The organism is Bdellovibrio sp. SBM16, assembly GCF_056175625.1.
The window spans coordinates 1-230,686 of the sequence record NZ_JBJKJG010000006.1; the positions used below are offsets into that span (position 1 = coordinate 1).

A 230,686-nucleotide genomic window follows, 5' to 3' on the forward strand; every position below is an offset into this window, starting at 1 on the left:
CGGCACTTCAGATCCAGTTATGGTTTTAAACGGCTCAGGTTATGTCGGTATCGGTACAAGTAGCCCGATTACAGCGCTAAACATTTCAGGTACCGGCAGCAGTGACGATGATATCGTGGTCGACTCAATCGGTACAGCGGGAGAAGCCACAGTCATGCTTCGCCGTGCGCGTGGCACTGCAGCTTCGCCAACAGCGTTGTTAGCGAACGACCGCATGGGTTTTTACACCTTCCGTGGTTACAATGGTTCGTCTTATGTCGATCTTGCGCGTATCGAAGGTCGAACAGAAACAGCCTTAGCAACCGAACAATCTGCTAATTTACAGTTCTATACAACTTATGATGGCTCAAATACTGAAAAAATGCGTATCACCGCATCGGGTGCGGTCGGTATCGGTACAACAACACCATCAGCAGGCTATCTACTTGATGTGAATGGTGACATGGTCGTCGGTAATGGCGGCACTTCACAGCAAATCCGTTTTAAAACGGCAAGCACTGATGGTGCATTTATTCGTTTTAATTCGACAGGTGATGCCGCAGGTCTTTCTGCGTTAGAGATCGGTACGACGGATAACAGCGACGAAGTGATTAAATTTATCCAGACAAATACAGAAAGAATGCGTATCCATACCAACGGTTATGTCGGTATCGGTACGGCAACACCGACGACCCATCTATCTGTCGCAGCCAGTGGTGGTTATACAATTATTTCAAACAGAAATACTGCGGCCGGCGGACTAGAGTGGAGATGGTATTCATCTTCGACCGGTGCACCGCTGGGGGCAAACTCGATGTGCTTCGGTTTAACCGGCTGTATTTTTAATCTTTACTCGACGGGAGATGCGACTTTATCGGGATCACTGACGCAAAGTTCTGATGCGAGATTAAAACGCGATATTAGTTCAATCCCAGATGCCTTGTTGGCCGTATCAAAACTTGAAGGCGTAACTTACTACTGGAATGACCCGGCAAAAGATTCGGCTAAACAGCTGGGTTTAATCGCGCAAAATGTTGAAAAGGTATTTCCTGAAGCTGTAAAAACCAATGCGCAGGGTTTTAAATCGGTTGCGTATCAAAACCTGATCGCGCCGGTTATCGAAGCGATTAAAGAGTTATTACAGCGAGTCTTAGGTGTTGAAGCTACAATTAAGCAGCAGTCGCAAGAAATCGAAATGCTTAAAGAAAAGTCATCTAAACTTGAAGAGCAGAACAAAGCACTTCAACAATATCTGTGCGCGAAAGACCCACAAGCGCCGATCTGTAAGTAGTTTGTAACAATTTTTCACCATGAGTGCCGTTCTTTGTTTTTCCTGAATGAGCACTCTAGTGTGAAAGTCCGTTAAAGCTTATTTCAGCACAAAAAAATTTGGCCCCGTATTTGTAAATGCAGATCTGCGACGATCAATCTCTTTAAAAAAGTTTGTGGGGGGCCACGTGAAACTTATTTTATTAACAGCCATTTTACTCGGATTTCATTCGCTATCACAGGCGAACGAGCTAACCGCTTCGGTGATTACCCAGCAAGGCAATCAGCTGGTGATGGTTTCTGAAGTGCAGGCGGCAGAAGAAAAAGCATGGAACTTAAATCAGGTTCCTTTTAATTCCTTAAAGAACTTACGTATTAAAGGTCGCATTTTACAGAGCGAAAAAGCGATACTTGTTTTTGATATCAGAGAAACCGTAACGCCTGCTGATGCCTCGGCAGTGATCGAAACGCACGTGATGACGGCGCAAGAAAAGTTAATCGCTGCCGACGTTGTGCCTGCGTTAAACGCGGTTAAAGTGGCTCTATCGGCAGACGGTGACTTGATTACCGTGACGGCCAACCCAGAAAAAGCCACATTATTAGGCAAATTAACCAAAATGAATGCCAAAGCTGTCGGATGGCCGCTGTTTTTAAATGCCCAAGGCCAGGTGGTGACCGAAAATGCTGACTTAGTCGGTTATGCCGTTACTGAAGACGGTGAGGCGATCAGCTTGGTTACAGATCTGGATGATAAAATTGCCATGTTGACCGGTTCGGGCTCTGAAATTGTGATCACCGGGGAGAAAAAGGAGTTTTTAAGCTCAATGCAGGAGCTTGAAGCTCTCAACGCACAACAAAATCAGAATCCTGAATGGGTGCCGGTGACCGATTTAAAAATTTCGAACCTGGGATCAGTGGTGCAGGTTGAATTCAGAAACCGCACCGAGGATGAGTCTTTCAGTTTATTTAAGTTTGTTTCTCCTCTGGTGGTAAACCAGGTCAAAGAGAATCAAGCTCAAAATTAAAGCCTTTTTAAGTATTTGAGCAGGACTAACATCCTGCTCTGAAAACACAATCATTCCCTGATGGTTTTCGGCCTCCATAGAGATGGTCTCTATGGGGGTTATTTTTTTCTTATTTAGCCTGACGTGCCTTGCCAACTTAACCTCAAGTTACCATACTTAATGGGTTACTCTTTCAAAGGTTAGTCATGGTACAAAAGATATTAGCAAAACTGTTCGGCACACATCACGATCGCGAGATGAAAAAGATCCAACCCATCGTTGATAAAATCAATTCTTTAGAAGAAGGCATAAAAAAACTTTCTGATGATCAGTTAAAACATAAAACGGTCGAATTCAGACAACGGTTAGAAAACGGCGAAACTGTTTTTGATATTTTACCTGAAGCTTTTGCAGTTTGCCGCGAAGCTTCGGTCAGAACCTTGGGTATGCGCCACTACGACGTACAAATGATCGGTGGGGTTGTGTTAAACCGCGGCGGTATTGCAGAAATGCGTACCGGTGAAGGTAAAACACTTGTGGCCACACTTCCTGTTTACTTAAATGGCCTTACTGGCAAAGGTTGTCACGTTGTTTCGGTGAATGACTACTTAGTTAAGCGTGACTGCGAAGAAATGAGCCGCCTGTATAACTGGTTGGGTCTGACCACTGACGTGATCGTGCATGGTATGACCGATGATCAGCGCCGCAAGGCTTATATGGCTGATATCACCTATTGCACCAACAACGAATTAGGCTTTGATTATCTGCGCGATAACATGAAGTTTGATCTGGCCGATTACGTGCAACGTAAACCGCACTTTGCCATTGTCGATGAGTGCGATTCGATCTTAATCGATGAAGCACGTACCCCGTTGATTATTTCGGGTCCTGCCGAAGCATCGACTGATAAGTACTATGTAATCGATAAAATTATCCCGTTCTTAAAGAAAGATGTGCATTTTACGATCGAAGAAAAATCTAAATCTGCTTCGTTAACAGAAGAGGGCAACCAAGAAGTCGAAAAATTATTAAAATTAGATAATTTATACGATCCACAAAATATCGAAATTCTTCACCATGTAAACCAGGCTTTACGTGCACATCACCTATACCGTTTAGATGTTGAGTACATGATTAAAGACGGCGAAATCGTGATCGTCGACGAATTTACCGGCCGTTTAATGCCGGGCCGCCGCTGGTCTGATGGTTTACATCAGGCAATCGAAGCGAAAGAAAAAGTTGAAGTTAAAAACGAAAATCAGACGCTTGCGACCATCACTTTCCAGAACTATTTCCGTATGTACGAAAAATTATCGGGTATGACCGGTACGGCTGATACCGAAGCGGTAGAGTTCAGAAAAATCTATAATCTCGGCGTAACCGTTATCCCTACCAACAAACCGATTCAGCGTATCGATAAAGAAGATATCGTTTTTAAAACCGAAAACGCTAAGTATAAAGCAATCGTAAACGACATTCGTGAGCGCCACGCCAAAGGCCAGCCGGTTTTAGTTGGTACGGCGTCGATTGAAAAATCAGAGGCAATTTCGAGATTCTTAAAAAATGAAGGCATCCGTCATGACGTTTTAAATGCGAAACACCATGAGCGCGAAGCTGAAATCATCGCGCTAGCAGGTCGTAAAGGTGCAATTACGATTGCAACGAACATGGCCGGCCGTGGTACTGATATCCGTTTAGGCGGTAACCCAGAGGTTCTGGCGAAAAAAGCAGTTGGTAACGACGATTCTCCCGAGTATCAAGACGCACTTAAGCGTTACCGGGCGCAAGTTGAAGCGGAAAAACAGGAAGTGTTACATGCCGGTGGTTTATACATCATAGGTACTGAGCGCCATGAATCACGCCGTATTGATAACCAGTTACGTGGTCGTTCTGGCCGTCAGGGTGACCCGGGCGAATCAATGTTCTATTTATCGTTAGAAGATAACCTAATGCGTATCTTTAACGGTGAACGTATCCAGAAAATCATGACGATGTTAAATATCCCTGAAGATGAACCAATCGTTCATAAAATGGTCACTAACGCCATCGAAGGCGCGCAAAGAAAAGTGGAAGGCCACAACTTTGATATCCGTAAGCACTTACTTGATTACGATGATGTGATGAACCAGCAACGTAACGCGATCTATAAGTTACGCCGTCAGATCCTCGAGGGAAAAGACCTTGAGCGCACCATTTTAGATTACATGGGTGATGTCGTGTCTAATATTTTAGATAGCTTTATCCCGGCAGATGCTAAGCCGCATGAAATGAACTTCGATGGTTTAAACAACGCTTTAATGCAGCAATTTGGTTTCCGCGTAAATACAGAGGGTAAAAATCCGGACGCGATCGAAGCTGAAATTGCCGATAATGTTAAAAAAATCTATGAGATGCAGAAAAAATCAATGGGTCCGTTTTTTGAACAGATCGCTAAAATGATTTTACTAAACTCGATCGATCAAAAATGGAAAGAGCACCTTTATACAATCGATAAGGTGAAAGAAGGTATTAACCTTCGTGCTTACGGCCAAAAAGATCCATTGATCGAATACAAAAAAGAAGCGTTTAAAGCGTTTGAAAACTTAAATCACATTATCAAAGGCGAATCGGTTGAAAAAATCATGCGCGTCCAGTTAATGGGTGAGGGTCTGCAAGAGGCGATAGAAAGAATGCGTCCCGAAGATCAGGATATGGAAGAGTTAAACTACTCAGCTCCTGACGAAAACGCCGCATTTCAGCCGGCAAACATGAATTCAGGCATGGAAGCTGTGTCTGAAACTCCGCAAAAACGCAAAATCGTGACTGGTCCGCCACGTAACGATGACCGTCCGATGAACCGTGCGGATCGTAGGAAGAAAAAATAAGAATGCAATGTCCGAGCTGTCACAAGGAAGTTGACGTTAAAGACAAAGATGTAGGGGCGCTGTTTACGTGCCCTCTTTGTCGAAGCGTGTACTTTATCAATTTTGACGGCACCCCTGAGTACGGTGAAGTCCAGCAGCCCTCTGAAGAAGAGCTTAAAAAACTGCAAAATCTGGCAGTGCCCGAAAAGAAAAAAAAGAAAAAAAATAAAGATAAAGCTGAAGCTGAAACTGCAGAGCTTGAACAGCCAGAGCAGTCTGAGCAGCCAGAGCAGCCCAGTGATTCTGCGCCAATTGCTTTTGAAGCCGAAGTGCCGCCGGTCGATTTTTCGCAACCTGCGGAGACGCCCGCTTTTGAAATGCAACCGATGGATACTTTCGCGCCGGTTGCTGTAGAACCAACTGCGGCTGAAACCATCGAAGTGGTCTCTGAACCGCCGCCGATCGAAGCTTTTCCGAGTGAAACCCCATCGATTGAGACCTTTTCTTATGAGTCAGCACCTCTGGCTGCGACTGAAAACCAGTATCAACCTCAAATCCAGTCGCCGCAGGATTTTAATGCGATTGCTTCAGAAATCGAAAATTTCGGTAACCAGCAAACCGTGGTGGCCGGGATCAGTTATGATTTAGAAATTACCGGTTTAGACACCAGAGAAGCCCAGGAATTATTGCGTGAAGCCATAGATGATTCGCGATTTGGCTGGCATCCGGAAGATATTGTGCGCGAAATCCGTAAAGGCAGTTGCACGTTTAAAAACCTAACACCGGTACAGGCTTTTGTGCTGGCGCGTAGAATTCAATTTATCGATGTTGAAATGAAGTGGAAGCAGAATGTTTTGGCTTAGTTTGATTTTTACTCAGGTGCTGGCTAGTGGCGAAAGTGATAAAAAGGCTGAGGCGGGGAAAAAAGACCCAAAGCAAGCCGTCGAATATTCCGGTGCCCAAAACGAAGAGTGGTCAAAAGCGCAAAAAGACGTGCAGGCCGCGAAAATCAAATTTGAGAACGATAAAAAAGCCCTGGTTGAGCTTATGCAGGCAGCCGAAACCCAGGAAAACCTGTCGAAAGAGATGTTAGCTAAAATCAACGAAAGCAAAAAGACCGTTAAGGCTTCGGAAGCCAATTACTTACGCTTTTTAAATCTGTACAATTCACGCTTTCCCGAAAAAGGCCTAGATGTTGGGCGCAAGTATGAGCGCCAAGATGCTGAACGTGACGGCATTGAGACTGTGGATGAAAAGCCACAAGGTGTTGAAGGTAAGCTCAGAAAACTGAGTCGCAATATCAAACGCCAGTATTTAAGTGGCCAAGATGCAAGCGCAACAAGCGGAACACTCAAGAAAAAGCCGTTAAGAAAACAAAGTTCTGGCGAATCAGAGGAGTTGTTGCTGCAAACTCAGCCTGATGGTGTGACTGACACAATCAAAATTGAAAAATAATTTTTGCTCGAAAAACTGACAATTCTACTTTCATTTTGCTTTCAATCTTTAAATTGATCGTACTCCCTATTTACTATATAAGTATTTAATATCCCTAAAAAAGATAAGACCTTCAGATCGTGAAAAGGAGTCGCCTTTCTATGTCACAAAAAGATTATCACAACAGTGGTGGATTGATTGCATTACTAGGATCAGTTGCATTTGTTTTCGTGTTTTTCTTCTATATCGTCTACATCAACAAAGGTGTTGATTTAGCTGAAAACGTAACTGAGCCGGCAAAACCAGGCGAAGTGCAATTCGATTTGGCTTCAGTAAAAGAACCATGGGTTGCTAACGAAGAAGTTTTGGCAGCTGGTGCAAAACTTTACAAAGCTAACTGTGCTGTTTGTCACGGCGCTAAGGGTGATCTGGTCGGCGGTATTCCAAACGCACGTAACTTGGTCGAAGGCGCATGGAAAGCTGAAGGCGGCTATATTGGTCACTACAAAGTTTTACAAAACGGTATTGCGGGTACACAAATGGTGTCGTTCAAAGCAACTCTTAAACCATTTGAGCGTTGGGCTGTTGTTCAGTTTATCGAATCGATCACAAATAACAAATCTAAAGACAAACCAGAAGACGTAGCAACATTCGCAGCAACTGCTGATTAATTTTATCAATGACAAAAGCGTTTCTACTTTCATTCTTATTCGCAGCGAACTTGGCGGCTCAGGTTATGGAGCCACCAGGCATGCCTGCGTATACGGGAAAGAAAGAAGCGGGTAACTCGGCAGAAGTTCCTGAAGAGTTAAAAGGTGTAAATATCACCGAAAAATTAGGTCAAAGTATTGATCTTAACTTACAGGTTCGTGATGATGCCGGCCAGTTAAGAACATTAGGTTCGTTGTTTAAATCAGGAAAGCCTGTGATGTTAAGCCCGATTTATTACAACTGCCCTGGTCTTTGCAGCTTTCACTTTAACGGTGTTATCGAAGGTCTAAAAAAAGTTGACTGGAATCCGGGTGAAAAATTTGAAGTTGTTGGTTTCAGTTTTGACTCAAAAGAAGGCCCTGAATTAGGCGCCGCTAAAAAAGCTAATTACCTGAAAATGTACGGCCGTCCCGGCACAGAAGGTGGTTTTCACTTTTTAACCGCCGACGAAGCAACGGTACAAAAATTAATGGCTCAGGTGGGTTTTGGTTTTCGCTGGAATGCCCAGGCCAATGAGTGGTCGCACGCATCGGCGGCGATTATTATCACTCCCGAGGGAAAAATTTCACGTTATTTACATGGCATTGATTTCGATCCGAAAGATATGAAGCTGGCGTTAAACGAAGCTTCTAGCGGTAAGATCGGCAATATCATCGATTCAGTAGTATTATTTTGTTTTAAGTATGATGAACATAAATCCAAGTACGGCCTACAAGTATTCCGCGTTGTGCAACTCGCGGGGGCATTTACGGTTCTGATCTTGGCACTTTGGTTAACTCCTATGTTAATCAGAGCGGGAAGGGAGAAAGTGTAGCCATGATGTGGTTATTAAGTCTAGTTAACAGGGCGAATGCTCAGACATTCATGCCCACCGAGGGTTCGGAAATTGCGACTCGTTTAGATAATCTTTACGGATTTCTAATCGTAACAAGCTTTATTTCGTGCGCGATCTTAATCGGTGGTATGGTTTACTTTGCGTTAAAATACAAACGTAAATCAGATAGCGATAAAACAGCGTACATCACTCACGACACGCGCTTAGAAGTTATCTGGTCAGTTATTCCATTGATCATCTTCTTAGTTGTGTTTGCCTGGGGATGGATCATCTACCATGACATGCGCAAAATGCCTGAAAACGCATTAGAAATTCATGTGACCGGCCGTCAATGGTCGTGGATGACTGAATACAAAAATGGTGTGAAATCGACTGATATCGTGGTGCCGGTTGGCCGCGATGTGAAAATCGTTTTAGCCTCTGAAGATGTAATCCACTCATTATATATCCCTTCATTCCGTGTAAAACAGGATGCTGTTCCGGGCCGTTACACAGCTTTATGGTTCAGAGCTGATAAAATGGGTGAATTCCATGTGTTTTGTACTGAGTTCTGCGGTACATCGCACTCGGGTATGATCACAAAAATGAAAGTTGTATCACAGGAAGATTTCGACAAATGGTTAATCGAAGAGTCAGAAGTGTCATCACTTCCGATCGCCCAACGTGGTGCTAAGATCTTCCAGACGCGTGCTTGTGCTTCTTGCCATAACGTAGATAATGCAGCTGTTAAAATCGGTCCAACTCTGTACCAGGCTTTTGGTGCGGAACGTGAGATGGAAAACGGCGAAAAAGTAGCGATGGATGAAAACTACCTTCGTGAATCAATCCTAAACTCGAACGCGAAAATCGTAAAAGGTTTCGGTCCACGTTCAGCGATGCCGGCTTTCCAAGGCCAGCTCTCTGAAGCGGAAATGACGGCGTTAATCGAGTACATCAAAACTTTAAAGTAATCGGGGAGAGCAAATGGGAAACGCAGCTCACGGTAGTAACTATATCAATGCAGAAAAAGGCCTGATGTCATGGTTTACATCATTAGACCATAAAAGAATCGGTATCCTTTATTTCTGTACAGTTTTATTCTTCTTTTTATGCGGCGGTATCGCGGCATTATTATTACGTCTGGAATTATTCGCACCAAATGCGGCAGCAAATGTTGGCCAGGTTTTAAATAACGGTGACGTTTACAACCAGGTTCTGACCTACCACGGTGCTATCATGGTTTTCATGGTTATCGTTCCGGGGATTCCTTCAATTTTCGGTAACTTCTTTTTACCACTGCAAATCGGTGCAAAAGACGTTGCCTACCCAAAATTAAACTTAGCCAGCTGGTACCTGTTTATGACAGGAGCTGTGATGGCTATTGCGACAATGTTCTTAAACAAAGTTGATACCGGCTGGACATTCTATACGCCGTATTCAATCAGAACGGGAACTTCAGTTTCTTTAATGGTCGCAGCGGTTTTCATCATGGGTATGGGTTCGGTTCTAACGGGCTTAAACTTTATTGCGACTATTCATAAGTTACGCGCTCCGGGCATGACATTCCACAGAATGCCATTATTCTGCTGGGCGATTTACTCAACGTCGATCCTGCAGGTCTTAGCAACACCGATCTTAGCGATCACGTTGTTATTATTAATCATGGAACGTGCATTCGGTGTGGGTATCTTTGATCCTAAACTTGGCGGCGATCCGGTATTGTTCCAGCACTTTTTCTGGTTCTACTCGCATCCTGCGGTTTACATCATGATCTTACCGGCCATGGGTATCGTTTCAGAGCTGTTAACAACATACTCTAAAAAAACGATCTTCGGTTACACAGCTATCGCTTACTCTTCATTAGGTATCGCGATCGTATCGTTCTTCGTTTGGGGTCACCATATGTATGTTTCTGGTCAGTCAGAACTTGCAGGTGTGATCTTCTCTTTCTTAACGATGTTAGTCGGTGTTCCTACCGCGATTAAGATGTTTAACTGGTTAGCGACTTTATACAAAGGTTCGATCGAGTTCACAGCTTCGATGTTATATGCAATGGGCTTTATGTTCCTATTCGTAATCGGCGGTGTGACGGGTATCATGTTAGCGGTTTTACCGATCGACGTTCACTTCCACGATACTTATTTCGTGGTGGCGCATTTCCACTACGTCATGGTCGGTGGAACACTAATGGCGTTAATGGGTGGTATCTATCACTGGTTCCCTAAAATGTTCGGTAAAATGTACAACGAAGGCTGGGCACGTTGGTCTTTCGTATTTGTATTTATCGGCTTTAACGTTACATTCTTCCCGCAATTTATCTTAGGCGCGATGGGTATGCCTCGTCGTTACTTTGATTACATCCCGGCTTACGAACAGTTAAATAAAATTTCAACTGTTGGCTCTTGGTTAATCGGTATCGGTTTCTTAATTGGTTTATATTCAATCATCCAAGCGTTACTTTCTGGCGCGAAAGCTCCGGCTAATCCTTGGGGTTCTAAAACTTTAGAATGGCATACTGATTCTCCGCCAATTACACACAACTTTTCTCACGAACCACACGTGACAGAGGGGCCATATGAGTACAAGTAAGATGATCAATGGTGTTCCGGTGCAGGAGCACTTTAAAGACGCCCATCACCAATTTGATACAGCGAAAATGGGGATCTGGTTATTCATGGTAACTGAGATCTTAATGTTCGGTGGTTTATTCGTTGGTTATGCGATTTTCCACATGATGTATCCTGAGATGTTTGCAGAAGGCGCAAGCTTTCTTGACTGGAAATTAGGTTTCATCAATACGTTGGTTCTTATCTTTTCGTCATTAACAATGGCTTTAGGTATTTACTTTATCCAGGTCAACCAGATCAAAAAAGCAGTCTGGTCATTGGCGATCACGATCCTTTGTGGTGCGGTGTTCATGGTTATCAAATACTTCGAGTACACGCACAAATTTCACATGGGTATCTACCCGGGCCAGTTATTGGATTTAGCGAAGTTAAATGAAGTTTTAACTGCGACAGGACTTCCGACGATCAAATCAACAAACCTTGGTATGTACTTTGGTTTTTACTTTTGTATGTCGGGTCTTCACGGTATCCACGTTTTAGTGGGTATGGGTTTAATCACGTGGGTTTTAATCCGCGCGGTTCGTGGTGATTTCAATCCTAACTATTACACGGCTGTAGAAGGTGTTGGTATCTTCTGGCATATCGTCGACTTAGTTTGGATCTTCTTATTCCCTTTACTTTACTTAGTAGGATAGGCTCGTGTTGTAGACACGGAAAGGACATATTCGATGGGACAAAAACACGTTTCTGCTCCAGATGAACATCACGTAACGCCGTTTTCAACGTACATGAAAGTGGCGTTGGCGTTATTTGCGTTAACTTTTTTAACTATTGCAGCTCACTCCGTGCGCCAGTATTTAGGCGCGGCAGCTCCGATAGTCGCTTTTGCGATTGCCGGTGTTAAAGCGTTCTTAGTTATGGCTTGGTTCATGCACTTGAAATACGAAAGCATTGAAAATCGCGTGATCTTCGGATTGGGCTTTTTCTTCTTATTAGTGTTATTCGGAATTTCAATCACTGATATTTTATCACGCCAATTAATTTCGGGAGTTCTTTAAAACCTCCCGTGTTTAAGATTTATTCCCAACTTACAAAATTTGGAATAGTCATATTTGCACTTTTAGCCGGTTTAGCAGGATATGCGACCGGCTATTTTGTTGAAACACCTTTTTCCTGGGCGCATCTGCTAACTTTTGTCGGCGGCCTTTATTTTCTAAGTTCGGGATCACTCGCTTTAAATCAATGGCAAGAAATTGAATTAGACCGCTCAATGCCGCGTACGAAAAACCGCCCGCTGGTGTCAGGCGCTCTGCAGCCGGCGGCAGGCTTGATTATCGCGGTGGTGTTGCTGATCTTAGGCCTTGCGATGTTGTTTAGCTTAACTGCGATGGCTGGCTGGCTTGGGGTGATCTGTGTTGTGCTTTACAACGGTTTTTACACGTACATCTGGAAGCCGAAATGGGTGTTCGGAGCGGTTCCGGGCGCGATTCCTGGGGCGTTGCCGATCACGATCGGTTATGCCGCCAACAATCCGGAAATTTTTAATTTAGATTCAGTGTATTTATTTTTAATCATGTTCTTATGGCAGATGCCGCACTTCTGGTTGCTGGCGATGAAGTACAAAGAAGACTACCGTGCAGGATCGATTCCGACTTTGCCGGTGGCATTGGGTGACCAGAAGACGTTATTTCATATCGGTCTGTACACGTTTTGTTATGTCGGTGTAGCGATTGCTTCGCCATTTTTCTTACAAACCAGCTGGATCTATGTGTTGGCTGTGTTTCCGTTTGCATTTTTTTTACTGAAAGAATTCTTCCGGCTTTACCGCTCAGAAGGCCGCGAACGTTGGTTTGCGTTTTTTATGTGGGTTAACTTTTCTATGCTGGTTTTTGTCTTTGTACCGGTCGTGGATAAGTGGAGCTTTGTTTTCTTACACCGCGTTTAATTTGAGTTAATAGAAATGCCATTTTTTTACTGAGTCAATGGTGACTTTTCCTTGAAAGTCCGAAGGACATGGTGTTTTGTCGAAAATATGAAAAATAATATCCTGGTTTTGTTATCTGTTTTAGGTTTGTTTTTACCCGCTTTTGCCTACAATGTTAACTCGCAAAAAATCACGCTTTCGGGTATTTCTTCCGGGGCGTATTTCGCTAACCAGTTTCATATTTCACATTCAGGAATGATCAGTGGTGTCGCCATGATTGCCGGTGGTCCGTTTAACTGTTCCGAAGGCAAAATAAATCGCGCCCTGAATTCATGTATGAAAACCTCAGCCGGCGCGATTTCAACTGCAAAAATCGTAACTGAGATTCGTGACCTGCAGGCCAAAGATTTAATTGATTCACTGGCGAGAATACCGTCAGCTAAAGTATTTCTGTTAGCCGGCAGTAACGATGATGTCGTGGCCAACAGCGTGGTCGAGTCTGTTAAAGACATGTACGTAAAGTTAGATGTGCCTGCGGCCAATATTAAACTGGTGACTGATATTGAAGTAGGGCATGCATTTCCGACAGTTGATTACGGCAACAGCTGTAAAACGCCAAGCTCGTCACCGTTTATCAGCCGCTGCCAGTACGACGGTGCCTATGAAATCTTAAACTTTCTGCACGGAAACCTAAAACCTAAAACTTCCGAGATCGAGGGTAACTTAAAATTTATTTCGCAGAAAAAATATTTTGCCAGTGTGATGAACTCTGCATCTATGGGTGAAGCTGCCGCTATCTATGTGCCGACGGCTTGTCAGAATGGCGCTGAATGTTCTTTACACGTCAGTTTTCACGGCTGTCTGCAAAGCCGCGATGAGATCGGCGAAGCCTACTTTCGCGAAACAGGATTTAACGCCTGGGCCGAGGCCAACAACATTATCGTTTTATACCCACAAGCGGTTAAAAGCTATTTTGCCGGTAACCCGAACTCATGCTGGGACTGGTGGGGTTATACGGGCAAACAATTCCACACCAAAAAAGCCGTGCAAATAGAAATTGTTCGTAAGTTGATCGAAGAAATTATTACGCAGTAACCTCACCGGAATAAGAATTGCTTTTATGGGCTAAAACGGTCTGCAACTCAGCTAAACGGTTGCGGGCCGGATAATTGGGGTAATAGACCCCATAAAGGAGCCCCATATGAGACTGGTGTGTTTGATTTTCTTTTCGTTCTTATTTTTTATGGCCTGCGATAAAAAAGAAACGACTAAAGTTGTAACTCCGCAGCCACCGCCTCAGCAGAGCAACGATAGCCAGGACTGCGAAAAAATTCAGTTAAGCAGCGAAATCAGTGATGACTCCAGTATCATCGGCGGATCACGGGTGTTAGCCACTGATCCTGATGCAAAAACCACGGTGATGATTATTTCGACCGAGAAAAATACCGGCGAATCTTTTGTCTGTACGGCCACCCCGATCACCTCACGAACATTAATTACCGCCGCTCACTGTTTAGACCGGGCTTCAAAAGTCACGGCGGTGTTTTATGTCGATTTGTTATGTTCAAGCGGCTTTAAATTCAGTCGTGATGCTATTCGGGCGGTCGATTTTAAATGGCACCGCGATTATAATCCCAATGTCATGGTCAGTGATAACCCTGATATCGGCTTAGTGCATTTAGCATCAGATATTAAGCCGGGCTATCCGATTTATGATATTAATTTAGCCCCGGAAAATTTAAATTCGGATTTATTTCTGTACGGCTATGGCATTACCGGCTCGAATAACTCAGACAGTACGGTGTTGCGCCGGGTACGCATCAACCGTGCTGATTATGGTTTTGAAATGAAATCTATCGTGATCAATAACAATGGTGTGCGCGGTATCTGCTTAGGTGATTCGGGCGGTCCGGGTTTGGTTAAAGCCGGTGACGAACTGCAAATTGCGACGGTGAATTCATTTGGCAACGGCCCACGCGATGATGTCTGCGGCGGCCGCAGCAGCTTGATCTTGCTGCATCCGTTTATGCCTTGGATTCATGAAACCCTGGCTAAATGGAGAGAGTCTTTACCGGTGCCGCTGCCGACCCCAAACCCAAATCCGATGGAGCCCCCGCCGCCGGTTGTCGGCGTCGGCAACTAACTGATACGCAGCTCCTGTGGAGTATCCGGCTGACGAAACGGGTGTGCTTTGTGAAATGCTTCCAGTGTTGAGTAATGGTTTACTACCTGATTGATTTTTGTGAAGGCCTCTAACGGCACTTTAAATCTTTGCGCCGTAAAAATCTGCGGCGCTAAAAACACATCGGCCGCAGTGACATGATTGCCGAAGCAAAAAAGACCTGCATGTTGTTCTAACATCTTTTCGCAGGCGGTAAGGCCTGCGGTTGTCCAGGTATGAATCCATTTGGTTTTTTGTTCTTCATTGGCGGAAAAGTTTTTTTCTAAGTATTGCAGCGTGCGCAGATTGCCATAGGCATGGGTATCGGCATTGATATTTTCACAGAACTGCTTAATCAGTGCTTTTTTATACGGATCTTTCGGGAACAGTTGATAACTCTGTGGAAAAGCATCATCTAAGTATTCACAAATTGCCATCGATTGGCCGATGATATGTTTTTGGCCATTCGTTTCGTGCACCAGTGTCGGTACTCCGCCCATCGCATTTAAAGCGCGGTATTCTTTTGAATGTTGTTCGCCGCCGTTATTCAGTAAGTGCACGGCTTTGTATTCAAAGGGCAGATTTTTAACGGCCAAAGCCAGGCGTACGCGGTACGAGGTTGAGCTGCGAAAGTAATTATAAAGCACTAAATTATCCATAAGGCCTTAGTTTCGTTAAGTGTGACTAAAACTCCAACAGATGTCGCAGGACGCCAATGTGTGACCCGGCATGGACCGTTGGTTTTTTAGGTGTCTAGTGCCTTCTACAGGAGTAAGCTCAGGCTAGAATTATAAGACTGGAGGGTCTATGTTCAAAAAGTTAATTACAGCAGCAACGGTTATGATTTCTTTTGTATCAATAGCTAAGGCAGAAATCGCGTATTCAATGCCAGCGTTAGAAGTTGGTTTCAAATTAAACACTATGGATTTAGACGGTGCGACATCTAACAAACAGTCGCAGGCATTTCAAGGTGGCGGCTCGATCGTATTTGATTTCGGTGATACCGGTTTTGGCTTAAAAACTGGTTTAATGTACTCAGAGCGTACTTTCAAAAACGAAACCAGCACGACGACATCAGAAGGTAAAATCACTTACTTTGATATCCCGGCGCAAATCATGTTTAAATTTGAAGACTATGCAGGTATTTTCTTCGGACCTTCGTTTTCAACTAAATTAGGTGATGAGTGTAAAGTATCCGGCGGTGGTTCATGCACTTTAACTGATATTAAATCGACAATTATGCCGTTAACTTTCGGTGCACAGTTTAAAATGGCTGCAAACTTCGGTTTAAGTTTATTTTTCGAAACTATTTCCGGCGATGTAGCGCAAAACCTTGGCAGCTCGCGCGGTGTAGGCGCTAACTTATTATTCGTATTCGACTAAGCATTTTTACAGCATAAAGGATCTAGAGACTCATGAAATTAGCTTCACTTAAAGTATCAAATTCAAAAGACGGTGAATTAGTCGTTGTTAGCCGTGATGGTAAAACCTATTTATCAGCTAAAGACATTGCACCGAACTTGTTAAACGCTATGGAAAATTGGGCGACTGTTGAATCTAAACTTAAACAGCGCTACGACCAATTAAACAGCGGAAGTGCAGCCGGTGCGCAAACAGTTTCTAGTCCTGCGATTTTTGCTTCAGCTTTGCCACGCACCTGGCTTTTTGCCGATGGCTCTGCGTTTATCCACCACATTAAGCTTGTGCGCAAAGCACGTAATGCCGCTTTACCAGAAACCCTGTTAACGGTGCCGTTAATGTATCAGGCTGAAAGCGGCCGCTTTTTAGATCCACATGAAGATATTCCGCAGCGTGATTTTTCTCACGGTACGGATTTCGAAGCCGAAGTCGGTGTGATCGTCGACCACGTTCCGATGGGAGTCACGCCGGAGCAGGCACTTAAGCACATCAAGTTACTTGTGTTAATTAATGACGTTTCTCTGCGTGGCTTGATCCCAGAAGAGCTGGCCCAGGGGTTCGGCTTTTTTCAGTCTAAACCCAATAAAGCGCTGTCGCCATTTGCTTTAACCACAGATGAAATGGGAGCGGCGTGGCAGGATGGCCGTGTCCACTTACCGTTAAACGTAACCTACAACGGACAGTTCTTCGGTAAAGCCAATGCCAAAGAAATGCATTTTCACTTTGGTCAGCTGATTGCCCACGCGGCGAAAACCCGTGATTTAGCAGCAGGAACTTTAATCGGATCAGGTACGGTGGCTAATGAAGATGCCACTGTCGGTTCGAGCTGCTTGGCTGAAAAACGCACTTTAGAGCAAATCAACACCGGAAAACCTGTGACACCGTTTATGAAAGTCGGCGATACCATTGAAATTGAAATGTTCAATGCCAACGGTGAAAGCCTGTTTGGCCGAATTTCGCAAAAAGTAGCTCAGGCTTAGTTTTCGTGAAGCATTTTTCGGTACATAAAAATTTTTTCCCTGACGCAAAAAAACTTCGCAGCGAGTTTGATCAAAATTTTTCAAACCCGCGCGGAACCGATTCTAAGCGTTTTGTCTGGGATTACTGGTATTTCGAAGACCAGTATCATTTAATCAGAACGCCGGCGTTTTATTATTTTACCAAAAAAATCTATCAGAATTTTCACTCGCAACTGGTGCAGTGGGGGCGCGAAAACTTAGGCTGTCACGATATCTCGCCGCCGTGGATGAGTTACTATGTCGACGGCTGTTATCAGAATCTGCATTCGGATGTACCGCATGGCCCATGGGCTTTTGTGTACTCGCTAACGCTTGATCCGAAAGCTTTTAAAGGCGGTGAAACGCTGATCATGAAGCCGGATGTGCTGGATTACTGGAGTACTTTTCAGGATCAACAAGACCGCGAGTACCAGAGTTTTGTGGATAGAATTCCGGCCAATTTTAATCAGTTGGTTGTATTTGATCCGCGCTTTCCGCACGGGGTAACCGAAGTTAAAGGCACCCGCGACCCGCAAAAAGCGCGCCTAGTGATTCATGGTTGGTTTGTTGAGCCGCGCCCGTATGTGGTCGGCGGGCTTACGACGGCGCAGGTGCAAAAACCGTTATCTGAAGCGATGTATGTGTTTTCTGAAGAGGTGGCTAAAATCAATCCTAGCCACGGCACCGTTTCGATCCGCTTAGAAATTTCGCCATTGGGAAAAGTCACAGCTTACCAGGAAGTGACCAATACATTGATCTCACTTTCGCATAACCAACAAGATGTTATTTATACAAAAAAACTGCTGAGATCGCTGTTTGCGAATTTACATTTTCCGAAAGCTAAGAAAAAATCATATTTAACGATTCCGATTCTGTTTAAGTAGAGGTAGTTCGCATGACGTTGACTCAGTTATCTTATATTGTTGCGGTTGATAAATTTAAAAACTTCGGTCAGGCAGCGGAAAGCTGTTCGATCACGCAACCAACGTTATCAATGCAGATCCAGAAATTAGAAGAAGAGCTGGGGGTGCAGATTTTTGATCGCAGCCACCAGCCGGTACGCACGACGAAAATCGGTACCGCACTGGTTACCCAGGCGCGGGTGATTTTAACCGAGAGCCAGCATTTTCATGAAATTATCCAGGATAATAACGGTGAAGTTAAAGGTGAAGTTACGGTCGGTGTGATTCCGACTTTGGCGCCGTATTTACTTCCGTTATTCTTAAAAAAATTCAGCACTAAACATCCGGCCTTACGGATTCATGTCGAAGAATTGCAGACCGAACAGATCTTGGAACGGCTAAAAAATTCGTCGTTAGATGTGGGTTTATTGGTTACACCGATTGACGAGCCGAATTTAGAATCAACGCCGTTATTTTACGAACCGTTTTTAGTCTATGCCTCTGAAAAAAGTGCGTTAGCGGGCAAAGCCAAAGTTCAGCAGACGGATCTGAATTCGAACGAGCTATGGCTGTTAACTGAAGGCCACTGTTTTCGCGATCAGTCGTTGGCGATCTGTAAAAACAGAAAAAAGGTGACAGACATTCACCGAAATATTAAATTCGAATCTGGAAGTATTGAAACCCTACGCCGCATGGTGGATCAGGAAACTGGGTTTACTTTGCTTCCGTATTTAGCCGCTCAAGAAGTGGGTAATCGCAAACAAGTTAAAGAGTTTGCATCTCCGGTACCAACGCGTGAAGTAAGTCTTATTCACAACACGCATTTTAAACGTCATGCTTTTAAAGAATCATTAATCGAAACCATCCAGAAAAACCTGCCAAAAGATATTCATATCCATCAGACCAAGAATACTCAGGTGATCGATCTGCCGATGGGTACCCGCTAAAGGCTGCCAGGTCCTGAGTTAGTTGGAAAGACGGCCGCTGCGCTAGCTATCCTTCCTGGACGGCCTTGTCTCGACGGCTTCCTGCCGTCAGAGGAGAAACTTAATTAAACAAATAAAATTTCTATCGGTACTTCGACGTCGGGGTGCAGAGATTTTTTAACCGGACACAGATTGGCGATTTCAGGAATTCTTTTTTTGAAATCTTCTGGGATGGTGTTCGGAAATTTACACACTGTTTTTAACGACGCAATTCTTCGCGGTGGCGGCGTCATTACTTTTTCGGTGTAAGAGGTTGCGCCGACAATAGAGATGTTTTCTTTTTCGGCGTGAATAGCAACGGTGGTGAGAATGCAGGTTCCAAGCGCCGTTGCCACTAAATCCGTCGGTGAAAAGGTCTCCCCTAAACCTTGATTATCTTTAGGGGCGTCGGTCTGTAATGTCGATAGTGACGGGCCGTGCGTGGCTTCGCAGTGCTTTTGACCTGTGTATTTCGAGCTGATTGTTACCATCTGTATGTACCTCTTGCATTTGGTATATATTCAGGTATGCCTTAAGTCATGATTTTACGTACGTTGTTATCTTTATTAGCACTGGTTTTTGTTTTCTCGGGGTGTACTCAATCAAATGAATTAGGCAGCAAGAAAAACCCGTTTAAATTCTATATTGTTCCGGCTCAGGATGTGGTCGCTCTAAAAGAGCAGGGCGAAAAATTAAAAGAATTTTTAAAAAAAGAAACCGGCATGGAGATCGAAATTGAACTGCCGATCAATTATATTGCCTTGGTAGAAGCGTTTGGTTCTAAGCGTGCTGATGCGGCAATTATTAATACCTTTGGTTATATTTTAGCGAACGAAAAATATGGCGTGCAGGCGAGACTTAAGCTGATGAACCGCGGCCGTGATGAGTACTACGGGCAGATTATCGCACGCGCTGATGGCCCGAAATCAATTGCCGAACTAAACGGTAAAAAATTTGCCTTTGTCGATCCGGCTTCGACATCGGGGTATATGTTACCTCTGCGCCTGTTCAAGCAGGAAAACGTCAAACTTAAAGAATTTATGTTCGCCGGTAAACATGACACAGTTGTCCGTGCGGTCTATCAAAAGCAGGTCGACGCCGGCGCTACCTTCTACACCCCACCCGATGATGATGGCACCCCTAAAGATGCGCGATGGATTTTACGTGCCGAGTATCCGGATGTTTACGAAAAAATCAAAATTCTAAAATTAACCGGCCCGATTCCGAATGATCCGGTGGTGTTCAGAAAAGACATCCCGGAAGAAGTAAAACAAAAATTTTCTGAGGCCTTATTAAAGTACATCAAAACCGACGAAGGCAAAAATGTATTACTGGGCATGTATCATATCACTGATTTCAAAGCCGCCGCCGACAAAGACTACGATTTAGTTCGCGGGTATCTAAAAGACATCGGTGAAACCGCACAAACATTTATAAAATAATAAAAAACCCGCAGTAATGCGGGTTTTGTTTTTTGCTTAGTTGTCTTTTCTTGGCTGTTAATTGTATTTGCGGAGCAAAGCTTTGACCAGGCCCTTGATTTCGACCTGTTGTGGCGCATACCACATGGATTTCAGGCGCGGGTTGGCGGGGCGAAGCTCAATCGCTTTATTGGTGGTTGAGATCTCCGGGTTTTTCTTCATGTAAAAGCGTTTAACCGTGGATTCTTCTTCGACACTGGCCACGACCAGATCGCCGTCTTTGGCATTTTTTTGTGATAACACCACTAAAAAATCGCCATCAAAAATACCTTCATCAATCATCGAGTCACCTTCGACTTTTAAGGCGAAGTAATCGCCTGGTGCTTTGATAAAAGTGGCAGGCACATCGATAAACTCATTTTCGTGAAGGCGTTCAATCGGCGAGCCGGCGGCCACGCGGCCCAGAAAAGGAATAGGAAGAACCTTCGAATCGTGTCCGCTTTGAGAGCTTTGGGAAGACTGGCCAGCGAAGGAGTTATTCGAAGGTTCTTTAATTAAGTTAAGACGATTGGCAAGATCCTTCTGGAAATCTCCGGCAGAATGGAGAATCTGGATCGCGCGTTTTTGGTTCTGAGGAATTAACAAGTAGCCTTTGTTGCTTAATTGTTTCAGATAGTTCTGAACCGAGTTAAACGAGGCAAAGCCAAAGTGATCGCAGATCTCTTGATAAGACGGCGAAACACCCTTAGAGGTCAGTTCCTGCTCGATAAACTGCAGGACTGCTTTCTCTTTGGCTGTTAGTGGTGGGAGGGGCTGGTTGGCTTGTTTCTTCATACACATAACTTACAGTGTAAGAAATGTGTAAGTCAATAGATTATTTTACTAAACTTTCTTTAGGACCATGGCCTGGTCTTTCAGATAAACTGGCCGGTTTTTTATCGCCTTGCTGCGCAGGGGCAGATACCAGGTGTTTCGGAGCTGATGAGCAGTTCTGATAGAACAATAAAACAAACGGGTTTGCGATGAATAACAGGGCTAACATTACGCTACTCTTTTTTGCCATTCTCAATTCTCCTTACAAACTAAAGTCGGGTCTCGGCATAAATTACCTATCGGTTACGCTGAGAAAAACATGAGGACTTTTTTGCACAGATATGATGTTATTTTGAGAATGAAATTTCTCAGTCTCATTATGATCATATTAAACATTTTTTCGGTGAGTGCATTTGCTGAAAACGCAACTTCAGCAACCGTAGAAATTTCGGTCGCCGCATCGGCAACGGCTGAAAAAATCGAAGTCGTTAACGATCAGAAACTAATTGAGTGGTGCAAACAATCCCTCAGTCGCTACAAAAACTACAAGACAAAATCGAATCTGGAAAAATCCTGTCAGCGTGTTCTACAAAAAGACGGCTGCACATCAGTGAACGGCAACGCGATCTTTCACCTTGATCAAAAAGGTAAAAATGAAAAAGCTAAAAACATTCTCGTGATCAGTATGATTCACGGGGATGAAACCGGCGCCGGTTCATTAGGCCGCTACTGGTTTGAGCGCGTACAGGAAATCGATCCGCGCAACAACTGGCGTATTATTCCGCTGGCAAACCCTGACGGCGCTGAGAAAAAAACCAGAACCAATGCGGCCGGTGTAGATTTAAACCGAAACTTTCCGACGATGGATTGGGAATCAGACGCAAAAAATTTCTGGAAAAAAGAGGCCAAAGGTTCATTGCGCAAATTTCCGGGTGATAAAGCGGCCAGCGAGCCGGAAGTTAACTGTATCATGAAACATATTGACGATTTCAAACCGCAGTTTGTAATTTCGATTCACACACCGTTAAACGTTCTTGATTACGATGGCCCGAGAGTACCGGCACCGAATTACAGTTACCTGCCATGGAAACGTTTAGGCAATATGCCGGGAAGTTTAGGCCGTTATCTGTGGGTGGAACAAAAAGTGCCGGTGTTAACTGCAGAACTTAAAAATGAACTGCCGACCGGAAGCAATGTTTTTGATCAATTGCAGGATATTATCGGCCTGCTGGTGCAGACCGATCTAAAATAATTTAACAATTAGTGAACCTGTGGGTTTTCAGTCGCCTGTTGAATCGCGTTCAGGCGATCCTGCGGACTTTCAACCTCATCCTGGATTTCAGACAGACGCTGTAACATCGCCTCTTTGGCTGCAGTGATCGCATCAAAGATATCATGACCAAAGCCTTCGGCCTCGATCGTTGCCTCGGCCTCTTTAAGCACAATAGCAATGCGAAATTCGTAATGATCATCAGCCGAATCTAAATCGCTTGAAATCACATGGTCTTCATCGGCGTAAGCGTCTTCTGGATCGCGCGCTAATACGATGACATTTGTTTCGGGCGTCACATAGGGGCTGAATTCGTTGATTTGTTGATAGACGAAAGATTTCACCTCAGGGTCTGTTTCAATAAGATGCAGTGTATCCTGAAGGGACGTTGTTTCCTGGAGGTGGGTTTTGTTTTGTTTTGCCAACTTTTTCTTTGCCATAGAGCCTCCTGTAACTGTTAATTCATTTTAACATTGTGTTCAAAATTTCAGAAGTCTAAGTCCGCAAAAAAATTAATTATTTTCTTATATGCAGTAAATTAATGCTCGTGTCCCGACCTAAGTCATTGTATCAATTTGGTATATGGCGAACATAAAACTTTCTGATAGCTGGCATAGTCATTTACAATCCGAACTTCAGGCGGACTACATGCAGTCTCTGAAAAGCTTTCTGCAAAAAGAGTACGAGGCCGGCAAAACTATTTATCCCGCTGCGCAAAATTATCTTAACGCGCTTGATTTAGTTGATCTTAAGAATGTGAAAGTGGTCATCCTTGGGCAAGATCCCTATCACGGCCCGGGGCAGGCGCATGGTTTAAGTTTTTCTGTGCCCGAGGGCGTGCGCTTTCCGCCGTCATTGTTAAACATCTTCAAAGAACTAAAAGCTGATCTCGGAAAAGACATCCCGACATCAGGTAACCTTGAGCGCTGGGCTAAACAAGGTGTTCTTTTGTTAAATGCCGTCTTGACTGTCGAAGAAAGTAGAGCCGCCGCCCATCAAGGCAAAGGCTGGGAAAAATTCACAGATAAAATTATCGAAGTGGTAAACCGCGAATGCGATCATGTGGTGTTTATTCTTTGGGGGGCCTACGCCCAGAAAAAGGCGGCCTTTGTTGATCGCCACAAACATCTGGTCCTAGAAAGTGTTCATCCTTCGCCACTTTCATCGCACCGCGGGTTCTTTGGTTCGAAACCGTTTTCGAAAGCAAATTCTTGGTTACAGGCTCAAGGGCTAGCTCCTATAGACTGGTAACAGAAAAGTACCTTACACTGAAAAGATGAAGAAATTATTTTTCGTCTTATTATTTGTTGGTCTATTTTCAATAATTGTTAAAGCGGATCCCTGTGGTCCAAAGGCGATTCCGGTCGGCAGTGAAAAGCTTGAGTTAATTAATGTTACTGCTAAGCCGGAGAAAACAGCAAACGGCCAGAGCATTAAGGGTGGCGACGAAGTTTTAGTAGCCGGAATTTATATGTTCGTGCGCAACGGGCAGACCTGGAACACGTACCGCTGTGCTGATGAAATTAAGCGCGATAAAAATAAAAATCCGGTCTTAGATTTAAATAACTGTGTGATTAAAAATGATTTTGAATTCGGTAATCTTGTAAAACGCTACGGTAATTCGGGCATCACGGTGAGAAAGACCGACAACAATCGCCTGCAAATTCGCTTGAATGCCGCGGGTACTGAAGATCTGGATTATTACGATGTCAAATCGACGTCGGAAGGCCTGGAAGTCATCAAGAATAAGTTTAAAGAAAATAAACAGCAGCGATATCTAAGTCAGCACGTCGCTGAATCTTTAGGGACTTGCAATAAAAACACAGCGGCTTCAGCGCAAGGTGCACGTTCGGTAAGACCGGCCGCAACCGGATCTGGCAGGTAAGTAACGCTACGGTGTTATTTACCGATTAAATCTGCGAGTTGTTGTTTTTTGCTTTCCACATTTTCCATATGCTTTAACAAAGCTTCTTCCATTTGTTCAGTCTCAGAGCTTAAAGCGGCTGCTTGTTTAGCTAAGTCTTGCGCCTGCGGGCCTTGCGCAGTGATTAATGCGGCCGTTAACTCATTTTGTTTTTCGGCCTGGCGGAACAACAGTTCTTCGGTTTTTAAAATCTTGCGCTCAAGTTCTTTAATCTCTGAATTGAGACGCTTGGTTTCTTCTTTATAATTAAATTTTTTCTCTGCTACGGCGCTGTCAGGCTTTGCCACAGTCTTTTCCGCAGCCGGTGGTGTATCAATGCGCTCAGATAAAATGCCTTTTTCCAGACTCCACAGGTACTCATCATAAGAGCCCGGGTATTTTTCGATCTGGCCGTTGCGCACTTCGATAATCTGGGTGGTGACTTGTTTTAAAAAATTACGGTCATGCGAAACCAAGATAATTGTCCCGTTAAATTCGGTCAGAGCCACAGCCAGCGCATTTACCGTATCAAAATCAAGATGATTGGTCGGTTCATCCAGAAGTAACAGCGGATTACGTTGTAAGAGAACCTGTCCCAAGGCTACGCGGGTTTTTTCGCCGCCGGATAAGACTTTGATTTTTTTATGAACGCTATCACCGGAAAATAACAGTGAGCCGGCCATATTTAAAAAATCTTGTGCGACGTTGTCTTTGTGGGCTTTACGTTGAAGAGCGTCTAAGACGGTGTCTTCCGGCAACAGTTCGTCGGCTAAGTGCTGGGCAAAATATGAAAAACGCACCTGATGGCCCCATTTAAGTTCGCCGGTAATTAAAGGGATTCTTTCAGCAATTGATTTTAGCAGCGTGGATTTACCGGCACCGTTAAACCCGACAATCCCGATTTTTTGCCCTCGGTCGATGATCAGATTTACGTTTTTAAGAATCACTTTATCGCGGTCATAGCCCAGATCGGAATTTTTTAAAGTGACGATCTCTTTACCGGTGGCGGTGGCCGCCGGCATATGAATCACTGCACGAGGCGGAAGTTTTTTAGTTTCGACCTGCTCTAAGCGGTCTAAACTTTTTAAACGGCTCTGCGCCTGGCGGGCCTTGCTGGCCTTGGCGCGGAATTTATCGACGAATTCCTGAATCTGTTTGCGCTTATTTTCGATTTGCGCCGCTTTGGCCTCAAGCAGTCTTTGTAACTCGGCTTTTTGTTCAAAGTAGTCATCAATGTGTCCGGGAAATTTTACGATATCGCCGGCTTCAACTTCGAGTGTGTATTCGGTCGTGCGGCGTAAGAATTCACGGTCATGCGAAATCAGTAAAAACGCCTGCTTGTAACCCTGTAAGAAGTTTTCCAGTGTTAAGATGCTCTCAAGATCCAAGAAGTTCGTTGGCTCATCGAGAAGCATGATGTCGGGCTCTAGGCCGATAAGGTACAACAGCTTCATGCGCATGCGGTAACCGCCTGATAGCTGGTTAAGTTTTCCGGTAAAGTGATGCTCCTGTAAGCCAATGCCTAAGCCTATTTGCTTAAGTTCCCAGATGGGCTTGATGCAGTTTTCTTTAAGGTAATCTTCGGCGTTGATATCGACGGTCCAATCGGATTCCTGCTCGAGGTAACCGATGCGTAATCCGTTAGCTTTTGTGATCTCACCGTTATCTAAATGCTCTATACCTACGATAATTTTGAATAGAGTCGATTTTCCGGCGCCATTGGGCCCGATGACACCTACGTGTTCGCCCTGATTTACCGAAAATCCAGCGCTATTGAAGAGCACTTTTGCGCCGTATTGTTTACTTGCATTGTAGAGTTGAAGCAGAGTCATTTCTGTGCCACATTACAAGAGTTTCATTCATGTTTAAAGGGGGAATTTCATGAAAAGATCATTTTTAGCGGCTTTGCTATTACTGGCAACTGCACAAGTAACGTTAGCGGACACAACCAATTTTATTTTCTGTACCGAAGGAAGTCCGTCATCGTTTAATCCACAACTTGTGACTGACGGAACCAGTATGAACGCGTCTTCACAAACGATGTTCAACCGTTTAGTTGAGTTCAAACCGGGCACAACTGAAGTTATGCCAAGTTTAGCAGAATCTTGGACCGTTTCGAAAGACCGCAAAACTTACACATTTAAGTTACGTAAAGGTGTAAAGTTTCACTCTAACTCGAGCTTTACTCCGACGCGTGATTTTAATGCGAACGATGTGGTTTACACATTCAAAACGCAATTAGACCCTAAACATCCGCTGTCAATTCCTGCAGCTTCATACGACTACTTCAAAGCTATGGAATTAGACCAACTAATCGCTGATGTTAAGAAAACTGACGACTACACAGTTGTTTTTGAATTAAAACGCCCAGAGTCTCCGTTTTTAGCTAACTTGGGAATGGATTTCGCATCTATCCTATCTGAAGAGTACGCTCAGTCTTTAGTAAAATCCGGAAAAGGTCTAAAAACTTTAGAAACAGCGCCGGTCGGCACTGGCCCATTTACTTTTAAATCTTACCAAAAAGATTCGACAATTAAATTTGCGGCTAATCCAACTTACTGGAAAGGTAAGCCAAAAATCGAAAATTTAATTTTCGTGATCGTTGCAGATTCAACGGTGCGTACGCAAAAAATGAAATCAGGCGAATGCCACATCATGAGCGAAGTGCAACCCCAAGATATCGACGCGTTATCTAAAAACCCGGCTATTAAAATTCAAAATGCTGCGGGTCTTAACGTTTCTTACATCGCTTTCAACACCGAGAAAAAACCTTTCAACGATTTAAAAGTTCGTGAGGCGATTTCATTGGCATTAAATAAAAAATCATACCTTGATGTTATCTACAAAGCGCAGGGTTTAGCGGCGAAAAATCCAATCCCGCCGACGATGTGGTCTTATAACAACAAAACGCCTGAAACAACTTACGATGTTGAAAAGGCGAAAAAGTTATTAAAAGATGCCGGTTACCCGAACGGTTTTGAAACCGAATTATGGACAATGCCGGTTGCGCGCCCTTACTTACCAAACGGTAAAAAATTAGGTGAGTTAGTTCAGGCTGATTTAGCTAAAATCGGCGTAAAAGTTAAATTAGTGACTTTCGACTGGCCAACGTACTTAGAAAAATCTAAAAGAGGTGACCACGCGATGATCCAATTCGGTTGGACTGGCGATAACGGTGATCCAGATAATTTCATGAACGTGTTATTAGGCTGTACTGCGGTTAAGGCGGGTTCAAACTACGCTCGTTGGTGCCATAAAGAATTCGACACTTTATTACAACAAGCTAAAGAAGAATCAGCGGTTGCAAAACGTACGTCTTTATACATGAAAGCCCAAGAAATTTTCGCCAAAGAAAAACCATGGTACCCGGTTGCTCACTCAAAACAAAACAAAGTGATGTCGGCTAAAGTACAAGGTTATAAAATCAGCCCACTGGGTAACGAAAATTTCGAAGCGGTTTCACTTGCGAAATAGTCGCAAGTAAACCTGCAGTAAAGTAGAGTAATGGCAATAGTTAAAGGTCTTTTAAAAGTTATTGGTTATTTTCTTTTTATCAGCTTGATAAGCTTTTCAATCATCAGGCTGATTCCCGGAGATCCCGTTCAACATATTATTGGTGAGCGCGGTGCCAGCGAAGAACGGGTCGCAGAAATTAAAAAAAGTTTGGGACTGGATCAACCAGTCCCGGTTCAGTTTTTAAAGTTCACAAAAAACGCCATGGTTGGTGATTTTGGCGAGTCTACGGTTTCAAAGCAGCCGGTGCTTTCAGAGTTCAAGGTATTATGGCCGGCGACCGTAGAACTGGCGTTTGTGGCCCTGCTTTGGTCTTCATTGATCGGTTTAGCATTGGGAATGTTGGCGGCAGTTAAACGCAACTCATTCTGGGATTACGGTGCCGTTAGCCTTTCGACATTAGGTTTTGCGATGCCGATCTTCTGGTGGGGTTTAATTGTTATCTTCTTTTTCTCGGTACAACTGGGAATCTTTCCGGTATCAGGCCGTATTGATGTGATGTTTGATGTGCCTTATAAGACAGGTTTTTACTTCATCGACACAATTCTTTCAGGCCAATGGGATGCCTTTGCCTCGGCTTGTAAATACATCGTGTTGCCGGCATTTGTGTTAGGCACCGTACCGCTTGCGTTGATCGTGCGGGTAGCCCGCGCTTCAATTATCGACGTGGCCGAAGAGGATTACGTTCGTACGGCACGTGCGAAAGGTCTTCCGTATAAAACCATTTTATTTAAACACATCTTTAAAAATGCACTGCCGCAGATTTTAACGTCTATTGGTTTAGCTATGGGTCAGTTATTAACCGGCGCCATCTTAACCGAAACGTTATTTTCTTGGCCGGGTATGGGTCGTTGGATTATCAAATCTATCGAAGCCCGTGATTACCCGGTGGTACAGGCCGGTGTGTTTTATTCGATGTTAATTATCATTATCGTGAACTGGATTACGGATGAATCAGTAAAAATGGTATCTCCTAAACTGCGCGATCAGCAAAGAGGTGGCTAATGGCAGTCACAGCTACACAGAAATTATTTAGAAATAAGAACGTGCTTTACGGAACAATGCTTTTTGCTCTGTTCGTTCTGGCGTTTGTGGTTTCATTTATCTGGACCCCTTATGCGTATAACGAAGTTTTCGACGGTATGGCCCTACAGCCGATGGGCGGAAAATTTCTCCTGGGTACTGATGATCTGGGCCGTGATTTGTTCTCGCGGTTAATGATTGGTTCGCAGTTTTCACTGGGTATCGGTCTGATCGTGGGTGGCATTGCCGTTGTGATCGGTGCAGGTTTGGGTTTAGTTGCCGGCTTCTACGGAAAACGCGTCGATCAAACCTTAACGCAGATCATGAATGCGCTGCAGGCGATGCCAAGCTTATTATTGGCTTTATTCGTAGTTGCGATTCTTGGTCCAAGTGTGACGAATACGATTATTTCGGTAACGCTGGTTTCAATTCCTACGATGTACCGTTTAGTGCGTTCGCAGTCGCAGGTTGAAATGGCCAAAGAATACATCCAGTCAGCCAGAGCACTGGGAGCTGGCGATGCGCGTATTATTTTACGTCATTTGCTTCCAAACTGTGTGACCCCGATTCTGGTGCAGTCGGCAGTATGCTGTTCTGAGGCGATTTTAAATACCGCCGCATTAGGCTTTTTAGGTTTAGGTATTCCGGCGCCGTACCCTGAATGGGGAACGATGTTAGCTGATTCGAAAAACCTAATGGAGACAGCTCCGCACTTAATGTGGATCCCTGGACTTTGTTTATTATTATTGATCTTATCGACACAATTAATTAGCGATGGTCTTAGAGATCATTTAAGCTAGCGGTGCCAGGCCTTTTTTGCTACGCTTATATTTGAGATGGCAAATGTTCCTGCGCTTTTTCTTGATCATAAAAAACGAAATTTGATTCTATGGCTTACGGATATGACCGTAGCCATAGCGTCTTATTTTTACCTGACCAATCCGTTTTACATCGAAAAAATTCTGCACGGAATCGACTTAGCGGCCATACGTCCGGATGTGGATCCCGAGGTTTTTACGACGCCGGTGTTTTTTGAGTTTATGTACACGGTGATTTCATTCACGTCGCTGATTACGATCCTGGTGATTGCAGTTTTACATACGGTGGCGTTTTTTAAGTGTTATAAGCGTAATCGTGCGGCTATTGCGTATGTGAAGATTTACTGCATTTTAGCGGCGGTTTCTCTACTGATGTGGTTTTTTTATAATGTGAGTGCAGTGGGGAGTTTGGTGCTGGTGCCGACGCTTATTTACACTCTGGTTTTTTGGGCGGAAAGACAACCCGCACAGCCGGCTGTTGATAATATCTTAAAAAATTAAAGCCCGATGTCGGTAAACATCGGGCTTCATGATTTACTTTTGTTGTGAATGTTATCTTGGATCAGTGCTGATCGTCATCGTTGTGCTACCTGCGAAGAATTTTTTCGAATCGGCAGGGATTCCTGCAAGTCTTACTGGTGTATCAGCCGCAGCTAAAGCTACATCGTTGTTAGTCGCGTTGAAGCTATCGATAAATTTCCAGCCGAAGCTCCATGCTGTTAATGCCGGTACGAATTCAGCTTCTGAGTTGGCGTTTACACCACGTGAACCTACAGATACGTCAAATCCCATGCTGATGAATTCGTTGTTATGTGATTTTCCGAAGCACGATAGGTTGTACACCATGCGCATTTTTTTCTTCATATTGGCAACTAATGTCGCATTAAAGTTAGGTGAAGTTGCAGTTACACGGGTCACTAAATCAGCCATTTTGATGCCACCTTCGCGGAAGTAAACTTTATTGTCTGCGCCATGGAGTGAAAAGATCACATCAATGGCTTTAACTGCCGGATTCATTGAAAGATTTCTAAGTTGAGTTACGAAGTTTGCAACGGTAGCTTGCGTGCGTCTAAGATGAATAACTCGGGCGTAGTCATCGCCAAGTACAACGCCAGTTGATCCTGCTGTTAAGTCTTCGATCACATTGTAAAGGCTACGTAAGTTTTGTGGGCCATGTTCTTGTAGTTCGCTCACCACTAAAAGCACGCGGTCATGTTTGTCGATGCGGGCCTGAGCTGTGCTGGTCACGATTGCAGTTAATGCGGCTACCAGGGTTAAAGTTAATGTCTTCATTTGTATCTCCTTTTGGTTAGTTAGTTTCGTTTGCGCTTAAAGCGTCTTTGTTGAAACCAGTATCGCCGCTTTTGCCTTTGGCGAACACGAACCATAACAAATATAAAATGATTTGATTTGACGTGATTGTTGGTAATGATATAAGTTGTTGATATGACGAAAGAAAGTCTGTTTTTCAGCGGTCAGTTTTTACAAATCACCCAAGATAAAGCTAAGCCGGTTTCGGCTGATTTGGCGTACTTAATCGCGGCCCTTGCGATGACCGGTGAGGTTGAGCGCGCCGAAAAACTGGTAAAAAACGAACAGCCAACCCTAGTTGAACAAAAACAATATTCGTTTGTGCTGTTTTTTCTAGGTCTTGGGTTTACCCGTGCTTCTCAATATAAAAAAGCACGCCAGTATTTTCTAAAATTAAACCAGAATCAGAAAAATTCTTTTGATAAATTTCTACTGGGGCAGGGATTAGGTTTTTATAATTATTTTATCTGCCGTTACAATCTAGCAGAACAGTGGATCAGCTTTGCACGTATTCATATCGACGAAGATAAATGGAATAAATTTTGGTCTCTGATTTTCAGTGATTTAGCGGCGCATATTTTTGTTAAACGTGGTAAAGTAAATATGGGTATTAAGCTTTGTCAAAAAGCCCATAAACTTGCGATCGAGACCGGTAATAAATTCGCCGAAGAAGCCAGCGTTGTGGCACTGGCTAACTATGAATCAATGTACGGCTCCGATCAGAAAAGTTCTCTCACGCAGCTGAAAAAATTAATTTCCAAGTACGAAAGTTCAAATAACTTTTATTATTTCAATCTTATCTTAGAGTACGTACGCCGCTTAAATTTAAGTGGGCAGTTTACACAAGCTGAAGATATATTAACCAAAATTAAATCAGAGCTGTTTCAAAGCAATCTTAACCGCCAGAAAGCACTGTGGGGATTTCGTTCGGCGCATCTGATGTTTCTGCAGGGTAAACCGCAGGCGTTAAATCAGATTGAAAGTGCGCTTGATTATTTACAAAGCCGGCAGGATCTGAATTTACGCCTGCAGTTACTCGGTCTTAAATATAAAATATTAAAACTACAGAGCCAATCGATCGAGGAGCTCGAAAGCGAGATCAAAAAAATCACCTTCTTCTGTCGTGATAGTCAGGCTTTAAGTTACGCCTATCGTTACGGCTGGTATAATAAGCCGGTTTCTGAAGATCCCTACGCTGGTTTTTTTCATGCGTGGATCCGAGAAGGTTATAAGAACTATGCGATGTTAAAAAAAGTGATGGATAAAAACTGGTACGCACTTTTTTGTGATTTACTTCCGGTGCAGCGACAGAATTTTTTATATCTCGATGTACTTCCGAAAAAAGGCCTGATCTTTTCAGAAAGTGGTATTTCATTAAGTGATGGCTTAACGCCGTTGGTGCGTCAGGCCTTGTTGTTGTTATCCCGTCAGGCTTTAAGCAAAAAAGACTTCGTCGAAATGTTATGGGGGTACCAGTACGATTCACTCCGCCATGACTCTTTGGTATATACTCTGCTTGGAAGAGTGCGTGAGTTTTTCACTAAACAGCACGATTTAGTAAACTTGCAGCAACACACAGTAGCGCTTCATGAGCTGCAAGTGCGGGTGTATGATCATCAAACCACAACTATAACCAAAGCACCTGTTAAAGATGAGTCAAAACAACAGAAGAGTCTGAACTACCGCCAGATCGAAATCCTTGAATATCTCGAAAAAAATCGTTTTATCAGCACCCAGCAAGCCAGTGAATTTTTACAGACCACGATTGTGACAGCCAGCCGTGACCTCGTAAATTTGCATAAACAAAATAGAGTTAGTAAAAGCGGACGTGGCCGTGCTATACGCTACGCTTTACCGAGCGAAGGAGTTTAGTTTATGAAACAGATTTTATCAGTACTTGCATTTTCGTTAATGGCCTCTGCGGTATCTGCCGAAATCATCGATTTGCAGGCCACTTACTCGGTTCCGACCCTGAATGCCGATGAGTTAGAGGTGAATTCTTTTGAATTAAAAAACTACCAGGTTGAAACGTTTGCTGACGGTGGCGCGGTAATGCGTTTTGAAATGCCGGCCGATATGGTCGGAACTTCTGGCCAGAAGATGGAATTAAAACTAGTCGGTAAAACGTCTGCGACAACAAAAATTTTAAGTAGCCCTGCGGCTAAAGCGGTGTGCGAAGGTCCGTGGATCAACATGCAGTGTTCGATCGGTTTTTTAAAATTAAAAATGGATAAGAGTTCGTTAGCCGATGAGTTAGCGGTTAAGTACCCAGAAACCGAAGCACAAGCTCGTTATAATTTATTAATGCGTTTTAACAACGATCCGATCGGCACTGTTAAAGTAATTAAGCCGAGCGCGCCATCAGCGCAATAAACTGCACACCTAAATAAAACAAACCATTTTTCTCATAAAGATGGACGGAGTAGCCGGCCATCTTTACAAACTTCGACCGTTCGGTCGGGTATATCAACGCCAGCTGTTTTTTAAGTGGCACCTGTTGCTCAACCCTAAGTAGGGCACCCACTTGCGAATAATCAACAAACAGGGCTTTTACCAGGTATGAGTCCGCTTCAATTAAGCAGAATGAATTAGATGGATAGCGCGTAAACTTACGTAAGTTCAATGGCATACGGGCTTACAAAGCAAAGATCATGCTGGCTATATATCAATGTGATGCAGTTGGAATTTTAAAGTGGGTATGAGTTTGACAGAGCGGTGTCAGGGTAGACAGCTGTAGAAAAAAACCCGATGTTCATCACACCGGGTTTAAAGATTTTAGCTTTTAAAAGCCGACGAACTACATCGTCATGGCTTTTTTAAGATTAGAATCGATTTTATCTAAGAACGGCTCAGTGTTCATGTATTTGTCTGCAGGAACTTTGTCGCCATAGATGCAAACGGCTAAATCTTTTGTCATGAAGCCGGCTTCAACGGTTTCAACGCAAACTTTTTCTAAAGTTTGGGCGAATTTTGCTAAAGCAGGGTTGTTATCAAGTTTCGCTCTGTGCTCAAGACCACGCGTCCAAGCAAAGATCGAAGCGATCGGGTTAGTTGATGTTGGTTTTCCTTGTTGGTGCTGACGGTAGTGACGAGTCACTGTGCCGTGAGCCGCTTCAGATTCCATAGTTTTTCCGTCTGGAGTAACTAGAACCGAAGTCATTAAACCTAATGAGCCGAAACCTTGCGCAACAGTGTCTGATTGCACGTCGCCGTCGTAGTTTTTACAAGCCCATACGAAGTTACCATTCCATTTAAGAGCCGAAGCCACCATGTCATCGATTAAACGGTGTTCATAAGTAATGCCTGCTTCGTCAAACTTAGCTTTAAATTCAGTTTGGTAGATGTTTTCAAAGATATCTTTGAAACGGCCATCGTATTTTTTTAAGATCGTGTTTTTAGTTGATAAGTATAAAGGCCATTTTTTCGCTAACGCTTGGTTAAAGCATGAACGCGCAAAACCAGTGATTGATTCATCTGTGTTGTACATCGTTAATGCAACACCGTCACCTTTGAAGTTATAAACTTCGTGAGTGATCGTTTCGCCACCGTTTTCAGGTTGGAAAGTAACGGTTAATTTACCTTTGCCTTTAGTTACGAAATCTGTGGCGCGGTATTGGTCACCGAAAGCGTGACGGCCGATACAGATTGGCGCTGTCCAGTTAGGAACTAAACGTGGAACGTTTTTGCAGATGATCGGTTCGCGGAAAACAGTGCCATCTAAGATGTTACGGATTGTGCCGTTTGGTGATTTCCACATTTGTTTTAAGTTAAATTCTTTAACGCGGGCTTCATCAGGAGTGATTGTCGCGCACTTGATACCTACGTTGTACTTTTTGATCGCTTCAGCAGCGTCAACAGTCACTTGATCGTTTGTTTGGTCACGGTATTCCATGCCTAAGTCAAAGTACTTAATATCGATATCTAAGTACGGAAGGATTAATTTATCTTTGATAAATTTCCAGATGATTCTTGTCATTTCATCGCCATCAAGCTCAACCACTGGGTTAGCTACTTTGATCTTTTGCATATTTGATCTCCTAATTTGTATTTTTAATGCGGGATTTAATATAGGGTTTCTTTCGCTCTATGGCACGTCCTAACACCTTGCGTGTCTCGGTGATTCGGGAGTATGTTGTTAGAGTGAAAAGCAGCAAAAAAACCACTCTTTTTAAGGATGCTAAAATCATTAAGGTCACAGGATTGCCGACTTTGGCTCAGGTCTCGCACCCGGAGCGCCAATCGGTGGTGGTTTTTGACCGCATTTTGCTAAAAAATGCATCTTTTAAAAAGTGGATTGCCCAATTTAAGCTCGCTCTGCCGGTACAGGCCGGCGAATCGCTTAAAACTGTGAACCGCTACGCCCAGGTATTGAATCAGCTGCAGGCCTGGCAGAAACAAAATTTAATTACCCAGAAGCTGCAGTTCGTGGCAATCGGCGGTGGCTCGGTCGGGGATTTCACCGGCTTTTTAGCTTCAACTTACCAGCGCGGTTGTCCACTGGTGCAGATCCCGTCAACCTGGTTATCGGCGGTGGATTCAGCCCACGGCGGAAAAAACGGCTTAAATTTAAATTCGACTAAAAATCAGATCGGCACGATATACCCGGCGGATAAAATTATCCTGTCGAAGGCGATTTTGTTAAATCAGCCGTCCGACCGTTTGATCGAGGCCTTTGGCGAAATCGTAAAGATTTGTCTGATTAACCGTCCGCAGCTGCTTTCTAAAATTCAGTTCAACGAAAATTACGTGTGGAGCAATTTAGAACAATTTATCAATGCAAAGATGCAGGTGGTTGCTAAAGATCCGTTAGAGAAAACCGGCTACCGTCATATTTTAAATTTGGGCCATACCATGGGGCATGTGTATGAATCCGCGCTGGGCCTTTCACACGGTAAAGCCATCTTGATGGGGCTAGTCTTTGCGGTACGCTGGAGTTACCATCTGGGCTACATGGATAAAAACTGCTTTTTACATGTATCGCAGCTGATCACATCGCTGGATGAGTCGATGAACTTTACTAAAGCCAACAAGATTCCGGTTAAAAAAGTAACTCAGGCCCTGATGCAGGATAAAAAATCTGTTCCGGCGCGCGAAAAGTCTCTACGTTTTATTTTTGTTAAACGTCCGGGCACGGTTCTTGTCGAAAATAAAAAAGTTTCCGAGATCGTGGCCGAGTTTGAACGCCAGAGGTTTTACGCATGAGTTTTGTTTTCACTGGAAGTTTAGACATTTCTAAATCCTGGATGAATCGCGCTCTGATTTTAAAATCATATGAGCCGGGGTTGGAGATTGTCGGAACTTCTAGTGCGGACGATGTTAAACTTTTACAGCAGTGCCTGAATGATCTTAAGGCCGGTAAAAAAGAGTTTTTCGTCGGCCTGGGCGGCACCACGTTCAGGTTTTTTGCTTTACGTGTCTCACGCGAAATCGGAAGTTTTATTATTAAAGGCGAAAAAAAATTATTCTCGCGTCCGCAGGATGAAATAATCGCTATCCTGGAACAGGTGGGTGTTAAGGCTTGGTTTAACCCGGAGAAAACCGAATTTCATATTCACAGCCAGGGTTGGCGCTCAGACGAAGAGTGTAAAGTTTTGAAAGTTGATTCAAAAGACTCAAGCCAGTTTTTAACTTCGGTGCTGTTGAATTCGGTAAATCTGCCGTTTGATCTGCAGATTGAAACATCAAAAGTTACCTCAGAAAGCTACTTTAATTACACACACAAAATGATGGGCACTTATGGATTTGCGATTGATGATTTGTTTGTTTCCAGCAGACAAAAATTAGTGCCACAAAAAATGCTTGGTGAAGTCGATGTCAGCTCTTTTGCCAGCCTTGCCGCCGCCGCCGTGCTGGCGGGTAAAGTGCATTTAACCAACTGGAATAGATTTTCGCTTCAGCCCGATATGGAATTTGTCGCCTTTTTTAAACGTATGGCGATTGCTTTTACCACCGAAGAGAATAATTTTTATATTTCTCAGCAAAAACAGTGGTCATCACTTAAGGCCAATCTTGAGCGCTGCCCGGATCTGTTTCCGGTGATGGCGGTATTGTGTGCTTTTGCCGAGGGCGAAAGTCATCTGTACGGTGCACACCAGCTTGTGCATAAAGAATCTGATCGTTTAGAGAAGACGTACGAATTGCTGACCCGCTGTAATTTTCTGGTCGAAAAATTACCTGATGGCTTAAAAATCAAGGGTAATCCGGCGGCCAAGTATTTACACCGTGACCTTATTCAGTTTGATCCTGATCACGATCACCGCATGGCCTTTGCTGCCCGTTTGCTGCAGCTTAAGGGTTTTCCCGTGCAGATCACTGATCCAGAAGTTATTAACAAGAGTTATCCGCAGTTTTATGAACACACGGGGTTACATCCATGAAACGAATTTTTATCGGCCATCGCGGGGTAGGAAAGAGTTCTTTGTTAGAGCGGCATCAGGAATATTTTCCCGAAGTTGCCGGGTTTGATCTGGATCAGGTTATTGCTGAAAAAGAACAACAGGCAATTGGCGATATCTTTCTCCAGAGAGGCGAAGCCGCATTTCGCGAGTTGGAAAAAAAATATTTTCAAGAGCTGACTTCGCAAAGTTCTTATGTGGTTGCTGTCGGTGCCGGGTTTGATACCCAGTTATTACCATTAGATGCCGAAGTGGTGTTGGTCAGTCGCCGAACTGATTCGGACGGCCGGATTTTTTTAAACCGTCCGCGTTTAAATCCTGAGGTTTCGGCCCTGCAGGAATCTATTCAGCGTTATCAAGAGCGTGAACCTAAATTTCGTAAGGCAGCTTCGTGGGTTTATCATTTGCCCGAAGGGTTAAATGAGTGCGACGAGACCGAAGAAAAACTGTTTAAGAAAGATTTTAAAACTGAAAATGCGTATTTCACATTAGCCAAAGAAAGTGAAATTAAGCTGTGGTCGAATCTAGATAAATTTGAATTACGCACAGATGTGTTTTCACTGGTTGATATCAAGCGTATTATCGCGGCTCATAAAGAAGTCCGCTTTTTAGTAGCGGTGCGCTCACAGGTAGATCCTGCCGAACTGCGCGGCTTACGGGTTGACTGGGCCTTAGAATACGGACCGGTGCCGCCGGGCGTGAATGCGCAGATTATTTCTCTGCATGAAGGCGGTTTTTTTGAAAGTCTGTTGCAAATGCAGCAACAGCCGGCCGGACGGCATTTAAAATTTTGTCCCGTCGTCAATTCTTTCAATGAATTAATCCTAGGCTTGCACTGGCAAAATGAAGACCGTCAGAACCGCAGCTTTCTTCCGCGCACAGAAATCGGTAAAAAAAGCCGCTGGCGCTGGTACCGCAACCTGATGTGGCGCCGTCAAAAAATTAACTTTGTCCAAGGATTAAAAGACAACGATGACCAGCCAAGTCTGTACGAATATCTGCAGGGGCTGAATGCAAAAAAGGTGTTCGGCGCAGTTTTAGGTGATCCGGTTCACCACTCACGCACACCGATGACCCAGGGGCCGAATTTAAGTGATTACGGTCAGATTCTGGCGATCCCATTGAGTGAAGATGAATTTCATGAGGGTATGACGCTGTTACAGGAGATCGGGTTAAAATTTGCGGCGGTGACATCACCGTTAAAAATCAAAGCGGCAGAACTGATCGGCTTAAGTGATGGCGAATCGGGAATCAACTCACTGATTTATCACGATAACCGATGGCACGGCATTTCCAGTGATGCCGATGGGTTTGAGGCGCTGATCGAAGAATCAGAAATTGACGATTTAAAGAATAAAAAAATCGCCATCTGGGGCGGTGGCGGTGTGACCAGCGCCCTGAAGAACGTGTTGCCGCAGGCTGTAGGCTACTCGGCACGCACCGGTTTATCACGAGGTGAAAGCCCCGCTGGAGACATTTCACCGGATGTCGTGATCTGGGCGGCCCCTCGCAAAGACGGCGTGCAAATGCCTCCGGCCAACTGGAACCCACAATATATTCTGGATTTAAACTACAGTGAAAACTCAATGGGCCTTGAATACGCGCAGACAAAATCGGGCGCGAAATATATTTCGGGGCTAGATATGTTTTATGCCCAGGCTAAATCACAATTTAAATTCTGGGCTAAATACTTAACGGCAGAAGGATAACCTTGCATATGAGCGCTAATACTTTTGGTCAACGATTTCAAATGATGTCTTTCGGCGAAAGCCACGGCCCGGCTTACGGGGTAGTGATAGATGGCATGCCTGCCGGGGTAAAATATGACGAAGCCTTGTTATTAAAAAATCTGGCGCGCCGTAAACCTGGCTCAAGCGCTTTTGTTACGGCCAGAAATGAAGCTGACCAACCCGAAATATTGAGCGGTTTTTTTGAAGGTAAATCTTTAGGAACTCCGATTGCTGTCGTTGTCAGAAACGAAAATCAGCGTTCGGCGGATTACGATAAAATTCAGACTGAAGCCCGCATCGGACACGCCGATGATACCTGGAAAAATAAATTCGGTCACAGTGATCACCGCGGTGGCGGCAGATCTTCAGGACGTGAAACCTTAAACCGTGTGATCGCAGGATCGTTTGCACAGATGTTAATGCAGCAACTCTCTTCGCAAGTGTCAACTGGATCGGCTTCGCCGATACAGGTTTTTGCCTATGCCAGACAAATCGGAAATATTAACATCGACCAAGCCTCACATGAACTTCCGAAAGATATTCAGACCCTGTTAGAAAAAGCCAAAACCGAAGGTGAAAGCTACGGCGGGGTAGTTGAGTGCCGCATTTCACAGGCGCCGGCAAACCTAGGGCAGCCGGTGTTTCATAAATTCAAAGCTGATCTTGCGCAAGCGATGATGTCGTTAGGGGCGACCACAGGCTTTGAATTAGGTGCTGGCTTTGAAGGTACAACGATCAAGGGCACCGAGTTTCACGAAAAAATGTTATCAGAAAATTATGGCGGCATCCGCGGAGGTATCACGACCGGTGAAGATATCGTCTTTCGTGTGGGCTTTAAACCGACGTCATCTATTAAAGACGTGGCAAAAAAAGGGCGTCATGATCCGTGCATTATTCCGCGCGCGATCCCGGTGATTGAAGCCATTTGCTGGCATCTTTTGGCGGATCATTGGCTATGGAGCCGTAACGACCGCCTTTAGGCGTGGTCTGTTATTACTTTACTGTGCCTTTGTAGATGTAGGCGATGCCGAAACTTACTGGCGTGTAAGACATCTCTGAGAACGCGCCTGATTGTTTCATTAATTCAAGAAATTGTTCTTTACACGGAAACGCAGCTGATGATTTTTGTAAGTACTCATAAGCATCACCCTGGCCTGTTACTAAGCCGCCGATCTTAGGTAATACTTTTTCTGAGTAGAAATTGTATAAGCCAGAAATGACCGGAAAATCCATTTGGCCGAATTCAAGAATCATCACTTGGCCGCCTGGTTTAACTACGCGAGCCAGCTCTTTTAACGCTTTTACCGGGTCGTTTACGTTTCTGATGCCGAACGAAATTGATGAAACGTCGAACTTGTTATCTGCGAACTGTAATTGTGTTACATCGGCTAACTCAAAATGGATATCCAGGTTTTGCGCTTTGGCTTTAGCTGGAGCCGGCTCTAACATTTCTTTGCAAAAATCTGTTCCGATCACTTCGCCGTTTGTGCCCACGGCTTTTTTGAATTCAATCGCCAGATCACCGGTACCAGTGGCGCAGTCTAAAACCTTCATCCCAGCTTTAGCTCCGCTTAAAGAAACTAATTTTTTTCTCCATAAGTGGTGGATGCCGACTGATAAAACCGAGTTAGCCTTATCGTACTTAGCCGCCACTTTAGAAAACATTGAGCGGATTTTTTCCGGGTCTGGTGATTGACGTTGTGTTTGTGAGTTCATAGTAAAAACCTTTTCTTACGCTTTTTGCAGGCGACGGTCGAAAGCTGCTAATACTTTTTCTAATTGCTTCATGGTTTTATCAAACGTCTCAAGCGTAAGAGCCTGAGGGCCATCTGATAAAGCCTGTGCCGGGTTCGGGTGAGCTTCGATAATTAAACCATCTGCACCTGCGGCCGCAGAAGCATAACAAAGTTGTGGGATAAGATCGGCGATACCAACCGCATGTGAAGGATCAACGATTACCGGTAATTGTGTATGCTTTTTTGCGTACACAACAGCATTAAGATCTAGCGTATTACGAGTTGCGGTTTCAAAAGTGCGGATACCGCGCTCGCACAGAATAACATTCTGGTTTCCGCCGGCTAAGACGTAATCGGCGGCCTTGATCCATTCGTCGATAAAGGCTGAAAAACCACGTTTTAATAAAACCGGTTTTGGCTGGAGTCCTAATTCTTTAAGTAAGGCGTAGTTGTGCATATTACGTGCGCCGACCTGGTAACCATCAACGATGTGTGCGATCTCTTCAATCTGGCGAACATCTGTGACTTCCGAAACTAAACCAAGACCGGTAGCCGCTTTAACTTTTTTGATGATATCAAAAGCGTCTGCGCCTAAACCTTGAAAGGCTTTGGCCGAGGTACGCATTTTCCAGATGCCGCCACGTAATATCGAAGCACCTGAATTTTTAACAGCAAGTGCTGTCGTCATAAATTGATTTTCTGACTCAATAGAACATGGGCCTGCGATTACAGTAAATTGCGGACCACCGATTTGAATATTACCAACTTGTACGACCATGAATGCCTTTGCTACAATTGTCACATTGTGGATATGGACCTTAACATAAACGATTTAAATAGTTCAAACTTTTTAGCTGTGGGGGGCCTTCTACAGTTAGCTTCAGATCAGTTTATATTGCTTCTGGGAGTGAGAAAGCCTGTTTTTAGTGCTACCTCTGAGCCATTCCATCAGGTTTTCGTTTATAGCCCACAGTTTTGGGAGTTTTTACAACCGAAAGCCGAGAGCACCGCGGGTCTCTACCGGGTTGAAAAAATGCTCAAAGTCACACGTCAACAGCTGTTGCAATTTTTAGAAAACAACATCGTCAAAGCCGCGACCAGCCTGGACTTGCTTGATAACCACAAGGCCGATTTTGCAGCTCAATTTGTTTGGTCACAGAAAACTTTTGCCACCGGTATTTTGCAAAAAACTGTTCCGGCCACTAAGTTTGAATTTGCAACGTCAGAGAAATTTAATTTTGCTTACCAACTTTATTTAAGTTTACAAAAAAACCGTCCGGGATATATCTACGGACTCTGGGACGAGGCCGGCGGCTTTTTAGGATTAACCCCGGAAACGCTGGCGGCCTGGGACGGAAAAACTTTATCGACCATGGCACTGGCCGGCACTTGGAGTAATGAAAAAAAAATTCAGCAGGTTTCTGAAGTTGATATGAAAACCCGCAAAGAGCATGAATTTGTCATTAACGATATTCGTGAACGCTTAGGCCAGATAACTGTCGGTGAAACGCATATTTTAACCCTGCCGACTTTAAGTCATTTAAAAACCGATATTCATCAGCAGTGCCTTTCGCAAAAAGACTGTGTGGCGGCCATTGAAAAATTGCATCCCACCGCAGCCCTGGGAATTTATCCGCGCCATGCAGAAATGGCGACCCAGTTTTCGCAGTTTGCGGTGCAAAAAGAACGTGGCTTTTTTGGTGCACCGTTTGGCGTGATTGGCGCTGATTTTGCGCAAGTGATCGTCGGCATTCGTGGCCTGATCTGGAGTGTAAATCGTCTGAATATCTTTGTCGGTTGCGGCGTAACTGCGCAAAGTGAGCAAGAAGCTGAATGGCAAGAGCTTGAGACAAAAAAGAAGGCCATTTGCGAAGCTTTTTCGTTGCAGATTCTGTAAACACGTTTAATACATTATCTCATGACCAATGCGGCCCTGGTTTCACACTTTTATCAGATCTTAAGTAATCTCGATGTTAACGAGGTGATCGTGTGCGCCGGTGCCCGTAATGCGCCGTTAGTGGTCGGTCTTGAGAGCCGTGCCTTTAAGGTTAAATCTTATTTCGAAGAACGTTCGGCGGGCTTTTATGCCTTAGGCCGTATTAAAGCTACCGCAAAACCGGTCGCGGTGATTACCACTTCGGGTACGGCAGTGGCTGAGCTGTTGCCGTCGGTGATCGAAGGCTATTATCAGGGGTTGCCCCTGATCGTCATCAGTGCGGATCGGCCAAAAAATTACCGCGGCTCCGGAGCGCCACAGGCGATCGAACAGGCGGTGATTTTTACGTCGTATGTGCATAAGTGTTACGACTGGGATGTGACTCAGCAGAATTTACAGGTTGAGTTCGATGCAAAAAAGCCTTTGCATTTTAATCTGTGTTTTGATGAACCGTTAATTGACGGGGATTTTGCACAAACCACCGAAAAATTTGTCGAAGTAAATAAAATTGCATCTTACCAACCGCAGGCGTTTGATGTTGAATACGGTGAACAGGCTTTAGCTTTCAAGAATCCGCTAGTACTATTAAGCCAGCTATCTTCAGATGAAAAAACACAGGTTAAAGCAGCGCTAAAAAAATATCAGGTTTACCACTACGCCGAAACTCTTTCGGGGTTATTAGGTGATCCGGAGCTGGTGCATTTACAGATCAATAACTGTGAAGCTCTTTTTGGTGCGTTTTTAGAAAAACAGATTTTTACTTCGGTGTTGCGTATTGGCGGGGTTCCGACCTTACGATTATGGCGTGACCTTGAGAAAAAATTTGCACACATCCCGGTGCTGTCAGTTTCAGAACTTCCGTTTTCGGGTCTGGCCCGTAACTCCTTGCAGGCTGGTTTTTCTGTCGTTGATCCGCTGTTAAACGCTGTCGCCTACCGTAAAATTGATTTCGCGGCTTTAAATGAGCAATTGCAGTTAAAAAAAGTGACAGCTTTAACGGAACATAAAAATTCAGAGCAGAATTTTATTTTTCAGTTAAGTGAATTATTGAAATTTCATCCGGTCTATATTGGTAATTCACTGCCGATCCGTGAATGGGATCTGTTTTCGCAAGGGGCTTTTCCGGAGAGTTACGGTAACCGTGGAGCCAATGGTATTGATGGTCAGCTGTCGACCTATTTGAGCTGGTCAAACCAGTTTGATATGTCGTGGGCCATTGTCGGCGATCTGACGGCAATGTATGATTTGGCCGCGTTAGGACTAAATCGCGAAGACAGTAAAGCCTCACGCAAAGGAATCATAATAATCAACAACCGTGGTGGGCAGATCTTTAAAAAGGTGTTTAATCACGAAAAATTTCTAAACCCGCACGAGGTCCAGTTCAAAGGCTGGGCGGAAATGTTCGGCTGGAACTATCTACAAGTCGTGGACGTGGTTGATCTTTCGTCGGTACAAGATATCATTTCTAAGAAGGAAATGAAGAATTTCGTCATTGAAATTCAAACAGACCAGACGCAGTCAAATGCGGTTTGGAAATTTATGGATGAATTATGCAAAACCGTCAAATTTTAGCGTTACATGGTTTTTTAGGATCGGGAAAAGATTGGTATAAAGTTCAGACTTTGACTCCACGTCATCAATGGGTGACGCCGGATTTGTTTTCGCCGACCTCTCCGATTGGAGACATTGACTTAGCTTCCTTCACTAAATTGGCTGATCGATTGGTTGATTTTATTCCTGACAAAACGCAGCCGATTTTTGTGGGATACTCGCTGGGTGCCCGAGTCGGATTACATATTTTAGAACGCCACGCAGACCGTTTTAAAAAGTTTATTTTTATCAGTGGCCACCCGGGCTTAACCGACAAGACCGAAAAAGAACAACGTCGTATCAACGATTTGGTTTGGAAGGATAAATTAGAAACGACTCCCTGGAGTGATTTTTGGAACGAATGGAATGGCCAGGATGTTTTTAAAGCGGATAACGACCGTGAATTTTCGCGCAACGGCCGTGACATCGACCCCAAAAAATTAGCCTTAGGATTCACAACGCTGTCATTGGCCCAGCAAGATAACAAAGAAGCTGTATTGGCCAAACACGCCGATAAAGTAACTTGGGTTGTGGGCGATAAAGATCAGAAGTTCACAAGCTTTGCTGAAGATTTAAAACGAAAAAAAATCCTTTCCGGTTATGAAAGGATTTTTAATTCGGGACACCGTGTTCTGTTTGATCAGCCATCTGCAGTGGCTGATTTGATTGAGTCAGTGACTTAATTATTGTCCGACAGCAACTTGCGGCGGTGGTTCTGTGCTTGGTTGTGCCGGTACAGGTTGGTTCATTAAATTAATCGCCCAGGTAATCCACTCACGCTGACCGAATAGGCCCGTGTAGATCACGCCGACGTTGCAGTTACCGAGATAATCAGTTCCGCGACTGGTAACGCCTACTTGTACGTACGAACCATCTTCTAACTGTAAAAGTGCCGGTCCACCCGAATCTCCGTGGCAGGCTCCTTTTAAATTTGTTTGATCCAAAGTAATCTCTTTGTGATCAGATGTGATATCGGTCACGATAATGTTGCCGACTTGTCTTAAGATCCCCGAACCTTCAGTCGGAAACTCAACGATTTCAGGATAGCCGTCTTCGCCGATGATGACTTGGCCATTTTCATCGCGTTTAAATTCGCGCAACACCGGGGTGGTAATCCCGTAGCCGGCAAAAGTTAATGCTGAGCCAACAGTTAACTTATTAATAGTCTCTGGGGTCGGTAAAACAGCGAGTTTGTAATCTTCTGGTGCGGGGGCATGCAATTTAACAACAGCGATATCGTTCCAGACACCTTGTTCTGCTTGGTTGTAATTTTCAGGATAGACAAAATTTGCGGCAAAGCGAATCTGATCATCTGTAACCTGTTGGTGGGCGTTCGTGGTAAATAGCGCTGCGATGAATTGAAGACCTGCACCGTCCACGCAGTGAGCTGCGGTTAATACGATATCACGTGTGATCAGGCTGCCTGTGCAAATTGATTGTTCGCCTTTATCATTTTCCATAATTAAAAGAACAATGCCGTGAGCTTTTTGAAAGTCAGCGTTGGCCAACTCTCCGCCGATGATATTTGAATTTTGTACTTCGTTAGTGTTCACGAATGAAGTCGACGGGATCGATTGCTGTGTGCAAGATGTAAATAATACAGTAGCGATTAATGCCAACAAGACATAAGTTTTTTTAATCATTTTGATTCCGATCCAAATTTTGTTTCGGGCAATAAAACCCAAATTGGAACCAGAGTCACGTGAAATGTCCGTTGTGCAAAAGCAAAAAACCCTCAAAGTCTGAGGGTTTTTATTTAGTTTAAAATTTCTGAAATTGCCTTAAATTACTGGCCTGCTGCTACTTTTTGCGTTTCTTCGGCAGCCGGTGTTTCAGCAGGTTTATTTAACTGAGCTGATGCTAAAGTGATCCAGTCTAATTGACCGTAAACACCAGAGTAAATCGCGCCTTCGTTGCAGTTGCCTAATTTATTGGTGCCACGGCTTGTAACACCAACTTGGATGTACGAACCGTCTTGCAGTTGTAATAGAGCAGGCCCGCCTGAATCTCCGTGGCAAGCCCCTCTTAAATTCTTTTGATCAAATAAGATTTCTTTTTGGTCAGCGGTCACAGATTGGACAACGATATTAGAAACCTTTCTTAATGAACCAGTGCCGCGGCCCGGAAGCTCGACAACAGTTGGTTTTCCGTTTTTACCAGGCACGACCTTGCGGATTACAGCGTTAGTGATACCAAAACCAGCTAAAGTTACTTTCGAACCTTTAACTAATTGTTTGATTGTTTCTGCATCCGGAAGTGTGGCTAATTTAAAATCTTCTGGCGCCGCTTTTTCTAATTTAAGCAGGGCAATATCATTCCAAACTGCAGTGGCATCGTCAGTTGGCTGGTAATCCGGGTGAATCGCGCCGTTCGTAGCGTAGATCACTTGTTCGGCAGTTAATTTTTTATCATCGAGTGATAATAACACCGCAACACCACGTAAACCTTCGTCAGCAATACAGTGAGCCGCAGTTAAAACTAAATCACGGGCGATTAATGAACCCGTGCACGTGGCTTCACCCATAAGGCTGAAGATTTTTAACTGCACGATACCGTGCTGTTTTTGAAAGTTAGTGTCGGCTAAAAGACCACCAAGGATATTTGAATTTTGGATTTCGTTTGAGTCCAGATAAGAAGTGGGAGCAGATTGCGATTGCGGCGCGCATGAAGTAAATAACGCAGCAGCAGTTAACGCTAATAAAGCAGCAGTCTGTTTCATCATTCCTGATTTCATATGTCCCCCTTAGGTACCTTGACCAATCGTGGTCTGTGGTTGTTTGCCGATGTACGGCTTTCACCGAATTTGCGATCCTCCCGAATGCCCCTCATTCAGCCAAGCTCTTTCAAGCCGTGCTTTGGAGGACCCAAATTCTGTGAGGGCAATAAAACCCAGTTTGGAACCAGAGTCACAACATATAATCCTATGCGACCTATAAGAAAAACTTATGCTAACTGAAAGCCAACTGGCCTAGTTTGCGACTGAGAAGGCATATCTTCGCTATGAGCCACCAAGGGGAAGGCATTAGCTTGCGAGCGGTGAATAAGGCTAAATTTTACTTATTGCCCTGTGGTTTTTACCAAAGATTCCGATAAGTTAGTTGTGAAATACGGACGTCGGTTGCACAGCCTTTTGGGCATACTTTTATTTATTCTTTTTATGTTGAACACAAGCATGGTGTTCGCAACACCGGCACGTACCACTTATCAAGCCCGCATCGTAAAACCTGACGGTTATCCCCTCGAAGCTGCGAATGTAAACTTTAGATTTTCAATTTTAGATTCTCCGGGAACCTGTGTGCTTTACACCGAAATCTATTCGGGTGTGAATATGACGGCAACCGGTGGAGTGATTTCGTTCTCTCTTGGTTCGGGCGTAAAAACTTATCCCGTAAGTAGCACTACGTTTGCGCAAGTATTCAGTAACATCACGCCGAACATGGCCTGTGATGCGAGCGGTGTTCCAACCGTGTACACACCAACGGCCAACGACGGCCGAAAAATCGTGATGCAGTTTAATGACGGCGGTGGTTGGCAAACGCTTCCGGCGATGACTATCAATGCCGTTCCGTATGCGATGTATGCCGATAATGCGACCAAGTTTAACGGCATGGCGCCATCTGAATTTGTGCAGGTATCGACGATTCCGACCTGTGCGGTAAGCTCGGCACTTCGTTACACCGGCGCAAGTTTTGTCTGCGAATCGGTTGTCGGTGGCGGCAGCATCACTTCAGCTTCGGTAATTACAGCCCTTGGCTTCACACCGGCTGAAGGTGCGAGTGTAACCACTGTCACTGCCAATTTAAATTCTGTGTCGTCAGCAGTGTTCAGTGTTTCAAGCACGGTGAGTTCATTGTCATCGAGTGTATCAAGTTTACAATCTTCGGTGGTGGCAAGCTTTGCCGCGATCACCAATTCGCAGTGGGTGACGAGTGGCACTACAGTTAACTACAGCAGCGGTCATGTCGGCATCGGTACGAGCGCGCCAACAAGTTTGTTACATTTGTATTCTGAATCAACGGTATTTCAACAGTTGCTGATAGATGCCGCTAGAAATAATCCGGGCTCTTATGGTTTAGTTTTTCAAAAATCACGAGGCAATACTTCATTACGTACACCTTCGCAAAATGGTGACCGGCTCGGAGAGTTAATTTTTCAGGGTTATACTGATGGTACTTATCCTGGTGAGTCAGCAAAAATTCGTGTAACAGCAGCAGAGACAGCCAGCGCCTCAGGGGTAGGAGGCCGGATTCAGTTTATGGCAACATCGGTGGGTTCGTCAGTGACCACTGAGAGAATGCGTATTGAATCCGATGGTAATGTTGGTATCGGAACAACTACTCCTGTGACAACACTGGATGTATCAGGTGCTATTCGTATTTCTTTTCATGCAACCTGTTCGGCAAGTTATGCCGGAACAATTCGTTACAATGCAGGTAGTGTCGAATACTGTAACGGCAGTTCTTGGGCGGCGTTCGGGGTAAGCGGCGCAGGTTTACAGTCGTTAAATGGTTCTACCTCGGGAACACAAAGTTTTGCCATCGGTACAGCAGGTACAGCACCTGTATTTGCAACAGCTAACGGTGTACACACTCTGAATATTCCGTTAGCTTCTACTGCGACTGTAACGGCGGGTTTACTGTCTAATGCTGACTATGTAAGTTTCCAAAACAAAGCCTCTTCAGCAAGTGTGACGAATTTAATTTCAGATTTGAATTCTGTGTCTTCGACTTTAGCAAGTCTATCATCGAATGTGGCCACAAGTTTTACCAACTTAACGACAACGGTCAGTGCGATCACTTCCAGCCAGTGGACGACGGCGGCGTCAGGAATTTATTATGCAACTGGTTTTGTCGCGGTCGGTGCCAGCTTTACGGGATATGATTTTTTCGTTCGTAATCCTTCAAATACCAATAATCCGATGGGACTTCAGAATTTATCGAATTCTGGTTATGCGGGTATAGATATACAAAATGCCTCAGGCACTCTGGTAGCGGGCATGGCCTACTCAAACCCCGGTGCAGCCCATTTACCAGGTTCAATGTGGATCGGACCGCGCACAGCAGCTGAACCATTGCATTTTATCGCCGGTAATGTCGCACCGACGGCACGCATGACTCTGACAGCTTCAGGGTATTTCGGTATTGGTACATCAAATCCGACGACACGTTTACACTTAATCGGTAATGGTGGCGGAAATCTTGCACGCATTGAAGAGCAGATCAACGGCGCCTCTGGAGCCTATTTGCAATTGGTGCACTCACGCAGTGGTAACAGTTTGGTGAATAATGATTTTACCGGCGGAATTTATTTCCAAGGGATGAACAGCGGCAATTTAAGTGTTGTCGACGTAGCGAATATTTTCTCGCAGATGACGAACGTCACTTCTGGCAGTGAGTCGGGAAATCTTTCATTTTACACTCGTTATAACGGCACGCGCACTGAAAAGCTGCGCATTGAATCAAACGGCAACGTCGGTGTTGGTACTAATGCACCTACAGCGCTTCTGCATCTACAGGCCGGTACATCATCAAGTGCGGCGCTGAAATTAACTTCAGGTACATTATTAACTTCACCGGCTTCGGGCGCGATTGAATACGATGGTTCGTATTATTACATCACTGATGGCACTAATACACGTCGTGCAATTGCGACGGTAGCTACGCCTGGTATTTTTGATAATGCGACGACAATTACTAACTCTGGCAATATCACTTTAGTGCCGACGGGCTCGGTGATTGTATCAAGTACGAAAGCGTCGACCAATTCCCAAACCGGAGCGCTGGTAGTTAAGGGTGGCATAGGTGTAGCCGGTGATATTTTTGTTTCCGGTACGATTTTTACATCTTCAAATATTCAAGGCGCATCGATTACCGCAACTAATGGCGTATCGACGCCGGTCGTGCAAGGTTCGCCTTATCTGTTATTAAACCCTTCGGGTGGCAACGTCGGTATCGGCACCACAAATCCCGTAGGGTTGCTTGAGATCGGTACTAATACTGTCAGTAGCAGTGCCTACCGTTTTGTTAATGCAGGTTATCAATCAAGTATGCGCTTTGTACCAGATAACACAGCCAACTGGATACAGTCAGGTCTTGATTATACCAGTGACAGTAAAAAAGATTTAAAATTTTCTTCGATTAACGGTGTAACTACGTGGATGACGTTACAGGCAAGCACTGGAAATGTCGGTATTGGAACTAGTAGTCCAAGTCATAAACTGCATGTTTATAGTGATCAAAATGATTCCGTTGAAATATTAAATGTAGAAAAAGTAAATGGATTGGGCTTTGCTGCTGTTATTAAAAACTCAAGAATCTCAGGGGCTCCTGGCGTCTTACGTTTAGATTTACCGAATCAAGGCGATGGTGCAGATACTTTGCTTGAAGCTTCTAGCAGTGGCACAACTAAATTCATAATCACTGGGGCAGGCCAAGTCGGTATTGGCACCACTGGCCCTACCGGAGTGCTAGATGTGCAGGGTGGAACCGCTTCGGCAAACACCAACGGTACTCATATTACCCTAGCTGCGCAGTCTGCCGGTGCCGGCAATCAAAATGGTGGTCATATCCGCTTAATTCCTGGTGTTGGAACCGGTACCGGTGCACGCGGATCAGTGCGCGTTGGTAGTGGAACATTTTACGATGCTGCTCACTTAGAATTAGCTTCGGGTGCGCCGGGGTTAGCAATTAATAATACCGGCAACTCGCAAATTTTATTAAACCATGCCGCTGGTGGCTGGGGAGCGATCGGTAATAATGCCGCAGGAATTTGGTCGTTAGGTTATACCAACTCGGGCAGCACTAATCTTGATGGCTCGGTGCTGACCTGGAATAATTCAGGAAATGTCGGTATCGGCACATCCGCGCCGGTGGCGCGATTGCATGTAAACATCCCGGATAATACGCCTGTCTACTTCGGTCCGAACGACGGTGTGAATTCTAACTTTAGATTTTTAAATAAATACACCGATGGTTCAAATTACATTCAAGTGGGAATTGGCTCATCAGACACAGCTGCCAAATTAAAATTTAGCCGTATGGGCACATCAAACAATATGGCAGAGTTTCGCGTAAACTCTGATATCAGTTCATTTAACGGCAATGTTGGTATCGGCGTGATCAATCCGGTAGGTAGTTTGCAGATTAACTCTGCGGTGTCACAGTCGAATTCTCCGGGGCAAGGTATCTTTTTAGGCCGAAGCCTTGCTAGTGATCATCAAATTCAGATTACGGAAGTAAATGGTATTCCACATCTTGATTTAAGCCGTGGCACCAATGCCGATTACGATGGGCGAATTTCTTCGCAAGGTAATGGTATGCTTAACTTAGGCACTGCCTCAGGCTCGCAGTTATTAAATCTTGTGAATAGCAATGTCGGTGTCGGTACACTTACGCCGTCAGCGAAAATGCATGTGATGGGTAGTATTAAAAGTGAAATCGATAGCACTAATGGTATCTTAGGGCAGATCAGCCTTGCGGGTAAAAATACGTCGGCTGCAGATCCGTATTATTCGCAGTGGACGTTGTATAATATGAATGAATACGGCTCCAATACCGGTCTCCATTTTTATGAATATTACGACAGTAATAATGATGGCATTCTGTGTAATGGCGATACTTGTGCTGTGCGGATGTCTATTGCTGCCGGTGGCAACGTCGGTATCGGGGTACAGGCACCAACCACGAAATTACAAGTGGCAGGGCAAATTACGCCGGCCACCGATAACGCCCATACTCTAGGTACCGGCGCTCTGCGTTTTTCGGCGGTGTATGCGGTCAATGGTGCGATCCAGACATCTGATGAACGCCAGAAGAAAAACATTACCGAGTCTGATTTAGGTTTGGATTTTATCAATAAATTAAGACCGGTGTCGTACAACTGGAGATCGGGTGATGATAAATCGGTACACTACGGTTTAATTGCACAAGAAACTGAAAAAATCGTACAGGAGTCTCGTGCAGTGAAAGCTAACGAGCCAACACCGATTGTGGATTACGATAAAGACTCTGGCCGTTATGGTTTACGCTACACTGAGCTGATTTCGCCGATCATTAAAGCGGTGCAGGAGTTGTACAGCAAAATTATGGGTCACGATCAGCGTTTAGAATCGCAAGAGCGCAAAATTGCCTCGGTTGAAGCTGAAAACGCGCAGTTGAAAAAAGAAAATGAAGAAATCAAGGCGCGTTTGCAGCGCCTAGAAAAAGCTTTAGAGAAAAAATAATTTCTATTTAATTCTATCGGTGGCTGCCACGAGTGCTGCTTTAATGCCCGGTTCTGCTGCCGCATGGCCAGCGTCTTGGATAATCTGTAAGTTTGCCTCAGGCCAAGCACGATGCAGATCCCAGGCGCTTCTTGCCGGGCAAACCACATCGTATCTGCCTTGTACGATATCGCACGGGATGTGTTTGATTTTAGCTATATTCTCTAAGATCCAGTTGTTGGTCTTAAAGAAGGCGTTGTTAATAAAGTAATGACACTCAATACGCGCAAACTGTAAGGCGTACGTCGGATCATCAAAGTCATCAATCGCCTGCACATCAACAAAAAGTTTTGAGGTCGCGGCTTCCCACTTACTCCACACTTTGGCTGCGGCCAAGCGGACATCGGCGTTATCGCTGGTTAAACGTTTGTAGTAGGCTTTGACAAAATCACCGCGCTCATCTTGCGGAATATGGTTATAATAAGACTCCCAGACATCCGGGTAAATTTCAGAAGCACCGTGCTGGTAAAACCATTGGATTTCTGAAGGGCGGCAAAGAAAAATCCCGCGCAACACCAGGTGCTGCACTTTATCCGGGTGCGTGATGGCATAAGTTAACGCTAAGGTCGAACCCCAGCTGCCACCGAACACGACCCACTTTTTGATATTTAAGTGCTCGCGGATTTTTTCTAGGTCAGCGACTAAATCCCAGGTTGAATTTTCGCGAAGTTCGGCCGCCGGCGTTGATTGGCCGGCACCACGTTGGTCAAATAAGATAATATGAAATTTTTTCGGATCAAAAAATCTGCGGTGATCCGGGTTAATGCCTCCACCGGGGCCGCCGTGCACGAACACCACTGGGATGCCGTTTGGATTACCGGCCTGTTCAAGATACAAAGTGTGGAGGTCAGAGACTTTGAACATCTCGGTTTTAAAAGCTTCGATTTCTGGATAAAAACTCATAGGTATATTCTTTCTTGGGCTTAAAAATTTTCAATAATCAGAGCCACCAGTACAGACGCCAGTACGGCAAAGATAATCATATTGGTTAAAGTAAATTTAGGGGCCGCATTTTTTTCTAATTGCACTTTGGTAAAATAATCGACCAGCGGCAGGCGGTGGGCTTTACACAGCGTTAAATCCGTTGTGGTGTAATCACATTCGGGGCAGTACAGTTCGTTATCCGGCAAAAAATGCGCATCATCACTGAGCGTAATGCCTAGATCGTGCAAATATTTTTTGATCAGCAGTAGCGATTCAGCATCGACTTCAATAAATAAAAATTCTCCGAGCGGGGTGGTCGGTTCCTGGTAGCGGTCGGCGTAGTTTTTGTTGGCGACTTGCTCTTGGTACTTTGTCACCAGCTCTTGATCGATTTCTATTTTATAATCGTGCCCTAGCGGATCAATTTTGGCTTTGATCTCATTGATCTGTGGTTCAGTAAAAGGGCCTAAGCGGATTTTTTTTGCCATGCCTTAGCCCTTAAATGCCGCGGTTTTCTCCGCCAGCGGGATAAAACTGTGTTTAAACGCAACCTCATTACAGCGGGTAAATTCGGTTAAACCAAACCCCTGGTGTTCTTGCGCAATCAGGTAATCATCAGTTAACAGCGAGGCAAACATACCCGGATCATCCGAGTTCAAAGTAACCGGTACACCGGCTTCATAAAGTTTACGTAATGGGTGCGCCTGATAAGTCGGGAACGCCTGCACCAGATAATTACTATAAGGGCAGACTTCTAACGGAATATCTTTTGCAATTAACATTTGCATCACTTCAGGGTGATGAATGACCTGAATACCGTGGCCAATGCGTTCGGCGCCTAAAATTTCTATGGCATCTTTGATCCACTGACCGGCTTGCGGTGCCGGGGCTTCGCCGGTGTGAACGGTAATGTGTAAGCCGGCTTTTTTGGCGCGCTCAAAATCTTTGGCAAATTTGCGCGGTTCAGATCCGGCTTCGTTGTCGGCCAAATCCAGAGCTAAAAAAGTTTCTTTATTGGCGATTGCAAAATCTGTGACCGAGGCCACTTTGTCTAGCGGTAGAATTCTCTGTAAAATGCAGATCAAACCGGTCGCGATCGGCATTTGTTTGCTGGCGCGCTTTAGCCCGCGTACAAACGCCTGATGAATTTTATCAAACGACAGCGAACTGTGGCCATCAGCGATAAAAGTCGGGGCGTATCTGAATTCGCAGACGCGAACGCCATCGTTAAAGGCATCTTCGCAGGCTTCAAAAGCCAGGCGCTCTAAGATTTCTTCTGATGCTAATACTTTTTGCGCCACCAAAAATTTCGATAAAACCGCGTTTAAATCCCGCATCGGTTCTGTGACCAGAAAGTGCGATCGTTGCTGCGCTGAGTTTTTGGGGATTTCGATCTTCAAAGTTGTCGCAATTTCAAGCAAAGTACTCCATCTCATCGAGCAATCCAAATGGCGATGCAAGTCAATTTTCGGAAGTGAGCGGAGTTCTTGAATAGATAGTTTTGATGACATAAAAAAGGTGTATGACACAAATTAAGCCTCTACAAGTCAAAACTCACTTAGCCAAACACTCTAAAATGAAACCGCAATTTTCGGTCGATGCCAAACTTGCTGACGGAAAAACAGTAGCCCTGGCTGACCCGAAAGCTACCCGCGCCCTTGTGGCTTTAATGGATATGAATGCGGTCTTAGGCGGAGCCGCTTCACACTACGGCGGACCTGCTGCTTTAGCTGAGCTGTGGTCTGCACTTCATGGTTTTGTGTTTAACGAAGCTGAAAAAAATAACCGTGACTGGTTTGATATGTATCATGTGATCAACGATGCCGGTCACTGTGAAAACGGTTTGTACGCTTTAAAAGCTAACTACAAAATGGCTGGTTTAGATCTTAACTCACTTAAAAAATTTCGTTCGATCGAATCAAACCTAACCGGTCATGGCGAAGCCCACTTGTTTCCCGAAGGCGTGTACATGTCAAACGGGCCGTTAGGTTCGGCGTTTCCGCAATCACAGGGTTTGGCATTAGCCGAAAAATTAGCCGGCACAAACCGCACCACCATCTGTACGTTATCAGACGGTGCTGCGATGGAAGGCGAAGCGAAAGAAGCCATGGCGGCAATTGCAGGCCTTGCGGCAAAAGGTAAAGCTGCGCCATTTGTGTTAATTATCAGTGATAACAACACGAAATTATCTGGCCGTATCGATCAGGATGCGTTTTCGATGAATCCGACTTTTCAGGCTTTAGAAACTTTAGGTTGGAAATTAATCAAACTTGAAAAAGGAAACGATCTTCAAGCCTGTCTGACAACAATTGAAGAGGCTGTTGCGATAGCGCAAAAAAATCCAAACCAGCCGGTGGCCATCTGGGCAAGAACGGTTAAAGGCATCGGCACGAAAAAAACTGCAGAATCAGCAACGGGCGGCCACGGTTTTCCGTGTAAATCGCCATCGGAATTACCGGCATTTATCGACGAGATTTACGCTGGCAGCGAGCAGCCGGAAGTATTTAAAACCTGGATCAACGAATTAAATGAAACTGAAAAACAGATTAAAGCTAACGCTGTTCCTGATACCGGCGAAAAAATCCAAAAAGGTATCGCCAAAGCCATGATCAACTGTTTTAAAAAAGGACTCCCTGTGATTTCTGTGACATCAGATTTACCAGGTTCAACTGGTGTGGCTGATTTTAGAAAAGAATTTCCGACAGCTTCAGTTGATGTGGGCGTGGCTGAAAGTAATATGGTTTCTACAGCGGCGGGCCTGTCAAAACTTGGATACATTCCGGTCGTAGATACTTTCGCACAGTTCGGCGTAACCAAAGGCGCATTGCCGATCACGATGGCGATGTTATCTGAAGCACCGATAATCGGCGTGTTTTCACACACTGGCTTTCAAGATGCTGCGGATGGCGCTTCTCACCAGGCTTTAAGTTACATGAGCATGTTAGCCACCATTCCGGGCGTTGATTTATACAATTTATCAACCAGCGAAGAAGCCGATGCGATCATGACTGAAGTGATCGAGACTTTTGCAAAAACAGTTGAGGCTGGCAAAACTCCGCGCACCAGCATTTTCTTTTTGGGTCGTGAAAATTTTCCTAAAACCTATTCGACAGATTCGCAAAAATTAACTTACAAAGCCGGTGAGCCGCAGGTTGTGCGCCAACATATGGTGGGTGCAAAAAACGTGATGGTGATCACTTCAGGTTCGTTAGTCGGCGAAGCGATCAAAGCATCAGCTGAGCTTGAGAAAAAAGGCGTGGGTTCAATCGTGATCAACTTAAACTCATTAAATCGCTTAAATGTTGCCGCATTAAAACCACTTCTTAAAAAATGCGAAGGCCGTATCGTGACTGTCGAAGATCACCAAGTGTTGCTTGGCTTAGGATCATTCGTAAGCCATCAATTGGTCCAAGCCGGTGAGTTTATCACAATGAAATCATTAGGTGTGCACGGTGAATTCGGTCAATCAGCCTACAATGCGATTGATCTGTACCGCAAACACGGTATGGACTCATCAGCGATTGCCAAGGCCGCCACTGAGTTATTAGGTTAGCCGCTCTGGGGCATCATGCCCTAGGCTCTTCTGGTTAAGATTAAATAAAAACGAATTGAAGATGGTGCACTGGTTGCACCATCTTTTTTTTTGCCAAAAAATCAAAATGGAGGAGTCTATGTTTTTATCATTTAAAAAATCTTTATTAGTGACGTCATTAGTTCTGGCCGGTTGCGCCGGAAGTTCTCTTAAACCGGTCGAGTTTGCCGCAGATGCAGATCCAAACAGTGAAATTTCACGGTTAGAACAGGATTTAAATATAGCGCGTACCGGAAACACGGATATCGCTTCACCGAATTACTTCAAAATGGCCGATAAGCGCTTAGCTGAAGCCAAAAAGTTACGTGAAAAACAAAAAGATAACCGGGATATTTTAAAAGAAGTGGGTCTTAGCCGAGCGGCTTTAAACCAGGCGGTCACATTACAGGATATGACCAAAGAACAATTTAAAGATGTGATGCAGGCACGTGAGGCAGCGGTCATGGCCGGTGCGGCTTCATTTCAGGAAAAACAACTTAAAAAAATCGATTCAGATTTTAAAGATGTAACTGAAGATTTTGAAAGTCAGGCAGCAAAAGGTAAAGCCTTTAGTCAAATTTCGCTGCGCAAACGTGATGATCTCAAAAAAGATTATGCAAAACTTGAATTAGACACTTTAACCAGTAAACACCTGGGCCGCGCGCAGACGTTGATCGAAAATGCCGAAAAAAACCAGGCATCTATCTACGCTCCGAAAACCTTAACCATGGCCCGTTCTAAATACAGAGATGCCGAAATGAAGATAGCCAATAACCGTCAGGATTATAATGCTATTGAATCTGCTGTGCAGGCGGCTAATTTAGAGGCCGAAAAACTGATGCGCGTGACAACAACAGCAAGATCAGCACGTGGTTTAAGTTCTGAAGATATCGCGCTGGATATCGAAGCAAAAAAAGAGGCGATTTCAGAGGCAGAAATGACGTCTGAACAGCGCGCACAGATGCTCAAAGACCGTAACAAACAATTAGCCGGTGTGATGATCGAAAACCAAGAACTGCGCCGTAAAGAAGATTTCGAACAGGCTCTGGCCAAAGCACAGCAGATGTTTAAACCGGAAGAAGCAGATGTGTACCGCCAGGGTGATAAGATTCTAATCCGTCTTAAATCAGCCAACTTTGTCTCTGGCAGATCAGAAGTCGGACAAAATGCCTATCCGGTGTTAGGAAAAGTGAAAGAGCTGATTTCAAGTGTCGGTGCCGAAGACATCGTGATTGAAGGGCACACCGACACGACCGGTTCTAAAGCGATTAATAAGAAGCTTTCTAAAGAGCGTGCCGAATCTGTCGCAGAGTATTTAAAAAATAATGCTGATATTTCAGAAGAATTAATTACGACCGAAGGTTTTGGTTTTGACAAACCGTTAGCTCCGAACAATACGAAAAAAGGTCGTGCGCAAAACCGCCGTGTCGATATTATCGTCACGCCGCCGGTGGTTCGTTAGTTGTCTTGAGTTGTTTCTTTGGCCGGAGCTTCATTACGGGGCTCTGGCTTTTCAGATTTATAAAGAACGTTTTCTTTTTCTTTCATCCAGAACAGAAAATCCGCTGCCGTTAACTCACCTGACATTAAACCCAGTTTTAAAGCCAGATCAAAATGGTGGTTGGCTAAAAGCGCGCGCTTACGACGTTCACCTTTTTTTAAGTACTGATCGTGTTTTGCCAAAGCGTGAATCAGCTGCATTGATAATACAATGGCAATCACTTCTGCTTTGAAAACACCTAATTCATCACGGCAGAACACCTGAAAACGGTTTTGTTCAGTGACTTCATTGATATTTACCCCGTATCCGTATTGGGCGATTAAAAACGCATACAAGACAGCACCAAAAAGTTCGATGGGATCCTGCAGGTTGATATCGACAAGCTGAATGCGACGAAGCAAACTTAAAAACTCTTCAACTTTTAAAGCGTCAGTAAATAAATCTTCAAGACCTGGGATAACCGCTCTAAATACGCCAAGATCGTGCATTTCCCAAAGGGCGACTTCAGGGTTGGGCAGACGGAAAAACTTTAACCACTCCTCGCGACGGCGCGGAAGCACAGTTTTTTTAAGTTCTTCGATGTTTTCTAAAATTGATTTACGCAGTTCGGTCTCGATCTGAAAACTTAACTTCTGCGATAAACGGATCGCCCGCAAAATACGGATGGGATCTTCTTTAATACGCACATGCGGATCACCGATCACGCGCAAAGTGTTTGATGCAATATCGTTAAGGCCGCCACAGTAATCAACCAGTTCATACGATAACGGATCATAGAATAAAGCATTAACGGTAAAATCACGGCGGAACGAGTCTTCTTTTAAATTACCGAAAAAATTATCGGCACTGACTAGCGGTGCAGAGGGCAGTTCGTTTTCGCCGTTGTTATCACCGGAAAGATTTAATTCTTCGGCGGTCGCTTCACGTCGGTAAGTGGCCACTTCAAAAATTTTATCGCCGCGTTTGGCGTGCACTAATTTAAAGCGGCGGCCAATGATAAAGCTGTACGGAACTTTTTTCTTTACCTCGTTGGGAAGGGCATTGGTTGCAATATCAAAATCTTTTGGCTTCAGACCGACCAACAGATCACGTACGCCACCGCCCACCAGGTAACCGTCGAATTTGTTGTCTTTCAGCTTTTTGATAATGCCGATCGCTTGCGGATCAATGTCCGCGTGGGCTTTCTTAAGAATTTCTTTAAATTTTTCGATCGACATAAACCAGAGTTATTTTTTAATTGAGGATTGCTCTTACGTCGAGTAATTACTTGAGATGAATGAGCTTTTTATCGAACTTTCATTATTCCATCCTTGGCACGAACACGCAGGAACGAGTGGTGTTTGTCCACGGATTGATGGCCTTTGCAGCAAATTGGCGCAAGATTGCCAACCGACTGGAGAATGATTTTCAATGCTTGATTTATGACCAGCGTGGCCACGGCCGCTCATTCAAGCCGGATTCGGGCTACAGCCCTGAAGTTTTCGCTGAAGATTTAAACAAAATCACCGATGAACTCGGCTGGGATAGCTTTCATTTGGTCGGTCATTCGATGGGCGGGCGAAATGCCATGGTGTTTGCCCACTTATACCCTGAAAAAGTTAGAACTCTGACCATCGAGGATATGGGGCCTGACTCAGATCCGTCGATGAAGGGGTATTACGAAACGATGTTGAACAATATTCCGACACCTTTTGTTAACAAAACAGCAGTGAAAGAGTTTTTCGACAACGATTTTAAAAATGTGTTTCCGTCAAAAGAGCCGCCGGCGGTGCTTTCAACATTCTTGCAGGCCAACCTCGAAGAAAAATCTGACGGCAGTTATGATTGGCGTTTTTCTAAACATGCAGTGACCGAAATCACCCGCGAGGGCCATTTAAAAGACCGCTGGCTTGAAGTGAGCAGCTTCAAAATGCCGGTGCTGCTTATTCGTGGTGAAAAATCGCACATTCTTAAACAAGAAACCTTTGAAAAAATGCTCGCAGTTAATCCCAATATATCCGGTATAGTGCTTGATGCCGGGCACTGGGTGCACTACGAAAAATCCGAAGAATTCGTCCAGGCCTTTCGCGCCTTTATCGCGAGCAACAACGCATAACATTAAGCGTGACTTAAACCCCTAGAAAGACTTACAAAAGGGGTTCAATGAAATACGTAGATCTACATTTAGACAGCCGCCTGCAAACTAACATCTCAAATCTTGGTTATATCGACGCAACTCCGATCCAAGAACAAGCTTTTCAACCGATTGTTTCGGGTAAAGATGTTGCAGGTCTTGCACAAACTGGAACCGGAAAAACTGCCGCGTTCTTAATTCCAATTATCGAACGCATTTTAAAAGCTGAAACTCATCCAGACCATGAGCGCGCCTTTACAGACTGGAAAGCGTTCAACCAGGTTTTGATTTTAGTTCCGACCCGTGAGTTAGCCGATCAGATTCACGAGAACATCGGCAAATTGACTGTGGGTACGGGGTTAAAATCGGCGACCTTCTATGGCGGCACGGGTTACGACAAACAAAAAGAAGCTCTAGCCGGCAACTTACAGTTCATGGTGTCGACTCCGGGGCGTTTGATCGATTTGTACAAAGAACATCATGTTGATTTCAAAAAAGTAAAAGCAATTATCTTTGATGAAGCTGATCGTATGTTTGATATGGGCTTTAAAGATGACATGAAATACATCTTAAGCCGCATTGAACGCAACCGTCAGTTTTTGGTTTTCTCGGCAACACTTAACTTTGATGTTTTAAACACGGCTTACCAGTTCGGTTCTGAACCGGTTGAAATTAATATTTCAAAAGATGTGGCCAAAGCTGAGCATGTAAAAGACATGATCTATCACGTTGGTGATGGTGAAAAGCCGCAGTTCTTACTTTCGATTTTCAAAAAAGAAAATCCTAAGCAGACAATTATTTTTACCAACTTCAAAAACAACGTTGATCGCGTGGCCCAGTTTTTAACTGATAACGGCATTCCGGCGATGGGAATCTCAAGCTTGATGTCGCAGGCGCAGCGCACTCAGGTGATCTCTAAGTTTAAAGCCACCAACAATCAAAATGTGCTGGTAGCCACAGATGTTGCGGCACGTGGTTTGGATATTTCTGATGTGGATTTGGTTGTAAACTACGAATTACCACAAGACTGTGAATCTTACGTTCACCGTATCGGCCGCACAGGCCGCGCGGGTAAAGAAGGTAAGGCCTTTTCATTAGTGTCTGATAAGGATGTTGAATCATTATCTCGCATCGAAGACTTCACAAAAAAGAAAATTGATGTGGGCTATATGGAAGATGCAGAGCTGGTTAAAGACTTTAAGGCTTTATCTGAACGCGAACCTAGATTTAAAAAATCTTTTGATCGTGACCGTAAACCTCGCGGTGATCGCGGTGATCGTCCTCAGCGTGGCGATCGTAAGCCGGGCTACAACAAAGAGCAAGACGGTAAACATCCACATCACGCCCGCGGTGAACGCGTTGAAGGCGGTAAAAAACCGCACCACCGCGACGAACGTCCGAAGCACGATAAAAAACCGTATGCGAAGCATGAACCACATCAGGGTAAGCACGAACAGCAGGCCAAACACGATAGAAAACCACACCCTAAGTCGGGCGAACACAAATCGCATGAGCAGCGCAAAACCCATGGCGTTACTCCGGGCCATTTAGTGCACAAACACCGTTCTGGCTCTCACCGAAAACAGGCTCCGCAGTCGGGTCTAGTTAACTCGGTAAAATCGTTTTTCAAGAAGTTATTTAGCTAAATAACATTTACACTATAAGTGCATGAAAAAAATAATTCTGACACTTATAGCGTTGGCGGTTTTGCCGTCTTTTGTTTCTGCGCAAGAAAATGCTGAAATCGTTGTTACGGCAAAGCGTCCGTTAGCGAGCCCGTTGCCTCCGGGGTTGCCGGCCATGCGCCTTTCTGCCAATTACATCGTTCGTAATCTGAACGGTGATCAGGTTTGTAACTTAGCTAAAGGGGATATCGTTGGCATCGCTGCCATGGCACCAGACGGTGAGCGAATGCAGATAAAGGTGTTATCGGGACCATGTGCCGGTATTACTGATGGTTTTGTCTATATGAATTTTCTTCGCCCGCCATTAGGGGATGATGTGAGTGCACGCACTGAAATCGCAAAGACTGAAACAAACGGCTTAAGTTTACGAAGTGAGCCAAGTGTCGAAGACGGTACCTTTACTTGTGCGCTACCGAGAGATACGAAATTAAATATCGTCGGCGAAAAGCAAAAACGCAATTTATGGGTGCAGGTTGAAATCCCTAATCCGCCGCCGGGCTGTCCTAAGACCGGTTGGGTTGTGGCCAGCTATTTAAAGCCGGATGTTGATTTTTCTAAAGTTCCTAAGATGAGCAAACAAGCTGTTACCGAAGCGCAAACGCCGAAAGACTGTACGTCGTGTGACCAGAGCGAAGTTTCTGGCGGCCGAAGACAAGCGGTGGACAAAACTGCAGATGATGCGCGCGAGATCGACCGTTTTGTGAATCAGCCAGCATCGGCAACCGGTGTGCCGAGCCCGTTTTTAGAATATGTTAAAGATTTACAGCGTACGCGCCGTTGTCCGACAGCGCGCAATTCAGAATATAAATGTAATCGCGGTCTGGTGCAGATGCCAGTTGATGGCAATGCCGGTTTCTGCGGAACGCATCACTACACTCCGGATCGCCCGCCGGGGGTTGATGCACATGCCTCACCGCACACAGCCTGCGCTTTAGTAGGCCTTGCACAAGAGTGGAAAAAGACGGCCTGCCCGAATGACAATGCCGGTTGCCGTATCGCCTGGGGTGATATCTCGCACGCCACAAAAGCGCAGTTTAACGGCCATCGAGAACACACCAACGGTAATTGTATCGATATCCGCCCGTTTAATAAAGGCGCTTTCCGTGATGCCGGTCGTAACGTGAGTTCTTCGGATTATGACCGCGAGATGACAGCTGCGTTTATCAGAATGGCAAAAAAATACGGCGGCGATACGATGTTCAGTGACCGTCGTTTAAGTAATTCCAACCGTGATTTGGGAATTTCCTGGGGCGGTAGTTCGCATGCTAACCATATGCACATTTGTTTTGAAAACCAAACAGCAAAAAATGCCTGTAACAATTTAACCGTGGATCCAAATGTATGTTCAGAGCTTCAGTAATTGCAGTCGCTATCGCAGCCAGTCTCGCGCAAGCTCAGGCAGAGTCAGCTAAGCTAAAGTCAGCAGGTTGTGCCGAATATGTGCAGGCGTTTAACGAATACACGCAAAAAGTTGAAGGCAAGCTCGTCAAAAAACATTCGATCTTTGAAATGACCGAATGGGCGCGCAACAGCCGCTTTCAGGGCTTTGTTCTCACCGAAAAAGCTCCGGCCAATGCCGAAGTGGTTCTGGAATCTAAAGCCAGTAGTAAGGCAAAAACAGTCACAACGAAAACCGCTAAAACAAAGCCTTTCGAACAGGATAAGAAATACCGGATTGTGGATATCGATGTGCAAAAGCAGTTAGGCTCGGCACCGCGTGCGACCGGAACCTATGTAGTAAAAGTAATCGCCGACGGCCAAATCCTTTGCACCGACAAAAAAGCAATCTATAACGACGGCGACTAACGCCACATATCGCGCGCTGGTGGTGAGGGGCATTGCCCCAGATTCGAGAACCGAACGCTGTTTAGCCGTAGTTTGGCGAGCAGCCCGCATCGACTGTTGCATCTGACCGCAGTCATGAAACAACATACATATTTTCGACATAAATTCATCGCGCGAAAACAACATGGCGGAGATTTATCAATTCGACGCAGGAAAAGCAGGCGGAATCTGTCGCGTAAAGTGCCATTTCACGTGACTTTGCGCAGTGATTTTGCAACCGGCCGAAGATCTCTATTACGGTACAAAAACCTAATTTATCGGATCTTAGGTAAAAATTCTAAAAAATTTCGAGTCAAAATTTATCAAGAAGCCATATGCGGCAATCATATTCACCTCCTAATTAAAGGTAAATCGCGGGTCGGAATTCAGAACTTTTTTCGAGTGGTGGCCGGTCACATTGCGCAACAGATCCTTGAGCAGGTTCCGATTCCAATTCAAGAGCGTAAAACAATTACTCAGCTTCGGATTTTAAAATGGGGCAATGCCCCTGAGATTGCCAGTTATGAACGTAAGTTCTGGGATGCGTTGATCTACTCACGCTGGGTTGCGTGGGGGCGCGACTTTAAAAATGTTGTCAATTACGTGGAGATGAATGTGCTAGAGTCGCAGGGTCTGATACCGTATCAAGCGCGTGATTCGCGATATAGGCAAAAAATAAAAAACCCACACCGGTTGAGGCGTGGGTTTTATGAATGGGGCAATGCCCCCTGAGTGAAATGTGTTTAGGGTTTAATGTGCTTTTTCATTTTCTCAGTTAGGTCAGCTTTTTCTTCTTTTGTTAATGGCAGAGGGTAAAGTCTTGAAACCCATTGTGGAGCATACACGCGGTAGTAATTACCTTGCGAGTAGTTTTCACCGCGGTAACCACGGTCACCTGAAGATCCCATCCACCAGCGAGAGTGGTAAGGTAAATCTTCACGTGGGATTGTCACTAATTCGCCGTTATAGTTAGAAGCCTGGGTTCCTAACGCTTGTGATACCAAGCGAATGGCATCGTTATCAGCTGAAAGTGAATTTAAGTTAGCTAACTCAACAATTTGTACGCCAGCCGGTCGCAGTGTGTTCACTACCGCACGGGCTACCGGTCCTACTGCCAGCACAACTTTAATCTCTGAGTTCTGAGCTACTGAATCATAGATGCGTTTGTAGGTCGCGATCATTTCCGGCTTAGTAGCGCCTGCGATTAAATCGGCAGTGTTCATACCTAAAGTATCAACCGGTAAAGTACGTTGGATGAAATAATTTAAGCCAACACCGGTTTTAGATAACATCGCCTGTAGCTTTTGACCTTCAGCTCCAGTCACCGCGCGGGCAGAGAAGAAGTCATCGTGTGAAGTCTGATCCATCATCACGTAAACCTGTGCACCTTTGGCACGGCCGCGGTATGTCCCTGTGTAACCAAAAGACTCGTGGCTGATAAAATTGATACCTAATTGTTTTAAGTTCGGCCACGAAACTAAAGCTTGAGCTAACGCACATGCCGGCTGGTCATAGCGTAAATAGCCGCACGGACCGTAATCAAAATCAGGACGATCAGCTGACCATTTGCCAGCGTAATAGCGCGGAGATTCGTAAGGTAAATCACGTGGGCCCATGCCGATTAAAGCTGTGCCTTTAGCGTTCATACCAGAATCTAAATCCTGTGGCTTGTAAGGAAATTGCGAATTTTTATCGTTGTATTCGCCAGCATCCGAGTACACTTGAATCGAGTTTGCGCCCCAACGGTTAGACGTTGTGCCTTCAGAACCCATTCTCCAGTTGGTATTGAACGCAAAGTCACGGAATGGAATTGGCGCATAACCTTTATAAGTGTAGCCCGCTTGTAAACGTGCCACTAATTCTTCAGGAGTTGCTTTTTCGTCGATATCTTGTGGTAACCAGTTTTTGTTCGCGACTTTGTAAGCCGCCACACGCTGAGCAGCACCAGAGAAGCCGGCTTTGATGTTTTCCATTGCCGCATCACCGCCTAAGTTAGGATTTGCACCACCCGGATGCGGAACACCGATTGCTAAGATTTCGTTTTTGATATCTACGCCGTAGTTATCTTTAAACCATTTTTTCATACCGCGCGTATCACAGTTTTTCATTTCCCAAGCTGTCGAACATTTACCGCCACGAGAGTTGACCCATGTAGCTAACGACGCTTTACCGCCACTGCCCACGCCCATGAATAATGAAATTGTATTCGCGTTCGTCACCATCATGTTATCAAATAATTTATGACGGTAATCGACGATCGGGGATTCTTCGCCTTGCTCTAACCATTTAAAGCGTGGATCGTCTTCGAGTTGTCCGTTAATTGTATAAACAAAGGTATTTAGAAATAAATACGAACGGTAAATACCTAAGTGATTTAAGAATCTTTGTGTACGAGTACCAGTTGAACCTGTGAATGCACGGTTAGAAACATTTTCATCCTGCGCCCCTTCTTGACCAACTACGAACACTTTTACACTCTCAGGCGTAAGACGTCCGCGGTACCACATCGGGCCGAATTCCCAACGAAACTTTTCATCAGATTTTGCTTTACCGCCTAAGGCTTCAATGCCGATAGCGCGATAGTTAGGTGTTGTTCCGAAAAGTTCGATCCATTTTGAATCTGCGGGAGCACCAGCATCGTATTCAGCAGGTGAGCCACGGCGAGCATCGAAAGGAAGAGCTACGTTAACAGATTGCGGATCACGTTGTGACGGGGTAAACGGGGAATGCGTGCAAGACGACGCAGCCATAACACCAGCCAGTAACAACGCTGTTGGTTTGAGTTGCATAAAAGAGTCTCCTTATTGTTTAAAGTACAACCCTTTTAGTTTATGGAATTTCAAAGTCTTTTCATAGACCTGAAACATAAGGCTTAGAGACCTTAGTCCGATAGCATCTCCAGCTGTTCGGCAAAGCGGTCGTAGTTTTTTTGATCTAACTTTTCTGGTGGCATTGAAGCCTTCCACTCTTTTGAGAATAAGTCTTTGATGACCGTACGGTAGTTTTCATCGTTACACGCCGTTAATGAATCCAACTGGGGAAACACAGATTTCATATTTGCCACTAGTTCAGATAACTTAAGCGGTGAGTTCATGACTTGCTGTTTGGCAAACTTGTCACAGCCTAGACCAAGGTCGATTTGCTCCTGAGTTACCAACGCGTCGGCATTGCTGGCATCTGCCGCGAGATGAGCTTTGGCAACTTTTAACTCACCACCGACCATCACATACTGAATATCTGATTGTGGCGCGGTGACGATCTGTGTGTACGGATTTGATTTTGTCGATTTTAGTTTAATCGCGACGATATCGGCCAAATAACCCTCTTCAAGACGACCCAAACGATCTTCCAAGCGTAAAGCTTTTGCGGCATTGATCGTCATCATCTCATAGAGTTTTTTATCCGAAACTTTTAACCCTTTTGATTGGATATATCGGCGCGCAATTTTAACTTCGTCCAATAAATTTTTAGTTCCCGATGGAGTCCAGTCAGATCCCAAGGTGATATTCACATTATGCTTTAACGCTAACTCGGCATTTAAGGTATCGCCGTACAGAACCAGATTAGAAAATGGTGACCACACCAGAGAAATATTTTTGCTGGCCGCATCGGCTAAATCTTTTTCATCCATGCCCACGCCGTGAATGACGATTAAGCCCTGTTTTGCAAGACCCAGTTTGTTAGCAAATTTGTATTCTAATTTATTGTAGGAATCCGTCGAGCGGCCTTCGGATAAATGCACGATCAGGCTGCGCAAGTCACCACCGGGCAACATACGCGTAAAATAACCTAGGTAAGATTTTAAATTCTCTAAGAATTGTGACTGACGTGAGTTGATCGCACCTTCAGTGGCCTGAAGCGGTGCTAAAGCTTCATCCATTGATTTTTTCTCTGTCAACATCACCGGAAAAACTTTCTCTGAAAGAAAAAGGGCTATGTCCGGATTGACGATTTCCATACTGGCTTTGGCATCGGTAGCTACCTGGTAGTCGTCTTCGATTTCTACGTTACGCGCTAAGATGCCTTTGGTGCAGGCTGAATCCTGACCGATGCCTTGCACGCTGGTCACCCCACCGGCTAAAGCTTTGATTTCAGCGTATTGGTAAGTCTGGCAATACAGGGAATTCACATCGGTGGCTACGCCAAGCGCCGGATTATTTAACGGGCCGGTAATATTTTTTTTATAGCCAGAAAGCCCACGCCATTGAAAGCGGTTGCCGAATTGGCCGCGGGCTTCGTTCCACAGAGGAATAACATTGTATTTTAAGTGGCCGTGAAGGTCGATAAAGCCCGAAGACAGGATAACTTTTCCGATCTGGGCTTCAGTGATTTTTTTAACTTCACGTGAGACTTCAAATGGGGTTAACGATTTTTTCTTGATTTTTCCGTCTTCGATCAACAGATAGATTTTACGGGCGCGGGCATCGGCCTTTGCCGGATCGGCCTCATAACCTTCGAGATAGGTGCTGCCGGCGACCGCCGAGCAGGTCATAGCCAAAGTTACAGTAAGGGCTGAAAGAGCTTTAAAAAAAGGTGTTTTCATACTGTCAAACTTCTGGCCAGCGGCCAATATAGGGCTAACAGGGGGGTGCCCAGGTCAACCACGTTAGAGATCCGTTACATTTCGTATCCAGAGAGGATTAAATGCAAAAATAGCGCTGATTGTGGCCAGGGAATCGTCAGGAAATGGTCAGGATAAAAGGGCGAATTTACTTCTTTAAGTCTTCGCTCGGGCGCCAAGCGTAATTGTTTATAAGCTGATTACACATGCCCGATGTCATAGTGAAGTAGTCAGTTTTATCAATGCACGAAACGATGGTGATTTTGTTGTCGGCGCTAAAAAACACCTGACGGGATTGGGTCAGCTTGTTTTTTTGGATCAAATCAATCACCACCGCCGGTTGATTATTGATCTTAACTGACTTACTTGAGAGCACTTCAAAACCATACTGGTTGTAGTCACGTAAGTATTTTTTTGCATAGGCTTCAAGATTAACTTTGCCGCGGTAGTTTTCGGTCTTAAGACTTAAGCGGGCTGACTCGGATAAGGTTTTAAATCCCATGTCGATCTGTTGGTTGGCCGGTAAGCGGTTATGTGACGGATTTTCTAAATACACCCACTCATCAGAGACCAACTTAAAAGAAAAACCCATCTGAGAAAAAGCGGTGTTCCATTTTGGGGAGTTGACCGCAGAAGAGCCAGTTGTGGGAAACGGGGCTGCCCAGGATAATACTGGCAGGCAAAATAAAATTGCGAAAAAGCGAGCGAACCCTAATGTCATAGGTTTATCTTACCTTGATTTTTCGTGATGACTTAAGATTTTTTTCATCAAACTTGTCGGATTTACTTTGGCGATGTCCGTGCGCTTGGCCCAAAGTCCAGTCGAAGCGGCTTTCTTAGCTTTGTTAGGTTTTAAAGTTACGAAAATTTCGTACTTAGTGACCGCATGTTTGAAGTGAAAGTCTTTTGGCTTTTTGCTGACAAGCTTCGCTTCAGAGCGCGGGAGCATCAGTTTTTTTAAAAACGGCGTCTGAGCGTTTTCTTCTAAATAAATCATTTCACCTTTTTCCGCCACAAAGAAGGTCCACTCCCAAATCTGGAATTTTTCTTTTTCTTTTTTACGCGGAATCTGTTCAACCAGATCTTTTTTAAAACTTACGCAGTCTTTTTTCCACGGGCACATCAGGCACATTACTTTTTTCGGTGTGCAGACGGTGGCACCTAACTCCATTAATCCCTGGTTTAATTCAGAATTAAATTCGGTTTGCGCCATGGTGTCGGCAATGGCCTGTAACTTCTGGCGCTCTTTGCTCTCCCACCAGTTGGACTGGATACCGTACTTACGCGAAAGCACGCGGATCACATTGCCATCGAGCACACCGACTTTTTCGCCGAACGCAAGACTGGCGATCGCGCGCGAAGTGTACGGGCCTAAACCCGGGTACTCGATAAGTTCAGCGGCTGTTTTGGGAAAACCATTTTCGGCAAACATCTGCGCGGCTTTATGTAAGTTGCGAGCGCGTGAGTAGTAACCAAGGCCTGCCCAGTGTTCGTAAACATCTTCGATTTTGGCCTGGGCCAGATCCTGAACCTTCGGAAAGCGGTTCATGAATTTTTCATAGAACGGGATAACTGCAGTTACGGTTGTTTGTTGCAGCATGACTTCAGAAATCCAGATTCGGTAGGGGTCTTTTGACCCTCGTGATCCTTGCGGATTGCGCCATGGTAGATCGCGTTTATTTTCTTTATACCAAGTAATGAGGCTGTCGCGATCTTTTTCAAATTGCTTTGTCATGCCGTTGTTATATACGATATTTCTCTATGGCAAAAGCACAAAAACCGACCAAAAAATCAGCCGCAAACTCACAGGCAAAAACTTCAGCAAACCCAACCCAAAGCCGTTATAAACCTTTGAGTGGGCGCGAGTTTCCGCGCTTTTCAGCGATTAAAACATTCTTTCGCTTACCGGTGGCTGAATTAACCGAAGACTTCGATGTGGCGTTATTCGGTACCCCTTACGATGGGGGCGTCAGTTACCGCCCGGGAGCGCGTTTTGCGCCAACTCTGGTGCGCGAGTGTTCAAGCTTGGGCCGGGGCTTTCACATGTCACGTGCGATCAGTATTTTTGAAAAATTAAAATACGCTGATATCGGTGATTGTCCAATTGTGCCGATCGACCAGAAGCAGACTTATGCCAATATCGAAAAATTTGCATCCGGCATTCTAAAAGCCGATAAAAAATTTATTTCCGTCGGAGGTGATCATTCGACAACACTTCCGCTATTGCGTGCGATTGCCAAAAAACACGGTAAAGTAAACTTCATTCATTTTGATGCTCACTTAGATACTTATCCGGCAGCCTGGGGCTGTGAGTACCATCACGGCGCCTTTGCCCGTCACGCGGTTGAAGAAGGTTTGGTCAATACCAAGAACATGCTTCAGATCGGTATTCGCGGGCCGTTAGCAGCGGTTGATGACTTAGAGTTTATTAAAAAACATAAGATCAAAGTGTTAACGGTTGATGATATTAAACAGCGTCCGCTGGCTGAAGTGTTAAAATCATTACCGAAATTTAAAGGCCCAACTTACATCAGTTTTGACATTGATTGTTTGGATCCGGCCTATGCACCGGGTACGGGCACGCCGGTTCCGGGTGGTTTAACCACTTATGAAACGCAGCAGATCTTGCGCGCACTGGATATCGAAAACTTAGTCGGTGCGGATATTGTCGAAGTGTCGCCGCCTTTTGATAGTTCGCAGATCACCGGCCTTGCCGCGGTGGATACGATGTTTGAGTTAATGTGTTTAATGGTCGACGGACGCCGAGGAGGCGGAGCTGGGCTATGAATAAAGAAATCGCAGTGCTTGCAGCAGGATGTTTCTGGGGTGTTGAAGAACTACTCCGTAAAATGGATGGCGTGATTGATACCGAAGTGGGGTATTGTAACGGAAACGGTGAAAATCCGGTGTACACATTAGTTAAAACCGGTACCACGGGCCACGCCGAAGCGGTGAAGATTACTTTTGATCCCGCGAAACTTTCATACGCGGATTTAATCCGTGCGTTTTACAAACTTCACGATCCAACCACCTTAAACCGTCAGGAAGGTGATATCGGTACCCAGTACCGCTCAGCGATTTTTTATGTTTCTGACGAACAAAAGAAAACCGCAGAATTGGTGACGAAAGAAGTTTCTGACAGCGGTTTCTGGAAAAATCCGATCGTGACGGAAATCACATTGCTTAAAAAATTCTGGAGCGCAGAAGATTACCATCAGGATTATCTGCAGAAAAATCCTGACGGTTATATGTGCCACTACTGGCGCTAATGATGATTAAGGCTACATTTGCAGATATAACTATCAGAAGTTTTACGCCTGATGATTTTGAGCTATTGGCTGCATATTGGACTGATTCGTCAGCAGAGTATTGGGCCAGTCTTGGTATTGATAAAACTAAGATGAAAACGAAAGAACAGTTCATTGAGCAATTTAATGATCAGTTTAATAAACTAGGTGAGGTTAAGACGGTTTGTGTAATTGAATACAAAGGTCATTCAATTGGCGTCCATACTGTAAATAATATTGTTGATTCTGTTAGCGCTACTATGCACGCGCATATTTTTGATGAGGAATTTAGGAGAAAAAACGTTGCCTATTATTCTTATCCTAAGGCTATAGATTATTTTATAAAAAAATTAAAAGTCGAAAAGATTCTTTTTAAGACACCAATTATCAATGTCGGTGCAAACCGCGTGAAAGAAAAGCTTGGAATCCCTTGTTTAGGAGATACAATTTTTGAATCGCCAATTGCCTTAAAGACTTTGCCTGCTAAGTATTATGAAGTAGATAGAAAATTAGTAGACCAGCTACTACTAAAAATCAGAGGATAAGCCTAACAGCTTTTCCTTATGAGCCAGCTTTCCGGGGATTTTAAGTCCCAACCTTGGTCTTGATTGCAAATCAAAATCTAGGAATTAACGTGCAGAAGCTAGATTGCTAAATACTTTTTATCACTATGATAATCGCAATGACCATCATAATAACTCTTAAAATCTCTTTAGTAATACTGAGTAGGCGCCGATAACGTAAATAGTTGTGTTTACGCATGTCGGACCTCCTTTCCGAAAGTTCGGAAGTTCGGCATCACTAAAAGCTGTTAGGTTATCCACTTAACAGCTTTTGCATTTTCAGAGCCTTAATCTTTCATAATGTAATTATAAAACGCGATTAATCCAGTTATGCCTGCTAAAACATAACCGATTAAACTAAACCCCGGAATACCATTGACCACCCAGAGGTTCGGAATACTGCCTGATAAGGCGTAGATCAGAGAGCTTGCTAAAATTAGCGCGCCAATGACTAAGCCTAAAAACAATAAATGAAATGAATTTGAAATGGTTTTTTGTAGGTTAGGTAAACCATCTAATTGGATTTTTGTGTGGTAATCCGGTGAATTCATTTTTCTGAAAATCAGGTTTAATTGTCTGGGCAGAGCACTTAAGAAGTTTTTTGATTCTCTGAAAAGTAACCCAGCTTCGTTCGCCATTTTTACCGGTTGAAAAAAATTCTGTGCGACTTCGCCGACCTGAGAAAGGGTAAAGGCCAAGAAATCAAAATCTTTTGAAATTTTTGCGCCCAAGCCCTCGATAGAAATGATGGATTTGAAAAATAACATCATCTCAGTCGGTACAATAAGACCCTGAGATGCAGCAACACCCGCAGAGGCCATTAAAATTTTACCTGAGTTTACATTCTTAAGTGTTAAACCATAATACGGCGCAATTACGGCCTGCAGATCTTTTGCAAATAGATCAACGTTCACATTCTCTGAAAACGGTGCCAGATCAACGTATTCGTAGGCTAAGCGCGTGTAGTCCTCTTTTGATAAAGCTAACAGCATGTTCACAATAGCTGCCTGGGTTTTTGAGTTTAAACGGCCGACCACGCCGAAATCAATCAGGCCAATCTTGTTATCAGGCATGATAAAGAAATTTCCGGCATGCAGATCGCCGTGGAAAAAACCGTCCACGAAAACCATTTTTAAATAAGCCTTTAAGCCTTTTTTGACAATATCATCAGGGTCAATGCCCATGGCCTGCAATGATTCAACTTTACTTAAGGGTTTACCTTTAAGTTCTTCCATCACGAGAACACGTTCTGTGGTCAGTTCAAAATACACTTTTGGGATGATCATATTGCTGTCATCCTTAAAGTTTTCTTTCATGCGGCGGATATTGTTGGCCTCAACGACAAAATTGGTTTCAAGTTCTAAGGTTTTGAAATATTCATCCACCATGCCGACAGGGTTAAAAGCGCGGGTTTCAGGAATATATTTCTCTAAAAGCTCGGCGATAAAATAGAGAACATTCAGATCATCATTTATCTTTTGCACGATGCCCGGACGCTGGATTTTAAGAACGACATGGTCGCCGTTATTCATTACGGCCTTATGAACCTGGGCGATACTTGCGGCACCAATTGGCTTTTCGTCGAAGAATTGAAAGTTACTTTTCCAGTGAGAGCCGAATTCTTCAATTAACACGCTTTCAATGGTCGCAAAATCCAACTCTTGCACTTGATCGTGGAGCAATGACATCTCCTGAATATAATCATCAGGAACCAAGTCGGGACGTGTTGCTAACAGCTGGCCGAATTTAACAAATGTAGGGCCGAGCTCTTCAAAGCTTAGACGTAAACGCTGAGGAATGGTTAATAGCTCCTTTTCCTCAGTTGATTTGCTATTTGAAGTAAGAAAACTATCGAGATTTAGTTTTTCGACCAGATTTCGAAGGCCGTGCTTTGCGAACACCCCTAGAATCGTCCGAAGACGAGTCACGTTTTTTAGAGTCTTTCCTATCTGCAGAGAACTTATGGCCAGACTTCTCTTTGGACTGTCCGTCCTTCTTGTGTGATGAGTGGTTGTCATCTTTCTTGCTTCCTTTTTTTGCCATTTGATCTAAATAGTCAGATAACGACGCGTATCGCGGGCGGATTTCCTGTGAGCCGCTGGCAGAACGTGGTTTTTCATCACGTTCTTCGCTGGCTGAAGGTTTAAAGCGCACATCATGTTTTTGCACAGCCTGCATTTTTTTTGAAAACGCGGGTTTGTCTTCGTCTCTGTCGCGCTCACGGCCACGGGCTTTTTCTTTTTTAAAGCTTGGATATTTTTTATCGTCTTTTTCTTCGCGCTCAATGCGTGAAGCCTTATCTTTCTTGCCAGATTTTTTAAAATCTTTGCCGCGGGCATAACTTGAATTGCTTTTTGTGCCCGTTGATTTAGATTCGGTCGCACCTTCAAGTAAGAAGTTCACTTGCCCTTGTTCGATATCGGTTGAACTGACAGTCACACGTACGCGATCGCCCAGTTCGTAACTTAATCCGGAACGTTTTGCGACCAAGCGCAGGTTTTCTTCGTCGAATTCCCATTTATCGCCGCCCAAATCATCTAAGCGGATTAAGCCATCGACATTGTACTCACGTAACAGCACAAATACGCCGAATTTCGTGACTGAACTGATCATGCCGTCAAACGTTTGGCCCACTAGACGTTTCATAAAGCGGGCTTTTTTGATCGCCTGAATCTGGCGTTCAGCTTTTGCCGAGCGCTGTTCGCAGGCTGATAACCAGGTACCCGCAGTGGCAATATCATCATCGGCCATTAAATGGTAAGACTGTACGCCGCAAATATTTTTGAGCAAGCGGTGCACGATTAAATCGGGGTAACGGCGAATCGGTGAAGTAAAGTGGGTGTAATAATCAAATCCAAGTCCGAAGTGGCCGATATTTTCTAATGTGTATTTAGCCTGGCTCATCGAACGTAAAGTTAACATATGAATGACTTGAGCCTGCACTTCATTGGTAAATTCATGCAAGGCCTTGGTTAATTTTTTCTGCAAACGTTCGCCGGATAAATGAATATGGCCACCGAAGCTTTTCATAAACTTTTCCAACATCGCGATCTTTAATGGATCCGGTGGTTCGTGGGTTCTGAAAATTGCCGGAATATCTTTTTTGGCAAACTCTTTTGCGACAGCTACGTTGGCCGCTAACATCATCTCTTCAATCAGGCGGTGAGCAAATAAACGTTCAGATTTGATCACGTCTACCGGTTCGCCGGCACCGTCGATAATCAAGTTGGTCTCTGGCACTTCCAGATCGAGCGAGCCTTCTTTAAAACGTTTGGCCATTAAAATTTTGGCCAAATCCGCGCAGCGCAAGATGGTTTCACGCACGTGCTCTAGTCTTTTGTGAGTAGGGCCGGTGCCTTCAGGATTTTCGATAATTTCTTGCGCTTCGCCATAGATGACCCGGGCTTTACTCTCGATGACAGCTTCGTAGAAGAACGATTCGGTCATCACGCCGGTAAAATCAAAGTGCATATCGGCCACTAAGGCCAAACGCGGAACATGCGGGTTTAACGAACATAAACCGTTTGAAAGTGCTTCCGGTAACATCGGAATCACGAAATTCGGGAAGTAAACCGAAGTTCCGCGTTCGTAAGCGTCTTTATCCATCGAGGTGCCTGGTTTAACATAGTGGCTCACATCGGCGATCGCCACGATCAGATGAAAGCCATGCGGAGTCATCTCTACCCAGACGGCATCGTCAAAATCTTTCGCGGTTGCGCCGTCGATCGTAATAAGATTGATATGGCGTAAATCTTTGCGGTTTGCAAAATCCCGCTCACTCGGATTAGCGTCGTATTTTTCGGCTTCGGCTAAAGTCGCAGGCGCGAATTCTTCGGGAATATTGTTGGCCACCACGACACGTTTAATATCGTTTAAGGCATCTTGAATATCGCCGATGATCTCGACGACTTCGCCGGTAAATTCACCCTGGTCAGGATATTCGGTGATGCGGGCCACGACTAACTCACCTTTTTTGGCCTTTAAAGATTTATCTAACGGGATTTTTAGATCTTTACCCCAGCCTTTGCCTTCGTCTTTAATTATTCCGTAGCGCTCATTCCAGATCGAGAAGGCGCCGGCGATTTTTTTCTGAGAACGTTCGATAATATTCATGATCTCGCCGCGATAGCGACCATCACGCTCTTTTTCAGCGGTAATTGAGACTTTATCGTTGGTCATTGCGGTTTTCATCGCAGGCGCTGGAATAAAGACGTCGGGATGTTCAACGTCTTCAGGAATAAAAAAGCCAAAGCCATCTGGATGTCGTTTGATTGTACCGTGTAGAAGACGGGGAACTGATTTACTTTTCATTAGGATTATCATGCATCTATATATAGATAGCTCCAAACAAAATTCTGGAAGCAAGTTAAGCAAATCCCACTTCAATCTCTATTCATCTGTGTTTGTTTCTTCTGTGATGCGGCGATGTGAGCACCGTGTAATTACTGAATTCAGATAAAATTCCTAGACCATGGTCCCGAAATTAACACGCCGCAATTGCCGCGGCTCGCAAAAGTTTAAACGAAACATAATTGTTGAAGATGTCGGCAGTTCTTAGTCGTCAAAATGAGAGCTTTCGCTCTACAATAAAAATTATTGTGAAAAGGGGTTTTTCAGAGACAAAAGTCGGTGTCGATTGTGAAAAAACACAGACTAAAATTCGCAGCAAAATCTGAAAAAATTAATTTTGACCCGTGGATTACAATTGATGCAACAAAACCACAAAGGATTAGAAATTAATCACCGGTATAGGTCGTTGAAAAGGCTGAAAGCATTTTTCCCGTTGCGCAGGACTTATGACCTCAATACCATTGTCTTATAAAGTTTAAACCAAATTAGCGTTTTGTAACGAAACGATTTAACGAAAGGGACACAACAATGAAACAACTATTAGTAATTGCAATCGCTTTAGCATCGACTACAGCATTTGCATCTCGCGCGAGAGTAACTTCTTTAGGTAACTCAGCACACATCATAGACACTCAGTCTATCTACTCTAACCCAGCGAAAATGTTCTTAATGGGCGATTTCGTATCTTTAGAGTCTGGTAAAACAGCTACAAACACAGTTTCTTCAACTGTTAACCCACAAGACAATGCTGAAGGTTTATTAGTACGTTCTATGGGCGATGCTAAATGGGCTTTAGCTTTAGGTCACAAATCTGAAAATACTTCAGCTTACGGCTTAAGAAGAATTTTAGATGCAGTTCCTGCAACTAACGTTACTGAGCAACAAAATCCAGTAGAATTCTCATACGGTATGAAATCTGGCGACATGACTTGGGCAGCTACTTTAGTTTACTCAAGCTTCAACGATAAAGTTGCTGAAATTAAAGAAGATTCAGCTGGCGTACGTTTCGGTATGTTAACTGGCGCTTGGGATATCGCTTTAGGTGTTGGTTTATCTTCAAATGTTAAAGATAAAACTGCTGCCGGTGGTGCTGGTGTTGACTTCAAAGGAACTGGTTCTTACTCAGTTGCTGCTGGTTACACTATGGAAAACCTATACGTATACGGTGACTTAGCATTAGTTGGTGCGAAAATGGAAAACCAAACAACTGGCGCTGAATTAGCAAAAGTTGATGCTACTCGTATCGCTTTAGGCGCTGTTTCATCTCATAAAAAAGATGGCAACGAATTTTTCTACGGTGTTAAATTAGCTAGCTTCGAACAAAAAAATAAAACAAACGACAACAAAGTTACTACTTTAATGTTACCAGTTATCGTTGGTTTAGAAGGTGAAGCAACTTCTTGGTTAACTCTACGTGGTTCTTTAACTCAAAACGTTTTAATCCAAAACGAAAAAGACACTACAGGTGCTACTACAGCTGAAGAATTTGCTCCAGGTGCTAACTCTACAGTTGCAGCTATCGGTGCAGGCTTAAAATTCAACAAAATCACTGTTGATGGTTCTTTAGAAGGCTTAACTGGTGCTGGTGCTTCTCAAAACGTAAACGGAACTGAATTATTATCAACTGTTGGTTTAACTTACATGTTCTAATTGAACATGTAATTTGAAAGGAATTTCTAACATGAAATCATTATTAACTTTAGCGATCGTATTAGCTTCGACTTCTGCTTTCGCAACTCGCGCAAGAGTAACTGCTTTACAAGGTGCTCCACACATCGTGGATTCATCAACTGTTTCAAACAGACCTGCTGACATGTTCACAGTATCTGATTCATTAACAATCGAATCAGGTAAGCAAAACGTGGTCCCAGGTACTGATTCAGCAGCTCAAGGTGCTGAAGCTTTATTAATCCGTTCACACGGCGATGCTAAATGGGCTTTATCTTTAGGTCATGACGATGCAAAAGTTTACGGTCAACGTGCTGATGCTGGTGCGACTTTAGGCCAACAAAACCCATTTGAAATCTCTTACGGTATGAAATCTGGCGATATGGCTTGGGCAGGTACTTTAGCTTACTCAAACTATAACGACAAATTAACTGGTGCAGAGCTTAAAGAAAACACTATGGGTTTAAAATTCGGTGCAGCTACTTCTACTTGGGATGCTACTATCGATTTAGGCTTAGTTAACAAAATCACTAGCGCTACAGCTACTACTGATGACGAATTCAAAGGTAAATCAAACGTAGCAGTACGTGGCGGTTTCTGGGTTGCTTCTGACATGTATGTATACGGTGACGTAGACATGGGTGGTTACGAAGTTACTACTGGTGGCGCTGTTGCTTCTGAAGTTAAAACTACAGAGATCTCTATCGGTGCTATCAACACAGTTAAATCTGAAGGCAACGAATTTTTCTGGGGTGCTGGTTTAACTTCAACTTCTTTCAAAGACAGCAAAGCGGTAGCTCCAACTGTTGAGAAAAAATCTTCATTATCTTTACCACTTATCATCGGTGTTGAAGCTAATGCAGCTTCTTGGTTAACTCTACGTGGATCTGTAACTCAAAACGTTCTTATCCAAAACGAAAAAGAAGAGACTCCTGCAGCTACGACTACTGAGTTTTCTCCAGGCGAAAACAGCACTACTTTTGCTGCTGGCGCGGGTTTAAAACTTGGCAAATTAGCTTTAGATGGTTCTATCTTAGCTAACAACACTCAAACAGTTAACTCAGCTAACTTGCTAGGTACTGTTGGTTTATCTTACGCTTTCTAATTATAAGTTAGAAATTGTAACTTAACTAAAGAGGCTCGGTGCAAACCGGGCCTTTTTTATTTTTAATGATGGAGTACGTAGTCTGTACTTATTCTTCTTAATCGCCTCATCATGCTATCTTTATTTTTAGACATTATTCGTGTGAGGAGTTATTTTTTAGCTCTTTAGCGGGCCAGCTGAGGGCTTCTGATGGTTATATCTTGCATAGTTAGGTACAAAAATTGAGAGAGCTGCTAGGTGGATAACCCAGCAGCTCTTTGTGACATCTGACATCCAGCTTTCGGATTATGTAGATCCGGAGAGGAGAGTGTCCTATGCGAAAAGTATCATACTTAAAGTATCGGCGCTTACTTAGTATTTCTAAAGAAGTCCTAAGATTATTTTTGATGGTTCTTGGAATCATTATAATTATTCGAAGTATTTAGTGATCTAGCTTGTAGCACGTTTGTTCTTAGATCTTGATTTAAAATCAAGACCATCGTCCCGTGGCGATGGCATCCTACGGACAGGGGATTTAAAATCCTTGTGTGTTCAGACTAAACAGGGACGGGAGCTGCCGGGGAATCCACTTATTGTTAAAAGTTTTCTCATAAAAATCCCCAGTAGAGTTACTATTGAGGATTTGTCTATTCTTGAAATTTACTTTTTAATTACTTCGATTCTTTTTTTGCATCTTCGGCTTTGATGTCGTAGTAGTCAGGCATTACAAAATCAGGTGTGAACGGGTATCGGTAGCTCTTGTAAGCTTTGAGTTCAGGGCTTCCGGCCTCGCGGTAAATTTTATCCCAGATCGATGCAAGAAGTGCAGCGGCTCTGGCCATGTGCTCGATTTGTAGTTTTTCAAATTTCTTAAAACCTTCTTCTGCCGGGGCACGTTTTGCTGCTGATTTTAAGCTGATGCCTTTTTCCTGTTTGAAGGTCGAAGGGGCTGTCATCGGATCAAGTTTTAAAACAGTTTTGATATCCTTAAATGATAACTCAGCTAAGGCGCGCATTCTTTCAATAACGGTAAGCTTGTCTTTCATGAAGCTTGCGCCTTTCATCGTTTTAGCCCTCTGAACAATTCGGTTGGCCATATCAGGTCCGAAGAACTGCACAGTTTGTTCTTCATAGTACGAGTGAATACCGCCGTGATTGGCTTGGTAACCATCGTAGTCCGTTGTCGTGTGAAATGGTTGCGCATTGTCGCCTACGAAGTGGCCGATTAACCCCATGTTCACGATCATGCCGTAGGTGGCTTTGTTAAACGGTAACTCTTCGTTTTGTTCTTCTTTGTTGCCAGACGGAGTCGGTTGCATCGCTGCTTCTTCGGCTTCTTTTAAAGCTAAACGGTAAAACTGATCGGCTCGCCACCAGTTCGAACCGAAATCCTGCGGTACAGAGTGAATGCGCGAGTTACGTTTAAACATGTTTTCTTTACCGGTGTATTTTTCAACGATCGATTTATAATCAGTGGGCACATCTTTCATCTGAATACCTAACACTTCAACATCGACATAGTGGGCGGCATCGCCGTGTTTGCGGGCGTCAGCGGATAATGATTTCCAGTAAATATCTGGCACATTGCACAGGTGACCCATCACATGTTGGCGCTGCAATAAAAAATCTTTCAAGGGCTGTGACTGCACGAGATGCACTGCTGCTTCGCAGATCGTGTGGTGACCGCGGTGGCCCCAGGCCATGGCATTTTGGGCACTCAACGCTAAACCCATAGCGGTAATAGAGGTAAATAGTTTAAATGACATATAAACAAGTCCTTTCCTGACGACTTTAGCGGCCAGTTTGGCTTTGCGCCTTGATAACGATCAAGTTATTTTTTTATTAATGCTTACGTGTTGCGCATAGCCGAGTTTTCCCTTATAAAACAGGCGTGGCAGACTCTTTAAATTCTTTCTCATTTAAACCGATTGGCTTCATAAAAAGCGCCTACCCTGAAAAGTTCGGGGTGCCAAGGCAATCGGGTCTGGTTAAGCAGACAGTGTCTGAGTTGGCGATCCTGCCAGAGTGGCAGCCCGAGTATGCGCTGCAGGGCCTAGAAGACTACTCGCACGTCTGGGTGACCTGGGTTTTCCACTTAAACACCAACACGAAGTATCATCCAAAAATTCATCCTCCACGCTTAAAAGGCGAAACCATCGGGGTGTTTGCAACGCGTTCACCGCACCGGCCGAACCCGCTGGGGTTGTCACTGGCCACGGTTGAAAAAATCGAAGGCGGAAAAATCTATTTGGGCGGCCTGGATTTAGTCGATGGCACGCCGGTGTTAGATATTAAGCCGTACCTTCCGCAATTTGAATCTTTACCCAATGCCCGCGGCGGCTGGGCCACCAAAGAAGAAAACGATGTGGCTGCGATTGAAGTAAGTTTTACTGCTGAAGCGCAGGTGGTGTTGGATCAATGGATTACCCGTTTACACAAGCCAGAAATCGAAGCTGTGATTATCGAAGTGATCAAGCAAGACCCGCGTCCGGTGATTTATCGCGGCTTTGAAGGTCAGAGCGATGCGCCTTACCGCAACGAGCACGCGTTTCGTTTGTATGACGGTGATGTGCATTTTAGGTTTGTGTCGGCCGGTCGCGCCGAAGTTTTCGCGATTAAGTTTTAAAAAGGTATAAAAAATGAAAAAGCTGCAAGGTGAATTACCCAGCAGCTTTTAGTGATATCTGACATCCAGCTTTCGGATTTAGTCGATCCGAGCCTATTGCACATTTGTTATTAGATCTTGATTTGTCATCAACACCATTGTCCTGTGATAATGGACAGGGGATTTAAAATCCTTGTGTGTGCAGTATCACAGGGACGGAGCTGTTTGGGTTGTTCGCTAAGGTTTTAAGAATTAGACTACACATCTTTAAATATTAATATACGAATCTATTCGTTTCACCCTCGTGCCAGCCTATATAGTCTTTCATTATGCAACGATGTAGGTAGATGTCAGAAATTTCAGTTTCAATAAATTTTGAAACCTCAGCAACCGGAGTTTTCCAAAATTCTTTTTCAGCAGCGTTGATTTGCGTCCAAGCTTCATTTGCGTGCGAACCGAAATATCGAGAGCGCTTTCCAATTATATCTAATTTATCATAGAATTCAGTGTTGCCATTGATTTGAAAAAGTTTAAAATTTTCAAAATTTCTGTAAGCTTCGATTAGCGCATGTTCCCAAATGTTAGAATCTTGAAATGAGCTGACTCGTGATCCGGCAAAAATCCCGTTTTCAGATTCACCTAGAAAAACTACAAATCTATACTTGTTTCCTTCGAAATAAATTTCTTTAGAAAATGAGCTGTATTTGTCGAATTTACTAGCTAAAAACGCAGTTAACGGAGAGTCCAGATCCACTTCGGCTATTTTGGGCATCAGATACCCGCTATCAATCCATTGTGACCAAGCCCATCGCTCTATTCCTTCACATATTGAACGAAACTTAGTTGAAGATTTTTGAAACCCACAAGCGAATCCAGATGAGCTAGGGTGTTTATCTAACAATAATTCTGAAAAAAGTGGGCTCCTTGAGTTATAGATTTTTAAAAATAATGATCTTTCGAAACATTCTGCTATAGCAATTCGAATAGCAGTATCCTTATCAGTACTTGTACCTCCTGAAAACGCAAAGCTGCTTGTGGTTTCTACGACTGCATTCCAACCTAACAATATCCCATTTTCAGTACGAATTTCCTGAAGGTTGATACCGGTGATAGTTGGATTTAGAGAAACCAACTTATCTAGAAGATTCATTGCTTAAACCTAATATTTTCGAATAGGGGATAGATTATTGAAGTTGGCATTGATTCCATAGAAATTTGATTTGAAATTAACCACTGATCGTTGGCATGGTAAATTGGAAACAGTATCGCATCTTCTTCGAGATTTTTTTCGAACGAGTTTTTGAAGTCCTCGTCGATTTCTTTGGCCTGCTTTTCGTATTTCTCTACCAAGCGACACATGCTTTTATTTACGTCTGGGAATGAAATGCCCATGTCAGTGCAAAACATCATTTTGATGGTGCTTAGATTGTAGGTAGTGCCAGCGTATACGTGTGCTGTTCTAATATCAAAATCTGGGCTGTTGAGCATATGTTTCACCCACATAGGATCTGCTGGATCTGGGTAGATAATTTCATACGGCACATCGTGAAGAATTTTTGCAAACATGTTTTGCCAAAAAATATTAGATTCATTGAACGGTGATTTATATTGAAATGCAATTCTTAGAGGCCTTGAAGGTTTGTCGAATACATCCTGATTTTTGCGTGGAGGTACTTTTTGAGAGTCAAAATACATTCCAGGAGAGATTTTCATTTTGTTCTGTTCGGATAGGAAAGTGTTTAATCTGGCAGCGAATATTCGGCGATTCTGTAGTTTGTTAAAGAAATCAGTGTTTGGATGGAGTACGATACCTTGAAATATAGCTGGAGGAGAAGACATCGAATTAAAGCCTTCCATCTTCATGTCTATACCATCGTGAATTAATTTATAGATAGTAGGTGTTTTTCCTGAATCTAAATCCTTAGGTGTAATTGTACCTACTACCACTTCTTGAGGTGCTTCAATGCTATAAGTTGGCTGATCTGTCCGAATTTCTAACTGAAATAAATGTGAATTGATGATTTGTTTTAGCTTATACGCGCCCGACGATCGAAAGCCAGAAACATCAAATTCCGACTTTACTGTTTCATTGTTACACCATAATCCAAAATAAGGCATCCTTAAGAAATTAAGGATATCTTTTGGTTTAGAAGAAAATTTTAGTTTAAGTGTTTTCTCATCGAACGTCATGCCAGTTAGCTCTTCAGAGCCACCGATGAATTGTGACCACCCTAGGAGTTTATTAAACTCGGTTTTATCAGATTTTCCTATATTTCCTTTAAAGCTTCTCTTTAAGCTTGCCGCGAATAGTTCAGCTGAAATTGGTTCTCCGGTTTCGCAAGTGAATCCTTGGCGGATATGGAAAGACCACTCTAGGCCATCGTCTGTAACATCCCAAGAGCTAGCTAAGTACGGTTCAATTTTTCCAGTTTGCCCATATTTGACCAATGTAGCAATCAAAGCATTTAAAACTACTTGATTATCAACTTGATCTGAAGTCTTTGGACTTAAAGATAATGAGCCTAATTCTTTTGGATCACTGCCCCGAATTGTTAAATACTTTAGAGTTTTTGTCATATTTCTTAGTTGTAACGATGTCATTGTCCGAGTGTTGGATTTTGTCAGTAAAGTGCTTAGTATTAATAATACAGTTAAAACACTTAATATCAATATAACTTTGTTCTTGGTGTGTAACCACTTGGCTAAATTCATCGACATAAACTCCGTTCTTAGAGAGTAGTTTTTGTATGTCTTGCTCTGTCACAGATTTTACTCTGACGATAGCGTCACCATCAACATATTTGGGTTGTGCTTGGACCTGACCAAAAGCCTTAGTGGTGATAAAATTTAGAATTGAAACTGTAAGTAGGAACGGTTTGTTTTTCATGGCGACTCCAATAAGGACTTATTTATAGATTTAAAACTCCTAGATTACAATAACCCGTGAAATAATGTTATAACCGTAAATATGTTAAACAGAAGCTTTACAATTCAGATTATAATTATTAGCTCAATTCTTGCATGGCTCTTACTTTGCCAAGGTGTGTTTTATGTGATCCAAACTCACTATGCAGAAAAAATTACAGTTTCTTTAATTAATCAATTTAGGAGTGAATTTTATTCGGACAATTATCAAAAACTATCTAATATGGTGGCTGACATCACTCGTTCTGATTATATTCGATGTAGTAAGTTAACTAGGTTGGACCAGCAAAGAGTGATTATCGACTTTACTTCTATTCAAGAAAACTGCGGAAGTCTTCACAGTTTTTTAACATTAAATCATGTAAATAGAGACGTAGTAATTAAATCATTAAGTGGCACAGAATATGCCCTATCTTTTCAAATCACGAATACAAATTATTTTCTAATAGCTTTGTGGCTTATGAGGTTTGTTGGTGTAATTATTATTGCAATGATTAGTTTAATCTTCAATGTTAATGAAAAAAGGAAGAAGCTTGAATTAAGTAGGTTGCAGGAAATTGCTGATGCTAAAGAACTAATTTCTTTAAAGTTAGCGCATGATATTCGCTCACCTTTGTCTGTGATAAACCTAGTTTCTTCTCATTTGCGATCACCTGACCAAGAAGTAAATGATTTGTTTGCTCAAGCTGTAAGTAGGATATCGGATATTGCTAATGATCTATTAGCTCCAACTATTAAAAAACATATTAGTGACGTTAATAGTACAATAACTAAAATAGTTATGGAGAAAGAAGCATTAATTAAGAAAAAAAATATCAAAATTCATCTTGAGTTGGAGAATAGCGCAATTGTTTGCGTAATTGACCCAACGGAATTAGGTAGAATCTTAAGTAATCTTATAAACAATTCAGTAGAAGCGCTGGAAAGCATACAGCGAATTGATAAAGTAATCAAAATCAGTACGATCAGTAATGGTCAGGTTTGCATTCTAAAAATAGTAGATAACGGCCCAGGTATTCCTGTTTTTATATTAAAAGCTCTAGGTACAGAAAAGCTTTCGCACGGTAAGGAAAATCATAGTACATCCGGTTCGGGTATAGGGCTTTACAGCGCAGGTGAATATTTAAAGCGAATTGATGGTAAGTTAGAGATTAACTCAACCGTAAACGAATTTACCGAAATTACTATTTCTCTCCCAATTAGAAAGAATTATCCTCCAGTCTAACCCCTGTCTAACCCCTGTACACCCCTGAAAAATCGCCATAAACGTGCTTAACACGTCGCCATTTTCTAGAGATTCTGCCTAAAATATGGTTTATTGGTCAGGTTGATTAAAAACTTAAGTAGGGGAGACTCGCATGCAAACACAGGATAACAAAGCGCAATCCACGTTACGTAAAGTGCCGACCTTAAGCCTTGGTAGTTACACGAAAGGTTCTGAAGCCGACAAAGTAAAGTTCGTCGAACAGCTTTTTACCGGCATTAAGGATTACGGCTTTATCATTTTAAAAGATCACGATGTTGAGCAGTCTCTTCTGAAAGAATCTTATCAGATCTTAGAAAAATTCTTCGCTTTACCAGAAGCCACTAAACGTTCTTACATTTCCTCAATGGGCGGCGGTCAGCGCGGTTACACGGCGTTTGGTACTGAGCACGCAAAAGGTGCTGAGGTAAAAGATTTAAAAGAATTCTGGCACGTGGGCCGCGAAGTTCCTGACAATCACCAGTTTTCAAAATACTACCCTAAAAATATCTGGCCAGATGATACTCTTCCTGAGTTTCGTCCTGTATTTGAAAAATTATTTTCTAAATTAGAAGAAGCCGGCATCCAGATGATGGAGGCCTTAACTTACCCGTTAGAAGTTGAAAAAACTTATTTTAAAAACATGGTGCAAGAAGGTAACTCGATTTTACGTTTACTTCACTATCCACCAATTCCTGAAGGTACTGACCCACGTTGCATCCGCGCAGCGGCTCACGAAGATATTAACTTTATCACGATCTTACCTGCGGCTACGCAATCAGGTCTTCAGTTAAAAGACCGCGATGGCACTTGGTTGGATATCGAATCTGACTACGGTACGTTAATCGTTGATGCCGGCGATATGTTGGCGCGTCTAACGAACGAAGTGATCCCGTCAACAACCCACCGAGTGATTAACCCGCAAGATGGCACAAACCAGTCTCGTTACTCGATGCCGTTCTTTATGCATCCGCATCCGGAAAGCTTATTAAGCTGTTTACCATCTTGCCGTGGTGCCGGTGCGAAATACCCCGATATCACAGCGCACGAGTTCTTAATGCAGCGTCTGCGCGAGATCGGTTTAATCAAGTAGTTTTAAACGTGATTCAGCAGTGAAATAACGCAGGGCCGAGCGAAGGTCCAGGCGTTGTTTTGCTTTTGCTGCCCAGGAATGGTTTCATAAAGATATGAAATCATTCTTAGTATTAACTTTGTCGTTACTTTTTATTTCGCAGAGTACTTTCGCCAACGAGCCGGAATACTGTAATCCTGAAACTTTTTATACCAAAGAAATCGAAACACGCAGTGGAATCTGGCGTGCACGCACTTTTAGGTTCGGTGATGTGCTCGTAACGGGCGGGGCAATCGGTTATAGTCTTCCGTTTAAAGTGACTGAGTTTGCCGAAGAAAATTCAACGGCAACTTCGGCAGAGAAGTACTGTACCTGGTATTACAACGAAGGAAATGATTTTGCCTCAACCTTATTTAGTCATCACTATGTAACGAATCCGCAAAAGCTGACAGCCGAAAACGGAGCCAAAGAATACCGTGAAGTTTTAAAGGATCAGTTTGCCAAAGCTAACTTAAGTTTTCTTTCGTGTTTGGAAAACCAACGCTACTTAGCGATGGGCTGCAACGGACAAATGCACCGTGGGCCAAGCGTATTCGGTATGCTGTTGGCGTTTTCGGGCTGCAGCTCTAATAATGCCTTAACGATCGTGAACAAGCTCTGGGGCAAGAACGGGGTAAAACCCGAAGTGCGCCAGGCGATCATCGAAGCAGGCTACCAGTTAGGTAATGAGGATCCTGAGGCACGCCTCAGGATGCAGAAAGCGTTAGGTTACTGATCCCATGAGAAAAGACTTGCTGCTGGGAATAGTGGCCACCATCATCGCGATGGCCCTTTTTTATTACGCGGATAACCCGACGACCCCGTTAAATATCAAAAAAAATAAAATCGACTCTGAAACGGATTACAGCGTACCGACCACAAAGATCGTCAATCAGGCGCAAGAAGAAGCTGCACAACCGGCGGTATCAGCACCGGTCGCTGCGCAAAAAACACCTGAAGTGCGCGAGCAGGTCGCAAAGAACTTTGTCGAACATTTAAAGGCGGTCGGAACCTGTTTAAAAATCAATCCGGCCATTGATCACACGTCAATTGAACCAACTTACGATAATCTGCTGGTAAGTCTTCGTCCGGCCATTGGCGAGTTAGTGGTGCAGATGGATGATTGGACGCAGCTGGATCTGCAGAATCCTGATGGTACTCGCCGCCGTATCCGCACCGAAGTAAACTACGAAAATCCGAATGAGCCGGTTAAATATGTGCAGTTATACAATATCAATGAACAGGGGTTTCCTGAGCTTCAGCCGGTCGATGCCGAGAAAGCGCGAAATCCTACCGATGATTATATTAATTATTTGCGCGGAGGAGCCAACTTGATCGTAGATGAGCGCGGAAGCCGCGTTTATTTTCAAGAGGGCGAAGAGATGATTCTTGTCGAAAGATCCGGAAATATCGAATCTTTTTCTCTGACTAAAAACGGAAAAACTGTCAGTTGCACATCTTTAGATGCGGTGAACTCAAACTGTCAGTGTCTGTAGCCTGCAGACTTTGATTTAACATCGTGATCTTACGCGATCACGATGTGAGTTACGATAAGTGCAGCCAGTACAACGATTAAAGACATATTTAAGTTGTTCATAGTGTTTTCCTTTCTGATTGGCAAAGCCGAATCTTTTTCGTTAGGCTATTCATAGAACGAAAATAACCGCATTTCCACTGTCATATTTCTGACAGGCATTAACTTCATGAAGTGACAAATATCGAAAAAACTATGTCATCTGATTAGACGATTGCCGTTCTATCCCCCCTAAATTTAAGCCTATTTTGGCCACGAATCTGCTGTAAAAGGCTCTAGCGCCCTGACTTGGGCGAGTGAGGACGTTATCGTGAAAAAGCTGGCCATATCGTTATTCTTAACACTCCTGGTGCAGGCCACATCAGTCATGGCTGATGTCTGGACGGTAACCCAACAGTGGTCGCCAGCCATGGAAACCCGCTATCAGGAATGGGTCAAGAAAAACGCCAAAGTCGACATGTTTTCACGTGAGTATTTAGATGCCAAAAAGACGAAAAAAAATCCTTACTTCGGTATTACTGCTGACTGTGCTGATACCGTTTATGCCTTACGCGTGATTTTCTCTTTTGAACACGGCTTACCATGGGCCATTAAAAATCCTTCGAACACTAAAAAAACCATCGATCAATCGCTCAAGCGCTTTGATAATTTTCCTGAAGGTGTACCGCGTTTACGCGCATTTTTACTGATGTTATTCAGTATCGTAAGTACCACAAGTTTACAGCATGACACTTACCCGGTTTCGTTAAATAAAATCGGCTCAGGCGTGATTATCTTAACCTCTAAGATCAATCACCATTCGTGGACCATTGCGGATATCGACGCCTTAGGTAACCCGCGTTTGGTGTACAACTCGGTCGTCGGTAAAGCTTCTGGTTCTAAACTGCAGCAACGTTCAAGCTGGCCAAACCCGTTCTGGGTTTTTCAGCCGGATGAAAAACTGTCGGACCCGAATAATCCGCTTTCAGCAAAAATTAAAATTCCGGTTTACGTTGCCGACAGCTATGCAGGCTTTCGTTACTGGATTCCGGTGGATAAAATTTTGGATAACCCAAAATCATTGCCTGAGTACAGTAATGACCAGTACGAACTTAATTTAAATTCGTGGAAGCAGACAATACAGAGCAGGTTAGCCAAAAAGAAAGAATCCCTGCAGGAAATTGTTGAACGCCTGTTAAAAGATGCCTGTGATGACGTAAAACAGCGGATCACTGCAGTTGATGAGGCCGAACACTATAAAAAGCAATTAAAGATTGCCCTGGCTTCTGAGTATCAAATTCTTCAGAAGAAAGTCAGCGCAAGCCCGCTGACCCAGCAAGAAGAAGACTTTATTGATATGATCAGTGATTTCAGAGCCGAGCAAAAAGCATTGCCGCATGCGCAGTGCCTGATTGCCAAACAGTATGATTTATTATCAACCCCGAGCCGTGACCGCCGTCTATTTGATGCTATCATGTTAGCGCGGGCGTATTTCGTGCATGGTATGCAGACACTTGGTCCAAAAGGTTTCACCGAGTTACGTCTAAAACAGTTTAAACGTATATTCGCATCTCCGGAGTTGTCGGCAAAAAACGAATCAGCTGACGCTAAAAATGCGATAGCACCGAGTGAGTTATCTATTTGCCGCGTAAAAATCGGCAAAGAAGAATTAGATATGGCCGAGATCAAGCGCCGTGTATTTCGAGGATATTTATCATCAAATCCGAACGAAGATGTCTTTGGCCGCTGGGGCGGACGTCAGGGTAACCAATCTGATTTTGCGGCTTTTTGTCCGACGTACGGCGATGTTTATAAGCCGTTTGATTTAGATCAGACTGAAGCTGAGGCACAGAGCGAAATCCATACCTATAAAGGAATGAACTAAGGTCCAGATTCTTTGACCTAACCTGTGTGTTGGCTCACGACTTCGCTAAACTAGAAGTCATGAATACGTTGATAGTTTTTACGTTGAGTTTAATCGCATTTGCCGCCAATGCTGAAATCGTCGAATTTAAATTACAATCCGGGGATGCGGCCTGCAAAGGCCCGTCACAAGTGGTGATCAGTCAGGATAAAACTCTGTTATATCAGATGGATGCGCCAAGCTCAGGCACGGGGCAAGTGCATTTACTCACCGGTACTTTTCAGATTGAGGCCAAGAATAAAGCCGGCTGTAGCTTTCAGGATGTGATTCAGATTTCTGATCTGCCGAATAAAGTTATTTCTGTGAAATTAGAAAAATCAACACGTAAACCAACTGAAGCCGAATCAGTTACAGCAGCGAGCTATCCTTGCCGTTGGGGAAATTTCGGCTGCGACGGAAATAACTATGCCCATGGTGGTAATATCGCCATGAACAGGCAGAGTATTTATCTTGCAGGTAAAGATGAAGGTAGGTTCACGTTAAGATTCACCGGCGAGAGTTATAATTTTTTAGCGGCCATGCCGGCGTTTAAAGATAAAGAGCTTTCCGGCGAGTTACGTAAAGGCAGTATTTATTCAGATAATATCTGGTACCCGAAGCTATCTTTTGATGCGCGTGCCAGTGATGAGTTTCTGCAAAGTGCGATGGGCTTTTGCGGCAATAGAAAAGAGATTCATCAGTTTATGTTAGAAGGCATGGTCAAATACCAGTTTCCGAACGAAGCGAGAATTGATTTTGTCGACTACTCCAAAAAAATTCCGCAGGCGGCAAGATACTGCGTCTTTCCGCAGGTCAATGCCCAGTTAGATAAAGCTGCACCTTTAGAACTTAACTACGAGGATAAAATACAGGTGCGCACTGAGAGGTTGTTTTATCTGATCGTTCCACAGGATCACTTAGGCAAGCGAATTCCGGCTAAAGAACATCGATTTTCGGATAAACCAAAATCACTGTGGAAGCACTACTCGCGTACGGTATTTCCCAAAACTGCATATCTGTATGAGTGGGGCGTGGGCTACATGTTCGAATAAAAAAAGGGGCTTATAAAGCCCCTTTTTAATTTCAGATTGTTGCAAGTTCCTACTGAAAACGCGTCAAGGCTTCTTTAAGTGAAGCCACTTGCACTTTTGATTGCGCCAGTAACTGGCGGTCAGCGGCGATGACGTCTTCATCTGCATTAGCGACGAATTTCTCGTTCGAAAGTTTATTGGTCAGTAAGTTAATATCTTTATCCAGCTTTTCGATTGTTTTTTGGATACGTTTTAACTCTTCACCAAAATCCACTAAACCTTCTAGCGGGATAATGACCTTAACCTGCGCTTCACGCACCGATACCGGGGCTACGGCGCATTTCATTAAGTTACCTTCTGTGCCGATATCTAAGTTCTCTAAGCGGCCGATGGTCATAATGGCCGTACGGTTTTCGCTTAATGTCTTTTGAACTGAAGCTTCATTTACACCTAAACGTACATTGAGTTTTGTTGCCGGGCTGATACGGTTCTCACCGCGGATATTGCGGATCGCCGTGATCACTTCTTTAACGATATCGATCTCATGCTCAGATTTTTTACTGCCTAAAGCCAGTAGGTCTTTATCATTAGTAACGGTCGGATACTGATCAATGATACAAGCTTCGCCTTTTAGCGGAAGTTTGGCGTAGATTTCTTCAGTGATAAACGGGCAGAACGGGTGAAGTAATCTGATCATGCGGTTTAAGACCTGCGCCATCACTAATTGGGTTGCGCGTTTTTCTTCTGCGTTGGTTGATTGCATGATCGGTTTTGAAAACTCGATGTACCAGTCACAGAACTCGTTCCAGATAAAGTGGTAAAGCTCTAAAGCAGCTTCAGAAAATTTTTCTGCTTCTAAAGACTCCTGCACTTTTTTCTCGACTTCGCCCAGTTTTGAAATAATCCACTGGTCAAACACACTGATATTGGCTTTATTCGGCAGAGCCTTTAAACCCTCAGCCGGGATTGGCATATCGGCAATATTAGAAAGCACAAAGCGAGATGCATTCCAAACTTTGTTCATAAAATTTCGGTAACCTTCTAAACGCTGTTCTGAGAATTTAAAATCCTTACCGCTAAACAAGTGGGCCAAGAAACTGAATCTTAAAGCATCAGCGCCGTATTTATCGATCATATCGATCGGATCAATCGAGTTACCAAGTGATTTTGACATCTTACGGCCCTGGGCATCGCGCACGAGTCCGTGCACGTACACGGTTCTAAACGGTACGTCCTTTTTAAATTCAACGCCCATCACGATCATTCTGGCTACCCAGAAGAAAATAATATCATGACCGGTCACTAAGTAATTTGTCGGGTAGAAAGTTTTTTGTGTTTCAACAGAGTGCTGATCCTCAGAAGGCCAACCCATTGTAGAAAACGGCCAAAGCGCCGAAGAAAACCAGGTATCTAAGACGTCTTCTTCCTGGTTTACTTTGGTGCTTCCGCAGTGTTCACATTTTTCGGGAGTGACTTCGGCGACCGTGTGTTTTTCACAGTCGTTACAGTGCCAGGCCGGAATTCTGTGGCCCCACCATAACTGGCGCGAGATACACCAGTCTTCGATAATGTTCATCCAGTGAAGGTAAACTTTAGTCCACGACTCCGGTTCAAAACGGATGGTGCCTGACTCAACCACGCGCTTAGCCGGGATTGCAAGTTCATCCATTTTTAGAAACCATTGTTCAGAAAGGTATGGCTCAACCACCGCATCAGTGCGCGAGCAGTGGCCCACCGACATCATGTGCGGCTCTTCTTTTACCAGTAAGCCAAGGGCCAATAAATCTTCACGAACTTTTTTGCGCGCTTCCTGAACTTTTAAACCCTGGTACGGACCGGCGTTTTCATTCATCGTCGCTTTTTTAGTTAAGATATTAATAAAATCTAATTTGTGCGTTTTACCGATTTTGTAATCGTTAAAATCATGGGCCGGGGTAATTTTAACCACACCAGATCCGAAATTAAGATCAACATAAGTATCTGCGATGATTTTGATTTTACGGTTGATTAACGGAACCGTAACCGTTTTTCCGATTAAGTGTTTGTAGCGCTCATCATCTGGGTGAACGCAAAGTGCGGTATCACCTAACATAGTTTCTGGACGAGTTGTCGCTACTGTTAAAAGCTCACCAGTGCCATCAACCGGGTAGTTGATGTGGTAGAGTGTACCTTTAACTTGTTTGTGCTCAACTTCAAGATCAGAGATCGCTGATTCAAGCGGCCCTGACCAGTTAACTAAACGCTGACCTTTGTAGATTAAATTCTTTTTGTATAATGAAACGAAAACTTTGCGAACTGCTTTTGAAACACCTTCATCTAAAGTAAATGTGGCGCGGTCCCAGTCACATGAATCTCCTAAACGGCGCATTTGACGGTAAATCCGGTCACCGTATTCGTGCTTCCACTCCCAGACTTTTTCAACGAATTTTTCGCGTCCTAAATCATGACGGGTAACGCCGCCGTTTTTCTTTAATTCTTTTTCAACGACAGTTTGAGTGGCGATGCCGGCGTGATCCGTACCCGGTAACCACATGGCATTAAAGCCAGACATACGTTTCCAGCGGATTAATAAATCCTGGATGGTGTGATCAAGTGCGTGACCTAAGTGTAAAAAGCCTGTGACGTTCGGTGGGGGCAAGATAATTGAAAACGGAGGTTTTGTTGATTGATCCTGAGCTTTGAAATAGCCCTTATCTTCCCACTGTTTGTAAACAGTAGCTTCAACATCTTGTGGATTGTAACGGTCTGCGAGGTTAGCGGCTCCACCTGAGGTGGAAGTAGTTGGATTTGTCATAGGCGATTAGCCTAGCAAATTAGCCCCGATCAGTCACCATTTGCTGGTAACCGCCATCAATCAGATAGACGTTTGTATAACCCTTTTTTTCTAAATCTTTGGCTATGCGCTCAGATTGCTTGCCATCAGGGCAAAGTAGCAGAATCGCGAAGTCTTTAGGGATTTTACGGCTATCTAATTCGCTTTGGGTCTGAGCTTCGGTCAGTATGACCTGCCAGGCTTCAACATGCAGCTTTTGAAGGGATTGGTACCACGGGGACAAATCTGTCCCATAATTTAAAAATAAAAACGGCACACGGTTTTCGATCAGATTGTTCAGCTGGTAATAGCCAATTTTATTAAAACTCATGACGCCACCTTTTTGCCGTGATCAGGCAAATCTTTATAAATCATAAAAACAATGGCCAGTGCCAGCATCGTTAAACCACCCGCTAACACAAACGGCGAACCCTTAAATGCATTTTGCAGCAAAAAGCCACCGATCGCAGGGCCGATCACACGCCCTAGCGCCGATAAACTCTGGGTGGTGCCTAAGGCGACACCCTGTTCTTCGGCCGGAACTAACAGTGATACGCTGCCCATGAAAGCCGGGTTAGTGAGGCCGTGTCCCAGTGAAAGTAACGTCATCACGACACCCATCATCGGGATAGTTGGCGCAAAGGCGATTCCGATCAGGCCTAGGCCCAATAGAAATAAACCGGTGCATAAGATTTTCTTTTCGCCGATTTTAGGTAACAGACGGCGCACTAAAAAGCCTTGGGTAAAAACAATGATCACACCGATGTAAGCAAAACCAAAACTGACCTCTTTGATGTTCCATTTAAAGTGCTCTTTCATGTAAAGCACTAATGTCGACTCCATCAGGGCCATTGATAGGGTCGCCAGTGCAAAGCCGGTGATCAGAGGTCCTACGGTTTTCATATTGAAGTATCGCATAAGCTGCGAGAACTTTTTTTGTTTGTCGGCACTGTTCTTGGCGCGCACTTCAGCGCTGATGGATTCTTTTAAATTAAAAAAAGCATAGATAAACGTGAATAAGCAAAGTAAGGCCACGCCGTAAGATGAAAAGCTTGCGATAAATCCCATATCCGTCGACATGGTTTCGGCCCACACAGTTAGACCACCGCCGATGGCAGGGCCGAATAAAAATCCTAACCCAAAGGCCACGCCGATGACCGCCATGCCTTTTGAGCGGTTTTCCGGAGTCGTCACATCAGATACATAAGCCGATGCTGTTGAAATTGAAGCACCGAAAAATCCGGTTAAGATACGCGCGACGAACAACATCTCTAACGAGCGCGAATAAGCCAGCACCAAATAAGAAATCATTTCGCCGAGTAAGCACCACATTAAAATCGGGCGGCGGCCGTAGCGGTCAGAGAGTTTTCCCCAGAACGGGGCAAAGAGAAATTGCATCAGCGAATAACACGACATCAGAAGGCCGGCAATCCATGGTGTTGCACCGTAGTGGGTGCTTAACAGCGGCAATACCGGAATGATCATGCCGAAACCTAAAAGGTAAATGAAAACAGTGAAAAAAATTACGATAAGTGGTTTGGTATTTGAATCTTTCATTTAAGCCGATCTAGACCTTAGTCTTCTGCTCTTAGTATATAAACTCGGTTACACTGGTGTGGCTATGAAAAAAACATCAACTACAGCGCGTTTTAAGGTGAAATTGACCATTCTAGGATTGGCTCTTTTTTCAACTGCCCAAGCAAAGGCATTTTTTGATCCGTACCAGGTGTACCGCTCACAACGTTTTGATTTGGCTATTGATACGCAGTTTTATAAAACAACGGCCAATTTTGATTCTGGCGGCGAAAAGCAGGATCTTGCCTTCGAAAACAGCTACCAGATCATTGATGTTAACCCGCAATTACGCTGGGGGATGTTTCGTGATTTCGGGGTGCGTGCCGGAGGTAATATCGGCACGGCTGAATCTGTTGACCCGATTGATACACGCAGCAATTCGACTTTTAACCGTCTTGATGTCGGGGTCGACTACCAGTTGCTTAACTACGACAGCTTTCAGACGATCTTGGATTTTGAATACTCGCACCCATTAGAAAAAGTCAGCGAAACCGGTGATGATGTTTTAAATAATAACGGGGCCACTGAAATCAAACCAACGGTTTTGATGCGCATGGATTTAGGCAGCTTTTATCCGTATGCGTATTTAGGCGGTAATATCCGCTCTGAGGGGTTATCAACGCTTCTAACTTACGGTGCCGGCGGAGAATTTCGGTTTTCAGAATTAGGTATCGGTGCTGCGATTGAAGGTTTCAGCTCGGTTAAAGATGATCAGTACACAAATTCGGCTTCACGCCGTGATTTGGTCACGACACGGGTTAACGGTGGCAGCAAAAAGTTTTATTCGATTAATCCAAATTCATTAGCAGCCGAATTGTTTTTAAATTTTGCGATGACAGATTTTATTAAATTCAAAGCCTATGGCGGAGCGGATGTTACAGGTTCAAATTATTCATCGGGATTTTTTGTCGGAGCCGCTTTAACATTAACTCTGGACTATGGCCGTAATGATCACAGCGTTGGCGAAGATGATGATGCAGCTTCGGTTCGCCGTGTGCGCCCGGCAAAGAAAAAGGCTAAACCGGTTGATAACAGCTTTCGTGAAAACACTGATGACGGTGTAGACCAGAATTATTTTAAATCGATCAATCCAGGCAGCGATGATTACGTGCAGCCGATCGAAGAAGAGCAACAGCCGCAACCGCAACCCCAAAATGGAACCAGTATGGATCCAGCAACGCAGCAAGATCTTGATCAGCTCGGCTATACGATCAAATTAAAGAAGCTTAAAAAGAAAAAGAAAAAAACTACCGAGTAGTTAGCAGTAAAACTGCCCCAGTAGTCCTTCTTATTACAATCATAACAAAATAAATCTAGACAAGTTTTCTGGCTTCAGATAACTTGTCTTTATTCTTATGAAAGGAGAATCGCATATGATTACATATATTAAAAAGATGTTAGCAGCTACTGTCGCCTTAGGATTTAACGACGTCGAAGCAGCTAATACAGTGTCGGATATGACCGGTTCTCCTAAGTCGCAGCAATTCTAGCAGTAGATATTTTTTCTCAAGTTAGAGCGCTTCTAGCAAAGAACCAAAAAAAACAAAAGAATGAACTGATTGATAATAATAATTATCAACAACAACCGTTGTGGTTTTTCATTCGCAAATCAGAACCAATCAATAATTTTTAATTAACCGTGCCCGGAGACGAGCACAAAAAGGACTATTTATGAAAAACGCTAAAAGTTATTTAGCACACTATGAAAACTGGGAAAACGTAAACGCGGAGGAGCTTTGGCGCCTTTGGAAAAGCGTTCTCAAGTGTATTAACCTGATCGCTTACTGCCTTCACGCTGTTGTGAAATTAGCGATCGGGTTTTTATTAAACGCCAATTATTTGGTAAAACATCACGAATTAGGAAAGTTGCCGGAAGAAATCAACGGCAGCTTCGCACACAATCAGAACTGGTATCGTAACTAATACCAGTTCTGATTTTTTCTCTCTCATCATGTTGTAAATCGTCGTTGGGAGGGGCGATTTGGTTTTGGATAGTTATTTTAAGTAGAGCTACTCAAGATCCATGTGCTGCATGCGCATTTTTGGCATGTAAGCTTCGGCTTGCTCAATTAAAGATAAGTGAGCTTGCGCCATGGCTTTTAGATTGGCTTCGAATTGCATTCTGGATTTTTTAAGATCAGAAATTTCCTGATAGATTTTGCGTAATGAGTCTTTTGCATCACGAGTGATCGTCTCAGCCTTTTGTTGGGCATCGGCGATGATCAATTTAACTTCGTGCTCAGCTTCAGTTTTCATTTGATCAGTCATTTTAGTAGCTTGCGTAATCGCGCTACGTAATACATTGTCGCGGTCACGAAATTCGTGAAGCTGTAATTCTTTTTCTTTTAATTCTTCAGTCAAAGATTGAATCTGTTGGGCCAAATTTTCTGTTTGTGCTGCGATAACAGTTAGAAAATTAACTACTTGCTCAGGATCAAAGCCCATCATCTTACGATCAAAGGTCTTATTAGCTATTTCAGTAGGGTAAAATTTCATTTAATTCCTCCATGAATCAAATTAACGAAACCCGTGGTTCACTATTTTAGTATAGGTAATACTTGCCCTAAAAAAAAGTCGAGTCCAAGGATGTGCCTATAACCTGTACTTTCGGTTGAGCGACCTTGGTCGTAATGCTTTGTGAGGGAGCCAGACTTACGTCTGGCGTGAGATTTCTTGTGAGCGTAAAGCCGCTTTTTCGAAACTAATACGTAATGCGCGCTCGATTTCAAGTTCGCGCATTGAATTTAAACCAGCGGCGGTCACGCCTTTTTTTGAAGTGACCCGTTGCTGTAGTTCTTCAATATCAACACCGGCAGACTGCGCAGCCAGCAGTGAAGCACCGACAAAAGTTTCAATGGTCATCATCTTGGCTTGTTCCGGAGTAAATCCGTGTTCGATAATCCAATCCTGCCAGTACATCATCATTTCGAAGACAAACCCCGTACCGCTTGAGCATGAGATCATTAAAGCATCGAACTGATCTTCGGTTTCTAATTCTAAGATTACACCTAAACCAGAAAAAAGATCTTTGGTAATTTCAGTTACGACTTCATCTTTCTTATTGGCTAAGACACCCAAAACACCGCGGCCGATTAATGACGGTGTATTTGGCATTAAGCGAACCAATCGGGGTTGCGGAATCATTTTTTGTAATGAGCGCATGGTGATTCCGGCCGCTAATGAAATAACGATTTGATTTTCGTTAAATGCCGAAGCCAGGTTTGCCATGGCTTGTGGCAGATCCTGCGGCTTCATCGCTAAGATCACGATATCACACTCTTCAACGATTTGTTCGTTATGATCACGCACCTGGATTTGATAGAGTTCTTTTAACTTAAGAGGCTTGCCCGGAGTGCGGTTAGAAACCAAAATCTGATCCGGTCGAAGTAATTTAGACTCCATAATCCCTTTGATAAGAGCCTGAGCCATGTGTCCTGCGCCGATGAAGCCAACTTTGTACGTCTTAAGTAAAGGATGAGTCATACAGAAAATATTACTTTACTTTTTGACGTTCGCCAAACAAAACCGTGCCGATTCGAATCCATGTCGCACCTTCTTTGAGGGCGATTTCAAAGTCATGGCTTGTTCCCATCGACAGCTCGAGCGGTTCGCCCGATTGTTGCAAGCGCTCCGCCATGGCTTTTAATTTTTTAAAATGAATTTGGTTGTCTTGAGCGTCGTTTTGCAGCGGCGGCATGGTCATTAGCCCCACGATTTTTATATTAGAAAGCTGTGTCAACTTTGGCCAGGCGGCCAGTGCTGTGGCCTCGTCAAAACCCGCCTTGGTGGCTTCGTTGGCAAGATTTACCTGAATAAAAACCTTTTGCACATGACCAATTTCAGAAGCTTTTTTCGAAACTAACTCGGCCAGTTCCAGTGAATCGATGGCGTGCAAGTAGGCAAAATGGTTTTTTAAATATTTAACTTTATTTTTCTGAATCGGCCCTATTAAATGCCACTCTAAATTTAAATCTTTTAAAGCTTCGATTTTTTCAAGAGCTTCCTGAATGTAATTTTCGCCAAACGCATTTTGGTCCATTAGGACAAGTTCGCGGATTTTTTCAACCGGCTGTAGTTTGCTTACGGCCAAAAGGTTCTGGCCTGGTTTTAACTTGGCTTTGATTGCTGATAACGCTGATTTTTCAAATTGCCAGTTTTTGCCGGCAAAAATTTTTTCCAAAGCGGTAAGGGGAAGGCCAACCACGTTCTGGTAGTCGCCGACAAACTTTTCCACAAACTTTCCACCTAAACCTTGAATGGCGTAGCTGCCGGCTTTATCCAGCGGTTCGCCGGTTTTGATGTAGTTCCAGATGTCTTCATCCGGCAGATTTTTGAAAAAAACCTGTGAAGTCTCGATATGAGACGTGATCTCGTTAGTACCTTGGTCGAGGAGGACCACTGCGGTCTTTACCTCGTGCATTTTTCCCGAAAGTTTCTTCAATGTATCAAATGCATCCTGTTCGTTTTCAGGCTTACCGATGGCCGAATTGTCTAAACAAACCATCGTGTCCGACGCCAAAATAATATTGTCCGGATTTTTGTCAGGACATTGGTCCAGACAGGCCAGGGCTTTCCTCTTGGCGATGTCGATTATTTGCTCGTCTAAGCTTAGGTTTTCATTCGGGATTTCCGATATGAAGACTGGGAATGAGACAAAATAATAACCGGCTTTTTTTAAGATTTCAGCGCGTCGCGGAGATTGCGAAGCTAGGACAATTTTTTTCATTCGAATTAAATTTAAACCAAAAGAGGATCTATGGGTAGTGCAGAACTCATGTTATTTACCGGTCTCATCTTAGCAGGTGTGGCGGTTTATCTTTTCATGACTTCAATTTTGGCAGGGAAACCTGGCGAAGCGCAGCTGCAATGGGCAAGCGGTACCGAACCTGTAAAATCAAAAAATGGAATCATCAATCTTTGTCGTCCGATGGTGCATCAGTTTACCCTGCAGCATGCGGCAAAATTTAAAAATGAAAATTACCGTAAAAAGATCCGTCATCTGATCAAAACCGGCGGTATGACTTCGGAAATGAACGAAGACGAATTTATCGGTTACCAGATCTTTTTGGGAATCGCGTTTCCGATCTTTATCAATATCATGAACTTTTCGCTAGATTTAGGATTTTCGCCAGTTGTGCTTTGTATGTTGGGCGTGGTCGGTTGGTTCATGCCGCAGATGCACTGTAGGGCGCAGAAGAACGCCAGAACTTTAAGTGTTCAGGCTGATATGCCGTTTTTCATCGACTTACTGGCGTTATCAGTTGAGGCAGGTCTTGATTTCTTCGGGGCGATCCAAAAGATCGTCGACAAAGTCGCTGATGAAAATTCGGTATTGGCTGAAGAATTTAAAACAGTGCTAAAAGATATCAAAATCGGTTCGTCAAAAACTGATGCCTTAAAAGAAATGGCCGCTCGTTTAGATATGCCGGAAATCACGTCATTTGTGGCGGTTCTGATCGACGCCGAAGCAACTGGTGCATCGATTTCACAGGTTCTAAAAGACCAGTCAGTGCAAATGCGTTTAGAGCGTTTTGTGCGGGCAGAAAAAGCCGGTGCGCGTGCATCGCAATTAATTTTACTTCCGTTGATGACATTTATTTTACCAGCCGTATTTATCATGGTTTTCGGACCGGTGGTATTGGGTTTCGTCTACGGCGGCAAATAGGAACAAGGAAAAAATGGCAAAACTTTACAAAATTAAACATGGCAATAAAGCTGAGCTGCTGATTGAAAATCTGGAGCTGGCCGAGTCATTTTTTGCCCGTGGTAAAGGATTGCTGGGCCGTAAACACTTAGCGGCTGACACCGCACTGTGGATCAAGCCGTGTAATAACATTCATACATTTTTTATGAATTTCGCTATTGATTGTATTTTTGTGAATAAAAAAATGGAAATCGAAAAGATTGTGTCGGGTGTAAAGCCCTATAAGATTATCGGACCTTTCTGGAAAGCCTCTTCGGTGGTTGAAGCCGCAGCGGGCACAGCAGAAAAATGGAACCTACAGGTAGGAGATCAGTTGTATGTGGTCAGTTAGAGTATTGTCCGGCCCGCAAACCGGCCAGATCTTTGATTTAAAGATGGGAAAAAACCTGCTAGGCCGGGGAATGAGCTGTGATTTTAAGATTACCTCTGGTGGTATTTCTAAAGAGCACTGCGAGATTCACGTCTATAAAGACAAAGTGATCGTTGTCGACTTAAAATCAAGTAACGGAACTTTCGTCAACGGCGTTAAAATTCAGAATTCAATTATTAAGTTAGGTGATAAAGTCAGCGTATTTGACGTAATTATGGACGTTATTCCGTCTCCGGATATCCGCCCGAAAGCAGCAGCACCGGCTCCACGTGCGTTGCAGCCGCGCCCACAGCGTCCGCCGCCGCAGCCACGGCAAATGCCGCCGCAAATGTACCAGCAACCGCCGGCATTTCCGATGCAGGGTGGGGCCGCGATGCAGGCGCAGATGTATCAGCAACAGATGCCGATGCAAGGTGTGCCGCCGCAACAGAATAATTTTGCTGCCGCTGTAGAACCGCAAAAAACTCTGGGCGAGCGCATTGACGACTACATGGAAAATGTCGTGATGCCGGTATTTTATAAAATGGCGGTGGTGTTTCCGTTTAAGCAAGTCTTATTGGGAATGATGATTTTATTTGTGGTGTTTGTAACCTTAGCTTCGATTTTTCCGTTAACGACTATTATTAAAGAATCAAATTTTAACGAAGCTTCGAAACGTGCCAAAAGTGTGGCCCGTGCTATGGCCCGTATTAACGAGCAGGCGTTACTGTCTGGTCAGTTAAATATGTTAAATGTGAGTGAGGCGTTAAAAGAAGATGGTATCAAAGAAGCGATCATCGTCCAGCAGTCAGACGGTGCGATCGTGGCTCCGACTGAAAAAGTCGGCCGCGATACTTCAAAAGCTTTTGTCATCCAGGCACGTAAAGAACCGCGTGCGATGGCAGCTAATGTCGAAGGGGATTTGATCGGTGCGAGCCATCCGATTGCAGCTTATGACCCGTTATCAGGCGAAACTGCAGTGAAATATATCGCGATAGTGTTTTACGACGTGAGCTCGCTCAATGTCGACGATGGACGCGTGATCAGTTTATTCATGCAGACTCTGGTTATCTCAGCGTTATTCGGTATTGCACTGTACTTGTTGTTTGCCCGTTTAATCGAATACCCGCTGCGTACCTTAAATAGACAGATTGATACGGCTTTACGCGAAAAATCTGACCGTACCGAAGTGGCATTTGATTACCCTGAATTACAAAAAACGGTAGCCAATGTAAACTTACTTTTAAACCGCGTGTGGAACGGGCTCAGTGATTCGGAAAACCTGAAGCCGAGCCAAAACCGCGATGTCGAGTTTTCGCAGATGGTTAATATGTTAACGCAGCCGGCGGCCGTGATCGGCGCCAATAATTCAGTGGTCGCTTGTAATCACCAGTTTGCGACGCTGGTGCAGTCAGTGCCGGAAGCGCTGGTTGCTCAGAATTATAATACTATCGTCGACCCGGCAATGGTGCAGAATATTGAAGCGTTAATCGCGCGTGCGAAAGAATCGGTCTACGAAACTCATAAAGATAAAATCCCGTTCTCACAGTTTGAGTGCGAAATTTTCTTACAGGCGTTTTTAGACAGTTCGGGCGCACCAGAGTATTTCTTTGTAAGTTTAGCTAAGATGAATCAGGAGTAAGGTTAAGTAATGTCAACGGCTGAAAAGCTACACCCCGCAGTTCAGATTAAATTGAAAGTGCTGAAAGGACCGCACGAAGGGCAGACTTTTCACCTTGCAAAGAGCTCGTTTACGGTGGGGCGTGGACCAGAGAATGAGGTCGTATTAATTAACGACCCGCAGATCAGCCGTCAGCATGCACGTTTAACCGTTGTTGGCCAGGATATCGAGATCATCAATTTATCGAAGAAAAACAAAGTGATGGTTGGCTCTGAAGAAATTCAGAAGTGGAAACTCGTCAATGATTCAACCTTCGTTTTAGGTGATACTGAATTACAAATTGCTTTTGAAATTGAAAAAATCACACCCATTGCGCCACTACCGCAATTAGTGCGCATCGATGCTCCGCCGTCACCGGGTTCGCCAGATCCGGCAGCGCCAGCTCAGGCGAAAAAGGCCCCGCTTAAGCGGCCAATGCCTCCGGCCAATCGCCAGCAAGTGCCGGCGCAGCGCCAAGGTCAGGTGCAGGCCCGCGGTCCGATGCAACCGGGCCGGCCGGGTCCGCAGGGTCAGATGATGCCAAGGCCGAACCAGCCAATGGGGCCGCAATTTATTCCGGAAATGCAGATGGGTGTACCGCGTGGTGCGCCGGCAAAAGCTGTGAATTCCGGCGGCGGTTTACTGGCAAATCCGAAAGCGCGCTTTTATTTAATCTTAGGTGTAGCGGTCTTAGGTCTAGTTTATTGGTTAAACATGGAAGAACCGAAAAAAGCCCAGTCGACAGAAATCAAATCAACTCTGAAGTATGAAGACGAATATCTTGTTAAGCTGAATTCAGTGAGCGAGAAAGAGCTGGACCAAAAGCGTAAGTCTAAAAAGGACCAAAAGAACTCGCCGACGAATTTACGTATCGAAGAGAATTTTCAGAAGGGTATGCGTGACTTCCAGCTTGGGAATTACACTCGTGCCCTGGACTTTTTTCAGGTGGTGCTGAATCTCGATCCAACACATGTGATGGCCCGTCGCCATTTATATCTGGCTAAAATCCGTTACGATGAGATCGTAAAGACAAAATTAGCACTTGGAGAAAGCTATTATCAGAAGCATAATTTTAAAATGTGCAAGGCTATGTACGAGCAGGTCTTGATTATGCTTCAGGGAAAAAACAACGATCAAAGTTATCAAATTGCCCAAAGCATGTCAGAGAAATGTGGACTGGCCGCTGAGGGAATTCGTTAGATGTCGAGATTAAAAGTTTTACTAAGGGGAGCACAGATCAGTGACTTAAACCTTAGCCCGGACCGTGAATACGTGGGTGGGCGTAAGGAAAGTTGTGATATCCGTTTACAACCTGAAAAAGGCATCTCGCGCGAACATTTTAAATTAAAATTTGAAGAAGGCCGCTGGATTTTAACGTCACTTTCGCGTTTTGGCGAAATATTTTCATTGGGCCAGCGTGTAGAGTCTATTCCTTTAGAGCACGGTCAGGTTTTTCAGATTCCGCCGTACGAGTTTACTTTGAGTGATGTTCCGGATTCAGCCGGCGATTCGGTCAATGCCAGCGAAATGCCTGAGGCCGGAGAAAACGAACGCACTGTTATCGGTGTTGCGCAACAGGTGCCGTATATTAAAATGATGAATTCTGACGGCCAGGTGCGCGAGATGCTTCGCCTTGAAGTGGGCGATGTGTGGGTTGCGGGCCGCGATCCGTCGTGCCAGATTATTATTCCCGATCAACGTGTCAGCCGCCGTCAGTTCGAAGTCAGAAAAATCAACGGCATTTACACGATCATTGATTTAACCAGTGTTAACGGAACATTTTTAAATGGTTCACCGATTTCGAGTACCGATCCGCAGCCGCTTAAATCCGGCGACGCGATCACCGCACTTGATAACACCATGTACTTCGAACTTCATGACCCGAACTTTCAGTACCGTATGGAACGTATTGAAGTGCCGCCCTTACAGATGGCCGCCGGTAGCGGTGTCGATGAGGTCGAAGAAATCCCGCTTGAAGAAGTTCCTTTTGAGGAAGAGTACGACCCAAATCAGGATATGAATTATCCGCAGGAAATAGATCAGGGGTATTACCAGGATCAGTTAAATCCGGATGGTTCACCTTTTACCGGCATGCCTGCCGATCAGATGCAGGGTGATTACTACAGTATGCAGGGCGGAGCCGGTGCGGCAGCCGCTGAACAGCAGGGTCCGCCGCCGAGCCCGGCTAAGCAGGCCTGGGAAAGCTTTAAAAATAACAAACCGGTTTTTTATTCTGTCGTCGCATTATTTTTAGTCGGGATGTATTTTTTAAGTGAGATGATTAACGCGCCAACGGTCGTGCAAAAAACCGGAACGCAACAGGCGTTTAATCCGGATAATCCGCTATCACGGTTAAAACCCGAAGAGCGCGAGAACATCAATTTATGGTACAACAACGCAGAAAAAGCGCTACGTCAGCAGGCGTTTTCGATCGCCAAAGAAAACTTAGAAAATATCCATAAACTTTTACCGCTCGGTTATAAGGATTCAAAACTTTATGAGGCCGAGGCGTTAAACGGTGAACAGACATTGTTAACCCAGCAAGAAACAGAACGCCGCGAAAAAGAACAGCAGGAGATGCAGGCGTTGATCAAAGCAACACTGGAAAAGTGTGAAAAATCCATTGTGCCGGAAACCACGCCCGAAGGGTTACAGGAGTGTTTAGCGCCGGTGACCATCAATGACCCGACCAACGCTGAAGCAGAAAGAATGTTAAGTCAGGTCAGAAAAACCATTAGTGACCGCGAAGCCAAAGAGCTGGCTGAGCGTATGGCGAAACAGCAGCGCGAAGAATTACGCGAAATCTTTGAACGTGCTGAAAAAGTGCATGAAACCGGTTTTCCGAAAAAAGCGATTAAGGCTTATAAAGAAGTTATCGCCAGTGATTTACCGGACCCTGAAGGTTTAAAAGACACTTCGGCAAATCGTATTAAATTTATTGAAAAAAAATTAGAAGAGCGCAATCAGAACAATATCGCTAATGCCGAAGTCTACCTAAAAGAAGGAAAGCTCAAAGAAGGTATTATGGCCTTGCGGGCGGCATTGTTATTTGATCCGGACAACCAGACGATCAAAGATAAGATCGAGCGCTACTCGAATGATTTACGCAATCAGGTTAAAGTGATGTATCAAGAATCAATTATTGATGAAAATTTCGGATATGTGGATGGTTCAGAAAGCCGTCCAGGGGCCAAAGATAAGTGGAAAAAAATTATCGAGATCGATCTTGAAGATGGTGATTATTACCGTAAGGCCTTTATCAAGCTCAGACGTTATGGGGTTTTCTAATTATGAAGTTTAAAGTCAGCTCACATAACGGCCAGCAAAAGTTCCCACAGACACATGTGCACAGCCTGTTAAATGATAATTTACTTGTTTGCCTGCGTCTGTGGAGTGGCCCCGAAGCCGAGCAAAAAGTAATTGATGAAGTTTTACGTTATCTGTCTGCGGCCGATGCCGACCTGGAAGTGACGACACCGTTTGATTATATCGAGAGTTTATCTTCGTTATCGAATAAAGTGCGGGTGGCACTGCTACTGGCCAATGAAGCCCTGTACGTCGATAACAAAGAAAAGTATTCGCAGGGATTTGAAATAGCTGTTTGTTATAAACACAACAAAGAAATCACTATCGGCTCGGTGGGCCGTTTTGCCTTTACCGCCGAGAAAAAAGATAAGAGCTTTGTCGTGTTCGAATCTGGCGGGTTTCTCGATGATTTAGTGTTATTGCCGACAGATCTGTTAGGGATTGAGCGCGAAATTGAAATCAAATGTGCGTCGGTTTCGATGCGCGATCTCGTAGCGATTCAGCTTAGCTCGAAATACGATCAAAACACCTTCTGGTCAGCAAAAATCAATCAGTTTGATTAGCTACTGCACGAAGTTCGCATCAACGAAAATCAGCGGGTGATACCAGTTTTTGTGTGGGTCATGCAGGCCCCAGATATTTTCCAGCGCTAAGTTCCAGATGCCGATTTTAATTTCTTCAAAATACTTTTTACGGTTTAGCTCGTAGTTCAATTTTGCTTTTTCGGCATTAAGATCAAACTGGGCTGCATGTTTGAATTTCAGATAATCAACAAACAGATCATCGTTACATGATTTAAGCTGCGAAATAGTTACCGGTGGTTTGCTGATCAGGTTCAGGCAGCCGGTGTAGGCCATATCTAGCTTGGTTAAATCGAGTTTTTCGATTTGCTTGGATTTAAGCTGCTGGTTAAGCCAATACAGATAAAGCGGGTGTGTTTCAGCAATTTTTAACGAGAAAAATTCTGCCGCCGGCAACGTATTTTTTAAATAGTTTTTGGCAATGGTCATGCCGTTATCGGCCGGTGGGGTAATGCTGGCCATAAACAAACGGCGCGGGCTTGGAATATCCTGTTCGCTGTTTTTTTTGTAAAGGTTTACTACTTCAAAACGATCGGTTGCAAGACTGAAAACTTCGGTTTCTTCTTTGCGATCGATAATTAACAGCGTCGGGGTGATCAGGGCAAAATTCAGCTGCAATGGTGTTCTAAGCCAGGCGTTGGCGGCTTCGATCAGCAAATAACGTGGGGCCATTGAACTGTCGGCTGAGGCATCGTTGTGAAACGGGCTAAGATCTAACAGCGGAAAACCATCAAGTGCTGATGGTTCGTTGATACCGAAAAAATTTTTCAGCGTGTAACCGATATCGGCCAGCGAAATCGGCGTATCGTTTTTCCAAGAAATGCCTTCATCGCCTGACATACGCGGTGGTTTGATCAATAGTGACACCAGCGTGTTTTCGGAGTGTAAATTTAAAAACGGTGTTTCATTTAAACGGTTATAGTTGTTGCCGCCGCGTAAGCCCACGACATAAACATAAGTTTTATCCCACAGGCCGCGGTCTTTCAGTTCGTGGATAAAATTATATAGCTTTTCATCAAGTCGTTCGATGTTTGTAGTCGATGTGTCCTGTTCGTTTAAGGCTTCGTTTTCAGAATTCGTGATGACCGCAAAAAACGGGGTGTTGTTTTCTTGCTGCCACTCTAAAAAACTGTCGGAGGTGATTTTAAAATCTTTAATAATCTGGTTTGAATACTGGGCGGCAGCCGAATCATCAAAGATGTCAAAGTAGCGGGATAAGCCGGTTTTTTTCAGGATATGCGGATTGCCGGCAAAAAAAGCGGTGCGATAGCCTTTGCGGTAAGCCGCTTCCTGCACTGTTGTGGTTGGTGAGGATAATGAATCGTAGCTGCGGTGAACACCGTGAATCAGCGGGTATTGTCCGGTTAAGATTGAGCCCATCGCCGCTGCCGGTTGCAGGGCCGTTGTGTACGCGTGGGTAAAGCGCATGAACTCTTTACAAATCAACGCTATGCCAGAGTTCTCATCATTCTTTTCTTCAGAGCAGTTCAGTTGTTCGTTATCAAGCTGGTCAAATGCCAGGATTAACACGGATTTTTTTGTTTCGGTTTGGCAGGAAGTCTGGACAAGAAACAACATAATAAACAAAGCAGTGACAAAAAATGGACGTGCCCAGACTTTGGTGTAATGTGTAAAATTCAGATTTTTTGACCGGCTCATGAACTAACATCATAATGACTAAGTACTAAATGTAAAGGTTAAAGGAGCCATCCATGTTCACTGAAAAAATATTTGCTGTAGCTCATTATGCGGATCAATTTGTTTTATTCGTCTTAGTGTTAATGAGCGTTATTTCAATCGCTATGATTTTTGAAAGATTTATGACTTTAAAAAAAGTAGCCACTGAAAGTGAGCGTGTGCGTGCCCGTATCCGTTTAGCGTTACAATCAGGGTCAGTTAATGATTTTGAAGATATCGCTAAAGACCCGACTTCAATCGAAGGCCGCGCTGCAAGTCAGGCGATGAAACACTACAAAGCCCACGGTGAGGCCGGCTTTTCGGAAGTGTTTAACTCGTTCGTGTTAACCGAAAAACCGGATTTAGAAAAGTTCTTACCGGTTTTGGCAACGATTGCATCAAACGCGCCATTTATCGGGTTGTTCGGTACGGTATTAGGTATTATGAAAGCGTTTAACGACCTGGCAATGGCGCCAGAAGCGGGTCAACAAACTGTTATGGCCGGTATCTCGGTCGCCCTAGTGGCAACTGCTGCGGGTCTATTCGTGGCAATTCCTGCCGGTATGTTCTTTAACTATTACACACGTAAAGTGCGTTCGATCTTGGTGAGTGTTGAATCAGTTAAAGAATTAGGTATGGCTTACGCTAAAAAATCTTCTTCAGCGAAATAGGTGATGTATGGCTTTTAAAGCTGACCAATCAGATGAAATCATGTCAGAGATCAACGTCGTACCGTTAGTCGACGTTATCCTGGTGGTTTTGATTATTTTTATGGTGACGGCTCCGATGATCATGAAGCCGTCGATCAACGTGAATCTTCCGAAAGCCGCCTCAGGTGAGGCAACTACACCATCTAAGTTAAACATTACAATCGGTAACGACGGTAAATTAAATTTAGACGGTGAAATAGTTGAAGACGCTCAGGTGCAGGCCAAAGCGCAGGAAGAAGTTTCTAAAAATCCAGAGATTCAGGCGATTATCGCTGCCGATAAAGATGTGCCGCACGGCCGTGTTGTTTCGGTACTGGATATCGTAAAAGGTGCCGGCGTAAAAAAATTCGCCATCAGCATCGACAAAAAATAATTTCGTAAAAAACGAGAAGGACGACCTTTCGGTCGTCCCTTTAGAATAAGATCTGGCGAAGACAGATCAACTCTAGTACCAGTATTTTACTGCGCCGTTTACTGTCATTGTATCTTCAGCATCAGCTTCGACAAAATTGTAACGGGCATTGGCTCCCAGAGTTAGGTATTCAGTGTCTGTACTTGTCACTGGAATATCAAAACCTACCATCGGAGCGGCAACGCCGACGGTGTCGTCATCGGTAAAAACTGCACCGGCCCCTAAGCCAATCCAGCTATCTCTGAAAAACACAACATCGGTCTTAAAGTCGTAGACGGCTTTAAGCAATAATGTGTTGCGGTCGATTTCATCGTTGGCGACTTCATCGTTAAAACGGGCATAACTGAATTCAGCACCTAAGCGTGTAGCTCCTTTGTTTGGAGCATAAGCTAAGTCGATACCGAGCTCGGCTTTACCGTCGTTATCACCTTCCGGTGTAGTGACCCCAGCGAGAAGACCAATTGATGGTCTATATTCTGAAGTAAACATATTCGGTTTTTTCATACTGACCAAACCGCTGTCCTCATCAGCTGCATTAGCTGTGTAGGTAAAAAACGATAACGCCAGTATTAATAACGTTTTCATAAACTCCTCCTTGTATTTGATCTAGGTAACCGAACTTATAGGAGCAAATCGAAGTGCCGAGTCAAATGTCCCAGAATGGGGCATTTTCATTCGTGTTTTGTTTTATTTCGAGACGGTGCGCAAAGAACAATTCCTCAAACTCAGTTCAATTTCAACCAGACCACCACCGATAAGTACTCGTGATCAAAAAACTTCGACGCCGACATAAAAGTATAATCGTGGCTATGCTGTGCCTTATGGTGACATCAGTTGTTAGCGGTTATTATTTATTTAAACCGTCGCCGGTCAGTCTATCTCAACGTGCTCCGGCCTCGATCAAGCCGGCAGAAATTGTTCAAGACGAAGAACCAAGGTTTTTTGCGCTTGAAGAAATTAAAAAGCCAGTGCCGTTTGAAACAACGTTGAAACTTGATTGCCATGATCTGTTGGTTGATAATACCAAGCTTACTTCGGCAAGTGTTTCGTCAGATCATGTGATCTTAAAGTTTTCACAGTGTAGCAACGCCTTGGCACAGGTTAAAAAAATCGAACTGGTGAATAAAACCAATGGCTACAATGCGCAGTTGTTTAAGCTCAATAAGGCAGAACTTAATTCAGACTTTATCCAGTTAGATAAAGGTTTAAATCAGCTTGAATTTGAAATCAGCCTAAACGACGGGCAAAAAAAACTACAAATCTTCAAAATTCAGCGAATTCAGTAACTATTTGGGTGACACAACCGCTGCCTTTTCATAGTTTTATCCGGTTGTGAATGACACTCAAAGTTCTCAAAATTTAAACAGTTACGATGGTGAATTTAAAAAACGCTCCGATGTCCATATCGCGCGTAAAATTTGGCACATGACTGGTGTTGGTATCTTATTCTTGGGATGGACTCTTTTACCGTATTGGGTCAGCATGACTCTGTTGACCTTGGGTTGGTTCCTGTTTGTGCCACCAGATTTGATCCGTTTGTATAATCCTCAGTTAAATCGTGTTATTACTCGTTGGTTTCGTCCGATTATGCGTAAAAATGAACTCGATCGTCCAGCCGGGACGTCGTATTTACTCACCGGTGTTATTTTTATCGGCTTATTATTTCCGTCAGATATCGTGGGTTTAAGTTTATTGTTCTTAGCTTTTGCCGATCCAATCGCCAGCTACGTCGGTATCAGATATGGCCGTGATAAAATCTTCGGGCACAAGTCGGTACAGGGTTTTGTGGCCGCATTTGTCGTTTGTTTTGTGGCCACCTTTGCCTTTTTATATTTTAAAAACATCAGTGACTATATTTTGGTGGTTAGCCTGATCGCGGGGCTAATCGGAGCTTTAGCGGAACTGATCCCAGTGGCAAAGATTGATGACAACTTCACCATGCCGGTTCTAAGCAGCGTCGGGTTATATTTCGTTTTTACTTTTTTTAATATTTTTCAGCACTTAAAATAAACTTAAAACTTTAGGATTAATTATGGTTGATCAATTCGATGAACTTGAAGAAAAAACACCATCAGGTAAACGTCTGGGAATGTACGTTTACATTTTGCCAAATCTGGTAACGATCGGTAATTTATTCTGCGGTTTTTTCTCGATTATTAAAACATTCGAAAAAGATTACAAAACTGCGGCAATTGCGATTGTTGTGGCGGCGATCTTCGACCAATTAGACGGACGTTTAGCACGTTTAACCCGTGCCACTTCAAAATTCGGTGCGGAGCTTGATTCTTTATGTGACGCTGTCAGCTTCGGTGTAGCACCCGGTATGTTAATGTATTTCTGGGCCCTGCAGCCGTTTGGCCGCTTGGGGTACATGGCTTCGTTTTTATTCGCGGCGTGCGGTGTTCTGCGTTTGGCGCGCTTTAACGTGCAAGTTGGCGTGGTTGAGAAAAACTACTTTCAGGGTTTACCGATTCCGATGGCGGCAGGTATCATCGCTTCAGCTTTCCTGGCATTTGAAGATATGGGTTGGACAGCTGAAGGTAACGTCGCGCTGTTAGTGGTGACAATGTTACTGGCGTTTGTGATGGTTTCAAACTTCAGATACCGTTCATTTAAAGATATCGATTTAAAACAACGTTTACCGTTTAGATATTTAATCTTAGGCGTGGGCGTGTTGTTTGTCGTGGCCCTTCGCCCTGAAATGATGCTGTTTGTATTATTCTTCGGTTATGCGGCATTAGGTGCGGTATTCGGTATTTTCCGTTGGGGAAAAAACCGCAAACAATTACCGGCCAGCGTTTATGCTCCGGCAAACACTAATGAAAACGATTTACAAGAAGAGGTCGACTAATGAAACCATGGAAAAAGGCTTTAAAAGTTGGATTAGTGGGGGCAACTGGCGTTGTCGGTGAAACCTTTATCAACCTGTTGGAAGAGTATGCTTTTCCGATCGCTGAATTACGTCCGTTTGCATCTGATAAATCATTAGGTGTTAAGTTAGAATTAGCTGGTAAAGAGTGGGCCTGTCAGGTGTTAAAACCAGGCTGTTTTGATGGCCTTGATATGGTGTTTTTCTCTTCAGGTGATGACATTTCAAAAGAATGGGCACCTCAGGCAGTAAAAGCCGGAGCCTTCGCGATTGATAACTCAAACGCGTTCCGGATGGATCAAGGTATCAACTTAGTTGTACCTGAAGTGAACGGTCATTTGTTAAATGAAAATTCGAAACCTCAGATCATCGCCAATCCAAACTGTTCAACGATTCAGTTAGTGGTGGCGCTGAAGCCTTTATACGATAAATTCGGTATTTCTGATGTGACTGTATCAAGCTACCAAGCCGTGAGCGGTGCAGGTCTTCCTGGTTTTGACGAGTTGTTAGACCAAACTAAAAACTTTCAGACTCCGGATCACGCGGCAAAGATTTTTCCAAAGCAAATTTTATTCAATTGTATCCCGCAAATCGGTGGCTTCGGAGCTGATGGATTCTGTACCGAAGAATCTAAAATCATGAATGAAACCTGCAAAATCATGGGTGATAACAATATTAAAGTATCGGCATTTACCGTGCGTATCCCGGCATTAAATGGTCACTCAGAAGCTGTTTGGGTTACGTTAAACAAGCAAGCGAGCAAAGAAGAAGTGATTAACACTTTAGGTTCGTTTGAAGGTTTAGCGGTTATGCAAGACGATTACCCAACGGCTATAGATGTATCGGGTGAAGATCCGGTGTTTGTCGGTCGTATTCACCAAGATCGCCACAATCCCAATCGCTGGTTAATGTGGGTCGTTTCGGACAACCTTAAAAAAGGTGCGGCTCTGAACGGTTTACAGATTGCAGAACGCATTTTTTCCTAGCAAAGCCTAAGCTTTAGTGCTGCAATATTTGAGTGATGTTGCAGCAAAGTTTAATCCTATCAATCTTGTTATTTTTTTCATCAGCCAATGCCGCTGATTTTACCATCATCGGCGCCAGCGGTGGAAGTTACGTTGAAACCGATGCGTCGGGTAATATCTCGCTCTACGGCGGCATCGCCGGTACTTGCGCAAGCCCCTCATCTGGCAGCACCTGTAACACCTGCACCAGTACGGCTACACCTCCGGTGGCCTGTAACCCGGCCAGCGTTCACTCGACATTGCAAATCGGTATCACCATCACGACCGGTGCAGCCGTAAGTAACCGTTCGATCCGCGTTTATACCGGCGTTGGCACTGATTTCAGTAACGCGGTCGAGATCGGCTCAACCGGCACGATCACGGCTGCGGCCAGCACCACGGTTATCGTTCCGGTAACAGTGGATTGGGGTGACGTTTGTGCCGAAGACACAAACTTCGGTTCTGATGCCTGCAACCCGATATCTACTCCAACCACAGGTTTATCGTTTCAGTCAGGTCGTCGCCTTTTTGTCGGTATAGATGCAGACGGCACTGATGGCATTGAAGAAGACGAAGCAACTTCTTTTCCGATTTATCTTCACCATATTAATGTCGCTGATCCGCTGATTTCTAACCAGGCTGTTTGTGCCTCGCAAGATAGCTCTAAATTTGGGGCCTGTGGTTTTCAGTTAGATGTTGGCGGCGATGAGAAATTATTTTTACGTGATCTGATTTTATCATCATCAACACCGTTAACGCCATCAACAGCGCCTGCATGGTACGGAGTTGCGTTTTTCTTCCAGGATCAAACCGGGCAGACATTAAATCCGGCCAATGTTTCAACCGGTCAGAACAGCCCGATCATTAAGGCTTATGATACCAACGATTACAGTATCGATGCGACTTTAACAGGATTTACCAATTATCAGAACTACTGTCTGATCATGGGTAATATCAATAAAGCACAGAATATTTTTTATATTACCACTGGCGGAGCTCCTGCCGAAAACTGCGGGACTCCTTCAGAGGTTGTGGGTCTGCTCGATGATAAAAGCTGTTTTATTTCAACGGCGGCTTTTGGTTCTGATATGGCTGCCGAAGTCGAAACTTTCAGGCAATTTCGCAATCACTTTTTAATCCCGCATGACTTTGGCCGTTCGTTTATCAAAGCGTACTACAATTACAGTCCGCCAGCGGCAGAGTTCATCGCCCAATCAGAGGTCTTACGTTTTATTGCGCGTCTGATGCTGTACCCATTGTATTTGTTCTCGCTACTGAGCCTGCACTTTGGCTTTGTGTACGCCTTGCTTGGTTTGCTTGTGATGATTTTTTTCTTACGTAAATATAAATTAGTCATTCAGTACTGGAAAACCTTAGGCGTGAGCCATCGCAGCCGTATCAAAATCATGTTCGTCTTATTTACGCTATTAATGCTTGTGCAAAACAAAGTGTACGCGCAGTTTTTTCCGGATGAGAAAAAGGTGCAACACCAGGGTGCCGCCGACGGTCTGGTAAAGATCGACAAGGACGGGGTGTATATTTATAAGCCCGAACCGCAAAATGTACAGCACGCAAGCCATGTGCGTATTGGTATGGTGTCGACTCCGGATGTGGAATCAGAAATCTGCGACGAGAATGAACAAAACTGCCAGGTTATTTCGTTTGACGATATATACTCGGGGGCCTCAGGTATGGGTTTTGAGTATGTGTACGAGAATTTTTTATTTACCGACAGTGGGACTAATTTCGGTAAACTGGGTTACCAACTAGGTTTATCGTTAAGTTACGCCCAAGGGAACGGCCGGTTAGTGTCGGATTTAAATACTGAATCCGTCGAGTCATTTTCATTTTTAACGGTGCCACTGTTTGCCGGCGGTATTTACCGCTTTGAGTACCGTGATCGTCAGATTTTTGTACCGTACTTCGGCGGTGGCGGTGTGTACGCGGTGTTAGCCGAAAAGCGTGAAGATAAATCACAAATCAACGGGATCGGTGCTCCGGGATTTTACGGCTTCGGTGGGGCTTTGTTAAATCTTTCGGCCTTAGATCGTGATCTGGGCTCAGAGTTTGCCACCGAATACGATATCAAAAATCTCTGGTTAAGTGCTGAATTTAAGTTCATCAGCGTCAGTTCGGAAGCTTTTTCTCTGGAGAATGGCTACGTTCAGGGTGGAATGGGCTTTGATTTTTAAGCTTATCTGTAATAAACCCTCGCCATGCCGAGAATTCGATTTACTGTAAGCTATGACGGGACCGACTTTTGTGGTTGGCAACGTCAGACGGCCACTCATGAAAACAACACGAAACCCAGTGTTTCTCAGACGATCACCCATGCGTTAGAGAAGGTGTTTTGCCATGAGGTCTACTTAAATGCTTCAGGTAGAACCGATGCCGGTGTTCACGCGCTAAATCAGGTCTGTCATTTCGATACGACCTGGTCAGAGGAGAAATTGCAAAATTTTAACCTGGCGCGCGCGGTTGAGCACAAACTTCCAGAGTCGATTGTCGTGAAAAAAGCGTGGCTTGCGCCCGATGATTTTCATGCGACCATCTCGGCTGATAAAAAAACCTACCGATATTTAATTCTGAACCAGCCACAACCGAGTGCGATCCACGCCCGTACAATGAGTTGGATGAGAAAACCCCTGGATTTGGACTATTTAAATAAGTGTTCGCACTACTTTATCGGCGAGCATGACTTTAAAAGCTTCCAATCTGTAGGCACTGAGGTCGCTCATACCGTGCGAACGATCTACTCTGCCCATTGGGATTGGCGCACCCCTAAGGTTGCACAATTTACAGTCACCGGGTCGGGATTTCTTAAACAAATGGTCAGAAATATCGTAGGAACGCAATTATTGGCATTTCGCAAGGATTGGAAGCCAGAAACTATGCAGGAAATACTCATGGCGCAGGACCGCCGCAAGGCCGGCCCACCTGCTGAAGCCCGGGGTCTATATTTAATGCGAGTTTATTATCCCCAAGACCTTGACAACAGGTGCCGCCAACTTTAAAACACTCATTCTATCTTTGGAGAAAAAATGAAAACTTGGAACGCAAAAACTGAAGAAACAGACCGTCAATGGTTCATCGTAGACGCATCTGGTTTAAGACTAGGTCGCTTAGCGACTCACGTAGCTAATATCTTACGTGGTAAAAACTTACCTACATTCACACCAAATCAAGACGCTGGTGGTTTTGTTGTTGTTATCAACTCTGACAAAATTGAAATGACAGGTAACAAATGGAACACAAAAAAGTACTACAGACACTCTCGCTTTTTTGGTTCATTAAAAGAAAAAACTGCAGAAGTGATGAGACAAGATAACTCTCAGTTCATCATCGAAGACGCAGTAAAAGGTATGTTACCAGTTAACAAACTTTCTAAAACTTTAATTACTAAACTAAAAGTATACCCAGGTGCTGAGCATCCTCATGCTGCTCAAAAACCTCAAGCTTACACTGTAAAAGTTAAGAACAAATAAGAAGGTAAATGAATATGGCAGCAGCTGAAAAATTATTTTACGCAACTGGAAGAAGAAAAACGAGCTCAGCTCGTGTTTACCTTAAACCAGGTAAAGGCAAAGTAACAATCAACGGTAAAGCATCTGATGCTTACTTAACTCGTTTACAATCTCGTATGGTTATCATGCAACCAATCGAAGCTTTAAACCAAGCTGGTAAATTCGATTTACGCGTTATGGTTTCTGGCGGCGGTGAGTCTGGTCAAGCAGGTGCTATCCGTCACGGTGTTACTCGCGCATTAATCGCTTTTAACCCAGAATTCAAAGGCGAGCTTAAAAAAGCTGGCTTCGTTACGCGTGACCCTCGTATGGTTGAGCGTAAAAAATACGGTATCCGTGGTGCTCGTCGCCGTGGTCAATACTCAAAACGTTAATCGTTACGAGTTACTCAAGGATCGGCCGCAAGGCCGACCAACCGTTTTATACAGAAAACGAATCATTCCAAAGATATGTTTTCTCAAAACCCACTCCAAAAGAGTGGGTTTTTTTTTGGCTTGGGCCTGTGCCCTTAGGGCTTCGTATTTACAGAATCTTAACTAAATAAAATTTTTTTTAAAGTCTTTGTTTACTGCATTTATCGGGGTGGGGGAGCGGGGGTTGGCTGTTAAGAACTTGATCGACTTTTTGTGTGTTCTTAACAGTCTTTAACATAATATTTGGCGTGTCAGATTGAGATCTAGCCAGTCAAAGGTCTGGTTTTGACGTAATCGGCTGGCTGTTTTCGGCGTAATTCAATTAAATGCGTCCTGCGGTAACCTTGCGGAAATATTCAGCATTTCTTAAGCCGAGAAATCAACAAAAGCCTGTATAGAAAACTTAACAGGTTTTTGACAATTTTGCTTTATTAAATGAGTCTTTGTTGCTAAACTGTCTTCAAGTAACAGATATAAACCTCAGAAATTTTCTATGCGTGAGGATTTATTTAAAGGAATTGTTACTTGAAGGAGAGCGCAATGCTAACAACAGAACGAACAAATCAGATAGAGATCCTTGCAAAGTTCTTAAAAGAAAAACGCGTACAATCCGGCTTATCGCAAAAGGATGTTGCTGAAAAATTAGGCTACTCAACTTCTCAATTTATTTCAAACTGGGAAAGAGGTATTTCTCACCCACCGTTAAATACTCTGAGAAGCTTGTCTCAGCTCTATAAGATCAATCCAGAAGAGATGTTTGAAGTCCTTTTAAAGGCGACTGTAGCTCAGGTTGAAGTTGATCTTAAAAAGAAATTCTATGCCACGGCTAGCACGGGTACAGACGCTTCACACGGCAGTTAATATCTGCCTCTGGCAGTGGTCACGATAACTGGGACCGGACCTCAGTCCGGGCCTCAGTATCGCAAATTTCTCTATCGTACATTTTAAACTCCCTCAATCGCAGGTTTAAACCGGAAAATTGAGGGAGTTTGCTTTTTGTGTATCCCTTTAAGATTCCCATATAGAAACAATGTGATTCTGCCGATAGGTAGATATGGTAAAAGGGGCGAAGTTCATGAAATTTAAAGTTACACTTTTAATTATTGTTTTGTTCTTTTCCTACCAAAATTGTTCGCGGCAAAATTTCGATGAGGTCGCTCTTCAAAAATCGCAAAGTCAAAGCGAAGCGCAGAGTCTGGCTGACCTTCAGGTTCAGCAACTGAAGTTTTTCACTGAGCAAAATTCTGAAGTGCAAAAAGGTACGCAGAAATTTTATGTCAAAACGAAAAAAAATTATGTCTTAGATCCTGATTCGGGTGTGCTGGCCGAGCACGATCAGGCAACCGGTGATTTAGCAACTTACTGTTTAAGCAATGAATTGTTAAGTGAAGTTCGTGCTATCGTGATGCAATCGTCAGTTTGTCGTGGCGGACCTGCAGCGCCTGAAGGGGTGATGTGTGCGCAGGTTATCCAAGAGCCCTATGCAGAGCTTGTTACCGAAAATGATATCATCGAATTAGGATCGGCTTCGGATGCCTGTGGTTCGAATAAGATCGATCTTTGCGAAGATCAATCCAGCGTGCTGAAAAACTGGATTGAATCCGTTCGCAGTCAATTACCGAGTCTTACTTGCGGTCAGTAATTAATTACAGATAGGTACACCTGATTTGCCGTCGTTGTAGCGGTTAAGTTCATTGGCCAGGTTAACCATTTTTCTGCCTTCCGGGGTTGAACTATCAACAAAATTATTATTTGCCACTGGCATCGTTTGGTTTGCTAGAGTGGCGTCGGCTGTTGTGATTGTGTTCGTGATAACGCTGCCGCTGGCGGTGGCCATGATATTGGTTTTTGCGATGATCAGCTGATGGCCTAAGATAAGAAGCGCGTTACCATTCGCCTGCATATTTAACAGCGAAATTAACTGGCGTGAATTATAACTAGATGTCCCCAACGTCATCGTCGCTGGGTCTTGCAATAAAAATCTGAATAGCAGCTGCCCCTGTGCGGTTGCGGTCCATCTGGCGTATGAGCGGACGCAGCCGATATCTGTGGTTAAGCGAGCACGGTTGCCAATGGCAATGATCACGCTGGCATTCATTTGATTGACTTCGATGTCCTGGCATTGCGGGGTTGTCGTAACCCATTTTGAATCAGCAGGAAAAACTTCGCACAGCAGGTATTTCTGAAACGGCAGATCATCAAAAGCAAAACTTCCGGCAACGCCGCTTAAGTCAGACATGCGCACTGTTGCGCCATCAAGATTTTTAAGAACGATGGTAAAGCCCGGGAGGCGCGTTTCTGCATCGTCTACGCCGTTGCTGTTGGCATCGTGAAACACATACCCTTGCACTGAGCCTGTGTCTGCGGCGAAGGCTACAGCTGAGGTTAAAGTAAAAAAAAGAACCGTTGCTATGTTATGACTAAATGATGGCATGGGCATTTTTCCTTTCCTTGCGGCAAAATGCTTCGTAAGTGCCAGCTTTGTGCCAAGAGTAATGCTCATCCCATACGAGAGTAGATGAAAAACGGGGAATTTACGGACTTAGGCGGTAAACCTAAGTCCCAACTAGTTACTTAATACCAAGCTTCGTGTGGACAACTTGGTTAGCTTCTTTGATTTTAGAACGATCCGGCACCGCTCCTTGAGCAAAATCCGGACGACCGCCGCCTTTACCACCCAATACTTGCGCGAAATCTTTTAGCAGGGTTCCGGCCTGAAATTGTGAAGTTAAGTCTTTGGTTACCGAAATAATAACCGGGTGAGAAGCTTCGCCAGCGCCCATCACGATGACAACGCCTTTTTGAATTTTGTTTTTTAATTGGTCATTGATTTGTGAAAGCACTTCGCGATCATCTAAGGCTAAATCAGCAAACACGTATTTAGCATCACCGGCAAACGTTTGCGCTGATTTTGCAATTTCATCCACATTGATTTGGCCCGATTGCGCTTTTTTGATCTGTTTTTGTAAATCTTTGATTTCTTCTTTCTTCGCTTCAATCCACTCAACAATTGATTTATCAGAGGCCAAACCTGTCGCAAGACGCGCTTGTTTTACTTCTTCGGTATTCTTCATAAATAATTCGATCACCGCATCGCCAGTGATGGCTTCAATACGGCGAACGCCGGCGCTTACGCCAGATTCAGACGTGATTTTGAAAGCTCTGATTTCAGCGGTGTTGTGTACGTGTGTTCCGCCGCAGAGTTCGATCGAAAACGGCTTTTCATTGGCCGCCAGTACCGGTTGTCCCATGGTTAAGACGCGCACTTCATCACCGTATTTTTCGCCGAATAAAGCCATTGCGCCTTTTTCAATCGCCGCTTTGTGGCCCATGTTTTCAACTTTAACTGTGTGCGCATGAGAAATCTCAGTGTTCACCAGCTCTTCGATTTTTTTGATCTCATCAGCAGTCAGTGGTTTGTTGTGAGTAAAGTCGAATCGGGTTTTAGAAGCATCAACTAACGAACCGGCTTGGGTTACGTGTGTGCCTAATACAATTCTTAAAGCCGAGTGTAATAAATGGGTTGCTGAGTGGTTGCTCGCTGTTTGCCGGCGCTCTTTGGATTCAACGTGTGCATTGACGGCTTCGTTTAATTTTAATTCGCCAGTCATAACTTCGATCTGGTGTAAGAACACTGAACCCTGCTTTACGCAGTCGTGTACTTTGGCATCAACATTTGTTGACAAGATTAAACCGTGATCGCCGACCTGGCCGCCGCCTTCAGCGTAGAACGGTGTGATGTCCAGAATCACATAACCGGTTTCACCGGCCTTTAAAGAAGAAACCTCTTTAGAGCCGTTTGAAAGTGCGATCACTTTTGATTTAGCGACTAAATGATCGTAACCGATAAACTTCGTTGGGGTTGTTGAGTGCTTCTGGCCGAATTCAATCACGTGTTTTTCATCGGCTTGTAATGATTTAGCTTTCCAAGATGATTTGGCTTTTTCTTTTGAAGCCTGCATCACTTTTTCAAAACCGGCTTCATCGACTGCAAAACCAAGTTCAGCCGCCATTAACGCGGTTAAATCCACCGGAAACCCGTAGGTGTCGTAAAGTTTAAAGATAGTTTCGCCAGTGATGGTTTTGCTCTTAGAGGCCTGTAACTTTTTGATTTCTTCGTGGAAAATCGCGGTTCCGTTATCTAGTGTTTGTAAAAAACGCGCTTCCTCATCACGGATCGTTGTTAGTATCACATCTTTACGCGCTTTTAATTCAGGGTAGAAATCACCCATGGCACCGATTAAGGCTTCAGACATCGGAAGTAATAAAGATTTATCAGTTGAAATTTTACGACCGTAACGGATTGCACGACGCATGATACGGCGTAATACGTAGCCACGGCCTTCGTTTGATGGCAGTGCTCCGTCAGCTAATAAAAATGAAGTCGAACGGCAGTGATCCGCCAGTACGCGGACTGCTGTTAATTCTTCAAATTTTTGTTTTTGTTCAGCAGATAAGGCAGCGCCGGAATTTAAAGTTTTGATGTTGGCGCGCTCCCATTTCATCATTTCCTGATAATCTAACTTAGTGCCGGCTTTAACTAAACCGGCAGTGATGATTTCCTGAAATAAATCCGTGTTGTAGTTGTTCCAGCAATCTTGAACTGCCGCTGTTAAGCGTTCAAAACCAGAACCCGTATCAACCGAAGGTTTCGGAAGTTTTGTCATTTGACCCGGGGCTGTTTCTTCAAACTGCATGAAGACTAAATTCCAGATTTCAACGTAACGGTCTTCACCGGCTTTGATGGATTCAAATGGATCAGCGATTTTTCCAAAGTCTGGGCCATGATCGTAGAAAATTTCAGAACATGGGCCGCACGGGCCTACATCGCCCATTCTCCAGAAGTTATCTTTTTCGCCTAAACGGAAGATGCGATCTTTAGGTACACCTTCTTGTTTGTGCCAGATATCAGCGGCTTCATCGTCATCTAAAAAAACAGTGACGTATAATTTTTCTTTAGGGATTTTTAATTCAACCGTTAAAAACTCCCAGGCGTAGTGAATTGCATCTTTTTTGAAGTAATCGCCGAACGAGAAGTTACCTAACATTTCAAAGAACGTGTGGTGGCGGGCCGTAAACCCGACATTGTCCAGGTCATTATGTTTACCGCCGGCGCGCACACATTTTTGTGAAGTGACGGCTTTTGTGTAATCACGTTTTTCTAAACCTAAGAAACAGTTTTTGAACTGATTCATGCCGGCGTTCGTGAAAAGCAATGTCGGATCATTTTCTGGAATTAAGCTCGAACTGGCGACCGCTGTGTGACCGTTCTTTTTAAAGTAGTTAATAAATGCGTTTCTAATTTCAGAATTCTTCATCATAATTTTCACCATTTTCTAAAGACGATAGCTTACCTGTTTTAAAATAGTCTTTGTAGGCCTGACTTGCTGTGGAAAGGTTAAATCCACGTCCAGCCAGGAATCTAATGACCTTGGCTTTCTGTTTTTGCAGCTCTTTAAAGCCTAAACCCAGAAATTCGGTCCGATCCCACTTAACTTTAAGCAATTCGAGGGCTTTTTCGAGCTCGACTTCGGCCGAAATTTTAACTGATTTTAAACCTGCGGCTTTGAGCTTTTGGTTAATGTAGTTTTGCCCTTTTTTTCGACGGCCTAAGGCGCGCACGAACTGCTCGGTCATATTCTCTTCTGTCGGAAACCACGACTGCACCGCCACCCACTCAAGCAGCTGCTTCATCAGTTCAGGCTCGAGGCGTTTTTTTAGCTTTTTTTCGATCTCTTTAAGAGTGTAATCGCGGGCCCCGAACATCTCCACGACGCGGTCTTTACCCTGGTTCAGGGTCAGCATCGGAGCTACGTAGTTGGGATCAAGTTTTCGGGGTGGCAGGCGTCGCATGGTTTAAGATCGTACCTGCTTGGTCTGAAAGCTGCAAATACTAGTCTGTAGAAGAGGTGAATTTATGAACTACAGCAAGCGTATCACAATGAGACATTCTATCCTGGCTGTATTGTTTATGGGTCAGGCTGCTCAGGCACAACTGACGTGTGGAAGCTTATTCGGTACCAAAAATCCGCCTATTGCCTACGAACAGGTCAAGGTGGCGATCAGTTCAGACAAACTCACTAAATTGGCCCGCAGTAATGCCCCCCAGTCGTGGGCCTGGTTTAAAAAGTATGCGGACAATTTTTTACCCGAAAGTATAATTAAATTTGAAGGAATGATCGAGGGTGACCCGCATAACGGAAACTACGGTCCGACAGTTGTAAACGGCAAGGTCAAGTGGCGTTCGCTCGATTATGATGATGCCGGCCGCGGCCCGTATATCTTGGATTTTGCTAAATTCCTGATCGCCACCAAAGCGGTCGACAGTGTTAAAAAAGTAAAAGCATCCGACCTGTGGAAGCAGTACCAGTTGGGACTTGAAGGTAGAGACTATAAAAATCCGCCCAAGCGTATCTCTGAATTATTAGAGATGTCGGCGGCAGAGTTCCGCAATATGGAGATCAAAAAAGCACTGAAGTTTTCCAAGGGTGACCGTCTGATTAACGATGGCGAACGATCATCAAAAATTACCGATAAAAAGACTCATGATCTGGTCGTTGAAGTTTTTCGCCGCCATCTGCCGCAAGACCTGGTGGTGCTGGATGTTGGTGGCCGCGAAAAAGAAGGCGGTGGTTCTGGCTCGGTCAATGGTGAAGGCGGTGCACTTCGTTTTATCGCCTTGGTTAAAGGTAAAGACGGACGCAACACACTTTATGAATTAAAACAAGATGGCGAATCAGGAATAGAAAATTACCGTCCGCAGGATGTATCGCTACAGGAAATCCTGGATTTTCATGTTGGCAAAAACGATCGCAATTTTCAGGAAGTTAATGTGAATATCGACGGAGATAAACGTTTTGTGCTGCGACCGAAGCCGCTGTATTTCTATGACTATGCGAATAAAGCTAAAACGATGAGTCAGCACGAAGAGTTCGCATCACTGACACTTTATAATGCGTGGTACAAAGGGCGCATGATTAGCCAGCAAAAAAATGCTGAACCCTATTTAAAAGCACTGCAAAATGATAAAAACAACGAAATCTTCGAGGGTGTAAAGCGCATGTCCTGGGAGTACTTAGAGTTTATCGAGAAGTACTTGCCTGAATAATTAAACCTTAGCTAACATATCCGCACTAACACGGAGTGTGGCTATGTTTGAAACTTTAGGCTTCTCAACAATTTTAATTGCGATCGTTGTAATTTCAGTTCTTGGCGGACTGATTGTGACCGTTAACCAAGGAACGGTCTCTGTCGTTACCATGTTCGGTAAATACCGCCGTATTATGTACCCGGGTTTAAATTTTAAAATTCCGTTCTTTGAAGTGATCTTCCGCCGCGTATCGGTACAAAACCAATCAGTTGAATTGCAGTTTCAGGCGATCACCCAGGATCAGGCCAATGTAAATTTTAAAGCCCTATTACTTTACTCGGTGGTTGATCAGACAGAAGCCACCATTAAAGATGTGGCGTTTAAATTTATCGACTTTGGCTCTTTAATGCAGACCTTAAATAGAACCGTTGAAGGTTCAGTGCGCGGGTTTGTCGCGACCAAACGTCAGAACGAAATCTTAGGTCTGCGCAAAGATATCGTTAACGCGGTTAAAGCACAGTTAGACGAAGATTTAAAATCCTGGGGTTACCACCTGATCGATATGCAGTTAAACGACATCACTTTCGATGAAACGATCATGCAGTCGATGGCGCAGGTTGTGGCCTCGTCAAACTTACGTGCCGCTGCCGAAAATGAAGCGTTAGCGTTATTAATCAAAAAAACCAAAGCCGCCGAAGCGGACGGTATGGCAATTAAAATTTCTGCCGAAGCCGAAAAAGAAGCTTCTAAACTTCGCGGTGAAGGTATCGCTTTATTCAGAGAAGAAGTGGCAAGAGGTATGGCCAAAGCTGCAGATGAAATGAAAAACGCAGGCCTGGATAGCTCATTTATTTTATTTTCGATGTGGACAGATGCGATCAAACACTTTGCTGAAAACGGCAAGGGTAACACGATCTTCTTAGATGGTTCGACAGAGGGTTTAGAAAAAACCATGAAGCAGATGACTAGCTTATCGAATGTAAAAACCGGAAGAGCTTAGTTTCTTTTTTTGCGAGCGGTGTATTTAACTGCTCGCATCCTATCTGGTCTGATCCTTGCTTAACCCAGTGATATAAGTGTCATAACGACCATTGGGGGGATCTATGAAATCATTTTCTATCGCTATTTTGTTATTATTTTGGGCTAATCTTGTGTCGGCTCAGCAAAACTGTATGAACAGCTGCTCGGCAGAGTGTATTCGCGCAGCTCAGCAAATTCTTGTAAACTGCGGTGGAGTCACTCCTCCACCGGTAACACCACCTCCGTCAAAGACGGCGCTTTACCATTCAGATTCATGCAAAGAGAGTGAGTTAATCGTTAACCTACGTTCAACAACTGATTGCTCAAGCAGCGTGATCAGCTCAGCTCCAAGAACCTGGGGTGTGAAAGTGCGCGGCGTCTGTTCAGATATTTCTGACGAAGATACACCCAAAGCCTGTGTAAAGTACAAAGCGGCAGGCTCTTTGGATGCGACATTCTTTTATCACAGTGATCGTTGCGAGCCATCTGAGTTATTGGCGGCAGTCGATGGCAATACCGATTGTGATAAGCTGGTTCAGGTTGAAAATGATCGCGTTTGGGGCGTAGTTTCAGACGGCCAGTGTATTGATATTTCAGATATGGATATGAAGGCCGCTTGCCAGAGATATAAAGAATTCGGAATGATGACTGAAAGATCTAAGAAAAAATAATCAAGAAAACACAAAAAATCGAGCCGGGCAGTCGTTTGAAGTTTACTTGACCGCCCGCTCATGAAAATCAAAAAGAATTACTGAGCTTTAGCTCCGCCTTTGTAGCCGTAAGCCACTGTACACCAAGTGTTTTTGATGAATAGTAAGCTTGAGCTGTGTTGATCGATGTGAGAAACGATGGTCATACCGCCAGCTTTTGCAGCTTCAGCAACAGATGCATCACCAGTTGCCCAAGCGCCTAACCAGCTCGTTGCACAAGCTTCACCGCGTAAAGGACCTTTAGGTAAGTGAGTAGTTGCCACTGGACCGTGAACATCAGAGTAGATAAATCCACCAACAGGTTGAGTTGAAGCACATCCAGCTAAAGTTGCTAATGCTAAAGCAGCGATTAATAGTTTCATGGTTTTTCCTTTTGCGTACCTCAAAGAGCACGACTTCCTTGTTGTTAAAATATCTGTTTTGCCCAAAGCAAATAAACACTTTACTGAGCAATTTAAACTTGATCCAGTATGATTTCTTATCACTTTTTCGTCCAGCAATACGCTCTTCGGGCTGGACCTTGGGCTGGCAGAATCAGTATACTTAACGAAGATGCGTAATCATTTAGACTCCGAAAAAATCATTCTGCTAGAGCTTCGCCGCGAGTTTCTTGAAATTGCAAAAGCCCGCAAAATGAATTTTCAGTTAGTAAATATTCAACTTTTTGATTCGCTCACCAAGTGGGGAGAGTACGACCATTTGGCCCGTATGATCTCGATTTCGAGAAACCTTGTGCAGAAGTTTTCTTGGGCCCATGTTCTGGGTGTTTTAAAACATGAAATGGCTCATCAATGGGTTTATGAGAACTATCCCGAGTCGGATGTTTCAGCCCACGGAAAAGAATTTCATAAAGCTTGTGAGAAATTAAAATTACAAGTGCAATACTGTTCTGCAAAAGTGGAGTTGGCGTCAGATAATCCCGATTTTACCATTGAAGAAATGGCCAATCCCTTAATTGAAAAAGTAAAAAAGCTGATGTCGCTGGCCACTTCGTCGAATGAACATGAGGCCAGCCTTGCGGCGACTAAAGTGCGCGAACTGTATTTAAAATACAACCTTGAGCAAGCCGATCTTGCGGGGGTGGGCGGGCAAAAAAGTGATGTGGCGCATATTCTGATTTCAACCGGTAAAAAAAGACTGTCGCTGATCGAAAAGAAAATTATTTCGATGCTGGTTGAGTTTTACTTTGTGCAGGTGATTGTGGTTCACGAATTTGACGCTAAGACCCTAGGGCATTATCAGGCTTTAGAGGTGATCGGCCTTAAAGAAAATGCCTTGATGGCCGAATATGTTTATCATTTTTTACTGCGTGCCTGTAAGTCGTATTCAGGCACGTCGATGAAGCTGGGTTTGTTAGACGGATTTGCACAAAAACTTAAAGGCCAAGCCGTAAATCACCGGCCTCAGGAGAAATCTTTAATGGTGCGGGCTGAGGCCGAGCTTGAGGACTATGTGCATGATTATTTTCCGCGTTTACGGAGCCTGCGCTCATCTTCTCGCCACATCTCAAGCAGTGACTATAATCACGGCGTTTCTCAGGGGCAGAAGCTTAATTTAAACAAACCCATTTCAGACAAGCGCACAGGATCAGTTAAACTCATCGGGTAATCGCTGGACGTAATGGCTGAGATAGGCAACACTCTAGCTCATGAACGCAAAAGTCATTATTCAATTAGCTACCTTCTTCGGAGCTGGAAGATTGCCAAAATCTCCAGGGACCTGGGGAACGTTAGCGACAATCCCGCTTTGGTATTTGCTCGCGCAGTTGCACGCGGTTCCGTACATGATTGTGGTGCTGTTACTTTGTGTGGCGGCCATCTTGATTGCACAGGCTTACGAAAATTTGACAAGCACGCATGATTCAAAAGAAATTGTCATCGATGAAGTCGTTGGATTTTTAATTACCATGACGTGGCTTCCGCCTACCTGGCAAAGTTTGGTTGCGGGATTTATTCTGTTTCGAATCGTTGATATTGTAAAACCGCCGCCGATCAGACAACTTGATCGCAAAGTAAAAGGTGGTGTTGGTGTGGTGATCGATGATATTGCTGCTGGTATTGTGTGCAATATTATTCTTCAGATGGTTTATACCTATACACCATGGCTTGGGGCGCAAACCCAGACTTTATAATAGTTTTGTTTAAAAAACCTCTTTACATATATGTAAGTGATATGTAAGTTCATATGTAAGTTATATGAAAGTAATTACGGATTAAGCATGAAGACACTAGTAAATGTGCAAACAGAAAATCTGAATTCTCGAGTGGAAAATGCCCTCGAAAAAGCTATTCAGGTTATTCGTGACAAGAGTTTACTAGTGGGGTTTGCTGAGAGCTGTACCGGGGGACTTTTATCAAGTCGCTTAAGTCAAAAAGCCGGGGTCTCAGATATTTTCTGGGGCTCGGTTGTAAGCTACGCGAATGAAAGTAAAAGTGCTTTTTTGGGTGTGCAAGAATCAGTGTTCAAACAGTTCGGAGCAGTAAGTTCTGAGTGTGCGAAACAGATGGCTGAGGGATTGGCCGCACAAATCAAAAGAACAACATCGAAAGATGTGGTTACGGTGGCGGTCACGGGGATCGCAGGTCCGACAGGCGGAACAGAATTAAAGCCTGTAGGTACTGTGTTTTTCGCGGTGGCTGGTACGAAGCTAGCAACTCAGATTTTTCATCACGAATTCGTAAATACTGACAATAAAACTTTGTCTCGCGAGGATATTCAAGCTGCCGCGGCCGCGGTAGCTCTTGAGCATCTAAACGAAACATTAAAATAAATTTTTTAAAAAGATATTTTTATACATATATAAGAGAGGTAACACATGGCAAATCCACAAGATAACAGAGCAGCAAGCGACAAACTAAAAGCATTAGACTTAGCAGTATCAACTATCGAAAAACAATTCGGTAAAGGTTCGATCATGCGTTTAGGTAACGGTGATTCGTTACACAAAGACGTAGAAGTTATTTCTACCGGTTCATTATCATTAGACGTAGCTCTTGGTATCGGTGGTCTTCCTAAAGGCCGTATTATTGAAGTTTTCGGCCCAGAATCTTCTGGTAAAACAACTTTAGCCTTATCTACTATCGCCCAAGCTCAGAAAAAAGGTGGCGTGGTGGCTTTCGTAGATGCTGAACACGCATTGGATACAAATTACGCTCGTAAACTAGGTGTTAACGTTTCTGATTTATTAATCTCTCAACCAGACACTGGTGAGCAAGCTTTAGAAATCACCGAAACTTTAGTTCGCTCTGGCGCCGTTGACGTATTAGTTGTCGACTCAGTAGCGGCTTTAGTTCCACGCGCAGAGATCGAAGGCGAAATGGGTGACTCACATATGGGTCTGCAAGCCCGTTTAATGTCACAAGCTTTACGTAAATTAACAGCGGCGATCTCTCGTTCAAACACTTTAGTTATCTTTATTAACCAAATCCGTATGAAGATCGGTGTTATGTTCGGTAACCCAGAAACAACTACGGGTGGTAACGCTCTTAAGTTCTACGCTTCTGTTCGTTTAGATGTACGCCGTGTGGGTGCAATCAAAAACGGTGAAGATGTAACTGGTAACAGAACGGCTGTTAAAGTTGTGAAAAACAAAATGGCTCCTCCGTTTACTAAAGTTGAATTCGACTTAATGTACGGTGAAGGTATTTCTGAAGAAGGCGACGTATTAGATTTAGCGGTAACTGCAAATATGGTTGAAAAATCAGGCGCATGGTACTCTTATAAAGGTGAACGTTTAGGCCAAGGCCGTGATCAAGCTAAAGAATACTTAAAAGCAAATCCAGCAGTTAAAACTGAATTACGTAACGCGATTTTAGCAAAAAACGGTATCGGCGAGTTATTATTAACTAACGATATGTCTGATGCTGTAGCCGGCGAAGATTCAGTTGAAATGGAATCTCCGAAAAAAGCCAAAAAAGCCAAAGGCGCTGCTGCCGAAGCAGAAGCCCCAGCTAAAGAAGCTAAAGCGGCTAAAGAAAAAATGAACTAGTTCAGGTTAGAATTAAAATCTTGCTTACAAACTGCAAAGCCTCGGTGATAAACCGGGGCTTTGTTGTTTCAGAGCTGGAAAAAGTTGTTTGCACTTTAACAGCCCGAAAAATTTATTTTGTTAACTGCAATATACGCTGTTTCACAGTGAGACGACATGTTCAGGTTTTTTTGTTTACCACCGATAAAAGTCTGGTGGGGTTGAATGTCGTTAAATGCTGTTTTCTATTGTACATTCTATTTTTCAATCAAGTGCTTTGGGCGCAGCCCGACGCGCAGGAAATCACTGCGACTCAGGCGCAGCCCTCGTCAAATGACAGTATTAAGTTGAATCTTGATCCGGACAGCAAAGATCTTTTTAATCCAAGCGATAGCTACACGCAAACCCTTGAACGCATGAACGGCGACCTTTCAAATGGTTTAGAGACTAAGAGTGTCTGGTCAATGCAAGGTACTGGCGCTTCGCAAACACTAATCTTTGGTTTACCAACCTGTTCGTTTCAAACTCCAAATCGCTGTCTTTATTATGCAGCATGCCGCCGCGTCAACGGCTATTGGGATTTCATCGCCAACACATGTTCGCGGGCCGATTGTCATATTGGTACAATCGAAGATGTCACCAATCCCGGGCGCTGCCGCTGCACCAGTTCGCTTGGTGCGTCCAGTGTGTTTAATTTGGATAATAGTTTTTATGTGGATCGTGGTGATTATTTACAAAGTTGTCCGAGTTCGTGTAGGTCAGCTGAGAATGAAATTTATTCGCTGTATGCCCGCGCCTGTGTCTGTGAAGAAGGTTTTACCCGCGATGTGAACGGCAAGTGTGTGGCCAATCAAATTACGGCAGCATCCGGAACCACCCAGCGCGGCGTGGCTGCTAATGACAATTCGCCAAACTGTTGGGGCGAATTAGAGGCCAAAGTATCAAGTTGTGAATCAGCAGCAAGCGGTGCCACCAACCAATGTGACCCAGATGGTGGTGATTCTGATTCTTTGGCTTTAATGGAAAAGTTATTATTTAGCTCAAATAGCGGCGCTTCGCAAAACTGCGAAAAAGCTGCCACCGCAAGCACTTCTGGATATCACACCACTGACAGTGCGCGGGCCAAGTGTGATGAGACCATCAATACCTGTAGAACCAATTGTACTGACGCTGCAAAATACATGAATGATAATAAAGAGCGTTTATATAATGCCTGTCGGGAACGAGCGATGCAGGCGCAGGTTAATGAAGGTCCACCACTTCCGGCTGACCGTTTTAACCCGATGTGGGATGCTGAACACCGTTCTCAGGTTGAAAGTCAGTTTCAGGCGTTATTGAGCCGGGCTAATGGTTCGCGCACGACCTGCGAAACCGGTGAAGCGGCCAAGAATAGAAATAAGTTATCCGATAGCATGAATGATCTCAGCAACACATCGAAAGCGGCAGCTCAATGTGCGTGTCAGTTAAATCCGAACAGTGCAGATTGCTCGAAGCAAGTTGTCGGGCCGCTCGATTGCGTAAAAGATCCTTCATTGGCCGGCTGTAAGAGCATCGCCGATAACTGCTTTGATAAATCAAATAACTCTTTAAAATGTATTTGTTTTCGTGACCCAGGCAGCGCAGAGTGCAAGGGAAAATTTCCGTCAAATATGGCTGCCGGTGTAAATTTTAAAGATAGCGGCAATCAGAGCGGCTTTGCCGGGGGCCGCAAAGGCACTGAAGTAACTGGTGGCGTGACTGGCGAGAGCGGCACGGGTGGGGTTGAGACGACGGGGATCGGTAAAATCAATGTTGGCGATGGAATAAAAGAAGCTGAAGTCTCAACAGTCTCTGTGCCTGGCGCAAGTGAATCGCCGTCTAGTTCAGCGGGCAGTGCCGGCGCTGGAGCCGCACCGTCTGCAGCCGCGGGTAGTGGTGGCGCAGGTAAACGGGCGTTGCCGCAAGCACCAGCCGGTGATGCGACCATCGCAAAAAAACTCACCGGTTTTTTTAATAATGCCAAAATGGCCATCGGCGGAGTTTTCAAAAAAGTTACGGATAAAGAAAATTCAGCCGGCGAGACCTATCGTGACGTTGGACAACCCGCCCAGCAGATTGATGTCAGAAGATTCCGTCCGCGTGGTACCGTTCGTGGTATTGCCAGCGATCAAACGCTGGCCGGAAAACATGACGATATCTGGAAAGTGATGAGCAAACAGTACAAAGTTCAGGATCAGAAAGATAAGTTTATCTTTGATCAGGCCAATTGATTTTTTTACGTCTGATTTCTATAAAGTAAAACTGTAAGAAACCTTAAGTTGGCCTTTAGTGGATGCATCTAAGCTGCACTGGGCATCGCCGCACGGTACGTCGTAATTTTCATTCGGCGGTCTAAAGATTTTATTCATCGCTGCCTGTTGTAAATTTTCAATCAGCGTTTTTGTCAAAGCTTGGCCTTCAACTGTCGTCGCGGTGGCTTTTAGCATTTCGATGGCTTTTGCAAAAGCCTGATCTGAAGTAAATTCAGCTTGGCCTAATCGGGCATAGGTAAAGCTATAGCCGTAATGTGCACAGCCGCCGGTGGTGAATTCAACCGTGGCTTTATTTTTTTTAAAAACGGCTTTCTGGGTCAATATTTTTTGTTTAGCGTTTTTAACGGCTTTTTTGACCGAAGCATAGACTTTTGATTTTGCATCCAGGGCCGATTTGGCATTGGCAAAATCATACGAGCAGTTATCAGGTTGTTGAGTGTGCGAATTGGGCGAGGTTGCTGCCAAATCCGCGGGCGATTTAGCAAAAACCGGCGCAGCCATCAGACAGACAACACACAAAGTTTTTGCTAAATTTCTCATAACTACTTTCCTAACGCTTTTTTAATCGCTTCGTTGATGTCGGCTGGTTCAGTGTTTGGTGCGAAACGCTCGATCACCTTGCCATCTTTACCGATTAAGAATTTTGTGAAATTCCACTTAATCGCTTCGGTGCCAAAAATACCTGGAGCTTCAGCTTTAAGGTGTTTATAGATCGGATCAGCGCCTGAGCCGTTGACGTCGACCTTGCCTAACACCGGAAACGTTACGCCGTAGTTCATTTCGCAGAACGATTGAATCTCTTCATTTGAGCCCGGTTCCTGTGAACCAAACTGATTGCACGGAAAACCGAGGATAGTAAAGGCTGCGTCTTTATGCTCTTGATACAATGCTTCCAGCCCTTTGTACTGCGGGGTGAAACCACATTTACTCGCAACATTCACCACCAAAACAACTTTATCTTTATGTTGTGCTAAGTCATAGTCTTTGGCCTGGGCGTTCTTCACGGTGAAGTCAAAAAAACTTTTCTTCATTCAATCTCCTGATAGTTTGTAGCTATTGCAGCTACCGATCATAGCAGTTTTACGCTACGATGACATAGTAATTTTACAGAGAGAAGAATATGTCACTGAGCAACACACCCCAAACCGTATCTGTAACTCGTAACCCGAATCTTTCTGCTCCCAAAGTCGATCGTAGTTCAGCCAATGAAGTGCAGCAAAAATTCGGCTCACGGTGGTGGACCGGTGTTCATCCTGAGAAATGTGTCGGTTTTGATCCGGAAAAAAAATATCTGTCTGCTTTACCGTTGATTAATCTGGATATTTGCACCCGTCAGGATGTGCAGGATTATTTTGATAATACCTGGACGCTGACAGAAATCCTGTTTGCCAGCCTAAAACATGAATCGACCTACATCCGCCCGCCGTACCATCAGCTACGGCATCCGCTGGCCTTTTATTATGGCCATCCGGCAGTTTTGTTTCTAAATAAGCTCCGGTTGGCCGGTATTGTGGAAAATCCTGTGGATTTATATCTCGAAAAAGTACTTGAAACCGGCGTAGATGAAATGAGCTGGGATGATATGTCGAAGAATGAGATGGAGTGGCCATCAGTTGCGACAATCCATGAATACCGCCAGAAAATTTATAATCTGATTAAAAATATCATTCAGACACATCCGGATCTGGATCGAGAAACGCGCCAACGCAAAAACATTAAACTGGGGCCACAGCACCCGCTTTGGGCTTTGTTTATGGGGTTTGAGCACGAAAAAATTCATTTTGAAACCAGCAGTGTATTAATGCGCGAACTTCCGCTCGAATTGGTCGAAACACCAAAGTACTGGGCGCCGCTGTATAAATCACTATCGCCCGCGGCCGCAAAGCCGGTGGCCGGAAAAAATTATCCGCTCAATTCCTGGAGTAAACATGAGGGCGGTTCTATCGAGTACGGCAAACATGAATCAGCACCGAGTTTCGGCTGGGACAACGAATACGGTCTGCGCAAATCGGCAATCAAAGATTTTCAGTGGACTCAGAGTTTAATCAGCAACGGCGAGTATTATGACTTTGTCGCCAGCGGGGCTTATAGCGAAGATAAGTACTGGCAGGCCGAAGGTTTAATGTGGCGCAGGTTCCGTAATACCAAACGCCCGACATTTTGGGTGGCCAACGGTCCTGAGGGTTTACACGATTATAAATTAAGAACTATATTCGAGATTATTGATATGCCATGGGATTGGCCGGTAGAAGTAAATTTTCATGAAGCGCAGGCCTATTGCCGCTGGAAACAGGAGCAGGATAAATCGAAGCTGCATTACCGCTTGATTACCGAAGCTGAATTCGTTTCTTTAAAACTAAAACTAACAAATGATGAGGTTCTGCAAAGAAAAGAATTTCAAAAATCTGAAGCTCCGACCTCAGAAAAATTTAATTTTAATTATCATCACTCATCTCCGCGCCCGGTCAATACCGGTGCAGCACAAAACGGGGTTTACGATTTATTCGGCAATGTCTGGCAGTGGGCTGAAGATCAGTTTAACCCGCTTGAAGGTTTTAAAATTAATAAACTTTATGATGATTTTTCAACGCCGTGTTTTGATGGCAAACACCAGATGATCTTAGGCGGTAGCTTTATCAGTTGCGGACACGAAGCCAGCATCAACGCACGTTTTCATTTTCGCCCGCATTTTTTTCAGCATGCCGGGTTTCGTATCGCCGCGACCTTAGATGGCTCAAATGACAATTCTGCGGTTCGCTTAAAGGCCACCGGTGAGTATGTGCATACCCGCCGCGAAAACATTCTTGATCAGATGCTGGAGGAAAACTGGTGGCAACAGGTTCAACAACCCATGGAGTTATCAGCTGAAGAAATTCAAAAAACTTATCAAGTTGTCGAAGCTTTTGTGAGCCGGTTTGAACAAAACCGAAAATCAGTCAGTCCGATGGGATCAGCACTTGATCCGGAGACAAATGATATTAAAAAAGATTACCGCAGGCCGTACCAGACAACAAAAAACTTTCCGGCTAATCCGGAAAGCTTTGAAAAGCTGGCGCAGTTTTTAGCTAACGATATAGCCCCACTGGGACAGCAACCGGGGCACCCGGGTTATATGGCCTACGTGGCGGGGGCCGCCAATCCAATAAGTGCGCCGGCACAGGCCATGGCATTAACAATGAATCAATTTACCGGGCACTTCAGTTTGGCGCCGGGCTTGGTCACCATCGAAATGGAAGTTATCCGTTGGTTTACCACGATGATGAATTATCCTGACAATACAGCGACCGGCATCTTAACCGGTGGCGGCAGTCAGGCTAATATGATGGCGTTGGTTGCGGCCAGAAATAAATTTTTTGCAAAACAAAATGACCTGTCGAAGGCGCGCTTTTATGCCTCGGCACAAGTGCATCACTGCATCGGTAAAGCCCTGGCATTTCTGGGGTTTCCGAAGGAGTGTTTAAGGCTGATTCCGGTTGATCAGAAATTTTCTTTGATCACGGCTGAATTAGAAAAAGCGATCAGCGAAGATAAAAATAAAGGTTTAACTGCGGTCGCTGTTATCGGGACAGCGGGCACCACCAACACCGGAGCTGTTGACCCCCTAAATGTGATCGCCGATATTTGCGAAAAAAATAATATCTGGTTTCACGTCGACGGTGCTTATGGGGCGTTATTCATGTTGACCGATAAAGGGCAAAAAGCTCTAAAAGGCATCGAGCGCTCCCAGTCGGTGGCGCTTGACCCGCACAAAGCACTGCAGATCCCGTACGGGGTTGGCTGCCTGCTGATCAAAAACAAAAGTGATTTGCAGACCCAGTATGCAGGAAGCAGTTCATACATGCCACCATCACCGGGCTTTCAGGAAGAGCAGTTTAACCTAATCGATTTTGCCGATATTTCTCCGGAGTTATCGCGTGATCCGCGTGGCTTACGCGTTTGGTTGCCGTTAAAGACGTTTGGCATCGGGCCTTTTAAGCTGAACTTAGAAGAAAAAATCAAACTTTCAGAATACTTAAACAGCGAACTTAAAAAAATTGAACTGGTCAAAGTTATTTCAGAACCGCATTTGACGATCCAGGCATTTAATTTGGGTAACTCAGAAAAAACCAAAAAATTATTGGCGTGGATCAATGCGCAGAATAAACTATTCTTAAGTGGCTGTGAAATTAACGGCTGTTATTCGATCCGCGTTTGTCTGTTAGGTTACCGTTTACATTTTGCCCAGGTGCAAGAGCTTATCCAGTTAATTAAAGAAGGATTACATGTCTAATCTCGAAGCGTATAAGGCCCAGTTTAACAGAAATGAATTAGTGCATTTAAATAATGCGGGCTTACAGCCGATTACACGAGCAGCCCGTGAAAAAATTGATTATTGGTCACGCCGTTTCTGGGAAGAAGGTTTTAATACTGACAAAGACTACGCACAAGACGTCACTAACACCCGCGCAAGTCTTGCCGCTATGATCGGCTGTGAAGCTGGTGAGGTTGCCTTTTTTGTTTCAACGGCCGGTGCCATCAATCAAACCGCTTTTTCGGTGGGCCTTAAAGCCGGTGATGAAGTGGTGATGTGGGATCAGGAGTACGGAAGCCACTTGTACCCGTGGAAAGCCGCCTGTGATTTGGTTGGGGCAAAGCTTGTCATTGTTGAATCAGAAAAAAATCTGGCCACGCCGATGGAAAAGTATCTCAAAGCGATTACAGCTAAAACCAAAGTCGTCGCTTTTAGTTGGGTACAGTTTATGGCGGGAAGCCAGATGGAAGATGTAAAGCACGTAATTGCTACCGCAAAACAGCAGGGAATTTTTGTAGCGGTGGATGTGATTCAGGGCTTCGGCTTACACCCGTGTGATGTCTGGAGCTGGGGGGCTGATGCCGTGATGGGTGGCAGCCATAAGTGGTTATCTGCACCGGTCGGCGTTGGTTTTTTAGCTTTGCGTAAAGACCATATTCCAAAATTCAAACCGCACATAATCGGCATGTACACGTACGGCACCTGTGATGATCCATCTGATTTTGCCTGCGAACCTAAACGTGATGCCCTAAAGTTTGAACCGGGTTCAAAACAGGTTTTGGAAATCACCGCCCTGGGTGCGTCGATCGACGTGATTCAAAAAACCGGTGTAAGTGTTTTAGAAACTGAATCACTACGTTTAGCTAAACTATTGCGTAACGGGATTGTCGATTTAGGTTATGAAGTCGTCACGCCTTATCAGGGTGAAAAAATTCATTCGACACCTTTTATTAACTTTAAACCTAAAGGGTCGATGACCACCAAAGAACTGTCAGAAAAATTAAATGCGCGCAAAATTTTTCATGCGGTTCGCGGGCCGGGCTTACGGTTTACGCCACATGCTTTTAATTCTGAGACTGATCTGGAAAAGGCTCTTTTAGCTCTGAAATAGCCCCGTTAAAACGGCTATATTATCGTTACAAAAAGTTGTGTATTAATATGAGACACTGACTCAAGTCTGTATCATCTTTGGCCGATAAGCCCCAATGAGGGAATACCAATGAATAAACTCATATTGCTTATCAGTTTGATAGGTTTTATTTCCATTAACGCTTTCGCCAATAGTAACAAAAAGGTTAATACGGCGAAAACGCCAGGTTTCGGCATCGGCGGATTTCCGCAATCGAAGGTCGGCCCGAAATCGCAACCGGTGCAAATCCCTTGTAAAGCAAGTAGTCCGAATTGTATTGATCAAGCAAGTAAAACAACACAGCAGCGCCAAACGGCTTCAAGACCTGTATCCGGAGAAGAAAAAATTAAGCAGGATTGTCATCGCTCAACCGGCGGCTATGGTGATGCTTATCAAAGATGTCTTCGCAGCAATGGTATTGTTAGAGTAAATCGTAACATTAACAGCGATGATGCTTCGCAAACGGATGCGCGAGTTTGTAATCGCGCTAATCCAGTGTGTAGAGAATGTATTGATAGATATGCTTCTGGCGATTCACAAACATTTAGAACAAAAGTTACCGAATGTATTAACGCAAAACAGGCAGCAGACAGCAGACCCAAGTCTACGCCAAGAAGAACCGAAGAAAGAAGAACTGAAACCGCAGCAGCGCCAACTCGAGGTGGCTGCACGGAAGTAAATCCGCATTTATGTACAAGCGAAGCAACCTGCAGAGCCAAAAACGGTGTGTGGGATGCGAGTTCGAATGCCTGTGCGGCAGCCCCATGTCCACCAGGCACAACCGCACAAAGTGGAACCAACATGTGTAAATGTGACGGCGAAAATGTAACTGTGAGACGTGGCACCTCAGAAGTTTGTGCAAGTTCGTGTAAAGCCGAAGAACACAGGGAATATAGCGTAATGCAAAAAAGCTGTGTCTGTTCGGCCGGTTATATTGATCCATCTGGGCGTGGTACGGGCGCCTGTCAGGCAAGAAGAACACCTACGCCAAACGTCGAAGCGTGTTTACAGGAGCTGCAAGCTAAGGTCGACGCGTGCGGAACAGCTGCTGATGTGGCCGTCGACCGTTGTGATCCGAAACGTAAAGAAGGCGGCGATAGTATCGACGCCTTACAGGAATTATTGCAAGGCGGGTCTTCATTAGTCGGTGGCGCTGCGGCCAACTGCGGTCGAGCTGCGATTGCGGGGACTACTGGTTATTATGCGGTCGAAGCCGTACGTAACAAATGTGATGATGATATCAGTTCATGTAAAACATCGTGCTCTGATTCAGAATCTTTTATTAATGCCAATAAAGAAAAAGCTTACGAGAAATGTCGTCAAAAAGCTTTCGAAGATGACTCATGTCTAGCGAATCCCCAATACGGTGAGTTGGCTACGATAGGCAGAGAAAGTGAATTTTACGCAGCCTGGGATCAAAACAACCGTGCTCTGTTCGATCAAAAAATTCAGGAAATGTTAACAAAAGTTTCGACTGAAAATGCCAAATGCGAAACTTCAGGGACCGCTTTAGCCAACCGCGATAAAATGACCGATTTTATGGATGATATGGATAGCGCCTTTAAGAGTGCGGCCCAGTGTGAATGTCAGTTAGGTTCAAACAATGCTAACTGTGCCAACCAGGTTGGCCCGAAAGACTGTGCTGCAGATCCGACCCTGGCCGGTTGTGCGACGGCAAAGATCAACTGCTTAGACAGTACGAATAACTCGCCACAGTGTATATGTTTTAGAAATCCAACCAGCGATGCGTGTTTAGATGTAGCTAATTTACCGATGATTCCGCAGAACGGCTCTAATGTGAGTGGTTTTGCCGGCGGCACTGCGGCCAAGCCGGTAGCAGCTATTAATGGTGCCGGTGGCGGCGGGGCTTCGCAAAATGCAGGTGGTAAAATTGATCCAGGTGATTTAACCGGATTAAAAGAAGACAGTGAAATCGTTCCTTTAGGTAGTACTTCAGGTACTGCAACTGGTGCTGCTGACGGCGCGCCGTTTGGTTCAGCGCAGTCTATAGGCGGTGCTTCCGGAGGCGGTAGTGGTGGTGGTGCCGGTGCGGGCGATGATTTAAATGCAGCAGCAGGTGAAGGCGAAGGCGGAATCGGCAGCGGCATTAAAAGTTTTTTTAACACCGCAAAATCCGGTCTAAGCAATATGTTTAATAAAAAAGGTTCAGGTTCTAACAATGAAGCTACGACATCATACGGTCGCGGCAGCGGTGCCGGTGGTTTGGGTCAGGACGGCGTCGATACCAAAAGATGGCGACCTCGCGGAGCGCTGCGTGGCTTAGCGAGCGGTGCCGACAGTGAAGATCAGGTCATGGCCGGTAAGTTTGAAGATATCTGGAAAGTCATGAATAGGCAGTACAAAGTTCAGGATCAAAAAGATAAATTTATTTTTGGAGAGAAGAATTAATATGAAAAACATCATGTCATATCTTATAGTCATACTCTCTTTGTTCTCGTATCAGCTGGCACAAGCCAAGAGCTGTGAAGACACCAGTCCGGTAAAACTTTCGACGATGAAGTTTTTAGATAAGCCAGTTGTTGACCTGCTTTCTGAAATCGGCAGGAGAGATGTGATTGCCGGTTGTACAGTGATTGATGGGGTAAACACAGATAACGCAGCTAATGCCAAATGTAAGTACGCAGCTATCAATCCGGGTAACCCGCAGTACACCGGAAAAAATGCCGGTTACGGCACGACAGGTACCAATAAGATTGGTTATTACTTCTGTATGAATTTCAATAAAGAAGCCATGTGTAATCACATGAAGGGAAAGATTCCCGGAGTTGATGTGAGATATACTGGCCCCGTTGGATCTCGCAATAAAGGTGATTGTTTATGTAAGCCAACAGGTTCATCTCAATCAGAAGAAATTGAATGCCCGGCAAACTCTTCAGACGTAAAAGTCGCGAATAATTGTCCGGTGCCAGGGTCTGTCATGGAAGGCGGAAAATGCGTCTGTCAAAATGATAAAAGCATCACAGTGACAGGGACTGCAACGGTATGTCCTACCAAAGCTGAACCTGTGGTATCGGCAACCGCTACAGTAAGCGCTGACGAAATTGATGAGTGTGTCGCGGATCTACGTGCGGCCAAAGAACTATGTTCTTCAAAAGGTCAGGATGCCATTAATAAATGTAGTAAAGAGGCACCTGAGGTAAATAAAAGTGTCACCGAAGCGCAACGTGTGCTCGGTATCGGTTTAGATGCCTTGATTGCTAAAAATGCCGGTACAGGCGCCCTGGATGCATGTACTAGAATGAGTACTTTAGGTACGGGCGTGCTCGAAGCGTTAAGTTTTTTAAAACAAAATTGTCAAAAACAACTGAATGCCTGTAAGCAGGGTTGTGAAGATGTTAAGTCGTTAGTCGAAAAGTCAGATGAGGATTACATTAAAGAATGTGAAGCCAAATTTGCAGCTTCTGAAAAAAGATTCAGCTCCGAGCACAGATCTTTGCTAATCTCTACGCTAGCTGTTGAAAAACAACAGACCGGCGGCGCTGATGACTTTTGTAAAAGTAACGTGGAATTTGCTGATTCACAGTTCGGAGATTTTCTCGATAAGTTGGCAACCAGCGTGCAAAAAGCAGATATCTGCCGTTGTCAGTTAACGGCGGCAAGTATTAATCCAGAAACTTGTGAAAGTATTGTTACACCACTTACCTGTATTGAAAACCCGAATGCCAAAGGTTGTTCAATGAGTACGGTCGGTTGTGCTCCGAACTCAACAATCGGCGGTTGTAAGTTAAATGCCAATCCGACTCAGGTTGCTGGCTCGGGTGTTAGAGCGCCAATTTCTGGTTTTGCGAGCCCTGGCATTGGATCGGGTGGTTCTGGTGGTTTGGCTTCCGGTAAAGCAACTATTGATACCAGTGGTTTAGATGGTCTATACGACGATACTCGTCCATCGGCTTCGGCAACGGCAACAGCAGATGCGGGTTCACCTTTTGGTGCGGCACAGTCGGTTGGTGCTGGCGGCGCTGGCGGCGGCGGCGGTGGCGGCGGCGGAGATGGTGAAGGCGGCGGCGGAGATGGTGAAGGCGATGGTAAGGGCGGGTTATCGGCGTTTTTCCAAAATGCCAAAGGTTCAATCGCCAATATGTTCGGTGGCAGTACCGGTGATCGCGGAGCTGCAGCTAAAAAGGGTAATAACAAAGCCTATAAAAACGATGTGAATGGTTTCCGTCCTAAGGCGGCGGTGCGCGGTATGGCGAACTCGAATGAGTTCGGCAGTAAAAACCGTGACATCTGGAAAATTATGAACGAACGTTATACAGACCAGTACCACACATTTATTACGGTGGAGAATCCGTCAAAATAGAACTGGTTAAAAATAGGACTGGTTAAAAATAGGACTGGTTAATAGAGGGCTATGTTAAAACAATTCATCTTAGTATTACTTCTGGCGTTTAACTTTTCATCATGCGTGACTTACATGAAAAATGTAAGTCACGATTCCAAAGCGGTAGTTTCTGATAAATTCAAAGCTGATAAATTAAAAATATATTTTTCAAATAAGTCCGAATCAGACTTGCAGAATGTTGAGCTTTTTCGTGAATTGATTTTAGCAAAAAACATGTTCTCGGAAGTGCTGCTGGTTCGCAGCGAAAGAGTTGAAACCTGCGAAGGTCACTGTGTTTTGTTCACAAACAAAAAAAGTGAGCTTTCGATCGGCGAAAAGTTGAACTTGGGAGCAACTTATTTATCGTTAGGTCTTATCCCGTCGCGTTTCACCAATGAATATCAGCTGAAAAACCGCAATGGTCAGGTCGAAGATATCGAAATCGTTAACTGGGTTTCATTATTCCTGGTGTTATACGTAGGTAATGACACCTTTCAGGAAACAGAACAAAAGCAGTTAGTTAAACTGCAGACTTTAATCAATCAGGCTATGTAAAGCCTGAATCGTCTTATCTTTGTGTTCCTGGGCCACGATATAATTTAAACTCATTGCCGACTGGATAAAGTACGCCGGTTCAATACGGTTGTCTGCCAGTTTTTTGGTAACAGCAACTAACGTGTCATTTAAAGTTGAACCCGTGCAGGTCAGGCTTACAGAACACAGCTGGTTGTTGGCCAGCTTAATTTGCGGGAATTTTTTAAAATCCATAGCTTCGATGGCTGCCAGCTGTTCAGAAGGTGCTGTGATTAACACATGCATTTTTTTTTCAATGATGAACCCATTTAAAATCTGCGGCACAGCGATATTTGACTTTTGCAGGGCCTGAAAGAACGTGTCGAAGGCCTGCGCCGATGAATCACATTGAATGCTGAGTTCTAAAATCTTGGCGTGTGAGTTTACGGCTAACGGTTTTGAAGATTCAAACATAATGTCCTCGTGAATAATAGTGCCTTCGCTGCTTTCACCATGCTGGTGGTTATGCGCCGGGCCCACGTAGAGTTTTACTTTTTTGATTTTTGCCAGTTCGACCGAACGGTAATGAAGCACTTTAGCGCCCCAATATGTCATTTCTAAGAGATGATTGTAATTAAGCTGTGTGATTTTTTTCGCCTGCGGCACAAGTTTCGGATCGGCACTGTAGATGCTGCTCACATCTTTAAGAATCTCACAACGGTCAGCATTTAAAAATGCAGCCATGGCCACTGCAGAGGTGTCGGACCCGCCACGCCCTAACGTGGTGATTTCTTTGGTCACCGGTGATACACCCTGAAAGCCCGCCAAAATAACGATTTTATTCTGATCCAGGGCTTCTTGCACACGGTGGCCTTTAACGTCTTTGATCATCGCGCCCAGATGCGATTCATCGGTGAAAATTCCGGCTTGGCTTCCGGTGAAGCTGATCGCCTGATGGCCGAGGTCATTGAGTGCAATACTTACCAGAGACATGCTGATGCGCTCACCAACTGATAATAGCATATCAAGCTCGCGCAGATTCGGAGAGTTGCTTACATTATGGGCCAAATCGATCAGTTGGTTAGTGGTCTGCCCCATGGCAGAAACAACTGCAACGATCTTGATCTTTTTCTTTTTAAGTTCAGAAATACGTTGGGCCGCAGATTTAATTTTTTCAGGATCAGCCAGGGTAGCGCCACCATATTTTTGTACGATTAACATGCTTGTCTCCGCGTAGTCCAGTTGCACATCCTACGCCTCCGTTAATCTAACGCAAATTTTTTGTTTTGATCACGAAAAAATTGTTGTGCCACAGCGAGTGAACCCGTAGGCACACGAATCCAGTGCTGTTTCGTTGTTTTCGGGATATAGCCTAATAATAATTCAGCATTCAGATCTTTCAAAGATTTACGTGTTACACTTAAATAATCAGCCAACAATTCAATATCAGTTCCCGCCGGAGCTTTGACAAACTCGTAACTTAAAGGAAACTCATGGTCTAAGTTGCGAAAGCCATAAAGATTTGGGGCTTTGGCAATCATCAGTGCTGCTAAAATTTTCGGAACATAATCCTGAGTTTCCTGCGGTAACGCCCCTAAGCGGACTAATTCCCAGTAATCTTTGGTGCCGTATTTTTTTATACGGCTGCGCAGACCACCTTCACCCATGTTGTAGCTGGCAGCCACTAAATACCATGAGCCGAATTCGGCATACAGATCTTTCATGTAACGAATGGCTGCTTTCGTGCTTTTTTGCAGATCCCGGCGTTCATCAATCCAGTAGTTCTGGGTAAGACCGTAATGTTTGCCGGTTGACGGGATAAACTGCCACGGACCGACAGCTGCAGCAGAGCTTGTCGCCGTTGCCGAAAATCCGCTTTCAATCATTACCATATAACCTAAATCACCCGGCAGGCCTGCTTTTTTCAGTTCGGCTTGGATGTAAGGCATATACTTTGAAGATTTTTCGAGCCAGTTACGGAAAAAGTTTTTTCCTTTGGTCTGAAAGAAAGAAATCCAGTAGCTGACTTTGTGATTGTACGTGACAGGTAAATCAAAGATGAAATGTTCGTTTTTTCCGTTTTGCTTTTGCTCTAAGATTTTTAATTTATCTTTAAGAGAAAGCGTCTTTAATTTTTTATCGACGGCTTTTGTTCCAACAGCACCATTTGCTTGAGCTGCAACAGCAGCACGCGCCGAAGGCAAGCCAGCGGCTAAATTCAAAACAATGATCGCAGCGAAAAATGGACGTAGAAGCATCGCTTAATTATCCAGTGAACTTGCAAAAAGGTCGAGAGAGCATTTTTGACAGTCGAGGTAAGTACAGCTGACAAATTAATGACATCCTTTTCCTAGACTAGGTGTAAGTCGAGTCGACAAATTCTGCTGTAATGTCATTGTAATGGCGCTGGTGCAGGTAAATTTCTGGCAGCCAGACCAAAGACAAACCGCGGGATTTTGGCATTGGCGTTGCTCTTTCATTAATACTGAGAATCCCTGTGCAACGGATTTTTTGTAGTGAAGGAGTTAAACAATGAGTTTAAAAGGTGTTTATACAGCCCTAAGTGGGGCTATTGCCCAGACTCTAAAAATGGACACGATTGCGAATAACATTGCCAACGTGAACACGACCGGTTTTAAAAAAGACCAGCAGACCTTCAGCGAATATTTGACGGCGTTAGAAAAAGAACAAGACGTTATGAAAGTACCGAGAATGCCGGCGTCAATTGACAGTTTTTATGAATTAAACGGCGGCGATAAAGCTTTTGTTGATGCGGCCGGAACCTATACTAATTTTGAACAGGGAAGTCTTAAATCAACCGGCGGAAAATTAGACGTTGCTATTGAAGGTCAGGGTTTTTTCGAAGTTGGAACCCCGACCGGCGTTAAATTTACCCGTGCCGGAAACTTTACGATTGATGGCAACGGCCAGCTAGTGACGAAAGATGGTTACCCGGTGTTATTAGACGGCGGCGAATCTGAAGACGGTTTAATCTCAGGCGATAATTTTGATAACCGTACGGTTAAAGTCAGTGGCACAGCGCCGATTCATATCTCTGATGCCGGCGAAGTTTTTGAAGGCGAAACAAAACTAGGCAAACTATCTCTGGTTAATGCGGCCAACACCGACGCCTTACAAAAAGTAGGTAACAACTACTACACGATTAAAGAAAATATGAACGCTGAAATCACAGCGGTTAAAAATCCTTCGTTAAAACAGGGTTTCTTGGAAACCAGTAACGTCAATATCATCAATGAAATGACAGATATGATCATGGCGCAACGTGTGTTTGAAGGTACACAAAAAGCGATCAGTGCTTATGACAACATGAGTGATAAGCTGATCAATCAAGTAGGTAATACAAAAGGTTAATTAAGGACTAAGGGGTAAACATGTTTAAAAGTTTAAATACAGCAGCTACGGGAATGATCGCACAACAAAGTAATATCGATGTAGTGGCCAACAATATTGCCAACGTTGATACTGCAGGTTTTAAAAGATCTCGTGCTGAGTTTGAAGACCTTATCTACAGCAACCAAAAAGATCCGGGTCAGGCTTCAGGCCTTAACTCGATCACGCCGACCGGTGTGCAGACTGGTTTAGGGGTGCGTACAGCTGCTATTCAAAAAGATTTTACGACCGGTCAGACAAAAGTAACTAATAACCCGCTGGACTTCCAGATCGAAGGCGGCGGTTTTTTCCAGGTACGTACTCCGGACGGTGAAATCGCCTACACTCGTGATGGGGCTTTCAGAAAAGATCCATCGGGTAAAGTGGTTGATAAAAACGGAAACACGCTGATCCCTGAACTGGTTGTTCCGGATACAGCAACAGTTTTAGAAGCTACACCATCCGGAGAAATTCGAGTGATTCATCAGGCCGGTGCTGAACCTGAAACGATCGGTCAGATCGAGTTAGCATCTTTTATTAATCCGGCCGGCTTAAAAAGCATGGGTAAAAATTTATTCTCTCCAACTGCGGCCAGCGGCCAGCCTGCAACGGCACGCCCAGGAACCCAAGGTATCGGTTTTCTGGCGCAGAACCAATTAGAAACCAGTAACGTCAACATCGTTGATGAAATGATTAATATGATCACGGCGCAACGTGCTTACGAGACCAATTCAAAAGTCGTTCAGACCTCTGATCAAATGTTACAAACAGCGGTAAATGTGAAATAATGAAAAAATTAGTTCTGCTTTCATTACTGTTAAGTTCTAAGTTTGCTTTCGCCAAAGGTGAAATTACTTTATCTTCGGCGATTGAAGTGTCGCCGCGCGAAGTGATCACGGCTTACGATATTGTTGAGGGCCGTAACTTAAGCGAATCGACTCTGGCCGATTTAAAAGACATCGAGTTAGGTAATGCCCAAACAAAGACAATCAGCAAGCTTACAATTATCAAAAAATTTCAGGGTTTAAATTCTAATTTCAGACTACCATCAGAAGTCAAAATTCTACGTTCAAAATCAAATGTTTCGCGTTTAGAAATCGAACGTAAAATCATGAATCACTTGCTGGCCAAGTGCGGAAGCTGCGAATACCGCTTACAGATCAATTCTGTACCGCAAAACCTGTTAACTGACTGGGAACTGGATATGAATGTTGATTTTAACAAATCGACTGTGATGATTCCGGTTTATTCATCATCAACACCTGAGAAAAAAGGCTATGTTGTAATTGAACTTAAAAAATATGCCAAGGTTCCGGTGTTAACCCGTCCGATAAAAGTCGGCGATGTCATTACTGAAGATGCGGTCACAACAGAAATGCGTCTGTTACAGAGCTATCAGGATGCGATCACTGACATGAAGTCTGTGGTGGGTATGCAGGCGACGCGTTTTTTAACAACCGGGCAGATGTTGACTTCGCGCGATTTAAAACGCGAAACAATTTTAAAAAAAGGCCAGATGGTCAAAGCTATCTTCGGCGCTGAAGCCTTAGAAATTTCTATCACAGCCCAGGCTGAAGAAGGTGGCGCTGTTGGTGATGTCATTAAAGTTAAAAATATAGACTCAAACAAGATGTTTGCGGCTAAAATTATCGATCGCGGTGTAGTGAGGATTGAATGAAATACGTAGTCATTTTATTAACTTTTTTCTCTTTCAGCAGTTGTGCAACGATGTACGACTTTTTCGGTTTTGACGGCCCTAAACAAGAGGTCGTGGTAAAAGAAGAAGTCGTTAAAGAGCCGTTAACAAAATACTCTGATATCAATAATTATGAGCCGACTTCTGACCGTAACTATAAGCGTATGACTCGCCAGAAATTCGAAGAAGATTCTGAATTGCATGCCGGTGCCGGATCACTTTGGGTGATGGAAGGTCAGACAAGTTATCTGTTTGCACAGAATAAAAAGCGCCGTGAGGGTGATCCGTCGACGTTAATGTTGCAAGGCATGGCCATGAAAGATGTCGAAATGAAGGCCTACGCTATCAAAGATCTATTGATTGAGCTGGAGAACCAGAAAAAAGAAGCCGAGGCCAAAAAGAAAAAAGAAGAAGATGCTAAATTACGCTTGGCTGATATTGAAAAAGAAAAAAAATCAATCTTAGCCAAAAATGAAGCTGACAACGAAGATGCAGCCCAGCTTTTAGCCGAACAGCGTGTAGATGGCCGTAAGCCTGCGTCTGTTCCTGTAGTTGCCGAGGCACCGAAAGATCCGGCAGCTGATAAAATTAACTTTAAAGAAATTGAACGAATTCCAGTTAAGATCACTGAGCGTCTGCCGGATAACCAGTACCGCATTGCCGGTCAGCAGTTTATCACGATCCGCAACCGTCCGTATAAATTAATCGTGGCCGGAGTGGTGCGTGGCGATGACTTTTCTGATCAAATGGTAAGTTCTGATAAATTGTTTGAACAGCAGTTAGACCTGATCCACTTAAAGAAAGCTGAGTAATCAATATGAAGAAAATAGCTTTAGCATTTTTATTGTTATCATTGAACGCAGAAGCTGCCCGTTTAAAAGATGTGGCCAGCATCCGCGGCGTACGTGAAAACCAGCTGATCGGTTACGGTTTGGTGGTTGGTCTTAAAGGCACTGGTGATACACAGGCTGAATTTACCTCAAAATCTTTCGGCCGCCTTATCGAAAAATTAGGTGTGCAGTTAGACAATAAAGATTTAACTTCTAAAAACGTTGCTGCCGTAATTATCACAGCGACACTTCCGCCATTTGCCAAAGCCGGTAACCCTTTGGATATCACGGTCAGTGCGGTTGGCGATGCAACTTCGTTAGTAGGGGGTACTTTGCTGCAAGCACCGCTTCGCGCCGGTAACGACGAAATTTTTGCCGTTGCCCAGGGGGCGATCTCTGTTCTTGGCGATGGTAAAGAAGTTCATACAACCGTCGGACGCGTTCCGAACGGGGCGATGATTGAGCGCGATATTCAGGCGGATTTTGCTTCCCGCAAGATGTACCGCATGACTTTACACAACCCGGATTTCACAACTGCAGCCCGCACGATTTTAACAATCAATAAAGAATTAGGTGGCCAGTACGCTTCGGCTAAAGATGCGGGTACGATTGATATCATCACGCCAGCGGCTTATGAAAACCGTGGGGTTGAATTAATGGCGACCATCGAAGCCATTGAAATTAACCCGGATCAGAAAGCCAAAGTGGTAATCAATGAAAAAACCGGCACGATTGTCATCGGTGAAAAAGTTAAAATTTCTAAAGTTGGACTGAGTCACGGCAACATCACGTTAAAAGTTGTTGATGAAAAAACGAAAAAACTTACGCCATCAGAAGATAAAGTGGCATTGCTTGACACCGGCGCCAACGTTGGTGATTTGGTGCAGGCGTTAAATAAACTAGGCGTTACACCCAAAGATTTAATTTCGATCTTACAGTCGATTAAAGCAGCCGGTGCACTTCACGGTGAATTGGAGACCTTCTAATGTCCGATATTTCCAAATTAAGCTCATCACGCCTGATCGGACACCTTCAGGGTAATGCGGCAAAAAATGAAGGAAATGCCCAGAACAAAGAAGCTGACGCGAAAATCCGCGAAGTGGCGGATATGTATGAAAAGTATTTCATGAAAGAGATGATGCGCAATATGCGCGGAACCATCCAAGAAGGCGGCTTTTTAAAAGCCAACAATGCGGAAAAGATCTTTCAAGAACAATTAGATGATGAATATTCAACTCAGGCCAATAACCGCGGCGGCTTTGGTGTTTCAGATTTAATTTACCAGCAGCTAACTGAACGCTACGGGGCACAGTTAGGTTTAACCAATAAATCAGGCCAGATTGAAAAACCGGTGGGGCCGATTCCGGTGGATAAAAAAATAAAATTTCAGGAGCTGATGAATACGCCGCAACAACAAACCTATCTGTTGCAACCGGATCAGGCGGCGAATGAAAAGAATGTAACCGTCCAGACCCCATGGGCTGGTACTTTGCAGAATAAAAAAATGCACGAGGGCGATAAAACGTCGTACACGATTAAACACGACAATGGCCTAGAAAGTCTCATTATGACACAAGGGGCCCCCTCTCTTGAGACCCGTCATTTGTCACCCGGAGACAAATTAGAGGCGGGACAGTCCTTAGGTCTGGCCAGTAGTGCCAGCCCTTTAGTATGGACTGTCAAATCTTCTGTCTCAGAATGATTTGGTTGGGACGTGCAATTATGATACACTATGATACAGATACCCTAGGAGGTTTTAGATGAAAATTACACATAACAAAGTCGGACAAAATTTGAACTTAACGGATTCAGCCCGTGCCGATAAATCTAAAAAATCCGACGCGACATCTTCAGCCACCTCGTCTGCAAAATCACAACAAGCTAACGGTCTTCCGTTTGCTTCAGACATGGGTTCAGCAAAAGTCGATCTTTCAGCGCGGGCTAAAGATATTTCCCGCGCGAAAGAAGTGGCGATGGCTTCTCCGGATGTTGATCACGCTAAAGTTGAAAAATTTCAGAAATTAATCGATGAAGGCAAATACAAAGTAGATGCTAAAGCCGTGGCCGAGAGAATGGTTGAAGAGCATTTAATGACCGGTAGAACGTCGGAAGATTAATCCTTAAAGGATAAAGAAAAGGTTTGCGCATGGAAGTCGCTGCTTTAAGAAAATTAGCATATGAAAAAATGATCTCTAACCTGGATGAGATGTTGAAAAACTACCGTCAGTTGTTAGATATCGTCCGTAAAGAAAAAGATCTGTTGATTGTATCTAACATCGATCAATTAAACGAAAACAATAACACTAAGGAACAAGTGATTATCAAAATCAAAGCCTTAGATGCAGTCCGTATGACTTACGCTACGGAGTTAGCGCACTTGGTTGGTGCCGATACGGCGCAGCCGAGACTGTTAGAGATTGCCCAGAAGATCGGTGGCGCTGAGGCAGAAAAATTAAGAACTATGCACTCAGCACTTGAGATCGTTATTAAACGCCTGAGCGAAATCAACAAAAACAATGTGGTTTACGCAGAGTCAGCCTTACAGACGGTAAACTCAGCTCTGGAAAATTTTAAAGATGCTTTAATAGGACCGCAAAAAACCTACCAACAAAAAGGGAAATACAAACAGCCTGAGCAATCAGGACACTTAGTTACGCGTAAAGCTTAGTTCATGAAGAACTAGCTTTTTTGCTTAAGCAACGGATGGCTTAAGCTTTAAGGGGCAACGGATGGCCAAGATTCATGGAATGATGGATATCGGAAGAAGAGCGATGGCGCTGAATCAATCAGCGATCCAAACGACTTCGCACAATATCACGAACAAATCCACTGAAGGTTATTCTCGCCAGAAAGTTGACTTCGTAACAAATCCGTCAGTTGGTGAGGGCCGTTTCCAGATCGGTACCGGTGTTCGCATGGCCAATATTTCGCGTGTGAACAACCCTTGGATCGAAAAACAATTAGAAACCCAGAATTCAAATTTCAGCCGCTTGGACCAAAAGACTCAGTCATTAAGCCGTCTTGAGTCAGCGTTAAATGAACAGAACGTTAAAGGGATTAATACTGCAATCAGTAACTTCTTTAATTCTTTCCGTGAATTAGCCAATACCCCGGAATCGGCAGTAGCACGTACTCAGGTACGTGAGGCCGGTATCGGTTTAGTTAAACAATTTCAGGATGCCCACCACCAGATCTTGGATGCGCAGACTGATATGAACAAAAATATCGAGTACGCTATCGCTGAGGTTAACGAGATCGCCCGCGAATTATCTGTTACCAATGAAAAAATCCAGCAGATCGAGATCAATGGTTCTGACACAGCCAATGACGAGCGTGATCACCGTGATGCTTTATTAAAAAGATTATCTGAAAAAGTAGATATCACCTATGCCGAAGATCCAAAGACCGGCATGGTGAATGTGACTGCCGGTAAAGCCGCGGTACTGGTTGCGGGTACAATGTTCTCGCAATTAAAAACGGCAGCAGCTCCCGGCGGAACAACAATGATTTTGCACGAACTGAGCCCGGGCGGCAGCACCGTAGATATCACTGACCGGTTTAAAGCCGGCCAAGTCGGCGCAGCCATCGAAGTGCGTGATGAGACCACGCAGAACATGTTGAACAATCTAAATGAGTTAGCTTTTAACATCGCTAACGAAGTTAACCGTGCACACCGTGAGGGTTATGATCGTCAGGATATCAGCGGCCAAAACTTTTTCGAATTAGCTGATCCGACCCAACCGTTTGATATCGGTAATTTAATCGTCGCTAAAGACATCGTCAGAGATGTAAGCCGTATCGCCGCCGCTTCTAAACCGAATGCACCCGGCGATAACACGGTAGCCAACCTGATCCACAGTTTACAGAGCCATCGTTTGATGGAAGGTGGAAAGTACAGCTTTGATGATTATTACAATTCAAAAGTGAGCGAGATCGGTCTCCTTACCCAGCGTGCAACTTCTGAGTTGGATAGCCAGAGAAATACGTTAGAGCAGTTAACAAACATCCGCGAAAGCATCAGCGGTGTAAGTTTAGATGAAGAAGCAGCGAAGCTGATCGAGTACCAGAAATCATACGAGGCATCGGCGCGCTTGGTAAAAACCGCAGACGAAATGTTTGATACAATCTTGAACCTGAAAAGGTTATAGGTGATAGGCGATGAGAGTCTCGGATAAAATGCAACAGCATCAACTTCTGAATAACCTGAATAAAAACAGGTCAGAGCTGTCTAATTTGCAAAACCAAGCATCAAGTCTTAAGCGTGTAACCAAGCCGTCAGATGATCCGACCGGTGTTTCCCGCATTATGCAAAACCGAACTGATTCGAATAATATGACCCAGTTCGATAAAAATATTTTCTTAGGCAGATCGTTTTTAGAAACCACGGAGACAACTCTGGCACAAATGAGCGATGTGATTGTGCGCGCGAAAGAGTTGGCTTTGCAGGCAGCCAACGACACTAACCAGGGTATTCCGCGTGAGATGATCGCTTCTGAAGTTGAGCAGTTGTATAATTCAGTGGTTGAAATGGGTAACCGTCGCTTCGGTGAGCGTTTTATCTTTGCCGGCCACAAAACGACAGAGCCGCCGTTTACTAAAGACGGTAAATACTCAGGTGATAACGGACAGATCCAGATCCAAACTTTAGATGGCCAGTTTATGCCGATGAATCTTGTCGGTTCACAGGTATTCTTGGGTGAAGATCTTTCTTACGGTGGTAACGTTTCGCGTGAGCAGAACATTCCTAAATCTGTTGAAGAATTGCAAAAATTTAAAATCGATCAGATCGAAGCTGAATTCCAAAAGGAAGAAGCGCAGGTTCATCAATTAGAAACCCGTGGTCCTGCCAATGTGGGATCAGTGCAAAGAATCAACGAACGTGACCCGGTTACCGAGGCCCGCGGCGTAAATATCTTTCAGACTGTGATGGGGCTGGAAGCCGCTCTGCGTACGGATGACAAGCTGGGTATCCAGCAGTCATTAGATGCCTTAGACCTAGCCATGAACCAGGTTAACCTGGCGCGTGCCGAGGTGGGTGGTCGTATCAATCAATTAAATGCTACCAGTGAAAGCATCCAGCGCGGCATTGTGGATAATAAAGCGTATAATTCGCAAATTGAAGATGCAGATGTATTTCAGGTTATGACAGAAATTCAAAGATCCAACCAGACTCTAGAGGCTACGCTATCGACTTCACAGAAGTTTATGAGCCAAAGCCTGCTTGACTTCTTAAGATAGACACATTAACTAGACTTCCGCTGAGTTATGTTTAGAGAGATATAAGCCGAGAAGGTTATATCAGAATGAGGTTTTGCCCTTAGGCAATTCATAAGGAACAGGGAGTTCTTTTTTATGCTAGTACTTACAAGGAAGTTAGGCGAAAGCATTGCGATTGATGACCACATCAAGATCCGCGTAGTTCAAATCAAAGGTAAACAAGTTCGTTTAGGTATCGAAGCTCCGAAGGACACCAAAATCCATCGTGAAGAAGTTTATTTAGCCATCCAAGACCAAAACCAGCAAAGTGTTCAGGTCTCGTCTGATAAAGTTAAGAATATTTCGAAGTTATTAAAACCAGAGTAGCGTTTTAGTCCATAAGCTATTTTGGTTGTTTTTAAGTCAAATATAGTCTGTCTCAGTTTTTTAAGGAAATTTAATAACTTATAGCGTTAAACGCATAAAAAAATTGATGCTCCGGGCATTTAAGGCCAATATTTTGATTAACCGGTTAAGGATGATCGAGTGTCTTAAAAATTAAGCATGGGGGGATGTCGTGATTATTAATACGACTCGTTTCGGTCAGGTAAATTTACAACAAGATGACATCATCACTTTTCCAGAAGGCCTATTGGGCTTTCAAGATTTACGTAACTTCGTACTTCTTGATGATCCGAACGACGATATCTTTGCTTGGTTACAATCTTGTGAGTTACCCTCAATCGCATTTCCAGTTTTAGAGCCAGAAATCTTCGGTCAGTACTACTCGGTAAATCTAACTAAGAACGAATTAGAATTATTAAAAATCAAAGGCGAGCAAAAGCCAACCTTCATGAACATCATCACGATTCCTGATGATCCAACCCAAATGACAGCCAATGTGAAAGCGCCGATTGTTATCAATCCAGAAGCGCGTATTGCCCGTCAGTGTGTTCTGCAGGATAACAACTTAGCGATCCGTGAACCGATCTTTGTTAAATTACAAAGCCGTGTTGTTCAAAATCCAAATGTTTCGATCAAAGCTTTATCGCAAGGTCTTGCCTGTGCGGTGAAACTGAACAATAAAACTGAAATTGATCAGTCTTTATAAACTAAAAATAACTTGAAAATGTTAACAAAAAGCCTGCTTAATGCAGGCTTTTTTGTTTAGTGGCTTAGGGCTAATTCAATCGAGAACAGCTGGTGCTACTCTGGAACTAGGTGTGTATTTATCTACATACCCTGTTTAGGGGCATTGTGTATGACTTGAAACTAAGATACAAAATGCAGCCTTTTATGCGCGTATTAGTCGTTTTTCTCTTATTCAGTGTCACCGTTCTGCCAAAAGCCTCTGCTGCTATTGCTGAAGTGTATTCAGAAACGAACTTTGTTCCGCAGTTTGGTTTACTGAGTGATGCGCAGGTGCGTGTTAAACTTTATCAGTCTGAAGTTTCGGCTATCTATGTTGGTGCAGCTTTGCAACGTCAGGATAAAATCAACAGCGATGATGAAATACTGTATTCGAAAAAAAATCGCACTTTAGCTGTCGTCGGTGGCCGGATCACGATCTGGAAAACTCTGACGGCCTTTGCCGAATACCGCAGTGAACGCCGCAGTCGTTACGGTTTATACGCCGGTAATATTTTTGAATATCAATTTAAAGAGATGCCTCTGTTTTCTGAGGTGTATGCCGAGACTGTGGCGCTGCCATCGTTTCACCGTAGTCCGGTCACAACAGTTTGGTTTAAGCAGGGTTTACGTAATCGGTTAACAGAAAAATTTATTGTTGATCCGTATGCAGAACTTTATCTGCGCCGTAGTCCGACACCGGATCTGGGACGCGATACCGAGCAAGTGCGCCTTGGCGTGCGCGGTATTTATTTGTTTGCAACATCTTGGTCGGCACAGTTGCTGGTGTATCAAAGTTTTGAAAAACACCAGCGTGACCATGAAGAAGCGATCTTGGTTATCGGCGGTGAATTCTAATGACTACTTTTGAATTCATTTTTACCGCCATAGCAGTGTTTACGGTTTTCGGGGCGTTGATTTTTACTTTAGACGATCTGTTTATCGACCTGCAGGCCTTGCTGCGTCGACTTAAGCCACTGCGGGTCACAGTGGATTACATTGCCAAGATTAAACGACAGCCTGAAAAACAGATTGCGATCCTGATTGCTAACTGGCGCGAGCATGAAGTGATTGCGCCGATGATCCGCGGCAATCTAAGAGCCATCGACTATAACAATTACGTATTCTTTCTAGGTGTATACCCGAACGATGCGGCCACTATAATTGCCGCTCAGAATTTACAGGCCGCATATCCTAATAAAGTTCAGGTCATTGTTAACTCGGCCGAAGGCCCCACTTCAAAGGGACAGATGTTAAATGAAGTGGCGCGCGAGATTTTTAATTTTGAACGCCGTCTGAACAAAAGATTTGATCTGTTTTTAATGCAGGATTCAGAAGATGTGTTACATCCGCATTCACTGACGTTGCTAAATGAAGCCAGTCGCACGGCAGACTTCGTGCAGATTCCGGTTTTTTCATTTGATGTGCCGACTCGCGATCTGATTGCCGGTGTATATATTGATGAATTTGCCGAATCACACACCAAAGATCTGTTGGTGCGCGAAGCAATGGGCGCAGCCATCCCGTCAGCCGGGGTGGGCACAATGCTGAGCCGTAAGCTCGTCATGTCTCTTATCCTTGAGCAGGACGGCTGTTTTTTAAAAGAAGATACGCTGACTGAAGATTATCATCTGGGAATGATGAGCAAAAAGCTTGGTTTTAAATCTAAATTTGCCTGTGTAGAATACGAAAAAGAAAACGGGCAGCGAGAATTTATCGCCACTCGCGAATATTTTCCGGCAACCATTGCTGCCTCGATACGCCAGAAATCGCGCTGGACTTTGGGTATTGCCTTTCAGGGCACCCAAAATCTGCAATGGGGCGGAAGTTTGGTTGATAAATACTTTATGTGGCGTGACCGCCGCAGTCCGTTTAACAGTGTACTGGTTTTATTATCTGTACTGATGCTCATTGGTTTTGTCGCTCTGAGAATCAGCGGCTATGAATTTACTGTCCTGCAAAATTCGTTATTTCAGTCATTACTAACGCTGAATCTGTTCAGCATGATCGTGCGCCTGGCGCAGAGAATGCGCGCCGTCGCTATAACCAATGCGAGAATACAGGTGGCTTTAGTGCCAGTGCGCTGGTTGCTGGCCAATGTCGTCAATTTCGGTGCGACCTGGAAAGCTTTTCGTCAGTTTAAAGAAAGTCAAAGAACAGGAAAACGTCCTGTTTGGATTAAGACAGAACATCGTATGCCCAAGGATTTTGGTCGCGATGTTGAAGTGGGTGTTTCATGAATAAATTAATGTTCTTACTTTTACCGCTGTTGTTTGCCACCGTGGCCCAAGCTACTACACCGTGTGTGAATGTGTATTTCGACCGTTCAAATGATAAAACCTACTGGATGGGTAAAACCTACGCGAATTTTCTGCAGAATATTCTAGGGCACTTTCCGAAGTATCAGCAGATCGTAAGCCCGATTGAACTATATCAAAAAGGCGACATTGAAAAATGCCATGCAACTTTTTACATCGGTAGCTATTTTAACAACCAGATTCCGGCGATTTTTTTATCAGACTACGCGGTGACTAAAAAACGAGTAGCTTGGATGGGTTACAGCATCTGGCAGCTAGGTGAAACTTTTGAAAAAATATTCGGTTACAAATATTCACGTCTTACAACTCTTGATCGTGAGCGTTTAGATACGACTGGCCGTCCGAGCTACTTTAAATTTATTCATTATAAGGGCGAAGTGTTTCGTAAGTATGGTGACTGGAGCAAAACAGATGCAAGTATTTTTCTTGCGCCGTTTGAGCAGGCTATCTTACTCGCCACCGATCCGGCTAAATCACAGGTACTGGCGCAATCAGAACATAATGTTTCAAAAGAAAAGATTCCGTACGTACTACAGGCTAAAAATCATTTTTATATAGCTGATGTGCCGTTTAGTTTTATGCATGAAGCCGACCGCTATTTTGTTATGGCTGATCTGTTGTTTGATATCCTTGAAGAACAGCCTCGTCATAATGGTAAATATGCACTTGTGCGCATTGAAGATGTGCATCCATTAACGCCGCTTGCCGAATTATATAAAACAACGGCAGCCTTAAAAAGCGAAAATATTCCGGTGAATATTTCGCTAATTCCGATCTATTTTGATCCATTACACCGTGGTTTACATGATCCACTAGGTGATTTTATTACCATGGATAGAAAACTTCCGTTTATGAGTTTTATTGAGGAAATGAAAAAGGAAAAAGCTTTTTTCATTTGGCATGGGGTTACTCACCAGTACCGTGCGCAAAAAAATCCGCATGATGGCCTTAGCGGCAGCGATTTTGAATTTTTCAATACGGTTACGAATGGTCCTGTGTATGAAGATAGTCCGGGTTATGTGGTTAACCGCTTAGAGGAAGGTTTTTATACATTACAAAAAGCGGGTATTACGCCACGAGCTTGGCTGACGCCGCACTATCAGGCCAGTGCGCTGGATAATATTATTTTTGGCAGTGTATTTGAGTGGAATATAGGACGCATGATTTATTACAACCATTCAGCGCAAGGTCTTTTTCCGAAAAATGAAAACACTGACCTGTTATTTTCAAGCCGTTTAGCGAACGGATATAATCTTCGCATGGAGTACTTTAAGAATCTAGAGGTTATGTATGAGTCGCAAGTCTGGAGCGGACAAATGTATCCGTACGAAATTTACGGTGATGTTCACGGGCAAAGATTGATTCCTGAAAATCTGGGTAACTCGCAGCCGTTCATTAATGCACATGTTGTTACCCCGAGATCAAAAGAAGAGATCGTCGCCGACGCTAAACGTAACTTGATACTGCGTGATGTCTGGGCTTCTTTTTTCTATCATCCATTCTTACTTTCAACTTACGAAAACGGCGGGCGTGGCGAGTTTCCGGGAGACCCGGAAGAGCTTAAGTATATTGTGCGCGAGCTTAAAAAGCTGGGCTACACCTTTATTAATCTGGATGATTTTATAAACAAAAATTCGAATGTAAAAAGACCTGAACCTATTTATAAGGAAAAAACACCATGAAATTATTAATGATATTTGCTTTGTTGTTGGCGCCTACATTGGCTACCGCGGGGCTGAATTTAGCTGAGCCTGCAGTATTGATGCAAAAAGCTCAACAAGACAGAATTTCTTTGCGCGAAGTCTTGCTGGATATCGAATTGAATATTTCAGAAATGCGTGATCAGCCGACCTTTGAAAAATATTTTTTCATATTAGATGAATTGTCGGTATTGGCAGTCAATCTGAAGTTAGACGAAATTTATCCGAAAATGACGGAGCGCTTAGGTCTAAAAATGTCCGGTGTTGGAATGCGTTGGTTAGATGTGACGAAAGACTCATCTGACAAATTGCAGTACTATGTTAAGTGGATGGATGTCGGCGTATTAAGCCGCTTTTTAGATACGATCAGCTACCAGGTCGCTTTTATTAAAGATCGTGCGTTATTAGCTGTAATGGCAAAAAACGTAGAATCATTTTTGCCTTTAGTTGATGAACGAGCACAGGGGCAGGTGTATCTGCCGTTAGGATTCCGTCGTGTTATCGCCGATGCAGCCATCGCGATTTTACGCAATAATAAAGACTTACCAGCGGATGAAGTTCATTTCTGGATCGGTAAGTTAGTAATTCCGGCTTCGATGTCTGAGTATTTAGATATTATCAATCAGGACGTGTACAGCCTAAATAGCGAAAATAAAGAATACGGCCGTGAATATCTGAATCGTTTACTCTTGTTGAATGTACAAGTCGATAAGCTAAGCCAAACAGCTCCGGGTTGGTTGGTTAACGGCGTTGGTGATGCGATTGTTGAATTGTTGATTCGCAGTGTTCGTTTCGAGCTGGTCATTGAGCAAAAGCTGTTTTTTCAGGGAGTATCGGTTTTAAAAATTCGTTCAACCCTGGGCTTGATGCAGCAGTGGTCAGCGCAAGAAAAAATGCCATCACAAAATTATGCAGACACCTATATGAATTATTCGAACATTATCATTGCCCATGCACGTTCATTAGGAATGGGCCGTGAAGTCGATGAATTTTCTAGATGGTTAGGGCGCGCGACCGGACCGCTGATGAGCCGTAAATTAAAAGTCGAAGGCACGTATACTTTGGTTAACGAAGCAGGAGAGAAGTGGTACTTTACGATCATGCATGCCCGAGAAAACATGTTGGTGGCTTCGTTAGGGTCGGCAGACGGCGTGTTATACAAAAAATTCTATAATATCGCTTTCAGCGCCGAACAGGCGATGTTCGTCGCTTCTGAGCGTGAGCCTGATACCGACGATGCGATGAATCCTCCGGTTAAGTTTTCTGTAAATGAAAAAGGCCAGCTTAAACTGATCGACCCGTACATCCGCAAAGGTTCACAAATCTATAAAGGTCAGAAAACAATTGCCTATGCCGATTTATGGGCGACTCCTCCGGTAACCGAGGGGATTCAGGTTGATGGTGCTTATGTTGGTACAATGACAATGGCCGACGGCGACTCGATGCCGGTTAAAGTGATTGTGACGAGTTTTGGTGGTTATACGATTGGTCGCCTGGATAGTCCATCAGGCCTGACTATCGAATTTAACATCGGCACTAAAGCGACGGATGGAATTCTGGTCTTAACCTCTGGCCGTAGCGCAAACGGAGCTTCATGGTTTCAATTGCGCGGTTACCTGACACCTGAAGGGTACAAAGCTCAGGTTGTTGTCGGCGGACGTATCGTTGCGCCTAAAATTAGTTTTTTAAAACGTATTAATGATTAAAGGGAAGAAAAATGAAAAAAATATCACTATTAAACAGTTTTGTAATCTTGGCTTTCTCAAGCGTCACCTGGGCCAGTTACATTGCCGGTTTTAATTTAACAGAGTCAGAAGGATTTGTTTACGATGCGTCAGCAACATCAGTCGAGCCGCAAACACCAGCGCAGCTCTCTGTTGACCACGCTAAACGGTTAGGTGCAAACCATATTATCTTAAACGTGCGAGCAATCATGAAGGGCCCGTATTCGACCGAAATTATTCCGGTTACGCCCCCTGCAGAAAGAGCTGCTGAAGCTAAGCGTATGGTTCGTTTAATTAAGTACATTCAGTCGCAAGGTATGACGGTAGGCTTGCGTCCGATATTCTTTGTCGTTGGTCCAAACGGCGAATTCCCGTATTTTGAAAAACAGCCAGACGGTTCTGTTAAAACTTGGTGGCATGGTAATATCCAGCCTCAGGATCCTAACCGTTGGTTCGAATCGTTCCGAGTGTATTTAGATCTTTATATTACTATTGCTAAACTTGCCAAAGTGAACGAGTTTACAATCGGTGCAGAGTTATATTCAATGACAGTTGGTATTGAAGATCAGTGGAAAGAATTTCCATACGGTTTTCCCGGCCGCTGGTTGGAGCTACTACGCTATACACGTGCTAAATTGCCGACTGCAAAGTTGATGTACGATATTAACTTCACCGACGATTCAGTAAATTCAAACGGTATTGCGGCTTCGGGCGGTGAGTTCGAAAGATGGCGCTACCGTTTAGTTGATCTGGCTAACCCAAGTAACCCGGAAGAATTTAAAATCTGGAACGATCTGGTCAGCTTCTGGAAAGAATTGGATTATATTGGTTTGGATATCTATCGTTCATTGGCATCACGGGGGCAGACTTTACCGACTGACTACAATGATTTAGTTGCGACGTTAAAATTACGTTCTGATTCTTACGCCACTCAGCTGGATACTGGTTTTATGCAGATCGAGTTAACACTGGACCATCATAAAAAAGCCGCGATTAAAGAAATTGGCTTTCGTTCCGTGGATTTAGGTTTTATTGATCCTTTTGCTTATGCCGGCACGGGTGTGGTGAACATTCCGCATCAGGCGGCTTCATTTCAGGCGGTTTTTGAGTCTTATTGGGCGCCGCAGTGGCCATGGTTTAAAGGTATTAGCTTTTGGGACATCGCTGTAGACGGGACTAAACAAGGTCCAAATGACAACGGTTTTTCGCCGGTAGGTAAAGAACAAACTGAAAACGTCGTCAAAGACTACTATCTTAAGAACTAGACAAAGTATGGTGGCACTGCCATTCTTGTCAGATGCCACTACGAAAACTGATCTTTTCTCAAGCCTCTGGGTTAATCGACCTTGGGGCTAAACGTCTTGTTGATGCTAAGGATAAGCTGGAGCTTCCTCAATTACTTAGCGCCTACAATCCTGATATTGATAATGCCAAGATTGATTGGTCATCAAATAAATCCCTTTATAAAAGTTTATTCCGGGTTAATAAAAGTATTCTGACGAAATCGGTTTTGTTTCAGGTGATCGGCAGTTTATTTTCTTTCGCTACGCCGGTTTTAATTCATCAGTTTATTTCAGGTCTGCAGCAGAACAACTGGTCGGCAGAAAATATGTGGTTGTTACTGGCGTATGCGGTAGGTTTTGGTTTATGCGGGGCCGGTAACGGGATTGCGATCCAGCATTACTTTTTTCATACGTTAAATTTTTTTCAGGTTACAACGAACATCATTAATAAAAAGATTTTCACGCACGCTTTAAAGCTTTCATCGCGTGCGAAACAAAAATATCAGGTCGGCGATATCGTCAACTTTATGTCGGCTGATTCTGATGCCATCGGTGATGCAGCGATCGTTACGATTGATTTATCCAATGCGGTGCTGCTGCTGATCGGCTGTTCGTCGTTATTATTTTATTATATCGGCTGGTCGGCCATCGGTGCGGTGGCGGTCATGGCGATTCTGGTTCCACTTACGCAAAAGTTAGCTAAAAAATTCGTGCACATGGAAGAAGAGATGATGGCTCAGCGGGATAACCGCATGACGCTGATGACTCAGATCTTAAATTCGATCCGTGTGGTCAAATACTTCTCGTGGGAAAAATCTGTTCAGCAGGAAGTAGGAAGTGTCCGCAATAAAGAAATTTCGGCCCGCTTTCGTTTGGCAAAATCAGAAATACTATGGGGCTTACTGTACGCCTCGATTTCAACGGTCGTGCTGTTTGTCGCGTTAACGATTCACTATTACCGCGGCGAAAAAATTGACCTGGCGCTGGTGTTAACCTGTATTTCGATTTTTGCCCTGATGGAAGATCACTTCGGCGGTCTATCGCGCTTTATCAGCCGCTTGATGAACGTGTTTGTCTCTGGCCGCCGTATTACCGACTTTTTAAAATCAGAAACCGTAGAGGCATTTTCGCCGCCACCTGTAACTGAAGATCTGGCCGGTGAACATGTTGTCGTCAAAGATTTACATTTTGGCTATGACGATAAAGTGCCGTTATTTAAAGATCTGTCATTTTCGCTTAAACCAGGTGAGTCGCTGGCGATCATCGGTGCCGTCGGCTCGGGTAAATCGACGTTATTACAACTTTTTTTAAATGAAATTGCGCCTAACCAGGGCCGCTTGCAGTTGGCTGCGAATTTACGTCGCGCTTATATCCCGCAAGAAGCGTATATCGTCAACTCAACGTTAAAAGAAAATCTTTTTTTCGGTGAAGAACCGGATCAGGCGCTGTTAGACCGGGCTGTGCATTTGTCATGTCTACGTGCCGATATCAGCCTGTTACCTAAAGGCACCGAGACCGAAATCGGTGAAAAAGGCGTAAATCTTTCCGGCGGGCAAAAACAACGGGTAAGTCTTGCGCGGGCCGTGATCGCAAAACCGGATTTGATTTTACTGGATGATCCGTTGTCAGCGGTAGACCCGCACACTGAAAAATTATTGTGTGACCAGCTTATCTTCGGCGAATGGAAAGATAAGACCCGCATTATGGCTACCCACCGGATTGCCCACTTAAACCGTTTTGATAAAATTTTATTTTTAATCGACGGCAAATATCAGATCGGCAGCTATACAGAACTCTATGAAAAGTCGGCAGAGTTTAGAAACTATCTTGAGATCGAACAACAAAACCAGAAGCATGAATTAGAAATTCAAAAATCCGGTCAGGTGACCAGTGACGGCGAATCTAAATCTGACAGTGATGGGCGAGTCACGGTCGATGAAGACCGCGAAGTGGGCTCAGTTAAAGCCGGTCTGTACTGGAATTATATAAAAGCCCTAGGCGGCGACAGCCCGAAACGAAATTTCTTTATCGCCCTGTTGTTTACCGGCGCGATCGTGCATGTTTCGGCACCGATGATGCAAAGAGCGTGGCTCACCCAAATGAGCGGTCAGGTCGATGCGATGTTGCTGGTGCTAGGTTACGGCGCCTTCGGTTTATTTACCATGATACTGACGTTTTTAAATAACTACCAATGGACTTACCGCGGGGTTAACGCCGGACGCTTGCTGCATGATAAAATGTTAAAGTCAGTTTTACGCAGCCAGATCCGCTTTTTTGACAGCACGCCGATCGGGCGAATTTTACAGCGTTTTTCGCGCGATATCGAATCGGTGGATATTCACTTACAGTGGACCTTTGATAATGCCATTCACTCGTTGTTTCACGTGATCTCGGCGTTCTTCTTAATCGTAGTGGCGTTACCGGTAAGTTTAATCGTGTTACTGCCGGTGTTTGTGGTGTATTACTCGATTCAGAACCGCTACCGCCGTGTCGCGCGCGAAGTTAAACGTTTGGATTCTACCGCACGTTCACCGCGTTATGCCCATTTTAAAGAAACACTGCAGGGCTTAACCGTGATCCGCTCTTTCAATTCACAGCAGTGGTTTATGAAAGAGTTTTTACAGAAACTAAATTTTTCGACAGAGATGTTTTACACCCATTATATGGTTAACCGCTGGTTCTCGTCGCGTTTACCGTTAATCGGGGCGACGATTTCGATGACCACGGCCATTGCGGTGATCTTTGCCAGCTCTAAGGGATGGTTAAACGCAGGTTTAGCCGGCCTTGTGACGCTGTATGCGCTTGAGTTCTGGCGCCATTTAAACTGGGGCGTGAGGATTTTTTCTGATTTAGAATCGCGTATGACTTCAGTTGAACGTTTGGAATTTTACACCAACCTACCTGCCGAAAAAGACGATGTCGAACAGACACGCTTTCAAGCTGAGCATCCTAAGTGGCCGGCTTCAGGCACGTTAGAGTTTAAAGACGTGTTTGTCAGATACGCCGATCACTTACCGGATGTATTAAAAGGGGTATCGTTTGTGATTCCGTCCGGAGCGCGCGCCGGAATTGTCGGACGTACCGGCTCGGGAAAATCCACGATGTTTCAGGCCGTGTATCGCTTTGTAAATATTTATAAAGGTGATATTTTAATCGATGGTATTTCCGTCAATGCCGTGCCACTGGATTTACTGCGCCAGAATTTAGCGGTGATCCCGCAGGATCCGTCTTTGTTTATGGGAAGTCTGCGCGGCAATATCGATCGCTATGCGCAAAAAACTGATGTCGAAGTCTGGGCCGTTTTAGAAAAAGTCGGTCTAAAAAATTTCGTACAGGGGTTGCCGGGCCAGTTAAATTACCATGTCACCGAGAGTGGTTCGAATCTATCGCAAGGCCAGCGTCAGTTGATCTGTTTGGCGCGTGCTTTATTAATGAAGGTAAAAGTTATTTTCTTAGATGAAGCTACCGCCAGCGTAGATCTGGAAACCGATGCGTTGATTCAAAAAGTAATTCGCACGTCGTTAGAAGGCATTACGCTGGTAACCATCGCACACCGTCTTTCGACGCTTAAAGATTACGATCAGATCATTGAACTGCAAAACGGCCAAGTGGTCAGATCCGGCGCCCTCCGCAGTACGGATTTGTAATAGCCATATCCTGACTTTCATTCTGCCAGCCCCTTTGCTTTGGCTTAACCGCGAACATACAAAACAAAGGGGTAGATCACCATGCAACATAACACTTTTTTCTTATATCTGGCTGTGGCAGCAGCAATGACAGGCTGTTTTAAAGTCGAAAAAAAATCTGAAGTCGCTACCAAACAAACCCAGGCTAAAGCACCAAAAGCCCAGCCTAAACAGGCGGTAAGCCGAGAACTGCGTTTAGACGATGTTATGGTTGAATTCGAAGGGCAGGTGCAGCCGAACATCTATGATATGATTTTTACCTGGCCGGAAACCCGCGATCGCGTGCGTATCAGTGTCGACGGGCAAGTGATGTTTGCGGTCAACACGGCAGAGCGCGCCACCGAAAGTGTGGTTAACTTACAGGGTGGCCGCAAGGTGAACGTATTAGTCGAAATCCTAGACGAGAAATACCACATCATTACGTCTGAAACCCGTGAATTTGAAGTGCCGCGTGATTATATATTTCCGAAAGAATTTGTATTAACCAATCATCTAAGTATCAGCCATGAGCGTGTTTTTATGCGTGCGTCGACGATCACCACTCAAAACTTTAATCTGCATATCAAAACAAAAAAACTAATCGTGCTAGAGACGTCTTACATCCGGGGTTTTGCTGACAATACTAAAGCAAAAGTAAAACATGCCGGCCGCAGCGGCGGTGAAATCCGTATCGAAGCTGAATCGGCGGAAGGAGATTTAGATATTACCTTAAATTCAGAAGCCGGTGGTGATGGCTTTAAAGGGACATGGGAGTGCTCGAAGGCTGCCGGCAGTATTTGTTTAAGTAATCTGATGTGTCCCAACGGTGGTCACGGCCAGGCGGCTGGTCGCAACGGCGATCTGTTTGTAAAAGTAAAACAGGTGGCTAATTTTAGATTGTATCAGCAGGAGGTAATTAACACAGGGGGAAAGGTCGGTCCCAAGTTTAATGCTGTGACCGAGCCGGATTACCCAAAGTTTAATCTAAGTCAGGATGCCTGTCCGGCGCAGCCGGTTCAGGGTGCAGACGCCGTTCCCGGAAAAATCTGTTTAACTTTAGCGGGTGCGGTTCCTGAAAAAGGCTGCGAATAGTTTTAATCCAGCGGAGCTGGTAAAGTTTTATCGGCTTTTGCTCCCAGCTCTTTAAGTTTTTCAACCTGCGAGATTAAATTTCCGCGGCCGGTAAAAATTTTTCCCATGATATCGGCGTGCACTTTTTGGGTTGAGTTTAAACGCTCGCCCAGTGTTTCCAGATCTTTAACGATACCGGCAAACTTATCATAAAGCTCGCCACCACGTTTGGCGATATCAAGGGCGTTACGCTGCTGTTTATCCTGTTTCCATAGTGCCGCAACGGTTCTTAGCGTGGCCAGTAAAGTCGTAGGGCTTACGATGGCCACGTTTTTTGTCCATGCCTGTTCGAATAACTCGGGTTTTAATTTAAACGCCAGGGCAAAGGCCGGCTCAAGCGGCATAAATAACATGACAAAATCCGGTGAAACAATTTCGTTGGCTAAGTGGTATTTCTTATCAGAAAGACCCGTGATGTGGCGTTTTAACGATTCGATATGCAGATCAGCGTGCTTTTGGCGGGCAGTTTCATCAGCGGCCGAACTGTAGCCTTCGTAGGCCGATAAGGTCACTTTTGAATCGATGATTAAGTGTTTGCCGTCTGGAAGTTTTACGATCACATCAGGGCGTAAGATTTCGCCCTCAGAGCCGCGCACGGTTTCTTGCACGATGTACTCTTCACCTTTACGTAAGCCCGAGCGCTCTAAAATATTTTCTAAAATTAACTCGCCCCAGTTACCCTGGGTTTTGTTTTCACCTTTCAGGGCTGTTACTAAGTTCTGCGCTTCTTTTGACATCGAGTTGTTAAGCTCAATCAGTTTTGAAATTTCACCACGTAAGTGGCCGCGTTCAGAACGCTCTTGCGAGTAAGTGTCTTCAACTTTTTTCTCGAAGTCTTTGATGCGTTCTTTTAACGGGTCTAACAATGTTGCCAACTGTTTGTGGTTCTGATCAGTCAGCTTACCTGATTTTTCGTCAAAGATTTTTTGTGCCAGATTTTCAAACTGCATGGTCATGCGGTTTTGTAGCTCTTGCGCTGAGATTTTTTGCTGATCATAAAGGGCTTTTTGTTGTTCGCTTAAAGCTTTTTCAACGTCGTACTTGTTGCGCCAGATATCTGCTTGTGCACGCATTTTGGAATAAACCGCAAAACCGATCACCGCGCCACCGGCGATAAATGCAATTACTGGAATAAGGTAGTTCATATGGCCCCCTCAGATAGATCTAACTTTGACCCTCAACAATATAAGTTATTTCATTGCTAAAAATCTGCATTTTTTTTAAGTTAAGCCTATGAATTTAAAGAAAATAGCTCTAGGTGTTATCGGGTTACTGATTGTGGTGATTTTAGGATATTTTGTTAAACAAAATACTTCAAATACGCGTAAAATTTGTTCACCGGTAGCTGATAAAATGGTCTGTCAGGAGTGCTCGTGCCCAATGGGACAGCCGATTCCGTCGAACACCATGCCGTCTCCCGGTATGAATAGTTCAGTGGCTTGTCCGGACGGGGCAACGCCGACCTGTAAAGAGGTTGCAAACTAATGGCACAGTCTAACTTAAAAGCCTGGGTTTTAGCTGCGCGTCCGAAAACCTTATCGGCAGCGGTAGTGCCGGTTATCGCAACGATCGGCTTAGTTCAGAGTTTAAAAATTCCCGTACAGTGGTGGATTATCGTCTGCGCGCTGTTATCAAGTTTCTGTATCCAGATTGGAACGAATTTCGTCAACGATGCCATGGATTTTAAAAAAGGTGCGGATAATGAAAAACGTTTAGGTCCGATGCGTGTCACCCAGCAAAAGATTTTTACTTTTAAACAAGTGATGTGGATGGCCACGGGATTTTTTGCCTTGGCCATGATTTTTGGTATTCCGCTGGTGATTCACGGAGGGTTGCCGATTGTGATCATCGGTGTGTTATCGGTGTTGATGGGGTACGCGTATACTTCGGGTCCGGTGCCTCTGGCTTACTACGGTTTAGGGGATCTGTTTGTAATTATCTTTTTTGGTTTAGTTGCCGTCGGTGGATTATTCTATCTGTTAACCGGCACTTACACTCTGGATGCAGCTGTCTTGGGTTTGCAGATCGGATTTTTAAGTACCATTCTTATTGCGATTAATAATCTTCGTGATATTCACACTGACAAAGAAGTGAACAAAAAAACTTTAGCGGTGCGTCTGGGTGTGACCGGTGCCAAAGTATGGATTGTGTTTTTAATCGTGGCGCCGTTTTTAATGGGTTACTACTGGTTAAACCAGCAAAAATACTGGCTGTATATCCTACCGACGCTGGCGTTACCGCTTGGACTATCGGTGATTAAAAAAATTATCGCGACCAACCCATCGGCTGAATACAACCGGTTTTTGGCCCGCTCAGCCGGCTACGGTATGATCTTTAGCATTGGCTTTTTAATAGGATCATTTATTTAATGGTACGAAACGGCCAGTCGCTTCAGCTTTGGGTTTATTATTATGCGCTTAAACGCAAAGTAAAGCCCAATGCCATGACTTCAGCCAGTGAAGCCCAGCGCGGGGCTTTAATAAAAATTCAGGACAGCGATGGCAATGAAGGATTTTCGGATCTGTGCCCGTGGCCTAACTTAGGTGATCAAACCCTAGATGAGGAGCTCGCGTCGCAGGGGCCGCTTTTTCAGCGCGCCATCGATCTGGCGTTAGTCGATCTTGAAGCAAGAAAAAATAAAAAAGTTTTGGTCAGCGATGCACCTGTTAAGAACAATATTCTGATTTCTGACTTCCGCGATTTAAAGGGAGAGTTTGATTTTTCTAAGGTTACGGTAAAAATCAAAGGCAATGAGCATGTCTACGATTTTGCCAAATTTCTGGTTGAAAATGTAAATCGTTTTCAGAAAATCCGCATTGATTTTAATAACTGCATCAGTGAGTTTCTTTTTTCAGAGTTTATTAATCTGTTAAGCGCAGAAGTTTTAAAAAAAATCGAGTACATTGAAGATCCGTTTTTCTTTCACCGCGACCTGTGGCACCAGTATTCGGGCAAAGTAAAGCTTATGTTGGACTGGAAACAGGCCGAAGAGCAGAACTGGCCAAACCGCATCTGGAAGCCTTCGCGCGAAGAAAAAATGCCTTGTCAGGATTATTCAATAACCTCAAGCATGGAGCACCCGGTGGGATTGGTGCACGGATTACATCATGCTCAGGCTTACCCGCAGAAAACCCACGGCTTTTTAACACTGTCGCATTATGAAGATTCAGAATTTACCCAGGCCTTTCAGGTAAACGGTGACTTACTGACTTATCAGAGCGACGGCTATGGCATCGGTTTTACCACTCTGTTAAGCAAGCTGAACTGGATTCCGGTATTTACCGGAGATAATTTTCTGCTCTGTAATCACCGCGCCGGCCTATTCGAGAAAAAAGACCTGTTTAAAATAAAAAAACAATTCAGTGAAAAAATTGCCGCTAAAAACTTTATCCTGATTCCAAGCAGCGGTTCAACCCAAAGCGCCCGGGAATCAGTTAAAGTTATTGCCCTTAGTGAACAGGCGTTAATCAATTCTGCCAAACGTGTGAATAAAGAATTTCATGTCACTGAAAACTCTATCTGGGGTTGTGTGTTACCGCTGTTTCATGTCGGCGGCTTAGGTATTTTTCTGCGTGCCAACTCGGTCGGCGCTACGACCTATTATACTTCGTGGGATAAATTTTCACCCGATTGGCTGCATGAAAATAAAATCACTCACCTGTCGCTGGTGCCGACCCAGATTTACGAAATCGTACAGAAAAGCTGGCCTGCGCCCAGCTACCTGCAGACGGTCTTTGTCGGCGGTGCTGCGCTTGATCTTGAGTTGGCAAAAAAAGCTGAAGCCTTAGGTTGGCCGCTGGTGCAGACTTTCGGGATGACTGAAACCGCTTCAATGATCGCAGTAAAGAAAAATATTTACGATGAGTATTTTGAAACTTTGCCGGGAGTTGAAATCCAGTCAGACACTGGTAAATCAACCGGTCACTTAAAAATCAAATCAGATGCAAATGCCAGTTACATTTTAAAATTGGATTTAGAAACGCAAAACTTAGTCAGCGAGCAGCTTTCTGATTGGGTGTTAACCAATGATCAGGTTGAAATCAGCGGCCGTAAGTTTAAATTTTTACAGCGCGATTCAGATTATGTAAAAATCAAAGGTGAAGGCGTATCGTTAAACGAATTGCGTCAGATTCTCCAGCAAACTGTTCACGTGCACCAGGCAACAATTTGTGATTTACCGGATGCACGCGATGGTGCAAATCTGGTTTTAGTGGTTCTGGCCGGGGTCAATGCCTCTGCAATCTTGCTCAAGTTTAATGAGCAGGTGCGTCCTTACGAAAAAATCTATAATTATATCGAGGTTAATGAATTTCCTGTAACGGATCTGGGAAAAATCAAATACACTCAGTTAAAAGACGCAATAAAGGATCTTAATGTTAAAAAATTACTCTCCTAAATTTACTAAAGGCAGCCTTTTTATCTGTACGAAGTGCGGTAAAGATTTTTCTGACCCGAAACCTGAGCGCGCCGAAAAATTAAAATCTGAATTACGATCTGACCTAAAAGAAATCGATGCGCACAAAAAAATCCGTGTGATGACCAGCGGCTGTTTAGGTCTATGTGAAAAAGATGAACAGACTTTCGCGTATTATCCCAACTACGGCGAAATGGAAATGTTAACCACATCCGACGATTTTAAAACCGCCAAGAGCGATATTTTTAACTATATCAAAACCAAAATATAACCTTTAGAATAAGGTTTGCCGGAGGCAAATCAAAATCAGCAGTAAGCGTAGCTTACGTGCCAAATCTAGATGCGTTTTCGGCATCTTCGGCGGCGATAGTTTCAATTTGTTCTTTAGTCCAAAGCTGACCCTTGCCGATACCTGGGCAGAAAGAAGCCACTTCGCTCTTCCACGCTTTTGGGTTTAAAACTTCGGGCCAAAAAGGCCATGTGCGGCATTGGGTTGGGCGGGCTTCGTAGGTTGAGCAGCGCTTGTTTTTTAGGAACATGCAATCAGGGTTTTTCGGGTCTTCTTTAAGGTGCCAAACGCCATCTTTCATATCGCAGTACTGGCGGGTAAAAGCCGCTGTAGAAATGTTCAGATGTTTTGCAAAACGGCGGCGGTCTTCCAGGGTTAAAAAGACAAAACCGAATTCGCCGTGCGATGTGCAGCAGTTGCCTGATCCCTGACATTGAAACTTTAAACCATCTTCGTAAAAAGGGCGTTTTATTGACATGAATCTAGTCTATGTCTATACCGTTCATTTGAACATATGAATTTGAAGATTTTCAGTCCAAAAGACTTTCCAGCTTATTTACCTAAATTGAACTCGCTTTATGACGATTTGTTTGCTGGCGGCAAAGGCTTTAGATCAAAACTTGTGCAGATGGTTGGCAATCCGCTGGGATTGCCGCCAGAAACCCAGCAGCTTCTATGTCAAACCATCGAATTCATCCACAACGCTTCGCTTTTACATGATGATTTAATCGACCGTTCGCAGTTACGCCGGGGAAAACCGGCCGCATGGACGAAGTACACACCCGAGTATGCGGTCTTGGCCGGAGATTATTTGCTGGCGCGTGTGATGGTGAACCTTTCAGGTTTTGGCAACATTAAACTGGTGCAATTCACTTCAGAAACAATCTCTGATCTTTTAGAAGGTGAATGGTTGCAGGACTCTGTCGTCGGAGATTTTTTTGTTTCTCTGGAGCAGTTAGACCGTATTCATAATTTAAAAACGGCCTCGTTATTTAAATGGTGTCTGCGCGCCCCGTTTATCGCTGCAAACAACAACGATGAAGAGTTACACCGCACCCTGGACGAAATGGGTACTATTCTAGGCCAGTTGTTCCAGCGTTCGGATGATTTGCTGGATTACGATATCCGCAATGATGAAGGTAAAGCAATTCTGGGTGATCTCAAATCCGGCTATTTAAATTCGTTCGGTGCCTATGTTACCCGTAACATGACCCGTGCCCAGATTGATCAGATGGTTAAATCCAGCAGCTTACAAGAGTACTATCAGTGTTTTGCCGGCGGCGAAAAAGAGTTTCAGTCTTATGTGCAAAGTTTTGATGCGACTAATGAAAAGATGATTCAGCTCTACGAGCATCACTTAGTGCAACTTGAAAAGAAAGTACAAAAGCCGGAGTTGATTAAATCGCTCAAGCCTTTAACTGAAATTCTTTACTGGCGCAGAAAGCCTAAATCGTCGTGAGTTCTTTTATCACGCTGAAAAAGTCTGACACTCAATTTCAAAGTTATCTTTGGGGTAAATTTTCATCATCTCAGCGTGCCCTGCCGCAGGCTACTTTAAATTTAGATTCGCCAGAAGAAACCGTGACTTTTGAAATCGTCGATAAAAAATCAATTCAAAAGCCTGCGGGCTTGCACGTGTTTTTTGCTTTAATTAAGTTTCAGAACTTATATTTTATTTTACTGCCGCTGTTCTATGTGTGCGTGAAGAACTATGTTGATAACCGCTTTTTCGATCCGTTATCGCTGGCAATGGCTGCGGTTGCGATGTTGTTTATGTTTGCTGCGTTTAATATCCGTAATGACGTAAACGACCATATCTCCGGTTATGACCGGGTCAACGTGGCCCAGCGTGGGGCTTACGGCAAACCGATTCATCTGGGCTGGATTACCGCAACCCAGGCTTCAAAACTCAGCTCGATTTTAACGTTGATTGCCATGCTCCTGTCTTTACCGGTCATGATGCGCCAACCGGAAGAGGCGCGGGTGATCGCGGTGTCGGCGGTGCTGATGATGGCCGGTCGGTTATTGACCAAAAACTCGTACAAAAATCAGCGCTGGGGCGAAGTGATTTTTTTTATCCTTGCCGGGCCAGGGGTTATTTCGGGGTATCAAGTAGCGCTGGGGGCGGGCATTGATACAGAATGTTTAGGCTTTGGAATTTTGTGGGCCTGGGCTATTCAGTTTCTGCTTCATTTGAATAATTTCAGCCATATCCTGACCAGTTCGCAGGCCGGGATCAAAAACACCATGACGAATGCCGGCTTTGATAAAGCCAAAAAGATTTTAATTGGTTGGTGGGTTATTTTCATCGCCCTGTGGGTGCTGTATCACTATCACTATGCCAGTGTGTTTTGGTCATATCTGACAACGTTGATTCTGATCTTCTGGTCGATCCCGACGTTTATCAAAATTTCTGAAATCCAGTCACCGGCAGGTTCAGAGTTAGGTGATTTAAGACAAGTCGGTTACCGTAATTTTTTATTGATGTGCTTTTTAATCGTTATCGAGTTTGCTTGGTATTTGGGAAATAAAAACGATTGGTTTGTCTAAATGGTCGAATTCGTTTTTGCCAATCAAGACTTAGAAACTAAATATGCTCACTGGAAAAATTTTCTGCGGGAAAATTTTAAGTCCGAAGATAATTATAAAATCCAATTTGATGGCCCGGTACCGACGATCTTTGATCAGGACGGCCGTAAATTTAAAATCGATTTTTTGGGCGACAACAGTAGCTACAACAAGGTCAAAAGTTCGATCCATAAAGAACCGCTGGCCAAAGCCCTTGGCAGCGGAGCAAAAGGTTTAAAGCTTTTAGATCTTTCGGCGGGCTTAGGTGTAGATGCGGTGTTTTTACTGCAGCTCGGTTTTACCGTGACTGCGGTTGAGCGCAACCCACTGGTGTATATGGCGTTAAAGATTGCGTCTGAACAGCTGCCGGCGCTTTCGGTTATTTTCTCTGACTCGCGGACGTTTTTAGAAAAGTTAAAGCCGGATGATTATGATGTGGCCTATTTCGATCCGATGTTTCCGGAAAAGAAAAAATCAGCCTTACCAAAGCAGGAAATGGTCTTTTTTAAAAACCTGGTCGGTGCCGATGACGATGCAGCAAACATCGTAAATTTCGCGACCGAGCAAAAATTATTCAAACGTTTTGTTGTCAAACGTCCACTGGCTGCAGAAGCATTTAAAAAGCCATCGGGCCGCATTGAAGGAAAGATAATTCGCTATGATATCTATGGTCATTGAACAGCTTAAACTAACGCTAAAAAGTTTTTCGATTATCAAAAACCAGCACGAAGCTTTGGTTACGCTTGATTTTGATAAATCACAGCGCCGTGAGGCTTTGATGCGCCTGTGTTTTTCGCCGTTGGCCGCCTGGCCGTTGTTTGTGGTGTTGTTGTTTTTTATCATTAACCCGCTGAGATACCATTTTTCTCTGACCGCGATGCTAGGTATGGAAAACGTGATCGTGCAGACGCTGTTAGGTACTGATTGGTTGTATGCTGCATTTTTTTCGGCCATCGTTTTTACGGTCAGCTTTTTAACCCGTAAAGAATTTATTCTGCTGGGTTTGGTCGGTTTTATGATTTCACAGGGTGATATGCATTTGTTCTTAGGCCTATCGCTTGCGGCGTGTATTATTCTAGCGCGCGTATTTACCAATATCCGCTGGATCCGTCATTTAGAGAGCTATTCTAAATCGGTGTGGCTGATCACTTCGGCGTTAAGTTTTATTTCGTGGGCGCTGTCGGTGCATTTTTCTTTTGAAGTGTACCGCCGTCTGTTGCAGGCCGGTTTTTTCTCGCACTCGATGTACGCCAACCGCTTAGAAGTTTTTATCCTGGCGGTTTGCATTTACTACGCTTTGGAGCTGCTCATTCTTTCGGTGTGGGGGCATTTCTATACCCTGAAAAATCCGGAGCCATCGGATTTTTCGGTTAAGTATTCAAGCAGCCGCCTTCTTAAGAAGCTTTCATTAAGCAAAGGTTTTAAAGAAGATCTAAAAGACCAAGTGATTGTGATAAAGAACAATCAACGTGTTTATGAAAATGCCGATCTGGACCTTTTGCCTAAGCGCCTGGTCGAACTGCATCGTAAAGAAGAAACCTTTTTGACTCAGGCCGTTTCCTCTTTAACATAGAGGAATGTCTGCTGACGAAATAGCCCGCTTAAAAGCGATTATTCAAATGAAGGATCAAGAGCTCATGTTGTATAAACAAGAACTCTTGAAGTTTTCGCATCAGCTAGACAACGTGATGATTCAGATCGCCAGTGATGTTGATCTGCTTAAAAAAATCCAGAAAGTTATAACACCCACAGAGATTCCGAGTATCCCGGGCTTTGAGTTTAGCCGCAAATTTGTCTATGGCTCGCGCTACGGCGGTGATTACTTTGATATTTTTGAACACGAAGACAAGATGAAATTCGGCGTTCTGCTGTCGTCGTCGTCTGGTTATGCGATGTCAGCGCTGTTTTTGTCGTTAATTCTTAAAGTCAGCCATCTTATGGAAGCTAAAAAGGGTCTGTCGCCGGAGAAGGTGCTGGAGCAGATTGGCTCAGAGCTTAAAAGCACGGCAAACACCAACGATGAGACACAGGCTTTTTACGGGGTGATTGACCGCCGTGATCTGACTCTTAATTTTTGTGCGGTAGGCCGAATCAAAGGCTTCATTCAGGCACCAGGTAAGCCGTTACAGATGCTGTCTTCTGACTCGCCGGCTTTAGGTGCTGCAACATCGCCTGTTTTTAAATCAGCCAGTGTCGAACTTGAGCCAAAATCGCGGCTGGTGTTGGTGAGTGATGGTATTTTAGAGGTTTTATCGACCGATCAAATCAGCCAATGTTTGCAAAGACTAGGCGGCTCGTCACAGGTCCATGACGTCCGTAATGAAATCTTATTGCAAAGCCAGCTTGTCAGTGGCGCCGATACGCCGTTACGCGATCAGACTGTTGTCGTGATCGAGGTCAAAGACAGAGTGATAAAACTAGCCAAGTAATTCGTTCTTTGGTATTTCTAGAGTGTTAATCACACAAATCGAAAAGGAAAGACCATGGCAGATATTACTATTTACGAAGGCGCATTAGATAAGGGTTTAGAGGGCGTTGTTGCTTGTACAACTTCGGTTTCTTTTATCGTTGGAAACAATTTAAATTACCGTGGTTACACGATCGACGATCTAGCTAATAACTCAACCTTCGAAGAAGTTGTTTACTTATTATGGAACGGCCGTTTACCAAATAAAACCGAGCTGGCACAAATTTCTGAAGAGTTAAATAAAAACATGGCTCTTGATGCCGGTTTTATTTCTGTGCTTAAAACATTACCGACAAACGTTCACCCAATGGGCTGGTTACGTACGGCGGTTTCTTTATTAGCCCACTACGATGCTGATGCCAATGACATGTCTGTTGAAGCTAACGCGCGTAAAGCGGTTCGCTTAACAGCAAAAATGGGCGCGTTAGTAACGGCGTTTGAATCGATCCGTAACAAGCGTGAGATCGTTCAACCTAAAGCCGGTAAATCAATCGCATGGAACTTCATGTACATGTTAAAAGGCACCGAGCCAGATGCTGAATTGGTATCGATCATGGATAAATGTTTAATTTTACACGCTGACCATGAGTTAAACTGTTCTGCTTTCGCAACTCGTGTAACGGCTTCTTCATTATCAGACATGCACTCGGCGATCGTATCTGCGATCGGTGCTTTAAAAGGGCCTTTACACGGTGGCGCTAACGAACAGGTTATGGTGATGTTGGCTAAAATCGGCACTATGGAAAAAGCCCAACAATTCGTAAAAGATGCTCTAGCGGCCAAAGAAAAAGTAATGGGTATCGGTCACCGCGTTTACAAAGATGGCGACCCACGTGCGGCGATCTTACGTAAATTCTCACAAAGCTTAACTAAAAAAATAGGTAAACCTGAATTATACGAAATGTCTGTATTAATCGACGAGACGATGTATAAAGAAAAAGGTTTAATGCCAAACGTAGACTTCTATTCTGCAACGGTTTATCACGCTATGGGTATCCCGACAGATATCTTCACACCGATTTTTGCGACTTCACGTATCGCTGGTTGGATTGCCCACGCGAACGAACAATACGAGAAAAACCGTATCTACCGTCCACGTGGCAAATGGCAGGGCAAAGAAGGCCTTACCTGGAAGCCAGTCGACGCTAGATAATTGTGATGAAGGTTGTTTCTACCAACGTAGGCAAACCTCAAAACTACACTCTGGATGATGTGACCATCGCGACGTCGATGGTCCGTCACCCGGTTCCTGAGATTCAAATCAATAAATTACGTGTTGAAGGGGATGAGTTTGCTAATCCCGAGTTTCACGGAACTTTCGACGCCGTAGTTTACGCTCTCTCTGCAGATCGCTATCCCGAATGGGAAAAATTCTTAAATAAAGCATTTCCCTTAGGCCAATTGGGCGAAAATCTTTCGATCGACAAATTACGCGAGGAAGATTTTTTCTTAGGCGATGAGTACCAAGTTGGTACAGCACTTCTGCGCGCCACCGGGCCACGTTACCCTTGCAACAAATTAAATTACTCATCGGGCGATAAACGCTTACAGCGTGAATTCGAAGCGCGTGACTGGTGTGGTATTTATTTTGAAGTCATCAAAGAGGGTAGGGTCAGACCCGGCGATGAGTTAAAACTGGTTAAACGTGTACAAAGCGAGGTAACAGTTTTAGATTTATACCAAGCGATGCGTGCCCGTAAAAAAAGCCAACGTGATGATGTTAAATCCGCGAAGCTTTTAGCTTGCCCGCAATTGTTAGAAAAATATCACAAACGCGTCTAGGAGAAACACTATGCCTACAGTATTTACGAAAATCATTAACGGTGAATTGCCGGCCTATAAAATTCATGAAGATGATCTTACACTTTCGTTTTTAGCGTTAGATCAGGTAAACCCGGGGCATGTGCTGGTGATTCCAAAACAAGAAGTAAACCACTGGTTTGATGTGCCACCTGAAATCTACAACCGTGTCGGCCACAACGCACAGATGATCGCTAAAGCGATAAAAATTGCAACCGGTTGCCCGCGTGTGGGTGTGATGGTTGCGGGTTTTGAAGTGCCGCACTACCACATGCACTTGATTCCGGCTTCGAGTATTCCGGAATTAGATTTTAAACGCGCGCAAAAGTTATCGCCGGATCAGATGGTGGCGATTCAGAAAAAAATCGTCGAAGCACTTAATTATAAATAAAAATCTGGATATAAAAATGCAGATGTTTAGACTTGTCTAAATCTGTATCGCTTTAATTCGAGATGATTGAGAAACTAGACTGAGAATTCTAGACTTTTTCGTCTCAGAATGCATATAAGTTCTTGTTATAGAACACCCAAATTTTTTAATTTTGTGATTTTAGACCACCTTCGATATTCTTTACTTAACCGTTCTAACGGTTCGAAAGGAGGTGGTCTTATGGTTAATCAACTAGACATAACTAAGGCGGAGGTGACTACTTCTTAGAGAAATCTAAAGGTAGTACTTAAGTAGCCTTTGGCTGCTGAGTTAGGCCTCTAAAGCCGAACCTCCGCCGAAGAAATGTCATTTCGAATCTTAAAAATATCGGCAGTGCCGACTAAATTATTAGATTCAAACAGCCGGAATGAATAAGATCTTCCGGCTGTTCCTTTTTTAAGGTATAGCTTAAGCCATGGATATTTTGAATTTTATCGATGGTGATTTTGCCAAACCCGCACAAAACGGTTCTTTCACCCAAGAGCGCCCCTATAACGATAAATCAGTACAGATTGCCAGTTCATCCGCACTAGACCTGGTTAAGGCGATTCAAGGCTCGCATGCGGCGTTTAACACCTGGAAAGAGTCTTCACTTGCAGACCGCATCACACTGCTGGATAAAATCTCAACCTACCTGGATAGCCATAAAGCCCAGTTCGCTGAAAGCGAAGCCTGGGATCAGGGTTTGAATCTGCAATTTTCGATAAAGGCCAATATTGAAGTGGCCCTTGAGAAATTAAAAGCGCAAAAAGCCGAACTGCAAAAAGGCCAGCCGCAAGGTTTCGGGTTTTTACCCGTTGGCGTGGTTGGGGTGGTGCTTTCGTGGAATTTGTCGACGCGCCTGTTTGTTGAAAAAGTATTGCCGGCCATTTTTGCCGGAAACTCAGTGATTGTGAAGGCTTCAAGTTACTCACCGGTTACAGGTAAACTTTGGGGAGAGCTGTTCAAGGCGGTCGGCTTAACTGCGGGCTTAGTGCAGATTCTGCACAGCCAGGACGCCGGATTTAAGAAGTTATTTATTACCCATCCCGGAATTAAAGCTTTACTGGTGACTGGCAATTTAGAAAATACCAGCGAGATTATTAAAACTGTAGCGCAAATGACGACACATCAGTTTAAAAAACTTCAGATTCACTCGGGTTCGAAGAACACCGCTGCGGCTCTTAATGAACCCAACGAGGCAGAAATGAATGAAATCTTAAATTCATTCTTACTGGGGCAGGGGCAGCTGGCGTGGAATTCATCTAGGCTTTTTATCATAGACAAGCATGAAAAGCAGTGGACTGATTTTGTAGCGCATAAGCTACAAAGTTTAAAACCTTCTGAAAGTATCCATGATCTTTCGCCGTGGACGCCGCTGATGAAGATGAAATCGGTGGATCAGTTCGCCTCGTTAATGATGCAGGCCAAGACTGATCAGGCTAAAATCATATCGGCAGACGGCAGTTTACCTTCAAATAAATATGTAAAACCGTTTTTTACCAAAGACATGTCGAACTGTTCGGTGTTGCAACAGGATCAGGTGCATGGGCCGGCATTTATCTTATCAACCGCTAAGTATGCTTTTGATATTCCGAAGTACAGCAACGTTTCTTATTACGGGCACTCTGCTTCGGTGTGGAGCGAAGCCGGAAAAAACCAAAAGGTTATCCAGGCCTTGGATGTTGGTCTAGTTAGTCAAAATCAGTGGGGCATTTATTCGGTAGATGTCGTTGAAGGTGTCAAACAATCATCATTTGGGAATATGAACAGTCAGATATTTGGCGACTTTTATAGTAACGTTAAAAAATTGACGTAGTTACTGCAGCTTATGGCTTTTTGAACGCATGCGGATATTACATTGCGGACAAAACGCCTCTTCTTTAACTTCGGCGGCGTCGTCTGTAGCCGTTACTTTTAGCTCTAATTGCGTCGCGCACAGCACACAATTGCACTGTAATGCAATAAACGCCTTTTGAAATGTGTTTTCGGTTTTTTCGTAACGAGGTAGATCAGATAATTTTAGATGGCTATTCGCCGAATCTTGCGATCTCATGTTGCTCCTCCTGAGCCTGTTTCGAGTGCAACTCGAAAACTGTTTTCCCGATGTTCGTTCGAGAGCCGTCATCACATCCTATGAGTCTGGCTTTCATATACCCAATTCACTTGCAAGTTCTGTTCACAGACCAACATCCAGTCTGTGAACGCGGTATTATTCCTTCGCTTTCTGATACGACGGAATAATTTTCTCATCCGGTTATGATCTAAAGTCCAAATTTAATTGGTTATCAAAATCGTTTTTATCAAATGCAAGTTGAATTAATTTAGTAATCAAATCACTGTACGGCACGCCTTTGGCTTGCCACATCATCGGGTACATCGAAATTTTGGTAAAACCCGGCAACGTGTTAATCTCATTCACCATTAACGAGCCGTCTTTTTTCAAGAAAAAATCCACGCGCGTTAATCCATCGCAGTATAAAGCCTGGTATGTTTTAACGGCCAGTTGTCTAACTTGTTCGATCTGTTCCGCCGTAATTTTCGCGGGAATCACGATTTCGGCACCGTTTGGATCCAAGTACTTGGCTTCATAAGAATAAAATTCGTGTTTAACCACTAATTCGCCGGGCATTGCCGCTTCTGGTTTCTGGTTTAATCCCATCACGGAGCACTCAACTTCGCGGCCTTCGATAAATTCTTCAGCCAAAACCTTATGGTCGTATTTGAACGCGTCTTTGATTTTAACTGCGAAATCGTCTTTTGATTTGATTTTATGAACACCCACCGAAGAGCCTGCATTGGCCGGTTTGATAAAAAACGGTAATCCAAGCTGTTTAACAATCTTATCGAAGTCAGGAGTTTCATGGCTTTTTAGTACGGCCCATTTAGAATTTGGAATTCCTGCCGCCGTCATGATGATCTTCATCACTTCTTTATCCATGGCGATCGCCGACGACATGACGCCGCAGCCGACAAACGGCAGACCTAAAATTTTAAGATGACCCTGCATTGTTCCGTCTTCGCCGTTGGTTCCGTGAATGATGGCAAAGGCACAATCCAGTTCCTGGCGTTGCTGGTTTTGTAAATTTAAGGCATAAACTTTAGATTGCGCGCGGATTAAAGTTACGGTTTGATCCTGCGCCATTTTAGCATCGTTGATTGATTCTAAAGTCTCAAAATCTTTTTCGTTAACTGAATACCAGGTACCCTGTTTTGAAACACCGAGCAAAACCGGTTTAAATTTTGTTTTATCTAACGCTTTAAAAATATTACGAGCTGAATTGATTGAAACTTCATGCTCTGACGAGTGGCCACCAAAAATAATTGCGATATTCTTCATACCCAATTAGTTTAAAGTGACTTACGCCATCTCGACAAGCTCTTTGGTAAAAGCACGGATACCGGTATAGACCTGAAATGGCGTGGCATCATTCATGTACGCCGGAGTCGTGATCACTTTTGTATCGCGGTCGGTGATGTAATCCGTTGACGGACATTTTTCAACACTCACATTCCATTTTTCGACGATTGAGGTCTCAGGGAAATCCTCGCCTAAAGTAATATTGGGTTTGTGTTTGCTCAAAACTTTCGCCACGACGATCGGGGCCATGCAGATAGCGCCGATCGGTTTGCTGTCGTTGTAGAATTTTGTGATGATTTTTTCGACGGTTGGGTTAACTGTCATTTTTACTTTATCGGTCGACCACGTCGAGATCTGCGTCGCATTGCCAATGCCGCCCGGTAAAACCAAAGCATCGAACTTATCGGGATTTAATTCTTCTAGCGGATGCAGTTCATGATGATTCAGCGGTACTGATCGGTCGTAAGCAAAAATTTGAAATTGCGCTTTTAATTCAGACAATGAAATTAATAAACTGATTGTCTCAGTGATTTCGGATTGGCCTGGGGCAAAGCCCACGGCTAAGACAGCTATTTTTCTCATGATAACCTCTCGAGGCCTTAAAGGACCTCGAGAAGAATATAAACTAAAACGAACTAGTCGCCTACAGAAAATCCATTGATGCTGACGCAATCTTCAGCCAGAACTTTACGGTCTTGCAAATCCACCAGACCACGGACGCAGTATTGCAGAACTTTTGAGAAGAAAGGTAAATTTGGTGACGTTAAAAACGTGTAATGCATACGTGCCGGTTGGCCGTCTGACTGGATGTCTTTATTGTCGACCAAGTCGTATTCGACTTTGCGCACTGGAATTTTGCAGTGAAGGCTGTCAGGACAGATGCGTGGGTCAGCCATTTCCGGTGATAACGCCAGTTGGCTATCGACCACCGATAAATTATGACATGTTACTTTATCCTCGCGGCAGGCAAAGGCGGCCATGACGATAAACGCTCGGTACATAAAAAACGGAACTTTATCCGCATTTTTTGCCGTTAACTGCGAACGGATCTGTGCGCTTTGTGACTCGACATCAGCTGCGTGACTGAAATCAAGCGGGTAGGCCAGATTATTAAAAGACTGATTTGAATTCAGGTAATCAGTTTTTGAGTAATCCAGATTAATTCGCGTTTTTGTCGCGTCGCTGACGATCGAATTTACAATTAACGACTGACTGAATAGTTTTACTGACTGTGAATCTTCATAAGTCGTAATCGCGGTGATAACGCTTGATTCATTGGTGTTGATATCGGCCGGATCAAGATAGCCGATGCCTTCAGCCATTTTAGTTTCAACTTCGTCTGCTGAAACCGCCGGGCCAAGATTAGCGTCCTCTAAATTTTGCTTTTTCAGGCAGGAAGTTTGTATAAGTGAGGTTACTGCCAAAATTGAAATGATGAATACTTTCGAAAAATTCATATAGAATCCCAACCCCACACCCAAAGTGGTAATGGTAAAATAGTTGCTAAGATTTTGCGGGTTTCCGGCTTGATAAACGTCATTTCATCGATCGTTGTCGGTCCGAATAAAATTTTTGCCAAATCAGCTTCTTCATCCAAAGTATAAAGATCCTGGCCGTAACCGAACACGATCTGGCCATGTTGTTTTTCTAATACGATCTGGTCGTAACCCTCACTGCGGAAAGCTTTTTTGACTTTCATCGCCACCGCTTCGAAATTATGGATACGCACCATCGCTAAAAACCCGCGGTGACAGAGAATTTCTAAACCATCTAAGACTTTGCGTAAGTTTGTTGAGTGCTGCGGAACCATTAAGTGATAAGTTTTATTTTCGGTTTTAACCATATGGCTGACTAAGTCGATAAGTGCATCTACTTGTCCGCCCCATTCGTGGATAAATGTTTGTAGGTCAGCACCTTTGCCATCAACGGCGTAGGCCAATAACTGGTTGTTACTGCTCCAGGCAGTGTAAACATTGGCGTTTGGAATTTTTAAGTACTGTTGCAAATCATCCAGAGAGCGAACCGAGCCCACACTGTGCTGGGCATAGAGTTTTAAGATGGCTTGCGGGTCAATTTGTGTACCTTTTACAATGCGGATATTTTCGCAGCGGTGAGGCAGCGGTTGGTCAAAAACGTAAGTGTTTTCATGGCCCGCCAATTCAAAGCCAAATTTTTGATAAAATTCAGTTTTGTCGGTCCACAGAATAACTAAATCGCAATCTTGCGCTGTAGCCTTTGCTAAACAATTTTGCATGTTCAGGGTGCTTAATCCCTGCTGGCGGTGCGACGGATCGGTGACCACCGAGCCAATAGCACCTAATTTGTAGATTGCGTATGGCGTTTTTGTTATAATAGGCTTAATCAACGCATGAGAAATAATTGAGCCACCTTCTTCGGTGATAATGCTCATGTTGTGGATATTCGAGGGATTCAGAGCAGTAGGGTACTCGCTGTTAATTGGCCAAGTGGAATCGGCTCTTAAGTTATGATTCAAAAATTCGACAACATGATCAAATTCATGCTGCTCGGGAGATCTAGGCTTTAACATAATAAAATACTCCTTCGGACTAATAGAACTATTATAGCCCCGAAACCCGGGTCTGTGATGGGCCAGTTCTATGAAATTGACTTAAGCCCAGATATTAACTACATTGCCGAGAATAGGAGAGCGTATGGCTGATTTAGGTCAAAAATGGAAAGAAAATAAAGAAGGCAAAATGTTTGTCGACCAATCCTGCATTGCCTGTGATGCCTGTGTATTAACGGCTCCTAAAAACTTTAGCATGCATGAAGAAGATGGCCATGCCTTTGTCGCCAAACAACCGGAGACTCCTGAAGAAGAAGCAGCTTGTAAAGAAGCGATGGAAGGTTGTCCTGTAGAAGCTATCGGCGATTTCGGTGACAAAGACTAAAAAAGTCACTCAACCAAAGGCGGGTTCGCTCGACGTTAGTTGGTGTCTGAACCTGCTGAAAAAAAATTATCCTGACGCCCACTGTGCGCTTAATTTTACCAACCCATTTCAGTTGATGATTGCCACGATCTTATCCGCGCAGTGCACAGATGAGCGGGTTAATATCGTAACCAAAGACCTTTTTAAAACTTATAAAAAACCAAGTGATCTGGCCGGAGAAAAAATTGAAGTCATCGAGGCGGCAATCCGTTCCACCGGTTTTTATAAAAACAAAGCCAAAAATATCAAAGCCAACTGCCAGATCCTAAAAGAGAAATACGCTGACCAAGTCCCGCAAACGCTCGATGAGTTAGTGGCGCTTCCGGGGATCGGGCGAAAAACTGCAAACGTGGTGTTAGGTAATGCCTTCGGTATTGCGACCGGGGTCGTGGTCGATACCCATGTGACCAGGCTGGCAAACCGCTTTGGCTGGGTTAAGACTCAGGATGCCGTTAAAATTGAACAAAAACTCAATTCTATGTTTGCCCAGGAAGAATGGATTATGCTTTCGCATTATCTCATCTCGCATGGTCGGGCTATCTGTAAAGCTAGATCTCCGGACTGTGAGAATTGTTTTTTAGCTACCCGCTGCCCACGTAAAGGTCTAAGCTAGTACACATGCTACAAGCTTACTTTGAAAGTTTAAAATATGTGGGGCATTTGCTTCCGATTTCTTTTTTAAGAATTTTCTTAGGTTATTATTATATTCAACAAGCTATTAAAGACTGGAAGGTCCATGTCATCGGCAATTCGATGGTGAGTGACTTGTTAGTTGAAGCACTTAATAAAACGCAGATGCCGTTTTGGTACCGTTTTTTTCTGACCGAACATCTTATGAGCCACTGGCCATTTTATGCATTTGTTCTTGTCGGGATTCAGGTCGTCATCGGTTTTTCTTACCTGGTTGGCTATGTGGTCCGTCCGGCTTCGGTCTTGGGTTTGCTTTTATGTTTAAATTTTCTGGCGGTGTCTAATAATACCCAGGAATTTTATTTTAAACTGCTGATCGCGTGCCACGTTCTGCTTGCATGGGTCGGTGCCGGTCGCTGTTTAGGTCTGGATTATTATTTTTATAAACGTTATCGCGGTATCTGGTGGTAGGTTTTCATGAAACATTTTATAGGTTTTGTTGTCGTTATCTTTTCTTGTCTGACTGTGTTTTATTTTTACCGCGATGACGGGCAGAATAACGCTGATTACACGAGTTTAAAAGTTTACGGTTCGGGTTCGTTTATCGGCTCTTGGGGGCCGGGACCAAAGCTTAAAGAAATCTTTGAAAAGCAGACTGGTATTAAAGTGACCTATTTAGAAATGTCAGATCCTGCGCTGGTTTTTCAGAAAATTTCTTTTGAAGGCAATCAAGCCGTAGGCGATGTGATTTTAAGTTTAGACCAGTACGATATCTCGCGCTCGGCAGATAAGCTGACCTGGAAAAATATTGAGTCAAAAACTGCATTTTCTCTTCCTGAAAATTTACGGGAACTTGAGAAAATGGAGCAGTTCAAAGCTTATGACTGGGCTCCGATTGCTTTTGTCGCACGTGATGATTTAAATGTCACAATCGAAAAACTCGATGACCTGTTAAAGCCGGAACTTAAAGGCCGCATTGCTTTAGAAGATCCGCGCACTTCGTCGCCGGGGTTAAATTTCTTGTCCTGGATTTACAAAGTAAAACCTGAGTCTGAAGCCGACAATTTTGTAAAACAACTGATGTCACAGGCCCACAGCTTTTCACCGAGCTGGTCGGGAGCTTACGGCATTTTTAAAAATAAGCAGGCCGATATAGTGTTGTCGTATGCAACGTCTCCGGTTTATCACCTTGTCGAAGAAAAAGATTCGCACTACACAGCCCTTGAATTCAGAGAAGGGCATCCGATCCAGGTTGAATTCGCCGGTGTGCCGGAGACGTGTTTAAATTGCGATGCCGGAGTTCGTTTTGTTCAGTTTTTACAGACGCCTGAAGCACAAAAAATCATTATGGAAAAGAACTACATGTTTCCGATGCTCAAATCGGTTCAGGAAGGTACGGCTTTTGACGGTGTTAAAAATTTTAAATTATTGCCTTTTAAAATCGAAATGAAAGAGCAATTGCAAAAATGGTTAGGCACGTGGACTGAGCTAAGAAAAAATGAAGGTTAATGCGGTTAAGTTATTACTAGCTTTATTCTTTCTTTTTCCGTTATTAGTTCTGGTTTATTTTTTCAGAATCGATTTTAGTTACGACGTCAGGGAAATTACCTGGGCGCTGAAAAATTCATTTATTCAAAGTTTTGCGACGGCGCTGATTTCAGTTTTTTTCGGTTACTTCGGGGCACTGGCCATTGCGGGCTCCAGAGGCATCTTACAGCGCGGATTAAAGCTGTTGGCGTTAGTGCCGGTTTTTTTACCGGCGCTGTTTACGGTTTTAATCGGTATGGCTTTGGTGCCGGCATTTCCGCGCGGCAGTTTCGGGGTTATTTACATTTTATCTTTGGTTTATATCGGCTTTGCAGCTTCAGTGCTAAGTGAAGAGGTGATGGCAAGGCTTGGGCGACTGGGCTTCGTAGGGCAGGTGTACGGATTATCACGGTTTACTTTTCAGTTCCGTGTTTTATTGCCGCTGGTCGGGCGTTCGGCTGTTTATGTTTTTGCTACGGTTTTTATAAATGCCTTAACTGCCTTTACGATACCTTTACTGGTTGGCGGCGGTAAAGGCACTAACTTAGAAGTTTTAATTTATGAAAAAATCTTTATCGAACAGAACTGGTCGTTAGCGGTCGGGTTGTCGCTTTTGCAATTGGCGTTAGTGGCGGTTGTTGCCTTAGGCCTGCGTAACCGTAAAGATGTTACGATTTCTGCTTTTGTGCCGGGTCCGTTGGTAAGTTCTAAATTCGGTTTGATTGGTTTAGTGTTGTATCTGGGGCTGTATTTTTTCAGCTATTTAAAGCTGGCCTGGCAGATGCCCAATATCTATTATTTTGAAGAAATATTTAATACTGATTTTTATCAGGCACTCTGGCAGTCGTATGTCTTTTTTGTATGTGTTGGGCTGTTGTTTTTTGCCCTGTTCTGCGCGGTTTTGTTTTTACGGTTTCATTTAAGCAGTCATGGATTTTTAAACTTCTTTTTAAACCCGTCTTCGGTGTTAGTCGGATTTGCCTTATACCTATTGCTTCCGGCCAATCAGTTTGCATTTGATTTATGGAAGCTGACTTTGGTTTTTACGGTTGTTGGTTTTGTATCGTTTATAAAATCAGTGTTTGAAAGCCAGCTTAAACTCTTTGAGAAACAGATGTTGGTGGCCCGGGTTTTCGGAATAAGCTTTTTTACGTTTATTTTTACGATCTATTTTCCGCAGATCAAAAAACGTCTGCATTATGCGGCGTCGCTGCTTTTTATGTTCTGTATTTCAGAATTCGGTTTAGTCAAAGCTTCTGGTGCAGAAATAAAAACTCTCGGCACGCAGATGGCCAGCTACCTTTCAAGTTACCGCATTGAAGGGGCGTTTGTCTTAAGTCTGGTAATTTTAGCGGTCTGGATGATGAATACTTTTATTCTGGGGGCATTGCTTGGCGTACATAAAAAATCTTAATTATAAAATCGGAAATTTTAGTTTAACAGTTTCTGAGCTCGAGATTAAAGATGGCGGTGTCACCGTGGTGATGGGCCCATCCGGCTCCGGTAAAACGACACTGTTTAATTTATTGACCGGCTTTATCAGTCATCAGGACTGGAGTTTTGTAGCCGCTGGTGTGGATCTGGCTAAGCTTAAGATTGAAGAGCGCAACATCGGGGTGGTTTTTCAGGGGCATGAGTTGTTTCCGCACTTAACGGCCAGAGAGAACGTCGAAATCGTGATGCAGGCCAGAGACAACACCTCTGCGGAAGCTAAAGCGCAGTTAGAAAAATACAAAGGTCTGTTGCAGTTGAGCTCGTGCTGGAACACTAAAGCCGATGTGCTTTCGGGCGGCGAAAAACAACGTGTTTCAATTTTGCGGGCTCTGATGGCGAAGCCGCGTCTGTTACTTTTGGATGAGCCGTTTTCAGCGCTGGATGTGCAGAATAAAGATGAGGCCCGTAAACTGGTAAAGTCGGTTTTGGCAGAAGCCAGAACGACAACTTTGTTGATCAGCCACGATCCTGAAGACGCAGTCTACTTCGGGCCTGATTTGATCAGATTAGAACGCGGACAAGTAAAAAAAGTCTGAGCTATAAAAGCTCAGACTTTAATTGAGGCCGTTTTTTTAAGGTAGCTCTTCGCAGTCTAAAAAATCAACGTGGGCAAACTGGTCATTTTCTTTATGAATAGTCATGGTAGCTAAACTTGAATCGTAAGAAATAACCGGCATCGCTGTGTGCTTTTGTAAGTCAAAACCTGCAAGCGGTGATTTTTTGTAAGCTTCGTGTTCACCCAAGTTGATAACGTTGTGGCGGCTTGCAGGCGTTTTAAGGGCTACTAAGTCAGTAAATGTGCGGCCCTGCAACTTTTTAATACGGTAGTAGTATTTGCCGAAATCATTACCGATTTCAATTTCGCTTGTTTCGCTCTTACAGGCATAAAACGGGGCGCGCTGTAATTTTAATCTTTCGCTGACTAAACAAGTTGAGCTGTCTGAAAACAAGCAAGCTACAAGTTTGCGTGAATTTACAGAGTCTTTTACCGAAAAAGTCTTACTTTGATTTTTACGGACCAGATAGTACCAGGCTTCGTGCATCATGCCGGCAGCAACGTCTGTGTTTGATTTAAGTTTTGAAAATTGCGACTCGTCGATGACTAATTTTTGCTTTAAACGGTCGTAAAACATCATTCCGACAAGTGAGCAGTTTTTCTTTTTGTAATTTGAGTTTGCATCACGTGGCGGCTCAAGCTCCATGCCGGCTTTTAATGAAACTTTTTCGTTAAATAATTTTTGTGCGATAGCAGTAACTTCTGCAGGCAAGGCGCTGTCGATCTGTGCCAGTTTAGCAGCTGCACGGGTGAACTGCTCAAATGCATTTTCATTACTGCGTACAATGTTTAGATCGTAGATGGCTTCACCTTCCCAGAGGTCTAATAGTTCAGTTTGGCCATTGCAGTTAAGTGCACCACCTCCGCCAGAATCGACGCCACCATTGGCTTCAGCAAAACTAGCCAAAGAGGATAATACGATGGTTAACGTTAAAAGTAGAGTTACGGCTTTTTTCATAAATGGTCCTTTGCTTTTAGACTTGCGACAAGCGCGCCAGTCTAGGGTTAATTGGTTGGGGTTTCGCTTCAGAAAGGCCGTCTATGAACTTTACACAGGCGCATGATTGTTGACGGCGATCTCTAAAGCGGCTCGTTGTGCTCATAAAATAAGCGATTGGCCTGGACCTATCCATTGTTTAATATTTATAAATTAATGGATATTATATATTATTAGATATAAATAATAGTTAACCTATTAATATTATGAGAATTTTTGAATTTACTGATTATCGTGATTTTCTTAAAAAATACATCGTAGCCCTGCCAAAACAGGGTCGCGGTGAAATTTCAAAGATGGCCACTGCATTACAAATCGCTCAGCCACTCATGAGTCAGATTATCGGAGGGGTTAAAGGACTTAATCTCGAACAGGCCGATTTACTCAGTGAGTATCTGCAGTTTGCCGACAAAGAAAAAGCGTATTTATTTACACTGGTGCAGATTGAGCGGGCTGGCCGGCAAACTTTAAAAAAATATTTTATCAAACAGCGCGACAGTTTAAAAAAAGAAGCTCTGGATGTGAGAACAGTTATTTCGACCGAACGTAAACTTAATGAAGTCGAAAAATCTATTTTCTATTCGAGCTGGTTATATCAGGCGGTCCGCCTGCTGACTTCGATGGAAAAACAAGAATACGCGACTATTGAAAGTATCAGTGAAAAGTTGGGGTATGACCGGGCTAAAATCGGAGAGATCATGAATTTTCTCTTAAGCACGGGGCTATGTGTAGAGCAAAAAGGAAAGCTTTTGATGGGGCCGGCCAGTACCCATTTAGAGCACAGCTCGCCGCAATTAGCCCGCCACCATATGAACTGGCGGCACAAGGCGATTCAAAAATTCGATCAGATCCCCGAGGATGAATTAGTGTTTACAGCACCGATGACTTTAAGCCGTGCCGATTTTCAAAAGTTAAGAGAAGAAATCTTACAATTAATTAAATCAATGTACAGCACGGTGAAGGCCTCATCGGCAGAAGAGTTGGCCTGTTTAAATATCGACTTCTTTAAAGTGTGACCAAAGTTTTGACAATCGGGTAAGAAGGTAAAGCTGTTTGCGTTAACAGAGCAATTAAGAGCGAAATCTGCTATAACAGCCGGGTTGTGAAAAAACTTATTTCGATTCTTTTGATTATGAATATTTTTCTGTTGGCCGGTTGCGGTGGCGGTGGTGACAGTAAGTCGGCAAAAAGCCCGAAGCGTTATTCACGTGCGCCGAAAAAAGTTTTATCAGAAGCTGAAAGAGCCAGATTTATAACGCCGACAATTTATCATATCACTGACTTCAGTGAAGCCATGACCTGTGCGGCGATGTCAGAGCTAAGCCTGCGGAAAAGCAAAAACAATATCGTAAAAGTGCCGTTGTGCCGTAAGGCCTTAAAAAGCTGCACGCTGCAGGGAAGCTGCTTCATTACTTTCGAAGGTAAAAAAACACTGATTAACTATCATAAAAAAATCAGCGGGGGCGTGCAGTTCATGTTGGTGGATCAGTCGGTGTGTAAGTACGGCTTAGGCGATTCGAGTGATCCCAGTCAGAAATTTAAGACGATGTGTTTAGATCCGTTTTATTCAGTTGCTGCCGATACTGCGATTCATCCGCTGGGAACGGTGATTTCAATCCCGCGCTTGCGTGGTGTGAAGCTTCCGGATGGCTCAACTCATGATGGATATTTAATCGTGCGCGATTCAGGCGGTAATATTGATGGCCGTGGCCGCTTTGACTTCTTTACCGGCGACGTAGGTCTTAACGCAGGCAACCCGTTTTACGACCTAGGTCTTGGTGGTGAGGCCAATTTTGAGTACTTCATTGTCTCTGGCACGGAAGCTCAAGCTATACGCGAGCAGCGAGCGTTTCCGCTACTTAAAAAATAAATTAAAATTTGCTTAATTTTGTGAAGGCGGACTGGACTTATTAGTTACGTTCAGTACCTTTATTTTCCTTTATGAAACACCGAAAAATAGTCTGTGCAATTAGATGCAATGTCGCAAATCTTTTTATCGATTCTTGGCTTAGCCCTTTTTACCTGGGTCGCTAAGTATTTTTTCGTGCTGTATTACTACCGCAAGAAAAAAGAAGATATCAACCGGCTTGAAGCACGCACTGCAGTTTTACGTATGCTGTTAAAAGCAAAATTAAAACGTAAAGGTTCACAGATGCAGGATCAGTACAAAGACGATAAAGAATTTTATGCTTCTATCGTTTCTAAACTGGATTTACTCACCACGTTTAACTTTAACCGCAGTTCTGATTTTGAAGATGTGTTAGATATATTATCTTCAATTTCAGAGGCGATTGATCTGCAAACGGTAAGAACCAATCCCGCTCTATATACGGCCCAGCAGGAGCAGATCGCAAAAGAGCGCGAAACGATTTTAGCCCAGACCGGTGTAGAGGTTACGAAAACCGATGAAACCGGTGCCGCAAAATCTGCTGACGAAATTGAGTCGAAGAAAAAACAAGAAGTGAACAGTCAAATGCCCCAGTATGATCGTTGGCAGCAATTGCTTAAATACGACAAAGGCAATATGTTCATTATTAAAGAGATCGTTGAGACCACTGAAGATTTAAAGACTAAAATCGAAACTTATAATCGCGAGCAGGATAATAAGGAATTGCATATTCGGGTTCCTGAGCTGATCGAAATTGATTCGTTTGAAGGTTTGCGCGCGATTGTTGACCGCGAGCAAGAAAAAGCCAAAGCGGGCAAAGCCGCCAAAAAATTAAATAGACAAAAAAATCTACAGCAAGATCCAGAGTTAGCTGAAATCGAAGCGGCTACGGCCGGCAAGAAACTTCCGCCGAGCTCGTCAAATAACGGCGAAGCTGCTTAGAGCAGGCCGGCCTCTGTGTTGATCAGCCTCTGGCTGACCTTATTCTAAAGGTCGGACCTCTCGGTCCTCCTTATTTTTCAAATGAATTCCTATTGTCTCAAGCTCATACGTTGAGCTCGAATTTATCTATATTCTGTAAATTAATTCTTAAAAATCCCCTTAAATATTAAAGTTTTAACGCAAAGCGTCGATATTATGTGTGACTATCGAACTGGACTAAAGGCTTGCCGGGTTGGCCAAAGCTAGTTCCAACATTAAAAGGAACACACGTATGTCGCTTCGGATAAACACGAATGTGGCCGCCTTCGGCGTCCAAAACGCTATGGTTAAAAGTGAACGCGAAATCGAGAACTCCATGAAAAGTCTGTCGTCAGGATCACGTTTTGCCAATATCAGTACCGACCCCGCCGATAAGGCCATTTCAGAAGATTTAAAGAGTGATATCTCGGGTATGGAAGTCGCGCGCCGAAATGCCGAACAGGCCGGAAGTTTTGCGGCCATTGCCGAGGGTGGGATGGCCGAACAATCAAATTTAATTATCCGTATGCGCGAGCTTGCGGTACAGGCGGCCAGTGATACTTATTCAGATACCGAACGTTCATTTATGCAGAACGAATTCGAAAAGCTGCAACAAGAGGTCGAACGAATCGCGCAGACCAGCGCCTTTGGTTCGCGCAAACTGCTTGATGGCACTTCACAGGAAATCGATATCCAGGTAGGTACAGGCAGTGATGTCAATTCACGGATTACCTTTAATGCCGACACAGACACAACGTTATCTGGCTTGGGTATCAGCGGTTTAACTGTCGATGATAAATCCAATGCACGCGATACTCTCGAAGCTTTAGATGGCGGTTTAGACCGTATCTCGATGCAGAGATCAAAGTACGGGGCGCTGCAATCACGTTTGGAATCTGCATCTAATTTTTTATCGGCTTCGATTGAAAATGTGTCTGGTGCGAATTCAAAAATCGCAGATACAGATGTAGCAAAAGAAGTTTCAAACTTACGTAAAAATCAGATCTTGCAGCAATATCAAAGCACACTTTTAGCGACTGCAAACGATCAAGTCGGCAACGCTTTAAGATTAATTGCCTAAGTGATCTTTTTCACAATCTTTCACTAATCTTTGGCTTTGGTCTGGGTGATACTGGACCAAAAGCCAGGGGTCTTCAAAAAAAAGTTTAAAAATATTAACTAGTTATATCATGCACTTGATGTGCCGCGTCAAAGAAAAGCTAGACCAAGGGCTAAAGTCTCCTAGACCATGGTCCGAAATAGTTGTTGTACGTAAGGTGATCTGAGAAGAAGCGCGATAGACCAGTTCGATAGTCAAACTTACCGGTCTTCAAAAATCCTCTTAGAGAACTCATGAAGGAAAACCTTGGCAGTCACCATAGGCCCTTCATGGGTTCAACATCCTACAAATAGCAAATTTGAATATGTTTTTAAATTTTTGGGGTTTAACCAAAAAATAACTAACAACTATTTAGGGAAAATAGGGGGATATCAGTATGGGTTTAAGAATTTCAACAAACATGGCGTCAATTTCAGCGCAACGTGCGATGTCGCAACAGACGAAGCGTTTAGAAAAAGCTTCAGCTTCATTAGCGACCGGTAATCGTATTACCAAAGCCGCCGATGATTCTGCCGGTCTTGCGATCGCCGAGAACATGAAAATGGAAATTCGCGGTACGGTGCAAGCGCGCTCGAATGCCTTCAATGCGATTTCGACGATTCAGGTCGCAGAGGGTGGTCTTTCTGAGCAGGCCAACTTAATTGCACGTCTTCGTGAGTTAGGTGTACAGGCGGCATCGGATACGGTCGGTGAAGCGGAACGCTACTATTTACAACAAGAGGCGGTATCGATCACAGAAGAGATTGACCGTATTTCTAAAACGACAAAATTCGGTGATAAATTTTTATTAAATGGTACCAATCCATCATACGACTTCCATGTCGGTTCGGATGCGGCGAAAGAAAACGTGATCACGTTTACGTCTGAAGCCGATGCAACGATCGATGGTTTAGGTTTAGGTGGTGTGGATATTTCAGAAAAAGAGGGGGCGCGTGACATGTTAAGTACTCTTGATGGTGCCTTAGAAAAAGTATCAAGAATGCGTTCGGGATTCGGTGCGGTTCAATCGCGTTTAGAATCAACAGTTAACGGTCTAGATGTTAAACAAGAAAATTTACAGTCAGCGCGTTCACGCTTAATGGATGCGGACGTAGCAAAAGAATCTGCGGACTTAGCTTCATCTTCGATGTTACAACAAGCTTCGATCAGCGTGTTATCACAAGCAAATCAACAGCCTTACCAAGCGATGAAACTAATCGGTTAATCGTGACTGAAAGTGGGGCCTGCGTAACAGCGGGCCTCACCAGCTTAAAGTCCATGGGATTTTAAGTTTTAAGACGAGTCGTAAATATCGGCTCCTCTTATAAGTTAAAATTTTAAATTTTAAAAGTTTTGAAGTTATCACCCTATTGATAGCTTCTTAAACCCGGGCTCTGACGGTTGTTCGTCAGAGCTTTTTTTCGTTGAGCCCTGTTATGCCGCGTGTGCGAGCCGGGCACCGCCCCAAAAATAGCAATAGATGCTTTTTATGAATCAACTAACATTTATAAAAAGCAGAATTAGAAAAGCGCATGGTGGAGATTTATCTATTGGTAAACGTCGTAGTCGCAGATCACTGAATATCAAAAAGCCAATGCATGTAACTTTACGATCTGAATATGCTTATTCGGGGCGGTGCCCTGATGCGTGTGCGGAGCTAGGGCTAGAATTCGATTTCGTCTGGGTTGATGTAGTAGCCGTCGTTGCCTTTTTCGATTTGTTCGTTGGTTTTAGGTTTGGCTTCTTCTTTATTCTTCGCTGCTGCCGGCTTTTCGAAAGCTTCATCCTGTTGTTGTGGTTTAGTTTTTTTCGCCGGTGATTTTTTTAACCCAGTTTCGCCAGGCATTGGTGGCATGTGTTCTTGTTCTTCGATCTGTTCTAATGGTGCGTCTGGGATAATGCCCTGGATTTTTTGGTTAATTTCATTTGTCGGGCATTTACTCACGACTTTGGCCAACGTGTGACCGGTCATTTTTTGCACAAGATCATAAACGCAGCCACCTTGCGGTAAGTGATCGGCGACGATCATTAGCTGCGGAGTATAGCGGCGGTCACACTTATCAACGATAAATTCGTAATCTTTTAAAGGGATAACGCCTTTGTTTTTAAAAACGCAGTCGTTTTCTTGCAAGGTGTCTGAAGGATTAGCTAAGCTGCGGCCCGGGTCGGCCTGGGTAACGGCCGAAAAGCCTATGATCACCGTAAACAGCATTAATAGTGGTTTCATGACAACTCCTTTAAAGCGAAAAGCGACAAAAAGTGTTCTCGTGTTTAAGAGAACGACATCCATAGCCGGTATAGACCGCCTAAATTCACTCTGAAAGCCAGAGTGAGCCGCTATAAATCTAAATGCGAAGCTGTTGCCAACTTGATCTGTGGCACAGCAGTTAAAAACACATTGTTCTGGCCAGACTTTAAGTTTACTTTTTTGCCGGATGTTGAAAGTGTTTTCTCCTCTGAGTTTAAATAAAATTTATTTAAATTATACCCTCGACGTTAAACCTTAAGACTTACAGCTACGGACTAGATAGCCCATAGGTCTACGGCGACCCAAGTCTGTCATTTATTGGTCGGGTACAGACTAGCTAAGACCATGTGCGGACCAGTTTTTAGCTGGACTTTTGTTTTGAAAATCGCTTGTTTTTGGTCTGTTTTTCAAAACGTTAGTCCAGTTTGCCTATGTCTTTGGTCCAGATTTACAGGACGCGACTAAAGAGCATCACAGACTCGCCGAAAGGTATATCAAGCAAGCGATCGAGACTCGACTGGATGGTCTGGAGATACTTAATGTAGTGACTGACATTATGTATTGACGAAGGGCTGTAGAGAAGAGTGCAGGTCACCAAAACGTACAAGAAAACCGGGCTACATAGTGTGGTCCGGTTTTAAAAAAACAAAAAGAGGTCTAACATGGGATTAAGAATTTCAACAAACGTAGCAGCGATTAATGCACAAAGAGTAATGAGCGGTAACACTCGTGAAATGCAAAAATCAATGGCTCAATTATCTACTGGTTCACGTATCACTAAAGCCGGTGATGATGCTGCCGGTTTAGCAATTTCTGAAAATTTAAAATCAACTATTCGTTCATACGGTCAAGCATCAAGAAATGCTAATGACGGTATCTCGATGATCCAAACTGCTGAGCAGTCAATGGGTGAGGTTTCAAACGTGTTAACTCGTATCCGTGAATTAGGTATCCAAGCTTCTTCTGATACGATCGGTGACCAAGAGCGTAACTTTATTCAATCTGAGGTTGATGCTCTTAAAGCTGAGGTTCAACGTGTGGCTGAATCTACAACTTTCGGTTCAAAAAAATTATTAGATGGTACTGGTGGTATTTATGATATCCACGTAGGTACTTCTGCAAATGCGGCAACTGACTGGATCGGTTATGATGCAGCAAAAACTAACGTATCTGTTGATGCCTTAGGTATCGCTGGTTTAGATTTTTCAAATAAAGAGGGTGCTCGTGAAGGTTTAGCACAATTAGATTCAGCGCAATTAACAGTAAACGGTTCACGCGCTAATTTAGGTGCATTACAAAATCGACTAACTTCAACTGTGGATGTTATCGGAACTATGTCTGAGTCGATGAGTGCAGCAAATTCGCGTCTACGTGATGCTGATATCGCTAACACGACTTCTGAGCTAGCTCGTAACCAAGTGTTATTACAAGGTACTACTTCTGTATTAGCACAAGCTAACCAATCGCCACAAATGGCTCTTAAATTGATCGGTTAATTTAGAATTGATTAAATGGTTGGGCGGGGTGTGACCTCGCCCTGCTCAACAATTTAAATATAGTTTAAGACGGACGGGGGAATCACCAAGTCCGTCTTTTTTTGTTTTGGGCCCCCGCCCACCCCCCTGCGCTGCGCTTTTTCTTACCGATTACTCTCAAATTCTTTTCATTTACCTCTGTGCAACCGTGAAGGCTTGTTGCTGCAAGGCAAAAGTGGCTATGTTGGCCCTTCTTGAAAATGAAAGGAATAATCATGTTCAAAACAACTTTTTTACTTCTTGCTCTAGTTGCTTCCTGTGTATCTGCATTCGCTGCTGAAACTGCGGCTCCTAAAATTGCTGCAATCAAACCGCCTGAGAAGGAATTAGTGATCTACTCGGCCCGTAAAGAAGAGTTGATTAAACCACTTTTAGATCAATTTACCCAAAAAACAGGCATTCCAGTGAAAATGTTATCCGATGAGGCTCCAAAATTATTGGCCCGTATTGAATCTGAAGGCGCGCAATCTCCGGCCGACGTCTTAATTACCGTAGATGTGGCCAACCTAACGCTTGCTAAAGATAAAGGTTTGTTTGCCAAATTAAACTCAAAAACTTTAAACAATAACGTTCCGGCTTTATACCGAGACAAAGACGGTGAGTGGTTTGGTCTCAGTAAACGTATCCGCGCTGTGTTTTACAACAAAGAAAAAGTTAAACCTGAAGAGTTATCAACTTACGAAGATTTAGCTAACGAAAAATGGAAAGGCAGCATCGTTGCCCGGTCATCTTCGCACCCATATAACCAATCTCTGTTTGCTCACATCATTAAAGTGCACGGCGATAAATTTGCCACTGACTGGGCCAAAGGTTTCGTCGCTAACTTAGCTCGTTCACCGCAAGGTGGCGACTCAGACCAGTTGCGTGCAGTGGCTTCTGGCGAAGCGAAATTAGCTATTTCAAACAGCTACTACTACGGTAAAATGTTAACTTCAAATTTACCTGAAGATAAATTAGTTGCTGAAAAAGTTGGGATCTTTTTTCCGAATCAAAAATCGGCTAAAGGTGAGTTAAATGGCGTGCACGTAAACATCAGCGGCGGTGCGGTGTTAAAAACTTCTAAGAACACAAAAAATGCACAAAAACTTTTAGAATTTTTAAGCTCTGCTGAAGCTCAAGACCTCTACGCCAGCTTAAACAAAGAATTTCCGGTATTAACGACAGCTAAATCTGATACTGTCTTAGCTGCCTGGGGTCCGTTTAAAGAAGATAAAACCCAGCTGCACTCTTGGGCGCCGAAATCAAAACAAGCTACTTTGATCTCTGACCAAGTGGGCTGGAAGTAATTTTGTGTTACGAGCTGCGGCGCTGGCTTTTGCCGCTTTATGTATAGCGCCGTTTCTGGTGATCGCAGCCGCTTGGCTGATTAAGTTATCTCCGGAGACGGCTTCGGCCTGGCAACATGTGGTTCAGTATTTACTGACCGATCATATTATTGATACTTTGTTGCTGGGATTCGGTGTGGCTTTCACAGCGGTGGCTGTGGGAGTTACAACCGCGTGGCTTGCTGCACGCTTTTCTTTTTTCGGACAGTCTGTTTTACAGTTTGCCATGATTCTGCCTTTGGCCGTGCCGGCCTATATTTCGGCTTACGCTTATGGGTGGTTGTTCGAGTACGCAGGTCCGATCCAAACTTTTATCCGCGAAATCACCGGTTGGCAAAAAGGCGATTATTATTTTCCGCAGTTTAGAACTCTGGGCGGAGCTATTCTGGTCATTGGTTTTTCAACGGTTCCCTATGTTTATCTGCTGGCACGTACAGCTTTTTTAACGCAGCCGTTAGAATGGTGGCAGGCAGCCTCGTCAATGGGTTCACAGCCTCGGCATTTTTTCTGGCGGGTGGCCCTGCCGGCTGCGCGCCCTTTTGTTTTTGCCGGCGGGTTAATGGCCTTAATGGAAGCGTTGGCTGATATCGGCACAGTCGCCATTATGGGTGTGCAGAGTTTCGGAGCCGGCATCTACCGCAGCTGGTTTTACCTGGGTGAGCCATTAGTGGCGGCTCGTCTGGCTACGGTGTTGTTAGTTTTTGTATTTTTCTTAATGGTTGTTGAGGCATTTAACCGCCGCCGTCAACGGTTTGCCGCCATTGTGCAAAATACTGAAGTAAAAAAAATAAAATTACCGCCGTTAAAAAACTTTTTGGCTTTTATAGTGTGTCTGCTGCCGGTACTCATTGGCTTCATTATCCCGGTTCTGGTCTTGCTTCGCCTGTTAACCTATAATCAGGTGTTCTCACTGAGTCAGTTAAATCCTGATTTTATCTGGCAGACCCTGCGCCTGGGTGGGTTGAGCGGGTTACTTGTGGCGGCCGTGGCTTTAGTGCTGGCTATGGCCGGACGGTTTTACCCGAAAGGGTGGCTTAGATATTTTACGGCTCTGGCCAACGTGGGCTATGCCGTGCCGGGCGCTATTTTAGCTGTAGGTTTGATGTTGCTGTTCGGCGGGCTGCAGAAAAATTATTTTCCGGATTTGGTTATCACCGGAACTATCGCCGCCTTACTGATTGCCTATGTGGTGCGCTTTGTGGCCACCGCCTATCATCCGCTGCACAGCGGGCTTACGCGCATTCCGCGCGAGTACGATCAGGCTTCGGCGGCTATGGGTAAAAATAAATTTATCACGTTTGTGCGCGTGCAGTTACCGCTGTTAAAACTGCCGCTGGGTGTGGCTTTTGTGGTGGTGTTCTTAGATACGGTCAAAGAATTGTCGGCCACATTAATCCTGCGTCCGTTTGACGTAAAAAATTTAGCGATCGTGGCGTTTGAATTTGCCAGTGATGATCGCCATGTTGAGGCTGCTCCGTATTCTTTAATCCTGATCGGGTTAAGTACGGTGGCAGTCATTGTGTTGTTTCGCTTGTATGAAAAATTAAAGGTGTACCGATGAGTTTAAAATTAACAAACGTCACTTATAAATATCCTAACGCCAATCGCGGCGTAAATCCTGTTTCTTTTAATCTGGCCAGCGGCCAGGTGGCTTGTTTGCTAGGGCCATCGGGAGCCGGCAAATCGACACTGTTAAAAATTCTCGCGGGTTTTGTAACGCCAGATAGTGGCGAAGTTTTTATTCACGACAAAAAAGTTGCCAGCAGCAGTAAGAATATAGTGCCGGTGCAAAAACGTGAAGTCGGGATCGTCTTTCAACAGCATGCGCTTTTTCCGCATATGACGGTGAGCGAAAATATTCTGTACGGCTGCCGCAGACCAAGAGCTGAGCGTAAAGAGTTTTTAAATCAGCTGCTGGAAGAATTTAAAATCAGTTTACACAAAGATAAATACCCGCACGAGATTTCGGGCGGCGAAGCCCAGCGGGTGGCGGTGGCGCGCGCCATTGCCTCAGAACCACGGCTGTTGTTAATGGATGAGCCATTTTCAAGTTTAGACCAGAATCTGCGTGTCCAGGTCGAACAGCAGTGTCTGTCGATTATCCGCGAAAGAAAACTTACGGCCGTGATTGTGACCCACGACGAAGTCAGTGCACAGACGATGGGTGATGTAATTATCCGGATCGAGCAGAACTAGTACGACCTAGGTCTTAACCTTGTCGCAATTCAAGATTTTATAATAGTTACCGATAAGCAGAGCATGAATGTAAAAAATCTTGCCGGTAACGCCATAATTAATACATTACCATCTACTCAGCAAGCGCCTGAAACAAAGGCTATTAAATCTGAGAATACGCATGACCGTGATGCCAACGGACAGCAGCAGTATCAGCAACAGCAAAAAAAGAAAGAAAAGATGACTCGTGAGCAGGCTGAAAAAGCCGTCGAGAATCTGAATGCCAAACATTTTATGTTGGATATGAAATGGGTTGCCGTTTTGACTGAAGATAACGGCTATTTTTATGCTGAAGTAAAAGATCAGAGCGAAAGCCTGATCCGTAAAATTGCGGAGCGCGATTTATGGGAAGTGTTCGAAACACCCACCCACGAAACATCTCAAAAAGGCAACTTACTTAAGCGCACGGCATAACGGCAAATCAAAACCAGAGCGTTAGCGTTTGGACTTGATCCCCAGATTTGTAATAATTAACTTTTCGTATTCTTTCATCAGAAAATTAAACATCTGTCTTTCCGGAATGTCGTAGAGCTTAATAAGCTTCTTTAAGATATCCCAAGGCGGTGAGCACTTGCCGCGCTCCCAGTTAGAAACAAACTGCGATTTGCACTGACAGGCCTTTGCCACGTCGATTTGCGTGAGATTTTGACTCTCACGCTTTTCTTTCAGGTATTCACCCAGCTTACCAAAGTGTTGTTTGAGCGCGGTTTTATTTTCCATAGGTCTAGATAATACTGAAAAAACGCTGTCTTCGTCCAGCTTTGCTGCCTCTATCCAGAGTAAAGTCTGTGGGTCAAATTTGCCCACTCGTCAGAGGGCCAAACTTGGTCCAATGACAAACCATTGACTCACAAAATTTAGACTAACTCTGTCATACTGATCTTGTTGCAATTGTCTTTCATGGAGGAAATACAGTGCCAGTACGCATTAGCGGTTTATCAGGAGGATTGCCCCCGAATCTGGTCGATCAAGTGATCGAAGCAGAACGTATGCCGTTAAAGAAAATGGAAGCTGACAAAGCCAAAGTTGAAGACAAAGTAAAACTAGTTACCGAATTCGAAACCAAAATTAATGACATCTTAAAAAACTTAAATTCAATCGTCGGCGCCCGAGGTTTCAGCGATATGAAATTTATGTCGGGGTTTCCTGATATCGTCGACGGCACAGTGGATCCGGCGATTGCAGATTCTGGTGACTGGACACTTGAGGTTATCCAATTGGCGACCAAACCTTCGATCGTTTCTAACGGTGCCCCTGATAAGGATCAGTCGTCTATCGGTGTTGGTTATATCAAGTTTGATACACCGGAAGGCATACAGGAAGTTTACATCGATGAAGATAACTCTACCCTGGAAAAAGTAGCTGCTAAAATTAATGAAGCCGATGTCGGGGTAAAAGCCACCGTCATTAACGATAGAAAAGATTCGGTTGATAGCTACCGTTTACAGTTAACCGGTGCCAAAACCGGTAATGATCACTCGGTAGAGTTTCCGACCGTGTACATGGTTGATGGTGATTTCGATTTTGAATTCGACCACCAACTGGCAGCCAAAAATGCCAAATATAAATTAAACGGCCACGAGTTCGAAGCGGCCGAGAATAAAATTACGGACGCGATTCCCGGCGTAACTTTAGATCTTAAGCAGGCGCGCGAAGGCACGCCGGTTAAATTAACGGTTACAGAAAATTTTGATGTGATCGGTGAAAAAGTTAAATCATTCGTTGATGCCTATAACGGAGCCTTAAGTTTTATCCAGAGCCAGAACAAGCTGACAGAAACCAAAGATGGTATGCAGCGCCTGGGCCCATTAGGTGGCGACAGTATGCTTCGTATGACGGAAGGCCGCCTGCGCAGTATTATCCAGAACGTACAGGAGACAAACAGCTCGTACGAACGGATTTTAGAGCTTGGCATTGAGTTTAACCGTAACGGTACATTAGATTACAAAGCTGAAAAATTTAAAAAAGCCGTCGCAGAAGATCCGCGCGATGTGATCGAATTTTTACGCGGAGATTTAGTCAACACCGGATTTATCACGAACATGCGTAAGCGTATCCGTGAGATCACAGATCCGTCGACCGGCGCAGTGGGCACTCGTAAAACGAGCATGCAGCGTCAGGTTTCAAATATAGATCAAAAAATAGATAGAAAAGAAAAACAGCTCGAAAAGCGTGAAGAGTCTTTACGACGTCAATTCTCCAAAATGGAAGAGGCGATGTCGAAGCTTAACTCGCAGGGCGCAGCAATCGGGAAGGGGTAAGGTAGAAGAGTATGGCAGCAAATCCATATCAAAAGTATAAACAGACATCGATAACGAGTGCACCTCGTGAGCAGATCTTATTGATGTTATATGAGGGCGCAATCAAGTTTACCAAACTTGCAATTCTGGCCGCCGAACAAAAAAAGATCGCAGACCGCGGGCATAACCTGATGCGGGCTTACGATATCATCATGGAATTACAAGTGTCGCTGGACCACAAAGTTGGGGGCGATATCGCAAAACAACTCGATCAGTTGTATACGTATATCCTGGATCAATACACTAAAGCTAACATTAAGGGTGATATTGAAGCCATGAAGAATGCATTAAAAGTAATTGAAAACCTATACGAAGGCTGGAAAGTAGCCGTAGAAAAATATAAAAAAGAGCAAGACGCCAAAGGGGGCACAGCATGATCCGCTTAGTTCAATTAATGACAGAGAAAAACCACTTTCTTGAGAAGTTTTACACTTTGAATGAACAACAGATCATTAAACTTGAAAGCGGTCATTATGAAGAAATCGAAGCGTTCTACAATAAACGCGAAGATTTAATCAATATCCTTAAATATATTGATTCAGAAATCAACAAAGCCCACATGCAACATAAAGACATTAATGGCGTGTTTGCCGAAACAGACAAGCGTGCGTTACGCGAGTGCATGCGTGCAAAAGAAATGTTTGTAAGCCGTATCTTGGATCAGGATATGCAGGTCTTAGCCTTAATCGATCAAGCTAAAACCAAGATCATCCGCGAGCTACAGGACGTAAGATTAGCCAAAAAGGCCATGGCCGGCTATAAGTCTGCGTAGTTCAAAACTGCCTAGTCTTTTGTTAGCCAAGTCAGTAAATTGACTTGCTTGTCATAGAATAGCGATTGCTGAAATAAAACGGGAGCGAAAGCTCCCGTTTTATTTGATTTAAACCGATGGCATTCACCTTGCTTTATAAAATCTTGTAGAAACCGCTCAGGAAGGGCGGTCCAGTCAACTGCGCGGAGGCAATGAATGCTACATACGAACAGCCAGTTTAAAGCGGCTCAGGATCTTTTCAAAAACGGTCAATACAAAAAATCATTTTTAAATTTGATCAAAATCTCAACTGAATATTCTAACGAGCCTGAATTTTTAAGATTGCTGTCGCAAGTGCAGATGTCTTTAAAAGATTTTACGGGTCAGTTAAAAACCCTGCAGGTGCTGTCTGACAGAAGTCAGGCCATCGAAGATAAAGTTAAATACATGATGGCCTTGCTTGCGCAAGGCAAGCGTAATGAATCTTTAGATGAAGCCTTAAAGCTTTTGACTATGCCGCTTGCAAAAAGTGAAAAGGTTTTCGTTTTTAAAGCTTTGATCAGAATCTATTCGGTAGAAAATGACTTTGAAGGTCTTGAAGATGTTTGTCGCGAGCTGCAGACCTTAGGTGTTGCTGATGCCGAAGTCAGCTATTCGCATGCATTAGTTGAAGCTGCAAAAGGTGAATTAGACCAGGCGATTGAACATTTACGTCAGGCTGTTGTCGATAACCCTACGTTTGATACCGGGTGGGCCGCACTGGGTTTGTACCATTATAAAAAGGGTGATATCGAGTTGGCCAAAGCTAATTTAGAAAAAGCATTGGATATCAATCCGTCAAATACGACGGCTTTGAAACATATTTCAAACTGGGTTGATGACTCACAGCCGGATGAATTAAACGCGACGTTAGAGAAAGTAAATTATTATTTACAAAAGTTTAACTTCGACGAAGAAATCTCAGGTTGTCATGCCAATCTGTTGATTAAAAAAGGTCAAGCTGACCTAGCTAAATTAGAAATCGATAAGCTTACTTATTATTTTGGAAATTAATTGAGTTCATGCTAGCCTTTTTAGGTGAACGTTTATGTCCAACACCAATACTTAGACCAAGTTAAACACACTGTTCAAAGTTTAGGTGTTGGTTTGTCCGAAAATCTCGAACAGCCTGCTGATCTGGCGGTTTTTGACAGCCGCCACATTCCGAGCCAGTCGCAGCTTGAAAAATTTAAAGAAAAAGTATTGATCGTCGATCAGACGGGTGCCGATTTTCGGTTACTTCAGCTGGTCAACCCGCGTTTAGTACTAACCACGGCAGAGCTTGCGCAGTTGACGCAGCTGATTCAGTTACTGCAACGGCAGAACAGTTCGGTTTTTAAAGCGGCTGATCTCGTGGCGGTCGATGAGAGCGGACAGATCGAAAGTTTAAAAAAAGAACTACAGGAAAAGTCAGAATCCTTAAAATATTTCGTCAATGAAGAAAATTTAAAAAAGCAAAAAGAAAAAAAGCTGTTATATTTTCTCGATTTTTTAAATGCCGAGCAGGACACACCGGATTTCATGGAAAACCTGTGCGATTTATTGTGGGCTGATTTAAAAAAACTCGGCTCGTTCCATCTATTGGGGTTTATCGTTACTCTTTCCAAGCAAGAAAATGCTTTTATGATCTTTGACGGTAAGCAGGCTAAATTTAATTACAACATCCGTTTTGCCGGGACTGATGAAAAACAGTATGCCGTGCAGTTGGCAGATATTCTCCAGCGCCCGATTGCCGCGACCAAGTTTTGGACCAGTGAGAAAAATGGCTTAAAGAGTTTTTTCTTTTTAGAAAACCGCGGAGCCATTGCCGCACCGGAAAGTCTGGATTCTTATATCTCTGAGCGTATTGATTTAATGGTGCTGATGATCCAGCGCCATATTTCTCAGTTGCAAACCAGTTATTTACTCAATAAATGGAACGTCTTCGGTAAGGCCTATCAGCAGCCGATGCATGTGATCAGTGCAGATTATACGCTGGTGCAGTCTAACTTTTACGACCAGAGCCAGCCGCTCAAATGCTTTGAGAAGCTGGCAGGGCGAAGTTCTCCTTGTGAGAACTGTCCGGTGACGGAGCAGAAAAATGTAAGTCCGGTTACGATTAACAACCGTAAATACAAATCATACGCGACGAAGTTTTCGACCGATAGCGACTATTTTTTTGTATTCTACGAAAACCAGAGTGAATCAGATCTGATCAAATCAAACATGATTCAGAATGAAAAAATGAACGTGATCGGCCAGCTGGCCAATCACCTGGCGCACGAATTAAATAACCCGCTGACAGGATTAAAGTTAGCTACGGAGTTCATTTTGCAGCAGCCGCAGCTAGAAACCACCGTTAAGAACGATTTTAACGAAGTGTTAAAGGGCATCGACCGCTGCAAAAATATTATTACTGATTTACTGGAATTCAGCTCTGACCAGAGCCCGAACCTGACCGTTGGCAGCGTCGACGAAGTGATTAAAAAGACGATGCCGCTGTTAAAGTCGATCACGCGCGCATTTAATGTTTTTATCGACGTTAAAAATGTGCCGGTGCGCATGAATGCCGGGCAGTTACAGCAGATTATTTTTAACCTGATTAAAAATTCTTGTCAGGCGATGCCGGCCAAAGGCTCGATTAAAATTTATGATATAGATACACCGGCCCATTACGATGTGATTTTTGAGGACAACGGCAGTGGCCTTCCGGAGAGTATTAAAAACAACCTGTTCGAACCGTTTGCCACCACCAAACAAAGCGGCGAGGGCACCGGCCTTGGTTTGTATATTTCAAAAAGTTTAGCGAAGCGGATGTTTGCCGATCTGTTGCACGATGCCGGATATAAAAACGGCACACGATTTATTCTAAGGTTCTTTAAATGAGATTATTAATTTGTGACGATGAAGATTTAATCCGTAAATCACTGGCCCGGGCGTTTCGTGCCCAGGGCCATGATGTGATCGAGGCCGAAAACGGTGCTGTGGCTCTGGAGCTTTTAAAGAGTCATGATATTGATTTACTGGTGCTCGATCTGTTGATGCCCGAAAAAAACGGCTTTGATGTGTTGGCTGAGATGAACGTGGTTAAGCCTGTGATTATTATTTCGGCCTTCTCCGGCCAGAGCCAGGGGCATTTTCATGCTGAAGATTATCCTCAGGTGGTGGGATTTATTAAAAAACCTTTTGACCACTTAAGCGTTGTGATACAAGAAATGACCAGTATTTATGAGAATTATATCCGGAAAATATAAAGGCAGAAACCTTGTCAGCTTTAAGGCCGACCACATCCGACCGACCATGGATCGAGTCAAGGAAACTTTATTCAATAAGTGGATGGGGTATGTGGATGAAGCCCGCGCCTTAGATTTGTTTGCCGGTACCGGAAATCTGGGCCTGGAGGCTCTTTCGCGCGGAGCCAAGCACGTCACTTTTGTGGAAAAGAATGCCAAGTCTGTGGATATTATCCGTAAAAATGTAGAATTGTTAAAGATCGCCAAAGACGAGCATGTGGTGATTCCTAAGGATGTATTCTCTTTTATTAAGTCTTATCAGGGCGAGGGCTTCGATATTATCTTTATTGACCCGCCATTTACCGAAAAACTGGCTGACGATGTGATGACGGCGCTGGCAAGTAGCCAATGTTTTCATCAAAACACCCTGATTGCCATCGAGGCCATTAAGCAGGAAAAGATCGGAACCGAGTACGGTGATTTGATATGCTATGACAAACAAGATTATGGCGACAAAAGTCTTTCCCTGTTTCAGAAAAAAGCTTAATCTCCTTTCATGTCACAGATAGCCGTTTATCCGGGAAGTTTTGATCCTATTACATCGGGCCACGTGGATATCATCCATCGCCTGTCTGAGATTTTTGACCAGGTGATCGTCTTGGTTGCCCAATCCGGCGATAAAACCTACATGTTCAAAGCGGAAGAGCGCGCCGAATTCGTCCGTAAACAGTTTTCGCATAAAAAAAATATTCAGGTTGATATCTTCCAAGGCCTGACCGTTGATTACATGAAAACCAAAGGCGCTAAAGTTATCGTGCGCGGTTTGCGTGCGGTAGCTGACTTTGAATATGAGGGCACTTTGGCCAATATTAATAAAAAAATTGCTCCAGAGATTGAGACGTTCATGATTTTCTCAAAACCAGAGTATTATTTTATTTCTTCGCGCGGAGTAAAAGAGTTGGCTAAAAATGGCGGTAATTTAACCGGTTTGGTGCCGGATATTGTTATTCCCGAATTAGTTAAAAAGCTTAAGAAGTAATTTTTTAAAAAGGATCGGTTGTTATGTTATCAAAAAAAGCGTTAAGCCTTAAATCATCTCCGACTCTGGCTCTTGTAGCTAAAGCAAAAGAATTACAGGCGCAGGGTCACAATGTGATTTCGTTAACAGTGGGTGAGCCTGACTGGCCAACTTACAAAGTGGCCGCCGAAGCCGGTATCAACGCGATCCAAACCGGTTTTACCAAATACACGGCTGCTAACGGCACCATCGAGTTGCGTAAAGCGATCGCGATGCGCACTGAAGCTGATCTTGGCTTAACTTATAATCCTGCAAAAGAAGTCGCCGTTACGAGCGGTGCAAAGTATGCGATCTTCACGGCCCTTCAGGTGCTGTGCGATCCAGGAGACGAAGTGATCATTCACTCGCCGTACTGGGTTAGCTACCCGGCCATGGCAGAGCTTGCCGACGCGGTTCCTAAAATTGTCGACTGCAAAGCTGAACATAATTTCAAGCTTTCCGCAGCTCGCCTAGAGCAGGCAATCACGCCAAAAACCAAAGTATTTTTATTCTGTTCGCCGTCAAATCCGACAGGCTTTGTGTATTCAAAAGAAGAGTTAAAAGCCATGGCCGATGTTCTTAAAAAACATCCGCGCGTGGTGGTGATCTCTGATGATATGTATAACCGATTAATGCTGGATGGAACAGCGATCGCGCCTCACTTGTTGCAAGTAGCGCCCGAGCTTCGTGACCGCACGATTTTAATCAACGGCGGTTCAAAAGCCTATTCAATGACTGGCTGGAGAATTGGCTGGGCCATGGGGCCTGAGAAGGTTTTAAAAGCGATCGGTGATTACGCATCTCAATCAACCGGGGCGCCGTCTTCGATTGCGCAGGCGGCGGCTGAAAAAGCGTTATTACATTCAGAAACGGATATCAAAAACACCGTCGAATTACTAAAGACCCGTTTAGAGGCAGCCATTAAACGCATGGGCCAGATCAAAGATCTGCAAGTGTACAAACCAGACGGCGCGTTTTATTTATGGATCAATGTTGAAAAATTTTTGGGCCGTAAATACAAGGGCGAAGTCGTGCAGTCGTCAGCGCAGTTCGGAAAAATCTATTTAGAAGATTTTCATGTGGCGACTGTTCCTGGCGAAGAGTTCGGTGAGCCGGGCTACATGCGTTTAAGTTTTGCGACTGAAACTGCAAAGTTTAACGAAGCCATGGACCGCATGCAAAAAATGATCGATCAGATGTCGTAAGCTTGTTTTGATCTGCCATCGGCAGACCTTACTCTAAAGGGCCGACTTCGCAGTCGTCCTAGTGCTTCTACGTAGACTTAACAATGCGTTTAAATTCGAACGGCTTGACGATTTTACCGTCGGCTGTTTTCGTCGTTGCCGTATCGGCAGTGAACGTTTGAGGCATATGTTGAATCGTCTTTTTGAATTCAGCGCTTAACGCAGTCTGCGTGCTCATGTCCTGTTGAACAGCTTCAAATGCTGTCGACGTAATTTTCGTATTTAATTTAGATGTTGAATATAATGAGTTCTGATTGGTTAAAGCCTGGGTGAACTCGTTTAACTCGTTTTCTGCGGTCTGAGCGGCGTTGCCGGCCTGAGCTGTGGTGCCTTGTGCCCATGCAGGCAACTGATCTTCGGCAAATTGTAAGTTGTCTTTGTTAACTTTAATGATCATTTGCACTTCGGCCGGGGTAAGATCGACCTGCGCTAAGATTTGTTCTAAAGTGTAACCCTGGTGGGCCATTTTGGCTGCGGTGACATATAAAGTAGTTTTCTGGCGGTTTTGCATTTCGCCCTTGGGGATTGATTCCTGAAAGATCTTAGAAATTTCTAGACCTTTGTTCAGCATAGCCTGGATCTGGGAAATCTGCTCATCGCTGGCAGCCATCACCTGGCGTACTTCACCGGTTTTTTGATCTAAGATATGAACAAGTTTACGAACCTGTTGGTCGGTTTTATCTGATAAGTCTTCTAAAATGGAGATTTTATTCTGTAATAACTGTAAGCCTTTGGTTAAACGCTGATCTTCTTTTTTCTCTCTTACGCGTAGGAATAAACTGAATGAAAGTCCGGCTAATAAAACGATATTGAAGAAGGTTAGTAGCAAAAGCCAAATATTCACGGAAAGTCCCTCCATGGACAGTGTTGATACTTTAAGTTTATGTCTCGAAATAGAACGTCACAAGGTGGTCCAGATCAGTTCTAGACTTCAATGACTCATTATTTCACATTTTGGACCTTGGGCGTATTACTAAAATACAATTTATGACTTAATATGAAACTTGGGGAGACAGTAAGTATGAAACAATTATTGTTGGGTGTGCTCGCGGCTTTCGCGTTAGGTACGGTGGCATGTGCGCCGGTAAAGTTCACAAAATCAGAAACGCAAAAAGTAGACGACACCGTTACAGGCTCATCAATTTCCTGTAATCCAAAAATTTCTCCCAATCTTAGCACTTACACTTACGCAGCCACAGGCAACCCAAGCCTTCTGTCAAACTGTACAACTTCGAATTTAAATTATGAGTGGGTGATTAAGCGCTCAGATACGTCGGTGGTCAGTGTTTCAATCGCCGGTTTAAGCGGCGCCAACCCAGCTAACATCGATTTACGGGTGTTAGGGGAAGGTACTTATTATATTTTCTTAACTGCACGTGACCCGGCGGGTTCGATCGCTCCGTTCACGGCCACGACGCCGCTAGAATTAGTGGTTCCTGGTGCGGGCACGGGTAATTCGTTAACCTGTGATCCGAAATTAAACGGTAACGTAACTTCGATCACTTTAAATTCTGCAGACAACAATCCGACGGTTTCGGCAAATTGTACGCCGGCCGCCGGCTCGTACATCTGGACTGTCACTAAGAATGGTTCGGCCATCACGATCGCCGGACTAAGCGGCGCAAGCTCAGCTCCGAATATTAAAAGTTACGGTGCCGGTACTTACCGCATCTCTTTATACGCAACGGCCAGCGGTTCTGCGCACTGGCAAACTTCGGTTCCATTAACCGTAACTGTTAATGCCACGCCACCGCCTGAAACACCGATTTTATGTAATCCGAAAATCAACGGTTCACTCAACACAATCACGGTAAATACAACAACTAGTAATCCGCTGATTTCTGCCAACTGTATTCCGGTTGATGTTAACTACGCTTGGCGCGTAACTAAAAACGGCAACACTGTTAGTGTGCCGGCATTAAACGATGCCAACGCAAATCCGGATTTTTCGGCATTAGGTAATGGCACTTATTTAATTTACTTAACTGCGACTAAAACTAATTACACGACTTGGAATACCACAACGCCGTTAACAATTACCGTCGATAACTCGGTGACTCCGAATCCGACGATTGACTGTTCACCGCGTTTAAATGCGGATTCTACGGCTGTCACAATCACAAGTGCTACGGGTAATCCGACGGTTTCATCAAACTGTGTTCCGAATACAGCGGCCTTAACCTGGTCGGTGACTAAAAACGGAAATCCGGTGGCCATTAATGGATTAGCCGGTGCAACTTCAACCCCTGATTTCTTATCTGCAGGGCTTGGTACGTACCGCATCTATTTAAATGCACAGCAAGCTAACTACAATGCCTATTCAATCCCGACACCGCTTGAAGTGACGGTGGCTAATGTGGTGACACCAACCCGCCGTGTGACCTTAACGAAGAACGTGCAGGTAACAGACAATAAAGTAGATATTATTCTGATCGTCGATGATTCGAACTCGATGTTATCGGATAACAGAAAACTAGCTGAGCGTTTACAGGGTTTTGTAAATAACCTGTCAGCGCAAAGTGTTGATTGGCAGATCTGTGCGACGGTGACACGCTCGCAGCAGATCAACAGCGTTTATTACTGGGGAGCTTCACGTTACTGGACAGATTATGTCGGTACACCGAGATGGATCTTAAAAGCCGGTGCGAGTGACCCGTACGCAATCTTTACCAAAACCATCGACGCGATCGGTGCTGGTTGGGCTGATTCAGATGATGAGCGCGGTATTAAAGCGGCTTACTGGCATGCTGAATACGCTTCAAGCAACAACTGTTACCGAAGTGATGCTTCAATTTCTGTGATTATTATTTCGGATGAAGATGTGCGTTCGGTCGGCGGTGATCAGGCGCAGGTGTATTACGGTGGCGAATTAAAAGCGTTAGAGGCCGATGATCTGCCACAGGCCTACGTAAGCAAAATCAAACAAAAATTCGGAATTAATAAACGTTTTACGGTAAATTCTATTATCGTTAAGCCGGGTGATTCAGCCTGTATGGCAGCACAAGATAGCGGTGGTGCGAAATCTCATTACGGTAAGTACTATGCCGAGCTTTCAAGCTTAACCAATGGTTTTACCGGAAGTATTTGTGATAATGATTACTCACAGAACTTAAATTACTTCCGCGACCGTATCGTAAGCTCGTTATCGTCGATCCCGTTAGAGTGTGCTCCGGTTGGCAGTGTCAGTGTGACCGTAACGCCTGCCGTTGCCGGTATGTCGACGCGTATCGAGAACAATACGTTGATCTTCGCCCCAACAGTTCCTGCAGGCCATACAATTAACCTGGGCTACGATTGCCCGTTAAACTAATCGGCTGCGTAATGCATTGACGGCATTCAGATCCTTCGCTGTAGTTTGTATATAAACAAAAGCGAGGGATTTTTTTATGAAATTAATCACAGTATTAGCTACGACTCTGTTAAGTTTAACTCTATTTGCGGCCGACGTTCCAGCACCTAAGCCGGTTGAAAAAGGTTATATCGATTTTGGCTTGGTTCCGCACGGCGGTTCACGCACCCAGATTTTAACCTTAACCAATAATAGCGAAGAACCACTTACTGATATTTCTGCTAAAATCAGCGGTGATTTTTCGATGAAAAGTAAATGTCCGCGTGTTTTACAAGCGGGTGAATCTTGCCAGGCAAAAATTTGGTTCTGGGCTACGCGCGAAGGTGGTCACTATGGCCGTCTTAAAGTGACCACATCAGCAAAGGATTATCACTATGACCTGTATGGCTATGGTGATAGAGACCCGATCGGCAATATACCACAGCCGCCAATTCCCAACCCACCACGCCCGTAATGGAAAACAAAAAAGGGAGCTTAAGGCTCCCTTTTTTTATTTTTGAATTTAATACCTTTAGGAAATGGTTTGCCGAAAGGCAAATCAAAACAAGCTTATCTGGCTGAGTCTTTAATGAAAAGAGTCATGTAATGACGAACAAGGTACTGCGTTTTAAACGGCTGGCCTTTGTATGACCATAACACCTCTTCAAATGCGCCCCATTTTGCTTCGAAGATCTCTTCATCCATAACGATAGTTACGTTTTCTTTGGCCTGAGGCTGCGGGATCGCTGTGTTACCTACGTAGTGAAAGCGCATGCTGATAACGCCGGCAGCTTTGATCGAGAAAATCATTTTATAGCCGTTACGGAATAACATGAAATCGGCGTGGGTTTTTGCGATACCGTAAACTTTAATGCGGCCTAAAACCGAAGGCTTTAGTTCGTTGAACGCTGCTGAAGCTTCAGCAAAGTCGTTTTTTAAACGTAATAAAAACTGGATTGATTCGTTAACCAGGATTCTTTGTGTGTCTAATCCTAAGTTCATGTCGATCATGACTGATTTTTCAAGTTGTTCATCGGCAGAAACTAATTCACGGATCCAGCTGTTTTGGTTTGGTTGGCCGTGGGTGGCGTGCGTAGCACCAGCGTGACCGGTACCCGTATTTGGACTCATTTCAGGCATTTTGTTTTTAAAAATATCCATATGTTTACACTCCTGCGGCTCAGCCTTCATTTTTCAAGGACACCCTAGACCTTGTCAATGGTTAATGTCGGCTTCAGAAGGAGTCTGTCGGCCCGGAATACCTCCGCCTAATTGGATACTTAGCCCGAATTGCTGGTCATCCTGAGCGTAGCGGGGCGAAAGCGGGTGATAGTAGCCAAATATAAAATTTACAGGAAGAAGGTAGCCCATCGTTGTCTCTAAGCGGGCTTCTGCGCCGGCACTCCAGAATGAACGGCTCATGTTTTCAGCTCTTAAGATGTCGTTTTTATCAAAACCACCGCCCGAAACCGTTAAGCCGTCGACCACTAAGGCTCCGTTGACGCGTTTTAGATAGTACATATAAGTGCCCGAACCGCTGTTCAGGGTGCGCAGCGGAAATCGATATTCTGTGTTTAAGCTGGCCATACGCGAACCGAAAAACTGCCCGGCCCCGTAACCGCGCAACACAAAATCGGGCATATTGCTGTCACTCAAGGTCGGAAAAATCGCATTGCTTGTGCCGAATCGGGTCGAAACTTTTTGTACGGTATGCAGAAAGCTTACCTTGCCGTAAAGCGAATGATCTTCAGGCAACCAGCGGGAGTTGTAGCCAACCAGCGAGCCGGTTACTTGATCGTAATCAGATAACAGCGGTGGCGCATTTTTTTGTGTCGACTTCTGGTTTTCTAACTGCAAATAAGCGCCCCAGCCGCTGGTGGGGTAAATGTCAAAAAGTGTCTGGGTTATACTTTTGTAACTGACCTGCAAGTACGGTCCTGCGTGTTGGGTGCGGATATCTGATTGTTCGACTTCAGAAAACTGCAAGCCGGCATTTATGGCAAGTTTGGCGCTGAGTTTAAAAGTGTCCGGGATAAAACCAAGTGCTGCCAAACTTCTATCGATAAAAATATCGGTGTTGCCGATGGGTTTAAAGTTTCGGGTCGCACTTAAAGTAAACGGCCAGGTAAAAGCCGAGTTAACATAGTCAAAATCATAGCCGACTTTTTTGATGTAAGAATCGTAGTCGACCGAGAGGTTGTAGCGGTGGATTAACAGCGGATCCTGACTTCCGGTAACCGCCTGAAAAAACACGCTGCCGTTACCGCTGTTGGTTGAAATAAACGGAATCCAGTAATGCGGATACATATATTTCAGCGCTTTGGCCTGATCAATGTTGTATTTAAAATCAGCAATCGGTTTTTCGATATAATTATATCGGTCGCGGAACTGATTCGAAATTTTCGGCAGGGCCTGGTACGGCACAAGTTCAAAACCCTGCACCTGTAGACCGCCGGCGGTGTAAACTGTGGCGATGGCGTAGTTATTGTTGTTTACATCAAAATCCAGTGCGCCGGTCAGCAGGTGACTGACCGCAATTGCTTCGCCTGAACCGCGGTACTGGTAAATATTGGCGACGCCGTTTTTAACTGAAGTAAAATAAAATTTTCCGAAGCGGTATTTGAAATGTTCGACATCGGGGGCTGCGATCTTAAAATCCGTAAGCTTTCGTGTGCTCAGGTTGAATAGTTTGGGATGAATCTCGCCTTTGCGGTCTTTAATCGACACAAATAGGTCTTTGTCGTTGTAAAGCGAGACTTCGTGGATCCGCTCGCTGAAGCTCACTTCAAGTAACTGGTCGATACTTTCGGTGGCCACGTTTAAGGCTTTTAACTGGGTTTTACCGTTAAATGTAGAGATAAAATAAATGATATTGCCGTTTTGGTTCCAGATCGGGTTGCGGGCGCGGGCAGCGGTGGTTAATTTTTTTTCTTTGTCATCGTTTAGGTCGAAGACATAGAGGTCGGAAAAACTTTTTTTTGCATCGACAAGATCGATCTTGGCAAACACGATTTTGTCCTGGCTTGGGTGAAACTCAAACGTCTGAATATCGCCGTTGGGAGCTTTTTTAAATTTTTGCCGGCTCCATTGGTTATTGGCTTTGTCGTGTTTGTAGAAGGCGATTTTTTTGCCTTTTTTATCGGTTGAAACCATCGCCAGTATTTCGCCGCTGGCGTTAAAGCGGGGATGGCGGCCCGAGATCAGTTTGGGATCGATGGTCGTCGTTTTACTCGGGGTTACGGTCTGCAAAGTTTTAAGCTGTTGTTCGCCCTGGCGGTGATAAGAATCCAGTGTCAGCAAGTAATGGCTTTCGTAATTATAACCAAAGATTCTTTCATGTGGTGCTTCGACCCAGTAGGGTAGGCGCGAGGCGTGGCCTAAAGTAAGTTCGTTGATGGCTTTACCCTGGTCTTTGTTGCCGATATCAGACATTAACATTGAGCCGAACAGATACGGGCGGCTTCCGTAAGGCCAGGTCGGTAACATTTCGTTGGCTTCGGCAAGAGTGTAATGAAAAAGTTTTTTCTCTAAAACCAGGGCACGAATGCCGGCATCCTGAAAATACGAGCGGGTGCGTCCCTGGTAGGTAAAACGGCTTTCGATTTCAACGGCCATGCCCTCTTTCCACCACAGTGGCAGCAAGAGGTTTGGGGCGATGATGTTGCCAAAAAGTGGTTTGGCGATTTTATAAAGATCTTCAGCCGGATAAAGTTGCATCACATGCGCCAGTTCGTGGATAAAAAGCTCTTTTGCCCACTCGCCCGATTCGGCTAAGGCGTCATCCTTACCGGCCTGCACCGGGTAAATCATGATGTAGGGGTAAGGAAGTAAAGTGGTAAAGCCATTCGGGGCATCGGTTGAATCGTTTAAGATCACCACGATTTTTTCTTTCGGGGCCACCGTGAAAATAGTCATTATTTCGGCATATGACTGCTCAGCAATGCGGGCATAATACAGACCTAAGTCCTGCTGCTCAGCAGTGTAAAAGATCTCAAAGTGCGGAGTAATTAGCATTTGCCACTTTTCGCGCGAATCTCCAATGCGTTGGGCAAAAACCGGTTGAGATTGCGAGACAAGTAAAACAAAAATTAGGTACAATCGTGAGATAAATCTAACCATGGTTGATTGTTGAATGCCAATCGGGGTTTGACAAGGTTTTACAATGGTCTAAATTGAAATATGAACGTCGCGCTGAACGCGCGCATAATGTATAGCATCTAGGAGGAATCGATGAATCAGAATCTAAAAAAATCACTTACAACCGTAATGGTAGCCGTAGTCATTGCATCTATGGTATCAGGCTGTTCTTTATTCAGAAAGAAAAGTGGTGATGGTTCATCAGGCGATGGTTCAGGAATCCGCAGCGAAACTACAGCTTCTGGTTCTTCAGAAGCCCTAGATAATTCACCAATCAATATGGGTGTGACCGGCTCAGACTCTGGCACTATCGAAGGTTTACAAACTGTGTTTTTCCCTTACGACTCATCAACATTGTCAGAAACTGAGTCAGCTAAATTAATGGGTAACATCGAATGGATGAAAAAAAACCCGAATGCTAAATTAACTATCGAAGGTCACTGCGACCAACGTGGTTCTGCAGAATACAACTTAGCTTTAGGTGAGCGCCGTGCCAATGCAGTTCGCCAGGTGTTCGTATCTAACGGCATCAAAGGTAATCGCGTAACTGTTGTCAGCTTCGGTAAAGAAAAATTATTAGCTCAAGGTGATTCTGACGAAGCGATGGCGAAAAACCGCCGCGCTAACTTTGTACCGGTTCAGTAATGATCAGAGTTTTTTTGGCGACTTTGTATGTCATTTTTGTCGTGGGGTGCGTAACCGTACCGCCACCAAATGAAGAGTACACGCTAGCTAAGGCGGCGATCGAAGCCGCCAAATCCGTTCAGGCAGCCCGGTATTCGCCGGGTTTCTGGCACCAGGCCGAAGAATTCTACCGTCAGGCCAAAATTCTTTATAATGAGCGTGAATACGAAGAAGCCAAGTACTTATTCTTAAGTGCTAAAAGTTCTGCCGAAAAAGCCGAAAATTCAGCGCGCCTGTTGCGCCAAAAAAGTGGGGACGTTCTATGAATAGATTTAGCTTTACAACAAAGGCTGCTTTATCAGTGGTTGCAGTGGTTGTCTTATCGTCGTGTTTGAAAACACGTTCGGAACTGGGCGAAGGCTACCAATCTCAGGTTTATTCAAAAAAACAGGCCGATAACCAGGCCCAGCAAGCTGCTAGCGAAGTGGCAAAAATTGATGAAAAAGACGAGTTGATCAGAACGTTAAACGGCCGGGTTGAGACGTTAGAAAACCAGATCGCACAGTTAAACAAAGAAAAACAGGAAAACCCTGACGGACAGAAAATCCAGTTATTGCAGGAATCTTTAATCAAGATGGAAGCGCAGCTGGCAAAACTTGAAGGTGATTTAGCCACAGCTAAGGCCCAGCCTCCGCAGGCTACCCATGCCAACCCTCCGGCGCCGAATTCTTCGGATGCAAAAGTTCCGCCGGTAAAAGGTGAGATCAAATCTACGAAAAACGCGGCTTTTGATAGTGCGCAGGATTTTTTTGCGAAAAAAGATTTCAAAAATGCAATCTTAGAGTACCAGAAATTTGTTGATGCCAATGCAAAAACCAAAAACAAACTTGTGCCGGAAGCTAAATACAAGATCGGTCTTTGTTTTGAAGCTTTGGGCTTAAAAGATGAAGCCCATTCTTTCTATGAAGAAGTAGCCGCCCAGCACGGCAGCACTGAGTTTGGCAAAAAAGCCAAAGCTAAAGTTACAAAAACAAAAAAATAAGAAATAGGGCTGTTGATGTTTCGACAAATTTTATCAGTTGAAACCAGTTGTGACGACACATCAGTGGCCATTGTAAATAACGAGGGTTTGGTGTTGGCCCAGTGTTCGGCCAGCCAGGACCTGCAACACGCACCATTTGGTGGTGTGGTTCCTGAAGTGGCCAGCCGTAATCACACGATCGCCTTACTTCCGTTAATCGAAGAAACATTGAAAAAAGCGAATTTAACCATGCAGCAGATCGATGGCTTTACGGTGACGAACCGTCCGGGCCTGATCGGTTCGCTGATCGTGGGCCTGATGACGGTAAAAGCGCTGTCACAGGCGCACGGTAAACCTTTTATCGGTGTTAACCATCTTGAAGGGCATTTACTGGCGCCATTTTTAAAAGACCAGGATTACGCGCCACCGGCAGATTTTAATTATCCCTATGTGGCTCTTGCCGTGAGTGGTGGCCACAGTTCACTTTACTGGGTCGAAGGGTTTAATAAATACACCATCATCGGCACAACTAAAGATGATGCCGCCGGCGAAGCGTTTGATAAGTTCGCCAAGATGCTGGGATTGCCGTTTCCGGGCGGAGTTAATGTTGACCGTTTAAGTAAAAACGGTGACCGGAAAAAATATGATTTTCCGCGCGGCCTGTTGCACGAAAAAAATTTAATGATGAGTTTCAGTGGTTTGAAATCAGCTGCGCATCGGCTGTTATCAAAGATGTCGCCTGAAGAGATGAAAGCCGAAATATCGCATCTGTGTGCTTCGTTTCAAGAGGCAGTTGTCGAAACCTTGGTTGGTAAGATGACTTTGGCAGCGGCTTTATTTAAAACTAAAAAAATCGTGATCACCGGTGGGGTAAGTGCAAATTCACGTTTGCGCGAAATGGCCGCTGAGATGAGTTCGCGCGGTTATCAGATCGTGATCCCGCCGATCCGTTATTGCACTGATAACGCCGGCATGATCGGTTATGCCGGTATCTTACATTTAAATGCCGGTGAAGTGTCGACATTAGATCAGGGGCCGGCATCGAGTTCTTATGAGACTGATTTTACCGTAAGACTGCGAGAACAAATATGAATTTAATTGCGGAGCAATTGTGAGCCTGCCATTAGCAAAGGACCGTCTAAAAAACCGCATGGAAGCTCTTTCGCATTATACGAAAAAAGCCCTAGGCCAGAATTTTTTGGTTTCTGATGTGGTGATCGACCGTATTATTCAGGCGGTTGCCGATGAAAAACCGGAAAAATTACTCGAGATCGGCCCGGGTCTTGGCGCTCTGACCGATTTACTGATCGAAAAATACGGCCGCTACCAGCTGATGGAACTTGATACAAGTTTAGTAAAGTTCTGGGAAAGCCAGAATATGCCGGTGCTTGAAGGTGATGCCCTCCAGGCCGACTGGCAAAGTGTTGACTACGATGTCTTGGTTTCAAATTTGCCATATCAGATTTCTTCGTCGATTGTGATCGATCGCAGCATTGATCAGAACCAGTGCCGTGCGATGATACTGATGTTTCAAAAAGAAGTGGCACAGCGAATCCGCGCCAAACATCATACCGAAGAGTATGGTTTACTCACCGTGATTGCGCAGGAATTTTGGGACATTACTACCGTTTCAGAAGCCGGACCGCGTGATTTTAACCCGCCGCCACGAGTGGCGAGCCGGGTGTTAAAGTTTAAACGTAAAGACAGCCCGGTGACTGACCGCAAAGGCTATTTAAAATTTGTTAAAACTTGCTTTCAGCAGCGTCGTCGCATATTAAAATCTAACCTTGAACCGTCATTGCATGAACCGTTCTTAGCCTGGGTTGAAAAAAACAAGCTATCAGATAAGGTGCGTGTCGAAGAGTTAAGTACAGTACAGATCCGTGATTTATATTTTCATCTGAAAGGGGGCTAAGCATTTATGGGAATTTTAATAATCCAGGAAAACAAACAGGCCCGCTTTGATTATTTTATCACTGAGACCTTTGAAGCCGGCCTGGTATTAACCGGCAGTGAAGTTAAGTCGTTACGCTTAAAGCAAATTACCTTCAAAGATTCATATATTTCGTTTATAAAAGATGAAGCGTTTTTGCAAAATGCCCATATCGCCGAATACCGCGCAAGCTCGTACAATAACCATGTACCAGAGCGTTTACGAAAACTGTTATTAAGCCGCAAAGAGCTGGATAAAATCTACGGTTCGCTACGCGAGCAGGGGTTAACCTGCGTGCCATTAAAAATTTATTTTAAAGATGGCCGGGTAAAGCTTGAGATCGGTTTAGCCAAAGGTAAAAAGCTGCATGACAAACGAGAGTCGATTAAGAAACGTGACGTTGATCAACAGCTTCGTCAGGCGAAAGCTCGATCACGTTAGCATAATCCAGCGCCTGGCGGGTTAATATCCGCGAAAACATAAAGAAGTTCACCACGGCGGTCAGTGCCGTACAAACTACAAAAAGTAAGATGATCCAGTTGCGTTCAGATTCTAAATAACTGCGCAGGTTATACGACAGTGGGATATTGTTCTCAAAAAAACTGTAATTCTGCAGCGACCAGAACAAAAGAGGCGATAAAACCACGGCTTGCAGTACAACACCGATCAGTGCGTATTTCAGAGTGGTCCCATGGCGCTGAGTCAGCGTTTGGTGCTTTTCCAAGAAGAAATTCCAGCGCGGTTTGCGCTTTCCGAAGTGTAATCCAATCTGCATGAGTTTAAGTTTAAGGTAAAACTACTTGTCATCTAGTCCATGATTTACCAGAATTAATATATGAAACAATTTTTTCATATTCTGTTCTTTAGTTGTGTCATTTTTGGTTGCCAGATTAAAACCGAGCGCGGCGAAAGTCCTGAAGCCATGGCGTTACCCGCCGATGCAAGCGCGCACGACAAACTAAAAGCTTCTGATCCGCGCACGAATGAACGTTACTCACTGACTGAAGACCGCGCTAAGTTCGACGAGCTCCGTAAAGAAGTGCCCACTGAAGCTAAGGCGCGTAATGATGAAAAAGCCCTTTATATGGAATGGATGGCCGGCTACCAGCGTGAACCTTCGGATATCCGTTCTAAGTTTTCGTCGTTAGTTTCAAAAAAGCGCGAAAACTTCAATAAAGACATGACCAAGATTCGTGATGAATACAACAAATACGAATCGAAAAAGAAAGAAGCCTTTAATAAAGAACTGGCCGCAGAGCGTGCTGAAATCAAAGACCAGAAGATGTCGCGTGAAGAGCGCACAGAAGCCTATGGTAAGATTGATGGCAAGCGAAAGGACTTTTACGCACAACTCAGAGAAGATCGTGATTCTTTTGAAGCCGACTACCGCCAAAAAAGAAAAGACTTTGAAGAGTATATCAAAGAACGCAGTGATATTTTCAATGCTGAATTAAAAGAATATACGGCAAAATTTAACGATCTGAAAAAAGCAAAAGAGAAGAAACAATAGTTTTAATCGTCGCTTTCTTTGCTGCGGGCAATGCGGTCAACCTGTATCAGTGTCTGATGTAAAGTTGATAGTAAGCCCGCTTCGATGTAACCGAACTTAATACCGACCATCTGGGTATTGATCTCTTGGTAAAATTTAGTAAACGCAACGGTTGCATCTAAGGTTACGCCACCGAACTCTAAAAGCTGCACCCAGATACGGATATCTGATTCCAGCGGTAAATCAATTTCACTGGTGGTTTTGATGGCCACTTTGCAGCCGCCAAGGCTGATATCGCGCAGTTCGTATTTAAAGCGCGGATGATCCAGAATTTTAAATTCATGTCCTAAATTCATCGGCACGTTAAATCTGAAATTGGCCCGGCGCTGGATCTTGTATATTTTTTCAGGAAATTTAACTAAGTAGTAATTGTCTGACGTCGACATCTTCGCACGGAAAAAATGTGGTTCACCGCCGCAGGTAAATGTGCAGAAGATGTTGGTGGTTTCGTAGTCGTAAGGATATTTTTTAAAAATCGCCAAGTCAGAGCCATCAACTTTGACGAACGAAGATTTTGTGTGAATGTCGTAAACTTTGAATGTGACTTCGACATTGTTCTCGGAGATGTAATTGATGATGTCTTTATGCGCTTGCGAATCAAGAGGCGTAAAGTAGTTCACCATATTACTGTCCATGTATTACTCCCGTGAGACCTTCACCCAAGTCACTTCATTTTTGTTGTGGTAAAGCCTGACTATTTTAGAATCAGGTATTTTCAGCAATTTATCAATAACTTCGAAGGGCGTATCGCCTTTGAACTTGATTGTGCAAACAAAGTTTCTGACCCGACTATTGGCCAGCCAGAACTCGATGGTTTCTAAGATCTTTTCAGGAGTGCAGATCAGATCCGAAAAAAACCAGGTCACATCTTTGTACTCATCGGGGTTTATCTTAAATGCATCCCCCTGAACATGGGTGATGTTCTTAATTTTCTTAACCTGTGCAGCCAGATCGGCGCGATCGAAAGTATAAACTTTTTTAAAGTACTGGCTTAACACCCAACTCCAGCCTCCGGGAGCTGCCCCGATTTCCAGGGCACAATCGGTTTCCGGGTTGATGTTAAAATCCTGTGTAGAAAAAACTTCCCAGAGTTTTAGGTAAGCACGGTTAGGCGGAAAATCTTTGTCTTCTTCAAACTCATGCCAGCCAGCCGGGTAAGACTTTTCGGGTTTAAGCGAATAGATCACCACGTCCTGAAAGCTGGTCCAGATAAAATACTTAAACGAAAACCTCTTTGTCGGCGGAAACTTGATCCGTTTTTCCGGAATGTGTTTTAAGCGCGCCAGCAGGCTCTCATTGGCTTTGTTTTTTTCGGTTTTGTAATGGTAAGCAAAAAGATTTAAGTCTTTAAGGGTTTGTTGCAGCTCTTTACTCGGAATCGCCGCATGACAATCGCGCCAGTGATCCTGTGCCCAGATTATCTGAGTTTCGGTCGGTGCAATGATAAATAATTTTTCGCTTTTTAAATAGACTTTGATCTTTTTGAGCAAGAGCTCTTTTTCAAGCTCCTGCTCAAATTTAATAAACGGAATTATAACATTGAAACTAAGCTGCGACTTTTTGAGCTGGTGATAATAATCCATGTTGATTTAATGCGTTTGTACACAGCTCCCAGAATTTTTCTTTAAGTACGATCTCTTTTGCATTGTACTTCAATTTCGGAAATGTGCCTGCATAAAAATGATCGCAGAATTCATTTTCGCTCGTTCTGACGAATTTCATCAACATATTAAAATGCACATCTGTAAACGGTCCTGAAATTAACATTTTACGTAATGCGCTCTCAGGGGTGTTAATTAAGAAACTGTGTAATAGATTGCCGTCATAAATCGCGCTCATGGAGCCTCCTTAGGGTATAAAGTATCTAATAACTACCTAGACTATCGGCGGGTCTGGGGCCCGAATTGAATAATATTTTAAATTCAATTTAATTGAGGTTTATCAAGCACTTAGAACGTCTCAGGCTGAGACGGGCCATGCCCCTGAACAAGGGTGACAAAGCTTGTTACGGTCTGTGAAGTTTCTACATGAAAATAGGGGAAAGAATCACAATTTTTGAGAGCTAAAGCGCAGAAATTTTCTTTTCCCCGGCGGTTGGTGTAAAACCGTAGCCCTATGGCAACAGACAATCAAAATACCGGTAATACCAATCCCGAGGGTTTAGTTCATCCTCATATCGAAATCGAAAACCGTTCGCAGGAATTACACCGCGAGCTGAGTTTAAGCGAGATCACGACCATTGCACTTCGCAATTGGCCATTATTTCTGGTGCTGTTGGTTGCCATCTCCGCGATCGGGTTGTCGTTTCACAAATGGAAAAACCCTTATGTCGCTAAAACTTCAATTATCATCAATGATAATCAGAACTCGCAGCTGCAATCGTTTTCGCTGGCATTAGCCGGCAATGCCAAAACCAACGAAGCTAAAAAATCAAACTCTGCTGCACAAAAAACTCTGGAATATTTTAAAACTACAGAGTTCCTGCAAAAAGTTTTAGATGCGGCCAACACGACCAGCGCCAATGGTCAGCTGACCCTGTCAGAAAAATCTGGCCAGAATTTATTTTTTACCCAGGTCATGGGCAATAAAACAGGCCTTAGTGAGGACGAAAAGTTAAAGGCCTACCAAAAACTTGATCGTATGCTTTCTTATAAAATTAAAAACGACTACGAGATCGAAATCGCTGCGACTGATGACCAGCGTGAGTTGGCTCTTTATGTGGCGAACCTGACTTCGGCGATTGCGTTACAGACGTTGAAACAAAAAGAAGCCTTAGAAATCCAGACGATCAATGAGTATTTGAATAAAGAAAAGGCCACCGTCGATAGCGAATTATTAGAGCTCAATACCAAGATGGCGAAGTTTAACGACAAACCTGAGAATTTAATGTCGTTAACTTCAATGGATAAAATCGGTGAGTACTTATCAACGCTGAAAATCGAAAAAAATGCAGTGCTGTTAAAGCTTGCTGAAAACAACAAACTCATCCAGACGTTAAGTGCTGGCAGTCAAGGCCGCCGTGAAAGTCAGTTGTACGGTAATAGCGGCCGTATTCAAGCTTTGCAGTTAGAAAACGAACAACTGCGTGCAAAGCTAGGTAACCTACAGGCAGCGTTTGACCGTACTTCCTCAGAAGCTAAAGGTATGCCGTATGCTGCACAGATGTACGATGAATTAAGAAAGCGCGCCGACCTTCAGATGACCCGCTTTAAGGGGTTAACCGAAGATCTGGCTAAAGTCGAAGCGTTAAAACTGGCTGCAGCCAACAAGTATGAAATGTTGGAGCGCGCCCGCATTGATAAAGTGGCCCCTGCAGTGTCGTTATCAATTATTTTATTCTTAGCTGTGCTCATGTCGCAGGTTCTGGGAAGTTTAATCATTTACTTACGCGCGATCTGGAACTCAAATATCGTAACGGCCGAATCGACCCGCAATGTGGTGGTCTTAGATAGCCATTCGTTAGATCCGCGAGTAATCATCGAAAATTCAAAAATCCGTTTCAGACTTCGTCACTCTTCACTTGAAGAGCAGGACCATGAAAACGGCCAGACCAAAAAATTGGGTTTTAATTTTAAATCAAAAGACCAAAACGGGTAGGCCGTATAAAATAAACTATGGCCTATGTCGATAAGGACCGACCGTCCACCTGGAAAAAATACGATGCAAGTTTCTGCACCAGTTGCCGTGCTAACTGCTGCTGTATGCCGGTCGAAGTTAAAGTCGACGACTTAATCAGATTAGGTGTAACCGATATCGACGAGGTCACTAACTCCATCAAAAAAACCGCCAAGCGCCTTAAAAAAGAAGGCATTATCATGAGTTACCGCGAAGGCACTGAGTTCTTCATGCTGCAGCAAAAAGCCAACAGCGAATGTATTTTTATGGATTCAAAAACCAGATTCTGCACTGTCTATGATAAGCGCCCGGAAACCTGCCGCAATTTTCCCGCTAAGCAGGGAACGCGTGTGGGATTTTGTCCGGCGGAAAAAAAATAATCGTGAAGAAGTAAAAAAAGGTGCACGCGCGTCTGACGCCAATCAAAACGCGCGTGGGGAAATAACTATTTTACGTATTCGATCAGGGCGTTGTGCTCAAAGCGCACTTTCTTCATCGCCTGCATGCTGTCTTCAGCGTGGCGGTAACCTAAAGCCACCGACACAACCGATTTCCAGCCCGTACCCTCAAGACCTAAGATTTTATCGTAGGCTTCAGGATCAAAACCTTCCATCGGTGTGGCGTCGACCTTTAACAATGCCGCAGTTTCCAGGATGAATCCTAAAGCAATGTATGTTTGGCGTTTAGCCCAGTGGCTGATTTTTTCAGCCGGGGCTTTGGCGATATTTTCAATCATCATATTTTTATAACCATCAAGCGCTTCTAGCGGAGCACTACGCACTTCGGCCACACGTTTGATGTAATCGGTAATAAACTTTTCATCGACGTTTTCACGCGCCAGAAATACCACGTAGTGGCTGGCGTCTGTGACCTGTGTTTGTCCCCACGAAACCGGTTTTAGTTTTTCTCGGACTGTGGGGTTTTCGATCACCAAAAATTTCCAGGGTTGCAGACCGTAAGAGGAAGGGGCGAGGGCTAAAGATTCGGTCAGCGTTTGCCAGTCCTGTGGAGAAATTTTTTTCGTTGGATCGAATTTTTTGGTTGCGTATCTCCACTCTAAGGCTTCTTGGATTTGTTGGTTATTCATTATTTAACTCCTATAAAAAGGTTTAATTGTAACTGTTATGGTTACAATATGAACGTGATCGGCATTAAATGCAACAATAAAAGTTACAATTAGGCCAAGTGCCTGTAAAAACGTCTTAAACTGCGTTAAATGTGCTTATTATTGTTTCTTTTTGGGTTTTGGGTTAAGATGCTAATTATGTTAGATCAACGTTTTGCCGCTTCGGTACACATTATGACTTTGTTAGCTGTTCATAACGATGAACTGCAAACATCGGAATTACTGGCCGGCTACATCCGCGCTAACCCAACGGTCGTGCGCCGATTGCTCGGAAAACTTGTCGAAGCAGGACTTGTTGATTCGTTCAAAGGTAAAGCGGGCGGCGTGCGTATCGCTAAGTTACCGAAAGAAATCACTCTCAAAGATATCTACAAAGCCTCTACCGATAAGTCGCTGATCAACTGCCGGGAATCAGAGCCGATCAAAGCCTGCAAAGTCTCGTGTTCGATGAAAGAAATCATCGAAGGTGTGGCTGACGGTATGGAATCGAGCTCGATGGCTTACTTGAGCAAAATCAAGCTCTCAGATATTTTAGCTAAAATTTAATTCATATTTATATTCTAAGGAATAATTCTGAAATCGATCTTCTGATTCGCAGCTAACGCATTGCCGTTATATTTATTTGACCAATATTCTAAGGCTGGTTGATCAGCGTTACGTTGTACGATAATGATCGATGCATTATTTGCTGCTGAAACTTCGCAGTTTTGAAGATCGTTGCCGTAGAACTTTAAATTTGTAGCATAGATAAAACGCATACAGTAACCGTCAGCAACATCTTTAAGCTTGTTCCCTTGTACGATTACGTCTTGAAATCCGCCAATGACTAAGGCATTTCTGGTCATGAGAGATTCGATGTTGCTGATCTCATTTGCGCTGACAGTGATATTTGAACCACTGATGCCATGGGCATCCTTTCCGATTGAAATTCCATAGGCTACGGACATGCCATAAGCATTTAAAGGAGCTTTAACTTTACGGATAATATTTTTTGTAACCACGGCATTGGTCACTAAGCCTTTGAGTACAATACCAATAGAAGAATGTCTGGTTCCAATTTTTTCTAATAAATTTCCACTCACGTCAATATCAGTGATTGAAATACTTTGAATATTGTCTGGTACACCCGAAGTCGTAGCTGCTGCGGTATCAAAACCTAATCCATCATAGGCCATGTTGCTGACATGATTGTTCCTGACAGTAATACCTTTAGAGTTTTTATAGACAAACACACCATTAGAGCTATTTGAAATCTTATTATTTCGTATCAACACATACTCATTGGCTAGCTTAGGATTAAGTTCTGTTGTTTGTCCTTGCAACATAATACCTGAGTAGTTGAAGTTTTCTAAAATATTGTTTTCGATCACAATAACTTTGTTTGTCTTCATACCAGTGTTTGGGAAGTTACCTAAGATAATTCCTGGGCCGTCAGCGCTGCCAGTTGAAACTTGTGCTGCTGACCAGCTACCAGTCAAGCGTAAATTTGCGATACGAACTCTTTCGCTGCCGTTTCTGATAATGAAAATTCCTGAGCCACTTGCTCTAACAGTCCCGTTGGCGTTGATAGCCCCAGAATTGCGAATAGTGCCTGCGCCACCAATATCTAAATCCTTAGCGCCATTAACAATTAATAAGCGCGAAATTCTGTAATTACGATTTAAAACTAAAGTGGCCGGAGTGCGAGCTTGGGCATAGTTGATAGCGAATTGTAAAGCAGCTGTATCATCAGCTAGGCCATTACCAACGGGCTTAGTTGGTAACATTTCTGGATAGATTAAATTGTTTGGATAGCGAGGCTGAAAGCTGGTAGCCA

The 230,686-nt window shown here is 44.1% G+C and carries 219 protein-coding genes (1 of these 219 cut by a window edge); 157 read left to right on the forward strand and 62 right to left on the reverse strand.

The genetic code is table 11. The features are described from left to right. The 14 genes from AC04MM_RS06755 to AC04MM_RS06820 form a co-directional block, all read left to right on the forward strand. A partial coding sequence (locus AC04MM_RS06755) for a tail fiber domain-containing protein (RefSeq protein WP_475379573.1) occupies positions 1–1,270 on the forward strand: 1,270 nt, incomplete at its 5' end. Positions 1,271–1,436: 166 nt separating this feature from the next. Next, a complete protein-coding gene (locus AC04MM_RS06760) occupies positions 1,437–2,273 on the forward strand; it encodes a hypothetical protein (RefSeq protein WP_475379574.1) in 837 nt (278 codons plus the stop codon). Positions 2,274–2,458: 185 nt separating this feature from the next. Next, the gene (gene secA / locus AC04MM_RS06765; protein ID WP_475379575.1) at positions 2,459–5,116 is read left to right on the forward strand and encodes a preprotein translocase subunit SecA; all 2,658 of its coding nucleotides are present in this window, start codon (positions 2,459–2,461) and stop codon (positions 5,114–5,116) included. A gap of 86 nt (positions 5,117–5,202) precedes the next feature. Next, positions 5,203–5,958 carry a hypothetical protein gene (locus tag AC04MM_RS06770; RefSeq protein WP_475379576.1) on the forward strand — a complete coding sequence of 252 codons (756 nt, stop codon included), beginning with the start codon at positions 5,203–5,205 and terminating at the stop codon, positions 5,956–5,958. Beyond that, positions 5,945–6,550, forward strand: coding sequence for a hypothetical protein (locus AC04MM_RS06775; RefSeq protein WP_475379577.1), 606 nt, complete (start codon positions 5,945–5,947; stop codon positions 6,548–6,550). The genes AC04MM_RS06770 and AC04MM_RS06775 overlap by 14 nt, the downstream gene beginning before the upstream one ends. Positions 6,551–6,690: 140 nt before the next feature. Further along, complete coding sequence (locus AC04MM_RS06780; protein ID WP_475379578.1) at positions 6,691–7,200, forward strand: c-type cytochrome; 510 nt, start codon at positions 6,691–6,693, stop codon at positions 7,198–7,200. 8 nt (positions 7,201–7,208) lie between these two features. Continuing rightward, the gene (locus AC04MM_RS06785) at positions 7,209–8,054 is read left to right on the forward strand and encodes an SCO family protein (RefSeq protein ID WP_475379579.1); all 846 of its coding nucleotides are present in this window, start codon (positions 7,209–7,211) and stop codon (positions 8,052–8,054) included. Between the two features lie 2 nt (positions 8,055–8,056). Then, positions 8,057–9,025, forward strand: a complete 969-nt coding sequence (gene coxB, locus AC04MM_RS06790) for a cytochrome c oxidase subunit II (RefSeq protein WP_475379580.1) — start codon at positions 8,057–8,059, stop codon at positions 9,023–9,025. A 13-nt stretch (positions 9,026–9,038) separates the two neighbouring features. Continuing rightward, the gene (ctaD, locus tag AC04MM_RS06795; RefSeq protein ID WP_475379581.1) at positions 9,039–10,643 is read left to right on the forward strand and encodes a cytochrome c oxidase subunit I; all 1,605 of its coding nucleotides are present in this window, start codon (positions 9,039–9,041) and stop codon (positions 10,641–10,643) included. Next, positions 10,630–11,316, forward strand: coding sequence for a cytochrome c oxidase subunit 3 family protein (locus tag AC04MM_RS06800; RefSeq protein WP_475379582.1), 687 nt, complete (start codon positions 10,630–10,632; stop codon positions 11,314–11,316). Before ctaD ends, AC04MM_RS06800 begins: the two co-directional genes overlap by 14 nt. Before the next feature lie 33 nt (positions 11,317–11,349). Beyond that, positions 11,350–11,679 (forward strand): cytochrome C oxidase subunit IV family protein, encoded by a 330-nt coding sequence (locus AC04MM_RS06805; RefSeq protein ID WP_475379583.1) that lies wholly within the window; start codon positions 11,350–11,352, stop codon positions 11,677–11,679. An 8-nt stretch (positions 11,680–11,687) separates the two neighbouring features. Next, the gene (gene cyoE, locus AC04MM_RS06810) at positions 11,688–12,566 is read left to right on the forward strand and encodes a heme o synthase (protein WP_475379584.1); all 879 of its coding nucleotides are present in this window, start codon (positions 11,688–11,690) and stop codon (positions 12,564–12,566) included. An 87-nt stretch (positions 12,567–12,653) separates the two neighbouring features. Continuing rightward, on the forward strand, positions 12,654–13,640 hold the full coding sequence (locus AC04MM_RS06815) for an extracellular catalytic domain type 2 short-chain-length polyhydroxyalkanoate depolymerase (protein ID WP_475379585.1): 987 nt from the start codon (positions 12,654–12,656) through the stop codon (positions 13,638–13,640). 106 nt (positions 13,641–13,746) lie between these two features. After that, positions 13,747–14,688: a S1 family peptidase gene (locus AC04MM_RS06820; RefSeq protein ID WP_475379586.1), complete on the forward strand. Its 942-nt coding sequence runs from the start codon at positions 13,747–13,749 to the stop codon at positions 14,686–14,688. Here AC04MM_RS06820 and maiA read toward each other — a convergent pair. Continuing rightward, complete coding sequence (maiA, locus tag AC04MM_RS06825; protein ID WP_475379587.1) at positions 14,685–15,365, reverse strand: maleylacetoacetate isomerase; 681 nt, start codon at positions 15,363–15,365, stop codon at positions 14,685–14,687. The two genes, AC04MM_RS06820 and maiA, sit on opposite strands and share 4 nt — an antisense overlap. 148 nt (positions 15,366–15,513) lie before the next feature. On the opposite strand from maiA, the gene AC04MM_RS06830 reads away from it, so the two are divergent. From AC04MM_RS06830 to AC04MM_RS06845, 4 genes are read left to right on the forward strand one after another with little or no spacing between them, the layout of a single operon-like run. Next, a complete protein-coding gene (locus tag AC04MM_RS06830; RefSeq protein ID WP_475379588.1) occupies positions 15,514–16,089 on the forward strand; it encodes an outer membrane beta-barrel protein in 576 nt (191 codons plus the stop codon). Between the two features lie 32 nt (positions 16,090–16,121). Next, entirely contained in the window at positions 16,122–17,105 is a 984-nt protein-coding gene (locus AC04MM_RS06835; protein ID WP_475379589.1) for a fumarylacetoacetate hydrolase family protein, read from the forward strand. 5 nt (positions 17,106–17,110) lie between these two features. Next, positions 17,111–18,007, forward strand: a complete 897-nt coding sequence (locus AC04MM_RS06840) for a 2OG-Fe(II) oxygenase (RefSeq protein ID WP_475379590.1) — start codon at positions 17,111–17,113, stop codon at positions 18,005–18,007. Positions 18,008–18,018: 11 nt separating this feature from the next. Further along, positions 18,019–18,972 (forward strand): LysR substrate-binding domain-containing protein, encoded by a 954-nt coding sequence (locus AC04MM_RS06845; protein WP_475379591.1) that lies wholly within the window; start codon positions 18,019–18,021, stop codon positions 18,970–18,972. A gap of 104 nt (positions 18,973–19,076) precedes the next feature. Here AC04MM_RS06845 and AC04MM_RS06850 read toward each other — a convergent pair whose 3' ends face one another. Further along, positions 19,077–19,481, reverse strand: a complete 405-nt coding sequence (locus tag AC04MM_RS06850; RefSeq protein ID WP_475379592.1) for an OsmC family protein — start codon at positions 19,479–19,481, stop codon at positions 19,077–19,079. Between the two features lie 48 nt (positions 19,482–19,529). Between AC04MM_RS06850 and AC04MM_RS06855 the strand changes: the two genes are divergently transcribed. Next, positions 19,530–20,432, forward strand: a complete 903-nt coding sequence (locus tag AC04MM_RS06855) for a phosphate/phosphite/phosphonate ABC transporter substrate-binding protein (RefSeq protein ID WP_475379593.1) — start codon at positions 19,530–19,532, stop codon at positions 20,430–20,432. Positions 20,433–20,489: 57 nt separating this feature from the next. Here AC04MM_RS06855 and lexA read toward each other — a convergent pair whose 3' ends face one another. Beyond that, entirely contained in the window at positions 20,490–21,245 is a 756-nt protein-coding gene (gene lexA, locus AC04MM_RS06860; protein WP_475379594.1) for a transcriptional repressor LexA, read from the reverse strand. A gap of 40 nt (positions 21,246–21,285) precedes the next feature. Beyond that, complete coding sequence (locus tag AC04MM_RS06865) at positions 21,286–21,474, reverse strand: hypothetical protein (protein WP_475379595.1); 189 nt, start codon at positions 21,472–21,474, stop codon at positions 21,286–21,288. 129 nt (positions 21,475–21,603) lie between these two features. Here AC04MM_RS06865 and AC04MM_RS06870 point away from each other — a divergent pair, with 129 nt between their 5' ends. Next, the gene (locus AC04MM_RS06870) at positions 21,604–22,476 is read left to right on the forward strand and encodes a M14 family zinc carboxypeptidase (protein ID WP_475379596.1); all 873 of its coding nucleotides are present in this window, start codon (positions 21,604–21,606) and stop codon (positions 22,474–22,476) included. An 8-nt stretch (positions 22,477–22,484) separates the two neighbouring features. Here the strand turns inward: AC04MM_RS06870 and AC04MM_RS06875 are convergent, their stop codons facing one another. Beyond that, positions 22,485–22,934, reverse strand: a complete 450-nt coding sequence (locus tag AC04MM_RS06875) for a hypothetical protein (protein ID WP_475379597.1) — start codon at positions 22,932–22,934, stop codon at positions 22,485–22,487. A 142-nt stretch (positions 22,935–23,076) separates the two neighbouring features. On the opposite strand from AC04MM_RS06875, the gene ung reads away from it, so the two are divergent. Next, positions 23,077–23,745 carry a uracil-DNA glycosylase gene (gene ung / locus AC04MM_RS06880; protein WP_475379598.1) on the forward strand — a complete coding sequence of 223 codons (669 nt, stop codon included), beginning with the start codon at positions 23,077–23,079 and terminating at the stop codon, positions 23,743–23,745. 25 nt (positions 23,746–23,770) lie between these two features. Beyond that, positions 23,771–24,379: a hypothetical protein gene (locus tag AC04MM_RS06885; RefSeq protein WP_475379599.1), complete on the forward strand. Its 609-nt coding sequence runs from the start codon at positions 23,771–23,773 to the stop codon at positions 24,377–24,379. Between the two features lie 14 nt (positions 24,380–24,393). Here AC04MM_RS06885 and AC04MM_RS06890 read toward each other — a convergent pair whose 3' ends face one another. After that, entirely contained in the window at positions 24,394–26,229 is a 1,836-nt protein-coding gene (locus tag AC04MM_RS06890; RefSeq protein ID WP_475379600.1) for an ATP-binding cassette domain-containing protein, read from the reverse strand. A 49-nt stretch (positions 26,230–26,278) separates the two neighbouring features. Between AC04MM_RS06890 and AC04MM_RS06895 the strand changes: the two genes are divergently transcribed. From AC04MM_RS06895 to AC04MM_RS06910, 4 genes are read left to right on the forward strand one after another with little or no spacing between them, the layout of a single operon-like run. Beyond that, positions 26,279–27,871, forward strand: coding sequence for an ABC transporter substrate-binding protein (locus tag AC04MM_RS06895; RefSeq protein ID WP_475379601.1), 1,593 nt, complete (start codon positions 26,279–26,281; stop codon positions 27,869–27,871). A 30-nt stretch (positions 27,872–27,901) separates the two neighbouring features. Further along, positions 27,902–28,915, forward strand: coding sequence for an ABC transporter permease (locus tag AC04MM_RS06900; protein ID WP_475379602.1), 1,014 nt, complete (start codon positions 27,902–27,904; stop codon positions 28,913–28,915). Further along, the gene (locus tag AC04MM_RS06905) at positions 28,915–29,733 is read left to right on the forward strand and encodes an ABC transporter permease (protein ID WP_475379603.1); all 819 of its coding nucleotides are present in this window, start codon (positions 28,915–28,917) and stop codon (positions 29,731–29,733) included. The genes AC04MM_RS06900 and AC04MM_RS06905 overlap by 1 nt, the downstream gene beginning before the upstream one ends. 36 nt (positions 29,734–29,769) lie before the next feature. After that, positions 29,770–30,252 (forward strand): hypothetical protein, encoded by a 483-nt coding sequence (locus AC04MM_RS06910; protein WP_475379604.1) that lies wholly within the window; start codon positions 29,770–29,772, stop codon positions 30,250–30,252. A gap of 51 nt (positions 30,253–30,303) precedes the next feature. Here the strand turns inward: AC04MM_RS06910 and AC04MM_RS06915 are convergent, their stop codons facing one another. Beyond that, positions 30,304–31,044 carry a hypothetical protein gene (locus tag AC04MM_RS06915; protein WP_475379605.1) on the reverse strand — a complete coding sequence of 247 codons (741 nt, stop codon included), beginning with the start codon at positions 31,042–31,044 and terminating at the stop codon, positions 30,304–30,306. A gap of 153 nt (positions 31,045–31,197) precedes the next feature. Here AC04MM_RS06915 and AC04MM_RS06920 point away from each other — a divergent pair, with 153 nt between their 5' ends. Together AC04MM_RS06920 and AC04MM_RS06925 are read left to right on the forward strand one after the other, a co-directional pair. Beyond that, entirely contained in the window at positions 31,198–32,934 is a 1,737-nt protein-coding gene (locus AC04MM_RS06920; protein ID WP_475379606.1) for a DeoR family transcriptional regulator, read from the forward strand. A gap of 3 nt (positions 32,935–32,937) precedes the next feature. Then, a complete protein-coding gene (locus tag AC04MM_RS06925; RefSeq protein WP_475379607.1) occupies positions 32,938–33,435 on the forward strand; it encodes a hypothetical protein in 498 nt (165 codons plus the stop codon). Here AC04MM_RS06925 and AC04MM_RS06930 read toward each other — a convergent pair. Both AC04MM_RS06930 and AC04MM_RS06935 read right to left on the reverse strand, forming a co-directional pair. Beyond that, positions 33,407–33,691: a PilZ domain-containing protein gene (locus AC04MM_RS06930; RefSeq protein ID WP_475379608.1), complete on the reverse strand. Its 285-nt coding sequence runs from the start codon at positions 33,689–33,691 to the stop codon at positions 33,407–33,409. The two genes, AC04MM_RS06925 and AC04MM_RS06930, sit on opposite strands and share 29 nt — an antisense overlap. 168 nt (positions 33,692–33,859) lie before the next feature. Continuing rightward, positions 33,860–35,089: an isocitrate dehydrogenase (NADP(+)) gene (locus AC04MM_RS06935; RefSeq protein ID WP_475379609.1), complete on the reverse strand. Its 1,230-nt coding sequence runs from the start codon at positions 35,087–35,089 to the stop codon at positions 33,860–33,862. 113 nt (positions 35,090–35,202) lie between these two features. Between AC04MM_RS06935 and AC04MM_RS06940 the strand changes: the two genes are divergently transcribed. From AC04MM_RS06940 to aroC, 4 genes are read left to right on the forward strand one after another with little or no spacing between them, the layout of a single operon-like run. After that, a complete protein-coding gene (locus AC04MM_RS06940; RefSeq protein WP_475379610.1) occupies positions 35,203–36,264 on the forward strand; it encodes a 3-dehydroquinate synthase in 1,062 nt (353 codons plus the stop codon). Next, positions 36,261–37,439 (forward strand): 3-phosphoshikimate 1-carboxyvinyltransferase, encoded by a 1,179-nt coding sequence (locus tag AC04MM_RS06945; RefSeq protein ID WP_475379611.1) that lies wholly within the window; start codon positions 36,261–36,263, stop codon positions 37,437–37,439. The genes AC04MM_RS06940 and AC04MM_RS06945 overlap by 4 nt, the downstream gene beginning before the upstream one ends. Continuing rightward, positions 37,436–39,166 (forward strand): shikimate kinase, encoded by a 1,731-nt coding sequence (locus tag AC04MM_RS06950; RefSeq protein ID WP_475379612.1) that lies wholly within the window; start codon positions 37,436–37,438, stop codon positions 39,164–39,166. The genes AC04MM_RS06945 and AC04MM_RS06950 overlap by 4 nt, the downstream gene beginning before the upstream one ends. Before the next feature lie 8 nt (positions 39,167–39,174). Further along, positions 39,175–40,167, forward strand: coding sequence for a chorismate synthase (gene aroC, locus AC04MM_RS06955; RefSeq protein WP_475379613.1), 993 nt, complete (start codon positions 39,175–39,177; stop codon positions 40,165–40,167). 13 nt (positions 40,168–40,180) lie between these two features. Here aroC and ubiE read toward each other — a convergent pair whose 3' ends face one another. Together ubiE and aroF are read right to left on the reverse strand one after the other, a co-directional pair. Then, positions 40,181–40,903, reverse strand: a complete 723-nt coding sequence (gene ubiE, locus AC04MM_RS06960) for a bifunctional demethylmenaquinone methyltransferase/2-methoxy-6-polyprenyl-1,4-benzoquinol methylase UbiE (RefSeq protein ID WP_475379614.1) — start codon at positions 40,901–40,903, stop codon at positions 40,181–40,183. 15 nt (positions 40,904–40,918) lie between these two features. Continuing rightward, positions 40,919–41,701, reverse strand: coding sequence for a 3-deoxy-7-phosphoheptulonate synthase (gene aroF / locus AC04MM_RS06965; protein ID WP_475379615.1), 783 nt, complete (start codon positions 41,699–41,701; stop codon positions 40,919–40,921). Positions 41,702–41,956: 255 nt separating this feature from the next. On the opposite strand from aroF, the gene AC04MM_RS06970 reads away from it, so the two are divergent. Genes AC04MM_RS06970 through AC04MM_RS06980 form a run of 3 tightly spaced genes read left to right on the forward strand, consistent with a single transcriptional unit; the run spans position 41,957 to position 45,132 of the window. Further along, positions 41,957–42,820, forward strand: a complete 864-nt coding sequence (locus tag AC04MM_RS06970) for a chorismate-binding protein (protein WP_475379616.1) — start codon at positions 41,957–41,959, stop codon at positions 42,818–42,820. A 21-nt stretch (positions 42,821–42,841) separates the two neighbouring features. Beyond that, positions 42,842–44,431: a 2-succinyl-5-enolpyruvyl-6-hydroxy-3-cyclohexene-1-carboxylic-acid synthase gene (gene menD / locus AC04MM_RS06975; protein WP_475379617.1), complete on the forward strand. Its 1,590-nt coding sequence runs from the start codon at positions 42,842–42,844 to the stop codon at positions 44,429–44,431. After that, on the forward strand, positions 44,410–45,132 hold the full coding sequence (locus tag AC04MM_RS06980) for an alpha/beta fold hydrolase (RefSeq protein WP_475379618.1): 723 nt from the start codon (positions 44,410–44,412) through the stop codon (positions 45,130–45,132). The genes menD and AC04MM_RS06980 overlap by 22 nt, the downstream gene beginning before the upstream one ends. On the opposite strand, the gene AC04MM_RS06985 is transcribed toward AC04MM_RS06980, so the two are convergent. Together AC04MM_RS06985 and AC04MM_RS06990 are read right to left on the reverse strand one after the other, a co-directional pair. Continuing rightward, complete coding sequence (locus tag AC04MM_RS06985) at positions 45,133–46,092, reverse strand: S1 family peptidase (RefSeq protein WP_475379619.1); 960 nt, start codon at positions 46,090–46,092, stop codon at positions 45,133–45,135. Positions 46,093–46,235: 143 nt separating this feature from the next. Continuing rightward, positions 46,236–47,183, reverse strand: a complete 948-nt coding sequence (locus tag AC04MM_RS06990; protein WP_475379620.1) for a S1 family peptidase — start codon at positions 47,181–47,183, stop codon at positions 46,236–46,238. Positions 47,184–47,606: 423 nt separating this feature from the next. On the opposite strand from AC04MM_RS06990, the gene AC04MM_RS06995 reads away from it, so the two are divergent. After that, positions 47,607–52,670: a tail fiber domain-containing protein gene (locus AC04MM_RS06995; RefSeq protein WP_475379621.1), complete on the forward strand. Its 5,064-nt coding sequence runs from the start codon at positions 47,607–47,609 to the stop codon at positions 52,668–52,670. Positions 52,671–52,673: 3 nt separating this feature from the next. Here the strand turns inward: AC04MM_RS06995 and pip are convergent, their stop codons facing one another. The 3 genes from pip to add are packed head-to-tail and all read right to left on the reverse strand — an operon-like array spanning position 52,674 to position 55,144. Then, positions 52,674–53,612, reverse strand: coding sequence for a prolyl aminopeptidase (pip, locus tag AC04MM_RS07000; RefSeq protein ID WP_475379622.1), 939 nt, complete (start codon positions 53,610–53,612; stop codon positions 52,674–52,676). A gap of 20 nt (positions 53,613–53,632) precedes the next feature. After that, a complete protein-coding gene (locus tag AC04MM_RS07005) occupies positions 53,633–54,121 on the reverse strand; it encodes a hypothetical protein (protein ID WP_475379623.1) in 489 nt (162 codons plus the stop codon). Between the two features lie 3 nt (positions 54,122–54,124). Continuing rightward, entirely contained in the window at positions 54,125–55,144 is a 1,020-nt protein-coding gene (add, locus tag AC04MM_RS07010; RefSeq protein WP_475379624.1) for an adenosine deaminase, read from the reverse strand. 65 nt (positions 55,145–55,209) lie between these two features. Between add and AC04MM_RS07015 the strand changes: the two genes are divergently transcribed. Together AC04MM_RS07015 and AC04MM_RS07020 are read left to right on the forward strand one after the other, a co-directional pair. Beyond that, positions 55,210–57,186: a transketolase C-terminal domain-containing protein gene (locus tag AC04MM_RS07015; RefSeq protein ID WP_475379625.1), complete on the forward strand. Its 1,977-nt coding sequence runs from the start codon at positions 55,210–55,212 to the stop codon at positions 57,184–57,186. Positions 57,187–57,304: 118 nt separating this feature from the next. Continuing rightward, positions 57,305–58,666, forward strand: coding sequence for an OmpA family protein (locus AC04MM_RS07020; protein WP_475379626.1), 1,362 nt, complete (start codon positions 57,305–57,307; stop codon positions 58,664–58,666). Here the strand turns inward: AC04MM_RS07020 and AC04MM_RS07025 are convergent. Further along, positions 58,663–59,922: a CCA tRNA nucleotidyltransferase gene (locus AC04MM_RS07025; protein WP_475379627.1), complete on the reverse strand. Its 1,260-nt coding sequence runs from the start codon at positions 59,920–59,922 to the stop codon at positions 58,663–58,665. The two genes, AC04MM_RS07020 and AC04MM_RS07025, sit on opposite strands and share 4 nt — an antisense overlap. A 59-nt stretch (positions 59,923–59,981) precedes the next feature. Here AC04MM_RS07025 and AC04MM_RS07030 point away from each other — a divergent pair, with 59 nt between their 5' ends. From AC04MM_RS07030 to AC04MM_RS07050, 5 genes are all read left to right on the forward strand, one after another. Beyond that, positions 59,982–60,800, forward strand: a complete 819-nt coding sequence (locus tag AC04MM_RS07030; protein ID WP_475379628.1) for an alpha/beta fold hydrolase — start codon at positions 59,982–59,984, stop codon at positions 60,798–60,800. 47 nt (positions 60,801–60,847) lie between these two features. Then, positions 60,848–62,464, forward strand: a complete 1,617-nt coding sequence (locus AC04MM_RS07035; protein WP_475379629.1) for a DEAD/DEAH box helicase — start codon at positions 60,848–60,850, stop codon at positions 62,462–62,464. Between the two features lie 22 nt (positions 62,465–62,486). Then, entirely contained in the window at positions 62,487–63,863 is a 1,377-nt protein-coding gene (locus AC04MM_RS07040; protein WP_475379630.1) for an SH3 domain-containing protein, read from the forward strand. Continuing rightward, the gene (locus AC04MM_RS07045) at positions 63,845–64,309 is read left to right on the forward strand and encodes a hypothetical protein (RefSeq protein ID WP_475379631.1); all 465 of its coding nucleotides are present in this window, start codon (positions 63,845–63,847) and stop codon (positions 64,307–64,309) included. The genes AC04MM_RS07040 and AC04MM_RS07045 overlap by 19 nt, the downstream gene beginning before the upstream one ends. A gap of 114 nt (positions 64,310–64,423) precedes the next feature. Next, entirely contained in the window at positions 64,424–65,059 is a 636-nt protein-coding gene (locus AC04MM_RS07050; protein WP_475379632.1) for a transposase, read from the forward strand. A gap of 11 nt (positions 65,060–65,070) precedes the next feature. Here the strand turns inward: AC04MM_RS07050 and AC04MM_RS07055 are convergent, their stop codons facing one another. From AC04MM_RS07055 to AC04MM_RS07070, 4 genes are all read right to left on the reverse strand, one after another. Then, positions 65,071–67,116, reverse strand: coding sequence for a uracil-DNA glycosylase family protein (locus AC04MM_RS07055; RefSeq protein ID WP_475379633.1), 2,046 nt, complete (start codon positions 67,114–67,116; stop codon positions 65,071–65,073). A 92-nt stretch (positions 67,117–67,208) separates the two neighbouring features. Next, on the reverse strand, positions 67,209–68,870 hold the full coding sequence (locus AC04MM_RS07060) for an amidohydrolase family protein (RefSeq protein WP_475379634.1): 1,662 nt from the start codon (positions 68,868–68,870) through the stop codon (positions 67,209–67,211). Between the two features lie 166 nt (positions 68,871–69,036). Continuing rightward, positions 69,037–69,609 (reverse strand): hypothetical protein, encoded by a 573-nt coding sequence (locus AC04MM_RS07065; RefSeq protein ID WP_475379635.1) that lies wholly within the window; start codon positions 69,607–69,609, stop codon positions 69,037–69,039. Between the two features lie 9 nt (positions 69,610–69,618). Next, complete coding sequence (locus tag AC04MM_RS07070) at positions 69,619–70,623, reverse strand: A/G-specific adenine glycosylase (protein WP_475379636.1); 1,005 nt, start codon at positions 70,621–70,623, stop codon at positions 69,619–69,621. Between the two features lie 26 nt (positions 70,624–70,649). On the opposite strand from AC04MM_RS07070, the gene speB reads away from it, so the two are divergent. From speB to AC04MM_RS07085, 3 genes are read left to right on the forward strand one after another with little or no spacing between them, the layout of a single operon-like run. Beyond that, positions 70,650–71,675 carry an agmatinase gene (gene speB, locus AC04MM_RS07075; protein WP_475379637.1) on the forward strand — a complete coding sequence of 342 codons (1,026 nt, stop codon included), beginning with the start codon at positions 70,650–70,652 and terminating at the stop codon, positions 71,673–71,675. Continuing rightward, complete coding sequence (msrA, locus tag AC04MM_RS07080) at positions 71,672–72,157, forward strand: peptide-methionine (S)-S-oxide reductase MsrA (protein ID WP_475379638.1); 486 nt, start codon at positions 71,672–71,674, stop codon at positions 72,155–72,157. Before speB ends, msrA begins: the two co-directional genes overlap by 4 nt. Beyond that, on the forward strand, positions 72,157–72,720 hold the full coding sequence (locus tag AC04MM_RS07085) for a GNAT family N-acetyltransferase (protein ID WP_475379639.1): 564 nt from the start codon (positions 72,157–72,159) through the stop codon (positions 72,718–72,720). Before msrA ends, AC04MM_RS07085 begins: the two co-directional genes overlap by 1 nt. 305 nt (positions 72,721–73,025) lie before the next feature. Here the strand turns inward: AC04MM_RS07085 and AC04MM_RS07090 are convergent, their stop codons facing one another. Together AC04MM_RS07090 and rnr are read right to left on the reverse strand one after the other, a co-directional pair. Then, entirely contained in the window at positions 73,026–74,639 is a 1,614-nt protein-coding gene (locus tag AC04MM_RS07090; protein WP_475379640.1) for an ABC1 kinase family protein, read from the reverse strand. Beyond that, complete coding sequence (gene rnr / locus AC04MM_RS07095; RefSeq protein ID WP_475379641.1) at positions 74,587–77,049, reverse strand: ribonuclease R; 2,463 nt, start codon at positions 77,047–77,049, stop codon at positions 74,587–74,589. The genes AC04MM_RS07090 and rnr overlap by 53 nt, the downstream gene beginning before the upstream one ends. Positions 77,050–77,616: 567 nt before the next feature. Here rnr and AC04MM_RS07100 point away from each other — a divergent pair. Together AC04MM_RS07100 and AC04MM_RS07105 are read left to right on the forward strand one after the other, a co-directional pair. After that, a complete protein-coding gene (locus AC04MM_RS07100) occupies positions 77,617–78,738 on the forward strand; it encodes a hypothetical protein (RefSeq protein ID WP_475379642.1) in 1,122 nt (373 codons plus the stop codon). Between the two features lie 31 nt (positions 78,739–78,769). After that, positions 78,770–79,861 (forward strand): hypothetical protein, encoded by a 1,092-nt coding sequence (locus AC04MM_RS07105; protein WP_475379643.1) that lies wholly within the window; start codon positions 78,770–78,772, stop codon positions 79,859–79,861. A gap of 650 nt (positions 79,862–80,511) precedes the next feature. Here AC04MM_RS07105 and AC04MM_RS07110 read toward each other — a convergent pair. Continuing rightward, positions 80,512–81,606, reverse strand: a complete 1,095-nt coding sequence (locus tag AC04MM_RS07110) for a phospholipase C/P1 nuclease family protein (RefSeq protein ID WP_475379644.1) — start codon at positions 81,604–81,606, stop codon at positions 80,512–80,514. 125 nt (positions 81,607–81,731) lie between these two features. On the opposite strand from AC04MM_RS07110, the gene tsaA reads away from it, so the two are divergent. Continuing rightward, on the forward strand, positions 81,732–82,466 hold the full coding sequence (gene tsaA, locus AC04MM_RS07115; protein ID WP_475379645.1) for a tRNA (N6-threonylcarbamoyladenosine(37)-N6)-methyltransferase TrmO: 735 nt from the start codon (positions 81,732–81,734) through the stop codon (positions 82,464–82,466). A 253-nt stretch (positions 82,467–82,719) separates the two neighbouring features. Here the strand turns inward: tsaA and AC04MM_RS07120 are convergent, their stop codons facing one another. From AC04MM_RS07120 to AC04MM_RS07130, 3 genes are read right to left on the reverse strand one after another with little or no spacing between them, the layout of a single operon-like run. Beyond that, entirely contained in the window at positions 82,720–83,595 is an 876-nt protein-coding gene (locus AC04MM_RS07120; protein WP_475379646.1) for a hypothetical protein, read from the reverse strand. Beyond that, positions 83,592–85,022: an ABC transporter substrate-binding protein gene (locus AC04MM_RS07125; RefSeq protein ID WP_475379647.1), complete on the reverse strand. Its 1,431-nt coding sequence runs from the start codon at positions 85,020–85,022 to the stop codon at positions 83,592–83,594. The genes AC04MM_RS07120 and AC04MM_RS07125 overlap by 4 nt, the downstream gene beginning before the upstream one ends. Then, a complete protein-coding gene (locus AC04MM_RS07130) occupies positions 84,982–85,332 on the reverse strand; it encodes a hypothetical protein (protein ID WP_475379648.1) in 351 nt (116 codons plus the stop codon). Before AC04MM_RS07130 ends, AC04MM_RS07125 begins: the two co-directional genes overlap by 41 nt. Positions 85,333–85,413: 81 nt before the next feature. Between AC04MM_RS07130 and AC04MM_RS07135 the strand changes: the two genes are divergently transcribed. The 6 genes from AC04MM_RS07135 to AC04MM_RS07160 all read left to right on the forward strand — a co-directional run bounded on the left by AC04MM_RS07135 (position 85,414) and on the right by AC04MM_RS07160 (position 92,192). After that, entirely contained in the window at positions 85,414–86,595 is a 1,182-nt protein-coding gene (locus tag AC04MM_RS07135) for a sensor histidine kinase (RefSeq protein WP_475379649.1), read from the forward strand. Positions 86,596–86,728: 133 nt separating this feature from the next. After that, complete coding sequence (locus tag AC04MM_RS07140) at positions 86,729–87,706, forward strand: isopenicillin N synthase family dioxygenase (RefSeq protein ID WP_475379650.1); 978 nt, start codon at positions 86,729–86,731, stop codon at positions 87,704–87,706. Between the two features lie 94 nt (positions 87,707–87,800). Continuing rightward, positions 87,801–88,460: a hypothetical protein gene (locus tag AC04MM_RS07145; RefSeq protein ID WP_475379651.1), complete on the forward strand. Its 660-nt coding sequence runs from the start codon at positions 87,801–87,803 to the stop codon at positions 88,458–88,460. A gap of 4 nt (positions 88,461–88,464) precedes the next feature. Further along, complete coding sequence (locus AC04MM_RS07150; protein WP_475379652.1) at positions 88,465–89,220, forward strand: hypothetical protein; 756 nt, start codon at positions 88,465–88,467, stop codon at positions 89,218–89,220. 348 nt (positions 89,221–89,568) lie between these two features. Continuing rightward, positions 89,569–91,122 carry a hypothetical protein gene (locus AC04MM_RS07155; RefSeq protein WP_475379653.1) on the forward strand — a complete coding sequence of 518 codons (1,554 nt, stop codon included), beginning with the start codon at positions 89,569–89,571 and terminating at the stop codon, positions 91,120–91,122. 59 nt (positions 91,123–91,181) lie between these two features. Beyond that, positions 91,182–92,192: a hypothetical protein gene (locus AC04MM_RS07160; protein WP_475379654.1), complete on the forward strand. Its 1,011-nt coding sequence runs from the start codon at positions 91,182–91,184 to the stop codon at positions 92,190–92,192. A 49-nt stretch (positions 92,193–92,241) separates the two neighbouring features. Here AC04MM_RS07160 and AC04MM_RS07165 read toward each other — a convergent pair whose 3' ends face one another. Genes AC04MM_RS07165 through AC04MM_RS07175 form a run of 3 tightly spaced genes read right to left on the reverse strand, consistent with a single transcriptional unit; the run spans position 92,242 to position 96,540 of the window. Continuing rightward, the gene (locus AC04MM_RS07165) at positions 92,242–94,965 is read right to left on the reverse strand and encodes a valine--tRNA ligase (RefSeq protein WP_475379655.1); all 2,724 of its coding nucleotides are present in this window, start codon (positions 94,963–94,965) and stop codon (positions 92,242–92,244) included. Positions 94,966–94,984: 19 nt separating this feature from the next. After that, positions 94,985–95,314 carry a rhodanese-like domain-containing protein gene (locus AC04MM_RS07170; RefSeq protein WP_475379656.1) on the reverse strand — a complete coding sequence of 110 codons (330 nt, stop codon included), beginning with the start codon at positions 95,312–95,314 and terminating at the stop codon, positions 94,985–94,987. Then, positions 95,311–96,540: an MFS transporter gene (locus AC04MM_RS07175; RefSeq protein ID WP_475379657.1), complete on the reverse strand. Its 1,230-nt coding sequence runs from the start codon at positions 96,538–96,540 to the stop codon at positions 95,311–95,313. The genes AC04MM_RS07170 and AC04MM_RS07175 overlap by 4 nt, the downstream gene beginning before the upstream one ends. Before the next feature lie 64 nt (positions 96,541–96,604). Here AC04MM_RS07175 and AC04MM_RS07180 point away from each other — a divergent pair, with 64 nt between their 5' ends. Continuing rightward, positions 96,605–97,816, forward strand: coding sequence for a hypothetical protein (locus AC04MM_RS07180; protein WP_475379658.1), 1,212 nt, complete (start codon positions 96,605–96,607; stop codon positions 97,814–97,816). A 413-nt stretch (positions 97,817–98,229) separates the two neighbouring features. Further along, positions 98,230–98,481 carry a hypothetical protein gene (locus AC04MM_RS07185; protein WP_475379659.1) on the forward strand — a complete coding sequence of 84 codons (252 nt, stop codon included), beginning with the start codon at positions 98,230–98,232 and terminating at the stop codon, positions 98,479–98,481. Between the two features lie 87 nt (positions 98,482–98,568). On the opposite strand, the gene AC04MM_RS07190 is transcribed toward AC04MM_RS07185, so the two are convergent. The 3 genes from AC04MM_RS07190 to AC04MM_RS07200 all read right to left on the reverse strand — a co-directional run bounded on the left by AC04MM_RS07190 (position 98,569) and on the right by AC04MM_RS07200 (position 101,284). After that, complete coding sequence (locus AC04MM_RS07190) at positions 98,569–99,054, reverse strand: DivIVA domain-containing protein (protein WP_475379660.1); 486 nt, start codon at positions 99,052–99,054, stop codon at positions 98,569–98,571. A gap of 156 nt (positions 99,055–99,210) precedes the next feature. After that, positions 99,211–100,041, reverse strand: coding sequence for a pyrroline-5-carboxylate reductase family protein (locus AC04MM_RS07195; protein WP_475379661.1), 831 nt, complete (start codon positions 100,039–100,041; stop codon positions 99,211–99,213). 10 nt (positions 100,042–100,051) lie between these two features. After that, positions 100,052–101,284, reverse strand: coding sequence for a YggS family pyridoxal phosphate-dependent enzyme (locus AC04MM_RS07200; RefSeq protein WP_475379662.1), 1,233 nt, complete (start codon positions 101,282–101,284; stop codon positions 100,052–100,054). A gap of 30 nt (positions 101,285–101,314) precedes the next feature. Between AC04MM_RS07200 and AC04MM_RS07205 the strand changes: the two genes are divergently transcribed. From AC04MM_RS07205 to AC04MM_RS07230, 6 genes are read left to right on the forward strand one after another with little or no spacing between them, the layout of a single operon-like run. Beyond that, on the forward strand, positions 101,315–102,223 hold the full coding sequence (locus AC04MM_RS07205; protein WP_475379663.1) for a type II secretion system F family protein: 909 nt from the start codon (positions 101,315–101,317) through the stop codon (positions 102,221–102,223). Between the two features lie 13 nt (positions 102,224–102,236). Continuing rightward, the gene (locus tag AC04MM_RS07210) at positions 102,237–102,593 is read left to right on the forward strand and encodes a DUF192 domain-containing protein (protein ID WP_475379664.1); all 357 of its coding nucleotides are present in this window, start codon (positions 102,237–102,239) and stop codon (positions 102,591–102,593) included. Further along, the gene (locus tag AC04MM_RS07215; protein WP_475379665.1) at positions 102,580–104,253 is read left to right on the forward strand and encodes an FHA domain-containing protein; all 1,674 of its coding nucleotides are present in this window, start codon (positions 102,580–102,582) and stop codon (positions 104,251–104,253) included. The genes AC04MM_RS07210 and AC04MM_RS07215 overlap by 14 nt, the downstream gene beginning before the upstream one ends. A 9-nt stretch (positions 104,254–104,262) precedes the next feature. After that, positions 104,263–105,471 carry an FHA domain-containing protein gene (locus tag AC04MM_RS07220; protein ID WP_475379666.1) on the forward strand — a complete coding sequence of 403 codons (1,209 nt, stop codon included), beginning with the start codon at positions 104,263–104,265 and terminating at the stop codon, positions 105,469–105,471. Further along, entirely contained in the window at positions 105,472–107,559 is a 2,088-nt protein-coding gene (locus AC04MM_RS07225) for an FHA domain-containing protein (RefSeq protein WP_475379667.1), read from the forward strand. Between the two features lie 2 nt (positions 107,560–107,561). Then, positions 107,562–108,140, forward strand: a complete 579-nt coding sequence (locus AC04MM_RS07230) for a hypothetical protein (protein WP_475379668.1) — start codon at positions 107,562–107,564, stop codon at positions 108,138–108,140. Here the strand turns inward: AC04MM_RS07230 and AC04MM_RS07235 are convergent, their stop codons facing one another. Further along, on the reverse strand, positions 108,141–109,736 hold the full coding sequence (locus tag AC04MM_RS07235) for a sulfatase-like hydrolase/transferase (RefSeq protein WP_475379669.1): 1,596 nt from the start codon (positions 109,734–109,736) through the stop codon (positions 108,141–108,143). Between the two features lie 134 nt (positions 109,737–109,870). On the opposite strand from AC04MM_RS07235, the gene AC04MM_RS07240 reads away from it, so the two are divergent. Then, the gene (locus tag AC04MM_RS07240; RefSeq protein WP_475379670.1) at positions 109,871–110,506 is read left to right on the forward strand and encodes a MotA/TolQ/ExbB proton channel family protein; all 636 of its coding nucleotides are present in this window, start codon (positions 109,871–109,873) and stop codon (positions 110,504–110,506) included. A 7-nt stretch (positions 110,507–110,513) separates the two neighbouring features. Then, positions 110,514–110,918, forward strand: coding sequence for an ExbD/TolR family protein (locus AC04MM_RS07245; RefSeq protein ID WP_475379671.1), 405 nt, complete (start codon positions 110,514–110,516; stop codon positions 110,916–110,918). Between the two features lie 72 nt (positions 110,919–110,990). Here the strand turns inward: AC04MM_RS07245 and AC04MM_RS07250 are convergent, their stop codons facing one another. After that, positions 110,991–111,542 (reverse strand): hypothetical protein, encoded by a 552-nt coding sequence (locus AC04MM_RS07250; RefSeq protein ID WP_475379672.1) that lies wholly within the window; start codon positions 111,540–111,542, stop codon positions 110,991–110,993. 236 nt (positions 111,543–111,778) lie between these two features. Here AC04MM_RS07250 and AC04MM_RS07255 point away from each other — a divergent pair, with 236 nt between their 5' ends. The 10 genes from AC04MM_RS07255 to AC04MM_RS07300 all read left to right on the forward strand — a co-directional run bounded on the left by AC04MM_RS07255 (position 111,779) and on the right by AC04MM_RS07300 (position 120,409). Further along, entirely contained in the window at positions 111,779–112,243 is a 465-nt protein-coding gene (locus tag AC04MM_RS07255) for a hypothetical protein (RefSeq protein WP_475379673.1), read from the forward strand. A 46-nt stretch (positions 112,244–112,289) separates the two neighbouring features. After that, on the forward strand, positions 112,290–112,967 hold the full coding sequence (locus AC04MM_RS07260) for a diacylglycerol/polyprenol kinase family protein (protein ID WP_475379674.1): 678 nt from the start codon (positions 112,290–112,292) through the stop codon (positions 112,965–112,967). A 22-nt stretch (positions 112,968–112,989) separates the two neighbouring features. Beyond that, positions 112,990–113,808, forward strand: a complete 819-nt coding sequence (gene pssA / locus AC04MM_RS07265) for a CDP-diacylglycerol--serine O-phosphatidyltransferase (RefSeq protein WP_475379675.1) — start codon at positions 112,990–112,992, stop codon at positions 113,806–113,808. After that, positions 113,808–114,812 (forward strand): aspartate-semialdehyde dehydrogenase, encoded by a 1,005-nt coding sequence (locus tag AC04MM_RS07270; protein WP_475379676.1) that lies wholly within the window; start codon positions 113,808–113,810, stop codon positions 114,810–114,812. The genes pssA and AC04MM_RS07270 overlap by 1 nt, the downstream gene beginning before the upstream one ends. 35 nt (positions 114,813–114,847) lie before the next feature. Next, the gene (locus AC04MM_RS07275) at positions 114,848–117,022 is read left to right on the forward strand and encodes a CFI-box-CTERM domain-containing protein (RefSeq protein ID WP_475379677.1); all 2,175 of its coding nucleotides are present in this window, start codon (positions 114,848–114,850) and stop codon (positions 117,020–117,022) included. A gap of 24 nt (positions 117,023–117,046) precedes the next feature. Next, the gene (gene truA / locus AC04MM_RS07280) at positions 117,047–117,844 is read left to right on the forward strand and encodes a tRNA pseudouridine(38-40) synthase TruA (protein ID WP_475379678.1); all 798 of its coding nucleotides are present in this window, start codon (positions 117,047–117,049) and stop codon (positions 117,842–117,844) included. 27 nt (positions 117,845–117,871) lie between these two features. Next, positions 117,872–118,315, forward strand: coding sequence for a 50S ribosomal protein L13 (rplM, locus tag AC04MM_RS07285; protein ID WP_475379679.1), 444 nt, complete (start codon positions 117,872–117,874; stop codon positions 118,313–118,315). 14 nt (positions 118,316–118,329) lie between these two features. Next, positions 118,330–118,728, forward strand: coding sequence for a 30S ribosomal protein S9 (gene rpsI / locus AC04MM_RS07290; RefSeq protein WP_475379858.1), 399 nt, complete (start codon positions 118,330–118,332; stop codon positions 118,726–118,728). A gap of 579 nt (positions 118,729–119,307) precedes the next feature. Next, complete coding sequence (locus AC04MM_RS07295; protein ID WP_475379680.1) at positions 119,308–119,628, forward strand: helix-turn-helix domain-containing protein; 321 nt, start codon at positions 119,308–119,310, stop codon at positions 119,626–119,628. A 214-nt stretch (positions 119,629–119,842) separates the two neighbouring features. Further along, a complete protein-coding gene (locus AC04MM_RS07300; RefSeq protein ID WP_475379681.1) occupies positions 119,843–120,409 on the forward strand; it encodes a hypothetical protein in 567 nt (188 codons plus the stop codon). On the opposite strand, the gene AC04MM_RS07305 is transcribed toward AC04MM_RS07300, so the two are convergent. From AC04MM_RS07305 to AC04MM_RS07315, 3 genes are all read right to left on the reverse strand, one after another. After that, complete coding sequence (locus AC04MM_RS07305) at positions 120,410–121,201, reverse strand: SdrD B-like domain-containing protein (protein WP_475379682.1); 792 nt, start codon at positions 121,199–121,201, stop codon at positions 120,410–120,412. 136 nt (positions 121,202–121,337) lie between these two features. Next, positions 121,338–124,085, reverse strand: a complete 2,748-nt coding sequence (alaS, locus tag AC04MM_RS07310) for an alanine--tRNA ligase (protein ID WP_475379859.1) — start codon at positions 124,083–124,085, stop codon at positions 121,338–121,340. Beyond that, a complete protein-coding gene (locus tag AC04MM_RS07315; protein ID WP_475379683.1) occupies positions 124,072–124,620 on the reverse strand; it encodes a hypothetical protein in 549 nt (182 codons plus the stop codon). The genes alaS and AC04MM_RS07315 overlap by 14 nt, the downstream gene beginning before the upstream one ends. Positions 124,621–124,708: 88 nt before the next feature. Between AC04MM_RS07315 and AC04MM_RS07320 the strand changes: the two genes are divergently transcribed. The 3 genes from AC04MM_RS07320 to AC04MM_RS07330 all read left to right on the forward strand — a co-directional run bounded on the left by AC04MM_RS07320 (position 124,709) and on the right by AC04MM_RS07330 (position 127,548). Further along, positions 124,709–125,875, forward strand: coding sequence for a hypothetical protein (locus AC04MM_RS07320; protein ID WP_475379684.1), 1,167 nt, complete (start codon positions 124,709–124,711; stop codon positions 125,873–125,875). A gap of 43 nt (positions 125,876–125,918) precedes the next feature. Then, positions 125,919–126,857 (forward strand): SPFH domain-containing protein, encoded by a 939-nt coding sequence (locus AC04MM_RS07325; protein ID WP_475379685.1) that lies wholly within the window; start codon positions 125,919–125,921, stop codon positions 126,855–126,857. A gap of 103 nt (positions 126,858–126,960) precedes the next feature. Further along, the gene (locus tag AC04MM_RS07330; RefSeq protein ID WP_475379686.1) at positions 126,961–127,548 is read left to right on the forward strand and encodes a hypothetical protein; all 588 of its coding nucleotides are present in this window, start codon (positions 126,961–126,963) and stop codon (positions 127,546–127,548) included. Between the two features lie 77 nt (positions 127,549–127,625). On the opposite strand, the gene AC04MM_RS07335 is transcribed toward AC04MM_RS07330, so the two are convergent. Next, entirely contained in the window at positions 127,626–127,949 is a 324-nt protein-coding gene (locus tag AC04MM_RS07335; protein ID WP_475379687.1) for a TRL-like family protein, read from the reverse strand. A 190-nt stretch (positions 127,950–128,139) separates the two neighbouring features. Between AC04MM_RS07335 and AC04MM_RS07340 the strand changes: the two genes are divergently transcribed. From AC04MM_RS07340 to AC04MM_RS07360, 5 genes are all read left to right on the forward strand, one after another. After that, positions 128,140–129,195: a SprT-like domain-containing protein gene (locus AC04MM_RS07340; RefSeq protein WP_475379688.1), complete on the forward strand. Its 1,056-nt coding sequence runs from the start codon at positions 128,140–128,142 to the stop codon at positions 129,193–129,195. A 40-nt stretch (positions 129,196–129,235) separates the two neighbouring features. Then, positions 129,236–129,718, forward strand: a complete 483-nt coding sequence (locus AC04MM_RS07345) for a phosphatidylglycerophosphatase A family protein (RefSeq protein ID WP_475379689.1) — start codon at positions 129,236–129,238, stop codon at positions 129,716–129,718. Between the two features lie 87 nt (positions 129,719–129,805). Then, a complete protein-coding gene (locus AC04MM_RS07350; protein ID WP_475379690.1) occupies positions 129,806–130,357 on the forward strand; it encodes a CinA family protein in 552 nt (183 codons plus the stop codon). Positions 130,358–130,402: 45 nt separating this feature from the next. Continuing rightward, positions 130,403–131,575, forward strand: a complete 1,173-nt coding sequence (recA, locus tag AC04MM_RS07355; protein WP_475379691.1) for a recombinase RecA — start codon at positions 130,403–130,405, stop codon at positions 131,573–131,575. Positions 131,576–131,721: 146 nt separating this feature from the next. Next, positions 131,722–133,803 (forward strand): hypothetical protein, encoded by a 2,082-nt coding sequence (locus AC04MM_RS07360; RefSeq protein ID WP_475379692.1) that lies wholly within the window; start codon positions 131,722–131,724, stop codon positions 133,801–133,803. Between the two features lie 18 nt (positions 133,804–133,821). On the opposite strand, the gene AC04MM_RS07365 is transcribed toward AC04MM_RS07360, so the two are convergent. Both AC04MM_RS07365 and AC04MM_RS07370 read right to left on the reverse strand, forming a co-directional pair. Continuing rightward, complete coding sequence (locus AC04MM_RS07365) at positions 133,822–134,385, reverse strand: hypothetical protein (RefSeq protein ID WP_475379693.1); 564 nt, start codon at positions 134,383–134,385, stop codon at positions 133,822–133,824. A gap of 2 nt (positions 134,386–134,387) precedes the next feature. Further along, positions 134,388–134,876, reverse strand: coding sequence for a glutathione peroxidase (locus AC04MM_RS07370; protein ID WP_475379694.1), 489 nt, complete (start codon positions 134,874–134,876; stop codon positions 134,388–134,390). Between the two features lie 89 nt (positions 134,877–134,965). Between AC04MM_RS07370 and ovoA the strand changes: the two genes are divergently transcribed. From ovoA to AC04MM_RS07395, 5 genes are all read left to right on the forward strand, one after another. Then, positions 134,966–138,115: a 5-histidylcysteine sulfoxide synthase gene (ovoA, locus tag AC04MM_RS07375; RefSeq protein ID WP_475379695.1), complete on the forward strand. Its 3,150-nt coding sequence runs from the start codon at positions 134,966–134,968 to the stop codon at positions 138,113–138,115. Further along, a complete protein-coding gene (locus AC04MM_RS07380) occupies positions 138,108–139,247 on the forward strand; it encodes an aminotransferase class V-fold PLP-dependent enzyme (RefSeq protein WP_475379696.1) in 1,140 nt (379 codons plus the stop codon). The genes ovoA and AC04MM_RS07380 overlap by 8 nt, the downstream gene beginning before the upstream one ends. A gap of 108 nt (positions 139,248–139,355) precedes the next feature. After that, entirely contained in the window at positions 139,356–141,674 is a 2,319-nt protein-coding gene (locus AC04MM_RS07385; RefSeq protein WP_475379697.1) for a hypothetical protein, read from the forward strand. A gap of 1 nt (position 141,675) precedes the next feature. Continuing rightward, the gene (locus AC04MM_RS07390; protein WP_475379698.1) at positions 141,676–143,586 is read left to right on the forward strand and encodes a hypothetical protein; all 1,911 of its coding nucleotides are present in this window, start codon (positions 141,676–141,678) and stop codon (positions 143,584–143,586) included. 51 nt (positions 143,587–143,637) lie between these two features. Further along, on the forward strand, positions 143,638–144,162 hold the full coding sequence (locus AC04MM_RS07395) for a hypothetical protein (RefSeq protein WP_475379699.1): 525 nt from the start codon (positions 143,638–143,640) through the stop codon (positions 144,160–144,162). Here the strand turns inward: AC04MM_RS07395 and AC04MM_RS07400 are convergent. Both AC04MM_RS07400 and AC04MM_RS07405 read right to left on the reverse strand, forming a co-directional pair. After that, positions 144,142–145,341: an aspartate kinase gene (locus AC04MM_RS07400; protein WP_475379700.1), complete on the reverse strand. Its 1,200-nt coding sequence runs from the start codon at positions 145,339–145,341 to the stop codon at positions 144,142–144,144. The genes AC04MM_RS07395 and AC04MM_RS07400 overlap by 21 nt on opposite strands. A 41-nt stretch (positions 145,342–145,382) precedes the next feature. Then, positions 145,383–146,378 carry a lytic transglycosylase domain-containing protein gene (locus AC04MM_RS07405; RefSeq protein WP_475379701.1) on the reverse strand — a complete coding sequence of 332 codons (996 nt, stop codon included), beginning with the start codon at positions 146,376–146,378 and terminating at the stop codon, positions 145,383–145,385. 274 nt (positions 146,379–146,652) lie between these two features. Here AC04MM_RS07405 and flgF point away from each other — a divergent pair, with 274 nt between their 5' ends. The 19 genes from flgF to AC04MM_RS07500 all read left to right on the forward strand — a co-directional run bounded on the left by flgF (position 146,653) and on the right by AC04MM_RS07500 (position 168,142). Then, positions 146,653–147,492, forward strand: a complete 840-nt coding sequence (flgF, locus tag AC04MM_RS07410) for a flagellar basal-body rod protein FlgF (RefSeq protein ID WP_475379702.1) — start codon at positions 146,653–146,655, stop codon at positions 147,490–147,492. A 20-nt stretch (positions 147,493–147,512) separates the two neighbouring features. Next, complete coding sequence (flgG, locus tag AC04MM_RS07415; protein ID WP_475379703.1) at positions 147,513–148,298, forward strand: flagellar basal-body rod protein FlgG; 786 nt, start codon at positions 147,513–147,515, stop codon at positions 148,296–148,298. Further along, positions 148,298–149,188, forward strand: coding sequence for a flagellar basal body P-ring formation chaperone FlgA (gene flgA, locus AC04MM_RS07420; protein ID WP_475379704.1), 891 nt, complete (start codon positions 148,298–148,300; stop codon positions 149,186–149,188). The genes flgG and flgA overlap by 1 nt, the downstream gene beginning before the upstream one ends. Next, a complete protein-coding gene (locus AC04MM_RS07425) occupies positions 149,185–150,018 on the forward strand; it encodes a flagellar basal body L-ring protein FlgH (RefSeq protein ID WP_475379705.1) in 834 nt (277 codons plus the stop codon). Before flgA ends, AC04MM_RS07425 begins: the two co-directional genes overlap by 4 nt. Positions 150,019–150,023: 5 nt before the next feature. Beyond that, the gene (locus AC04MM_RS07430) at positions 150,024–151,022 is read left to right on the forward strand and encodes a flagellar basal body P-ring protein FlgI (RefSeq protein WP_475379706.1); all 999 of its coding nucleotides are present in this window, start codon (positions 150,024–150,026) and stop codon (positions 151,020–151,022) included. Continuing rightward, positions 151,022–151,738 (forward strand): rod-binding protein, encoded by a 717-nt coding sequence (locus AC04MM_RS07435; RefSeq protein WP_475379707.1) that lies wholly within the window; start codon positions 151,022–151,024, stop codon positions 151,736–151,738. Before AC04MM_RS07430 ends, AC04MM_RS07435 begins: the two co-directional genes overlap by 1 nt. 58 nt (positions 151,739–151,796) lie before the next feature. Next, positions 151,797–152,153, forward strand: coding sequence for a flagellar biosynthesis anti-sigma factor FlgM (flgM, locus tag AC04MM_RS07440; protein ID WP_475379708.1), 357 nt, complete (start codon positions 151,797–151,799; stop codon positions 152,151–152,153). 29 nt (positions 152,154–152,182) lie between these two features. Beyond that, the gene (locus AC04MM_RS07445) at positions 152,183–152,704 is read left to right on the forward strand and encodes a flagellar protein FlgN (protein WP_475379709.1); all 522 of its coding nucleotides are present in this window, start codon (positions 152,183–152,185) and stop codon (positions 152,702–152,704) included. A gap of 61 nt (positions 152,705–152,765) precedes the next feature. Beyond that, a complete protein-coding gene (gene flgK / locus AC04MM_RS07450) occupies positions 152,766–154,184 on the forward strand; it encodes a flagellar hook-associated protein FlgK (RefSeq protein WP_475379710.1) in 1,419 nt (472 codons plus the stop codon). Between the two features lie 10 nt (positions 154,185–154,194). Then, the gene (gene flgL, locus AC04MM_RS07455) at positions 154,195–155,274 is read left to right on the forward strand and encodes a flagellar hook-associated protein FlgL (protein WP_475379711.1); all 1,080 of its coding nucleotides are present in this window, start codon (positions 154,195–154,197) and stop codon (positions 155,272–155,274) included. Positions 155,275–155,388: 114 nt separating this feature from the next. Then, positions 155,389–155,619: a carbon storage regulator CsrA gene (gene csrA / locus AC04MM_RS07460; protein ID WP_409479177.1), complete on the forward strand. Its 231-nt coding sequence runs from the start codon at positions 155,389–155,391 to the stop codon at positions 155,617–155,619. Positions 155,620–155,809: 190 nt separating this feature from the next. Further along, positions 155,810–156,343: a flagellar assembly protein FliW gene (gene fliW, locus AC04MM_RS07465; protein ID WP_475379712.1), complete on the forward strand. Its 534-nt coding sequence runs from the start codon at positions 155,810–155,812 to the stop codon at positions 156,341–156,343. A 185-nt stretch (positions 156,344–156,528) separates the two neighbouring features. Then, a complete protein-coding gene (locus AC04MM_RS07470) occupies positions 156,529–157,218 on the forward strand; it encodes a hypothetical protein (protein WP_475379713.1) in 690 nt (229 codons plus the stop codon). Continuing rightward, positions 157,218–158,600, forward strand: a complete 1,383-nt coding sequence (locus AC04MM_RS07475) for a glycosyltransferase (protein ID WP_475379714.1) — start codon at positions 157,218–157,220, stop codon at positions 158,598–158,600. The genes AC04MM_RS07470 and AC04MM_RS07475 overlap by 1 nt, the downstream gene beginning before the upstream one ends. Then, positions 158,597–160,360 carry a DUF2334 domain-containing protein gene (locus AC04MM_RS07480; protein WP_475379715.1) on the forward strand — a complete coding sequence of 588 codons (1,764 nt, stop codon included), beginning with the start codon at positions 158,597–158,599 and terminating at the stop codon, positions 160,358–160,360. Before AC04MM_RS07475 ends, AC04MM_RS07480 begins: the two co-directional genes overlap by 4 nt. Continuing rightward, positions 160,357–162,084: a hypothetical protein gene (locus AC04MM_RS07485; protein ID WP_475379716.1), complete on the forward strand. Its 1,728-nt coding sequence runs from the start codon at positions 160,357–160,359 to the stop codon at positions 162,082–162,084. The genes AC04MM_RS07480 and AC04MM_RS07485 overlap by 4 nt, the downstream gene beginning before the upstream one ends. A gap of 11 nt (positions 162,085–162,095) precedes the next feature. Beyond that, a complete protein-coding gene (locus AC04MM_RS07490; RefSeq protein WP_475379717.1) occupies positions 162,096–163,367 on the forward strand; it encodes a glycoside hydrolase family 113 in 1,272 nt (423 codons plus the stop codon). Positions 163,368–163,399: 32 nt separating this feature from the next. Further along, the gene (locus AC04MM_RS07495) at positions 163,400–167,032 is read left to right on the forward strand and encodes an ABC transporter transmembrane domain-containing protein (RefSeq protein ID WP_475379718.1); all 3,633 of its coding nucleotides are present in this window, start codon (positions 163,400–163,402) and stop codon (positions 167,030–167,032) included. An 81-nt stretch (positions 167,033–167,113) separates the two neighbouring features. Further along, complete coding sequence (locus AC04MM_RS07500; RefSeq protein WP_475379719.1) at positions 167,114–168,142, forward strand: hypothetical protein; 1,029 nt, start codon at positions 167,114–167,116, stop codon at positions 168,140–168,142. Between the two features lie 2 nt (positions 168,143–168,144). On the opposite strand, the gene AC04MM_RS07505 is transcribed toward AC04MM_RS07500, so the two are convergent. Next, on the reverse strand, positions 168,145–169,326 hold the full coding sequence (locus tag AC04MM_RS07505) for a DNA recombination protein RmuC (RefSeq protein WP_475379720.1): 1,182 nt from the start codon (positions 169,324–169,326) through the stop codon (positions 168,145–168,147). A gap of 88 nt (positions 169,327–169,414) precedes the next feature. Here AC04MM_RS07505 and AC04MM_RS07510 point away from each other — a divergent pair, with 88 nt between their 5' ends. From AC04MM_RS07510 to AC04MM_RS07525, 4 genes are read left to right on the forward strand one after another with little or no spacing between them, the layout of a single operon-like run. Beyond that, the gene (locus AC04MM_RS07510; protein WP_475379721.1) at positions 169,415–169,666 is read left to right on the forward strand and encodes a hypothetical protein; all 252 of its coding nucleotides are present in this window, start codon (positions 169,415–169,417) and stop codon (positions 169,664–169,666) included. Next, positions 169,666–170,550 (forward strand): 1,4-dihydroxy-2-naphthoate octaprenyltransferase, encoded by an 885-nt coding sequence (gene menA, locus AC04MM_RS07515; protein ID WP_475379722.1) that lies wholly within the window; start codon positions 169,666–169,668, stop codon positions 170,548–170,550. Before AC04MM_RS07510 ends, menA begins: the two co-directional genes overlap by 1 nt. Next, positions 170,550–172,577, forward strand: coding sequence for an AMP-binding protein (locus AC04MM_RS07520; protein WP_475379723.1), 2,028 nt, complete (start codon positions 170,550–170,552; stop codon positions 172,575–172,577). The genes menA and AC04MM_RS07520 overlap by 1 nt, the downstream gene beginning before the upstream one ends. Beyond that, on the forward strand, positions 172,555–172,866 hold the full coding sequence (locus AC04MM_RS07525) for a hypothetical protein (RefSeq protein ID WP_475379724.1): 312 nt from the start codon (positions 172,555–172,557) through the stop codon (positions 172,864–172,866). The genes AC04MM_RS07520 and AC04MM_RS07525 overlap by 23 nt, the downstream gene beginning before the upstream one ends. Positions 172,867–172,918: 52 nt before the next feature. Here AC04MM_RS07525 and AC04MM_RS07530 read toward each other — a convergent pair whose 3' ends face one another. Continuing rightward, positions 172,919–173,362, reverse strand: coding sequence for a YkgJ family cysteine cluster protein (locus tag AC04MM_RS07530; RefSeq protein WP_475379725.1), 444 nt, complete (start codon positions 173,360–173,362; stop codon positions 172,919–172,921). A 36-nt stretch (positions 173,363–173,398) separates the two neighbouring features. Here AC04MM_RS07530 and AC04MM_RS07535 point away from each other — a divergent pair, with 36 nt between their 5' ends. The 9 genes from AC04MM_RS07535 to AC04MM_RS07575 all read left to right on the forward strand — a co-directional run bounded on the left by AC04MM_RS07535 (position 173,399) and on the right by AC04MM_RS07575 (position 181,947). Beyond that, positions 173,399–174,343: a polyprenyl synthetase family protein gene (locus AC04MM_RS07535; RefSeq protein ID WP_475379726.1), complete on the forward strand. Its 945-nt coding sequence runs from the start codon at positions 173,399–173,401 to the stop codon at positions 174,341–174,343. Beyond that, positions 174,340–175,434, forward strand: a complete 1,095-nt coding sequence (locus tag AC04MM_RS07540) for a UbiA family prenyltransferase (RefSeq protein ID WP_475379727.1) — start codon at positions 174,340–174,342, stop codon at positions 175,432–175,434. The genes AC04MM_RS07535 and AC04MM_RS07540 overlap by 4 nt, the downstream gene beginning before the upstream one ends. After that, positions 175,435–176,130, forward strand: a complete 696-nt coding sequence (locus AC04MM_RS07545; RefSeq protein ID WP_475379728.1) for a class I SAM-dependent methyltransferase — start codon at positions 175,435–175,437, stop codon at positions 176,128–176,130. It begins immediately after the preceding gene. Beyond that, positions 176,111–177,025: a hypothetical protein gene (locus AC04MM_RS07550; RefSeq protein WP_475379729.1), complete on the forward strand. Its 915-nt coding sequence runs from the start codon at positions 176,111–176,113 to the stop codon at positions 177,023–177,025. Before AC04MM_RS07545 ends, AC04MM_RS07550 begins: the two co-directional genes overlap by 20 nt. Before the next feature lie 4 nt (positions 177,026–177,029). Then, a complete protein-coding gene (locus AC04MM_RS07555) occupies positions 177,030–177,881 on the forward strand; it encodes a PP2C family protein-serine/threonine phosphatase (RefSeq protein ID WP_475379730.1) in 852 nt (283 codons plus the stop codon). Between the two features lie 54 nt (positions 177,882–177,935). Further along, positions 177,936–179,072: a citrate synthase gene (locus AC04MM_RS07560; protein ID WP_475379731.1), complete on the forward strand. Its 1,137-nt coding sequence runs from the start codon at positions 177,936–177,938 to the stop codon at positions 179,070–179,072. Between the two features lie 5 nt (positions 179,073–179,077). Then, on the forward strand, positions 179,078–179,701 hold the full coding sequence (locus tag AC04MM_RS07565; RefSeq protein ID WP_475379732.1) for an MOSC domain-containing protein: 624 nt from the start codon (positions 179,078–179,080) through the stop codon (positions 179,699–179,701). A 10-nt stretch (positions 179,702–179,711) separates the two neighbouring features. Then, entirely contained in the window at positions 179,712–180,110 is a 399-nt protein-coding gene (locus AC04MM_RS07570; protein WP_475379733.1) for an HIT family protein, read from the forward strand. Between the two features lie 454 nt (positions 180,111–180,564). After that, complete coding sequence (locus AC04MM_RS07575; RefSeq protein WP_475379734.1) at positions 180,565–181,947, forward strand: aldehyde dehydrogenase family protein; 1,383 nt, start codon at positions 180,565–180,567, stop codon at positions 181,945–181,947. On the opposite strand, the gene AC04MM_RS07580 is transcribed toward AC04MM_RS07575, so the two are convergent. The 5 genes from AC04MM_RS07580 to AC04MM_RS07600 all read right to left on the reverse strand — a co-directional run bounded on the left by AC04MM_RS07580 (position 181,948) and on the right by AC04MM_RS07600 (position 186,037). Then, positions 181,948–182,184 carry a hypothetical protein gene (locus AC04MM_RS07580; RefSeq protein ID WP_475379735.1) on the reverse strand — a complete coding sequence of 79 codons (237 nt, stop codon included), beginning with the start codon at positions 182,182–182,184 and terminating at the stop codon, positions 181,948–181,950. 201 nt (positions 182,185–182,385) lie between these two features. Beyond that, positions 182,386–183,468 (reverse strand): D-alanine--D-alanine ligase family protein, encoded by a 1,083-nt coding sequence (locus tag AC04MM_RS07585; RefSeq protein WP_475379736.1) that lies wholly within the window; start codon positions 183,466–183,468, stop codon positions 182,386–182,388. A 21-nt stretch (positions 183,469–183,489) separates the two neighbouring features. Beyond that, a complete protein-coding gene (locus AC04MM_RS07590) occupies positions 183,490–184,071 on the reverse strand; it encodes a DJ-1/PfpI family protein (protein WP_475379737.1) in 582 nt (193 codons plus the stop codon). Between the two features lie 53 nt (positions 184,072–184,124). Beyond that, the gene (locus AC04MM_RS07595; RefSeq protein WP_475379738.1) at positions 184,125–184,946 is read right to left on the reverse strand and encodes a hypothetical protein; all 822 of its coding nucleotides are present in this window, start codon (positions 184,944–184,946) and stop codon (positions 184,125–184,127) included. Next, positions 184,943–186,037, reverse strand: a complete 1,095-nt coding sequence (locus AC04MM_RS07600) for a GNAT family N-acetyltransferase (RefSeq protein ID WP_475379739.1) — start codon at positions 186,035–186,037, stop codon at positions 184,943–184,945. The genes AC04MM_RS07595 and AC04MM_RS07600 overlap by 4 nt, the downstream gene beginning before the upstream one ends. A gap of 124 nt (positions 186,038–186,161) precedes the next feature. On the opposite strand from AC04MM_RS07600, the gene AC04MM_RS07605 reads away from it, so the two are divergent. Genes AC04MM_RS07605 through AC04MM_RS07630 form a run of 6 tightly spaced genes read left to right on the forward strand, consistent with a single transcriptional unit; the run spans position 186,162 to position 190,627 of the window. Continuing rightward, positions 186,162–186,401, forward strand: a complete 240-nt coding sequence (locus tag AC04MM_RS07605) for a ferredoxin (protein WP_475379740.1) — start codon at positions 186,162–186,164, stop codon at positions 186,399–186,401. Beyond that, on the forward strand, positions 186,388–187,053 hold the full coding sequence (gene nth / locus AC04MM_RS07610; RefSeq protein WP_475379741.1) for an endonuclease III: 666 nt from the start codon (positions 186,388–186,390) through the stop codon (positions 187,051–187,053). The genes AC04MM_RS07605 and nth overlap by 14 nt, the downstream gene beginning before the upstream one ends. Before the next feature lie 5 nt (positions 187,054–187,058). Next, positions 187,059–187,541 (forward strand): hypothetical protein, encoded by a 483-nt coding sequence (locus AC04MM_RS07615; RefSeq protein WP_475379742.1) that lies wholly within the window; start codon positions 187,059–187,061, stop codon positions 187,539–187,541. A 6-nt stretch (positions 187,542–187,547) separates the two neighbouring features. Beyond that, the gene (locus AC04MM_RS07620) at positions 187,548–188,579 is read left to right on the forward strand and encodes a thiamine ABC transporter substrate-binding protein (RefSeq protein ID WP_475379743.1); all 1,032 of its coding nucleotides are present in this window, start codon (positions 187,548–187,550) and stop codon (positions 188,577–188,579) included. After that, a complete protein-coding gene (locus tag AC04MM_RS07625) occupies positions 188,569–190,011 on the forward strand; it encodes an ABC transporter permease family protein (protein ID WP_475379744.1) in 1,443 nt (480 codons plus the stop codon). Before AC04MM_RS07620 ends, AC04MM_RS07625 begins: the two co-directional genes overlap by 11 nt. Then, complete coding sequence (locus AC04MM_RS07630; RefSeq protein ID WP_475379745.1) at positions 189,989–190,627, forward strand: ATP-binding cassette domain-containing protein; 639 nt, start codon at positions 189,989–189,991, stop codon at positions 190,625–190,627. The genes AC04MM_RS07625 and AC04MM_RS07630 overlap by 23 nt, the downstream gene beginning before the upstream one ends. 36 nt (positions 190,628–190,663) lie before the next feature. On the opposite strand, the gene AC04MM_RS07635 is transcribed toward AC04MM_RS07630, so the two are convergent. Then, positions 190,664–191,605, reverse strand: coding sequence for a hypothetical protein (locus AC04MM_RS07635; protein WP_475379746.1), 942 nt, complete (start codon positions 191,603–191,605; stop codon positions 190,664–190,666). Positions 191,606–191,850: 245 nt separating this feature from the next. On the opposite strand from AC04MM_RS07635, the gene AC04MM_RS07640 reads away from it, so the two are divergent. From AC04MM_RS07640 to AC04MM_RS07660, 5 genes are all read left to right on the forward strand, one after another. Then, positions 191,851–192,660 carry a TIGR02147 family protein gene (locus AC04MM_RS07640; RefSeq protein ID WP_475379747.1) on the forward strand — a complete coding sequence of 270 codons (810 nt, stop codon included), beginning with the start codon at positions 191,851–191,853 and terminating at the stop codon, positions 192,658–192,660. 86 nt (positions 192,661–192,746) lie between these two features. Then, entirely contained in the window at positions 192,747–193,514 is a 768-nt protein-coding gene (locus AC04MM_RS07645; protein ID WP_475379748.1) for a 3D domain-containing protein, read from the forward strand. A 93-nt stretch (positions 193,515–193,607) separates the two neighbouring features. Continuing rightward, complete coding sequence (locus AC04MM_RS07650) at positions 193,608–194,474, forward strand: hypothetical protein (protein WP_475379749.1); 867 nt, start codon at positions 193,608–193,610, stop codon at positions 194,472–194,474. 271 nt (positions 194,475–194,745) lie between these two features. Then, positions 194,746–195,573, forward strand: coding sequence for a flagellin (locus AC04MM_RS07655; protein ID WP_475379750.1), 828 nt, complete (start codon positions 194,746–194,748; stop codon positions 195,571–195,573). A gap of 415 nt (positions 195,574–195,988) precedes the next feature. Continuing rightward, positions 195,989–196,816 (forward strand): flagellin, encoded by an 828-nt coding sequence (locus AC04MM_RS07660; RefSeq protein WP_475379751.1) that lies wholly within the window; start codon positions 195,989–195,991, stop codon positions 196,814–196,816. Positions 196,817–197,254: 438 nt separating this feature from the next. Here the strand turns inward: AC04MM_RS07660 and AC04MM_RS07665 are convergent, their stop codons facing one another. Beyond that, positions 197,255–197,818: a hypothetical protein gene (locus AC04MM_RS07665; RefSeq protein ID WP_475379752.1), complete on the reverse strand. Its 564-nt coding sequence runs from the start codon at positions 197,816–197,818 to the stop codon at positions 197,255–197,257. A 683-nt stretch (positions 197,819–198,501) separates the two neighbouring features. Here AC04MM_RS07665 and AC04MM_RS07670 point away from each other — a divergent pair. The 5 genes from AC04MM_RS07670 (at position 198,502) to AC04MM_RS07690 (ending at position 203,348) form a co-directional block, all read left to right on the forward strand. Further along, the gene (locus AC04MM_RS07670; protein WP_475379753.1) at positions 198,502–199,335 is read left to right on the forward strand and encodes a flagellin N-terminal helical domain-containing protein; all 834 of its coding nucleotides are present in this window, start codon (positions 198,502–198,504) and stop codon (positions 199,333–199,335) included. Between the two features lie 254 nt (positions 199,336–199,589). Next, positions 199,590–200,660, forward strand: coding sequence for an extracellular solute-binding protein (locus tag AC04MM_RS07675; RefSeq protein WP_475379754.1), 1,071 nt, complete (start codon positions 199,590–199,592; stop codon positions 200,658–200,660). Positions 200,661–200,664: 4 nt separating this feature from the next. Then, entirely contained in the window at positions 200,665–202,260 is a 1,596-nt protein-coding gene (locus AC04MM_RS07680) for an ABC transporter permease (RefSeq protein ID WP_475379755.1), read from the forward strand. After that, entirely contained in the window at positions 202,257–202,895 is a 639-nt protein-coding gene (locus AC04MM_RS07685) for an ABC transporter ATP-binding protein (RefSeq protein ID WP_475379756.1), read from the forward strand. Before AC04MM_RS07680 ends, AC04MM_RS07685 begins: the two co-directional genes overlap by 4 nt. A 63-nt stretch (positions 202,896–202,958) precedes the next feature. Beyond that, positions 202,959–203,348 carry a flagellar protein FlaG gene (locus tag AC04MM_RS07690; protein WP_475379757.1) on the forward strand — a complete coding sequence of 130 codons (390 nt, stop codon included), beginning with the start codon at positions 202,959–202,961 and terminating at the stop codon, positions 203,346–203,348. A gap of 21 nt (positions 203,349–203,369) precedes the next feature. Here AC04MM_RS07690 and AC04MM_RS07695 read toward each other — a convergent pair whose 3' ends face one another. After that, a complete protein-coding gene (locus AC04MM_RS07695) occupies positions 203,370–203,654 on the reverse strand; it encodes a helix-turn-helix domain-containing protein (RefSeq protein WP_475379758.1) in 285 nt (94 codons plus the stop codon). Positions 203,655–203,848: 194 nt separating this feature from the next. Between AC04MM_RS07695 and fliD the strand changes: the two genes are divergently transcribed. From fliD to AC04MM_RS07740, 9 genes are all read left to right on the forward strand, one after another. Then, a complete protein-coding gene (gene fliD, locus AC04MM_RS07700; protein WP_475379759.1) occupies positions 203,849–205,195 on the forward strand; it encodes a flagellar filament capping protein FliD in 1,347 nt (448 codons plus the stop codon). Between the two features lie 11 nt (positions 205,196–205,206). After that, entirely contained in the window at positions 205,207–205,611 is a 405-nt protein-coding gene (gene fliS, locus AC04MM_RS07705; RefSeq protein WP_475379760.1) for a flagellar export chaperone FliS, read from the forward strand. Beyond that, positions 205,608–206,006, forward strand: coding sequence for a hypothetical protein (locus AC04MM_RS07710; protein WP_475379761.1), 399 nt, complete (start codon positions 205,608–205,610; stop codon positions 206,004–206,006). The genes fliS and AC04MM_RS07710 overlap by 4 nt, the downstream gene beginning before the upstream one ends. Positions 206,007–206,201: 195 nt before the next feature. Continuing rightward, positions 206,202–207,038 carry a tetratricopeptide repeat protein gene (locus tag AC04MM_RS07715; protein ID WP_475379762.1) on the forward strand — a complete coding sequence of 279 codons (837 nt, stop codon included), beginning with the start codon at positions 206,202–206,204 and terminating at the stop codon, positions 207,036–207,038. Between the two features lie 24 nt (positions 207,039–207,062). Further along, positions 207,063–208,889, forward strand: a complete 1,827-nt coding sequence (locus AC04MM_RS07720) for a sensor histidine kinase (protein WP_475379763.1) — start codon at positions 207,063–207,065, stop codon at positions 208,887–208,889. Continuing rightward, a complete protein-coding gene (locus tag AC04MM_RS07725) occupies positions 208,886–209,257 on the forward strand; it encodes a response regulator (protein ID WP_475379764.1) in 372 nt (123 codons plus the stop codon). The genes AC04MM_RS07720 and AC04MM_RS07725 overlap by 4 nt, the downstream gene beginning before the upstream one ends. Then, a complete protein-coding gene (gene rsmD / locus AC04MM_RS07730) occupies positions 209,232–209,783 on the forward strand; it encodes a 16S rRNA (guanine(966)-N(2))-methyltransferase RsmD (protein WP_475379765.1) in 552 nt (183 codons plus the stop codon). Before AC04MM_RS07725 ends, rsmD begins: the two co-directional genes overlap by 26 nt. 9 nt (positions 209,784–209,792) lie before the next feature. Continuing rightward, positions 209,793–210,275 carry a pantetheine-phosphate adenylyltransferase gene (gene coaD, locus AC04MM_RS07735; RefSeq protein ID WP_475379766.1) on the forward strand — a complete coding sequence of 161 codons (483 nt, stop codon included), beginning with the start codon at positions 209,793–209,795 and terminating at the stop codon, positions 210,273–210,275. Positions 210,276–210,298: 23 nt separating this feature from the next. After that, complete coding sequence (locus tag AC04MM_RS07740; RefSeq protein WP_475379767.1) at positions 210,299–211,498, forward strand: pyridoxal phosphate-dependent aminotransferase; 1,200 nt, start codon at positions 210,299–210,301, stop codon at positions 211,496–211,498. 67 nt (positions 211,499–211,565) lie between these two features. Here the strand turns inward: AC04MM_RS07740 and AC04MM_RS07745 are convergent, their stop codons facing one another. Continuing rightward, on the reverse strand, positions 211,566–212,381 hold the full coding sequence (locus tag AC04MM_RS07745) for a DUF2802 domain-containing protein (RefSeq protein WP_475379768.1): 816 nt from the start codon (positions 212,379–212,381) through the stop codon (positions 211,566–211,568). A gap of 177 nt (positions 212,382–212,558) precedes the next feature. Between AC04MM_RS07745 and AC04MM_RS07750 the strand changes: the two genes are divergently transcribed. Both AC04MM_RS07750 and AC04MM_RS07755 read left to right on the forward strand, forming a co-directional pair. Beyond that, positions 212,559–214,847, forward strand: coding sequence for a hypothetical protein (locus AC04MM_RS07750; RefSeq protein ID WP_475379769.1), 2,289 nt, complete (start codon positions 212,559–212,561; stop codon positions 214,845–214,847). 76 nt (positions 214,848–214,923) lie between these two features. Continuing rightward, the gene (locus AC04MM_RS07755; protein WP_475379770.1) at positions 214,924–215,340 is read left to right on the forward strand and encodes a choice-of-anchor D domain-containing protein; all 417 of its coding nucleotides are present in this window, start codon (positions 214,924–214,926) and stop codon (positions 215,338–215,340) included. A 95-nt stretch (positions 215,341–215,435) separates the two neighbouring features. Here the strand turns inward: AC04MM_RS07755 and AC04MM_RS07760 are convergent, their stop codons facing one another. Together AC04MM_RS07760 and AC04MM_RS07765 are read right to left on the reverse strand one after the other, a co-directional pair. After that, positions 215,436–216,026: a hypothetical protein gene (locus AC04MM_RS07760; RefSeq protein ID WP_475379771.1), complete on the reverse strand. Its 591-nt coding sequence runs from the start codon at positions 216,024–216,026 to the stop codon at positions 215,436–215,438. A gap of 54 nt (positions 216,027–216,080) precedes the next feature. Then, positions 216,081–218,879, reverse strand: a complete 2,799-nt coding sequence (locus AC04MM_RS07765; RefSeq protein WP_475379772.1) for a TolB family protein — start codon at positions 218,877–218,879, stop codon at positions 216,081–216,083. Positions 218,880–219,095: 216 nt separating this feature from the next. On the opposite strand from AC04MM_RS07765, the gene AC04MM_RS07770 reads away from it, so the two are divergent. The 6 genes from AC04MM_RS07770 to smpB are packed head-to-tail and all read left to right on the forward strand — an operon-like array spanning position 219,096 to position 223,021. After that, positions 219,096–219,647, forward strand: coding sequence for an OmpA family protein (locus AC04MM_RS07770; RefSeq protein ID WP_475379773.1), 552 nt, complete (start codon positions 219,096–219,098; stop codon positions 219,645–219,647). After that, positions 219,647–219,952 (forward strand): DUF4398 domain-containing protein, encoded by a 306-nt coding sequence (locus tag AC04MM_RS07775; protein WP_475379774.1) that lies wholly within the window; start codon positions 219,647–219,649, stop codon positions 219,950–219,952. The genes AC04MM_RS07770 and AC04MM_RS07775 overlap by 1 nt, the downstream gene beginning before the upstream one ends. Continuing rightward, positions 219,949–220,668, forward strand: coding sequence for a tetratricopeptide repeat protein (locus AC04MM_RS07780; protein WP_475379775.1), 720 nt, complete (start codon positions 219,949–219,951; stop codon positions 220,666–220,668). Before AC04MM_RS07775 ends, AC04MM_RS07780 begins: the two co-directional genes overlap by 4 nt. 15 nt (positions 220,669–220,683) lie before the next feature. Next, positions 220,684–221,739: a tRNA (adenosine(37)-N6)-threonylcarbamoyltransferase complex transferase subunit TsaD gene (gene tsaD, locus AC04MM_RS07785; RefSeq protein ID WP_475379776.1), complete on the forward strand. Its 1,056-nt coding sequence runs from the start codon at positions 220,684–220,686 to the stop codon at positions 221,737–221,739. 19 nt (positions 221,740–221,758) lie between these two features. Next, positions 221,759–222,562 (forward strand): 16S rRNA (adenine(1518)-N(6)/adenine(1519)-N(6))-dimethyltransferase RsmA, encoded by an 804-nt coding sequence (gene rsmA, locus AC04MM_RS07790; RefSeq protein ID WP_475379777.1) that lies wholly within the window; start codon positions 221,759–221,761, stop codon positions 222,560–222,562. 6 nt (positions 222,563–222,568) lie between these two features. Beyond that, positions 222,569–223,021 carry an SsrA-binding protein SmpB gene (smpB, locus tag AC04MM_RS07795; RefSeq protein ID WP_475379779.1) on the forward strand — a complete coding sequence of 151 codons (453 nt, stop codon included), beginning with the start codon at positions 222,569–222,571 and terminating at the stop codon, positions 223,019–223,021. Here the strand turns inward: smpB and AC04MM_RS07800 are convergent. After that, positions 222,966–223,355 carry a hypothetical protein gene (locus AC04MM_RS07800; protein ID WP_475379780.1) on the reverse strand — a complete coding sequence of 130 codons (390 nt, stop codon included), beginning with the start codon at positions 223,353–223,355 and terminating at the stop codon, positions 222,966–222,968. The genes smpB and AC04MM_RS07800 overlap by 56 nt on opposite strands. 60 nt (positions 223,356–223,415) lie before the next feature. On the opposite strand from AC04MM_RS07800, the gene AC04MM_RS07805 reads away from it, so the two are divergent. Further along, on the forward strand, positions 223,416–224,090 hold the full coding sequence (locus tag AC04MM_RS07805) for a hypothetical protein (protein WP_475379781.1): 675 nt from the start codon (positions 223,416–223,418) through the stop codon (positions 224,088–224,090). A gap of 2 nt (positions 224,091–224,092) precedes the next feature. Here the strand turns inward: AC04MM_RS07805 and AC04MM_RS07810 are convergent, their stop codons facing one another. The 3 genes from AC04MM_RS07810 to AC04MM_RS07820 are packed head-to-tail and all read right to left on the reverse strand — an operon-like array spanning position 224,093 to position 225,968. Beyond that, positions 224,093–224,764, reverse strand: a complete 672-nt coding sequence (locus AC04MM_RS07810) for a flagellar brake protein (RefSeq protein ID WP_475379782.1) — start codon at positions 224,762–224,764, stop codon at positions 224,093–224,095. 3 nt (positions 224,765–224,767) lie between these two features. Then, positions 224,768–225,712, reverse strand: a complete 945-nt coding sequence (locus AC04MM_RS07815) for an SAM-dependent methyltransferase (RefSeq protein ID WP_475379783.1) — start codon at positions 225,710–225,712, stop codon at positions 224,768–224,770. After that, a complete protein-coding gene (locus AC04MM_RS07820) occupies positions 225,675–225,968 on the reverse strand; it encodes a hypothetical protein (RefSeq protein WP_475379784.1) in 294 nt (97 codons plus the stop codon). Before AC04MM_RS07820 ends, AC04MM_RS07815 begins: the two co-directional genes overlap by 38 nt. Before the next feature lie 276 nt (positions 225,969–226,244). On the opposite strand from AC04MM_RS07820, the gene AC04MM_RS07825 reads away from it, so the two are divergent. Beyond that, positions 226,245–227,726 (forward strand): GumC domain-containing protein, encoded by a 1,482-nt coding sequence (locus tag AC04MM_RS07825; protein WP_475379785.1) that lies wholly within the window; start codon positions 226,245–226,247, stop codon positions 227,724–227,726. A gap of 17 nt (positions 227,727–227,743) precedes the next feature. Then, complete coding sequence (locus tag AC04MM_RS07830) at positions 227,744–228,124, forward strand: YkgJ family cysteine cluster protein (protein ID WP_475379787.1); 381 nt, start codon at positions 227,744–227,746, stop codon at positions 228,122–228,124. Positions 228,125–228,189: 65 nt separating this feature from the next. On the opposite strand, the gene AC04MM_RS07835 is transcribed toward AC04MM_RS07830, so the two are convergent. Next, on the reverse strand, positions 228,190–228,831 hold the full coding sequence (locus AC04MM_RS07835) for an NAD(P)H-dependent oxidoreductase (RefSeq protein ID WP_475379788.1): 642 nt from the start codon (positions 228,829–228,831) through the stop codon (positions 228,190–228,192). A gap of 177 nt (positions 228,832–229,008) precedes the next feature. Between AC04MM_RS07835 and AC04MM_RS07840 the strand changes: the two genes are divergently transcribed. Continuing rightward, the gene (locus tag AC04MM_RS07840; RefSeq protein WP_475379789.1) at positions 229,009–229,416 is read left to right on the forward strand and encodes an RrF2 family transcriptional regulator; all 408 of its coding nucleotides are present in this window, start codon (positions 229,009–229,011) and stop codon (positions 229,414–229,416) included. Between the two features lie 14 nt (positions 229,417–229,430). Here the strand turns inward: AC04MM_RS07840 and AC04MM_RS07845 are convergent, their stop codons facing one another. Then, positions 229,431–230,686 carry the 3' portion of a right-handed parallel beta-helix repeat-containing protein gene (locus AC04MM_RS07845; RefSeq protein WP_475379790.1) on the reverse strand. The gene runs 1 nt beyond the window's last position, so only the last 1,256 of its 1,257 coding nucleotides appear in the window; its start codon straddles the right edge of the window (only 2 of its three bases are visible, at positions 230,685–230,686); it ends in the stop codon at positions 229,431–229,433.

Excerpts from the sequence above, each read along its gene's own strand:
- secA (WP_475379575.1), top strand. The coding sequence starts at position 2,459 with ATGGTACAAAAGATATTAGCAAAACTGTTCGGCACACATCACGATCGC.
- AC04MM_RS06775 (WP_475379577.1), top strand. The coding sequence starts at position 5,945 with ATGTTTTGGCTTAGTTTGATTTTTACTCAGGTGCTGGCTAGTGGCGAA.
- AC04MM_RS06780 (WP_475379578.1), top strand. The coding sequence starts at position 6,691 with ATGTCACAAAAAGATTATCACAACAGTGGTGGATTGATTGCATTACTA.
- AC04MM_RS06785 (WP_475379579.1), top strand. The coding sequence starts at position 7,209 with ATGACAAAAGCGTTTCTACTTTCATTCTTATTCGCAGCGAACTTGGCG.
- coxB (WP_475379580.1), top strand. The coding sequence starts at position 8,057 with ATGATGTGGTTATTAAGTCTAGTTAACAGGGCGAATGCTCAGACATTC.
- ctaD (WP_475379581.1), top strand. The coding sequence starts at position 9,039 with ATGGGAAACGCAGCTCACGGTAGTAACTATATCAATGCAGAAAAAGGC.
- AC04MM_RS06800 (WP_475379582.1), top strand. The coding sequence starts at position 10,630 with ATGAGTACAAGTAAGATGATCAATGGTGTTCCGGTGCAGGAGCACTTT.
- AC04MM_RS06805 (WP_475379583.1), top strand. The coding sequence starts at position 11,350 with ATGGGACAAAAACACGTTTCTGCTCCAGATGAACATCACGTAACGCCG.
- AC04MM_RS06815 (WP_475379585.1), top strand. The coding sequence starts at position 12,654 with ATGAAAAATAATATCCTGGTTTTGTTATCTGTTTTAGGTTTGTTTTTA.
- AC04MM_RS06820 (WP_475379586.1), top strand. The coding sequence starts at position 13,747 with ATGAGACTGGTGTGTTTGATTTTCTTTTCGTTCTTATTTTTTATGGCC.
- maiA (WP_475379587.1), bottom strand. The coding sequence starts at position 15,365 with ATGGATAATTTAGTGCTTTATAATTACTTTCGCAGCTCAACCTCGTAC.
- AC04MM_RS06830 (WP_475379588.1), top strand. The coding sequence starts at position 15,514 with ATGTTCAAAAAGTTAATTACAGCAGCAACGGTTATGATTTCTTTTGTA.
- AC04MM_RS06835 (WP_475379589.1), top strand. The coding sequence starts at position 16,122 with ATGAAATTAGCTTCACTTAAAGTATCAAATTCAAAAGACGGTGAATTA.
- AC04MM_RS06845 (WP_475379591.1), top strand. The coding sequence starts at position 18,019 with ATGACGTTGACTCAGTTATCTTATATTGTTGCGGTTGATAAATTTAAA.
- AC04MM_RS06850 (WP_475379592.1), bottom strand. The coding sequence starts at position 19,481 with ATGGTAACAATCAGCTCGAAATACACAGGTCAAAAGCACTGCGAAGCC.
- AC04MM_RS06855 (WP_475379593.1), top strand. The coding sequence starts at position 19,530 with ATGATTTTACGTACGTTGTTATCTTTATTAGCACTGGTTTTTGTTTTC.
- lexA (WP_475379594.1), bottom strand. The coding sequence starts at position 21,245 with ATGAAGAAACAAGCCAACCAGCCCCTCCCACCACTAACAGCCAAAGAG.
- AC04MM_RS06865 (WP_475379595.1), bottom strand. The coding sequence starts at position 21,474 with ATGGCAAAAAAGAGTAGCGTAATGTTAGCCCTGTTATTCATCGCAAAC.
- AC04MM_RS06870 (WP_475379596.1), top strand. The coding sequence starts at position 21,604 with ATGATCATATTAAACATTTTTTCGGTGAGTGCATTTGCTGAAAACGCA.
- AC04MM_RS06875 (WP_475379597.1), bottom strand. The coding sequence starts at position 22,934 with ATGGCAAAGAAAAAGTTGGCAAAACAAAACAAAACCCACCTCCAGGAA.
- ung (WP_475379598.1), top strand. The coding sequence starts at position 23,077 with ATGGCGAACATAAAACTTTCTGATAGCTGGCATAGTCATTTACAATCC.
- AC04MM_RS06885 (WP_475379599.1), top strand. The coding sequence starts at position 23,771 with ATGAAGAAATTATTTTTCGTCTTATTATTTGTTGGTCTATTTTCAATA.
- AC04MM_RS06890 (WP_475379600.1), bottom strand. The coding sequence starts at position 26,229 with ATGACTCTGCTTCAACTCTACAATGCAAGTAAACAATACGGCGCAAAA.
- AC04MM_RS06895 (WP_475379601.1), top strand. The coding sequence starts at position 26,279 with ATGAAAAGATCATTTTTAGCGGCTTTGCTATTACTGGCAACTGCACAA.
- AC04MM_RS06900 (WP_475379602.1), top strand. The coding sequence starts at position 27,902 with ATGGCAATAGTTAAAGGTCTTTTAAAAGTTATTGGTTATTTTCTTTTT.
- AC04MM_RS06905 (WP_475379603.1), top strand. The coding sequence starts at position 28,915 with ATGGCAGTCACAGCTACACAGAAATTATTTAGAAATAAGAACGTGCTT.
- AC04MM_RS06910 (WP_475379604.1), top strand. The coding sequence starts at position 29,770 with ATGGCAAATGTTCCTGCGCTTTTTCTTGATCATAAAAAACGAAATTTG.
- AC04MM_RS06915 (WP_475379605.1), bottom strand. The coding sequence starts at position 31,044 with ATGAAGACATTAACTTTAACCCTGGTAGCCGCATTAACTGCAATCGTG.
- AC04MM_RS06920 (WP_475379606.1), top strand. The coding sequence starts at position 31,198 with ATGACGAAAGAAAGTCTGTTTTTCAGCGGTCAGTTTTTACAAATCACC.
- AC04MM_RS06925 (WP_475379607.1), top strand. The coding sequence starts at position 32,938 with ATGAAACAGATTTTATCAGTACTTGCATTTTCGTTAATGGCCTCTGCG.
- AC04MM_RS06930 (WP_475379608.1), bottom strand. The coding sequence starts at position 33,691 with ATGCCATTGAACTTACGTAAGTTTACGCGCTATCCATCTAATTCATTC.
- AC04MM_RS06935 (WP_475379609.1), bottom strand. The coding sequence starts at position 35,089 with ATGCAAAAGATCAAAGTAGCTAACCCAGTGGTTGAGCTTGATGGCGAT.
- AC04MM_RS06945 (WP_475379611.1), top strand. The coding sequence starts at position 36,261 with ATGAGTTTTGTTTTCACTGGAAGTTTAGACATTTCTAAATCCTGGATG.
- AC04MM_RS06950 (WP_475379612.1), top strand. The coding sequence starts at position 37,436 with ATGAAACGAATTTTTATCGGCCATCGCGGGGTAGGAAAGAGTTCTTTG.
- aroC (WP_475379613.1), top strand. The coding sequence starts at position 39,175 with ATGAGCGCTAATACTTTTGGTCAACGATTTCAAATGATGTCTTTCGGC.
- ubiE (WP_475379614.1), bottom strand. The coding sequence starts at position 40,903 with ATGAACTCACAAACACAACGTCAATCACCAGACCCGGAAAAAATCCGC.
- aroF (WP_475379615.1), bottom strand. The coding sequence starts at position 41,701 with ATGGTCGTACAAGTTGGTAATATTCAAATCGGTGGTCCGCAATTTACT.
- AC04MM_RS06970 (WP_475379616.1), top strand. The coding sequence starts at position 41,957 with ATGCTCAAAGTCACACGTCAACAGCTGTTGCAATTTTTAGAAAACAAC.
- menD (WP_475379617.1), top strand. The coding sequence starts at position 42,842 with ATGACCAATGCGGCCCTGGTTTCACACTTTTATCAGATCTTAAGTAAT.
- AC04MM_RS06980 (WP_475379618.1), top strand. The coding sequence starts at position 44,410 with ATGCAAAACCGTCAAATTTTAGCGTTACATGGTTTTTTAGGATCGGGA.
- AC04MM_RS06985 (WP_475379619.1), bottom strand. The coding sequence starts at position 46,092 with ATGATTAAAAAAACTTATGTCTTGTTGGCATTAATCGCTACTGTATTA.
- AC04MM_RS06990 (WP_475379620.1), bottom strand. The coding sequence starts at position 47,183 with ATGAAATCAGGAATGATGAAACAGACTGCTGCTTTATTAGCGTTAACT.
- AC04MM_RS06995 (WP_475379621.1), top strand. The coding sequence starts at position 47,607 with ATGTTGAACACAAGCATGGTGTTCGCAACACCGGCACGTACCACTTAT.
- pip (WP_475379622.1), bottom strand. The coding sequence starts at position 53,612 with ATGAGTTTTTATCCAGAAATCGAAGCTTTTAAAACCGAGATGTTCAAA.
- AC04MM_RS07005 (WP_475379623.1), bottom strand. The coding sequence starts at position 54,121 with ATGGCAAAAAAAATCCGCTTAGGCCCTTTTACTGAACCACAGATCAAT.
- add (WP_475379624.1), bottom strand. The coding sequence starts at position 55,144 with ATGTCATCAAAACTATCTATTCAAGAACTCCGCTCACTTCCGAAAATT.
- AC04MM_RS07015 (WP_475379625.1), top strand. The coding sequence starts at position 55,210 with ATGAAACCGCAATTTTCGGTCGATGCCAAACTTGCTGACGGAAAAACA.
- AC04MM_RS07020 (WP_475379626.1), top strand. The coding sequence starts at position 57,305 with ATGTTTTTATCATTTAAAAAATCTTTATTAGTGACGTCATTAGTTCTG.
- AC04MM_RS07025 (WP_475379627.1), bottom strand. The coding sequence starts at position 59,922 with ATGTCGATCGAAAAATTTAAAGAAATTCTTAAGAAAGCCCACGCGGAC.
- AC04MM_RS07030 (WP_475379628.1), top strand. The coding sequence starts at position 59,982 with ATGAGCTTTTTATCGAACTTTCATTATTCCATCCTTGGCACGAACACG.
- AC04MM_RS07035 (WP_475379629.1), top strand. The coding sequence starts at position 60,848 with ATGAAATACGTAGATCTACATTTAGACAGCCGCCTGCAAACTAACATC.
- AC04MM_RS07040 (WP_475379630.1), top strand. The coding sequence starts at position 62,487 with ATGAAAAAAATAATTCTGACACTTATAGCGTTGGCGGTTTTGCCGTCT.
- AC04MM_RS07045 (WP_475379631.1), top strand. The coding sequence starts at position 63,845 with ATGTTCAGAGCTTCAGTAATTGCAGTCGCTATCGCAGCCAGTCTCGCG.
- AC04MM_RS07050 (WP_475379632.1), top strand. The coding sequence starts at position 64,424 with ATGAAACAACATACATATTTTCGACATAAATTCATCGCGCGAAAACAA.
- AC04MM_RS07055 (WP_475379633.1), bottom strand. The coding sequence starts at position 67,116 with ATGCAACTCAAACCAACAGCGTTGTTACTGGCTGGTGTTATGGCTGCG.
- AC04MM_RS07060 (WP_475379634.1), bottom strand. The coding sequence starts at position 68,870 with ATGAAAACACCTTTTTTTAAAGCTCTTTCAGCCCTTACTGTAACTTTG.
- AC04MM_RS07065 (WP_475379635.1), bottom strand. The coding sequence starts at position 69,609 with ATGACATTAGGGTTCGCTCGCTTTTTCGCAATTTTATTTTGCCTGCCA.
- AC04MM_RS07070 (WP_475379636.1), bottom strand. The coding sequence starts at position 70,623 with ATGACAAAGCAATTTGAAAAAGATCGCGACAGCCTCATTACTTGGTAT.
- speB (WP_475379637.1), top strand. The coding sequence starts at position 70,650 with ATGGCAAAAGCACAAAAACCGACCAAAAAATCAGCCGCAAACTCACAG.
- msrA (WP_475379638.1), top strand. The coding sequence starts at position 71,672 with ATGAATAAAGAAATCGCAGTGCTTGCAGCAGGATGTTTCTGGGGTGTT.
- AC04MM_RS07085 (WP_475379639.1), top strand. The coding sequence starts at position 72,157 with ATGATGATTAAGGCTACATTTGCAGATATAACTATCAGAAGTTTTACG.
- rnr (WP_475379641.1), bottom strand. The coding sequence starts at position 77,049 with ATGAAAAGTAAATCAGTTCCCCGTCTTCTACACGGTACAATCAAACGA.
- AC04MM_RS07100 (WP_475379642.1), top strand. The coding sequence starts at position 77,617 with ATGAAACAACTATTAGTAATTGCAATCGCTTTAGCATCGACTACAGCA.
- AC04MM_RS07105 (WP_475379643.1), top strand. The coding sequence starts at position 78,770 with ATGAAATCATTATTAACTTTAGCGATCGTATTAGCTTCGACTTCTGCT.
- AC04MM_RS07110 (WP_475379644.1), bottom strand. The coding sequence starts at position 81,606 with ATGTCATTTAAACTATTTACCTCTATTACCGCTATGGGTTTAGCGTTG.
- AC04MM_RS07120 (WP_475379646.1), bottom strand. The coding sequence starts at position 83,595 with ATGAATCTTCTAGATAAGTTGGTTTCTCTAAATCCAACTATCACCGGT.
- AC04MM_RS07125 (WP_475379647.1), bottom strand. The coding sequence starts at position 85,022 with ATGACAAAAACTCTAAAGTATTTAACAATTCGGGGCAGTGATCCAAAA.
- AC04MM_RS07130 (WP_475379648.1), bottom strand. The coding sequence starts at position 85,332 with ATGAAAAACAAACCGTTCCTACTTACAGTTTCAATTCTAAATTTTATC.
- AC04MM_RS07135 (WP_475379649.1), top strand. The coding sequence starts at position 85,414 with ATGTTAAACAGAAGCTTTACAATTCAGATTATAATTATTAGCTCAATT.
- AC04MM_RS07140 (WP_475379650.1), top strand. The coding sequence starts at position 86,729 with ATGCAAACACAGGATAACAAAGCGCAATCCACGTTACGTAAAGTGCCG.
- AC04MM_RS07145 (WP_475379651.1), top strand. The coding sequence starts at position 87,801 with ATGAAATCATTCTTAGTATTAACTTTGTCGTTACTTTTTATTTCGCAG.
- AC04MM_RS07150 (WP_475379652.1), top strand. The coding sequence starts at position 88,465 with ATGAGAAAAGACTTGCTGCTGGGAATAGTGGCCACCATCATCGCGATG.
- AC04MM_RS07160 (WP_475379654.1), top strand. The coding sequence starts at position 91,182 with ATGAATACGTTGATAGTTTTTACGTTGAGTTTAATCGCATTTGCCGCC.
- AC04MM_RS07165 (WP_475379655.1), bottom strand. The coding sequence starts at position 94,965 with ATGACAAATCCAACTACTTCCACCTCAGGTGGAGCCGCTAACCTCGCA.
- AC04MM_RS07170 (WP_475379656.1), bottom strand. The coding sequence starts at position 95,314 with ATGAGTTTTAATAAAATTGGCTATTACCAGCTGAACAATCTGATCGAA.
- AC04MM_RS07175 (WP_475379657.1), bottom strand. The coding sequence starts at position 96,540 with ATGAAAGATTCAAATACCAAACCACTTATCGTAATTTTTTTCACTGTT.
- AC04MM_RS07180 (WP_475379658.1), top strand. The coding sequence starts at position 96,605 with ATGAAAAAAACATCAACTACAGCGCGTTTTAAGGTGAAATTGACCATT.
- AC04MM_RS07185 (WP_475379659.1), top strand. The coding sequence starts at position 98,230 with ATGAAAAACGCTAAAAGTTATTTAGCACACTATGAAAACTGGGAAAAC.
- AC04MM_RS07190 (WP_475379660.1), bottom strand. The coding sequence starts at position 99,054 with ATGAAATTTTACCCTACTGAAATAGCTAATAAGACCTTTGATCGTAAG.
- AC04MM_RS07195 (WP_475379661.1), bottom strand. The coding sequence starts at position 100,041 with ATGACTCATCCTTTACTTAAGACGTACAAAGTTGGCTTCATCGGCGCA.
- AC04MM_RS07200 (WP_475379662.1), bottom strand. The coding sequence starts at position 101,284 with ATGAAAAAAATTGTCCTAGCTTCGCAATCTCCGCGACGCGCTGAAATC.
- AC04MM_RS07205 (WP_475379663.1), top strand. The coding sequence starts at position 101,315 with ATGGGTAGTGCAGAACTCATGTTATTTACCGGTCTCATCTTAGCAGGT.
- AC04MM_RS07210 (WP_475379664.1), top strand. The coding sequence starts at position 102,237 with ATGGCAAAACTTTACAAAATTAAACATGGCAATAAAGCTGAGCTGCTG.
- AC04MM_RS07215 (WP_475379665.1), top strand. The coding sequence starts at position 102,580 with ATGTGGTCAGTTAGAGTATTGTCCGGCCCGCAAACCGGCCAGATCTTT.
- AC04MM_RS07220 (WP_475379666.1), top strand. The coding sequence starts at position 104,263 with ATGTCAACGGCTGAAAAGCTACACCCCGCAGTTCAGATTAAATTGAAA.
- AC04MM_RS07225 (WP_475379667.1), top strand. The coding sequence starts at position 105,472 with ATGTCGAGATTAAAAGTTTTACTAAGGGGAGCACAGATCAGTGACTTA.
- AC04MM_RS07230 (WP_475379668.1), top strand. The coding sequence starts at position 107,562 with ATGAAGTTTAAAGTCAGCTCACATAACGGCCAGCAAAAGTTCCCACAG.
- AC04MM_RS07235 (WP_475379669.1), bottom strand. The coding sequence starts at position 109,736 with ATGTTGTTTCTTGTCCAGACTTCCTGCCAAACCGAAACAAAAAAATCC.
- AC04MM_RS07240 (WP_475379670.1), top strand. The coding sequence starts at position 109,871 with ATGTTCACTGAAAAAATATTTGCTGTAGCTCATTATGCGGATCAATTT.
- AC04MM_RS07245 (WP_475379671.1), top strand. The coding sequence starts at position 110,514 with ATGGCTTTTAAAGCTGACCAATCAGATGAAATCATGTCAGAGATCAAC.
- AC04MM_RS07250 (WP_475379672.1), bottom strand. The coding sequence starts at position 111,542 with ATGAAAACGTTATTAATACTGGCGTTATCGTTTTTTACCTACACAGCT.
- AC04MM_RS07255 (WP_475379673.1), top strand. The coding sequence starts at position 111,779 with ATGGTGACATCAGTTGTTAGCGGTTATTATTTATTTAAACCGTCGCCG.
- pssA (WP_475379675.1), top strand. The coding sequence starts at position 112,990 with ATGGTTGATCAATTCGATGAACTTGAAGAAAAAACACCATCAGGTAAA.
- AC04MM_RS07270 (WP_475379676.1), top strand. The coding sequence starts at position 113,808 with ATGAAACCATGGAAAAAGGCTTTAAAAGTTGGATTAGTGGGGGCAACT.
- AC04MM_RS07275 (WP_475379677.1), top strand. The coding sequence starts at position 114,848 with ATGTTGCAGCAAAGTTTAATCCTATCAATCTTGTTATTTTTTTCATCA.
- truA (WP_475379678.1), top strand. The coding sequence starts at position 117,047 with ATGCCGAGAATTCGATTTACTGTAAGCTATGACGGGACCGACTTTTGT.
- rplM (WP_475379679.1), top strand. The coding sequence starts at position 117,872 with ATGAAAACTTGGAACGCAAAAACTGAAGAAACAGACCGTCAATGGTTC.
- rpsI (WP_475379858.1), top strand. The coding sequence starts at position 118,330 with ATGGCAGCAGCTGAAAAATTATTTTACGCAACTGGAAGAAGAAAAACG.
- AC04MM_RS07295 (WP_475379680.1), top strand. The coding sequence starts at position 119,308 with ATGCTAACAACAGAACGAACAAATCAGATAGAGATCCTTGCAAAGTTC.
- AC04MM_RS07300 (WP_475379681.1), top strand. The coding sequence starts at position 119,843 with ATGAAATTTAAAGTTACACTTTTAATTATTGTTTTGTTCTTTTCCTAC.
- AC04MM_RS07305 (WP_475379682.1), bottom strand. The coding sequence starts at position 121,201 with ATGCCATCATTTAGTCATAACATAGCAACGGTTCTTTTTTTTACTTTA.
- alaS (WP_475379859.1), bottom strand. The coding sequence starts at position 124,085 with ATGAAGAATTCTGAAATTAGAAACGCATTTATTAACTACTTTAAAAAG.
- AC04MM_RS07315 (WP_475379683.1), bottom strand. The coding sequence starts at position 124,620 with ATGCGACGCCTGCCACCCCGAAAACTTGATCCCAACTACGTAGCTCCG.
- AC04MM_RS07320 (WP_475379684.1), top strand. The coding sequence starts at position 124,709 with ATGAGACATTCTATCCTGGCTGTATTGTTTATGGGTCAGGCTGCTCAG.
- AC04MM_RS07325 (WP_475379685.1), top strand. The coding sequence starts at position 125,919 with ATGTTTGAAACTTTAGGCTTCTCAACAATTTTAATTGCGATCGTTGTA.
- AC04MM_RS07330 (WP_475379686.1), top strand. The coding sequence starts at position 126,961 with ATGAAATCATTTTCTATCGCTATTTTGTTATTATTTTGGGCTAATCTT.
- AC04MM_RS07335 (WP_475379687.1), bottom strand. The coding sequence starts at position 127,949 with ATGAAACTATTAATCGCTGCTTTAGCATTAGCAACTTTAGCTGGATGT.
- AC04MM_RS07340 (WP_475379688.1), top strand. The coding sequence starts at position 128,140 with ATGCGTAATCATTTAGACTCCGAAAAAATCATTCTGCTAGAGCTTCGC.
- AC04MM_RS07345 (WP_475379689.1), top strand. The coding sequence starts at position 129,236 with ATGAACGCAAAAGTCATTATTCAATTAGCTACCTTCTTCGGAGCTGGA.
- AC04MM_RS07350 (WP_475379690.1), top strand. The coding sequence starts at position 129,806 with ATGAAGACACTAGTAAATGTGCAAACAGAAAATCTGAATTCTCGAGTG.
- recA (WP_475379691.1), top strand. The coding sequence starts at position 130,403 with ATGGCAAATCCACAAGATAACAGAGCAGCAAGCGACAAACTAAAAGCA.
- AC04MM_RS07365 (WP_475379693.1), bottom strand. The coding sequence starts at position 134,385 with ATGAGAAATTTAGCAAAAACTTTGTGTGTTGTCTGTCTGATGGCTGCG.
- AC04MM_RS07370 (WP_475379694.1), bottom strand. The coding sequence starts at position 134,876 with ATGAAGAAAAGTTTTTTTGACTTCACCGTGAAGAACGCCCAGGCCAAA.
- ovoA (WP_475379695.1), top strand. The coding sequence starts at position 134,966 with ATGTCACTGAGCAACACACCCCAAACCGTATCTGTAACTCGTAACCCG.
- AC04MM_RS07380 (WP_475379696.1), top strand. The coding sequence starts at position 138,108 with ATGTCTAATCTCGAAGCGTATAAGGCCCAGTTTAACAGAAATGAATTA.
- AC04MM_RS07385 (WP_475379697.1), top strand. The coding sequence starts at position 139,356 with ATGAATAAACTCATATTGCTTATCAGTTTGATAGGTTTTATTTCCATT.
- AC04MM_RS07390 (WP_475379698.1), top strand. The coding sequence starts at position 141,676 with ATGAAAAACATCATGTCATATCTTATAGTCATACTCTCTTTGTTCTCG.
- AC04MM_RS07395 (WP_475379699.1), top strand. The coding sequence starts at position 143,638 with ATGTTAAAACAATTCATCTTAGTATTACTTCTGGCGTTTAACTTTTCA.
- AC04MM_RS07400 (WP_475379700.1), bottom strand. The coding sequence starts at position 145,341 with ATGTTAATCGTACAAAAATATGGTGGCGCTACCCTGGCTGATCCTGAA.
- AC04MM_RS07405 (WP_475379701.1), bottom strand. The coding sequence starts at position 146,378 with ATGCTTCTACGTCCATTTTTCGCTGCGATCATTGTTTTGAATTTAGCC.
- flgF (WP_475379702.1), top strand. The coding sequence starts at position 146,653 with ATGAGTTTAAAAGGTGTTTATACAGCCCTAAGTGGGGCTATTGCCCAG.
- flgG (WP_475379703.1), top strand. The coding sequence starts at position 147,513 with ATGTTTAAAAGTTTAAATACAGCAGCTACGGGAATGATCGCACAACAA.
- flgA (WP_475379704.1), top strand. The coding sequence starts at position 148,298 with ATGAAAAAATTAGTTCTGCTTTCATTACTGTTAAGTTCTAAGTTTGCT.
- AC04MM_RS07425 (WP_475379705.1), top strand. The coding sequence starts at position 149,185 with ATGAAATACGTAGTCATTTTATTAACTTTTTTCTCTTTCAGCAGTTGT.
- AC04MM_RS07430 (WP_475379706.1), top strand. The coding sequence starts at position 150,024 with ATGAAGAAAATAGCTTTAGCATTTTTATTGTTATCATTGAACGCAGAA.
- AC04MM_RS07435 (WP_475379707.1), top strand. The coding sequence starts at position 151,022 with ATGTCCGATATTTCCAAATTAAGCTCATCACGCCTGATCGGACACCTT.
- flgM (WP_475379708.1), top strand. The coding sequence starts at position 151,797 with ATGAAAATTACACATAACAAAGTCGGACAAAATTTGAACTTAACGGAT.
- AC04MM_RS07445 (WP_475379709.1), top strand. The coding sequence starts at position 152,183 with ATGGAAGTCGCTGCTTTAAGAAAATTAGCATATGAAAAAATGATCTCT.
- flgK (WP_475379710.1), top strand. The coding sequence starts at position 152,766 with ATGGCCAAGATTCATGGAATGATGGATATCGGAAGAAGAGCGATGGCG.
- flgL (WP_475379711.1), top strand. The coding sequence starts at position 154,195 with ATGAGAGTCTCGGATAAAATGCAACAGCATCAACTTCTGAATAACCTG.
- csrA (WP_409479177.1), top strand. The coding sequence starts at position 155,389 with ATGCTAGTACTTACAAGGAAGTTAGGCGAAAGCATTGCGATTGATGAC.
- AC04MM_RS07470 (WP_475379713.1), top strand. The coding sequence starts at position 156,529 with ATGCGCGTATTAGTCGTTTTTCTCTTATTCAGTGTCACCGTTCTGCCA.
- AC04MM_RS07475 (WP_475379714.1), top strand. The coding sequence starts at position 157,218 with ATGACTACTTTTGAATTCATTTTTACCGCCATAGCAGTGTTTACGGTT.
- AC04MM_RS07480 (WP_475379715.1), top strand. The coding sequence starts at position 158,597 with ATGAATAAATTAATGTTCTTACTTTTACCGCTGTTGTTTGCCACCGTG.
- AC04MM_RS07485 (WP_475379716.1), top strand. The coding sequence starts at position 160,357 with ATGAAATTATTAATGATATTTGCTTTGTTGTTGGCGCCTACATTGGCT.
- AC04MM_RS07490 (WP_475379717.1), top strand. The coding sequence starts at position 162,096 with ATGAAAAAAATATCACTATTAAACAGTTTTGTAATCTTGGCTTTCTCA.
- AC04MM_RS07495 (WP_475379718.1), top strand. The coding sequence starts at position 163,400 with ATGCCACTACGAAAACTGATCTTTTCTCAAGCCTCTGGGTTAATCGAC.
- AC04MM_RS07500 (WP_475379719.1), top strand. The coding sequence starts at position 167,114 with ATGCAACATAACACTTTTTTCTTATATCTGGCTGTGGCAGCAGCAATG.
- AC04MM_RS07505 (WP_475379720.1), bottom strand. The coding sequence starts at position 169,326 with ATGAACTACCTTATTCCAGTAATTGCATTTATCGCCGGTGGCGCGGTG.
- AC04MM_RS07510 (WP_475379721.1), top strand. The coding sequence starts at position 169,415 with ATGAATTTAAAGAAAATAGCTCTAGGTGTTATCGGGTTACTGATTGTG.
- menA (WP_475379722.1), top strand. The coding sequence starts at position 169,666 with ATGGCACAGTCTAACTTAAAAGCCTGGGTTTTAGCTGCGCGTCCGAAA.
- AC04MM_RS07520 (WP_475379723.1), top strand. The coding sequence starts at position 170,550 with ATGGTACGAAACGGCCAGTCGCTTCAGCTTTGGGTTTATTATTATGCG.
- AC04MM_RS07525 (WP_475379724.1), top strand. The coding sequence starts at position 172,555 with ATGTTAAAAAATTACTCTCCTAAATTTACTAAAGGCAGCCTTTTTATC.
- AC04MM_RS07530 (WP_475379725.1), bottom strand. The coding sequence starts at position 173,362 with ATGTCAATAAAACGCCCTTTTTACGAAGATGGTTTAAAGTTTCAATGT.
- AC04MM_RS07535 (WP_475379726.1), top strand. The coding sequence starts at position 173,399 with ATGAATTTGAAGATTTTCAGTCCAAAAGACTTTCCAGCTTATTTACCT.
- AC04MM_RS07545 (WP_475379728.1), top strand. The coding sequence starts at position 175,435 with ATGGTCGAATTCGTTTTTGCCAATCAAGACTTAGAAACTAAATATGCT.
- AC04MM_RS07550 (WP_475379729.1), top strand. The coding sequence starts at position 176,111 with ATGATATCTATGGTCATTGAACAGCTTAAACTAACGCTAAAAAGTTTT.
- AC04MM_RS07555 (WP_475379730.1), top strand. The coding sequence starts at position 177,030 with ATGTCTGCTGACGAAATAGCCCGCTTAAAAGCGATTATTCAAATGAAG.
- AC04MM_RS07560 (WP_475379731.1), top strand. The coding sequence starts at position 177,936 with ATGGCAGATATTACTATTTACGAAGGCGCATTAGATAAGGGTTTAGAG.
- AC04MM_RS07565 (WP_475379732.1), top strand. The coding sequence starts at position 179,078 with ATGAAGGTTGTTTCTACCAACGTAGGCAAACCTCAAAACTACACTCTG.
- AC04MM_RS07570 (WP_475379733.1), top strand. The coding sequence starts at position 179,712 with ATGCCTACAGTATTTACGAAAATCATTAACGGTGAATTGCCGGCCTAT.
- AC04MM_RS07575 (WP_475379734.1), top strand. The coding sequence starts at position 180,565 with ATGGATATTTTGAATTTTATCGATGGTGATTTTGCCAAACCCGCACAA.
- AC04MM_RS07580 (WP_475379735.1), bottom strand. The coding sequence starts at position 182,184 with ATGAGATCGCAAGATTCGGCGAATAGCCATCTAAAATTATCTGATCTA.
- AC04MM_RS07585 (WP_475379736.1), bottom strand. The coding sequence starts at position 183,468 with ATGAAGAATATCGCAATTATTTTTGGTGGCCACTCGTCAGAGCATGAA.
- AC04MM_RS07590 (WP_475379737.1), bottom strand. The coding sequence starts at position 184,071 with ATGAGAAAAATAGCTGTCTTAGCCGTGGGCTTTGCCCCAGGCCAATCC.
- AC04MM_RS07595 (WP_475379738.1), bottom strand. The coding sequence starts at position 184,946 with ATGAATTTTTCGAAAGTATTCATCATTTCAATTTTGGCAGTAACCTCA.
- AC04MM_RS07600 (WP_475379739.1), bottom strand. The coding sequence starts at position 186,037 with ATGTTAAAGCCTAGATCTCCCGAGCAGCATGAATTTGATCATGTTGTC.
- AC04MM_RS07605 (WP_475379740.1), top strand. The coding sequence starts at position 186,162 with ATGGCTGATTTAGGTCAAAAATGGAAAGAAAATAAAGAAGGCAAAATG.
- AC04MM_RS07615 (WP_475379742.1), top strand. The coding sequence starts at position 187,059 with ATGCTACAAGCTTACTTTGAAAGTTTAAAATATGTGGGGCATTTGCTT.
- AC04MM_RS07620 (WP_475379743.1), top strand. The coding sequence starts at position 187,548 with ATGAAACATTTTATAGGTTTTGTTGTCGTTATCTTTTCTTGTCTGACT.
- AC04MM_RS07625 (WP_475379744.1), top strand. The coding sequence starts at position 188,569 with ATGAAGGTTAATGCGGTTAAGTTATTACTAGCTTTATTCTTTCTTTTT.
- AC04MM_RS07635 (WP_475379746.1), bottom strand. The coding sequence starts at position 191,605 with ATGAAAAAAGCCGTAACTCTACTTTTAACGTTAACCATCGTATTATCC.
- AC04MM_RS07640 (WP_475379747.1), top strand. The coding sequence starts at position 191,851 with ATGAGAATTTTTGAATTTACTGATTATCGTGATTTTCTTAAAAAATAC.
- AC04MM_RS07655 (WP_475379750.1), top strand. The coding sequence starts at position 194,746 with ATGTCGCTTCGGATAAACACGAATGTGGCCGCCTTCGGCGTCCAAAAC.
- AC04MM_RS07660 (WP_475379751.1), top strand. The coding sequence starts at position 195,989 with ATGGGTTTAAGAATTTCAACAAACATGGCGTCAATTTCAGCGCAACGT.
- AC04MM_RS07665 (WP_475379752.1), bottom strand. The coding sequence starts at position 197,818 with ATGAAACCACTATTAATGCTGTTTACGGTGATCATAGGCTTTTCGGCC.
- AC04MM_RS07670 (WP_475379753.1), top strand. The coding sequence starts at position 198,502 with ATGGGATTAAGAATTTCAACAAACGTAGCAGCGATTAATGCACAAAGA.
- AC04MM_RS07675 (WP_475379754.1), top strand. The coding sequence starts at position 199,590 with ATGTTCAAAACAACTTTTTTACTTCTTGCTCTAGTTGCTTCCTGTGTA.
- AC04MM_RS07685 (WP_475379756.1), top strand. The coding sequence starts at position 202,257 with ATGAGTTTAAAATTAACAAACGTCACTTATAAATATCCTAACGCCAAT.
- AC04MM_RS07690 (WP_475379757.1), top strand. The coding sequence starts at position 202,959 with ATGAATGTAAAAAATCTTGCCGGTAACGCCATAATTAATACATTACCA.
- AC04MM_RS07695 (WP_475379758.1), bottom strand. The coding sequence starts at position 203,654 with ATGGAAAATAAAACCGCGCTCAAACAACACTTTGGTAAGCTGGGTGAA.
- fliS (WP_475379760.1), top strand. The coding sequence starts at position 205,207 with ATGGCAGCAAATCCATATCAAAAGTATAAACAGACATCGATAACGAGT.
- AC04MM_RS07710 (WP_475379761.1), top strand. The coding sequence starts at position 205,608 with ATGATCCGCTTAGTTCAATTAATGACAGAGAAAAACCACTTTCTTGAG.
- AC04MM_RS07715 (WP_475379762.1), top strand. The coding sequence starts at position 206,202 with ATGCTACATACGAACAGCCAGTTTAAAGCGGCTCAGGATCTTTTCAAA.
- AC04MM_RS07725 (WP_475379764.1), top strand. The coding sequence starts at position 208,886 with ATGAGATTATTAATTTGTGACGATGAAGATTTAATCCGTAAATCACTG.
- rsmD (WP_475379765.1), top strand. The coding sequence starts at position 209,232 with ATGAGAATTATATCCGGAAAATATAAAGGCAGAAACCTTGTCAGCTTT.
- coaD (WP_475379766.1), top strand. The coding sequence starts at position 209,793 with ATGTCACAGATAGCCGTTTATCCGGGAAGTTTTGATCCTATTACATCG.
- AC04MM_RS07740 (WP_475379767.1), top strand. The coding sequence starts at position 210,299 with ATGTTATCAAAAAAAGCGTTAAGCCTTAAATCATCTCCGACTCTGGCT.
- AC04MM_RS07750 (WP_475379769.1), top strand. The coding sequence starts at position 212,559 with ATGAAACAATTATTGTTGGGTGTGCTCGCGGCTTTCGCGTTAGGTACG.
- AC04MM_RS07755 (WP_475379770.1), top strand. The coding sequence starts at position 214,924 with ATGAAATTAATCACAGTATTAGCTACGACTCTGTTAAGTTTAACTCTA.
- AC04MM_RS07760 (WP_475379771.1), bottom strand. The coding sequence starts at position 216,026 with ATGGATATTTTTAAAAACAAAATGCCTGAAATGAGTCCAAATACGGGT.
- AC04MM_RS07765 (WP_475379772.1), bottom strand. The coding sequence starts at position 218,879 with ATGCTAATTACTCCGCACTTTGAGATCTTTTACACTGCTGAGCAGCAG.
- AC04MM_RS07770 (WP_475379773.1), top strand. The coding sequence starts at position 219,096 with ATGAATCAGAATCTAAAAAAATCACTTACAACCGTAATGGTAGCCGTA.
- AC04MM_RS07775 (WP_475379774.1), top strand. The coding sequence starts at position 219,647 with ATGATCAGAGTTTTTTTGGCGACTTTGTATGTCATTTTTGTCGTGGGG.
- AC04MM_RS07780 (WP_475379775.1), top strand. The coding sequence starts at position 219,949 with ATGAATAGATTTAGCTTTACAACAAAGGCTGCTTTATCAGTGGTTGCA.
- tsaD (WP_475379776.1), top strand. The coding sequence starts at position 220,684 with ATGTTTCGACAAATTTTATCAGTTGAAACCAGTTGTGACGACACATCA.
- smpB (WP_475379779.1), top strand. The coding sequence starts at position 222,569 with ATGGGAATTTTAATAATCCAGGAAAACAAACAGGCCCGCTTTGATTAT.
- AC04MM_RS07800 (WP_475379780.1), bottom strand. The coding sequence starts at position 223,355 with ATGCAGATTGGATTACACTTCGGAAAGCGCAAACCGCGCTGGAATTTC.
- AC04MM_RS07805 (WP_475379781.1), top strand. The coding sequence starts at position 223,416 with ATGAAACAATTTTTTCATATTCTGTTCTTTAGTTGTGTCATTTTTGGT.
- AC04MM_RS07810 (WP_475379782.1), bottom strand. The coding sequence starts at position 224,764 with ATGGACAGTAATATGGTGAACTACTTTACGCCTCTTGATTCGCAAGCG.
- AC04MM_RS07815 (WP_475379783.1), bottom strand. The coding sequence starts at position 225,712 with ATGGATTATTATCACCAGCTCAAAAAGTCGCAGCTTAGTTTCAATGTT.
- AC04MM_RS07820 (WP_475379784.1), bottom strand. The coding sequence starts at position 225,968 with ATGAGCGCGATTTATGACGGCAATCTATTACACAGTTTCTTAATTAAC.
- AC04MM_RS07825 (WP_475379785.1), top strand. The coding sequence starts at position 226,245 with ATGGCAACAGACAATCAAAATACCGGTAATACCAATCCCGAGGGTTTA.
- AC04MM_RS07830 (WP_475379787.1), top strand. The coding sequence starts at position 227,744 with ATGGCCTATGTCGATAAGGACCGACCGTCCACCTGGAAAAAATACGAT.
- AC04MM_RS07835 (WP_475379788.1), bottom strand. The coding sequence starts at position 228,831 with ATGAATAACCAACAAATCCAAGAAGCCTTAGAGTGGAGATACGCAACC.
- AC04MM_RS07840 (WP_475379789.1), top strand. The coding sequence starts at position 229,009 with ATGTTAGATCAACGTTTTGCCGCTTCGGTACACATTATGACTTTGTTA.